Genomic DNA, 230686 nt, shown 5'->3' on the forward strand with positions numbered 1-230686 from the left:
GACAGTCGACATAGATGTTGGATGTTCCGGCCCCATCGTCGGAACGCCGCCCGGAGCAAGCTCGCTCCCACAGGGGACGGTGTTCCAGGCACAAAAAAGGGGCGCATTGATTGCGCCCCTTTTTAGTTGCTTTCACCCAATCAGAACGCCGGCAATACCGCGCCTTTGTACTTCTCGAGGATGAAGGCTTTCACTTCCGGGCTGTGCAGGGCAGCAATCAGCTTCTTCATCGCGTCGCTGTCCTTGTCGTCTGGACGAGCAACGAGGATGTTCACATAAGGCGAGTCGTTGCCTTCGATGACCAGCGCATCCTTGGCCGGATCAAGCTTGGCTTCCAGCGCGTAGTTGGTGTTGATCAGCGCCAGGTCGACCTGGGTCAGCACGCGCGGGATGGTCGCGGCTTCCAGTTCACGGAATTTCAGGTCCTTGGTGTTCTCGGTGATGTCTTTGACGGTCGAAAGGATGTTGTTCGAATCCTTCAACTTGATCAGGCCAGCCTTCGCCAGCAGCAACAGTGCACGGCCGCCATTGGTGGCATCGTTCGGGATCACTACGTTGGCGCCGCCTGGCAACTCGGTCAGCGCTTTGTACTTGCTGGAGTAAGCGCCCAGTGGTTCCAGGTGCACGCCGGCAACGGCCACCAGGTTGGTGCCCTTGGCTTTGTTGAATTCATCGAGGTACGGCTGGTGCTGGAAGAAGTTGGCGTCCAGACGTTTTTCGGCCACCTGCACGTTCGGCTGGATGTAGTCGGTGAAGACTTTGACCTTCAGGTCCACGCCTTCTTTGGCCAGGGCCGGTTTAACGAATTCGAGGATTTCTGCGTGCGGAACGGGTGTGGCCGCGACGGTCAGGGTTTCATCGGCCTGAGCAGAGAACGCTGCAACTGCTGCGAGCGCTACGAGTAATTTTTTCATTCAGCTAACTCCTTGTGCGACGCCTGAATTCGGCGCCTGCCAGCGAATGGCCGGCTCATTTGTCATTTACGGGACTCTTTATTTTCTGGAAAAGTGGACAACCATTTTGTCGCCAACGGTTTGCAGAACCTGAACGATCACCAGCAGCAACATCACCGTCACGACCATCACATCAGGCTGGAAACGCTGGTAACCGAAACGGATCGCCAGGTCGCCCAAACCACCCGCGCCCACCACACCCGCCATCGCCGTGTAGGACACCAGTGTAATGGCTGTCACCGTAATCGCCGCGAAGATGCCCGGGCGGGCTTCCGGCAGCAAGGCATTGGTGATGATCTGCCGCGTCGTCGCGCCCATGGCCTGGGTCGCCTCGATGATGCCGCGATCCACCTCACGCAGGGCGGTTTCCACCAGCCGCGCGAAGAATGGCGTAGCGCCCACCACCAGCGGTGGAATCGCACCGGCGACACCCAGGGACGTACCGGTGATCAACACCGTGAACGGAATCATCACGATCAGCAGGATGATGAATGGCAGCGAACGCAGGATATTCACCGCCAGCGACAGCATTGCGTAGACGCCTTTGGCTTCCAGCAACTGTCGCGGGCTGCAAAGGAACAACAGCACGCCCAGGGGCAGGCCGAGCAAAACGGTGAACAACAGCGAACCGAAGAGCATCAGAAAGGTGTCGCCGGTGGCCAGCCAGATTTCGAACCAGTCGATATTGACGAAGAAACTTGTCAGGACTTCCATCAGCGCAGCACCTCCATGTGGACGTCAGCTGCGGTGAAGTGGGCGAACGCCGCTTCCATGTCGCCACCGGTAACGGCCAGGGTCAACTGCCCGTAGGGCACGTCTTTAATGCGGTCGATACGACCAGCCAGGATGCTGTAGTCCACACCCGTTTCACGAGCGACGGTACCCAGCAGCGGTGCGTAGGTCGCTTCGCCCTGGAAGGTCAGACGCACGATACGGCCTGGAACGTGAGCGAAGTCGTCGCGCTGCTCGCTTTCGTCGATCTGCTCGTCTTCTTGCACGAAGCGCTTGGTGGTCGAGTGCTTCGGATGCAGGAACACCTCGGCTACCGAACCTTGCTCGACGATCACGCCAGCGTCCATCACCGCGACCTGGTCGCAGACCCTGCGGATCACGTCCATCTCGTGGGTGATCAACACGATGGTCAGCTTCAGCTCGCGATTGATCTCGGCCAGCAATTGCAGGACCGACGCAGTGGTCTGCGGGTCCAGTGCACTGGTGGCTTCGTCGCACAACAGGATTTTCGGCTTGGTCGCCAGGGCGCGGGCAATGCCGACGCGCTGCTTCTGGCCACCGGACAATTGCGCCGGGTACTTCTTGGCGTGGTCGGACAGGCCGACCCGCTTCAGCAATTCGGCCACACGCCGGTCAATTTCGCTGCGGGACAGTTCACCGGCCAGGGTCAGCGGCAGCGCGACGTTGTCGGCCACGGTCTTGGACGCCAGCAAGTTGAAGTGCTGGAAAATCATCCCGACCTGCTGACGGAAGCGCCGCAGGCTGTTGGCGTCGAGTGCGGTGACTTCTTCGCCATCGACGAATATCTTGCCGCCACTGGACTCTTCCAGGCGATTGATCAGACGCAGCAGGGTACTTTTTCCCGCGCCGGAATGGCCGATCAGACCGAAGACCTGACCATTCTCAATCGTCAGACTGGTCGGATGCAGGGCGGGAATATCCTTACCGGCGACGCGGTAAGTTTTGTGGACGTTTTGAAACTCGATCACGTAGCGAACCTTGTGGGGCGCGTTGAAAAAGGATCAGCGGTTAGCCGGGCGCGCATTTTAGCCTGTCCGTATAGAGGTTATTAGCATTTATTCGGCATTCAACCTTCCATTTGGCAATAACGCGATCAAAGGTTAGAAAAAAGGAACGGCGCAAAACGTCATCAGTCACTAATTAGGCAACTCGAAAACGCCCCCGGTCCGTGCCTGGGGTATTGCTCAAGAGTCCTGGCTACGGCGGGAATCGCAACGAGGAGTTTTGTCTGATGAGTACTAAAAAACCTGCCGCAACCAAAAGCGCACTGGCCGGGACCGATACCCCGGACCGCGATAACACCAATGCCAAGCTCGACAGCCTGGAGCAATTTCGCTCCGACGCCACTGAACAGGCCCTGCGCACCAACCAGGGCGTGAAAGTCTCGGACAACCAGAACACGTTGAAAGCCGGCGCCCGCGGGCCATCGTTGCTGGAAGATTTCATCATGCGTGAAAAGATCACGCACTTTGACCATGAACGCATTCCCGAGCGCATCGTCCACGCCCGCGGCACCGGTGCTCACGGCTACTTCCAGAGCTATGAAACCCATTCCGTGCTGACCAAGGCCGGGTTCCTACAAGACCCAAGCCAAAAAACTCCGGTCTTCGTTCGTTTCTCCACGGTGCAGGGCCCTCGTGGGTCCGGCGATACCGTGCGGGACGTACGAGGCTTCGCGGTGAAGTTTTTCACCGACGAAGGCAACTTCGACCTGGTGGGCAACAACATGCCGGTGTTTTTCATTCAGGATGCGATCAAGTTTCCTGACTTCGTGCACGCGGTGAAACCCGAACCACACAATGAGATACCCACCGGCGGTTCAGCTCACGATACCTTTTGGGATTTCGTCTCTCTGGTACCGGAGTCGGCGCACATGGTGATCTGGACCATGTCCGACCGGGCGATCCCGAAAAGCCTGCGCAGCATGCAAGGCTTCGGCGTGCACACCTTCCGCCTGATCAATGCCGAAGGTAAATCGCGCTTCGTCAAATTCCACTGGCGCCCCACTGCCGGGACCTGTTCGCTGGTGTGGGATGAGGCGCAGAAACTCGCCGGCAAAGACACTGACTTCCACCGCCGCGATCTCTGGGAGTCGATCGAGATGGGCGACTACCCGCAATGGGAGCTTGGCGTACAGATCATCGAGGAGGAGAACGAACATAAATTCGACTTCGACATCCTCGACCCGACCAAGCTGATTCCGGAAGAACTGGTTCCTATCACCCCACTGGGCAAAATGACCCTCAACCGTAACCCCGACAACTTCTTCGCCGAAACCGAACAGGTCGCCTTCTGCCCTGGGCATATCGTGCCGGGGATCGACTTTTCCAACGATCCATTGCTGCAAGGTCGGCTGTTTTCCTACACCGATACGCAAATCAGCCGACTCGGTGGGCCGAATTTTCACGAGATCCCGATCAACCGCCCGGTGGCACCGTTCCACAATGGTCAACGGGATGCGCTGCATCGCTCCACCATCGACAAGGGCCGCGCGTCCTACGAACCGAACTCCATTGATAGCGGTTGGCCGAAAGAAACGCCGCCGGCAGCCCAGGATGGCGGTTTCGAAAGTTATCCAGAACGCATCGACGCTAACAAGATCCGTCAGCGCAGCGAGTCATTCAGCGACCACTTCTCCCAGGCACGGCTGTTTTTCCACAGCATGAGCAAGCACGAGCAGGAGCACATCATCTCGGCTTACAGCTTTGAGTTGGGCAAGGTTGAACGGGAGTTCATCCGCGCGCGCCAGGTGAATGAGATTCTGGCCAATATCGATCTGGAACTGGCTAAGCGCGTGGCGCAGAACCTGGGGTTGCCAGCGCCCAAAGCCGGGACGGTCGAAGTACGCAAAACCTCACCGGATCGCTCGCCGGCCCTGAGCCAGGCCAACTTGCTGCCCGCGGATATCAAAACCCGCAAAGTGGCAATCCTGGCAGCCAATGGCGTCGATGGCGCAGCGATTGATGCCATGAAGAAAGCGCTGAAGGCCGAAGGTGCGCACGCCAAACTGCTCGGCCCGACTTCTGCGCCTGTGACCACCGCCGATGGCAAAGCATTGCCGGTCGATGCGTCAATGGAAGGCTTGCCTTCGGTGGCCTTCGATGCGGTGTTTGTGCCCGGTGGCGCGGCGTCGATCAAGGCGCTAAGCACCGACGGGGTGGCGCTGCATTACCTGCTGGAGGCGTACAAGCACTTGAAGGCGATTGCGCTGCAGGGCGAGGCCAAACAGTTGCTGGATGTGTTGAAGCTGGAGGCTGATGCGGGGTTGATCGTGGGGGCGGATGCGAAGTTGATCAAACCGTTTTTTGCCGCGATCGGGCAGCATCGGGTGTGGGACAGGGAGCCGAAAGCCAAGGCGATTCCGGCTTAAGGTTTTGTATCGGTAGTCAGGACGCTCGCGGGCTTGCCCGCGATGCTTTTAGGGCTTACGCGGGCTCAGAACCATCTGCGCCGGAACATTGCGCAGAATCTGCTTCTCCAGGTTCAGATCAAAATCTGAATCGAGTTTTTTCACCCGTTTGGTCAGCAATGTGACCAACCAAGGGAAATCCTGGGTGCGTGGCGCCTGAATACTCACATCACACTGGTAATTCACCACATCGGCGGCGATCGCATCCAGTTGACGACGAAGCTTGGCCATATCAGTCAGGTTCAACGCAACTGTAGTGCTTTCAGCCGTCGGATCAATGACTTTGGCCTGAGGCTTGGCTTCGGCAGCCATGAGTGCAGCTTCGGCTCTATCCAGCTCAGCTTTACGGGCATTAACGATGGCATTGTTGACCCCACCGGTCAGCGCCGGAGCCTTGGGCATTAACACTCGGGCGCGGCTCAGCGCCGTCGCGGCAGCATTCACATCACCTTTTTGCAGCACGATCTGACTGCGGCGCAGATAGGCTTCGGCCAGTTGCCGCTGGTATTGCTCAAGGGATTGATCGTTGGGCGACTCGGCCTGCAAGGCAGCGAGTTGATCTTCAGCAGTCGCCAACTCACTGCTGGCGAGGCTTTGTTCCAGCTGTGCGATGGCCGTGGCCCGTGCACCGGTAGCCTCGGTGGCCGCCGGTGGCGTGCTTTGACAAGCGCCCAGTAGCAGCGAAAATGCGACAAGGAGCAGATAACGGGAGGCGAACGGCTTCATTCCTGCGACTCTCTATTTGCGCAAAAAACGAGCAAGTCTACACCCCTCGACGGGGCAGGACAAAACTCAGCAGAAACAGTGCGGCGGCCGTCACAACAATCGAAGGGCCCGCCGGGGTGTCCTTGAACCACGACAGCGACAGCCCGCCACAGACCGCGAGCATGCCCAGCAGGCTCGCGCCCAGTGCCATCTGCTCCGGTGACCGGGCGTGACGTTGTGCTGCAGCCGCCGGGATGATCAGCAAGGACGTAATCAGCAACACACCGACGATTTTCATCGCCACCGCGATCACCACAGCGATCAGCAACATCAGGGTCAAGCGCAACGCCGCCACCGGCAGACCTTCAACCCTGGCCAGTTCTTCATGCACCGTGATTGCCAGCAATGGCCGCCACAACGTCACCAGCAAGGCGAGAACGGCCGCGCTGCCGCCGAGTATCCAGGCCAGATCGGTCGGGCTGATCGCCAGCAAGTCGCCGAACAGATAAGCCATCAGGTCGATCCGCACTTCGTGCATGAAGCTTAGTACGACCAGGCCCAAAGAGAGCGTGCTCGGTGCGAGAATTCCTAAAAGCGTGTCGGACGCCAGCGGTTGGCGCTGTTGCAAAGTCACCAGCAACACCGCCAACAGCAGGCAGCCTACGGTGACCGCCACGGTCGGGCTGACATCCAGCAGAAAACCCAGCGCCACACCGAGCAGCGCAGCATGGGAAAGGGTGTCGCCGAAATAGGCCATGCGCCGCCAGACCACGAACGAACCCAGCGGGCCCGCGACCAAAGCCAGGGCCAGACCTGCGAGCAGGGCGTAGAGCAGAAAATCAGCCATGCTTGCAGTTATCTCCGTGAACGTGGGTAGGGGCCGACGAAGCCGCGCTGACGACCGAGCCATGCAAATCATGGGCGTGGTCGTGGTGATGGTGATAAATCGCCAGGCTTTGTGCGTTCTTTCCGAACAGCTCGACGAAAGCCGGATCACCGCTGACCTGCTCGGGATGCCCGGAGCAGCAGACGTGACGGTTGAGGCAGACCACTTGATCGGTGGTGCTCATCACCAGATGCAGGTCGTGGGACACCATCAACACGCCGCAGCCGTGGCGGTCGCGCAATCGTGTGATCAGGCTGTAAAGCTCGGCCTGACCGGCCACATCGACGCCTTGCACAGGTTCGTCGAGCACCAGCAGTTCCGGCTCGCGAAGCAATGCCCGGGCCAGCAGCACCCGCTGCATTTCGCCACCGGAAACACTTTGCACCGGGCTGTCGATCACCTGTTCGGCGCCGACTTCCTTGAGTGCCGCCAAGGCCGTGGCGCGGTCCACGCCCGGCACCAGACGCAAGAAGCGCAGCACCGACAGCGGCAGCGTCGGATCGACGTGAAGTTTTTGCGGCATGTAACCGACCCGCAGTTTCGGCTTGCGCCACACGCTGCCGCTGTCCGGTTTCAACAGACCGAGTACAGCGCGCACCAGCGTGGTCTTGCCGGCGCCGTTAGGGCCGATCAGGGTGACGATCTGCCCCGGCTCGACGCTCAGTTCGATGTTATCCAGCACATTTTGCCCGGCAAAGGTGACAGCAACCTGCTTGAGGCGGATCAGCGCGTTGCTCATCAAACCCCTTGGCAACCTGAGCAGAGGCCGACCACTTCAACGGTCTGGCCTTCCACGACAAATCCGACATCCTTGGCGCTACTGATGATCGCGTCGCTGATGGATTTCTGTTCGAGCTCGATGGCGGCGTGGCATTCACGGCAAATCAGGAACTGGCCCTGGTGGGCATGTTCCGGGTGATTGCAGCCGACGAAGGCGTTCAGCGAGGAGATGCGGTGTACGAGGCCGTTTTCCAGCAGGAAGTCCAGCGCACGGTACACGGTCGGCGGCGCCGCACGGCGGCCATCCTGCTCGCTGAGTACCGCGAGAATGTCGTAGGCACCCAACGGCTTGTGGCTTTGCCAGACCAGTTCCAGCACCCGCCGGCGCAAGGCGGTCAGGCGCAGGCCTTGACGTGCGCACAGAGCATCGGCCTCAGACAATGCGCTATGGACGCAATGAGAGTGGTCGTGGGGACGGCTGGCAATCGGTGTTTTAGGCATGAGCGGCGACGAGTTTTGTGAGAGACGTTATTATGTTACCCGTTCTCGCCTCTTCGAGTGGTCATCGTGTCCCGACTTTTTTCTATCTTTGTCGTATTTTCCGCAAGTTTTCTGCTGATCAGTTCAGCTCACGCGGAAGTCAAAGTTCTCACCAGTATCAAGCCTCTACAGCTGATCGCGGCGGCGGTGCAGGACGGTGTGGCGATTCCGGAAGTCCTGCTGCCGCCTGGTGCCTCGCCTCATAACTATGCCTTGCGCCCATCCGACGTACGGAAGGTGCAATCGGTGGATCTGGTTTACTGGATCGGTCCGAGCATGGAAGGTTTCCTGCCACGCGTGCTGAATGGTCGTACGCTTCCCAGCGTCGCCGTGCAGGATTTGCCTGGCCTGAAACTTCGACATTTCGCCGAAGATAGCCACTCCCATGCGGAAGAAGCCGACGAACATGATCACGATCACCGTCCCGGCAGCCTGGACGCGCACTTGTGGCTTTCGCCGGTCAACGCCCGTGTCATCGCCACAAAAATGGCTGCTGACTTGAGTGCAGCCGATCCGGCCAATGCCGCGCGTTATCAGAGCAACCTCAAGGCGTTCGATGAGCGTCTGGATGCAATGGATCTTCGCTTGAAAGCGCGTCTGGCCGGCATCGCGGGCAAACCGTACTTCGTATTCCACGAGGCCTTCGACTACTTTGAAGACGCCTACGGCCTCAAGCACGCCGGCGTATTCAGCGTCGCCGCCGAAGTCCAGCCCGGCGCCCAGCACGTCGCGGCGATGCGCACTCGATTGCAGGAAGTCGGCAAAACCTGCGTGTTCAGCGAACCGCCTCTGCGTCCGCGCCTGGCGGAAACCCTGGTGGCGGGTCTGCCGGTGAAGCTGGCGGAACTGGACGCGCTGGGCGGCTACACGCCGGCGACCGCTCAGGGGTATGAGCAGGTGCTGGAGAAGTTGGGGAATGATTTGGCGGGGTGTCTGGAGTCGTTGTAGCCCCATAAAAAAGATCGTCCGAACGCGGCCCGCGTTCGGATGATCTTTTGACTTTAAAGCGCGAAAGGCAAATGAGTACTGACCTTCTGCCGCTGCGCCAGACGCTGCTGAAACTCCATCGGATCGTGAATCAGCACGTCCTGCCCGGCAAACGACTCGGCAGCGATCAACCGCGACAACCAGAACCGCACACACGCTACCCGCAGCATGGTCGGCCACAACTCCGCCTCGGCCGCCGTGAACGGTCGCAGCGCTGCATAAGCGCCAAGCAGCGCCCTTGCCCGCGGCCCGTCGATCAACCCGCTCTCGTCCGAACACCAGTCGTTCAACGCAATGGCCACGTCGTAGAGCATCGGCCCAGAACACGCGTTGTAGAAGTCGATCAACCCGGTCAGGTGCGTGCCTTCAAACATCGCGTTATCGCGGAACAGGTCGGCGTGGATATTGGCCCGCGGCAGCGCCAGAATTTTCGTCTTTTGCTGTGTGATTTCGTCCAGTGCCCGTTGCAGCAGATCGCTTTGCTCGGCATCGAGGTGCGACAGCAACTGCGTGCCCTCTTCCAGCATCCAGTCCAGGCCGCGATCGGTCTTGCGCTTGATCATGTTGGCCTGGGTCGCCAGATGCAGATGGCCGAGCAACTCGCCCACCTGAGCGCAATGCTGCGCATTGGCTTCCTTGATGTGCTTGCCGGCCAGACGTGGCTGTAACAGCGCAGGTTTACCGGCCAGTTCGCGCAAGGCGACGCCGTCGGTGGTGCGCAAGGCATAAGGCACTGGCAGGTCGGCGTCATGCAGCACGTCGAGCAGTTCAATGAAAAACGGCATCTCCTGAACCGGACCACGCTCAACCAGGGTCAGGACAAATTCGCCCTGCTCCAGGCTGATGAAGAAATTGGTGTTTTCGCTACCGGCGGCAATCCCCTGGAAATCAAGCAGGCGGCCGAGCCCGTAAGGGGCGAGAAAGGTTTCCAGCTCAGGCCGAGCCAGCGGGGTGAACACAGACATGTTTGAACTGCCAGTACGGGCGCCGCTGCTTGAGCCAGCGCCGATTGAAATTAAGAAACTACTTCCACTCAAAGATCTTCCACGACGGAATCAGCATATCCGGCTGATCCGAGCGGATGAAGTTTGCATCTGTCCCGTCCGCCCGCACCAGAAAATACGGCGGTGCGCCCTTCGGTGTGACCTTGATCGCATACAGGAAACCGTTTTGACGGTACTCCTGGATGGTTTTATCCCCTTCCGTGCGGATAGTGACTTCCGGCTCCGGTGTCGCTGCATCCGCCGCCATGACGGCCAACGGAACGGATGCAAACAACCCAGCCAGCAACAGGCGATTTAGTGTGCGCATGATAACCTTGTCCCTTTGTCGTCAACGGTCCCGCTATTCTAGCGCCGGACCCGCCGAAAAGGTTGATCCTGCTCATGAGCCAAGCCCCCCTCGTCCTGGTGGACGGTTCTTCTTACCTGTACCGCGCCTTTCACGCCCTCCCGCCGCTGACCACTTCCAAAGGTTTGCCAACCGGTGCGGTCAAGGGCGTGCTGAACATGCTCAAGAGTCTGCGCAAGCAGTACCCGGGAAGTCCGTTCGCCGTGGTGTTCGACGCCAAGGGTGGGACATTTCGCGATGACATGTACGCCGAATACAAGGCCAACCGCCCAAGCATGCCCGACGACATGCGTGTTCAGATCGAGCCGCTGCACCAGAGCGTGATCGCCCTGGGCTTCCCACTCCTGTGCGTCGAAGGCGTCGAAGCCGATGACGTGATCGGCACCCTGGCCCGCAGCAGCGCGGCGGCCGACCGCCCGGTGGTGATCTCCACCGGCGACAAGGACATGGCGCAGCTGGTCGACGGCCACATTACCTTGGTCAATACCATGACCGGTAGCGCGCTGGACGTGGAGGGCGTGAAGGAGAAATTCGGCGTCGCTCCCGAGCAGATCATCGATTACCTGGCACTCATGGGCGATTCTTCCGACAACATTCCGGGCGTTCCGGGCATTGGTCCGAAGACCGCTTCCGGCCTGTTGGTGGGCGTGAACGGCGGCCTGACTGAGCTCTATGCTCAGCTCGACATCGTCCCAACCCTGCCGATTCGCGGGGCCAAAACCCTGCCGGCCAAGCTCGAAGAGCACAAGGAGATGGCGTTTCTCTCCTATCAATTGGCAACCATCAAGATCGACGTGCCGCTGGATATCGGCCTCGACGACCTGCAAATGGGCAAGCCGGATCACGACAAACTCGCCGAGCTCTATACCCTGCTGGAGTTCAAGAGCTGGTTCGAAGAGAACCAGCGCGACGCCAAGCGTTCCGGCCAGGAAGTCGTCGCTCCGGTGGCTGAAGAAGCGGCTGTCGGCACCGAACTCAAGTACACCACCATCCTCACCCAGGCTGATTTCGACCTGTGGCTGAAGAAGCTCAACGACGCCAAGCTGATTGCCTTCGATACCGAAACTACCGGCATCGATGCGCAGCAGGCGCAACTGGTGGGCCTGTCTTTCGCTGTACAAGCCAACGAAGCTGCCTACATCCCGCTGACCCATTCCTACATGGGCGTGCCGGACCAGCTCGATCGCGACACCGTGCTGCGCGCGCTGAAGCCGATCCTGGAAAACCCGAGCAAACTCAAGGTTGGCCAGCACGCCAAATTCGACATGAACATCCTGGCCAACTGCGCCATCGGTGGCGATCAGGGCTGCGGCATCACCGTACAAGGCGTCGCTTTCGACACGATGCTCGAATCCTACGTGCTGGACTCCACTGCGACCCGCCACGACATGGACAGCCTGGCGCTCAAGTACCTGAATCACACCACCACCAGTTTTCAGGACATCGCCGGCAAGGGCGCCAAGCAACTGACCTTTGACCAGATCTCCCTGGAGCTGGCCGGGCCTTACGCCGCCGAAGACGCCGACGTAACGCTGCGCCTGCATCAAACCCTGCTGGAAAAACTCAACGCCATCCCGAGCCTGAGCAAGGTCCTGAGCGAAATCGAAATGCCGTTGGTGCCGGTGCTGGCACGGATCGAACGCCAAGGCGCGCTGGTCGATGCCAACCTCCTGGGCATTCAGAGCGTTGAGCTGGGCGAGAAAATGGTCGCCCTCGAGCGTGAGGCATTCGCCATTGCCGGGGAAGAATTCAACCTCGGCTCGCCGAAGCAATTGGGCGTGATCCTGTACGAAAAACTCGGCCTGCCAATCCTCAGCAAAACCGCCAAGGGTCAGGCGTCCACCGCCGAAGCCGTGCTGGCGGAACTGGCCGAACAGGATTTCCCGCTGCCCAAAGTGCTGATGCAGTACCGCTCGATGAGCAAGCTGAAAAGCACCTACACCGATCGCCTGCCAGAGCAGATCAACCCGCGCACCGGGCGCATTCATACCTCTTATCATCAAGCCGTCGCGGCGACCGGGCGTTTGTCGTCCAGTGATCCGAACCTGCAGAACATTCCTATCCGCACCGCTGAAGGGCGTCGGATTCGTCAGGCGTTCGTCGCACCCAAAGGCTACAAGCTGCTGGCAGCGGACTATTCGCAAATCGAACTGCGAATCATGGCTCACCTGGCCAAGGACGAAGGTTTGCTGCACGCGTTCCGCAATGACCTGGACGTGCACAAGGCCACCGCAGCGGAAGTCTTCGGGGTTGAACTGGCAGAGGTCACCACCGACCAACGGCGCAGCGCCAAGGCGATCAACTTCGGCTTGATCTACGGCATGAGCGCGTTTGGCCTGGCCAAACAGATTGGTGTTGATCGCAAGCAATCCCAGGCCTACATCGACCGATATTTCGCCCGTTACCCAGGCGTGCTCGAGTACATGGAGCGCACCCGCGCCCAGGCCGCCGAACAAGGTTTCGTCGAAACCATCTTTGGTCGTCGCTTGTACCTGCCGGAAATCAACGCGAAAAACCCGGCCCTGCGCAAAGGTGCCGAACGCACAGCGATCAACGCCCCGATGCAAGGCACCGCGGCGGACATCATCAAAAAAGCCATGATTGCCGTGGATAGCTGGCTGACAGCATCAGGCCTGGACGCCAAAGTCATCCTGCAGGTGCACGATGAATTGGTTCTGGAAGTGCGCGAGGATTTGGTCGACCAGGTCCGCGATGAAATTCGCGCGCACATGAGCGACGCAGCGAAGCTTGATGTGCCGCTGTTGGTAGAGGTGGGTGTAGGAAATAACTGGGATGAGGCTCACTGAACCGTCTGAAAAGGAGTTTTCCGCTGCGGCATAGTGCCGCGGCAGAAAGACCGAAGGGCTCTTAGTTCGGAAAATGCGCTGTGCTATTCCAAAGGCTTTTTAAAAAATTCTGAACTAATCTCCTGAATCGCCACTCAGAGTTACTGAATGGGTGGTGAAGCCCTTCGATGCTCCTAATGTTGTGTTAAGTGTTGGCAGATATCTGGACCCCGCCCTAACGGTCCGGAACTTGAACCCCGGAACTTCCCCCTCCCCATAAGAAGTCCGGGGTTTTTTTTGCCCGCGGTTTTTGTAAATGAGCTTACTCCGCGAGCTCGGCGCCCTTGTCCGCCAGTTCCATCCAGCCCGCCAGTACAGTGTAGGCGTCTTCCAGACCCATGCGTTTTGGCGCCGAGAACAACTGGATGCTGATCGCATCTCCCCAACCCTTGCGGATGTCTGCCTGAACCTTGAGCAGGACGTTTTTCGCCGCGCCGTAGGTCAGCTTGTCGGCTTTAGTCAGCAAAATGTGCATTGGCATGCCGCTGGCGACAGCCCAGTCGAGCATCAGCAGGTCGAAGTCGGTCATTGGATGACGGATGTCCATCATCAAAATCAGCCCCTTCAAACTCTCACGACCACCCAGATAGGCTTCCAGGTGACGCTGCCAGTGCAGCTTCAACGGGATAGGCACTTTCGCGTAACCGTAACCCGGGAGGTCGACCAGACGACGATCATCGTCTAGCTTGAAGAAGTTCAAGAGCTGCGTGCGACCCGGAGTTTTCGAGGTTCGCGCAAGACTGGCGTGCGTCAAGGTGTTCAGCGCACTGGACTTGCCGGCGTTGGAACGCCCGGCGAAGGCCACTTCAAAGCCTTCATCGTCCGGGCATTGGTCGACTTTGGCAGCGCTGAGCATGAAGGTGGACTGTTGGCACAGGCCGAGGATGGGGTTCTTGAGTTGCATGGGATTTCCGATGTGGGCGGCGCCGGGAATGGACGCGGCGAGCAGTGTCGTTTCCGTTTCAGTGACGCCAGTATATAATGCCGCAGATTTTGTGTGCGCTTTGTCCCAGCGTAGGATGAAGTTCACGAGAGCGATTGACCTTGATTGCGCACTAGAACGCAGAACGCTCTCAACCCTGAAAAGGTCGTTTTATGACGAAATGGCTGCTAGCTGCCGGTGTCTTGATGCCGCTTTACAGCGCTCAGGCTACACAGGATCCGGAAGCTGTGTACAACCGTGTTTGTGGTGCCTGTCATTCCGGCCAACTACCCATGGCGCCCAAAAAGGGCGATCAGGAAGCTTGGACGCCGAGGTTGGCGAAAGGTATGGAGACGCTGGTGCAACACGTGACCCAGGGTTTCAAGGCGATGCCGCCGCGTGGTTTGTGCATGGACTGCAGTGCCGAGGATTACCAAGCAATCATCCAGTGGATGAGCGAGTGATCCCGGTCCATAACTCTTTAACCCTTAGCCGTAGTTGGATTAGCTGATGAACAAATTGATCGTGAGTCTGCTGTTGACCGTGGGGATCTCCGGCATTGCCCATGCTGCAGGTGATGCGACTGCTGGTCAGGCGAAAGCCGCAGTATGTGGCGCCTGTCATGGCCCGGATGGCAACAGTATGGCGCCTAACTTTCCGAAACTGGCAGGCCAGGGCGAGCGTTATCTGAACAAGCAGCTACACGACATCAAGTCCGGCAAACGCACGGTACTGGAAATGACCGGCCTGCTGACCAACCTGAGCGATCAGGATCTGGCCGATATCGCCGCCTACTTCGCCAGCCAGAAAGGCAGTGTTGGCGCCGCCGACCCGAAAGTCGTTTCTCGCGGTGAAGCACTGTTCCGCGGCGGCGACCTGGCCAAGGGCCTGCCAGCCTGCACCGGTTGCCACTCGCCAAATGGCGCGGGTAACGCAGCCGCCGGCTTCCCACACTTGGGCGGCCAGCACGCTCAATACGTTGCCAAGCAACTGACCGAATTCCGCAAGGAAGAAGCCGGCCGCACCAACGATGGCGACACCAAACCGATGCAGACCATCTCCAAAAAACTGAGCGACGAAGATATCGCAGCGGTGTCCAGCTACATACAAGGCCTGCACTAAGGCCGGCGACCCGGGCGTGGCGCGAGGCTTACATCTCCTGCAACGTTAACGCTCTATTAATCCGTCGCAGCAAGTATAAAAAGGGTGGCTTAGGCCGCCCTTTTTTGTGGCCGCTGCCGTTACACTACAGAACTCAAGCCCGCCAGGACCTGTCTGAAAACAGGTCGCGCGAGGCGACCCAAATTGTCCAGGAGTAAAGCATGCGTAATCTGATCATCAGCGCCGCACTCGTCGCTGCCAGCCTGTTCGGCATGACCGCCCAAGCGGCTGAAGCACCCGCAGCGCCTTATGTCGAACTGACCAATCCCGTCCCGGTAGCCGTGCCTGGCAAGATCGAAGTGGTGGAGCTGTTCTGGTACGGCTGCCCGCACTGCTACGCTTTCGAACCCGTGATCAATCCATGGGTTGAGAAACTGCCTTCCGACGTGAACTTCGTCCGCATTCCGGCCATGTTCGGCGGCCCGTGGAACGCACACGGCCAGATGTTCCTGACTCTTGAAGCCATGGGCGTCGAAAACAAGGTTCACGCTGCGGTGTTCAACGCCATTCAGAAAGAACACAAGAAGCTGGTCGACAAGAATGAAATGGCGGATTTCCTGGCCACTCAGGGCGTAGACAAGGACAAGTTCCTGGCCACCTTCGACTCCTTCGCCATCAAGGGCCAGATCGTCAAGGCCACTGAACTGGCCAAAAAGTATGAAATCTCCGGCGTTCCAACCATGATCGTCAACGGCAAGTATCGCTTCGACGTGGGCTCTGCCGGCGGCGCCGAGCAAGCATTGCAACTGGCCGACAAGCTGATCGACAAAGAGCGAGCGGCTAACAAGGCTGCTGCCAACTAAGCGCGGCGACTGCCATGCGTCGCTGGGGCACTGAACGCGTCGTTGGCCTGCATGATCCGCGGGTCAACGAGCATCATCTGGAATCGACGGGCCTGCCTGCGGACAGCCGTCTGCGTCTGCTCAGTTTCAATATCCAGGTCGGCATCAGTACCGAGCGCTATCACCACTACCTGACCCGGGGCTGGCAGCATCTGTTGCCGCACACCGGACGTGCCGACAATCTGCAAAAGATCGGCAATCTGCTGGGCGACTTCGATCTGGTCGCCTTGCAGGAAGCCGATGGCGGCAGCTTGCGATCAGGCTACGTCAACCAGGTCGAACACCTGGCCCAGCTCGGCGCATTCCCCTACTGGTATCAACAACTCAATCGCAATCTCGGACGCCTCGGCCAGCACAGCAATGGCGTGCTCAGCCGCCTGCGCCCGTGGGCGATTGAAGATCATCCGCTACCGGGGCCCAAGGGTCGCGGGGCGATTCTGGTGCGCTTTGGCGAAGGTCCTGAGGCGCTGGTGGTGGTCATGATGCACCTGGCGCTGGGCGCTCGCGCCCGCAGCATGCAACTGGCTTACATCCGCGAGTTGATCGGCGGCTATAAACACCAAGTGCTGATGGGCGACATGAATACCCATGCCAGCGACTTGCTGCAAAACTCCCCGTTGCGTGACCTCGGCCTGCTCGCGCCGCAACTGGAAGCGACGTTCCCTAGCTGGCGCCCGCAGCGCTGCCTGGACCATATACTGCTGAGCCCCACCCTGACCCTTGTAAAGGTCGAGGTGCTGGCACAACCCATTTCCGATCACCTGCCGGTCGCGGTAGAGATTCGTCTGCCGGGTTCGCTCACGGCCGATGCATTGCCCGCGTTGAGTCCTGCCCCTCGCGGATCCCATGAATGAGCGACGAAGCACAGCGCTGGAAAGAGAAATACCTCAAAAGCATCGAACAACAGGAAAAGCTTGAACGTCGATGGGACGCCCGGCTCGACCTGCTGCGTCGTGGCCTGGTGCGCAGCACGCTGGCAGCCGAGGGCACCGACCGCGCCGTTGACCAATGCATGAAGGAAATGCGTGAAGTCGTGCGCACCGACGACATGGACGCCGGCTTGGCCGCCCTGCTTCCGCGGCTGGAAAAAGCCGTGCTCGACTCAGAGCAACGCCGGGAAACCCGGGTTAATCAGACCAGCGCTGCATTGACCGCGCTGGTCTCGCAGCTGCAAACATTGCCGCTGCCCCGGGAAGTAAGCCGGCCGCTGAAAAACTTCGCCAAGCATCTGGATGCAAGAGTCGGGCAGGCGCGCGAAATTCCGTTGCTGCTCAGCGAACTGAGCGGTCTGCAAGGCAAGGCCCTGAATCAGCTTGAAAACCCGGCAGAACCCGGCCGCCCTGGTTTGCTGCAGCGACTGTTTGGTAGCCGTGAAGCGGATGAAGCGGTATTACAGGTTGCCTCCGGCACCTTCCCGACGCCCGCCCCGCAGCCAGCCGAAGTGGTTGCTGTGCCTCATGCCGAGCCCCCACAGGTAACTGTCGATCTCGCGCCAAAGGTCGATAAGCCGCAAGTGGCCGCCGCACAAGTTGCCGTGCCCGCTACTGCATCCGAGCCACCGACGATCGAGGCTTCGCCCGCAGCAGCGCCCTCTCCTGCGGTCGTAGCGTTTGTCCCGCCGGTGCTTGAGCCGGAGCGAGCACGCGCCCAGACTCCAGAAATGCAACCGCAACCGGACATAGAACATCCGGAAGAACCCGCTCCATCAATCATCGAGCCAGAAATACAGGCTCAGCCGACTATCAATCCCGACGAACTGACGCAGGTGGTCTATCTCGACAGCCTGCCGCTGCCCCCGGCCATGGCAGAGGTGTTGGCCGCCGTAGACGCCGAACAATCCGAGCCGGATGTTCTCTACGCCCTGCCGGACTCACCCGAGCCGTCCTACAGCTCGGTGGCCAAGCATATCGAAGACACGCTACTGGGCCTGCTCGACGACCTGACGCTGCCCGAGCGTCATCGTCCGCAAGCCGAAGCGATGCGTGATCGCCTGCAAAACGGTTTGAATTGGTACGAACTGCTGCCGATCCTCGACGATCTGGCAACCTTGATGCTGGCAATCACTGACAGCGGCCAGCATGAATTCGAAGCCTACTTGCAACAGCTAAACGAACGCCTCGAGTCGTTTCAAAGCAACTTGCAAGCCGCCAGCGAAGGCCATGCCGACAACCGTTCCGCCGCACGCGAGATGGACACGCAGATCCGCGAGCAGGTCGACGGCTTGCAGAGCAGCATGCAGGAAGCCGCCGACCTGGACGATCTCAAGCACGTCCTGGAAAACCATCTGGAAGGCCTGCTCGGCACCATGGACCAGCACCAGAAGCAGCGTGACGAGCGCGAGCAGGAAGTTGCAGCCCGCCTTCATGGTCTGGCCGAACGCGTTGCGCACATGGAGCAGGAAGCCCTGGGCTACCGCGAGCATCTTGAAGAGCAGCGTCAGAAAGCCTTGATCGACCCGCTCACCGGCCTGCCTAACCGCGCAGCTTGGAGCGAACGGCTGGATCACGAAATCACCCAATGGCAGCAACACGGCAACACCCTGTTGCTGGCAATGCTCGACCTCGACCATTTCAAACGCATAAACGATAACTATGGTCACCTGGCGGGCGACAAAGTACTGAAAATCATCGCCAGCGTGCTACGCAAGCGCCTGCGCGGGACGGATTTCATTGCTCGGTTCGGCGGTGAGGAGTTTGTCCTGTTGATGCCAGACACAGTGCCATCTGCTGGTGCGAAACTGCTGGAAAAGCTGCGCGCCTCGATCGAAGCCTGTCCTTTCCACTTTAAGGGTGAGCCGGTAACCATCACCATTTCCATGGGCCTGACTGCATTCAAGCCCGGCGAACATAGCGATCTGGTCCTTAAAAGAGCCGATCAGGCCCTATATCGCGCGAAACATGCCGGCCGTAACCAAGTGGCACTGGGCTGACGGTCAATTGTTCCATTTTGTTTAAAACTTCGCGTTGGCCGTCTGCGCGCGAGGCAGTACGTTACACTGTTGCATTACTGTCTTGCGTGTATTGCCTTCAGCCATGAAATATCTATCTCTCATCGTGTCGCTGATTCTGTTGGCCGGTTGTGCCAGCGGCCCCCGGGTCGACACAAGTCACCCCTCAGCCAACTACGACAGCCGCATTCAGTTCGTAGTGGTGCACTACACCTCCGCGTCACTGGAGCGTTCGCTGCAACTGCTGACCCACGGCGAGGTCAGCAGCCACTACCTGATTGGCGACGACAAGGGCGCCACCATCTACAAGTTGATGGATGAAAACCTTCGAGCCTGGCACGCCGGGGAAAGCGAATGGCAAGGCCGGACCTGGTTGAACTCCAGCTCCATTGGCATCGAAATCGTCAACCCGGGTTTCAAGGAACTCCCGAGCGGAGGACGCTTCTGGTATCCCTACAGCGAAGACCAGGTCCAGTCCCTGATCGTCCTGCTCAAGGACATCAGCAAGCGTTACGCCATCAATCCCCGCAGCATCATCGGCCATAGCGACATCGCCCCGCTGCGCAAGCTCGATCCGGGGCCACTGTTCCCCTGGAAGCGTCTGGCTGCCGAAGGCCTGGGAATCTGGCCGAATGAGCAGGCGGTAACGCGTCAGCAAGCACAGTTCGAAGTACAACTGCCAACTATCAGCTGGTTTCAGACACAGTTGGCCCGCGCGGGTTATCCCACGCCGCAAACCGGCGAACTGGATGTTGCGACACATCATGTGATTGCGGCCTTCCAGATGCATTTCCGACCGTCACGTTTCGATGGCACACCGGATGCGCAAACCGCGGCACTTCTACAAGTCTTGAACCAGACAAAATAATGACGCCCGCCCGACGGTCAGGGCTTTTTTCCAATCAGCAGCTATAACTCATTGGTAATTCTTCGGATATTCCCTATGCCTGCTGCTCGAGAGACACTACGTAGTTGGTTCTTTCGCCCTTGGTTTTTGGCGATACTGGCTGCTGCCTTGAGCGCGACACTCCTGATGGCCGGCAGCCTGTTCGTGGCCATGCATCAAGTCGAGCAGAGCGAAAGCGAAGAAATGAATGCCCAGGGCGAGCGCTTCCTTGCTCGCCTGGAGCAACTATTCGGGCAGTTGCGTGAAAGCCTCGACGACCTGGAAGCCCAGCCGTTACGCGGCTGCGATGACGAAATGATCGCGACCTTGCAACAGGTCAGCTTCAATTACCGTTTCGTTTACGAAGCCGCTTATATGGACGCCTCGCGGATCTGTTCCAACCGCCCCCGCCAGGAAGGGCTGTCGATGATAAGACCGCCAGACATCAAGGGGCCGACCTACAGCTACTGGCTGAACACCACCACCGAACCCGATGAAAACCGCGCCGCGCTGATGCTCGGACGTGGCAATTTTCGTGTCGCGACGTCTCGCGGGCATTTGACCGACATGGTCGACTTGCCACCCGGAAGCAGCCTGCTGGTGGTGCTCGACCACGGTACGCGCGCGATTCCGGTACTGGGTGTCTCGCAGGTCTGGCCACCAACCGAACCCTGGCCCCCGAAAAGCCTCGACGCGCTACAAGTGACGCATTCCCGCTTGATTTACCGCATGCCCACCAACAATCCGGAATACCAATTGGTGCTGATCAGCCCGCGCACTGGTATACGTGTGCCCGCCGTCTGGTGGTGGTTGCTGCCGGCCAGCCTGGCACTCGCCTTATGCGTGGGTTTTCTGGTGCTTTTGCTGGTGCGCCAGCGACAGTCGCTGGACGCCGAACTGAGTGGTGCCATACGACGAGGCGAATTGCAGGTTCTGTATCAACCGATCTTCGACCTCGAAAGCCGCAACTGTGTCGGGGCAGAAGCCTTGCTGCGCTGGCGACGGCCGGACGGCACCCTGACCAGCCCCGACCTGTTTATTCCGATGGCGGAGAACACCGGCCAGATCCGCCAGATGACCGACTTCGTCCTGCAACGCCTGCTTGAGCAGCTGGGTCAATTGTTGCGGGCCAATCCGCAACTGTACATCTCGGTCAACCTGGCGGCCTGCGACGTCATGGTGCCGCGTATCGGTCAGGTAATGGCGCGACTGTTGACCTTGCACCGCGTCGCGGCAAAGCAAATTGCCTTTGAGGTCACTGAGCGGGGATTGATCGATGTCGTGGTAGCCCGGGAAAACCTGCAGGCCTTGCGGGATGTCGGGCATCAAGTGCTGATTGATGACTTTGGCACCGGCTATTGCAGCCTCGCCTATCTGCAAACCCTGCCAGTCGATTGCCTGAAAATCGACAAGGCGTTTATCGATGCGCTGGGGCATGACGCGGCGAGTAGCGGGGTCGCACCGCACATCATTCACATGGCCCAGGCCCTGCAACTCAAGGTGATTGCCGAGGGCATCGAACTTGAATCCCAGGCTGCGCTTCTGAGCAGTGAAGGCGTGAAGTTCGGTCAGGGTTGGCTATTCGCCCATGCGTTGAGTGCGGTGCAGTTCATCGAGCTGATTACCCGTGGTCGCCGATTGGCTGCCCGACGTCTCGATGACGAAGCCTGAAGCGGCTGCGGCTTAAACCGACAGCGCCATATAGAACTGAGTACCCTGCCCTGGCCGCGAGTAAACACCCATCCGGCCACCGTGCAACTGCACGATTTCCTTGCACAGTGCCAGACCGAGTCCAGCACCGCCCTTTTTGCGACCCACCTGTACAAAGGGTTCGAAAATCCGCCCCTGCTGGCCATAGGCAATGCCTTCGCCGTTGTCCTCGACGCTGATAATCACTCGATCCCCATGGCGTCGAGCCTGCAAACGTATTTGCCCGCCGGAAGCGGTGTGGCGCAACGCGTTGTCGATCAGGTTATCGAGCACCCGGTCGAGCTGCGGCTGATCGGCCTGCAATCGCGGTAATGGCCCTTGCACTTCCACTAGAAGGTCGATGCCCTGCTCTTCTGCAGGGCCGGCAAAACGTGCCCGGGCCTGCTCCAGCAAATCCTCGATGGAGCACGGCGCCAACGTGAGTTTCTGCAATCCGTTCTGGTAGCGAGAGAAGTTCAGCAGGTCGTTGATCAACTGCATCAAGCGCTGCATCTCTTCATTCACGGTGTCCAGCAGATCAGCTTCACGCGAGTCCTTGGCAAAGTGCGCGCGCTCGCGAAACAGGCCGAACGCCATGTGCATCCCGGTAACCGGCGTTCGCAATTCATGGGAGGCGCGCAGCACGAACTCGCTGCGCACCCGCTCAAACGCCCGCTGTTCGGTGACGTCATGCAGCACCATCACGGCGCCGAGAATATGCCCCTGTGTATGGCTGACCGGCGTCAGGCTAAAGGTCAGCAACCGCGACTCACCGTCGACCTCAATACTCAGGTCCTCAGGCGCCCGCTCCAGGGTGCCGCCGCGCAGCACCAGTTGCAGCTGATCATCGAGTTCGGGGCGCTCAAGCGCCGAACCCAGACCTTGACCGAGACGATCGGTGTCCCAACCCAACTGACGCTGCGCTACTGGGTTGAGGTGTTCCAAACGACCATCGCGGTCAATCATCAACAGCCCATCGTCGATACTGTCGAGCACGGCCTGCAAACGCTGCTGGCCTGCGAGCAGTTCATCGACATTGGTGGCCTGATGCTCGCGCAGGGCCTCGGCCATGATCCCGAAGCGCTTGGTCAGCTGGTTCATTTCCATGGCCGAGGAAATCGGTAGCGTCACTTCGAAATTGCCTTGGCCGATGTTGTCCGCCGCCTGGGCCAGGGCCTCGATCGGTTCACCAAAACGTCGAGCGATAGCGTGGGCGGTGACGAAGCCGATGATCAGCACCGCCAGCCCCACCAGCCCGAGCAGACCGGCAACCAGCAGCGCCCTCTCCCGAGTCTGCCGTTCGGTGGCATTGATGTTATCCAGCGCACGCTGTTGCTCGACGATCAAACCATTGCGCAGCGCATTGAATTTTTCGGTGAGTTCTTTGTTGCCACTCAACACCTGTGTCGAGTCACGTGACAGGTCGTACGCCTGCAGAAAGCTCAGGTAGTCAGTTTTTGCCTGTTCGAAACCATGCTGGCGCGCATCGCCAGCCTGGGCATGGACAATGCCGTCATCAAGCAACTGAAAATAGTGCTGCTTGGACGCCTCGAACGCTGGAGGATCCGGCTTCTCGCTGAGCATGATCATCAGCTGATCGCCCAAGGTCTGACGCAATTTCAGTCCCAGGTCGAGCGTGACGAAATTATCGCGAATCAGCGCTTCCTGGGAACTCGCCATTTGCATCACGCTGACCAGCCCGAGCAACAGCCCAAGCAACGCCACAGTGATCAGGGCGGAAATACTCAGAAACAGCCGCGTGCGCAATTTCATCGCCAGTCTCATCGGAGACAGCTCACAAGTTGTACTGCTTGCGTTTTCGGTACAACGTCGAGGCATCGATACCCAGGGTCTTAGCGGCCTGGTCCAGCGTATCTGCAGTGGCGAGGACCGCTCCGATGTGGGCTTTTTCCAATTCATCCAGACTCAGCGCAGCGCCGATGCGAGGTGCGTTGTTGACCGGGGTTTCAGCCATGCCCAAGTGACTGATCTCGACCCGTTCCTGTGGACAAATGATGCTTGCCCGCTCCACAACGTTGCGCAGTTCGCGAATATTCCCCGGCCAGCGGTAGCCGAGCAGTGCTTCACGGGCTTCGTCACTGAAGCCCCGAGCCGGACGCGCGTATTCCTTGACGAAACGGGCCAGAAAGCGATCGGCCAGGTTCAGAATATCTTCCCTGCGTTCGCGCAGTGGTGGCAGGTGCAGGGTGATGACGTTTAGGCGATAGAGCAAATCTTCACGGAAACGGCCGTCGCGTACCATGTCTTCGAGGTTCTGGTTTGTGGCCGCGAGGATGCGCACATCGGCGCGGCGGGTGACCGGGTCGCCCACCCGTTCGTATTCTTTATCCTGGATAAAACGCAGCAGTTTAGGTTGCAAAACCAACGGAAAATCGCCGATCTCATCAAGAAACAGCGTCCCACCGTCGGCCTGATTGACACGACCCAGAGTACTTTCGCTGGCCCCGGTGAACGCGCCACGGCTATGGCCGAAGAGCTCGCTTTCCATGAGCTCGGCGGTCAAGGACGGGCAGTTGATCGTGATACAGGATTTCTTCGCGCGCTTGCTCCAGCCGTGAATGGCTTGGGACAGTTCGCCTTTACCGGTACCGGACTCGCCGAGGATCAAAATATTGGCATCGGTGCTGGCGACCTGGCGGGCGGTTTCGAGCACGACTTTCATCGCCGGGCTGTGAGAGTCCAGGCCATCCTTGGGTTTGCGCACTTCGCCTTCAAGGGCTTCCAGACGTGCCGACAGTTGCCGCACTTCCAGCTGTTTGGCGGTGGCCAGGCGCAATTGGTCGGGGCTGCAAGGCTTGACCAGATAGTCGGCGGCCCCGGCCTGAATGGCATCGACTGCCGTGTCCACGGCCGAATGAGCGGTGACGATCACCACCCTCATCCACGGCGCCTGAATGCGCATTTGGGCCAGCACATCGAGGCCATTGTCTTCACCCAGGCGCAGGTCGAGGAAGCACAAGTCGAAGACTTGACGTTGAAGCAGTGCATCAGCCTGAGCGGCGCTGTTGGCGGTAGCGACGCTGTAGCCTTCATCTTCGAGGCAATAACGGAAAGTACGCAGGATGGCGGACTCATCGTCCACCAGCAGAATGCGGCCTTGATGCTCAGTGGCTGACTCCATTTTCCTACGCTCCTTTATGAATGATCTTGGTTAGTCCCGGAATAATCGGGCAAGTTGCATGGTTGATTCTGGTCGATTCCAGCCACAGCAGCGTAGCTGTCTCCTCACCCTACGGCTAATCGCCTGATTTTGTTGTTTTTTTATCAGATAGCCGGTTCGCAGGCGATTGCCGGTCTCCCCTTGTGACATCCACGCCCTCCTCGCAATTCAAAAATATTGAAAGTTCCTACGAACCCATCGTGCATTACGCACGACTTCAAAAGGGCCATCGTGCAGGATGCGTCCGATCCGTCTTCCGCAATATTCATAACTAATTGATTTTATTAGTTTTTATTATCGAGAAAAGCTGGCATGCAGGCTGCAATGGTCTGATTAACCGGGGCATTCAAGAGGTTGCCCCTAACAAGATCACCACAGAGTGGGAGGAGCTTCAGGATGAGTCGCCAACGTGCCGCCCAGTTGCGTCTCTCGCCACTGCATCTCCAGCAAGGTCTGTTTGCCGTTCTGGCGCTATTAATCACCTTGATCAGCGGCCAGCAGTTTCAGCGTTGGCAGCAGAGCCAGCAGCAAGAAGCGCCACGCTTGTCGATTCAGCACCCGACCCAAACCCATTTCAGCGCGGCCAGCAGTAACCAGGCTGACAGCCCCCCAATGCGAATGATGGACGTCGACCAGGCTCAGCCTGCGAATGAGATGCCTCGCCAGGAACATTGGGTGTTCTAAACACATGAACTTGGCGCGTTCGATGCGCCGGGAAAAGCACCACAAGCAACATCTCTAAATAGAAGCGTAAGGAGAATCACCATGTTGAGTTGGGCAATCACATTCTTGATCATTGCCATCATCGCTGCGGTACTGGGCTTCGGTGGTATCGCGGGCACCGCCACGGGTATCGCCAAGATTCTCTTTGTCGTGTTCCTGGTGATGTTCATTGCGTCCTTCTTCTTTGGCCGTCGCGGTCGAGGGTGAACATGAGCGTGTTGTTAAAGACACTGGCAGCCGCCCTGCTTCTGGGCGGTTGTGCCATGGAAGAAAGATCCACACTGGTACTGAATTCGTAACATGAAAGAAGCAGCATGGCTTCTTTCCACTGCGCTACCCGAGGACGGTAGTCGCATGATCAAGGGGCCGGGACGTTCTGCCTGTTTCAGGGGCGGAGTGACCTACGGGTACAGGGAGTGCCTGCGCAAGGGCCGGGTCAGGCAGAAGCTGCGACGCAAGTTCGCCGATCACTCGTGGATCGACGGGCTTGCGAAGAGCTTCCTCAGCGCAAAGCGTTGTCTTAGAGCGTTCTGCTCGCATCCCCGCTTCATCTCCGCTAATCCCTCGCAAAACCATTTCACGGTGTTTCTGTGGTGACCGTATATCGAGAAAACTGCAACTCAAAGACCGAGAATTTTCGCGTTTAAACGTAGGCTTTTTCCCAAGTTTTAGCCCACATTCCTTCGCTCAAAAAACAACCAACCTCCTCTGCGATGGCCGGTTCACGGCACTTATGCCTGCCGAAATGTCGTATTCGAACCGGTTGGGACGCGAGTTTCAGATAAAAAAGCTCATGCCGATTCGGCATAGGGTAGGCGTTTACGGCATTAGACGTTGCTTCCTTGCATCTGAATAGTTGCGCCTTTTTTCGCCTGCCAGAGAGCCGATAACAAGCGCTCCGGGGCACCTTATACGGGGGCAGATGCACAAGACTTTTTCGCCACAAGCGTTCCAGTTCTTGCATCTGCCTGAGTCAAACGCAAGTAAGGGTAAAGATATGAAGAAGGCAAAGCTTAGCCTCGCCTGGCAGATCCTCATCGGTCTGGTATTGGGGATTGCAATCGGTGCGCTGCTCAACCATTTCAGTGCCGAAAAAGCCTGGTGGGTCAGCAACGTCCTGCAACCAGCAGGCGATATCTTTATCCGTCTGATCAAGATGATTGTGATCCCGATCGTGATCTCTTCCTTGATCGTGGGTATTGCAGGCGTCGGCGACGCGAAGAAGCTCGGGCGTATCGGCCTCAAAACCATCCTTTACTTCGAGATCGTCACCACCATCGCCATCGTGGTCGGTCTGGTGTTGGCCAACGTGTTCCATCCGGGCACCGGCATCGACATGAGCACCCTGGGTACCGTGGATATTTCCAAGTACCAGGCCACTGCCGCCGAGGTTCAGCATGAACATGCGTTCATCCAGACCATCCTCAACCTGATCCCGTCGAACATCTTCGCGGCCATGGCCCGCGGCGAGATGCTGCCGATCATCTTCTTCTCCGTATTGTTCGGCCTCGGTCTGTCGAGCCTGCAATCGGACCTGCGCGAGCCGCTGGTGAAGATGTTCCAGGGCGTGTCGGAAAGCATGTTCAAAGTCACTCACATGATTATGAACTACGCCCCGATCGGCGTTTTCGCACTGATCGCGGTGACCGTGGCCAACTTCGGCTTCGCTTCTCTGCTGCCGCTGGCGAAACTGGTGATCCTGGTTTACGTCGCCATCGCCTTCTTCGCCTTCGTGGTGCTGGGCCTGATCGCTCGCCTGTTTGGCTTTTCGGTGATCAAGCTGATGCGCATCTTCAAGGATGAGCTGGTGCTGGCCTACTCCACCGCCAGTTCCGAAACCGTGCTGCCTCGCGTGATCGAGAAAATGGAAGCCTACGGCGCGCCGAAAGCCATTTGCAGCTTCGTGGTTCCGACCGGCTACTCGTTCAACCTCGACGGTTCGACCCTGTACCAGAGCATCGCGGCCATCTTCATTGCTCAGCTCTACGGCATTGATCTGTCGATCAGCCAGCAATTGCTGCTGGTGCTGACCCTGATGGTGACCTCCAAAGGCATCGCCGGCGTACCGGGTGTGTCCTTCGTGGTGCTGCTGGCCACCTTGGGCAGCGTGGGTATTCCGCTCGAAGGCCTGGCGTTCATCGCCGGTGTCGACCGCATCATGGACATGGCCCGTACCGCACTCAACGTGATCGGCAATGCCTTGGCCGTGCTGGTCATCTCCCGCTGGGAAGGCATGTACGACGACGCCAAGGGCCAGCGCTACTGGAACTCCTTGCCACACTGGCGCAGCAAGGAAAAATTGCCGGCTGGCGAGATTTCCAGCAACTAAGCAGAACCCCTTGTGGGAGCGTACATCGCGCTAAACAAACCCCGGAGAAATCCGGGGTTTGTCGTTTCTGGCTACCCCGCTATCATTCGCCGCATTCTTCGGGGGATTTGACTGATGCTTAATGGCCTGTGGCTTGGCTTCTTCATCGTGGCTGCCGTTTCGGCACTGGCGCAATGGCTGATCGGCGGTAACGCCGGGATCTTCGCGGCGATGGTGGAAAGCATTTTTGCCATGGCCAAGTTGTCGGTCGAAGTCATGGTCCTGTTGTTCGGGACCCTGACCCTCTGGCTGGGCTTTCTACGGATTGCCGAGAAGGCCGGGATCGTCGAGTGGCTGGCCAAAGCGCTCGGTCCATTGTTCCTGCGGCTGATGCCGGAGGTGCCGGCCGGGCACCCCGCCATCGGCCTGATCACCCTGAACTTCGCCGCCAACGGCCTGGGCCTGGACAACGCCGCCACGCCGATCGGCCTCAAAGCCATGAAGGCGCTGCAGGAGCTCAACCCCAGCGCCACCATCGCCAGCAACGCGCAGATCCTGTTCCTGGTGCTCAACGCCTCTTCCCTGACCCTGCTGCCGGTGACGATCTTCATGTACCGCGCCCAGCAAGGTGCGCCCGATCCGACCCTGGTGTTCCTGCCAATCCTGCTCGCCACCAGTTGCTCGACATTGGTTGGCCTGCTGTCGGTGGCGTTCATGCAGCGTCTGCGCCTGTGGGACCCGGTGGTGCTCGCGTACCTGATTCCCGGTGCCTTGGCCCTCGGTGCCTTCATGGCGCTGCTGGCGACGCTCTCAGCGACCGCTCTGGCCGGCCTGTCATCGATCCTCGGCAACCTGACGCTGTTCGGGCTGATCATGTTGTTTCTGGTGATCGGCGCGCTGCGCAAGGTGAAGGTCTACGAAGCGTTCGTCGAAGGCGCCAAAGAAGGCTTCGACGTGGCCAAGAACCTGCTGCCGTATCTGGTGGCGATGCTGTGTGCCGTCGGCGTGTTGCGGGCGTCCGGTGCGCTGGACTTTGGCCTGGACGGGATTCGGCATCTGGTGGAATGGGCCGGCTGGGACACACGCTTCGTCGATGCACTGCCGACCGCCATGGTCAAGCCGTTCTCGGGCAGTGCCGCCCGGGCGATGCTGATCGAAACCATGAAAACGTCTGGCGTGGACAGCTTCCCGGCGCTGGTGGCGGCGACGGTTCAGGGCAGTACTGAAACGACCTTCTATGTATTGGCGGTGTACTTCGGCGCGGTGGGGATCCAGCGGGCGCGGCATGCGGTGGGGTGTGCGTTGCTGGCGGAGTTTGCCGGCGTTCTCGGCGCGATCGGGGTTTGCTACTGGTTCTTCGGCTAATCAAAAACCCTGTGGGAGCGAGCTTGCTCGCGATAGCGGTGTATCAGTCGACATGAATGTTGGCTGTTACTCAGTCATCGCGAGCAAGCTCGCTCCCACATTGAAGTGTGCAGGTCTTCAAGGTCTCAGCGCGGGGCGACTTTTTGGCCTTGCTCAACCGCCCAGCTCACCACCTGCGCCGTCAACTGGTCACTGGCCTGGCCAAACCCGGCCACCACCGCCGGCACCTTCGCATCGCTCAACGGCTGGCGCACTTCGAAGCGTCGGCTGGCGAGGATTCGCTGGTCGTAACCGCGCACAAGCAATGCATCCAGACGCACGACGACGCTCGCGTTCGTTCCTTGGTATTCAGTCTGGAATGCCTGCAGGCTACCGCCCAGCTCAAGATCCGCCTGGAAGTTGCTGTCGTCGGTACTCAGCAATGGCACCCGACCATCACGCTGGAAACCGTCCAACAGACGATTACGCAACAACACCGGAGCCGGGTCGCTCCAGCGCGAAGCCTTGTAGCTGCTGATCAGATCACCCTGAGGAATCACGGCGATCTTCGGGCTGTTCAAGGCTTCGCTGGCCTGCGGCTTGGTCAGGCGCAACGACCAGCGCTGCGGCGTCCCGTGACTGGCCGATGCGCTGCTCTGGGCCGAAGGCAACCGATAGACATCGGACGGCTCGGACTTGGGCAGGATCGAGCAAGCGCCGAGCACAATGAAGCTGGCGAGGAGGGCGAGGTGAGCCAGCTTCATGGCGTGAACTCCTTGTTCTTGTCATTGCCCAGCAAATAACCGGTGGGATTGGCTTCCAGACGCTGGGAAATAGCCCGCAACGACGTCAGGGTGTCGCGCAGTTCACGCACCGCCGGGGCCAGGCCACTGAGGCCTTGCATGCCGCTGTTGAGCGAATCCTGATTGGTCGTGAGCAGCTTGTTGATGGTCGCGCTGCTCGACTCCAGCGATTTCATCGCCTGCTCGGCACTGCCGAACATCTGCTTGCCTTGATCGTTGAGCATGCCATTAGCGTTGCGCATCAGCGCCGACGTCTGTTCCAGCATGGCGCCGGCCTGTTTGCCGACCGAGGCCAGTTGCTGCATCGCCTGGCGAATATCGCCGCGCTGGTCGGCGATGGTGCCGGTGGTTTGTTCCAGATGTTCAAGGGTCTTGCTGATGCGCTCGACGTTCTGCGAAGAAAACATCTGATTGGCGTTGAGCATCAGCATGTTCACACCGGCCACCAGGTCGCCGCTGTCATTCAGCAAACGAGCGATGGGCGAGGGCGATGCAATGATCGTCGGTAAATTACCGTCCTTGCCCTTGAGCTTCGGACTCTGCGGCGTACCCCCGCTGAGCTGGATGATCGACGTCCCGGTGATCCCGGTCAGCGCCAATATGGCCCGGGTGTCTTCCTTGATCGGTGTCTCGCCGCCCAGGCGGATCCGCGCCAGCACCCGGCGCGGGTCTTTCGGGTCCAGACGCAGGGTCACCACGTCGCCGACCTTGATTCCGCTGTACTGCACGGCGCTGCCCTTGGACAGGCCGCTGACGGCCTCGTTGAAGACGATTTCGTAGTCCTTGAACTCGGTGTCGACGCTGGACTTGGCCAGCCACAAGCCGAAGAGCAGGGCGCCCGCCACCACAATAACGGTGAACAGGCCGATCAATACATGATGGGCTCGGGTTTCCATGTCAGACCTCCTTAAGCTGTTGAGCGGCGGTCAGCGCCGCGCGGCCGCGAGGGCCATGGAAGTATTCGTGAATCCACGGATCGTCGGTTTCCGAGACTTTTTCGATGGCATCCGCCACCAGCACTTTCTTCTGCGCCAGCACCGCCACCCGGTCGGTGATGGTGTAGAGCGTGTCGAGGTCGTGGGTGACCAGAAACACACTCAGGCCCAACGCATCACGCAGGGTCAGGATCAATTGATCGAACGCGGCCGCACCAATCGGATCGAGCCCGGCGGTGGGTTCGTCGAGAAACAGGATGTCCGGGTCCAGTGCCAGCGCGCGGGCCAGTGCCGCACGCTTGATCATGCCGCCGGACAGCGAAGCGGGGTACTTGTCGGCCGCCGACAGCGGCAGCCCGGCCAAGGCCATTTTCACTGCCGCCAGGTGCTCGGCGTCCTCTCGGCTCAAACCGGCATGCTCGATCAGGGGCAGGGCGACGTTCTCGGTCACGGTCAGCGAAGAGAACAGGGCGCCTTTCTGGAACAGCACGCCGAAGCGCCGCTCGACCATCGAGCGCTCGTGTTCGGACAGCGTCGGCAGGTTTTTGCCAAAGACCTTCACTACACCTTCGCTGGGCTGACGCAGCCCGACGATGCTGCGCAACAGCACCGATTTACCGCTGCCGGAACCGCCGACCACAGCCAGGATTTCGCCCTTGTACAAATCCAGATCAAGGTTCTCATGCACACTCTGGTGACCGAAGCGGTTGCACAGACCGCGGACTTCGATCACCGCCTCGGAGGGCGCTCGGGGTAAACGACTCACCAGCCCATCTCCATGAAAAACAGCGCAGCCACGGCGTCGAGCACGATCACCACGAAAATAGACTGGACCACGCTCGACGTGGTGTGAGCACCGACGGACTCGGCGCTGCCGCTGACTTTGAAGCCTTCGAGACAGCCGATGGCGGCGATCAGGAACGCGAAGATCGGCGCTTTGACGATTCCGACCAGAAAGTGCTGAACGCCGATGTCCGATTGCAGCAGCGACAGAAACATCGCCGGCGAGATATCCAGCGACACCGCGCAAACCACGCCGCCGCCGACGATCCCCGAAAGCATCGCCAGAAAGGTCAGCATCGGCAGCGCGACCAGCAGGGCCAACACTCGCGGCACCACCAGCAGCTCCATCGGGTCGAGACCCAAGGTGCGGATGGCGTCGATTTCTTCGTTGGCTTTCATCGAGCCGATCTGCGCGGTGAACGCACTGGCGGTGCGGCCGGCCATCAGGATCGCGGTCAGCAACACACCAAATTCGCGCAGGAAGGAGAACGCCACCAGGTCCACGGTGAAAATACTGGCGCCGAAACTCGCCAGCACCGTCGCCCCGAGAAACGCCACCACCGCGCCCACCAAAAAGGTCAGCAGGGCGACGATGGGGGCAGCGTCGAGGCCGGTCTGTTCGATGTGCGCCACCATCGGTGTAATCCGCCAGCGCGCGGGGCGAAACAGATTGCGGGCGATGGTTTCCAGAATCAGGCCGACAAAACCCAGCAGTTGCAGGGTGTCCTGCCAGATCGCGTCGACCGCCCGACCGATGCGGGTCAACAGTTGAACGCTGACGCTGATTTCCGGTTCCTTGATCGGCACGCAGAAGTCGGTCAGCGAGCAATAGATGGTCTGCAACAAGGCACGGTCGGCCGAGGACAGTGTGCAATCGGGGTGTTCGGCGGATCGGCCCAAACGCTCGGACCCGAGCAACTCCACCAGCAGCGACGCGCCGGCGGTGTCGAGCGCGCCAAGGCCGTTGAGGTCGATGTGAGTGCTGTCGTCGTACTGGCCGTGGAGCTTTTCGCTCAGGTGCTTGAGGTCAGCGTAATGGGCAAGCGTCCAGTCACCCGTGACCCGCAATTGAGCAGGGGAGTGAGAGGTGTCCAATTGGGCACTGCCGGCCATTGTGCTGCTGCTCATAAGCTCCGTGCTTTATCGGCTATTACGCAGCTCTACGTAATAGCATGAACCGCATTACTTTTCTTTGGTCGGTGTGCTGTCCGTAATGGTGAAGCGCAACACACCGATAACCTGGCCATCTTCGGTCAGCACCCGAACCTGCCATTTACCCGCAGGGTTGCCGGGAAAATTCTGTTTGTGGGTCCAGGCCCGATAGCCTTCCTTGCGCCCACCGTGGATGTCCAGTGGGATGCGGTCGACCTCTTTGCCGTTGAACTGCCACACGTGATAGATCCGCTCATCCAGACCGCGCGGGGCGTTGATCGCGGTGTAGGCGTACAGCCCGCCGCCGCGAATCTGCTCGGCACTGACTTCATCGAGGCTGTCGCCTGGGGTGCGGTCCTGCATTTGGGTGCTGATCGCCACGTCGGTCATCCACAAGGTCGCTGGCGGCACCCAGGATCGCAGCACCCAACCGAGCGCGCCGATGCCCAGCGTGATACTGAGAATCGCCAAGGCATTGCGCACGGTACGAATCGGGAAGATCGATGCCAGGCTCGGGAACGACAACACGACGGCGATGCCCAGGGCCAGTTTGAAGCTCTGAGCGGTGGTCAGGTGCAGGATGACGGGCAGGGCGGTCAGCAGTGCAGCGAACAGCGTCAGGGTATGCAACGCCAGGAACGCCCAGCGCCGGGGGGCCAGCCATTTGTAGTAGAGCGGGTCGATGATGGAAATCAGCGCGGCGATGCCCAGCAGCCCGGTGAAGAACAGCTGGCCGCTGTTCCAGGTGGTGGTGATAAAAAAGAACGGCAGGACGAAGAACAGACTTTCCTGGTGGATCATCTGCGTGGCGTAGCGCAGCAGAGGTTGGGGGATTTCGCGTTTGAAGATCCTGGCGAACAGCTTGGTGAGGCTGTTTTCCAACATCAGCCAGATCCAGCTGACCAGCATGATGGTGGTGATCCAGGTCGCCAGACCTTGCTGGCGATCCACCAGAATGAAACTGCCGACCCCGGAAATGAAACCGCCGAGCGCAATGACCCCTGGGTAGCGCTTCATCAATTCCAGGATTCGCTGGACGTATAGGGTCAGAGTAGGCATTCGGCGGTTCGCAATAGTCGTGGGAAAAATCCCCGACAGGGTACCGCCTCACCACAGAGAATGGTTACTTTCTGCGATGAAAGCGCAAAGCCAGTACGCCAAGAACCAGCAACCCGAACACCCCGGCAATCGCCCACATCAACTGGTCATCACTGATCAACGGCTTTTCGATCCGCAGGTAGCCCGGCTGCATGAGCAATTCACGCATGGCCTTGTTTGCTTCCTCCAGCGTCACCCCTTGCAGTTCCTTGGCCGGGTTGGCGAAACGGCCGTCCTCGTAGTCCCCAAGGGCACTCCAGTAATAATCGGCCAACGCGCTGTTGCCTTGCACGGCCCAGGCCTGACGGGCGATGGCGGCCTCCTTGAGGCGGTTGAAGGTGTGGGCATTGAGGCCGTCCCTGAGCAACCCGGCCTTCAGATCATCCAGCACCTGCTCGGCCTGGGGTACGTCGTCGCGGTCAAGGTCGGCGTTCATGCTCATAAAGCCCACGCCCCCAAACACCTCACGCTCAGCCGAAGGCCCGTAGGACAAGCTATGGGTCAGGCGCAACTGGCGGTAGAGCGCCCAGTCCAGATAGTCCTTGAGCAGGTCGAAGGTTTCGTCGTGCAGGTCTTCCAGTACCGGCTCCGGCACCAGCCAATGCAACTTGGCGCTGCCGCCGACCAAACCGTGACTCAGGGTCCGCTCATGCGCAGCACTGGCCTGGATCGCGGGCAGGGGCGGGTGATCGGTCGGTTCGACCGCTTCCAGTGCACCATAAGACCGTTCCAGATAGGCCGGCAGCAACCGGTCAAGGTCGCCGACCACAATCAGGGTCATGTTGTTGGGCGCGTACCAGGCCTTGCGTACCTTTTCCACCTGATCGCGGGTCAGGTGATCGACCTCAGGCCGCTCGGGACATTTGAGTCCCAGTTCCACCGCCAGCTGATTACTCGCCGTGTGGCCAAGATCCTGGCGATCCAGCCAGCGTTGCAGGTGCGAGTAATGGCCGCCGTCTTCGCGCTCCACCACTTTTTTGGCAGAGTTGATAGCGTTGTCGTCGATTCGGGTCTGGGTCAGCAGCGCCAGCAGCAGGTCGAGGACCTTGCGTTGGTTTCTCGCCGGGGCTTCGATGACGAACGTCGTGTCGGCATTGCTGGTGTAAGCATTCCACTCGCCACCCAAGGCCTGCATGCGCTCTTCCAGCCCGCCTTCGCCCGTGGCGTCGATACCGCTGAACAGCAAGTGTTCAAGCAGGTGCGGCAACTCCTTGTCGGCGCAGCTGAAATCATCGATGCCGACGCCGACCACCAGACGAATCGCCACATGCCCGTGCTCGGTGCCGGGTTTGAGCATTAATTGCAGGCCGTTGGGCAGCGTATAGCCCTCGACCTGAAAGCGATCCAGGGCAAACGAAGGGAATGAGCCAAACAGCAGACAGGCGAACAACAGACAACGCATAACGAGTTTCCGTACGGCTAGCGTAAGTTCAACAGACTTCAAGCAACTGTGGACGTTCAGGGTGAATGCGTGATGTCAGCGAAATCGTCGACCGCCAATGCGCCGGTGTCGGAAGTTTCCAGCACCACATAGGCGCTGCTGCAAAACAGCGAGTTCAGACGCTTCATGTCGGCAATCAACTCAAGGTGCAACGAGCTGGTCTCGATACTCTGCACGATCTTACGTTGCAATCGGCTGACGTGAGCATGGGCCAGGCGCCGTTCCTGTGCGCGAAAGCGACGTTTCTCACGCAGTAACTGGCGGGCACTTTCCTTATCGGCACTGAGGAACACTGACAACCCCAGGCGCAGGTTGGATATCAACTGACTGTGCAACCCCGCCAACTCTTCCAGGCCGACCTCGGAAAAAGACCGGCGCTGCGAGGTTTTCTGCTGCTGGACCTTGCGCAGCATGCGCTCGATGAGGTCGCTGGCGAGTTTAAGGTTGATCGCCAGCTCGATGATTTCCGCCCAGCGCCGGCTGTCCTGCTCGCTGAGGTCTTCACGGGGCATTTGCGCCAGATAGAGCTTGATCGCACCGTAGAGCGATTCCACATCATCGGTCAGGCGCCGCATTTCCTGGGTCACGGCGGTTTGCTTGCCGTTCAGCACGTCGAGCATGGCCTCGAGCATATTGTCGATCAGGTCACCGATGCGCAGGGTTTCCCGGGCGGCATTAGCCAGCGCCAGGCTGGGCGTGACCAGCGCTGTTGGATCAAGATGCCGCGGTTTGGCGGTGCCGTTGATTTCCGGTCGCTCCGGCAACAGCCACGCGCAGAGCTTGGCCATCGGCCCGACACTGGGCAGCAAGATCAGGCAGCGCACGGTGTTGTAGAGCAGGTGAAAGCCGATGACCATTTCCTGAGGGCTGAAGTCCAGGCTGTCGATCCAGTGCACCAACGGGTCGAGCACCGGAATGATCAGCAACAGGCCGATCAGTTTGTAGAGCAGGCTGCCCAATGCCACTTGGCGGCCAGCGGCGTTCTGCATGCTGGTGCTGAGGAAGGCAAGGATGCCGCTGCCGATGTTGGCGCCGATCACAAGGCCGATGGCCACGGGCAGGCTGATCACCGCGGCACCAGCCAGGGTCGCCGTCAGCAGGACGGCGGCCAGGCTGGAGTAGGAAACCATCGCAAACAACGCGCCGACCAGGGCATCCAGCAGGATGTCGCCGGTCAGCGAGGCGAAAATCACCTTCACGCCTTGGGCCTGGGTGATCGGCGCGGCGGATTCGACGATCAGTTGCAGCGCCAGGATGATCAGCCCCAGTCCGAGACTGACCCGGCCCATCTGTCCGACCCGGGTCTGTTTGCGCGACAGGAAAAAAATCACCCCGAGAAAGATCAGCAGCGGCGACAGCCATGACAGGTCGAAGGTCAGCACCCGTGCCATCAGCGCGGTACCGACATCGGCCCCGAGCATGGTCGCCAGGGCCGGGGTCAGCGCCATCAGGCCCTGACCGACAAAGGAGGTGACGAGCATCGCGGTGGCGTTGCTGCTCTGGACCATCGCCGTCACGACGATCCCCGCGACGAATGCCAGCCAACGCTTGGACATGTTCCGGCCAATCACATGGCGCAGGTTGGAACCGTAGACCCGCAGAATGCCGGTTCGGACGATGTGCGTGCCCCAAATCAACAAGGCCACGGCAGATAACAAATTGAGCAGGGTGAGCATGCAGGCCCCCTGTGGTGGTAGCGCCCCAAAGGGGCAAGTTGAAGGTGCCGCGCTTTTTCTACGTTGTGTACTTAAGCTGTAGTTGGCTAACGGTCTGGGCGCCAGCATCGCATAGCTAAAGAAGCGATTGAAACAAAACTGTCATGAAAACAGGTTCATGCGTCAATGAAAAAGGGGCCCGAAGGCCCCTTTGTCATCACATGGTATTCGGGGTTACTGACCCGGAATGTCCTTGCGCAGCTTCACCGGATCCTGCTGTTTGCGCTTTTTCGCCATCGCGGTGCGCATCTTGATGTTGATCGCTTCCACCGCCAGCGAGAACGCCATGGCGAAGTAGACGTAGCCTTTTGGCACGTGAACGTCGAGGGATTCAGCAATCAGCACAGTACCGACGATCAACAGGAACGACAGCGCCAGCATCTTCAGCGACGGGTGCTTGTCGATGAACTCGCTGATGGTGCCGGAAGCCCACATCATCACCAGCACGGCAACGATGATGGCCGCGACCATGACCGGAACGTAGGACACCATGCCCACGGCGGTGATGACCGAGTCCAGCGAGAACACGATGTCGATGATTGCGATCTGGATGATGGTGTAGAGGAAGTTGCCGCCCTTGCCGCCCGGTTCCTCATTGGTTTCGTCTTCACCTTCCAGCGCGTGGTACATCTCTTGCGAGCTCTTCCATAGCAGGAACAGACCACCGAAGAACAGGATCAAGTCACGCCCAGAAATACCCTGGCCGAACACTTCGAACAAGTCAGCGGTAAGGCGCATGACCCAAGTGATCGACAGCAGCAACAGAATCCGCGTAACCATGGCCAGTGCCAGGCCGAAAATCCGGGTGCGCTGTTGCATGTGCTTGGGCATGCGGCTGACCAGGATCGAAATCATGATGATGTTATCGATACCCAGGACGATTTCCAGGGCGGTCAGGGTGAAGAAGGCAACCCAGATTTCAGGGTTGGTCAGCCATTCCATGTGTATTCCTTTGTGCGAGTGTTAAACCACGAAGGGCCCAGGCTTCAAACAACAAAGCCTGGACCCGTCATGGTGAGTCTTGGGCTTATAGCGTGCTGAACAGCGGAAAAATTCCCATCAGCAAAGCGGCGACCAGTATGCACATGCAAACCAGCACTGCCCACTTCAGGGTGAAACGCTGGTGATCACCGAAGTCGATACCGGCCAGGGCCACCAACAGGTAGGTCGATGGTACCAGCGGGCTCAACAGGTGGACGGGCTGACCGACGATCGAGGCACGTGCCATTTCAACCGCGGTTATACCGTAATGGCTGGCGGCTTCCGCAAGTACAGGTAACACGCCGTAATAAAATGCATCGTTCGACATGAAGAACGTGAACGGCATGCTGACCAGTGCAGTGATCACTGCCAGGTACGGGCCGAGGAAATCCGGGATGACCGCCAACAGACTTTTCGACATCGCATCGACCATGCCGGTGCCCGACAGGATACCGGTGAAGATACCGGCCGCGAAGATCAAACCGACCACCGCCAGCACGCTACCGGCATGGGCCGCGACGCGGTCCTTCTGCTGTTGCATGCACGGATAGTTGACGATCATCGCGATACTGAACGCCACCATGAACAGCACCGGCAGCGGCAACAGGCCGGCGACCAGGGTGCACATCAGGACCAGGGTCAGGGCGCCGTTGAACCAGATCAACTTCGGACGACGGGCATCCGGGAATTGCGAAACGCTGATTTCACTGTGGTCGACTTCTTCGCCCACCAGGTGCAACTCACCCAGACGCGCACGCTCGCGTTTGCCATAGAAATAAGCAATCAAGAGGATGGCCAGCACACCGAAAGCCATCGCCGGAATCATGGGTACGAAAATGTCGGACGGGTCCACATGCAGCGCACTGGCCGCACGAGCGGTCGGGCCGCCCCATGGCGTCATGTTCATCACGCCACCGGCGAGAATGATCAGGCCAGCCATGATCCGCGGGCTCATGCCGATGCGGGCGTAGAGCGGCAGCATGGCGGCCACGCAGATCATATAAGTGGTCGCGCCGTCACCATCGAGGGAGACGACGAGCGCCAGTACGGCGGTGCCGACCGAAACTTTCAACGGGTCGCCCTTGACCAGTTTTAGGATCTTGCGCACGGCCGGGTCGAACAGGCCGGAGTCGATCATCAGGGCGAAGTACAGAATGGCGAACATCAGCATCACGCCGGTCGGCGCAAGCTTGGTGATGCCTTCGAGCATCATCGGGCCGATCTTCGGCGCGAAACCACCGAACAGGGCGAAGACGATAGGAATGATGATCAGGGCGATCAGCGCAGACAGGCGCTTGGTCATGATCAGGAACATGAACGTGATGACCATGGCAAAGCCAAGGAAAGTCAGCATGGGAATACTCCAGGCATAGCGCGGCTAGGGAATGGGCGAACCGGATGGGTCAGCGCAGAACGGGAAGCACGAGGCGTATGGGCGGAGTGACAGCGAAGCGGCGGGTAGCAGAGGACATCAGGATCACCATTGTTGTTGTTAAATGGACCGTGCAAGCAATCAAACACTCACGTTGGCCAACCGGTCTGTTGCCGGCAGTGGGGGCGATCCTAATCGGGGAAGCTTTCACCCAGCTTTCGCGGATGAAAGCATTGACCAGATGTGCAACCGGTCGTCGGACGGGTTCAAAGTCCCTGAATACGGGGCAGGAGGAAAAAACATGGCCGAAATTCATACAGGCGGCTGCCATTGCGGACATCTGCGCTATCAATTCAGCGGGCCTTTGCACGACATCGCCCATTGTCATTGTTCGATTTGCCGACGGGTCAGCGGCGGGATCGTGACCACCTGGATCACCGTGCCCGCGTCAGCCTTTGAATGGGTGAAAGGCACACCCGCGCAGTACGACTCTTCGACAACGAGCGTCCGGTACTTCTGCGCAAACTGTGGGGCACAGCTGGCGCTGTCAACGCACCTGAGCCCGGACAGCATCGATGTGACCATCGCCACCCTCGATCATCCCGAGCAGGCACCCGCCCAACGGCATATCTGGACGGACAACCGTCTGCCCTGGCTGCATCTGGACGAACATTTGCCCGGCGAAGCCGAGGAACAGTTGTAAACTGATCAAAAAATAGACAGATCCAGTGGCCGAATCTCGCCCATCCAGATGGCATGCTCAGTGTGATCGAGCAGATCGTCGCCGGTGTCCGGGTGCAGGAACACCACCAAACCCTTGCGGTTGAGCGCAAGCCAGGGCAGCACGTCGCCGATGTATTGCGGCTCGAAAGCCAACTGGCAGCTCCAGTCCGGGTGCGGGCCCACCGGGCGTTCATGGACGCGGCCCATCTTCACTGGAAACAATTGCGCCGCCTGCTCACACAAGGCCCGCGCTTGAGGAAGGGTATTGGCGTCGAAATAAACATGGGCGTGGTAGCCCTTGATCCGCTGCATTTGAAACCCTCTGAACCGAGTCGAACTGGCGCTGTTTCCCACAGGTCACACGCCATATACGTAGGAAGAACGGAGCACGGCCATGAAAAATGCCGAAACCCCGGTGGTGAAAGTGGTGCTTTATGGTGCCATGAGTAGCCTGGGCAGTGCGCTGATGGCTGAAATGCTGCGGCGCCAACATGAAGTGATCGCGATTCTCGATGATTTGACGGCGCTCGCACCGCGCCCGGGATTGCGGACCAAGACCGGCGATTTGTTCGACGCCAAGCGGGTCAAGCAGAGCGTCGCCGGGTGTTCGGCGGTGATCTGTCTGCTGGATGCACCGGGGTTGCCGATGAACCGCGAGCACGTGGAAAAATCCATCGTGCCCGGCCCGGTCGAGCAAGTGCTGGCGGTGGATGCGCTGATCGATGGCATGCAGGCCTCGGGAATTGCCCGGCTGTTTCTGGTCGGAGATTTCGAGGCACTGGACGATCCGGAGATAGAAGATCCACTGCAACGCCACGCCGCCGAAGAAATCCGCGAGGCCCTGCAAAGCAGCACCTTGCACTGGACGCTAGTGAATGCGCCGCGCGGGGTGCCAGGGCTGACCATCGAACATTTCAGCCACGTCAGTAGCAGCCTGGAGCCAGGCCTCGCCGAACCGCTTGAACGGTTGAGCCGGGTGGCCGTGGGGATTGCCGATGAGTTGCGGTTGAACCTGCATGTCGGCGAACACGTAACCTTCGTCGCTACCGAGGCTATACAGCGATAGACGGCAACGGCAGGCCATTCAACGATTGCGCACTGCTGGCCTGCTCAGCCATCAGCCATTCCACAAACTGTTGAATCAGCGCACCGCGCCGTTTGCGCTGGGGAAGGACTACGTAATAGCCGAGCCTGGAAATCACCGTTTCCGCAATCGGTCGACACAACAAACCTTGCGCCAGCAAGTTATCCACAAGGTGCCGCCAGCCAATGGCCACGCCCTGGCCGCCAATTGCCGCCTGGATCAGCAACGTGTAATTGTCGAAGCGCAATTGCCCGGGCGCAGGTGCCGAAGCGATCCCCAACTCCCGAAATACGCCACTCCAGTCGAACCAGTTGCTGCTGTTCTCGCCTCGAAGGTGCAGCAGCGGGAACTCGAGCAATGACTGGGATGGCAAGGGCAGGGGACGATCCTTCAGCAGCAGCGGGCTGCACACCGGAAAGACTTCTTCGCTGAACAGCCAATGGCTTTCGCCCTGCTTGAATCGACCATCACCAAACAACACCGCTACATCAATATCGGTGCGCAGCATGTTGAGGCTGCGTTCGCTGGTGACCAGGCTGACATCCACCTGAGGGTTGGCGGCATGGAAGCGGTGCAGCCGTGGCATCAGCCAATACGCGGCGAAGGCGAAATCAGTAGCAACCTGCAACACCTCGTGCTGGTGCTGTGCACTGATCGCGCTCAATCCTGCATCGATATTCTGCAATCCGAGCTGAACCTGCTCAAACAGGATCGTCCCGGCCTCGGTCAGTTCGATGCCGCGATAGATACGGTCGAACAGCCGCGTCCCGAGTTGTTCTTCCAACCGTTTGATCTGCTGGCTGATGGCCGGTTGCGTGGTGCCAAGCTCCACTGCGGCCGCCGTGAAGCTGCGCTGCCGGGCCGCGGCTTCAAAGGCGCGAAGCAAATCCAGAGACAAATCACCAAGGGCGTCATACATAAGCTGTGCTTATCCTAGTCATTGCCGCGCATGGGCTTTACCACAAACTGCATGGGCTACATCCTCGATCGCAGCACTCTCGCATAAATATTCACTATGGAATGCCGCGATCACATGAAGCGCAAGAATATTCTTTTCATCATGGCCGATCAGATGGCCGCGCCAATGTTGCCGTTCTACGGCCCTTCGCCCATCAAACTGCCGAATCTCAGCCGCCTCGCCGCCGAAGGCGTGGTGTTCGACGCCGCTTATTGCAACAGCCCGCTGTGCGCGCCGTCGCGTTTTACCCTGGTCAGCGGTCAGTTGCCGAGCAAGATCGGCGCCTACGACAACGCGGCCGATTTCCCCGCCGATGTACCGACTTATGCCCACTACCTGCGTCGACTCGGCTACCGCACCGCGCTGTCGGGCAAGATGCATTTCTGTGGCCCGGATCAGTTGCACGGCTATGAAGAACGCCTGACCAGCGACATCTACCCGGCCGATTACGGCTGGTCTGTGAACTGGGACGAGCCAGAGGTGCGTCCAACCTGGTTTCACAATATGTCTTCGGTGCTGCAAGCCGGGCCGTGCGTACGTACCAATCAGCTGGATTTCGATGAAGAGGTGGTGTTCAAGGCCCAACAGTATTTGTTCGATCACATCCGCGAGGATGGCGATCAGCCGTTCTGCCTCACCGTTTCGATGACTCACCCACATGACCCGTACACCATTCCCAAGGCCTTCTGGGACATGTACGACGACGCCGACATCCCATTGCCCGAAACCCCGGCGCAGGCCGAACTTGATCCGCACTCCCAGCGTTTGCTCAAGGTTTACGACCTGTGGGACAAACCGCTGCCTGTGGATAAGATTCGCGATGCGCGCCGCGCATACTTCGGTGCGTGCAGCTATATCGACAGCAACGTCGGCAAACTCCTGCAAACACTCGAGGAAACCGGCCTGATCGACGACACCATCATCGTGTTCTCCGGCGACCACGGCGACATGCTCGGCGAGCGTGGGCTCTGGTACAAAATGCATTGGTACGAAATGGCCGCCCGCGTGCCGCTGTTAATCAGTGCGCCGGGGCAATTCGGGGCTGGCCGGGTCGGCGCGGCTGTCTCCACTGCCGATCTGTTGCCGACCTTTGTGGAACTGGCCGGCGGTTCGCTGGAGCCAGGACTGCCGCTGGATGGCCGCTCACTGGTCTCGCACCTGCAAGGGCGGGGCGGTCATGACGAGGTCTTTGGCGAATACATGGCTGAAGGCACCATCAGCCCGTTGATGATGATTCGTCGCGGCGCCTACAAATTCATCTACAGCGAAGACGACCCTTGCCTACTCTTCGATGTACACAACGACCCGCGCGAACTGGAAGAACTCAGCCAATCGCCGCAACATCGGCCACTTTTCGATGAATTTCTCACCGAAGCCCGGGCTAAATGGGATATCCCGGCGATCCACCAACAAGTGCTCGCCAGCCAACGGCGCCGACGTTTTGTCGCCGATGCGTTAACCATCGGCAAGCTGAAGAGCTGGGATCACCAGCCGCTGGTGGACGCCAGTCAGCAGTACATGCGCAACCACATCGACCTCGATGATCTGGAGCGTAAAGCACGTTATCCACAACCCTGCCAAAACCAATAATGTTAAGGGGAATGCCATGCGTAGGTTATCCACAGCAGTGACGGTCGGGCTTCTGGCTCTGGGCAGTGCATCGGCGTATGCCGATCAGAGTTGCGAGACAGTAAAAATGGCCGACCCCGGCTGGAGCGACATTGCCGCGACTAACGCCATCACCGGGTTTCTGCTGGACGGCATGGGCTACAAGGCCAAGGTCGACACGCTGGCGGTGCCGATCACCTTTGGCGGCTTGAAAGATGGCCAGGTCGACGTGTTTCTGGGTAACTGGATGCCGGCACAGCAGGGTTTCTACGACAAGTTCGTCGCCACGGGTGACGTCACTCAATTGGCGAAGAACCTGGATGGCACCGAATTCACGCTCGCCGTCCCGGATTACGTCTGGGACGCGGGTGTGCATAACTTTTCCGACCTGAACAAATACGCCGACAAGTTCGACAAGAAGATCTACGGCATCGGCTCCGGCGCCCCCGCCAACATCTCCTTGCAGGAAATCATCAAGAAGAACGACTTCGACATGGGCCAGTGGAAACTGGTCGAGTCCAGCGAGCAGGCCATGTTGGCCGAAGTGTCTCGCGCGGTGAAAAAACAGAAGTTCGTGACCTTCCTCGGCTGGACCCCGCACCCGATGAACGTGCAACTGAAAATGCACTACCTCAAGGGCGGCGAAAAGTACTTCGGCGACACCGGCAGCGTCCACACCCTGACCCGCAAAGGTTATGCACAGGCCTGTCCGAACGTCGGCAAACTGCTCACCAACCTGAATTTCACCCAGGAAATGGAGAACAGCATCATGGCCGAGGTGGTGAACAAGAAGGTCAGCAATGCTGATGCGGCCAAGGCTTGGATCAAGGCTAATCCGGCTGTGCTGGATAAGTGGCTGGATGGGGTGAAGACAGTGGATGGGAAGGATGCGTTACCGGCAGTAAAAGCCAAACTCTGAACCCTGTGGGAGCGAGCTTGCTCGCGATAGCGGCGTGTCATTCAACATTAGAGTGACTGACAGGCCCACATCGCGAGCAAGCACGCTCCCACAGGTGTCTGTCCTGCTACTCTTGCGCCAAAACCCCACCCGAGAGGACCCATGGCCTTTCCAAGCCGCCATTCGCTCTTCCCCTTCCTCAGCTGGATGCCTCGGCAACCCCGCGCCAGTGTCGGTCGTGACCTGATTGTCGGCCTCAGCGGCGCGATTCTCGCGCTGCCGCAATCCATTGCCTACGCGCTGATCGCCGGTCTCCCACCTGAATACGGTCTATATGCTGCGATTATCCCGGTGCTGATCGCCTGTCTCTGGGGTTCTTCGTGGCACTTGATCTGCGGTCCTACGGCGGCGATTTCTATCGTCTTGTACGCCAGCGTCAGTCCTCTGGCCGTTCCTGCGTCAGAGGACTACGTCACCCTGATCCTGTTACTGACGCTGCTTGCCGGCATTTTCCAGTGGCTGCTCGGTTTGCTGCGCTTCGGCGCCTTGGTGAATTTCGTCTCGCACTCGGTGGTGCTGGGTTTCACCCTCGGCGCGGGGGTGGTGATTGCCATCGGTCAACTGCCGAATTTGTTGGGGCTGGACTTGCCCAACCAGGCAACAGCGCTGAACAGCTTGATGATGCTGTTCAGTCATCTCGGCGAAGTGGATAAACCTTCGTTAATACTGGGCCTGGCGACGGTCGTCGTGGGCGTTATCTTGAAAGGGCTCCTGCCACGTTGGCCGACGCTGTTGATCACTCTGATGCTGAGCGGATTGCTGGTCTGGCTCTGGCCATCGATGTTCGGCCATGTGAAGTTGGTCAGCGCATTTGTTGGCCGACTGCCGCCCTTCAGCCCGATGCCGCTGGATCTTGACCTGATTCTGCGCTTGCTGCCGAGCGCGGTGGCAGTGGGTATGCTCGGGCTGGTCACCAGTCTGTCGATTGCCCGATCCTTGTCGGCCCGCTCCCAGCAGTTGCTCGACGCCAACCAAGAGGTCCGCGCCCAGGGTTTATCGAACATGGTCGGTGCGTTTTTTTCCGGATCGCTGTCAGCCGGTTCCTTCACCCGCTCGGGCCTGAGCTACGAAGCGGGTGCCTGCTCGCCGATGGCCGGTGTTTTTTCGGCGGTGTGGGTGGCGCTGTTCGCCATCTTCGGCGCGAATTTGATCGCACACATTCCGATCCCGGCCATGGCCGGCAGCATTTTGTTGATCGCCTGGGGTCTGGTGGATCATCGCGGCATTCGCGCGTTGTTGCGGGTCAGCCGCGCCGAGTTCCTGGTCATGGCGCTGACCTGTGTCGCCACGCTGCTACTGGAATTGCAGACCGCGATCTACGCCGGGGTCCTGGCTTCGCTGTTCTTCTACCTCAAACGCACCTCGCAACCGCGAGTTCAGCATTGGCGAGAAGGGGATGAAGACATTCTGCGGGTTGGCGGTTCGATCTTTTTCGGCGCCAGCCATTACCTGCAAGTTCGCCTGCAACGGATGCACGGCGCGCGCGTGGTGATCGAAGCGCAGCAGATCAACTTCATCGACTATTCAGGCGTGGAGATGCTGCACCAGGAAGCGCGGCGGCTATTGCGCCAGGATCGCAGCCTGACCCTGCGGCGCGCGCGGCCGCAGGTGGTGGAAGAGTTGCGCAAGCTTGAAGGCGCGGAGAAATGCCCGATCCGGTTTGAGGATTAAAGCGCGAGTTGCCGACGCAACTCGGCCAGCACCGGCGCCGTGTCTGGGCGCACACCACGCCACAGGAAGAACGCTTCTGCCGCTTGTTCGGCGAGCATCCCCAAGCCATCCATCGACACCGCCGCGCCCTGTTCACTGGCCCAACGGCAGAATGAGGTCGGCTCCTTGCCGTACATCATGTCGTAGCACACCGTTTTGCCCGGCTCGATCAAACTGCTGGCAATCGGCGGTACTTCCCCTGACAGACTGGCGGATGTCGCGTTGATGATCAGGTCCACCGACTCCTTCAACCAATCGAAACCGCTGGCCGACACCGGCCCCAGGTCCGCGAACAATTCCGCCAACAGTTCGGCTTTTTCCACCGTGCGGTTGGCGATAATTACCGAGGCGGGTTGCTCGGCCAGCAACGGCTCCAGCGCACCGCGCACCGCGCCGCCGGCACCGAGCAGCAGGATGCGTTTGCCTTTGAGGCTGAAACCGGCGTTGACCGTCAGGTCCCGCACCAGTCCGGCGCCATCGGTGTTGTCGCCCAGCAGGCTGCCATCAGCGAGTTTGCTCAGGGTGTTCACCGCACCGGCGCGTTGCGCCCGCGCCGTCAGACTGTTCGCCAGACGATAGGCCTCCTCCTTGAACGGTACCGTCACATTCGCCCCGCGCCCTTCGAGGAAAAACGTCCGGGCGCACGTAGAAAAATCGTCGAGTGGCGCCAGTAACGTGCTGTAGTCCAGTTTTTGAGCCGTCTGCTCGGCGAACAGACGGTGGATCAGCGGCGATTTGCTGTGGCCAATCGGGTTACCGAAAACGACATAACGGTCCATCAGGATTCCTCGTTCAGGCCTTGGCCAACCAATCGCGGTCTTGCAGGAAGTACTCGGTCAGGCGCGCTTCTTCGCTGCCCGGCTCGGCTTTCCAGTCGTAACCCCAGCGTACTTGCGGCGGCAGGGACATCAGGATCGACTCGGTACGCCCACCCGATTGCAAACCGAACAGCGTGCCGCGATCGTAGACCAGATTGAACTCGACATAGCGCCCACGGCGGAATTCCTGGAATTCACGCTGTTTGGCGGTACACGCATCATTTTTGCGGCGCTGCACGATCGGCAGGTAGGCGTCGATGAACGCATCACCGATGGCACGCATGAAGGCGAAGCTGGTGTCGAAGTCCCACTCGTTCAAGTCATCGAAAAACAGCCCGCCGATGCCGCGCGGCTCGTGGCGATGCTTGATGTGGAAGTAGCTGTCGCACCAGGCCTTGTAGCGCGAGTAAACATCCGGACCGAACGGCGCGCAGGCCTGCTCGGCAACGCGGTGCCAGTGCACGCAGTCTTCTTCATTGCCGTAATAAGGGGTCAGGTCGAAGCCGCCGCCGAACCACCAGACCGGTTCTTCGCCTTCTTTTTCAGCGATGAAAAAGCGCACGTTGGCGTGGGACGTCGGCACATGTGGGTTATGCGGGTGAATCACCAAAGAGACGCCAAGGGCTTCGAAGCCACGGCCGGCCAGTTCTGGCCGATGAGCGCTGGCGGACGGTGGGAGACCGCTGCCGAAAACGTGGGAAAAGTTGACGCCGCCCTTTTCGATGACCGCGCCGTTTTCGATCACTCGGGTGCGACCGCCACCACCGGCAGGCCGGGTCCAGGCGTCTTCGACGAACTGCGTGCCGCCGTCTTCAGCTTCGAGGGCCGCGCAAATGCGGTCTTGCAGGTCGAGCAGGTAGGCTTTTACGGCCTCGGTGCGGGTCGTCATGTCATCACCTTGAATCGGGCAAAACTACGCGGCGCTCCATCGGAGCGGGGGCCGGCGCAAATGGGCGCGTAGCATAACATCGCAGATGGACCTGCCGCAGTTGACGAAGATCAAGCATAGGAGTCCGATAGGGAGCTTCGCGCTACAACCCTAGTAGCTAAGACCTAAGGAGAGTTCTGATGGCCAAGCGTATCCAGTTCCGCGCCCATGGCGGCCCCGAGGTGCTCGAGTATGTTGACTACCAACCCGCCGAGCCCGGCCCGCAGCAGGTTCGCGTCACCAACAAGGCCATCGGCCTGAATTTCATCGACACCTATTTCCGCAGCGGTCTCTATGCGCCGCCAGCCCTGCCATCGGGCCTGGGCTCGGAAGGCGCGGGCGTGGTCGAGGCCGTGGGCAGTGAAGTCACCCGGTTCAAGGTCGGTGATCGCGTGGCGTATGGCAGCGGTCCGTTGGGCGCCTACAGCGACGTTCACGTGTTGCCGGAGGCCAATCTGGTGCACCTGCCGGACGCGATCAGCTTCGAACAGGCCGCCGGCGTAATGCTCAAGGGCCTGACCGTGCAGTACCTGCTGCGTCAGACTTATGAGCTCAAGGGTGGCGAAACCATCCTGTTTCACGCCGCGGCCGGTGGTGTCGGCTCCCTGGCTTGCCAATGGGCCAAGGCCTTGGGCGTGAAGTTGATCGGTACGGTCAGCTCACCGGAGAAAGCCGCATTGGCCAAGGCCAACGGCGCTTGGGCAACCATCGACTACAGCCATGAAAACGTCGCACAGCGCGTACTGGAATTGACTGACGGGAAAAAAGTCCCGGTGGTGTACGACGGCGTCGGCAAGGACACTTGGCTGACTTCGCTAGATAGCGCGGCGCCTCGCGGTCTGGTGGTGAGCTTCGGCAATGCGTCGGGCGCGGTAGACGGGGTGAACCTGGGAATTCTGTCGGCAAAGGGTTCGCTGTACGTGACACGGCCTACGCTCGCGACTTACGCCAACAATGCCGAAAACCTGCAGCGTATGGCGGATGACCTGTTCGAGATGATCATCAGCGGCAAGCTGAAAGTGGACATCAGCCAGAAGTATCCATTGGCCCAAGCAGCGAAGGCGCAGACCGAGTTGTCGGCGCGGCGTACGACGGGTTCGACTGTTCTGTTGCCTTGACGGACGCCATCGTCGGAACGCCGCCCAGACCAAGCTCGCTCCCACAGTGGATCGTTGTCGAACACAAATTCTGTGTTCACTGAAGATCTCCTGTGGGAGCGAGCTTGGTCCGGGCGGCGTTCCGACGATGAACGATGACGCGGTCTTAATCCGGGCGCACGACATGCCCGGTTGCCAGGTCTCGGATAACGCTCGGGTTCTTGCGCCCACCCAGATTCCCGCCCAGCACCAAATCAACCTGCCCACGGAAATACTGCTCCACGCGAATCCGTGTGCGCGCCGCCGGCTGGCCCTGTGGATTGGCCGAGGTCGACACCAGCGGCCCGACCAACGCACACAAATCCCGCACCTGCGGATGATCGCTGACCCGCAGCGCCACCGTTTCATGCACGCCGGTAATCCATTGGGGCAACATATTCTGATGCGGCACCAGCCAGGTGTTCGGCCCTGGCCAGGTGCTGGCCATGCGATCCATCCACAATTCAGGAAAGTCTTCGAAGAGGAAGTCGAACTGGCGAATGTTGTCGGCTACCAGAATCAACCCTTTTTCCACTGACCGCCCCTTGATCGCCAGCAGACGATAGACCGCCTCTTCGTCCCACGGGTCGCAACCCAGGCCCCAGACCGCTTCGGTTGGATAGGCAATCACCGCGCCTGCGCGAATGGCTCGTGCGGCTTGTTGCACACGCCAACTGTTGACCATGAAAAACTCTCCGGAATAAGGCTCTGCGCAGTTTACCGATCTTCCTTATAAAACCTAGCTCACCCGCGCAAACCAGCGCCCGCTTTCGCAGACCGCACGGCCGTCCATTTCCAGTTCCGTCAGCGCTGCCAGCACTTTCGGCAAGGTCCAGCCGCTGGTGACGGACAACGCCTCACTGGTGTGGGGCGCCGCGTGAAGCAGCATGAGCAAGGGATGAGTCGCCGCAATCGAGGGTGTCTCTGTGGATAACGGCAACTGTTGCCAGCCACGCAAGGCGTCGAGGATATGCTCGATGGTTTCTACCAGCACCGCGCCATCGCGGATCAACTGATGGCAACCGCGAGCACCGGGATGATGGATCGAGCCAGGGATCGCATACACCTCGCGTCCTTGTTCCGCCGCCAGCCTCGCAGTGATCAGTGATCCGCTGGCGACACTCGCCTCGACCACCAGCACGCCCAGGGATAAACCGCTGATGATTCGATTGCGCCGGGGGAAGTTACTGGCGGTCGGCCCGGCGTCCAGCGGGAACTCCGAAAGCACTGCGCTGCCTGAGGCGATCATGGCGTCTGCCAGCCTTCGATTGCGCTGTGGATAAAACTTTTCAAGACCCGTGCCAAGTACACCGACCGTTCGCCCGCCCACGTCCAAAGCGGCTTGATGCGCGGCGGCGTCGATGCCCAGCGCCAGACCGCTGGTAATGACAAAACCGGCGCCGGCCAGACTGCGGGAAAAGGCGGCGGCGGTGTCTATGCCTGGCCGCGAAGCGCGACGGCTGCCGACCATCGCCAGTTGCGGTTTTTCCAGAATGCCGGGATCGCCTGCCACGAATAACAGCGGCGGCGCATCACTGATTTCCGCCAGCAGTGCCGGGTAGTCAGGTTGGTCCCACATCAGTAAATACTGGCCCGGACGCTCTAACCAGGCCAATGCGTGGCCCGCGCCATCACGGATTTCACTGGAGCGCCTGGCCTCCGCGCAAGCGAGGGGCAAACCCAGTGAACGCCAGGCACTGGCCGGCGCGCTGATAGCCTTGGACGCCGAGCCGAAGGCCTCAAGCAATTTCTTGAAACGCGCAGGACCGAGTTCCGGCAGGCGATGCAAACGTAAACGAGCTTCCAGTTCCGCAGGGGAAACCGGTGCAAAAGCAGACAGCGACATGGATCATCCTTGATCGTTATGAGCCCCGTTCAAACGGGAATAAGCTGTGGATAACTCTGTTGGTAACTTGTAGAGCCTGTTAAGGATTTCGCACCTTGTCCAGTACCGCCAGGGAGCGTGATGCGTTGAGCACCAGCCCGTAGCTGAGCTTGTCATAGGTGCGGAAAACCATCAGCAGACCGGCGCGTTCATCCGGGATTTTCAGTGGCTGACCGGTGATCCGGTCACGCACGGTCTCGCCGGTTTTCATCACCACCAACACGTTGCCTTCGGCCAAGCCATCGCGATGGCCCTTGTTCAGCGTGACCACATCCAGCGCGCCAATTTGGGTAACCCCGCGCGGCACGTCGATAATCAACCCGTTGATCTCGGTTTTTGGCGCACTGGGCATGAAGGTCGAGTTTATCGATCGCTCTTCACCGCTGAACAAGCGGTCGCCGAGGCGAACTTCCTGGGTCGTGCGTTGCAGCGCCAGGGTGGCGACATCGCCCTCGGTGGCCACAATCTCGCCACCGCCGATGTCGTCGGCATTGATCCCCAAAAATTCTTTACTTACAGGATCGGTGTAGACCTTGCCCTGACGGAAGATGCCGTAAACCGGCTGAGCCGGATCGAAGTGGCCGCGAGCGAAGATTCGATCACCGGTGCCACTGAGCACGCGTTCGGCATCGCCGGCGACGATATAAGGCGCCTTGTCGAAGTCCTCGACCGTGTCGACGATGCGGTTGCTCAGCAGAAAGCTGTTGATCGACTGCAGCGGAATGCTTGGGATCGCATCGGCAACCGGGCTGCTGCGGATGCGTGGCGACAGCTTGATGGTGCCCCGGGAAGCGCCGCGATTGAGGGTCAGACGTGGTTGCCCGTTGACGTAGACCAGCGACAGCGAGTCGCCGGGGTAAATCAGATTGGGGTTTTCGATCTGTGGATTGGCTTGCCAGAGTTCCGGCCATTTCCACGGTTCACGAAGGAATTTCCCCGAGATGTCCCAGAGTGTGTCACCCGATACCACAGTGTATTGCTGTGGAAAACCTTCCTTGAGTTGCACTTGCCCGTGCGCCAAACCGGCCGAGGCCAGAAGGAGCAAGGCGAGTAGTGATTTCCTCATGCGGTGAATCCCTTTATTATGTGCATTCGCGTAGAACGCCAGAGCCCTCGTGGCTCGCTCCCGACTCTTTACCAAAAAGAGAAGGAAGCTACGTTTTACAACGGTAGCCTGCATCTTCGGACCCGCCAGGCCATCGACCCGACATTACCTCAAACGTGCAGCAATTAAGCTTATGGCCATTTTAGACATCCTCGAATTCCCCGACTCGCGCCTGCGCACTATCGCCAAACCTGTGGCCGTAGTGGACGACGAAGTGCGTCAGTTGGTCGATGACATGTTTGAAACAATGTATGAAGCGCCAGGCATCGGCCTCGCCGCGACCCAGGTCAACGTGCACAAACGTATCGTCGTGATGGACCTCTCCGAAGACCGCAGCGAACCACGGGTGTTCATCAACCCCGAGTTCGAAACCCTGACCGACGAGATGGAGCAATATCAGGAAGGCTGCCTCTCGGTGCCGGGCTTCTATGAAAACGTCGATCGCCCACAGAAGGTCAAAATCAAGGCCCTGGACCGCGACGGCCAGCCTTACGAACTGATCGCCGAAGGCTTGCTCGCAGTGTGCATCCAGCATGAATGCGACCACCTGAATGGCAAATTGTTCGTCGACTACCTGTCCAATCTCAAACGCGACCGAATCAAGAAGAAACTGGAAAAGCTCCATCGCCAGAACGCTTGATGCGCTCCTTTCAAAGGCTTGCTGCGGCAAGCCTTTTTCTTTTGCGAGACCTTTTGAATGACTGAGCCATTGCGCATCGTCTTTGCCGGCACCCCGGAATTCGCCGCCGAACACCTCAAGGCCCTGCTCGACAGCCCTTACGAGATGGTCGCGGTCTACACCCAACCGGACCGTCCGGCGGGTCGCGGGCAAAAGTTGATGCCAAGCCCGGTCAAGCAGTTGGCCCTGGAAAACAACATCCCGGTACTGCAACCGCCAACCCTGCGCAACGAAGACGCTCAGGCTGAACTGGCCGCACTCAAGCCGGACTTGCTGGTGGTGGTCGCCTACGGCCTGATCCTGCCGCAAGTCGTGCTGGATATTCCGCGCCTGGGTTGCATCAACAGCCACGCCTCCTTGCTGCCACGCTGGCGCGGTGCGGCGCCGATCCAGCGCGCCGTCGAAGCGGGCGACAGCGAAAGCGGTGTGACCGTGATGCGTATGGAACTGGGCCTCGACACCGGGCCGATGTTGCTGAAAGTCACCACACCGATCACCGGTGAAGACACCGGCGGCAGCCTCCACGACCGTCTGGCCGAAATGGGCCCTCCGGCGGTGATTCGGGCGATTGCCGGGCTCGCTGCCGGAACGCTGGAAGGCGACGTGCAGGACGACAGCCTCGCCACCTACGCGCACAAATTGAACAAGGACGAAGCGCGCATCGCCTGGAGCCGCCCGGCGGTTGAGCTGGAACGTCTGGCACGCGCCTTCAACCCATGGCCGATCTGCCACAGCACGCTGAATGGCGAAGCATTGAAGGTGCTGGCTGCGAGCCTCGCCGAAGGGAAGGGCGCTCCAGGTGAAATCCTCAGCGCCAGCAAGGAGGGTTTGATCGTCGCCTGCGGCGAGCAAGCCTTGTGTCTGACTCGTCTGCAATTGCCCGGCGGCAAGGCGCTGAACTTCAGCGACTTGTTCAACAGCCGTCGTGAGAAATTCGCCGTCGGCACCGTCCTCGGTCAAGCGGCGGACGCTCAATGAATCCACGTCTGGCCGCCGCCAAGGCACTTGCTGCTGTTCTTAACGGAAAAGCCTCACTCAACAGTTCCCTGCCGACGCAGATGGACAAGGTTGAAGATCGCGACCGCGGCTTCACCCAAGACCTGGCGTTCGGCACCGCTCGCTGGCAGCCGCGTTTGTCGGCGCTGGCGGCCAAGTTGCTGCAGAAGCCGTTCAAGGCAGCCGACGCCGATGTCGAAGCGCTGTTGCTGGTCGGTCTCTACCAGTTGCTCTACACCCGGGTTCCGGCCCATGCCGCCATCGGTGAAACCGTGGGTTGCGCCGACAAGCTGAAAAAGCCCTGGGCCAAGGCCTTGCTCAACGCCGTGTTGCGCCGCGCCCAGCGTGAAAGCGAAGCGCTGCTGGCCGAGCTGGAACACGATCCGGTGGTGCGCACTGCCCACCCGCGCTGGCTGCAAAAATCCCTGAAGGCTTTCTGGCCTGAGCAGTGGGAAGCCATTTGTGCAGCGAACAACGCGCATCCGCCGATGATCCTGCGCGTCAACCGTCGTCATCACAGCCGCGATGCTTATCTCGGGTTGCTGACCGACGCCGGCATCGCCGCCACGCCGTGTGTTTACAGTCAGGACGGCATCATTCTCGAAGCCGCTGCCGACGTGCGCAGCCTGCCGGGTTTTGCCGAAGGCTGGATCAGCGTGCAGGACGAAGCCGCGCAACTGGCCGCCGATCTGCTCGACCTGGCACCGGGCCAACGGGTGCTGGACGCCTGCTGCGCACCGGGCGGCAAGACCTGCCACATCCTTGAAGCCGAGCCGGCACTCGCCGGCGTGGTGGCGGTGGACCTGGAAGCCAAGCGTCTGGTGCGTGTGCGGGAAAACCTCGCACGCCTGGGCCTGAGCGCCGAACTGATCGCCGCCGACGGCCGCGACACCGCCACCTGGTGGGATGGCAAACCGTTCCAGCGCATTCTGCTGGACGCGCCGTGCTCGGCCACCGGCGTCATCCGTCGTCATCCCGACATCAAGCTGACTCGCCAACCGGACGACATCGCTGCTCTGGCGGTACTTCAAGGTGAGCTGCTCGACGCCATGTGGATAACTTTGGAAGTCGGTGGAATTCTGCTTTACGCCACCTGCTCCACGCTGCCGACCGAGAACACCGAAGTCATTGAGGCCTTCCTCGCTCGCACGCCGGGCGCCCGTGAACTGGACCTCGCCACTCAAGCCGGTATCAAGCAGCCTCACGGTCGCCAATTGCTGGCCCAGGACGGCGGCCACGACGGGTTCTACTACGCCAAGCTGATCAAGATCGCCGCCGCGCGCGGTTAATGGGTTTAAGGGAGTGACTGGATGAAAATCATCATCCTCGGCGCAGGGCAGGTCGGCGGTTCGCTGGCAGAACACTTGGCCAGCGAGGCCAACGACATCACCGTCGTCGACACGGACGGCGAACGCCTGCGCGACCTCGGCGATCGGCTGGACATCCGCACTGTGCAGGGCCGTGGCTCACTGCCGACGGTGCTGCGCCAGGCCGGCGCGGACGACGCCGACATGCTGGTGGCGGTGACCAACAGCGATGAAACCAACATGGTTGCCTGCCAGGTTGCCCACACCCTGTTCCACACGCCGACCAAAATCGCACGGGTGCGTGAAGCAGCCTACCTGACTCGCTCCGAGCTGTTCGACAACGAAGCGATTCCGGTGGATGTGCTGATCAGCCCGGAGCAAGTGGTCACCCATTACATCAAGCGCCTGATCCAGCATCCGGGCGCCTTGCAGGTGATCGACTTCGCCGAAGGCAAAGCCCAATTGGTGGCGGTGAAGGCTTACTACGGCGGCCCGCTGGTGGGCCAGCAACTGCGACAGTTGCGTGAGCACATGCCGAATGTCGAAACCCGTGTGGCGGCGATTTTCCGTCGTGATCGGCCGATCCTGCCGCAGGGCGATACGGTGATCGAGGCAGACGACGAAGTCTTTTTCATCGCCGCCAAGGCGAATATTCGCGCGGTGATGAGCGAAATGCGCCGCCTCGATGAGAGCTACAAACGCATCGTCATCGCCGGCGGCGGGCAGATCGGTGAGCGTCTGGCCGAGGCCATCGAAAGCCGTTACCAAGTGAAGATCATCGAGATGAACCCGGCGCGCTGCCGTCATCTTTCGGACACCCTCGACAGCACCGTGGTGTTGCAGGGCAGTGCCTCCGACCGCGACTTGCTGATGGAAGAGAACATCGCCGACGCCGACCTTTTCCTGGCCCTGACCAACGACGATGAAGCCAACATCATGTCGTCGCTGCTGGCCAAGCGCCTGGGTGCGAAGAAGGTGATGACCATCATCAACAACCCGGCGTACGTCGACCTGATCCAGGGCGGCGACATCGACATCGCCATCAGCCCGCAATTGGCAACCATCGGCACTTTGCTGGCGCACGTGCGTCGCGGCGATATCGTCAGCGTGCACTCTTTGCGCCGGGGCGCGGCGGAAGCCATCGAGGCGATTGCCCACGGTGATGAAAAGTCGAGTAAGGTCATCGGCAAGGCCATTGAGAACATTGGCCTGCCGCCGGGCACCACCATTGGCGCAATCATCCGCGACGAAGAGGTGATCATTGCCCACGACGACACCGTGATCGCGGCCGGCGACCATGTGATTCTGTTCCTTGTGGATAAAAAGCATATTCGGGATGTGGAAAAGCTGTTCCATGTGGGACTCAGCTTCTTCTGATCTCGCTCTGTCCAAATGAGGTGCGATAGATGCTCGAATCCCTGGAAAAGATGCTCGCCAAGGGTGTGGATAACTCATTGCTGCGCTTCGGCCTGGGCAAGGGTTATTTGGATCTTGGGGAAAACGCCAAGGCTGCCGAGCATTTCCAGCGTTGCGTCGAATTCGATCCGAAGTATTCAGCGGCCTGGAAGCTATTGGGCAAGGCCCATCTGGGGCTGAAGGATTTCGCATCCGCACGACAGGCGTGGGAACAGGGCCTGGAAGCCGCTCGCGCCCATGGCGACAAGCAGGCCGAAAAGGAAATGACGGTGTTTCTGAAGAAACTTGAGCGTCAGGCCCACTGATCAGAGGTATCGCAGGCCGATGCCCTCGGCATCCACCTGCACCACTTCCATACGCACCCGCGGGGCGCCTGTGGGTAAGTCTTGCACCTGACCGTACACCACCGCGCCCTTGGGCAACGCCGACAAGCCCTGATGCTTGACGTAGACGCCTGTCGTCGAAAGGTTACGCGTCTGACCCAGGCATTCGCCGAAGCTGTGGTGACTGATCTTGATGCGAAACGATTTGCGGTGTTCGGACATCTTCTGCGCCCTTTATTGAACGGTTGTGGATAACCCTGGCCCCTAGGTTATCCACAGATCATGCCAATCAACTCAGTACCAGCGTTCTTCGCCCGGCGGACGCTTCTTGAAGCGCTTCATGCTCCACATGTACTGGCTCGGATATGCCCGCACATAGCGCTCGACCACCTGGCTCATGGCCGCACAGGACGTCTCGGTATCGGTGCTGTACATGGCCTCTGGCGCGGCTTCGAGGATCACTTTGTAACCCGAACCGTCCGGCAGACGTAGCGCATGCAGGAACACGCCGACCGCTTTGCCACCGGCGAGCATGTTCGGTACGAACTTGCTGGTCAGGGCCTGGGTGGCGAAGAACGGTACGAAGATCCCGGCGGATTCGGCCGGTTCCGGGTCAGCGGGAATGCCCACTGCACCACCTTTGCGCACTTCCTTGATGACGCTGAGGATGCCTTCCTTGGTGGAGGCGGCCACCCGGTTGCCCAATTGCACCCGCTGCTTGCGCAGCAAATCATCCACCGCCTTCAACTTTGGCGGGCGATAGAAAATGATCGGTTTGCACTGGCTGCAATAGAAGTGGTTCAACACTTCCCAGTTGCCCAAGTGACTGGTGATGCCGACGACACCTTTGCCGGAGGCGAGGGCGTCCTTTAATACGTCAAGACCTTCGACTTCACGCACCAGGTCGATGGAGCGCTGGGCCGGCCAGATCCAGGCGCAGGCGCTTTCGGTCAGGGACTTGCCGATGTCTTTAAGGCTCTGACCTACCAGTCGCTCCCGTTCAGCCGCATCCATGTCGGGGAAACACTTGGCGAGGTTGATCCGCACGACATCGCGGGAACGGTTGGGGGTTTTCCACATGAACCAGCCGATGGCCGAGCCCACTGCCTGCACTGCCCGCCACGGAAGCAGGGCAAACAGCCGCAGAGCGCCTACCAGCAAGGCGCCTTTAAACTTATCCACAGGTCACTCCTGATCTTGTGCTGTGCGCGAGGCGGCTATTCTAACCGCCGTGCGCCAGCATCGCGTAGCGATCGCAATCCTGGGTGTGGTCCATGACCATGCCCGAGGCCTGCATCAGCGCGTAACAAATAGTCGGGCCGACGAACGTGAAGCCGGCCTTTTTCAGGCCTTTGCTCATCTCCACGGCGGTCGGCGTCACGGCCGGCACTTCGCTGCGATCCCTGAAATGATTGATCACAGGCTTGCCGTCGACGAAAGACCAGAGAAACTCTACCGGATCCTCCAGCGCCAGCCAGGCCTGGGCATTGCGCCGGGCCGCATTGAGTTTCAGGCGATTGCGAATGATGCCCGGATCGAGCATCAATTCATCAATTTCAGCGTCGCTCATCTGCGCCACGCGCTGTACGTCGAAACCGAACATCACCTGACGATAGTGCTCACGTTTACGCAGCACGGTGATCCAGGAAAGGCCGGCCTGGAACCCTTCGAGCAAAAGCAACTCGAACAAACCCTGCGCATCGCGTAGCGGCGTACCCCACTCCTGATCGTGATAAGCCATGTACAGCGGATCTTCGGAACACCAAAAGCAGCGTGGCATAAGGCTCCAGGGGGCGTGCGCAGGACCGAATCGGGTATACTCCCGCTCTTTAAATCGCAGCCCAAGAAACAGGTGAATTTCGTGAGCCAGCCTACGCCAGCCGTGCGTACCTTCCAAGACTTGATCCTCGCCCTCCAGCAATACTGGGCCGAGCAAGGTTGTGTGGTACTTCAGCCCTACGATATGGAAGTAGGCGCCGGGACTTTCCACACTGCCACGTTTCTGCGCGCCATTGGCCCGGAAACCTGGAACGCCGCTTATGTGCAGCCCAGTCGTCGCCCGACTGACGGCCGCTACGGTGAAAACCCGAACCGTCTGCAGCACTACTACCAGTTCCAGGTCGTGCTGAAGCCGAACCCGGACAACTTCCAGGAACTGTACCTGGGCTCCCTCAAGCATGTCGGTCTGGACCCGCTGGTCCACGACATTCGCTTCGTTGAAGACAACTGGGAATCGCCGACCCTCGGCGCCTGGGGTCTGGGCTGGGAAGTCTGGCTCAACGGCATGGAAGTGACGCAGTTCACTTACTTCCAGCAAGCGGGCGGCATCGAGTGCTACCCGGTGACCGGCGAGATCACTTACGGTCTGGAGCGCCTGGCCATGTACCTGCAAGGCGTGGACTCGGTCTACGACCTGGTCTGGGCTGACGGTCCGTTCGGCAAGGTGACCTACGGCGACGTGTTCCACCAGAACGAAGTGGAGCAGTCGACCTATAACTTCGAACACGCCAACGTCGAGAAGCTGTTCGAACTGTTCGATTTCTACGAAAGCGAAGCCAAGCGCCTGATCGAACTCGACCAGCCGCTGCCGTTGCCGAGCTACGAAATGGTGTTGAAGGCCTCCCACACCTTCAACCTGCTGGATGCGCGCCGGGCGATCTCGGTGACCGCGCGTCAGCAATACATTCTGCGTGTCCGCACCCTGGCGCGTTCCGTTGCGCAAGCCTACCTGCTGGCTCGCGCCAAGCTGGGCTTCCCGATGGCGACCCCGGACCTGCGTGACGAAGTGTTGGCTAAGCTGGAGGCTGCACAATGAGTGCTCAAGATTTTCTGGTTGAACTGGGCACCGAAGAACTGCCACCCAAAGCCCTGAACATCCTGGCCGACGCGTTCCTGGCCGGTATCGACAAGGGCCTGCAAGCCGCGGGCCTGAACTACGAGACCAAAACCGTCTACGCCGCGCCACGTCGTCTGGCGGTGCTGATCACCGATCTGGCGACTCAGCAGCCGGATCGCAGCATCAACCTTGACGGCCCGCCACGGCAGGCCGCGTTCGATGCCGAAGGCAACCCGACTCAAGCGGCCCTGGGCTTCGCCAAAAAGTGTGGCGTCGACCTGAGCGAAATCGATCAAAGCGGTCCGAAACTGCGTTACAGCCAAAGCATCGCCGGCAAACCGACCGCGAGCCTGCTGCCAACCATCGTCGAAGATTCCCTGAACGACCTGCCGATTCCCAAGCGCATGCGCTGGGGTGCTCGCAAGGAAGAATTCGTTCGTCCGACCCAGTGGCTGGTGATGCTGCTCGGTGACCAGATCATCGATTGCACCATCCTCGCCCAGAAGGCGGGTCGCGATTCCCGTGGTCACCGCTTCCATCACCCGGAAAGCGTGCGCATCACCTCGCCGGCCAACTACCTGGCCGACCTGCGTGGCGCTTACGTACTCGCCGACGCCAACGAGCGCCGCGAACTGATCAGCAAACGCGTCGAAGAGCTGGCAACGATGCAGGAAGGTACTGCAATCGTTCCGCCAGCGCTGCTCGACGAAGTGACCGCGCTGGTTGAATGGCCGGTGCCGCTGGTGTGCTCGTTCGAAGAACGTTTCCTCGACGTGCCGCAAGAAGCCCTGATCACTACCATGCAGGACAACCAGAAGTATTTCTGCCTGCTGGATGCCGACGGCAAGTTGCTGCCACGTTTCATTACCGTGGCCAACATCGAAAGCAAAGACCCGCAGCAGATCATCGCCGGTAACGAGAAAGTGGTTCGACCACGCCTGACCGACGCCGAGTTCTTCTTCAAGCAAGACAAGAAGCAGAAACTCGAAGACTTCAACCTGCGCCTGCAGAACGTGGTGTTCCAGGAAAAACTCGGCAGCGTCTATGACAAGGCCGAGCGCGTTTCCAAACTCGCTGCGTTCATCGCCCAACGCATTGGCGGCAACGCCGCGTGGGCTTCCCGTGCAGGCCTGCTGTCCAAGTGCGACCTGGCGACCGAGATGGTCGGTGAGTTCCCGGAGATGCAAGGTGTCGCCGGTTACTACTACGCCCTCAACGACGGCGAGCCGGAAGAAGTTGCACTGGCACTGAACGAGCAATACATGCCGCGCGGTGCCGGTGCGGAACTGCCGACCACCCTGACCGGTGCGGCCGTGGCCATCGCGGACAAGCTCGACACGCTGGTGGGCATTTTCGGCATCGGCATGCTGCCAACCGGCAGCAAAGACCCGTATGCCCTGCGTCGTGCTGCACTGGGCGTGTTGCGCATCCTGATCGACAAGAAGCTCGACCTCGACCTGAACGACGCCGTGGCTTTCGCCGTGAATGCGTTCGGTACCAAGGTCAAGGTTGCCGGCCTCAACGACTCGGTGCTGGAGTTCATCTTCGACCGTCTGCGTGCCCGTTACGAAGACGAAGGCGTGGATGTCGGGACGTACCTGTCGGTGCGTGCCCTGAAGCCGGGTTCGGCGCTGGACTTCGATCAACGCGTACAAGCGGTCGAGGCGTTCCGCAAGTTGCCGGAAGCCGCTGCCCTGGCCGCGGTGAACAAGCGCGTTTCGAATTTGCTGAGCAAGGTCGAAGGCTCTGTTCCTTCGGTCGTTGAAGCCAAGTACTTCGACAACGCCAACGAGTTCTCCCTGTACTCGGCGATCCAGCAAGCTGACCAGGCTGTCCAGCCGATGGCTGCGGCGCGTCAGTACAGCGAATCGCTGGCACGTCTGGCTGCCTTGCGCGAGCCGGTGGATGCGTTCTTCGAAGCGGTGATGGTGAACGCGGAAGATGCCAAGGTTCGCGCCAACCGTTATGCACTGCTGGCGCGCCTGCGTGGACTGTTCCTGGGCGTCGCCGACATTTCGCTGCTGGGTTGAGGGGCTGCTGTTGAAACTGCTGATTCTCGATCGGGACGGGGTGATCAATTACGACTCCGACGCTTACATCAAGTCGGTGGAGGAGTGGATTCCGCTCCCGGGTTCGATCGAAGCCATTGCGCAGTTGAGCAAGGCCGGCTGGACGGTAGCGGTGGCTACCAACCAGTCGGGCATCGCTCGCGGCTATTACGACATCGCCACCCTGGACGCCATGCACGAGCGCTTGCGCTCGTTGGTGGCGGAGCAGGGCGGTGAAGTCGGGCTGATCGTCTATTGCCCGCACGGGCCGGACGATGGCTGCGATTGCCGCAAACCGAAACCCGGGATGTTGAAAACCATCGCCGCGCATTACAACGTATCGCTGACCAATCTTTGGTTCGTCGGCGATACCCTTGGTGACCTGGAGGCCGCCAAAGCCGTCGATTCTCAGCCAGTTTTGGTAAAGACCGGGAAAGGCGAAATAACCTTGGGCAAGACCCTGCCGGTGGGCACCCTGATTTTTGACGATCTAGCGGCGATTGCCGCAGAACTTATCCACAATTAGAGCGCTTTCGAGACTCCTGACCAAGGATTGTTCGGGATTGCGCTTTATATAGACGGGCAGAGCCCGCACGGTAAACGTCGCCATGTCGATACTCCAGGCCATCAGAACCTTCCTCTTTTACCTGCTGCTGGGCACCAGCTCTTTGCTCTGGTGCAGCCTGAGCTTTTTCATCGCGCCGTTTTTGCCATTCAAGGCGCGCTATCGCTTCATCAATGTCTACTGGTGCCGCTGCGCCTTGTGGCTGAGCAAAGTCTTTCTGGGTATCAGCTACGAAGTGAAAGGCGCCGAGAACGTGCCCGACCAGCCCTGCGTGATTCAGTCGAACCACCAGAGCACATGGGAGACGTTCTTTCTATCGGCCTACTTCGAGCCGTTGAGCCAAGTGCTCAAGCGCTCATTACTGTTTGTGCCGTTCTTCGGCTGGGCCATGGCCATGCTGCGACCGATCGCCATTGACCGCGACAATCCGAAAGCCGCGCTCAAGCATGTGGCGAAGAAGGGCGATGAACTGCTGAAGGATGGCGTCTGGGTCCTGATCTTCCCAGAGGGAACGCGCGTTCCTTACGGCACCATCGGAAAGTTCTCTCGCGGTGGTACCGCTTTAGCCGTCAACGCCGCACTTCCAGTGCTGCCGATTGTGCACAATGCTGGCAAGTTCTGGCCGAAAACCGGTTGGGCGAAGAAGCAGGGCGTCATTACCGTGATCATCGGTGAGCCTATGTACGCCGTGGGTAGTGGGCCGCGCGCCATTGCCGATCTGAATGACCGCGTGCAGAGCTGGAACGAGCAGATGCAACGGGAAATGGGCTCGCTGCCAGCAGCCCCTGCGGCCCCCTCCGCCAACGATCAGGTTGCTGTCTGAGATTCTGTGGATAACCTGTGTACCGTTTTGTCGAAAAGTAGCGTTTTTTGTTTTTAAGCTTATGATTTATATACATATTTCCTAAACACATAAAACGCCGGAAATGGTGCATAAGTTTTTTTCGGGCGCAAAAAAACCGGCTGATATAGCCGGTTTTTTTATGCCCGGAGGCTGCTGGGTTTCAGGCTTCGCACAAAGGGCACGTGGGACCTGCTTTCACAGAATCGCAGCAATAAAAAAGGCCAACGCTGAGCGTTGGCCTTTTTCGTTTGGCAGGTTCGCTGGATCAGAAGTCCAGGTTGGAAACCGCCAAGGCGTTGCTTTCGATGAAGTCACGACGAGGCTCGACCGCATCACCCATCAGGGTGTTGAAGATCTGGTCCGCGCCAATGGCGTCTTCGATGGTCACTTTGAGCATCCGGCGCTGTGCTGGGTCCATGGTGGTTTCCCACAGCTGATCCGGGTTCATCTCACCCAGACCTTTGTATCGCTGGATGGTGTGACGCTTGGTGCTTTCGGCCATCAGCCATTCAAGGGCTTCCTTGAACTCGGTGACCGGCTTCTTACGCTCGCCACGCTGGATATACGCGCCGTCGTCCAGCAAGGTGCTCAGTTGCGCACCCAGAGAAACAACAGTCTTGTAATCGTTGCTGCCGAAGAAGTCGCGGTTGAAGGTGACGTAGTTCGACAAGCCGTGGGAGATCAGTTCGACCTCAGGCAGCCAGACGTTACGTTCACGGTCTTCACGCAGGCTGGCTTTGTAAACCAGGCCGGACTTCTCGACGGTGCGCAGACGAACTTCGTACTGGGCCATCCAATCCTGCATCGCAGCGTGATCGGACAATTGCTCCAGGCTAACGGCAGGAAGGTAGATGAAGTGCTCGGTCAGCTCTTGTGGGTACAGGCGCGACAAACGCTTGAGCGTCTTCATTACCAGACGGAAGTCATTCACCAGGCGCTCGAGGGCGGCTCCGGAAATACCCGGGGCTTCTTCGTTCAGGTGCAGGCTCGCATCTTCCAGGGCCGATTGCGTCATGTACTCTTCCATGGCGTCGTCGTCTTTGATGTATTGCTCTTGCTTGCCTTTCTTGACCTTGTACAGCGGTGGCTGGGCGATGTAGATGTAGCCGCGCTCGATCAGCTCCGGCAACTGACGGAAGAAGAAGGTCAGCAGCAGGGTACGGATGTGCGAACCGTCGACGTCAGCATCGGTCATGATGATGATGTTGTGGTAACGCAGCTTCGCGATGTTGTACTCATCGCGGCCAATGCCACAGCCCAGCGCGGTGATCAAGGTGCCCACTTCTTGCGAAGAGATCATCTTGTCGAAGCGCGCCTTCTCGACGTTCAGGATCTTGCCCTTGAGAGGCAGAATGGCTTGGGTCCGACGGTTGCGTCCCTGCTTGGCGGAGCCGCCAGCAGAGTCACCTTCCACAAGGTACAGTTCGGAAAGGGCAGGGTCTTTTTCCTGGCAGTCAGCCAGTTTGCCCGGCAGACCGGCGATATCCAGCGCGCCTTTACGACGGGTCATCTCACGGGCTTTACGCGCCGCTTCACGAGCGCGAGCCGCATCGATCATCTTGCCGACGACCAGCTTGGCTTCGTTCGGGTTTTCCAACAGGAAGTCGGAGAAGTACTTGCCCATTTCCTGTTCGACCGCGGTCTTCACTTCGGAAGAAACCAGCTTGTCTTTAGTCTGGGAGCTGAACTTCGGATCCGGCACTTTTACCGAGATGATCGCGGTCAGGCCTTCACGGGCATCGTCACCGGTGGTCGCGACTTTGTGCTTCTTCGCCAGACCTTCGGCTTCGATATAGGTGTTCAGGTTACGCGTCAGCGCGGAACGGAAACCCACCAAGTGAGTACCGCCATCGCGCTGTGGAATGTTGTTGGTGAAGCACAACAGGTTCTCGTTGAAGCTGTCGTTCCACTGCAAGGCGATTTCCACGCCGATGCCGTCTTCGCGCTGGACGTTGAAGTGGAACACCTGGTTGACCGGGGTCTTGTTGGTGTTCAGGTATTCAACGAACGCACGCAGGCCACCTTCGTACTTGAACAGCTCTTCCTTACCGCTGCGCTCATCCTTGAGGACGATGCCGACACCGGAGTTGAGGAAGGACAGTTCACGAATCCGCTTGGCCAGGATGTCCCAGCTGAAGTGGATGTTCTTGAACGTCAGGTCGGACGGTTTGAAGTGGATCTGGGTGCCGGTGCTTTCACTCTCACCGACGATTTTCATCGGTTCTTTTGGAACACCATGAATGTAGGTCTGTTCCCAGATCTTGCCGCTGCGGCGAACGGTCAAGACCAGCTCTTCGGACAGGGCGTTCACCACCGACACACCTACACCGTGCAAACCGCCGGATACTTTGTAGGAGTTGTCGTCGAACTTACCGCCGGCGTGCAGCACGGTCATGATGACCTCGGCTGCCGAGACGCCTTCTTCTTTGTGCACATCTACCGGGATACCACGACCGTTGTCGCGAACGGTGATGGATTCGTCCGGGTGGATGATGATGCTGATGTCGTCGCAGTGGCCAGCGAGCGCTTCATCGATGGAGTTGTCGACTACCTCGAAGACCATGTGGTGCAGACCGCTACCATCGTCGGTGTCACCAATGTACATACCGGGACGTTTGCGTACGGCATCCAGGCCTTTCAGCACTTTAATGCTCGTTGAGTCGTAGGTATTCGTATTTTCTTCGCTCAATGCCTTCACTCCCGATGGTCGTGGGTCTGGGTGATACGGCCCTGTTCCACGTGGAACAGAGCGACTGGCGTTTCCGTCTGCCAGCCTTCCCTCAATAATTCGTGATCTACACAGGTGATAAACACCTGGCAGCGTAAGTCTTCCAGCAAGCGGCAAAGCGCGCGGCGGTGGTGCTCGTCCAGTTCGGACGGCAGGTCATCCACCAGATAAATACACTGGCCCCGTCGGACCTGGCTGACCAAGTGTCCTTGGGCAATCCGCAATGCACAGACCACCAGCTTCTGCTGACCGCGGGACAAGATGTCTGCGGCGTTGTGTGCGCCCAATCTAAGACGCAAATCAGCTCGCTGTGGTCCGGCCTGGGTATGACCCATTTGCTGATCCCGCTGAAGGGACCCGGCGAGCACTGCACTCAACTCGCGGTCTTTGTCCCAACCTCGGTAATAGCTGAGCGTTAAGCCCTCGAGCTCAACCAGTTCGCTCAAGGTCTGTTCAAAGACTGGTTTCAAGGCTTTGATATAAGCGCGGCGGTATTCATCAATTTCAGCGCTGGCCTGGCACAGTTCCCTGTCCCAAACCGCTTGCGAAACGGCGTCAAGTGTACCATGCCGCAGCCAAGAGTTTCTCTGGCGCAGGGCCTTCTGCAAGCGCTGCCAGGTGGACATGAATCTTGGTTCCACGTGGAACACGCCCCAGTCGAGAAACTGACGACGAATCTTCGGTGCGCCTTCCAGCAATCGGAAACTGTCAGGGTTGATCAACTGCAGTGGCAGGATTTCCGCCAGTTGCGCCGCGCTCCGGGCGTTCTGCCCGTCGATGCGAATCTGGAACTCCCCTTGACGGTCTCGGGAGATCCCCAAGGCGCTGTGCCCACCCTCGGCCAACTCCACCTGACCAAACACCGTACAGGCGAGCTGCTCGTACTGGATGACCGGTAACAGGCGGGTGCTACGAAACGAACGGGCAAGCCCCAGCAGATGAATGGCTTCCAGAACACTGGTTTTGCCGCTGCCGTTGGCGCCGTAAAGAATGTTGATTCGGGGGGAGGGGGAGAAGGTCACCGGGTGCAGATTGCGCACCGCGGTGACCGAGACGCGACTTAGGGACATCTAGCTTCTGCTGAGCATGATTACAGACGCATCGGCATGACAACGTAGGCCGAGTCGTCGTTGTCGGACTCTTGCACCAGCGCACTGCTGTTGGAGTCGGACAGGATCAGACGAACCTGCTCAGTCGTCATGACGCCCAACACGTCGAGCAGGTAGCTCACGTTGAAGCCGATTTCCAGATTGCCGCCGTTGTACTCGACGCCCACTTCTTCTTCCGCTTCTTCCTGTTCCGGGTTGTTCGCCTGGATCTTCAGCTGACCATTGGCCAGTTGCAGGCGGATGCCACGGTACTTCTCGTTGGACAGAATCGCCGTACGACTGAAGGCTTCACGCAGGGCCTGACGATCGCCAAGTACCAGTTTGTCACCGCCCTTAGGCAGAACGCGCTCGTAGTCAGGGAATTTGCCGTCGACCAGTTTCGAGGTGAAGGTGAACTCACCGGTGGTGGCGCGAATGTGATGCTGACCCAGGACGATGCTGACAATGCCGTCCGGCTCAGTCAGCAGGCGCGCTAGCTCAAGGATACCTTTACGTGGCACGATGACCTGGTGGCGATCCGGCTGGCCGATGTCAGCCTGCATCGAGCACATGGCCAGACGGTGACCGTCGGTGGCCACGGCGCGGATGATGCCAGCCGAGACTTCCAGCAGCATACCGTTAAGGTAGTAACGAACGTCCTGCTGGGCCATGGCGAAGCTGGTCCGTTCAATCAGACGGCGCAATTTGCTTTGCTCAAGACTGCACGTCAACGAGCCTGGGCCTTCTTCCACAGTCGGGAAGTCATTGGCTGGCAGGGTCGACAGGGTGAAGCGGCTACGGCCGGCCTTCACCACGAGCTTCTGCTCGTCGACCTTGATGTCGATCAGCGCATCGTTCGGCAAGCTCTTGCAGATATCCATCAGCTTGCGCGCAGGCACAGTGATGGAACCTGGATCGGCAGGCTCTTCGAGTTGTACACGACCAACTAGCTCGACTTCCAGGTCGGTACCGGTCAGCGACAATTGCTGGCCTTCGACAACCAGCAGCACGTTGGAGAGCACCGGCAAGGTCTGTCGGCGCTCGACGACGCCCGCGACCAGTTGCAGGGGTTTCAACAGGGCTTCGCGTTGAATGGTGAAATGCATGCTCTAGTCCCTTGCCTTAATAAGCTGCGCTGGTGTTCATCAAGTGGTCAGTGTACGCAGCAGGTTCTTGTAGTCCTCGCGGATGTCCGCGTCGGATTCCTTAAGTTCGTTGATCTTGCGACAGGCGTGCAAAACAGTCGTGTGGTCCCGGCCGCCAAACACGTCGCCGATTTCCGGCAAGCTGTGGTTGGTCAGTTCTTTGGACAACGCCATGGCGACCTGACGCGGACGAGCTACCGAACGCGAACGACGTTTGGACAACAAGTCGGAGATCTTGATCTTGTAGTACTCGGCGACCGTGCGCTGAATGTTATCCACAGAGACCAGTTTGTCTTGCAGTGCCAACAGATCTTTCAGGGATTCGCGAATCAACTCAATGGTGATATCGCGGCCCATGAAGTGCGAGTGGGCGATCACGCGTTTGAGCGCGCCTTCCAGCTCACGGACGTTGGAACGAATACGCTGGGCAATGAAGAACGCCGCGTCATGGGGCAGATCGACTTTGGCCTGATCGGCCTTTTTCATTAGGATCGCCACACGGGTTTCCAGTTCCGGCGGCTCGACGGCTACCGTCAGGCCCCAGCCGAAGCGGGATTTTAGGCGCTCTTCAAGGCCTTCAATTTCTTTCGGGTAGCGGTCACTGGTGAGAATGACCTGCTGGCCACCTTCAAGCAGGGCGTTGAAGGTGTGGAAAAACTCTTCCTGGGAACGTTCTTTGCGAGCGAAGAACTGAATGTCATCGATCAGCAATGCATCCACCGAACGGTAGAAGCGCTTGAACTCGTTGATGGCGTTCAGCTGCAGGGCCTTGACCATGTCGGCCACGAACCGCTCGGAATGCAGGTACACAACCTTGGCATTCGGATTCTTCTTTAACAGGTGGTTACCCACAGCGTGCATCAAGTGGGTTTTACCCAAACCGACGCCACCATAAAGGAAGAGCGGGTTGTAACCGTGCTTGGGATTGTCCGCCACTTGCCAGGCCGCAGCCCGGGCCAGTTGGTTGGACTTGCCCTCGACGAAGTTTTCGAAGGTGAAGGTGCGGTTCAGGTAGCTGGTGTGCTTGAGCGCGCCTTCGACCTGCACCGTACGCTGTTCGGCGCGAATCGGAGCTTGTTGCGAACTGGCCCCGGCCATCGGGTCGAAGCTGTCGCGCGATGGCTCTTCATTAACCTCGGCAACTTTTTGCGTCGCACGCTTGGTCGGAGCGGCTAACTGGGCTGGCGCCGGGGCGCTGACAGGTGCTTGAGCGGCCTGAGCCTGTGAAGCAGCGGCGGCCAACGGAGCATTCGGGGCGGCACGCGGTGCCGAACTGCGTTTGCTGCCTATTAATAAGGACAGCGCCGGCGCAATGCCATTGCCATGCTCATCCAGCAGTTCAAGGACGCGGCCCAGGTACTTTTCGTTGACCCAGTCGAGAACAAAACGATTCGGTGCGTAGACACGCAACTCGTCGCCTTCGGCTTCGACCTGTAGTGGACGGATCCAAGTGTTGAATTGTTGGGCAGGCAGCTCATCGCGCAAAAGCTCCACGCACTGCTGCCAAAGTTCCACTGACACGGATATCCCCTAAGTTGAAAGCCGGTGAGGCAAAAACAAGCCGCCATTGTAGCCGACCAAGCCCCGACTTATCCACATGAAGGTTGTGCACCTCCCATGAAGAATCAGTGATTTATACGAAAAAAAGACGACCAGCGGTCTGTGCATAAGCTCTGTGGATAACCGGGTCTAAGGTCGTTGTACAAGTGGGGGGGAAACTCGGTGGATAACCACCCTGTGGATAACTACCTCTTTCACACACAGCTTATCCGACAGCGCAGCACAGGCTTACCACCGTTTTCCACCGTAGTTGTCATTCTCTGTACATCACGACTTTAAAGGGCTGATGGCAGTTATCCACAGATGATCGTGGCCCTAGCTTTTATAAGCTTTACAGAAAAGCTTTAAATACTTTCCTTCTTAATTTCTATATCTAGCCAAGGAGCTCGGCAGGAAAATCGTCTGGAGATCTATTTATGAGGAAACGCTGGTTGGAAATTGACCTAGAGGCTTGCTTTCTCTAGAATCCCCGGTCTCTTAAAACGGGGGCCATTCCGGCCCGTTGTGGACGAACCAGGTAACACGACAATGAAACGTACTTTCCAACCAAGCACTATCAAACGCGCTCGTACCCACGGTTTCCGTGCTCGCATGGCTACCAAAAACGGTCGTGCCGTCCTGTCGCGTCGTCGCGCCAAAGGTCGTGCGCGTCTGGCAGTTTGATAATCCGGCACTGGAGGTGAGTCAGGACTTCAGTCGGGAAAAGCGTCTGCTTACTCCCCGGCATTTCAAGGCAGTCTTTGACTCCCCTACCGGCAAGGTTCCGGGGAAAAATCTCCTGCTCCTTGCGCGCAACAACGATCTTGATCACCCCCGTCTCGGGCTGGTTATCGGGAAAAAGAGCGTAAAGCTCTCCGTCGAGCGCAATCGCCTCAAACGTCTGATGCGCGAATCGTTCCGTCTGAACCAGGACTCACTGGCCGGCTGGGACATCGTTATCGTCGCGCGCAAAGGTTTGGGTGACGTAGAAAACCCCGAATTGATTCAGCATTTCGGCAAACTCTGGAAGCGTCTGGCACGTAGCACGCCGGTACCAGCAGTCAAAACCGAAACTGTAGGGGTAGACAGTCCCGATGCGTAAACTGGCACTCGTTCCGATCCAGTTTTATCGCTATGCCATTAGTCCTCTGATGGCCAGTCACTGTCGTTTCTACCCCAGTTGTTCCTGCTACGCGTATGAAGCCATAGAAAATCATGGCCTTCTGCGCGGTGGCTGGCTGGCCTTTCGTCGTTTAGGTCGCTGTCATCCGTGGAATCCCGGTGGTTATGACCCGGTTCCATCTATCCCTACCTCCCGTTCTTCTTCGATGGCCGAGTAATCATGGATATCAAACGCACGATCCTGATCGTCGCCCTGGCAATCGTGTCCTACGTTATGGTTCTTAAATGGAACCAGGACTATGGCCAGGCTGCCCTGCCGACTCAGAATGTTGCTTCCAGTACTACCGCACCGGGCTTACCGGATACGGCGACTGGCAATAATGCTTCTGTCAGTGACGACATTCCACGCGCCGCAAGTGATACCAGTGCAACTGCACCTGCTGAAACACCAGTAGCTGCAAGCAAAGACCTCATCCAGATCAAAACGGATGTGCTCAACCTGGCAATCGATCCACAAGGTGGCGATGTTGCCCAGTTGACGCTGCCGCTGTATCCACGTCGCCAGGACCATCCGGAAATTCCATTCCAGTTGTTCGATAACGGCAACGAGCGGACTTATCTGGCCCAGAGCGGTCTGATCGGCACCAACGGTCCGGACGCCAGTCCTGCCGGCCGTCCGGTTTACTCCTCGGAGAAGAAGATTTACCAACTGGCTGACGGTCAGGACCAATTGGTCGCAGACCTGAAGTTCAGCAAGGACGGCGTCAACTACATCAAGCGTTTCACCCTGAAACGTGGCCTGTATGACGTAACCGTTTCCTACCTGATCGATAACCAGAGTGCCCAGCCTTGGTCCGGTGCAATGTTCGCGCAATTGAAGCGTGACGCCAGCTCCGATCCTTCTTCCAGCACCGCCACCGGCACCGCGACTTACCTGGGCGCTGCCCTGTGGACAAGTAACGAGCCGTACAAGAAAGTGTCCATGAAGGACATGGACAAGGCACAGCTGAAAGAAACCGTTAACGGTGGTTGGGTTGCATGGTTGCAGCACTACTTCGTGACCGCGTGGATTCCGGCGAAAGGCGAGAACAACCTCGTCCAGACCCGTAAAGACAGCAAAGGCAACTACATCATCGGCTACACCGCTCCGGCAATGACTGTCGCGCCAGGTGCAAAAGCCGAGACCAGTGCCGTTCTGTATGCCGGTCCGAAAAGTCAGGCTGTGCTGAAAGAGTTGTCCCCAGGTCTGGAACTGACCGTCGACTACGGCATTCTGTGGTTCATTGCCCAGCCAATCTTCTGGCTGCTGCAACACATCCACGCGCTGGTCGGTAACTGGGGCTGGTCGATCATCTTCCTGACCATGCTGATCAAGGGGATCTTCTTCCCGCTGTCGGCTGCCAGCTACAAATCCATGGCGCGCATGCGTGCAGTGGCACCGAAACTGGCCGCGCTGAAAGAGCAACATGGCGACGACCGGCAGAAAATGTCGCAATCCATGATGGAGCTGTACAAGAAAGAGAAGATCAATCCGCTGGGTGGTTGCTTGCCAATCCTCGTGCAGATGCCGGTTTTCCTTTCGCTGTACTGGGTTCTTCTGGAAAGCGTTGAAATGCGCCAAGCGCCGTTCATGCTGTGGATTACTGACCTGTCGATCAAGGATCCGTTCTTCATTCTGCCGATCATCATGGGTGCAACCATGTTCATCCAGCAGCAGTTGAACCCGACTCCTCCGGATCCGATGCAGGCCAAGGTAATGAAGCTGATGCCTATCATCTTCACCTTCTTCTTCCTGTGGTTCCCGGCTGGTCTGGTGCTGTACTGGGTAGTGAACAACTGCCTGTCGATCGCCCAACAGTGGTACATCACTCGTAAGATCGAAGCAGCTACCAAAGCAGCTGCCTGATTTACACTGTGGATAACCACTCAAAACGCCCCCTAGTGGGGCGTTTTGCTATCTGTCACTTTTGTCTGGATAACGGTTTATGAGCGTTCCTCGTGAAACCATCGCCGCCGTCGCCACCGCTCAAGGTCGCGGCGGTGTGGGCATCGTCCGTATTTCCGGGCCGCTGGCGAGTGTTGCGGCCAAGGCTTTCAGCGGTCGTGAACTCAAGCCAAGGTTTGCCCACTACGGCCCGTTCCTCAGTGAAAACGATGAGGTGCTGGATCAAGGCATCGCCCTGTATTTTCCCGGCCCGAACTCATTTACCGGCGAAGATGTGCTGGAGCTCCAGGGCCACGGTGGTCCCATAGTTCTGGATATGCTGCTCAAGCGTTGCCTGGAATTGGGCTGTCGGTTAGCCCGGCCGGGTGAATTCAGCGAGCGCGCGTTCCTCAACGACAAACTCGACCTGGCTCAGGCCGAGGCCATCGCTGACTTGATCGAGGCGAGTTCTGCACAGGCTGCACGAAATGCCCTGCGTTCCTTGCAAGGCGCATTTTCCGAGCGTGTGCATAACCTCACAGAGCAACTGATTGGCCTGCGCATCTATGTCGAAGCGGCGATCGACTTCCCTGAAGAAGAAATCGACTTCCTCGCCGATGGTCACGTATTGAGCATGCTCGACAAAGTACGTGACGAGTTATCCACCGTACTACGGGAAGCCGGACAGGGTGCCTTGCTGCGTGACGGGATGACCGTGGTGATCGCCGGCCGGCCGAATGCCGGTAAATCCAGCCTGCTGAATGCATTGGCCGGTCGTGAAGCCGCTATCGTCACCGAGATTGCCGGCACCACCCGGGATATTCTTCGTGAACATATCCACATCGATGGTATGCCGCTGCATGTGGTCGACACTGCAGGCCTGCGAGATACCGACGACCAGGTAGAAAAAATCGGTGTCGAACGGGCACTGAAAGCAATCGGCGAGGCTGATCGAGTCCTGTTGGTCGTCGATGCTACGGCTCCTGAGGCACTTGATCCGTTCGCGTTATGGCCTGAATTTCTGGAAATCCGTCCGGATCCGGCGAAAGTCACGCTGATCCGAAACAAGGCTGACCTCACTGGCGAAGCCATTGCCCTGGAAGTCAGCGAAGATGGCCACGTCACCATCAGCCTGAGCGCCAAATCTGCAGGTGAAGGGCTGGAATTGCTGCGCGACCACCTCAAGGCCTGCATGGGCTACGAACAGACCTCGGAAAGCAGCTTCAGTGCTCGCAGGCGTCACCTTGAAGCGTTGCGTCACGCCAGTGCTTCCCTTGAGCACGGCCGTGCACAGCTGACACTGGCGGGTGCCGGTGAACTGTTAGCCGAGGATTTGCGACAAGCCCAACACGCGTTGGGTGAAATCACTGGTGCATTCAGCTCCGATGACCTGCTGGGACGGATCTTTTCCAGCTTCTGTATCGGTAAATAATCTTCCCCGTTGTCCACAGACAGGCCATTCGTGCCTGTCTGCTCCCTCCTTTTCTTGAATTCTCTTCCTGTGCTGAGCAGATTCTTTCTGCTTGAGCGGATTTCCCGTGCCCTGGATTTGCTTATTCGGCAGTTTTCTGTGGATTAAGCCCTGTGAATAACTGCCTCTAAGGGCAGTTGATAACAGGGCCTCAAAACTGAAGATAACCGCCCCTGTGGATAAGCACCCCTTTAATCCACAGGCTTAAACAGGTTATCCAAGGGCCTCCTTGGCACATGACCACAGGGTTTTGAATCTCTGTACACATTGAATATAAAGGCCTGTAGAGATCTATCCACAGAAACGTGCCTCAGTAGAAATAAACATAAAAACAAAGATTTAATAAATTTCTTTCTTTTTAATTTCTATAACCGCGACTTCTCCACAGCTGGTTAAATTTTGTGCAAAGGGTTCTTTAGGAAGGGCGAAGTCCCTATACTTGCCGGCCAGGTCCAAAAACCTGAGCTCAAACTATTCCTGATTACCTAACTGAAGCAGGCACGAGGTGCGTGGTGGATTTCCCTTCCCGTTTTGAAGTGATCGTCATCGGCGGCGGTCATGCCGGTACCGAGGCAGCACTGGCCTCAGCACGAATAGGTGCAAAAACCCTGTTGCTGACGCATAACGTGGAAACCCTCGGTGCCATGAGTTGCAACCCCGCTATCGGTGGGATCGGCAAAAGCCATCTGGTCAAGGAAATCGATGCCCTCGGCGGCGCGATGGCCATGGCTACCGATAAAGGTGGTATTCAATTTCGCGTATTGAACAGCCGCAAAGGCCCGGCCGTGCGGGCAACCCGCGCTCAGGCTGACCGGGTTCTGTACAAGGCCGCTGTCCGCGAAATCCTCGAAAACCAGCCGAACCTGTGGATATTTCAACAGGCCGCCGACGACCTGATCGTCGAGCAGGAACAAGTGCGCGGTGTTGTCACCCAAATGGGCCTGCGTTTCTTCGCGGATTCCGTGGTGTTGACCACTGGCACCTTCCTCGGTGGACTTATCCACATCGGCTTGCAGAATTTTTCCGGTGGCCGTGCCGGTGATCCGCCGTCGATCGCCCTGGCTCACCGTTTGCGTGAATTGCCATTGCGCGTGGGTCGCCTGAAAACCGGCACACCACCGCGTATCGACGGTCGTACTGTGGATTTCTCGGTGATGACCGAGCAAGCCGGCGATACACCGATCCCGGTGATGTCGTTCATGGGTTCCAAAGAGCAGCATCCGAAACAGGTCAGTTGCTGGATTACCCACACCAACGCACGTACCCACGAAATCATTGCCGCCAACCTTGATCGTTCGCCGATGTATTCCGGTGTGATCGAAGGGATCGGCCCGCGTTACTGCCCGTCGATCGAAGACAAGATCCATCGCTTTGCCGACAAGGATAGCCATCAGGTCTTCATCGAACCCGAAGGCCTGACGACCAACGAGCTGTACCCGAACGGGATATCCACATCCCTGCCATTCGACGTGCAACTGCAGATCGTGCAATCGATCCGCGGTATGGAAAACGCGCACATCGTTCGCCCGGGCTACGCCATCGAATACGACTACTTCGACCCGCGTGACCTGAAGTACAACCTGGAAACAAAAGTCATCGGCGGTCTGTTCTTCGCCGGGCAAATCAACGGCACTACCGGGTACGAAGAAGCCGGCGCCCAGGGTTTGCTGGCCGGGGCCAACGCCGCACTACGTGCTCAGGGCAAAGACGCCTGGTGTCCGCGTCGCGACGAGGCGTACATCGGAGTGTTGGTCGACGACCTGATTACCCTGGGTACCCAGGAACCGTATCGGATGTTCACGTCCCGCGCCGAATACCGCCTGATCCTGCGCGAAGACAACGCCGACCTGCGCTTGACCGAAAAAGGTCGCGAACTGGGTCTGGTGGATGACGCGCGTTGGGCTGCGTTCTGCACCAAACGCGAGAGCATCACGCTGGAAGAGCAACGCATGAAAAGTACCTGGGTTCGCCCGGGCACCGAGCAAGGCGATGCGATTTCCGAGAAGTTCGGCACGCCGCTGACCCACGAATACAACTTGCTCAACCTGCTGAGCCGTCCGGAAATCGACTACGTTGGTCTGATTGCCGTGACCGGCGGCGGCGCAGAAGATCCACAAGTCGCCGAGCAGGTCGAAATCAAGACCAAATACGCCGGTTACATCGATCGTCAGCAGGATGAAATCGCTCGTCTGCGGGCCAGCGAAGACACAAAACTGCCTGTGGATATCGATTACACGAATATTTCCGGTCTCTCCAAAGAGATCCAGAGCAAACTCGGTGCGACCCGTCCGGAGACCTTGGGCCAGGCGTCGCGTATCCCGGGTGTGACGCCGGCAGCGATTTCGCTGTTGATGATTCATTTGAAAAAACGCGGCGCGGGCCGTCAGTTGGAGCAAAGCGCTTGAGTTCGTTGGTCACCTCGCAACACGCAGAAGAGTTATCCACAGGTGCTCGCCAGCTCGGTGTCACGCTGACAGAAACCCAGCATGCTCAGCTGCTGGGTTATCTGGCCCTGTTGATCAAATGGAACAAGGCTTACAACCTGACCGCCGTGCGCGATCCGGATGAAATGGTTTCCCGTCACTTGCTCGATAGTTTGAGCGTGATGTCATTCGTCGAAAACGGTCGCTGGCTGGACGTCGGCAGCGGTGGCGGCATGCCAGGTATTCCGTTGGCCATCCTGTTTCCAGAGTCCCAAGTGACCTGCCTGGACAGCAACGGCAAGAAAACCCGTTTCCTGACCCAGGTCAAACTCGAACTCAAACTGTATAACCTGCAAGTTATCCACAGTCGCGTCGAAGCTTTTCAGCCTGATCAGCCATTCAACGGGATCATTTCCCGGGCGTTCAGCAGCATGGAGAACTTCAGCAACTGGACTCGCCACCTCGGCGACACCGAAACACGTTGGCTGGCAATGAAGGGCGTTCATCCCGCCGATGAGCTGGTAGCATTGCCGGCAGACTTCCACCTCGATAGCGAACACGCCCTGGCCGTACCCGGTTGCCAAGGCCAACGCCATCTGCTGATACTGCGCCGCACGGCATGATTGGGAACACAAGCAAGAATGGCTAAGGTATTCGCGATAGCGAACCAAAAGGGTGGTGTGGGCAAGACCACCACCTGTATCAACCTCGCAGCTTCCCTGGTCGCTACCAAGCGCCGGGTGCTGTTGATCGATCTCGATCCACAAGGCAACGCCACCATGGGTAGCGGTGTGGATAAACACGGCCTGGAAAACTCGGTCTACGACCTGCTGATCGGCGAATGCGATCTGGCCCAGGCCATGCACTATTCCGAGCATGGTGGTTACCAACTGCTGCCGGCCAACCGCGACCTGACCGCGGCCGAAGTGGTTCTGCTGGAAATGCAGATGAAGGAAAGCCGCCTGCGCAGTGCGTTGGCGCCGATCCGTGAAAACTACGATTACATTTTGATCGACTGTCCGCCGTCGTTGTCGATGCTCACGCTTAACGCACTGGTTGCGGCTGACGGGGTGATTATCCCCATGCAGTGCGAGTACTTCGCGCTCGAAGGTTTGAGCGACCTTGTGGATAACATCAAGCGCATCGCTGAGTTGCTGAACCCGAACCTGAAAGTCGAAGGCCTGTTGCGGACCATGTATGACCCGCGCCTGAGCCTGATGAACGATGTTTCGGCGCAGCTCAAGGAACACTTCGGCGAGCAGCTCTATGACACGGTGATTCCGCGCAACATTCGCCTGGCCGAAGCACCAAGCTATGGCATGCCAGCGCTGGCGTACGACAAATCATCGCGGGGCGCCATTGCCTATCTGGCATTGGCGGGCGAGATGGTTCGTCGTCAACGCAAAAACTCACGCACTGCCGCTGCTCAGGCAACTTAAGGAATCCCCATGGCCGTCAAGAAACGAGGTCTCGGACGTGGACTGGATGCACTGCTGAGTGGTCCGACTGTCAGCTCGCTGGAAGAACAAGCGGTGCAGGCTGATCAGCGCGAACTGCAGCACCTGCCCCTGGACCTGATTCAGCGCGGCAAGTACCAGCCGCGCCGGGATATGGATCCTCAGGCGCTGGAAGAGCTGGCGCAGTCGATCAAGGCTCAGGGCGTGATGCAGCCGATCGTGGTTCGTCCGATCGGCAGCGGCCGATTCGAAATCATCGCCGGCGAACGCCGTTGGCGCGCCAGTCAGCAGGCTGGGCAGGAAACCATACCGGCAATGGTTCGCGATGTACCGGATGAAACTGCGATCGCCATGGCCCTGATTGAGAACATCCAGCGCGAAGACCTCAATCCGATTGAAGAAGCGGTGGCTTTGCAGCGTTTGCAGCAGGAATTCCAGCTGACGCAGCAACAAGTGGCCGAAGCCGTGGGCAAATCCCGCGTGACCGTGGCCAACCTGCTACGCTTGATCGCGTTGCCGGAAGTCATCAAAACCATGCTATCCCACGGCGACCTGGAAATGGGTCATGCCCGTGCTTTGCTCGGTTTACCGGAAAATCAACAGGTTGAAGGGGCGCGACACGTTGTCGCACGGGGGCTGACTGTACGCCAGACTGAAGCACTGGTTCGCCAGTGGTTGAGTGGTAAACAGGAACCTGCTGAACCGGTAAAGCAGGACCCGGATATTGCTCGACTCGAACAGCGTCTGGCTGAGCGCCTAGGCTCTGCGGTGCAGATCCGCCACGGTAAAAAGGGGAAGGGGCAGTTGGTGATCGGTTACAACTCCCTCGATGAGCTTCAAGGTGTGCTTGCACACATTCGTTGAAACATTTCCTCATGTAGCGTGCAGTCGGAAATCACTACCTGACAGTTGAATAGGGGCAGAACCGCCCCTATACTCTGCGCGCATTTTGTCGGCACAAATTATGCCAAGTTATTGAATTCTGGCAGCCGATCATTGGGGAGCAAAAACGATGGAGAGCCGCACGCCAAACCGCTTGCCGTTCCATCGCCTGGCAGTTTTTCCGGTCTTGCTGGCTCAATTTGTCGTTTTGGTACTAGCCGCTTTGGCGCTCTGGTACTGGCATGGAGTCGTAGCCGGGTACTCAGGACTCTGCGGAGGCCTGATAGCCTTGCTGCCCAATGTTTATTTCGCTCACAGGGCATTTCGGTTTTCCGGCGCCCGAGCAGCTCAAGCCATCGTCCGGTCTTTTTATGCCGGCGAGGCGGGCAAACTAATTTTGACGGCAGTGCTCTTTGCATTGACGTTTGCAGGTGTGAAGCCATTGGCGCCGCTAGCTGTATTCGGCGTCTTCGTGTTGACCCAACTGGTCAGCTGGTTCGCGCCCCTGCTGATGAGAACAAGACTTTCGAGACCTTAGGGCGTTTGAGGCAACCATGGCAGAGACAACCGCTTCGGGCTATATCCAGCACCACTTGCAAAACCTGACCTTCGGTCAGCACCCAACTGGCGGGTGGGGTTTTGCCCACACCGCAGCAGAAGCCAAAGAAATGGGCTTCTGGGCTTTCCACGTCGATACTCTCGGCTGGTCGGTCGCGTTGGGTCTGATCTTCGTTCTTCTTTTCCGCATGGCGGCAAAGAAAGCGACTTCCGGTCAGCCTGGTGCTTTGCAGAACTTCGTTGAAGTATTGGTCGAATTCGTCGATGGCAGCGTGAAAGACAGCTTCCATGGCCGTAGCCCGGTGATTGCACCGTTGGCACTGACCATCTTCGTCTGGGTCTTCCTGATGAACGCCGTCGACCTGATACCAGTCGACTGGATTCCTCACCTGGCCGTCCTGATCACTGGCGATTCGCACATTCCGTTCCGTGCCGTATCGACCACTGACCCGAACGCTACCCTGGGCATGGCCCTGTCGGTGTTCGCGTTGATCATTTTCTACAGCATCAAGGTCAAGGGCATCGGCGGTTTCATCGGCGAACTGACCCTGCACCCTTTCGGCAGCAAGAACATCCTCGTTCAAGCCCTGCTGATCCCGGTGAACTTCCTGCTGGAGTTCGTAACACTGATCGCCAAGCCAATCTCTCTGGCACTGCGTCTGTTCGGCAACATGTACGCCGGCGAACTGGTCTTCATTCTGATCGCTGTGATGTTCGGCAGCGGTCTGCTCTGGCTTAGCGGCCTGGGCGTAGTTCTGCAGTGGGCGTGGGCTGTGTTCCACATCCTGATCATTACCCTGCAGGCGTTTATCTTCATGATGCTGACCATCGTTTACCTGTCGATGGCGCACGAAGAGAACCATTAAGACCAGTCTCGACTGGTCTGATGTCCCACTCGGTCAAACGAGTGGGTGCCCGAACAGGGCTATGAAACGATTTGTTTTACCGCTTTAAAATCTAAAAAACCTAAACCATACGACGTAAAAGTCGGGAGGAAAGATGGAAACTGTAGTTGGTCTAACCGCTATCGCTGTTGCACTGTTGATCGGCCTGGGCGCACTGGGTACCGCAATTGGTTTCGGCCTGTTGGGCGGCAAGTTCCTGGAAGGCGCAGCGCGTCAACCAGAAATGGTTCCAATGCTGCAAGTCAAAATGTTCATCGTTGCCGGTCTGCTCGACGCCGTAACCATGATCGGTGTTGGTATCGCTCTGTTCTTCACCTTCGCGAACCCATTCGTTGGTCAACTCGCTGGCTAATTGCTCGAACCTTCGAGTAATTGGTGTGATGTGCAACGAACGAGCGAGGTGTTGGCGTGAACATTAATGCAACCCTGATTGGCCAGTCCGTTGCGTTCTTCATTTTTGTACTGTTTTGCATGAAGTTCGTGTGGCCTCCGGTCATCGCGGCTTTGCACGAACGTCAGAAGAAGATCGCGGATGGACTGGATGCTGCCAGCCGAGCAGCTCGCGACCTGGAGTTGGCCCAAGAGAAAGCGGGTCATCAACTGCGCGAAGCAAAAGCTCAGGCAGCTGAAATCATTGAGCAAGCCAAGAAACGCGGTAATCAGATCGTCGATGAGGCCGTTGAAAAAGCCCGTATCGACGCTGACCGTGTGAAGGTTCAGGCTCAGGCCGAGATCGAGCAGGAACTGAACAGTGTCAAAGACGCGCTGCGTGCCCAATTGGGTGCTCTGGCCGTTGGCGGCGCCGAGAAGATCCTGGGTGCCACAATCGATCAAAACGCGCACGCGGAGCTGGTAAACAAACTGGCTGCTGAAATTTAAGCGAGGGCGATCATGGCAGAATTGACCACGTTGGCCCGACCTTACGCTAAGGCAGCCTTCGAGCACGCCCAGGCCCACCAGCAACTGGCCTCTTGGTCAGCCATGCTCGGCCTGGCTGCAGCAGTGTCGCAAGACGACACCATGCAGCGCGTGCTCAAGGCCCCGCGACTGACGAGCGCAAACAAGGCCACCACGTTTATTGACGTGTGTGGCGACAAGTTCGATGCCAAGGCACAGAATTTCATTCACGTCGTTGCCGAAAACGACCGTCTCCCGCTTTTGCCGGAGATCGCCGCTCTGTTTGACCTGTACAAGGCCGAACAAGAGAAATCGGTAGACGTGGACGTAACCAGTGCTTTTGCATTGAACCAAGAACAGCAAGACAAACTCGCCAAGGTTCTCAGTGCACGGCTCGGCCGGGAAGTGCGACTGCACGCTGCGGAGGATGCCACCCTTATTGGTGGTGTCATCATCCGCGCCGGCGACCTGGTAATCGATGGCTCGATTCGCGGCAAACTCGCGAACCTTGCCGAAGCATTGAAATCTTGAGTTTGAAGGGGCAGCAGAGCAATGCAGCAACTCAATCCTTCCGAAATAAGTGAAATTATCAAGGGCCGCATCGACAAGCTCGATGTGACCTCCCAAGCCCGTAACGAAGGCACTGTCGTCAGCGTATCTGACGGTATCGTGCGGATTCACGGTCTGGCCGACGTAATGTACGGCGAGATGATCGAGTTTCCGGGCGGCGTCTTCGGTATGGCTCTCAACCTGGAGCAAGACTCTGTAGGTGCCGTTGTATTGGGCTCTTACCAGTCTCTGGCTGAAGGCATGAGCGCCAAGTGCACTGGCCGCATCCTCGAAGTTCCGGTTGGTAAGGAACTGCTGGGTCGCGTAGTCGATGCACTGGGTAACCCAGTTGACGGCAAAGGTCCGCTGAACAACACCGAGACCGATGCGGTCGAGAAAGTTGCTCCAGGCGTGATCTGGCGTAAGTCGGTAGACCAGCCTGTACAGACTGGCTACAAGGCTGTCGATGCCATGATTCCTGTCGGCCGTGGCCAGCGTGAGCTGATCATCGGCGACCGTCAGATCGGTAAAACCGCTCTGGCGATCGACGCGATCATCAACCAGAAAAACAGCGGTATTTTCTGCGTCTACGTAGCGATCGGTCAGAAACAATCGACCATCGCTAACGTGGTTCGCAAACTGGAAGAAAACGGCGCACTGGCTAACACCATCGTCGTTGCCGCGAGCGCTTCGGAATCTGCAGCACTGCAGTTCCTGGCACCGTACTCCGGTTGCACCATGGGTGAATTCTTCCGCGACCGCGGTGAAGACGCGCTGATCGTTTATGACGATCTGTCCAAGCAAGCAGTGGCTTACCGCCAGATTTCCCTGCTGCTGCGCCGTCCACCAGGCCGTGAAGCTTACCCAGGCGACGTGTTCTATCTCCACTCCCGTCTGCTGGAGCGCGCATCCCGCGTTTCGGAAGAATACGTAGAGAAGTTCACCAACGGCGCAGTGACCGGCAAAACCGGTTCCCTGACCGCACTGCCGATCATCGAAACCCAGGCTGGCGACGTTTCCGCGTTCGTTCCGACCAACGTGATTTCCATCACCGACGGTCAGATCTTCCTGGAATCGGCCATGTTCAACTCCGGGATCCGTCCTGCTGTGAACGCCGGTGTTTCGGTATCCCGTGTGGGTGGTGCCGCTCAGACCAAGATCATCAAGAAGCTCTCCGGTGGTATCCGTACCGCTCTGGCTCAGTACCGTGAACTGGCGGCATTCGCCCAGTTCGCTTCTGACCTGGACGAAGCGACCCGTAAGCAACTTGAGCATGGTCAGCGCGTTACCGAGCTGATGAAGCAGAAGCAATACGCACCAATGTCGATCGCTGACATGGCGCTGTCGCTGTATGCCGCTGAGCGTGGGTTCCTGACTGACGTTGAAATCGCCAAGATCGGCAGCTTCGAACAAGCGCTGATTGCTTTCTTCAACCGCGATCACGCCGAATTGATGGCGAAGATCAACGTGAAGGGTGACTTCAATGACGAAATCGACGCTGGCATGAAAGCCGGTATCGAGAAGTTCAAGGCCACCCAAACCTGGTAAGCCGCAGCGGGAGCCGCAAGGCTCCCGCTTGCTAACCTGATAGGTGTTACATGGCAGGCGCAAAAGAGATTCGCAGTAAGATTGCGAGCATCAAAAGCACGCAAAAGATTACCAGCGCCATGGAAAAAGTGGCGGTCAGCAAAATGCGCAAGGCACAAATGCGTATGTCTGCTAGCCGTCCTTACGCGGAGCGCATCCGCCAGGTTATTGGTCATTTGGCCAACGCTAACCCGGAATATCGCCACCCCTTCATGATCGAGCGTGAAATCAAGCGCGTCGGTTATGTCGTAGTGAGCAGTGACCGTGGTCTGTGTGGTGGCTTGAACACCAACCTGTTCAAGGCCCTGGTCAAGGACATGGCGGTAAACCGCGAAAACGGCGTCGAGATCGATCTGTGTGTTGTTGGTAGCAAGGGTGCGGCTTTCTTCCGCAACTTCGGCGGTAACGTCGTTGCAGCTATCAGCCACCTGGGTGAAGAGCCGTCGATCAATGATCTGATTGGCAGCGTCAAGGTGATGCTGGATGCCTACCTGGACGGCCGTATTGATCGCCTGTCCGTGGTGTCCAACAAGTTCATCAACACCATGACGCAACAGCCTACTGTGGAGCAGTTGATTCCACTGGAGGCAACCCCGGATCAAGCGCTCAAGCACCACTGGGACTATCTCTACGAACCGGATGCCAAAGAGCTGCTTGACGGCTTGATGGTCCGTTACGTTGAGTCGCAGGTCTACCAGGCGGTGGTCGAGAACAACGCGGCTGAACAAGCTGCGCGGATGATCGCGATGAAGAACGCTACCGACAACGCCGGTGATTTGATCAGCGATTTGCAGCTGGTCTACAACAAGGCGCGTCAGGCTGCGATCACCCAAGAGATCTCGGAAATCGTCGGCGGCGCTGCCGCGGTTTAACGGTTCAAATATTCAGAGGATCCAGCTATGAGTAGCGGACGTATCGTTCAAATCATCGGCGCCGTTATCGACGTGGAATTTCCACGCGACAGCGTACCGAGCATCTATAACGCGCTGTTGGTACAAAGCGCGGCAGGGACCACTCTGGAAGTTCAGCAACAGCTGGGCGACGGCGTGGTTCGTACCATTGCGATGGGTTCCACCGAAGGCTTGAAGCGCGGTCTGGAAGTCAAAGACTCCGGCGCAGCCATCTCCGTACCGGTCGGTAAAGCGACCCTGGGCCGGATCATGGACGTACTGGGCAACCCGATCGACGAAGCTGGCCCGATTGACACCGAAGAGCGCTGGGGCATTCACCGTCCTGCGCCAACCTTCGCTGAACAAGCTGGCGGCAACGACCTGCTGGAAACCGGCATCAAGGTTATCGACCTGGTTTGCCCGTTCGCCAAGGGTGGTAAAGTCGGTCTGTTCGGTGGTGCCGGTGTAGGCAAAACCGTAAACATGATGGAACTGATCCGTAACATCGCCATCGAGCACAGCGGTTATTCCGTGTTCGCCGGTGTGGGTGAGCGTACTCGTGAGGGTAACGACTTCTACCACGAGATGAAGGATTCCAACGTTCTGGACAAAGTGGCACTGGTTTACGGTCAGATGAACGAGCCGCCGGGTAACCGTCTGCGCGTAGCACTGACCGGCCTGACCATGGCCGAGAAGTTCCGTGACGAAGGTAACGACGTTCTGCTGTTCGTCGACAACATCTATCGTTACACCCTGGCCGGTACTGAAGTATCCGCACTGCTGGGCCGTATGCCTTCCGCAGTAGGTTACCAGCCGACCCTGGCCGAAGAGATGGGTACTCTGCAAGAGCGTATCACTTCGACCAAAAACGGTTCGATCACCTCGATCCAAGCGGTATACGTACCTGCGGATGACTTGACTGACCCGTCGCCAGCGACCACTTTCGCCCACTTGGACGCCACCGTCGTTCTGTCCCGTGACATCGCTTCCCTGGGTATCTACCCAGCGGTCGATCCACTCGACTCGACTTCGCGCCAGCTGGACCCGAACGTAATCGGCCAGGACCACTACGACACCGCTCGCGGCGTACAGTATGTTCTGCAACGTTACAAAGAACTGAAGGACATCATTGCGATCCTGGGTATGGACGAGCTGTCGGAATCCGACAAGCAGTTGGTAAACCGTGCTCGTAAGATCCAGCGTTTCTTGTCGCAGCCGTTCTTCGTGGCTGAAGTCTTCACCGGTGCTTCGGGTAAATACGTTTCCCTGAAAGACACCATTGCTGGCTTCAAAGGCATCCTCAACGGTGACTACGACCACCTGCCAGAACAAGCGTTCTACATGGTCGGCGGCATCGAAGAAGCGATCGAGAAAGCCAAGAAACTGTAATCCCGGCGCCCGGCAACGGGCGCTAATTTAGGTTGAGGCAATCAGATGGCTATGACAGTCCATTGCGATATCGTCAGCGCGGAAGGGGAAATCTTCTCCGGCCTGGTCGAGATGGTGGTTGCGCACGGTGCACTGGGTGATCTTGGTATCGCCCTGGGTCACGCGCCGCTGATCACTAATCTCAAGCCGGGCCCGATCCGCCTGATCAAGCAGGGCGGGGAAGAGGAGGTGTATTACATCTCTGGCGGTTTCCTCGAGGTTCAGCCGAACATGGTCAAGGTACTTGCCGACACTGTGCAACGTGCTGCCGACCTGGACGAAGCCTCCGCTCAGGAAGCCGTTAAGGCTGCCGAGAAGGCCTTGCATGACCGTGGTGCAGAATTCGATTACGGTTCTGCCGCCGCACGTCTGGCCGAGGCCGCAGCTCAGCTGCGCACCGTCCAGCAGATCCGCAAGAAGTTCGGCCACTAATAGGCCACCGCTTGTTGTGCGATTGATTAAAAAGGGTAGCCTCGGCTACCCTTTTTTCTTTTTAGATATTCATAACCTGGTCGCAGCCGCTGACCACCCAGGATTGGTAGCCAGTCATGTCTTTAGAAATCGTTATCCTCGCTGCTGGTCAGGGCACTCGCATGCGTTCGGCACTGCCGAAAGTTCTGCATCCAATTGCCGGTAATTCGATGCTCGGCCATGTTATCCACAGCGCCCGGCAACTTGATCCACAGCGCATCCACGTAGTGATCGGCCATGGCGCCGATGCAGTGCGCGAGCGTCTGGCAGCTGATGATCTTAATTTCGTCCTGCAGGACAAACAGCTCGGGACTGGCCACGCCGTTGCTCAAGCGGTGCCTTTCATTCAGTCCGACACCGTCCTGATTCTTTATGGTGACGTGCCATTGATCAAAGTCGAGACCCTGCAGCGTTTGCTCAAGCAAGTAGCACCGCAGCAACTGGGTCTGTTGACAGTAGAACTGGACGACCCGACCGGCTATGGCCGCATTGTCCGCAACGCCGATGGCAAGGTGACTGCCATCGTCGAGCAGAAAGACGCCAACGAAGCCGAACGAGCGATCACTGAAGGCAACACCGGCATTCTGGCGCTGCCGTTCGCGCAATTGGCTGGCTGGATGAGCCGTCTATCGAACAACAACGCCCAGGGCGAGTATTACCTGACCGACGTGATCGCGATGGCAGTCAGCGACGGTCTGATGGTGGCCACCGAGCAACCGCATGACGCCATGGAAGTGCAGGGCGCTAACGACCGCAAGCAGCTTTCCGAGCTTGAGCGTCACTATCAGCTGCGCGCCGGTCGTCGTTTGATGGCTCAGGGCGTGACCCTGCGTGATCCGGCTCGTTTTGATGTACGCGGTGAAATCACCGTCGGCCGCGATGTGCTGATCGACATCAACGTGATCCTCGAAGGCAAGGTCATTATCGAGGACGACGTGGTGATCGGCCCGAACTGCGTGATCAAGGACAGCACCCTGCGCAAAGGTGTGGTGATCAAGGCCAACAGCCACATCGAAGGCGCGATTCTCGGCGAAGGCAGCGATGCCGGCCCGTTCGCTCGTTTGCGTCCAGGTACTGTGCTGGAAGCACGCGCCCATGTGGGTAACTTTGTTGAGTTGAAAAACGCTCACTTGGGCGAAGGCGCCAAGGCCGGTCATCTGACCTATCTGGGTGATGCCGAGATCGGCGCGCGTACCAACATCGGCGCGGGCACCATCACCTGCAACTACGACGGTGCCAATAAGTGGAAAACCGTGCTGGGTGAAGATGTGTTCATCGGTTCCAACAACTCGTTGGTTGCGCCTGTGGATATCTCTTCGGGTGCGACCACGGCGGCGGGTTCGACCATTACGCAGAATGTGGATAACGCGCAGTTGGCCGTGGGTCGTGCGCGGCAGAAGAATATCGATGGCTGGAAGCGGCCTGAGAAAATCAAGAAGGGTTGAGTTATCCACAGATTGAAAGATCAAAAGATCGCAGCCTTCGGCAGCTCCTACAGAGTGAACACGAATTCCCTGTAGGAGTTGCCGAAGGCAGCGATCTTTTTATGGGTTATCCACAGGTCTTTTTATCGCCCCACGCTTGACGAAGTTTCACCAATAGGTTTTGATTGCTTTCGTTATCTTTCGAATCGAAACTTACCAAATCATGTCGAAACGCAATACACCTCAGCGCCGTCACAACATCCTTGCCTTGCTCAATGAGCAGGGCGAAGTCAGTGTAGATGAGCTGGCCAAGCGCTTCGAAACGTCGGAAGTTACTATCCGCAAGGATCTCGCGGCGCTTGAGACCAATGGTTTGCTGCTGCGCCGTTATGGCGGAGCGATTACCCTGCCTCAAGAGCTGGTGGCCGACCTTGGTCAACCGGTGTCCAAATACAAGCAGGCCATCGCCTGCGCTGCCGTCACACGGATTCGTGAGCATGCGCGAATCATCATCGACAGCGGCAGCACCACGGCGGCGATGATTCCGGAGCTCGGCCAGCAGCCGGGCCTGGTCGTGATGACCAACTCCCTGCATGTTGCCAATGCCTTGAGCGAGCTTGAGCATGAGCCGGTACTGTTGATGACCGGCGGCACCTGGGACCCGCATTCCGAATCCTTTCAGGGGCAGGTGGCCGAGCAGGTACTACGCTCTTACGATTTCGACCAGTTGTTCATCGGTGCCGACGGCATCGACCTAGTTCGCGGTACCACCACCTTCAACGAACTGCTGGGACTGAGCCGGGTCATGGCTGAAGTCGCCCGGGAAGTGGTTGTCATGGTGGAGGCCGACAAGATCGGCCGCAAGATTCCCAACCTGGAACTGCCCTGGAGCAGCGTCCATACCCTTATTACCGATGATCGCCTGCCGCTTGAGGCACGGGATCAGATTCAGGCCCGCGGAATCAACTTGATCCTCGCGGCTGTCAGTCAGGAGAAATAGCATGTGTGGAATTGTCGGCGCAGTTGCAGAACGTAATATCACCGCCATCCTGCTCGAAGGCCTGAAGCGCCTTGAATATCGTGGCTATGACAGTGCCGGTGTAGCGGTCTACACCAATGACCAAAAGCTTGAGCGCCTGCGTCGCCCGGGCAAGGTCAGTGAATTGGAACTGGCGCTGGCCGAAGAACCGCTGGTCGGCCGCCTGGGTATCGCCCACACCCGCTGGGCCACTCACGGTGCGCCGTGCGAGCGCAACGCTCACCCGCATTTCTCCGGTGATCTGGCGGTGGTGCACAACGGCATCATCGAGAACCACGAAGCCCTGCGTGAGCAATTGAAAGCCTTGGGCTACGTGTTCACCTCGGACACCGACACCGAAGTCATTGCCCACCTGTTGAACCACAAACTCAAGGATCTGCCTGATCTGACCGTGGCCCTGAAGGCTACTGTCAAAGAGCTGCACGGTGCTTACGGTTTGGCGGTTATCAGCGCTCAGCAACCGGATCGTCTGGTCGCCGCCCGCAGCGGCAGCCCACTGGTCATCGGTCTGGGTATGGGTGAAAACTTCCTGGCTTCCGATCAGTTGGCCCTGCGTCAGGTCACTGACCGCTTCATGTACCTGGAAGAAGGCGATATCGCCGAAATTAGCCGCGACAGCGTGCAGATCTGGGACTTGAGCGGCCAAGTGGTCGAACGTGAGTCGGTGCAGTACCGCGATGGCGCCGAAGCCGCAGACAAGGGCGAATTCCGCCACTTCATGCTCAAGGAAATTCACGAGCAACCGGCCGTGGTGCAGCGCACCCTGGAAGGTCGCATTAGCCAGAATCAAGTGCTGGTGCAAGCGTTCGGTCCACAGGCTGCCGAGCTGTTCGCCAAAGTGCGTAACGTGCAGATTGTCGCGTGCGGCACCAGTTACCACGCCGGCATGGTTGCCCGTTACTGGCTCGAAGAACTGGCCGGCATCCCGTGCCAAGTCGAAGTCGCCAGCGAATTCCGCTACCGCAAGGTAGTGGTGCAGGCCGACACCCTGTTCGTGACCATCTCCCAGTCCGGCGAAACCGCTGACACCCTGGCTGCCCTGCGTAACGCCAAAGAGTTGGGTTACCTCGCCAGCCTGGCGATTTGCAACGTCGGCATCAGCTCATTGGTGCGTGAATCCGATCTGACTCTGCTGACTCAGGCCGGTCGCGAAATCGGCGTGGCCTCGACCAAAGCCTTTACCACTCAGTTGGTCGGTCTGCTGTTGCTGACCCTGTCCTTGGGCCAGGTTCACGGCACGTTGGCCAAAGGCGTCGAAGCCACATTGGTTGAAGAGCTGCGTCGCCTGCCAACCCGCCTCGGCGAAGCCCTGGCCATGGACGGTACCGTCGAAAAAATCGCCGAGCTGTTCGCCGAGAAAAACCACACCCTGTTCCTCGGTCGTGGCGCGCAATTCCCGGTGGCAATGGAAGGGGCGCTCAAGCTCAAGGAAATCTCCTACATCCACGCCGAAGCCTATCCGGCCGGCGAGTTGAAACACGGCCCGTTGGCGCTTGTGGATAACGACATGCCGGTGGTTACCGTGGCACCGAACAACGAGCTGCTGGAGAAGTTGAAATCCAACCTCCAGGAAGTCCGCGCCCGTGGTGGCGAGCTGATCGTCTTCGCAGACGAGCAGGCCGGCATGACCAATGGCGAAGGCACTCATGTTGTGCAAATGCCGCACATCCACGACATCCTGTCGCCGATCCTCTACACCATTCCGCTGCAGTTGCTCTCGTATTACGTTGCCGTGTTGAAGGGCACCGACGTTGACCAGCCGCGTAACCTGGCGAAGTCGGTGACGGTGGAATAAGTTATCCACAGGTGATGGAAACATTAAAAATCGCAGCCTACGGTTGCGATTTTTTTTATCTGAATTGAGGACACGCCCATGGACCGATTCCAGGAAATGCAAGTCTTCGCTGCCGTCGCCCAAGACCAAGGCTTCTCGGCGGCGGCGCGGCGTTTGGGCCTGTCGGCAGCCAGCGTGACTCGCGCAGTGGCAGCGTTGGAGAAACGCATTGGCACGTTGCTGCTGACGCGAACCACCCGCAGTGTGCATTTGAGCGAGGCGGGTCAGCGTTATCTGGAAGACTGTCGGAGGATTCTCGCCGAGGTGCAGGAAGCTGAGGACTCGGCGGCGGGCAGCCACACCCAACCGCGTGGGCAATTGACGATTACTGCGCCGGTGTTGTTCGGTGAGCTGTTTGTCACGCCCGTGATGGTGAATTATCTGACGCAGTTTCCTGAAGTCAGCATCAATGGGTTGCTGGTCGACCGCGTAGTCAGCATGGTCGAGGAGGGCATCGATGTTGCCGTGCGGATCGGTGAGTTACCCGACAGTAATCAGCACGCGATTCGCGTGGGTGAGGTTCGGCGGGTGGTATGCGGCTCGCCGGACTTTCTGACGGCCCGTGGTCGACCTCGGCATCCACATGATCTGGCTCAGGCACCAATTATTGCGACGTCCTCTATCGGTCAGTCGAGAACCTGGCCGTTCCTCGAAGGGGGAGAGCCGCTGAGTGTTCGACCAGCACCGCGGCTGGTGGTGACGGCGAATCAGGCGGCCATTACGGCGGCATGCCTGGGTTTGGGGTTTACCCGGGTTCTGTCTTATCAGGTCGCGAGCAAAGTCGCCTCCGGTGAGCTGGAAATCGTCCTGGCTGACTTCGAACTGCCGCCCTTGCCTATCCACGTGGTCTATCAGGGAGGGCGCAAGGCCCCTGCGCGGATTCGCAGTTTTGTGGATTTTGCGGTGAGCGCGCTGCGTGAGCATCCGTCCTTGCAGGCGTGAGATTATTTCTTTGGCTGAAATAATGGATTGCGTTTGCTGGTTATTCTGTTGTTTTGGTTGCGGGTGGAAGATAGCTCCCCATCGGTGCTGAACACTGTTCAACAGCGCCACTACCCAGCGGAGTCGACCATGCAAGCGATCAAACTCTACAACTTCCCACGTTCCGGCCACGCTCACCGTGTGGAACTGATGCTGTCCCTGCTGCAACTGCCGACCGAGCTGATATTTGTCGACCTGGCCAAGGGCGCGCACAAACAGCCGGATTTCCTTGCACTCAACTCATTTGGTCAGGTTCCGGTCCTTGATGATCAAGGTGTCGTGTTGGCTGACTCCAATGCGATTCTGGTCTACCTGGCACAGAAATATGGCAATGGACGCTGGCTGCCAACCGATCCAGTCGGCGCGGCCAAGGTTCAGCGCTGGTTGTCGATTGCCGCTGGGCCGATTGCCTTTGGCCCCGCCAGAGCCAGGCTGATCACGGTGTTTGGTGCGGCTTACAACGCAGAAGAAGTGATCGCTTATTCCCACACCGTGCTCAAAGTGATCGATCAGGAACTGGCAGCAACGCCGTATCTGGCTGGCGCCGAGCCAACCATTGCCGACGTTTCGGCCTACAGCTACATCGCCCACGCACCGGAAGGCAACGTGTCCCTGGAGGACTACGCCAACATCCGCGCCTGGCTGGCGCGGATCGAAGCCTTGCCAGGGTTTGTCGGCATGCCGCGCACCGTTGCCGGTCTGCAAAAAACTGCCTGATGCTTACGGCCCGACACTGTCGGGTCGTTCACACTGCGCCAATGGCGCAGGGGAGAAGTCGTTGTGGACCGTTCACCTTGGCACGCTGGCGAGAAACAGTTGCAGGCTCATGTGGGCATTGCCGAAAGAATGGAGGTGCTCGGTCGTAAGGTGATTCGCAGCGAGATGCCGGATCAGCACCGCACGTTCTATGAGCAATTGCCGTTCATGTTGTACGGCGCAGTGGATGCCGACGGAAATCCCTGGGCCAGTATTCTTGAAGGGCCACCGGGTTTCGCTCACTCGCCCGAGCCGGGAGCATTGCAATTTCGCAGCCTGCCGGGCGCTGATGATCCGGCGCAATTGACGGAGGGCGCGGCGATCGGCTTGCTGGGGATCGAACTGCACACCCGCCGCCGCAATCGTCTCAACGGCCGAGTCGGCGCGGTGAAGGCGAGCGGCTTCGATGTGGCCGTTGAGCAGTCTTTCGGCAATTGCCCGCAATACATCCAATTGCGGCAGTTTCGCTCGGTACCGTTGGCGGATCCGTCGACTCGCATCGCGCAACACCTCAACGGGCTGGATGAGGCGGCCAAAACCCTGATCGCGGGAGCCGATACGTTCTTTGTCGCCAGTTACGTGGACGTCGATGGCCAACGTTCGGTGGACGTTTCTCACCGCGGCGGTCAGGCCGGTTTCGTACAAGTAGAAGGCAATCGCCTGACCATTCCGGATTTCGCCGGCAACTTGTTTTTCAACACCTTGGGCAACCTGCTGCTCAATCCTCGGGCCGGTTTGCTGTTTATCGATTTCAATTCGGGAGACCTGCTGCACCTCAGCGGTCGCACCGAAGTCATTCTTGAAGGCCCACAGGTCGAGGCGTTTCAAGGAGCCGAGCGCTTGTGGACATTCGAGGTGGAAAGCGTGGTGCGTCGGCCCGCCGCGCTTGCTCTGCGGTGGCGCTTCGACGGCGTGTCACCCACCAGTTTGCTGACCGGCACCTGGGAGCAGGCCAATGCCCGACTGCAAGCCCAGGCCTTGGGCGATCGTTGGCGGCCTCTGCGGGTGGCGCGCATCAAAGAGGAAAGCCACAACATCCGCTCGATCTATCTGGAGCCTGCCGATGGCGCGGGGTTGCCAGTGTTTCAGGCCGGACAGCATTTGCCGCTGCGCTTCAACATTGCCGGCGAGGTGCACATCCGCACTTACAGCCTGTCGAGTGCGCCGTCCGATGATTTTTTCCGCATCAGCGTGAAGCGTGAAGGTTTGGTGTCTTCGCACTTGCATGAACAGGTGAGCGTCGGTGATCTGTTGGAGGCTCGTGCGCCTCAGGGGCATTTCACCGTGGCACCTAATGAACGTCGGCCGCTGGTGCTTCTGGCTGCCGGTGTCGGCATCACGCCGCTGCTGTCGATGCTGCGCGAGGTGGTTTACCAAGGCCTGCGCACCCGCCGCATCCGGCCGACCTGGTTTTTCCAGAGTTCGCGCACGTTGGCCGATCAAGCGTTTCGTCCTGAACTGGATCGCTTACTCGACGGTGCTGGTGATGCGGTCAGGGTGCTGCGTCTGGTGAGTCAGCCGGAAGCCGGGGCCTTGGAGGGTGAGGATTTCGACCTGACAGGGCGGATCGACACCGCGCTGCTCAAGACCCTCCTCGAAGTGGAGGACTACGATCAGCTGGATTTTGTCCTCTGTGGTCCGGGCAGTTTTACCCAAGGGCTGTACGACGGCCTGCGGGAACTGGACATCCGCGATTCAAGGATTCACGCCGAAACCTTCGGCCCTTCGACCTTGCGCCGGGTGCCGGACCCCGACGCGGTGGTCATCGAGCAACCGCCCGCTGCTACGACCTCGGTGCCGGTGGTGTTTCAGCGCTCGGCTAAAGAGGCTCGCTGGCAACCCGACGGGGGCAGTTTGCTGGAGTTGGCGGAAAGCCGTGGATTGCGCCCAGAATTCAGTTGCCGCGGCGGTTCCTGCGGCACCTGCAAGACTCGCCTGATCAGCGGCCAGGTGAGTTATCCACAGCCGCCAGCCGAAGTGCCGGATGACGGACAAGTGCTGATTTGTTGTGCGATTCCGGCGCAGGGGTCGCAGCCTTTGGTCCTCGACCTGTAGCATTTGCCGAACGCAGCTTCTGGCCGCTGCGATAAGGGATCAGATTCGGTATGTATTTTTTCGCTCGTCTGTCGGCGTTGATTGTCGCGGTGGCGTTGCTCAACGGTTGCGAACGAGAGGACGCGCCAGCGCTCGATCAGCAACTCTACGTCTGGCAACGGCAATGGACACCGGCCCACGAAGCGGCGCTGAGGGACAGCCGCGTTGACTTTTCCACGCTGCGGGTGCTGGCCTTGCAGGCATTTCCCAAGGCGGGTTGGAGCAGGGCGCGGATTGATCCGGCGCTGCTCAAACGCGACGGTCGGCCGCTGATCGCGGTAATACGTCTCGACGGCCAACTCAAGTCGCTGGATCGGGACGAAGTCATTGTGCAGATCCAGCAGGTGCTCGGCGATTGGCAAGGGCAGGGGCTGAATCTCTCCGGCGTGGAAATCGACCACGATGCCGGTAATGCTCGGCTACCGGCCTACCGCGAATTTCTTACGCACTTGCGCGCAGTTCTGCCGGCTTCTATTGCGCTGAGTATCACCGCATTGCCGGCCTGGCTCGAAAGTCCCGAATTGCCGGCGCTGTTATCCACAGTCGACAGCAGCGTGTTGCAGGTGCACGCGGTGAGCGATCCGCGTCTTGGCTTGTTCGACCCGGATCAGGCCCGTCAATGGACCAGGGCCTGGAGCCGCATCACTTCCAAACCTTTCTATCTGGCGCTGCCGGCCTACGGTGTGGCGTTGTTGTCGGGCCGTGGTGCGCTGGTAGTGGAAAGCGAAGTGCCGATTGAGCAGGGCGGCAAACGCCGGGAATTGCTCGCCGATCCGCAGCAACTGAGCCGCCTCGGAAACGAATTGCGCAATGATCCACCGGTGCATCTGGCGGGCCTGATCTGGTTTCGTTTGCCGCTGGCCAGCGACCGCCGGGCCTGGAGCCTGACGACCCTGAGCGCCGTGGCGCGTGGCGATGCCCTCGACAGTCGACTGACGTTGAAACTCTCGGTGCAGAACGACCTCTATGACATCAGCCTCAGCAATCAGGGCAACCTCGACAGCGCCTGGCCCGAACGCCTGACACTCGTGGTGCAGGGCTGTGACGGTGCCGATGCGCTGGCCGGTTATGCATTGCAACAGAGTCCCGATCTGCTTACCTTCACCCGCCTGCGCGACGGTCAAATACCGGCCGGCGGGCAGCGCGCCGTGGGTTGGGCTCGTTGCGCACATATTGATCAAGGAGGTTCGAATGTTTACCCGTAACTGGCCCCGCCATCTGCTTTGCCTGAGCCTCAGCCTGCCGCTGGGTTCGGCGCTGGCCTGTGGGCCGGATTTCCCTATGCGTCTGCTGGACAACCGCGGCCAGTCGCTGGCGGAGCTGCCGGAAGGGAACTTCAGATTTGAAATCAGTCGCCTCGGACATGCGGTCGCCGGGCTGAAGAACGTCACCGAAACCGCCTATAACATGGATGCTCCCGACTACGCAGAACAGCGGGATAAGGCTGAGCAATCCGGTTTGACGGCTGAGCAGCAGACACTGGTGAAACAGTTACGCAGCCTGACCGATGCGCATGAGGTCGAGATTCAGGGCGCGAGCCTTCCGGCTGAGCTCACGCTTTATCTGGCCGGCGCGGTGGCATTCAATGCTGGTGATCATGGACTGGCCGCCGAGTACTTCCAGAAGGTGCTGGCATTGCCGGCGGATCAACGGGCGTTGCGCAGCACCTGGGCGGCTTACTCGTTAGGTCGGGCGCTGTTTGCCATGAGCGCGGAAGCGGACGCTGGCCCTGACCTGTTGGCTCAGTCTCGAAAGGCTTTCGAGCAGACCCGTCAGCTAAGCATCGACGGTTTCAGCGACTCTCTGGAGCTGGGTGTCGCCAGTCTCGGCGAAGAGGCCCGCGTCGCTCGCACGGCCGGCGACTGGAACCGCGCCATCGAACTCTACGCCACGCAAAACCTTCAGGGTTCGGCGGTGGGCTACACCTCGCTGAAACTGTTGGTGGCCGACCTCGCGGCGATGCCTGACGATCAATTGGCCGATTTGCTCAAGGGCAAACCGGTGCAGCAACTGGTCACGGCGTCGTTGATCAGCCGACTGGGCTGGTCATTCGGTGATCAACCGCCGAACGAATTGAAACTGATCAAACTGCTGCAAAACAGCACCCGCGGCAGCCTCGATAATGCTGATCGGCTGGCGGCGGTGAATTATCAACAGGGTGATTACGCCAGCGCCAAGGCCTTCCTCGAACACGCCGGTGATGGCGGACTGGCGTGGTGGCTGCGGGCCAAACTGGCCGTGCGCGATGGCGATAAAAACGCGGCTGCCGCAGCATATGCCAAGGCTGCCCAGGCCTTCCCACAGAATGAGTCGTGGGGTGAGCGGCGCACGCCAGACTGGGACTTCGAAACGCTTCAGCCCAAGTGTCGGGTCGAGGGTGAAAGCGCGATCCTGGCGTTGCAACGTGGGGATTACCTGCAAGCGTTCGATCAGCTTTATCGCAGTAAAGATATCTATTGGTTCGACGCCGCCACGGTCGCCGAGCGGGTGTTGACCGTCGATGAGCTTAAGCAATACGTCGACACTCAAGTGCCTGCGCCAGCGCCGCTTAGCCAGCAGGATCGCGATAACTACGTGCCATTGCCGGTGGCGGCGAAACTGCGCAATTTGCTCGGGCGGCGCTTGCTGCGCGAAGAGCGGTATGACGAAGCGCCAGCCTATTTCGATAACGCCGACTTGCAGGCGAAGGCCAAGTGGTACGGGCAGTTGCGCCACGACGCCGAATCCAAATGGTGGCCGACCAAACGGGCATTCGCCTACTACTACGCCGCGACACTGGCCCGTTTCGACGGAATGCAGTTGTTGGGCTACGAGCTGTCCCCGGATTACGCCACGTTCGGCGGCAATTACAGTCTGGAAGCGCCCGAGCTCAAGGTCGGGCCGCTGATGGCCGAGGGTGAAGTACAGCGCCAGCAAGCCACGGTGGCGCAGCCTGATGAGCGTTTCCACTACCGTTTTGTCGCCACGGCGCTGGCGAGCAAAGCCGCTGATCATCTGCCCCACAGCAGTCAGGCGTTTGCTTCTGTGCTGTGCAAGGCTTCGTCGTGGGGCTCCAGCCTGCAAGAGCAAAGCGCGTTCTACCGTCGTTATGTCGAGGAAGGTCCATATGTGGTCTGGGCCGGCGATTTTGGTCACCAATGCCATGAGCCGGACTTTCAGAACGTCGACAAGCGCTATGTGACCCAGGCCACTGATGCCGCGCGCGCGCAGCTTCGGCCTTACAAAAAACCGTTGCAGATTGGCGGTGTGATAGCGTTCACGGCAGCGGCGCTGTTGCTGATCAATCGCCGTCGCAAGACACGGTAAGGCTCAAGTCTGTTGCACAAAGGTCAGCCGCACGGCGAAGCCGATCAACAGGCTGCCGAACAGCCACTGCTGCAGGCGCTGGGCCGAAGGACTGCGTTGCAGCCAACGGCCGAGCGCTGCGCCGGTCAGTGCGTAAGCGCTGTCGAATAACAAACCAACGCCAACCAACACCACGCCCAGGGTCGCGAATTGCGTGAGCACCGGCCCGGTGTGTGGATCGATGAACTGCGGCAGCAGCACCGAGCAGAACAGCAAGGCTTTGGGGTTGAGCAGGTTGGTCAGCAAACCGCGCTGGATCGCTGCGCGCCAGCGAGGTTTTTCGGTGGTGGGGTCTGCTCCGTTCAAACTCGGCAGCATTGTGGTTCGCAGGCATTGAATGCCGATCCATAGCAGATACGCGGCCCCGGCCAGGCGTACCACGTCGAACGTCCAGGGCGCAGCCTTGAACAGTGCCGCCAACCCCAACGCTGCCAAGGCCACATGACAACCACGGGCAATGCCCAGACCCACCGCAGTCGCCAGCGCCGCGCCTTTGCCCTGACGGGCACCGGTTTGCAACAACAGGATCATGTCCGGGCCCGGCAACAGATAGACCACCGCCAGCGCCATGAAAAACACCCAGAGTCCTGCCACGTTGCACCCCATTCGTTGTCGATTCGGTACGGCCAGTCTAGGGCTGAAGGGCAGGGCAGGTGGTTGCGTAGTTCGCTTCTAAACTGCTTCGAGTTGGCATAACCTGCCACTCAATTGCATGTAAACCATCAAGATCTGCCAAACCATGAAACTGGACGCCTACGACCGCAAGATTCTCGCCGCCCTGCAACGGGACGGTCGCCTGAGCAACGTGCAACTGGCTGACGAGATTGGTCTGTCCGCCTCGCCTTGTTTGCGCCGGGTAAGAATGCTCGAAGAAGCCGGGGTGATACGCGGTTACCAGGCCAATCTGGATCGCGACGAAGTGGGGCTTGGACTGACGGTGTTTGTCGGGGTCAAGGTCGAGCGGCACAACGATGAACAGGCCGAAGCCTTTCGCCTGGCCGTGACCGCGTTGCCCGAGGTGATTTCGGCCTTTCTGGTGTCAGGGGAATCGGATTTCCTGCTGCAAGTAGTGGTGCCGGATCTGCGCGCCTATGACCGTTTTCTCACGGGGCGGTTGCTGAAATTGCCGGGCGTGAGCGACATCCGCAGCAACTTTGCGATTCATACGGTGAAGACCCCGGGGGCGTTGCCGTTGGAGCATTTGCCACTTTAGATCGCGAAGACGGGTTAACCAAATACTACACAGTGGTCAAATCTTAAAAGGGAATTGATTAATCTTAGTGGATAAACTAGCCTTGTGTTTTATATGTGTGAAACTCTCTAATCATGAATTTTGAAAATATTCGTTACTATTGCGCAGTGCTTCTTTTAACTCTTGGAAGCAACGGTCTTTACGCGGTACTTATTGTGCGGGCAATAGAATATTTCATACCCATGGAAGGCATGATTTTGCTTGTTGCCTATATAGTTACGTATATTCTTCTCTGTTTTTTCGCGTTTCGTTTTTTAGTCAAAAGGTTACGTGGAATAGTGTGATCTTAAATGAATTTTGAAAATGTCCGTTACTATTTTACACTGCTTCTTTTGGTTCTTGGGAGCAATGGTCTTTACACGGGAGTTATTGTGTGGGTAATAAAATACTTCATACCGATGGAAGGCATAATTTTGCGCGTTACTTATATAGTTACTTATATTTTTCTCTGCTCTTTCTGGTTTCGTTTTTTAGTCAAAAAATTACGAGGCGTAATTTGATTTTAATGGCGGAATAGCGCCTTTTGTCTATTCGGATTTTTCTTTAGAAAGCATTGAATTTAATGTGATGTAATCAACCAGAGCCTCGAAAAATAGAGCGACCTTCCCTGTTTGTATGTACACCCTTTCATGATTTATCGGGTCATGCCTAAATAGCTGCACCGACTCAGGCTTGCGTACTAGTCTAAGAATACCAATGCCAGATAATAGTAAGTCCATAGAACCATAGAGCATATCTCCCTGGTACTCGCCTCCTAAAGCGTCTTGATAAGCACGCCGCACAGGTCCCTGCACACCAGGTGCTTCAGGACCGTTATAAATATTGCCAAAGCCTTCATAGATATTATTAACGCCATGCGCGATAAACATCCCACCAAATGGCGCCCCCCATCCACCTGTGGCCCCGGTAACCGCTACACCTGCCTCAACTTGCATGGCGCCGGCTACAACACCAATGCCATTTTGAGCATAAAAAATCGCCTTGGAAGTTAACTCCTTATATTCACTTGTTATCGATTGAACTCCCTCCCACGCAGTGATGAGCCCTTCATCAACAGCCTTGATAACTTCGTTGGCATAGGAAGAAACCATCGAATTGAATTGAAGTTGCGTGATACCGTCATGAAAATGTGCAGCGCCTACTGTGCAGCCTAATGCAACCAGGTCCGAAGCGGCCTTGGTGACGTCATGTATATCGCATGACGTCTCATTCATCTTCGTTTCCCCACGTGCTATAGGCACTTGTACCCGCTTGGATGTGCGTCCAACTAATATCTCGATAACGAATGGATACCAGCTCTTGCGGCTCTGTGTCAGACATATGAATAGCGTGGGGGATTTGAAGGGTTACATTCGCAATGCGCCCGCCCGTTATTTTCACTGAATAATATTTATCCTGACCGCCGGCAGGAGCAGTGCGATAAAAATCAATCTTGCACTCAACTTCTTCACCCTCAGCCAGAGCACTGGCCAGTAGTGGTGAAGATTTATCGATGTTTTTGGTAATGGCAATAGGCATATGTTTGCCTCGCCCGCCTGACGTGCTGCCATCACTGCCCGTGAACATGCTATGGGCGTAAGCCAACACCATGATTTCGTCTTCATGCCCAAACTGGCATTTGTTACCGATAGAGTCTTGGCTGGAACAGCCGGAAGAAATCAGCCCCTGCTTTTTACCGGTAATAGTCATGTAGCTATGACTCGCCATGCGCTCACTCCTTGTGGTCAGAATGGGGGGGGAGTTTAAGGCAGAGGAGGTAGCTACTTATGTAGGTCGTTTCTGAAAATGCCTGTATTTCTTGAAAGAATAAATCGTGTCGGTCACCACTCTATTCTTTCGTTTGGCACAACCAAGGCTGTGCCATTTTCATTTGCATTTGTGTTTCGAGCCTTACATCTGAGTCGCCATCCCCTCCACATTCATCGCCGCCTGACGCAAGGCCTCGGAGCGGGTCGGGTGTGGATGACAGGTCAGGGCAATGTCCTCGGCGGAGGCGCTGAACTCCATGGCCACGCAATATTCGCCAATCATTTCACTGACGCTTGGACCCACAAGGTGCACGCCGAGAATCTCGTCGGTGCGCTCATCGGCCAGTACTTTGGCGAAGCCTTCGGTTTCGTGATTGATCTTTGCCCGGCTGTTAGCGGTGAAGGGAAACTTGCCGACCTTGTAGGCGCGACCTTCGGCCTTGAGCTGCTCTTCGGTCTTGCCGACGCTGGCCAGTTCGGGTTTGGTGTAGATCACGTTGGGGATCAGGTCGTAGTTGACCTCGGCCGCTTTGCCGACAATTTGCTCGATGCAGACCATGGCCTCGTCTTCGGCCTTGTGGGCGAGCATCGGCCCGGACGTGACGTCGCCGATTACCCAAATGCCAGCGGCTTCAGTGCGATGGCCCTTGTTGGCGAGCATGCCGCGCTTGTCCGTGGCGAGGCCGACGTTCTCCAGCCCCAAGCCTTGGGTGTAAGGCCGGCGTCCGATGGATACCAGCACGTAATCCGCTTCAAGCAGTTCGGCGGTGCCGCCAGCCGCGGGTTCGACGCTGAGTTGAACGCCGGTCGCCGAGGTTGTAGCGCTGGTGACTTTGGAACTCAATTTGAAGTTGATGCCCTGTTTACTCAACGAACGTTGCAGGGTTTTGCCGGCTTCACCATCCACACCGGGGCAGATCCGGTCGAGAAACTCGACCACGGTCACCTGAGCGCCCAAACGCCGCCACACCGAGCCCAACTCCAGACCGATCACTCCGGCGCCGATCACCACCAGATGCTTGGGCACTTCAGTCAGCGACAGCGCGCCCGTCGAATCGAGGATGCGTTTGTTGTCGATGTCCACACCGGGCAGGGGAGTGGGCTCGGAACCGGTGGCGATGATGATGTCCTTGGTGTTCAGTTCTGTCTTGCCGCCCTGGCTGTCGGTCACCGTGACTTTGCCGGGCCCGTCGATGTGGCCCCAGCCCTTGATCCAGTGGACTTTGTTTTTGCGAAACAGAAACTCGATGCCCTTGGTCAACCCGGCAACGCTTTCATCCTTTTGTTTCATCATCTGCGCGAGGTTGAGTGTGGGTTTGACTTCAATCCCCAGGTTGGCGAATTCCGTGCCCATGGCGGCGTCGTAGAGTTCGGAGGCGTGCAGCAACGCTTTTGACGGCATGCAACCGACGTTCAGGCAGGTGCCGCCGAGCGTGGCGCGTCCTTCTACGCAAACCGCTCTGAGGCCCAACTGACCGGCGCGGATCGCCGCGTTATAACCACCGGGGCCTCCGCCCAGAATCACGACGTCATAGATGCTCATGGTTGTACTCCTGGAGTGAACGGGGATCGGAATGGGTAAACGTAGCCCTTGGGTAAAATTACGAACGTAATATGTGCGTTCCACAGCATTTCGGTCAAGGCTTCAGCCAAGCGACAGGTTGAGCGCCTTTAGATAGAGCATTTAAGAACGGAAATTTCACGGCTTTCGTTATACCGTAACGTGATGCGATATGAGCAACGATAAACACTGGGGTGGTATGCAAGTCGATCTCGATGTCGATGGGACGCAAGTAGCCGGGCTACCGCGTTTCCAGCAGGCGGTTTTTCAAGGGCGACGATTGCGTCAGTTCGCAATCGGTCTGGGCGCTCTTGCGGCGGCAGGTTGGTTGCTGGCGTTTTTTGTCGGGCTGTTTGCGCCGCAGTCGCTCTGGCCCGCGTTGCTGGTCAATCAGAGCGCCGGTTTGCTGGTGCTGGTCGCCGGTTTGCAATCAGCCTGGTGGGTGACGCAGTGGCGTGCGCGGGCGTTGAATCCGGTCGTGCAGGTCGTCGTTGCTGACGAAGTCGTTGCCCCGGTGGGCTGGTACGAACGGCTGCTGGATCGGCTCAGCCAGCGATGGCTTCGAATGCTGGTGCAGATCGGCGCTCCGACACTGTGGCTCGCGGGTTGGTCGCTGTTGACGTTATTGAGCATCGAACAAGTCTGGAATCTGGCACTGCCGCCGGCCGCACTGGGGTTGTCGGTCAGTGTCGGTGCGGCGTTTTCGCTCTTGCTGGCCTTCGGTTTGCTGGTGCTGGAACGTCAACTGGCACAGGAAAACGTCGCCCAATGGCCCGAAGCAGCGTCGTTGGCGCAGATGACTCGGGTGGCGATCATCTGCCTGGTGCTCAGCGCTTTTTGCCTGTTGTTGGGTAGCGAAACCTCAGTCTGGTCGGTGCGTCTGGCGGTGCTGATCGGCCTGCTGCCGGGGCTCGTCGCCGCCGAACTGCTGTTGCGCGCCCTGCTGTCGTTGTTCAGCCCGCAGCGCGAACAACTCGAACCTGCCTTGCTGGCGCGCAGCTTCGTCGCCGACATGCTGCGCTGGCCGCCGCAACCTTTGCTGGCGTTGCAGCACGAATTGCACAACCGCTTCGGCATAGACCTGCGGCAGATCTGGGCTTTCACCTACATGCGTCGGGCGTTTTTTCCGGTGCTGATGGTGGTGGCAATTGTCGGTTGGTCACTCACTGGCATTCACGAAATCCCCATGCAAGGGCGAGGTATCTACGAGCGATTCGGCAAACCGGTGGAGGTTTTCGGTCCTGGTTTGCACGCGGGTTTGCCCTGGCCTTTGGGCCGAGTGTTGAGCGTCGAAAACGGTGTGGTCCACGAGTTGGCCACCAGTGTTGGCGACACACCGGCGCCGGTCATGGCCGAACCCGCCGAAGGCCCGGCGCCCGCGATTGCCAATCGCTTGTGGGACGCCAGCCATGTGAACGACAAATCCCAAGTTATCGCCAGCAGCCGAGCCGACAAGCAGAGCTTCCAGATCGTCAACATGGACGTGCGTTTCGTTTATCGCATCGGTCTGAGCGATCAAGCGGCATTGGCCGCGACCTACAACAGTGCTGACGTCCCGACGTTGATCCGCAGCACCGCCAGCCGGATTCTGGTCCACGATTTCGCCTCGCGAACCCTCGACGGTTTGCTCGGTGAGGACAGGGTAGGGCTCGCCGAAGAGATTAGTCGGGCGGTACAGGCTGACTTGCAGAAACTCGACAGCGGCGTGGAAATTCTCGCCACCGTGGTCGAGGCGATTCATCCACCGGCCGGTGCGGCCAATGCCTATCACGGCGTTCAGGCTGCGCAGATTGGCGCCCAGGCATTGATTTCCCGCGAGCGTGGTGCCGCAGCGGAGGCCACCAACCAGGCGCAATTGCAGGCCAGCATCGCTCGTGATCAAGCAACGGCCAGCGCTCGTGAAATCAACGCCACTGCCCAAGCGGCTGACTTGAGATTCGGCGCCGAGCAAAAGGCCTACGCCAGCGCCGGCCAGGCCTTCGTGCTGGAGCAGTACTTCAGCCAACTGTCCCAGGGCCTGGCCAATGCCAAGTTGCTGGTGCTTGATCATCGCCTGGGTGGCAGCAGTAACGCACCGACCATCGACCTTCGTACATTCACGCTGCCGGCTGACGCTGCGCCGCCGCGTAAAACCGCTCAGCCAGGAGCTGCCAATTGAGCCAGTCGCACACTCACGATCAGGATGACCACACTGGCCACGATCACGGCCATGGCGGGCATCACCACGGACATCACCACCACGGTGATCCGCAAGAAGCTGGCCCGTTCCCATGGCGGCGAATGGGCTGGGCGGCGTTGCTGGTGGCGTTCGCCATCGCGGCAGCGAGCCTGGTGCAAGTGCGATCGGGGGAGGCGACAGTGATCACGCGTTTTGGTAATCCGTCGCGGGTATTGCTGGAACCAGGTCTTGGCTGGCGTTGGCCTGCTCCTTTTGAAGCGGCGATTCCCGTCGATCTGCGACTGCGCACTACCTCGAGTGGTTTACAGGATGTGGGTACGCGGGACGGTTTGCGCATCATCGTTCAGGCGTATGTGGCCTGGCAGGTACAGGGCGATCCGGACAACGTGCAACGCTTCATGCGCGCCGTACAGAATCAGCCGGACGAAGCCGCGCGGCAGATTCGTACGTTTGTTGGCTCTGCGCTGGAAACCACGGCCAGCAGTTTTGATCTGGCTAACCTGGTGAACACCGACGCCAACAAAGTACACATCGCTGATTTTGAAGCGCAACTGCGTCAGCAAATCGATCAGCAGTTGCTCACGACTTATGGCGTGCGGGTGCTGCAAGTCGGTATCGAGCGTCTGACTTTGCCGTCGGTAACCCTCACGGCCACGGTCGATCGCATGCGTGCCGAGCGTGAAACAATCGCCACCGAACGCACGGCGATCGGTAAGCGCGAAGCGGCGCAAATCCGTTCTGCCGCCGAGCGTGATGCGCGAATCGTACAAGCCGATGCGACGGTGAAAGCTGCCGATATCGAAGCACAATCGCGCGTCGAAGCCGCACAGATTTATGGTCGCGCCTATGCCGGGTCACCACAGCTCTACAACCTGCTGCGCTCCCTCGACACGCTAGGCACGATCGTCACGCCCGGCACCAAACTGATTCTGCGCACCGACGCCGCGCCATTCCGGGTGTTGGTTGACGGTCCGCCGACCCTTGATAACAAGGCCGGGTCGCAGCCATGAAATTAGTTCCACGTGGAACAAATGAGTTAAGCAGCCCCTGGATTCAGGCGGGGCGCTTGGCTTTTTTGGCTCTTTACGCCGTGACGGTACTGGCCGCTTTGGCGTGGGCATTTTCTAATGTGCGGCAGATCGATCCACAAAATCGCGCGGTGGTTTTGCACTTCGGCGCGCTGGATCGCATCCAGAATGCTGGCCTGTTATTGGCTTGGCCCCGTCCGTTTGAGCAGGTGATTTTGTTGCCCGCGGCGGACCGGGTGATTGAGCGTCGAGTGGAAAACCTGCTGCGCACAGATGCCGCGTTGCAGGCAGACCGAGTGGCGAGTTTCGCCACACCGATCAGCGATGCACTCGCCGGCTCCGGTTATTTGCTCACCGGTGACGCGGGCGTTGTGCAACTGGATGTGCGTGTTTTCTACAAAGTCACCGAGCCGTATGCCTTCGTTCTTCAAGGCGAACATGTGTTGCCGGCGCTGGATCGACTCGTAACCCGTAGCGCGGTGGCCCTCACTGCAGCACGAGATCTGGACACTATTCTGGTCGCTCGACCGGAGCTGATCGGCGCCGATAGTCAGGCTGCCGAACGCCGCGAACGCCTGCGCGGTGATCTGGTGCAAGCTATCAATCAGCGCCTGGCTGACTTGACCGCGACCGGGCTGGGGTTGGGAATTCAAGTGACGCGGGTCGACGTGCAATCGAGTCTGCCTGGCCCGGCGGTCAACGCCTTCAACGCTGTTCTGACCGCCAGTCAACAAGCCGATAAAGCCGTTGCCAATGCTCGCACTGAAGCGGAGAAACTCACTCAGACCGCCAACGAACAAGCCGATCGCACGCTGCAAGTCGCTCACGCCCAAGCGAGCGAACGGCTGGCTAAAGCCTCGGCTGACACAGCCACGGTATTGAGCCTGGCCAAGGCGCAACAACAAGGGACTGACCCGCAAATGCTGCTGCGCATCTACCGCGAGCGGATGCCGAAGATTCTCGGTCAGGCCGGTTCGGTGACCACGGTCAATCCGAAAGACGATTCCCGCCTGATCATTCAGGGAGCAGCACAATGACCGCCCAAACCGCCGCCGCACCGAGCATGTTGTCCTCGGCTGAACAACGCAGCGCCGCCCGGCAATTGACCCTGGCCATGCTCGCACTTGGCCTGCTCGCGCTCGGCCTGACCTGGCGCTGGTTGTCGCCGGAGCAGACGGGCGTCAGTCAATTGCTGCTGGGCTTTGCTTCGTTATTGGTGGCCGTGCCCGTGATGCGTTCAGCCTGGTACAGCCTGCGTTATCCGAGCCTGCACGGGATCACTGATCAATTGATTGCCTTGGCCATGCTGGGGGCGTGGGCCACGGGTGATCTGCTAACCGCGGCGTTGCTGCCGATCATCATGATCTTCGGCCACGTGCTGGAGGAGCGCAGTGTGATCGGTTCCCAGGAAGCGATTCACGCCCTCGGCAAACTGACGCGCAGCCACGCGCGCAAAGTTCAGGCAGACGGCTCGATCGTCGAAGTCGATAACGGCTTACTCACGGCCGGCGACCTCGTCGAGGTGCGCGCGGGTGATCGAGTGCCGGCGGATGGTCGGGTGTTGTCCGGTCAGGCGAGCCTGGACACCGCTTCGATTACTGGCGAATCGGTACCGATGGAAGCGGACGTCGGCATGCACGTGTTCGGCGGCGCGATCAACCTCGACGGTCTGCTGCGCATCGAGGTGACCCGCACCGGCAATGAGTCGACCCTCGGCAAAGTCATTGCGCTGATGCAAAGTGCCGAGCGTTCCAAACCACCGATCACGCGTTTGCTGGAACGCTACGCCGGCAGCTACATGGTGCTGGTGTTGTTGCTGGCCGCCGTGACCTGGTTCATCACTAACGATGCCCAGGCCATGCTCGCGGTGTTGGTGGCGGCTTGCCCTTGCGCGCTGGTGTTGTCGGCACCGGCCACGGCGATTGCCGGGGTGGCGGTGGCTGCTCGTCACGGGATTCTGATTCGCAGCTCCGCGTTCCTCGAAGAGTTGGCAGACCTGACTTCGCTGGTGGTCGACAAGACCGGAACCCTGACCTTTGGCACCTTGCGTTTGCAATCCATCGACAGCCCGCTCGAGGATCGCAGCCACGTTCTCAAACTTGCCGCCAGCCTCGGTTCCGCCAGCAGTCATCCAGTCAGCCGCGCGCTCGCCGGGTTGGTCACGCAGGAACATTTTCTGCTGCTCTCCGACATCCACGAGCGTCAGGGGCTGGGCGTGGTGGCGATGACGGAGCAGGGCGAGGCGGCGCTCGGTCGTCCGGAGTTGTTCGCCCAATTGGGCATCGCCACTTCAAGTGTCCCCGACCATGATGGCCCGATTGCCGGGTTGGCGCTCAACGGTGAATTTCTCGCCTGGCTGTTGCTGGCCGACAGCGTCAAACCTGAAGCTCGATTTGCTTTGAGCGAGCTACGTGAGTTGGGGTTAGGTAGGCAGTTGCTGCTGACAGGTGATCGGCAAAGCGTCGCGCACACATTGGCGCGAGATGTCGGGATCAGCGACGTTGAAGCTCAAGCGTTGCCCGAGGACAAACTCAATCGCGTGCTGAAGGAAATCGGCAGCGGCTTCCGGCCGATGGTCGTGGGAGATGGGATCAACGATTCACTGGCGCTCAAGGCCGGTGTGGTCGGTGTAGCCATGGGCGCGGGCGGGGCGGACATCGCACTGGCCTCGGCCGACATCGTCCTGATCGGCAGCGACCTGCGTCGACTCGGCACATGTGTGCGTTTGAGTCGCCAATGCCGGCACACGTTGCAGGTTAACGTGATCATCGGTCTGGGCTGGACGCTGGCGATTGTAGCCTTCGCTGCCTTCGGTTGGCTTGGCGCTGCGGGAGCGATGATTGCTGCGCTGTTGCACAACTTCAGTACGTTGCTGGTGTTGGGGAACGCCGGGCGTTTACTGCGTTTTCAGGAACCATTGCTCAAGCTTGAGGATGAGGATTGAGTACACCTGGTGAGTGCTCTAAACAGCGCGATCACGGGCGATTTCAAGTTTTCAGAACTGTGCGACGAATTTGTAGTCATCTAGGTGAGGGCAATCACTTTTGTGAGTTCGCGACGGTTGGTTCGAGCGTTACGAGTCATAGAAAGGGCTATTAATTCGATATCCAGTTATTTTTCAAGGATGGTCTACCCTCACATCAGGCGTCTGAAACAAGAGGGGCTATCCATGCTCGCGCATCTTCCTCCGGCCTTACAGAATCTGCAGTTACCGCTACGCCTGCGGCTCTGGGACGGCCATGAATTCAACCTGGGGCCGACGCCCAGCGTCACAATTGTGGTCAAGGACCCACAAATGGTCACCCAGTTCACTCACCCAAGCCTGGACGCGCTCGGAGCGGCGTTTGTCGAAGGCAAACTTGAGCTGGAAGGCTCCATCAGCGACGTGATCCGCGTCTGCGATGAGTGGAGCCAGGCGTTGCTCGGTGATCAAGACAGCCAGCCAGTGCGCACCGCTCACGACAAAGAAGCCGACGCCAAGGCGATTTCCTACCACTACGACCTTTCCAATGCGTTTTATCAGCTGTGGCTCGACAGTGACATGGCGTATTCCTGCGCCTATTTCGAGACCGGCAGCGAAACGCTGGAGCAAGCCCAACAAGCCAAATTCCGCCACCTGTGCCGCAAACTGCGGCTGCAACCAGGCGAATACCTGCTGGATGTCGGTTGCGGTTGGGGCGGGCTGGCACGGTATGCCGCCCGGGAGTTTGGTGCGAAGGTGTTCGGGATCACGCTCAGTAAAGAGCAATTGGAACTTGCCCGTGAACGGGTGACTGCCGAAGGCCTGGACGATCTGGTCGAACTGCAACTGCTCGACTACCGCGACCTGCCTCAGGACGGTCGCTTCGACAAAGTGGTCAGTGTCGGCATGTTCGAACACGTTGGCCACGCCAATCTGGCCGAGTACTGCAAGACGTTGTTCGGTGCGGTGAAAGAGGGCGGCCTGGTGATGAACCACGGGATCACCGCCAAGCGCATCGACGGCCGTCCGGTGGGGCGCGGTGCAGGCGAATTCATCGAGAAGTATGTGTTTCCCAATGGCGAGCTGCCGCACCTGTCGATGATCTCTGCCGAGATCAGCGAAGCAGGGCTGGAAATTGTCGACGTCGAAAGTCTGCGCCTGCACTACGCACGTACCCTGGACCACTGGAGTGAACGCCTGGAAGACAATCTGGAGGCGGCTTCCAGGCTGGTGCCGGAGCAGGCCTTACGGATCTGGCGGCTGTACCTGGCGGGATGCGCCTACGCGTTCGCCAAGGGCTGGATCAATCTGCACCAGATTCTCGCGGTGAAAGCTCACCCCGATGGTAGCCATGAACTTCCATGGACGCGAGACGATATCTACAACCCTTAAAGTATCGGTGAAATAAGCCGGGCGACCCGCATGCCGACCTGTTGCAGGCGGTGGGTCTCCCGGCTTTCTTCTTTGGCGATCTCGTGGGCCTGGGCGAAGTCATCGTTGAGCATCTGTTCTACTTCGGCGGCAAACGCGCTGTCGACCGTCAACAACATCACTTCAAAATTCAGCCGAAACGAGCGGTTGTCCAGATTGGCACTGCCAATGGCGCTGATTTCGCTGTCGATCAACACCACTTTCTGATGCAGGAATCCCGGCTCGTAGCGGAACACCCGCACGCCGGCGCGCACGGCTTCGAAGGCATAAAGGCTGGAGGCGGCGTAGACGATCCGGTGGTCCGGTCGAGAGGGCAGCAGCAGCCGCACATCCACGCCTCGCAGAACCGCCAGCCTTAACGCCGCGAACACGGCTTCGTCGGGGATGAAATACGGGCTGGTGATCCACACTCGCTCGGTTGCCGCATGGATGGCTTCGACGAAGAATAACGAACAGGTTTCGTAGGAATCTGCTGGGCCGCTGGCGAGTAATTGGCAGAGCACGCCGTCGTCCGGGTAAACGTCCGGCAGGATCAGCGGCGGCAATGAGCGGGCGGCCCAAAACCAGTCTTCAGCGAAAGATTCCTGCATGCAGGCAACCACCGGTCCGCGTACTTGCACATGGGTATCGCGCCACGGCGCCAGAGGTGGTTTCTCGCCCATGTACTCGTCGCCGACGTTGTGCCCACCGACGAAACCCAGTACGCCATCGACCACCACAATCTTGCGGTGGTTGCGGAAGTTGACCTGGAAGCGGTTGAGCCAGCCGCTACGGGTGGCAAAGGCTTTGACCTCGACACCGGCATCGCGCAGCGGCTGCACGTAACTGTGAGGCAGGGAATGGCTGCCGATGCGGTCGTACAATAAATAAACCGCCACGCCTTCGGCGGCTTTCTTCAGCAGCAAGGTTTGCAGGCGTTGACCGAGGCGATCGTCGTGGATGATGAAAAACTGAATCAGCACCGCTTCCTTCGCGTTGCTGATGGCTTCAAAAATGGCGTTGAAGGTGGCCTGGCCGTTAATCAGCAAGCGCACTTCGTTGTTCGCCAGGCACGGCATGCGCCCCAGTTTCGGCATGGCCCTCAAGGACGCGTAAGCATTTGAGGCGCGAGCGGTCAGCGCCTCTTCTACCCAAGGGCGCCAGTTCAGCTCGGAGATAGCCTTGCGCATTTCTTCGTTGGCCTGGCGCCGAGCCTTGATGTAGCCATCGAAGGCGCTGCGGCCGAAGACAAGATAGGGGATGAGCGTGAGGTAGGGAATAAACAGCAACGACAGGGCCCAGGCGATCGATCCCTGGGCGGTCCGGACGGTAAGCACGGCGTGGATGGCAGCGATCAGGCCCAGCGTGTGAAGCAGTGCAATCATGTAGCCGAAAATATGCGGTCCAAAGTAATCCATGGGGCAGCCTTGCTCCTGAAGATTCAATGCTTAACAGACCATGTTCCGTGCAGAATGTCGCTATTTAATTGGCTCATGAACCGAAGCCACTGGCTGACGTCTAACGGCCACTACTGATCAGGAGTTACTCGATGAACGTTCGTCTTCTGGGTTTGGCCATGGCTATTGGTTTGTCACTTCCTGTGGCCGCTCAGGCGCAGATGCTGCAGCCCGGTTTGTGGGAAATGACCACAAGCAACATGAAGGTCGATGACCAGAATCTCCCGGATTTGCAGCTGATCCTGGGCCAATTACAGGGCCAGATGACCCCGGCACAGCGTGCGCAGCTGGAGAAGCAGGGCATCACCATGGGCGGCAAGGGGATTCGGGCTTGCCTGACGCCGGAACAGGTGAAGACAGACAATATTCCACTGACCGATCCACAGTCGGGCTGCAAGCAGGAAATCACCGACCGCACCGGGAATCAGTGGAAATTCCGCTTCAGCTGTCCGAAAGCGCAGGGTGCCGGTGTCGCCACTTTCCTCAGTGATCGTGAGTTCACCACCAAGGTTAACGGCACCTTTAATGCCACCGGCATTCAGCAGAAGGGCAGCCTCGAAAGCCGCGCCGTATGGTTGGGGCAGGATTGCGGGACTGTTAAGCCGAGAGCTTAAAGGCTCGCCAGCAGACCCGCGCCCTACATGACCGTGTAGGCGCGGGCCTGATTCAACCACTCACACACCGTCTCAACGCTCATCCTGCCGAAATCCTCCCCAGTGCGGCTGCGCACACTGACAAACCTGCCTTCTACTTCTTTCTCCCCGATCACCACCAGATACGGCACGTGTTGACTGTGCTCGCGAATTTTTTGGTGGACTTTCTCGTGACGCAGATCCGCACGGGCGTGCAGGCCACTTCGACGCAATGCCTCGGTCACCGACTGCGCATAATCCGCCTGACGTTCGTCCATGCTGACGATCATGACGTGTGGCGGCGTCCGCCAGTTATCGAGCTCCTGTTGACAGGGCCAACACGTACCGTAAATCCGTTGCGGCAACGTACCGCTGATGTGGTCGAGGGTGAACGCTTGCAGAACTCTGGTCGCGGGAACATGCGGGCCAGCGGTCGAAGATTCGAAGTTCCCCAGGCGGTACAGCGATGTCTTTCCTTGACGGCGAATCGAGTGATTGGTCGCCGCCAGAGCCTGCATGCGAGCCTCGATCAGCGGCAGGTCCGTCTGCGTTAAGGATCGCTCGAAAGAAAACTCATGAAAGAACCCGTCGCCCAGCGCCGTGCCTGTGTGCAGTTGCACCTGTGGATGGAGTTGTTTAACGGCCATGGCCAGCATCAGTGCACAGGAGCGGCGCAGGATCTCCAGCCCATCGGGCTCCTGAGGCGTGACGATGCTGACCCGGGCATCGGCCTCGATCATGAACTCACAGTCCACCAGGATGCCGTCCACGCGACCTGCAACTGCTGCTTTTGCCAGTCCGGGTCCGATACTCGCGGCGAGTTCGTACACCGACAGTGGCTGGTCGTATTCACGCAATGAACCATCGCTCAGGGTGATGTGAATCATGTCGGTGCTCTCGAGTGCTAGCGCATAAACCGTAGTGGTAAACCCTGACAGTTGTCATTAAGACGTTTGTCGTGCCATTGCCCTTGTGCATCGATCTCCACGCCGGCATTTTCACCTTGGATGCTGCTGGCGATCTTCACGATTCGCCCGTTGCTCACCAACAAATCACCGTCAAACTCACGACCTTCGTTCACCAATCGGACATTGCGAATCAGCACGCTACTCATGGTCAGAACTCGTTCTGCAGGGCTTTGTAGCCGCGCACCAGGTCGACGTTGGTGCGCGCCACATCCTCGGAAAACTCCGAGGCGCTGACGCTCACCGATGGGAACTGCGACAGATCGGTCTTCGGGCCGATACGGGTGGTGGAGGGCACATAGAAGTCTTCGGGCAAGTCGCGACCATCGACCACCGAGTTGTGCCGGACCACGCAACCGTCACCGACTGCGCAGTTGAACAGCACGCTGTTGAACCCGATAAACACGCGGTCGCCCACCTTGCACGGACCATGAACGATCGAGCGGTGGGCGATGGAACTGAACTCACCGATGGTCACTGCCGCGCCGGACTTGGAGTGGATCACCACGCCATCCTGGATGTTCGAGTTGGCGCCGATGGTGATCGGCTCCATCTCGCCCGAGGCATCCACTTCGTCTGCTCGAATCACCGCGTAAGGACCGACGAAGACGTTCTCGCCGATCACCACTTTGCCGCAGATGATGGCGGTTTTGTCCACGTACGCTGACTCGGCAATCAGTGGCAAATGACCCGAAGGATTCTTGCGGATCATGGCTTGCTCAACGCGTCGTAGAGGGTGTTGAGGTTGTACTCGAATAACCCGACGAAGGTGCTGGCCGGCCCGGTCGCCGCCAACGCATCGGAGTACAACGTGCCACCGATGTGCGCGCCGCTTTCATCGGCAATCTGCTTGAGCAGGCGTGCATCCTTGATGTTTTCCATGAACACCGCTTTGACCTTGGCCTGGCGTATCTGGGTGATCAGTGCAGCGACTTCGGCGGCTGACGGATCGCGCTCAGTGGATAGGCCTTGAGGCGCCATGAAGTCGATGCCATAAGCCTGACCGAGGTAACCGAAGGCATCATGGGACGTCACGATTTTGCGATTGCCCGGTGGCAGCGAACCGAGTTTGACCTTGGCTTCGGCGAGCAGCGCGTAGATCTGTTTCAGGTAGACCTGACTGTTGCGTTCGTAGTCGGCTTTATTCGTCGGGTCGGCGGCGATCAGTGCCTTGGTTATGTTGCTGACATACAGCTCAGCGTTCGCCAGATTGTGCCAAGCGTGCGGGTCGGGAATCGTCTCGCCGTCCTCATCCAGGGAGCGCGGGATGACGCCATGGCTCGCGCTGATCACTGGCGCCTTGGTCTCGGTGCTGGTCACCAGGCGGTCCAGCCATGGCTCGAAACCCAAACCGTTTTTGATGATGAGTTTGGCCTTGAGCAACGCCTTGGCGTCGTCCGGTGTCGGCTCGTACGTGTGAGCATCGGCATCCGCGCCGACCATGTTGGTGATCTGGATATGGTCGCCGCCGACTTGATGGGTCATGTCGGCGAGGATGCTGAAACTGGTGACTACCTGAAGTTTTTCCGCAGCAGACAGCGACATCGACAGCAGCAAACTGAACAGCACGAGTAAAACGCGCATCGGGTAACACCTCATTGGGATGTGAGCAAAGGCGGGCGGCGCAGCAAACCGTGCACCGGCCCGAACACCACGGACAGCAGATAAAAACCGCCAGCCACCAGCACGATCGCCGGGCCACTGGGGAGCGAGTAGTAGAACGACAGCAACAGTCCGAGCCACACCGAGAGGCAGCCAAGCAGGGCGGCGATGGCCATTAACGTCGGCAAGCGACGACTCCAGAAGCGCGACGCGGCGGCGGGCAACATCATCAAACCGACCACCATCAGCGCGCCGATGGCTTGAAAGCCGATCACCAGATTTAGCACCACGAGGGTTAGAAATACGCCGTGAGCCAGGGGGCCGAGTCGGCTGACGGTTTGCAGAAAGAGTGGGTCCAGGGTGTCCAGCAACAGCGGTTTGTAGATGAACGCCATGGCGATCAGGCTGAAGCCGGAGACCCAGAGCATGCCCGTCAACGTCGGGCCATCGACCGCCAGCGCCGAGCCAAACAACAGGTGCAACAGGTCCAGGCGTTTGCCGGCGATGCCGAGGATTAGCACACCGCAGGCAAGGGAGATCGGGTAGATCGCAGCGAGGCTGGCGTCTTCCCGCAGGCCGGTGCGACGGGTGATCCAGGCGGCGAGTCCGGCCATGCCGAGACCGGCACCGAGGCCGCCGACGGTCAGCGCCGGCAGACTCAATCCGGCAAACCAGAAGCCCAATGCGGCCCCCGGCAGAATGCCGTGAGCCACCGCGTCGCCGATCAAACTCATGCGGCGCAGGATCAGAAACACGCCCAATGGTGCGGTGCTGCATGCCAGAACCAACCCGCCAAGAAGCGCTCGGCGCATGAACACGAACTCGTGGAACGGTTGCCAAAGATGAGCGGCAGCGAGCATCAGGCCACCCGCGCTTGCGGCTGTTGATGGATCAGATCAACGCTCGACCCGAGGACGCAGCCGGTGCTTTTGATCAGCAACGTTTGAGGAATGTGTTGGCGAACGGCGGCCAGGTCATGGCACACGATCAGCTGGGTTCGGCCTTCGGCATGCCAGGCGTGGATGTGTTTCCAGAGCAGTGCCTGGCCGAGCTCGTCGAGGGCGGCGTGGGGTTCGTCGAGCAATAGCAAAGGTGCGTCGGCGAGGCTCAAACGGGCGAGCAGGGAACGCTGTAATTCGCCGCCGGACAAAGCCATTAATGGGCGCTGTTCCAGTCCGCTCAGACACCAGTTTTCCAGCACGGCTTTGAGGCGTTGTCTGCGTATCTCGGGAGACTGCGTGCTACCCCAGAAACCGGCGGCCACTAACTCTTGCAGGCTGATGGGGAATTGGCGATCCAGATGTTGTTGCTGTGGAAGGAACGAGAGGCTGCCCTTGCGTGGAACATCCAAGATGACTTTGCCGGTCAGCGGTTTTTGCAAACCAGCGATGACTTTCAGCAGGCTGCTTTTACCCGAACCGTTGGCACCGATTACGGCGGTGAGACTTCCTTTGGCCAGTTCGAAATCCACGGGTGGAGTCAGTGGCTGGCCTGGTGCGCCCCAACGCAAGGCTTGGCAACGGATCATGCGGCCTCCCAGTTCCAGCGGCTTTCGGCGACGGCATCGTGGGCGTGGAGGCTTTCCGCGTGGACGACTCGTATGTGGAAGGCGTTGATGCCGGGGGAGCGTTTCAGGGCCAGGTTTAAACGTCGGGCGGCGTCTTCGCAGAACATCAGGTTCTGACCGTTGGCCAACGCGAAGGCTTGTTCGTCGGCGCGTTTTACGGCGGTTTGTACGGCGGTGCCGAGGGCTGCTTCGGCGTCGTTGATGATCGCGATCAAGGGCAAGTCATCCAGATAGTCATCCACTCGAAGCCGCAATCTCGCAGTGCTCCGCTGGCTGTGAGGCGTTGCGACGATGCCTTTTGTGGAGCCGAGCCAAGTCAACACGTCGGCGTGTTGCAGCGGCTTGTTGGCGAAGTCATCGACGAATTGCTGTTGAATCAGTTGCCGGGAAAGTGCGGCCGAACACGGACAGGTCGAGGAATAAGGCACGTCGATTTTTAGTTCCACGTGGAACATCGCGTTTTTCAAACGTGCTTCGATGCTCACTGGATAGGTTTTCCAGCCGGCCAATGGACTGACCAGCGCCGGTCTTTTGAGCAGTAAATCGGTGTGAATTTTTAAGTACGCGCTGTTGGACAGTCCTTTATGAGTCTTGAGGAAACTTTGCAAAACTCGCCGAAACAAGGCTGGCGTCAGGTTTTCTTGCTCGAGCATTTCAAGCGCCAAGTACAGCCGCGACATATGAATTCCGCGTGCCTCTCCATCATCGAGGCTAACGCCGGCGTCGGCTTTCGCACTCAGCCGTTGGCCATCGAACAAAACAGGAAGAGCAATGCCGCACATGCCCACCCAATCGAGTGGCAGGGCTTGGCGTGAGGCCTGCGCGGCGATATCCGGCAGAGTCAGCGCATTCATGAGCAGGTCCATCGTGGGAGTAGATTTCATATGTTATGTTATTACATTAAAATCAACCATGCCTTTTTCATGAACAGGCTTTCATCATGTACAGATGTCAGTTGTTGAACTTGATCCTGGCCAGTGCGGCCTTCGCTTTACCGTTCTGCGTCTCGGCCACACAGATTCGCAATGCGCGGCTCTGGCGTTCGGATGACAAGTTGCGAATCGTCCTCGACCTCAGCGGCCCGATGCAGCTCGCCAGTTTTCTGCTACCTCCTCGCTCGCAAGCACAACACCGACTTGTTCATCTCGGTGCATGCCGATGCCGCACCGTGCTTCGGTCTACTGCCTGTCCGAGGGTGGAGCAACCTCGGCGACGGCGCGTTTCATGGCGAAACGTGAGAACGGCGCAGACCTGCTGGGCGCTACCAGCCGGGGTAATTCTCGACATGTCGATGAACGCGACCATCGCCGCCAGTTTGCAGTTGGGCAGCACGGTGCTCGGCAGTCTGGCGGGCATCAACACGCTGCATCAGAAGCGTGTGGAACAAGCGGAATTTGCGGTGCTGAAGTCGCCGGACGTGCTGTCGATCCAGGTGGAAGCCGGCTTCATCTCCAACGCTCGCGACAGTCAACGATTGGTCAACGCGCACCATCAGCAGGCCGCAGCCGATGGCTTGTTCGAAGGGTTACAGCGCTATTTCCAGAAAAATCCGCCGGTAAACAGTTACATCGCTTGGCAGCAAGAGCAGAAGAAATCCCAGGCCTAACATCCCGCAATTCGGCTACAGGTGAACTTGCCACTGCTGCCACCGGAACTGGAAAACCGATTGATCGTGGTCCAGCCGACGCGGCGGTTGTAGCCGACCCAGGTCTCGCCATCGGAAGCGAGCCCAGTGAAGAACGTGAGTTGTCCGTAGCGACTGTTGGTCTGCGCCCAATGGCGTTTTCCGGCCGCTTCGAAGCCCCGCAGATAGATCGTACTGCCGACGGTGTTGACGCTGTAGGCGTTGCCATCGCCATCCACGCAGGCCAGCAGATTGGCGCTTCGGGTGCATTTGGCGAGGCTCGGAATTTGCGCCCAAGCGTCGACAGCGACCAGCAGTGAAACGCTCATCAGCGTTATTTTCAGCACTATACGCATAGGATTTCTCACGGACCGAACGGGCTTGAGCATCGTGCCCTTTGTCATCAGGGGCAAGAGGAGTGTGGCTTGATTACGTTGTTATACTATAACATAAGTTTAAGCCCGACACTGCGACCGGGCATCTCTGTGAGGAATACCTGATGCCCCATCGTCTCCCCGTGACCGTCCTGTCGGGCTTTCTCGGCGCCGGAAAAAGTACGCTGCTTAATTACGTACTACGTAATCGCGACAACCTGCGGGTTGCGGTGATCGTCAACGATATGAGTGAGATCAACATCGATGGCAGCGAAGTTCAGCGCGATGTCACCCTGAACCGCGCGGAAGAAAAACTGGTGGAGATGAGCAATGGCTGCATCTGCTGCACCTTGCGCGAAGACTTGCTGGAAGAGGTGAGCAAACTCGCCAAGGAGGGTCGCTTTGATTATTTATTGATCGAATCCACCGGCATTTCCGAGCCACTACCCGTGGCGGAAACCTTCACCTTCCGCGATGAAGAAGGGCAGAGCTTGGCCGACATCGCCCGGCTCGACACCATGGTCACCGTGGTCGACGGGATGAATTTCCTGCTCGACTATCAGGCCGCCGAAAGCCTCGCCTCCCGTGGCGAAACCTTGGGTGAAGAGGACGAACGCTCGATCACCGACCTGTTGATCGAGCAGATCGAATTCGCCGACGTGATTCTCATCAGCAAGATCGACTTGATCAGCAGCAGCGAACGCCAGGAGCTGATCGCGATCCTTGAACGGCTTAACGCCCAGGCGGAAATCATCCCGATGGTCATGGGCGAAATTCCCTTGGCGAAGATCTTGAATACCGGTCGTTTCGACTTCGAGAAGGCCGCTCAGGCGCCGGGCTGGCTACAGGAATTGCGTGGCGAACACGTGCCCGAAACCGAGGAATACGGCATCGCCTCGACAGCTTACCGAGCACGCCGACCGTTTCATCCGCAGCGCTTTTTCAGCTTCATCGACCGCCCGTGGGTGAATGGCAAACTGCTGCGCTCCAAGGGCTTCTTCTGGCTGGCCAGCAAGCACATGGACGCCGGTAGCTGGTCCCAGGCAGGCGGATTGATGCGCCATGGTTTCGCCGGGCGATGGTGGCGTTTCGTGCCGAAAACCCAGTGGCCGCAGGACGAAGAAAGTACCGCCGGGATCATGGAAAACTGGACCGCAACCACTGGCGATTGCCGCCAGGAACTGGTGTTCATCGGCCAGAACATCGACTTTGCGCAACTCACCAACGAACTCGACAGTTGCCTGCTGACCGACGATGAAATGGCGTTAGGCGTTGAGGGCTGGCGATTGCTGCCAGATCCATTTGGCCCGTGGGATGAAGAGGCGGCAGCCTGATGTTGGCACCCAGTCTGAAACTGCGGCCGATCATTTATCAGGTTCAAGGTGAGACGCCGCAAGCACTGACCCGAATACTGGACGATGGCGTAAACCTCGCCGTTTGGCGGCGCAAACAGCCGGCGCACATCGCTGATTTCGGGAGTTTGCTGCTGTCCCTCAACGAGCCGTTGGCCGAGTCGCTGGTCCTGGAACTGCCCAGCGATGACACCGAACCCAATCTTCACGGATTAGCCTCAGGTTTCAGCGATCTCGAAGGCTACGAAGGTTTCATCGCCGACGTCTCCTGGTTGGTCAGTGCGTTCACCTGTTTGCTGGGCGCCAAGCGAGTCGGTCTGCGCTTGCGGGTCCTGGACAAGGCCATGTGCCCGCGTTTCCATGTCGACCACGTGCCGGTGCGGTTGATCACCACGTACGCCGGCGTTGGCAGCCAGTGGCTGAAGGAAGGGGCGATGGATCGCCGGCAATTGGGAAAACCCGAAGCCGAGCCCAAGGTCGACTCGATGATCCAGCAAATCGCCAGCGGCGACGTGGCGCTACTCAAGGGTGAGAAATGGCACGGCAACGAAGGCTTCGGCCTGATCCACCGCTCACCGCAACCGGAGCCCGGTGAGCGTCGCTTGATTCTGACTCTCGACTGGCTGGGCTGATGTTTCAGGGTTTAAGCCAGGTTCCTTGGCTTTTGCTTTCGCAGAACGGCTGTAAAAACGCTGCATCGGTAGCTGTACCGTAATAGTGAATATCCAGCCGGTAAGGCATATTGGAGACGTTGGCATTGCTGCACACACCGAACGCGCCGGCAGGGCATTGGTCGACGTATTGCACGTCGACCGTCTGTCCAGGCAGGTTGGGCTGACAGAAACCTTCGGCGAACAGTTTCTCCGGCATGTTGCGGTTCTGCTCGCAGACTTTTACGGTGACTCGCTCTGACTTGCTTTGAACCAAGCAAGCCTGGGCCAGCACTTCGCCTGACATGAGCAACAGGACCAACGACAATCCCATCAACCGCATCCTTACCTCCTCAGAAACTTTCGACCATGTTGCAGAACATTCCCACTCACGTCATTGCTGGCCCTTTGGGTGCCGGCAAGACCAGTCTGATCAAGCACCTGCTGGCGCAGCGGCCGGCAAATGAGCGTTGGGCGGTGCTGATCAACGAGTTCGGCCAGATCGGCCTCGACGCTGCGTTGCTGACCCGGGACGCCGATGGTATCGCACTGGGTGAAGTGGCCGGGGGCTGTTTGTGTTGCGTGAATGGTGCGCCGTTTCAGATCGGCCTCGGGCGTTTGCTGCGCAAGGCGCGGCCGGATCGGCTGTTTATCGAACCCTCCGGGTTGGGGCATCCGGCGCAATTGCTCAGGCAGTTGAGTGAGGCGCCGTGGCAAGGCGTGTTGGCTGTTCAACCCTGCGTGCTGGTGCTGGACGCCCAGGCACTTGCTGCCGGCAAGTCGCTGCCGGTGGCGCAACAGGAAGCGCTGAACAGCGCCGGGTTGTTGCTGATGAATAAAGCCGAAAATATCGACGACGCTGATCGCCAACGAATCGCCGCACAGTTGCCGGCGCGTCCGTTGTATTGGACGCAGCAAGCCGCGTTGCCATTGAGTGAGTTACCAGGGCTTGAGGCTCAGGCTGTAGCGGGTGTGGATAACTTCGTTGCGCCCATAGGATTGGCACAGCTGCCAGCCATCTGGATCGATCCTGCGCTGCCAATTTGCTTGAGCCAGGAGCAGGAGGGCGGCTGGAGTGTTGGGTGGCGCTGGCATCCGAGTCAGACTTTCGATGCGACGCTCGTTGGCCGTTGGCTTGAAAGCCTTGCCTGGCAGCGGGCGAAACTGGTTATCCACAGCGTCGACGGTTGGGTTTCGGCGAATGCCCTGGAAAACTCGGTGCTGGACTGGCAGCCCAGCGAATGGCGGCGTGATTCGCGCATCGAGCTGATTTTCAGTGAGCCGCAGGATGTTGATTCATTGCAAAGAGATCTAGCCGGCTGCCGGTCGAGTCCGACTTGAATCAAGGACGCCATTTAGTGTGTTCTTGCCGCCACTGGCTCATCTCGATCACCTCAGCGCGCGGTTTCACTACATCGGTCACCGCAGGCGTGTCGTCGAACGGCATCGGGTAGGGCGCCAGCTCAATCTGCGCACTGTGGGCGCCGAACTGGGTGATGGTGCCGTTGTGACGGCTTTCACCGGTCACGGTGAATTCGAAGTTATACACACGGGCGAGGCGCCGCCGGCCATTGGCGTCTTTAATGAACGCAATCTTCTTCAAGGCCACGTTGCCGTCCAGCAGCTCGATTCCGAGCTTTGCGCAATGCAGCTTGACCCGCTCCAGCGCGCGCTCGCGCAAGCCATGGTTGTGCCATAACCACGCGCCACCGGTGGCAAGCAGCATCAGGACGAAGATATTTCCAAGGGTCAGCATCAACACGTTGCTCCAACAAGATAGTGTCAGCTTAACTGCGTCGCCGGTCTGTCGTACAGGCTGCGTTTAGTCGCATACTGCGCGGCTTGAATTTCAATCGTTTGACGGAAAACCCACCGCATGAAACGTACGCCCCATCTGCTCGCCATCCAGTCCCACGTGGTGTTCGGCCACGCTGGCAACAGCGCCGCGGTTTTCCCGATGCAGCGGGTCGGGGTGAATGTCTGGCCGCTCAATACGGTGCAGTTCTCCAACCACACTCAGTATGGCCAGTGGGCCGGTGAAGTGCTGGCGCCGCATCAGATTCCCGACCTGGTCGAAGGCATCGCTGCAATTGGCGAACTGGGCAACTGCGACGCCGTACTGTCTGGCTATCTCGGCAGTGCTGCCCAGGGTCGGGCGATCCTGACGGGGGTGGCGCGGATCAAGTCGATGAATCCCAAGGCACTGTATCTGTGTGACCCGGTGATGGGCCATCCGGAGAAGGGTTGCAGCGTGCCCGCGGAAGTCAGCGATTTTCTGCTGGAGGAGGCGGCTGCCGTGGCGGACTTCATGTGCCCGAACCAGCTGGAGCTGGACAGCTTTTCGGGGCGCAAGCCGCAATCGTTGTTCGATTGCCTGGCCATGGCGCGAGCGTTGCTGGAGCGTGGTCCGAAGGCTGTGCTGGTCAAGCATCTGGACTATCCCGGTAAACCGGGGGATGTTTTCGAGATGTTGCTGGTGACGGCCGAAGACAGCTGGCATTTGCGCCGTCCGCTGCTGGCGTTCCCGCGTCAGCCGGTGGGCGTCGGCGACCTGACCTCCGGACTGTTTCTGGCGCGCGTACTGTTGGGCGATAGCCTGGTGGCGGCTTTCGAATTCGCTGCGTCGGCAGTGCATGAAGTGCTGTTGGAAACCCAGGCTTGCTCCAGCTATGAGCTGGAACTGGTGCGGGCTCAGGACCGGATTGCCCATCCACGGGTGCGGTTCGAGGCGACGGCGATCAGTTTGTAACAACATGCGCGGAAAAAAATCGCAGCCTTTGCGCTGGCTGCGACTTTGTCGATATCAGGCGTCGTCCTTGATGTCCTGATAGCGCTTTTCCAGCTCCTGACGAATCTGCCGGCGTTGCTGGGCCTGCATGAAGCGGCGCTTGTCTTCGCTGTTCTGCGGTTGCAGTGGCGGGACAGCAGCCGGTTTGCGGTCGTCATCCACTGCGACCATGGTGAAGAAGCAGCTGTTGGTGTGGCGCACCGAGCGCTCGCGGATGTTTTCGGTCACCACCTTGATGCCCACCTCCATGGAGGTGTTGCCGGTGTAATTGACCGAGGCCAGAAAGGTCACCAGTTCACCGACATGAATCGGCTCGCGGAAAATCACCTGGTCCACCGACAGGGTCACCACGTAGCGGCCGGCATAACGGCTGGCGCACGCGTAGGCCACTTCGTCGAGGTATTTGAGCAAGGTACCGCCGTGGACATTGCCAGAGAAGTTGGCCATGTCGGGGGTCATCAATACCGTCATCGACAGTTGTGCGTTTCCGGGTTCCATAGCGTTCTCACGGTTCAAGGCAGAATTTCGGGAGGGCGGCACCTCTGCGGGTGCCTCGTCAGCTTTTTCAAACCAACAGTTATCGGGACGCCGGGCGGGTGGCTGCCGTCACGCCTGGATCGATCTGTTTCCATATATTGCACCGCCTTTCTGCCGGAAGTCGCGGTGTTACCCTTCAAAAGCCCCTTCTCAAGGGCAATTCTCACGCGGGAAGTGGATTTTTTACCTTGCTCGAACAGACCTTTCCCACGTCTGTCGTTTGAGCAATGTCACCCAAGGAGCCCACACCATGCACGCCATCAGTTTTATTCAGGACCTGGCAGTGATCATGTTGATCGCGGGTGTGGTGACCGTGCTGTTTCATCGCTTCAAACAACCGGTGGTACTCGGCTACATCGTCGCCGGATTCATCATCGGCCCGCACACCCCGCCGTTCAGTCTGATCCACGATGAAGAAACCATCAAAACCCTCGCCGAACTCGGGGTGATTTTCCTGATGTTCTGCCTGGGCCTGGAGTTCAGCCTGCGCAAGCTGTTCAAAGTTGGCGCCACCGCGTTCATCGCGGCGTTCCTGGAAATCGTGCTGATGATCTGGATCGGCTACGAGATCGGTCGCTGGTTCGACTGGAACACCATGGACTCGCTGTTCCTCGGCGCGATCCTGGCGATTTCCTCGACCACCATCATCGTCAAGGCGCTCAACGATCTGAAAATGAAGAACGAGCGCTTTGCCCAGCTGATTTTCAGCGTGCTGATCGTCGAGGATATTCTTGGTATCGGCATCATCGCCTTGCTGTCGAGCATCGCGGTCAGCGGCACGGTTAGTTCCGGCGAAGTGTTTTCAACGGTCGGCAAGCTCTCGCTGTTCATGATCGTCGCACTGGTCATCGGCATCCTGCTGGTGCCACGATTGCTGGCTTACGTGGCGAAGTTCGAAAGCAATGAGATGCTGCTGATCACGGTGTTAGGCCTGTGTTTCGGCTTCTGTCTGCTGGTGGTCAAACTTGAGTACAGCATGGTGCTCGGTGCCTTCCTGATTGGCGCGATCATGGCTGAATCCCGGCAGTTGCTGAAAATCGAGCGCTTGATCGAACCGGTTCGCGACCTGTTCAGTGCGATCTTCTTTGTCGCCATTGGGCTGATGCTCGATCCGATGATTCTGCTGCAATATGCGTGGCCGATTGCGGTGATCACCGTGGCCGTGGTGCTGGGCAAAATGTTCTCCTGCGGCCTTGGCGCCTTTATCGCTGGTAATGATGGACGCACCTCACTTCGAGTCGGGATGGGGCTTTCGCAGATTGGCGAATTTTCTTTCATCATCGCGGCGCTGGGCATGACGTTGCAGGTCACCAGCAACTTCCTTTACCCGGTCGCCGTTGCCGTCTCGGTGATCACCACGTTGCTGACGCCCTACCTGATCCGCGCGGCTGATCCGCTGTCGGTCAAGCTTGCCGCGGTGATGCCGAAGCGACTGGGCAGGGTATTGGGGATGTACGGCGAATGGCTACGCAGCATCCAGCCTCAGGGCGAGGGCGCGTTGCTGGCGTCGATGATTCGGCGGATTCTGTTGCAGGTGGGGGTCAATCTGGCGCTGGTGATTGCGATCTTCTTCTCGGGTGCTTTTTTCGCCGAGCGCATGTCCGCTTACCTGCAAGACTGGATCAGCGACCCGAGTTGGCAGAAAGCGTTGATTTGGGGCGGGGCGTTGCTGTTGTCGCTGCCGTTCCTGATCGCCGCCTATCGCAAGCTCAAGGCGCTCTCGATGCTGTTGGTGGAGATGGGCGTGAAGCCGGAGATGGCTGGCCGCCACACGCAGCGAGTGCGTCGGGTGATCGCCGAAGTGATCCCGATCCTCTCGCTGCTGGTGATTTTTCTACTGCTGGCAGCCTTGTCGGCCAGTATTCTGCCGACCAACAAGTTGCTGGTGCTGATCGTCATCGTCGCGGCCGCTATAGCGGCGCTGCTCTGGCGCTGGTTCATCCGTGTGCACACGCGGATGCAGGTGGCGTTGCTCGAAACACTGGACAACCACAAGGATTCGTCCTGGCATTAACCCTGTGGCGCGTTAGACGTCTCAGCTTTCCAGCCAGACATCCCGCGCCCAGTGCCACACCGATTCCCAGGTTTCTTCGGCGATCAGCTCTTCTTCGGCCAACCACAGCACCACGGTGCCGTCTTCTTCGACCAGGTAGTAGTTGTCACCGTCCTGGCAGATCGGAATCATGCTGCGATCAATACCCGCATCCCAGGCGTTGGCGGCAACGTCCGGCAGATAGGTGTGGGATTGTGGGTCGGTAACGGTCACCGGCTCCAGGCTGCCGTAGACGACGTCGCTGACGGTCAGCAAAAACTCTCTGAAGACAAACGGAATGTCGATGAACAGCTGTTCTTCGATTTCCACCAGCTGATCTTCGTCGGGCAACTCCAAGGGGACCGGTACCGGTTCGTTGGCTTCACGCAGTTGTTCGATGATTTCTTCCACGTCCGGGATCCTCTTGCTTGATGGCGCGGTTTAGTTGGGGCGGTTTATACAGTAGCTCGCTATAGATGCAACTGCGAAATAGAAAACCCCAGCCAGGGCTGGGGTTTTCATTACAGCATGCTTAACGCGGGAGGGATCAGCCGTTCTGGCGGATACCGGCGACTAGCCAAGGCTGGTTTTCGCCCTGCGGACGTTCCATGTTCCAGCTTTCGCTGAACACTTCGCCCTGGTCGAAACGAGAGGTCTTCGACACACCGGTGAAGGTCAGGGTGGCGATGGTCTTGTCGGCACGATCATCCACGCCGTCCAGTTGAACATTGAGGTTATCAATGTAGGTGGACTGGAAACCGTCGCCCAGATCGGCACGTTCGCGCTTGAGGAACTCCAGCAGTTGCGGGGTCACGAACTCGGCGATCTTGTCCATTTCGTTGGCGTCCCAGTGTTGCTGCAGGGACTGGAAGTGGTTGCGGGCTGCTTCAATGAAGTTCTTTTCATTGAACCAGGCCGGAGCGTTGATCACCGGACGAGCGGCAACCGGTGCTGCCGAACCGCCGAAGATCGAACCGCCAGCAGGCTTCTGTTCGAACACTTCACGCTGTATCGGTGCGCCAGCTGGAGCCATGTGCTCCTGCTGCTTGCGACGACGAGCGGCGATGAAACGGAAAATCAGAAAGGCGATGACCGCCATGATCAGGATGTCGAAGATCTGCATGCCCTGGAAGCCGCCGCCCATGAACATGGAGGCCAACAGGCCACCGGCAGCGATACCGGCCAGAGGGCCGAGCCAGCGCGAAGCACCACCGGCCTTGGCAGCAGCGCCCGCGGCACCGGCCGCACCGGCAGTGGCAGCAGCACCGCCTACGCCAGGAGAAGAAGGAGCCATTTGGCTGGTCTGGTGAGTCGGCGCAGCGCCGGAGCTCTTACCGCCACCAAAGCGCTTGGCGTTGGCGTCGAGGCTCATCGTCAGGCCGATGCACAACGCCATGGCGATGCTAAGAAAACGTTTCATAAAGGGAATTCCCATTTGTGGATGGCACGCGCGCCATGTTGCACAGCTGAAGTGTTACTGGCTAGCGGCAGAGTGTTTCGGGCTTTTGCCTGACAGGTTGCGTTCAGCTTCAGTCAGCGCAATAAGGCCTGTTAACTTTGGTCCGTAGGATAGGTGGATAAGTTCTGTAGGAAGGGGCCTAGCGGCGCAGCGCCAGCATGGCCACACCGGCTGTAATCAGGCCGATTCCACCCCATTGGCGCAGGTCGAGTTTTTCGCCCAGCAGGATCACGCCGAGCACCGCCACCAGTACCACGCTGAGCTTGTCCACCGGAGCGACCAGTGAGGCCGGCCCCAGTTTCAGTGCGCGGAAGTAGCAGATCCACGAGGCACCGGTGGCCAGTCCCGACAGCAGCAGGAACAGGTAGCTCCTGGCAGAGATCGATCCTAATGACTGATATTGGCCCGTGGCGTACAAAATCAAGGCCAGGCTGACCAAAACCACCAGGGTACGCAGTAGGGTGGCGAAGTCGGAGTTGACGTTTTCGATACCGATTTTCGCGAAAATGGCGGTCATGGCGGCAAAGGCTGCCGACATCAGGGCCCAGAATGTCCAGGAAGAAAAGAAGCCTGAGCCCATGCATATTCCTCTGTGTAGGTCGTTCCCATGCAGAGCCTGGGAACGATCAGGCCGTACTAAATGGCTTCCAGCTTCGCATAACCCAGCATCAGCCACTTGCTGCCTTCGCTGAAGTTCACCTGCACCCGGGCCTGAGCCCCGGCACCTTCGAAGTTCAGGATCACGCCGTCGCCAAACACCGAATGCCGTACGGCCTGGCCGAGGCTGAACCCGGTATCCGGGATCTCGCTACCGCCAAACAGGCTGCTGGAGCTCTGCTGCTGGCCACCGCCGAACGGACGGCTGACGCTGTTGGACAGCCGCACTTCCTGGATCAGGCCTTTCGGCACTTCACGTACGAAACGCGACACCTTGTTGTAAGTCTCGCTGCCGTACAGGCGTCGGGTCTCAGCATAGGTCATCACCAGGTTCTGCATGGCCCGGGTGATACCGACGTAGGCCAAACGGCGCTCCTCTTCAAGACGACCCGGTTCTTCAAGGCTCATCTTGTGCGGGAACAGGCCTTCTTCCATGCCCACCAGGAACACGTAAGGGAATTCCAGACCTTTGGCGCTGTGCAAAGTCATCAACTGAATGCTGTCTTCGTGCTCGTCGGCCTGAGTATCTCCGGCCTCCAGCGACGCGTGACCGAGGAACGCCGCCAATGGCGTCAGGTCTTCGTCTTCTTCAGCGTTTTCGAAGTTGCGCGCGGCGCTGACCAGCTCCTCAAGGTTTTCTACCCGGGCCTGGCCTTTCTCGCCTTTTTCCGCTTCGTGGTAGGCGATCAGCCCGGACTGCTCGATGACGGTCTGCGTCATCAGATGCAGCGGCATTTCCATGCACTTGGCGGCGAGGTTCTCGATCAGCTCAATAAATGCGCCCAGCGCGCCAGCGGCACGGCCGGTCAGGCCTTTGTTAGCCACCAGCAAGCTCATGGCTTCCCACATCGACACATCGCTGTGACGGGCATGGTCGCGGATCGCTTCAACGGTTTTCTCGCCGATACCGCGGGCCGGAACGTTGATCACCCGTTCCAGCGCTGCATCGTTGCCACGACCTTCCAGCAAACGCAGGTAGGCCATGGCGTTTTTGATTTCTGCCCGTTCGAAGAAGCGCTGACCGCCGTAGATTCGGTACGGAATGCGCTCACGCAGCAAGGCTTCTTCCAAAACGCGTGATTGGGCGTTGGAGCGGTACAAAATCGCGATATCGCTGCGGGCCAAGCCGGTTTTCAGCGCGCTTTCGATGGTTTCCACCACGTAGCGTGCTTCATCGTGTTCGTTGAACGCGGCGTACAGGTTGATTGCTTCGCCTTCGCCGCCGTCGGTCCACAGTTCTTTGCCCATGCGCCCAGTGTTATTGGCGATCAGGGCGTTGGCCGCTTTAAGGATGCCGGCGGTGGAGCGGTAGTTCTGCTCCAGACGAATGGTCTCGGCATCCGGGAAATCGTCGGAATACTGATAGATGTTCTCGATTTTCGCGCCGCGCCAGCCGTAGATCGACTGATCGTCGTCGCCGACCACCATCAGGCTGTCGCCGCCCTTGGCCAGCAGACGCAACCAGGCGTACTGCACGGCGTTGGTGTCCTGGAACTCGTCCACCAGAATGTGCCGGAAGCGCTTCTGATAGTGCGCCAGCAGGCCCGGATGATCGCGCCACAGATCGAGGGCGCGCAGCAGCAATTCGGAGAAGTCGATCACGCCAGCGCGCAGGCACGCAGCCTCATAGGCTTCATAAATGCTGCGCATGGTTGCCAGGAACAGGTCGCCGCTGGCTTGAATGTGTTGCGGACGCAGACCTTCGTCTTTCTGCCCGTTGATGAACCATTGGGCCTGACGGGCCGGCCAGCGTTGTTCGTCCAGGCCCAGCTCGCGGATCACCCGCTTGACCAGCCGTTGCTGGTCGTCGCTGTCGAGAATCTGGAAAGTCTGGCTCAGGCCGGCTTCCTGCCAGTGCGCCCGCAACAAGCGGTGCGCCAGGCCGTGGAAGGTGCCGACCCACATACCGGCCGGGTTGATACCCATCAACTGCTCGATGCGATGGCGCATCTCGGCAGCGGCCTTATTGGTGAAGGTCACCGACAGGATGGAGTGGGGCGAGGCGTTTTCGACCTGGATCAACCAGGCGATACGGTGCACCAGCACTCGGGTTTTACCGGAACCAGCACCGGCCAGGACCAACTGACGACCCACGGAGGCAGCTACGGCCTGGCGTTGGGCATCGTTGAGGGAGTTCAGCAGAAGGGAGAGATCATCGCGCATCGGGGCATTCTAGGGGGCGGCGTCACACCGGGCAAACCCTGCATTGTTTTAGCCGATGAAAGATAGGTGCAGGACGACCGGTCGGTCACTGGCTGCAGGTGTTGGCGGGGCTCGCTTGGCTGCTTTTACACGGGGCCAGCAGTCGATACTTTGGTCTATTTATGATCTGGGGCAGTTTGGTCCGGGCATTTGCTTGTGTATGCTCCGTCGACGTTTCGGGCGCATGCTCACCATTATAAGAACAAGAACATTGCCTATGACCCTCAGCACCGACCTGTCGGGCCCCGTTGTGGAGCCCCGGGTTATCCGCAAACAGTACGCCATGGAAATGGCGGTCGAACGCACGCGTCTGCTTTATCAGGGCTCGTTGCTGCCCACGTTATTCATGTTGATCAACGGTCTGGTCTGCGCTGGCTTGCTTTGGAGTCCGCAGCGTTACTTCCTGGTCAGCGTCTGGCTGGTGTGGCTGTTGTCGCTGGTGGCGTTGCGGGTGATTCAAGTCGCGGCCTTCGATTCGGCGATACCCAATCGTCAGGCCCATCCGATTTGGCGCCGCATGTTTTTGCTGGGGTCGGCCATGACCGGCCTGACCCTGGCTGGCGCCGGCATTGCCCTGGTACCCGCCGATAACTTCATGCAACAAGCCTGGGTGTTCGGCCTGATCGGCGCCGCAGCGCTTTCGGCCAGCGTTGCCTACGCGGTCAGCCTGCCGGCGTTCCTGTCCTTTACCTTGCCCTGTCTGTTGCCGGCCATCGGCTATCTGTTCTGGGGTGGCGATGAACAAGATCAGGGCTGGGGCTGGTTCGGTCTGATTTTACTGGGCGCGTTGAGTGTGGTCGCCTGGCAGGTCAATCGGCTCATCGATAGCGGACTGTTGCGGCGCTTCCAGAATCAGGCACTGATCGAACACTTGCAGCAGGCCCAAAGCAGCAGCGATCAGCTCAATCAAAAGCTGGGCAAGGAAATCGACCAGCGCCGTCGTGCCGAAGACGAACTGCGGCAAATTCAGATCGAACTGGAAAGCCGCGTTGCTCAGCGCAGCCTGGAGCTGGACGCCGCCAATCAAGCCCTGAGCAAGAGTGAAGCGCGTCTGGCGCTGGCGTTGAAGGCCAGTGAGCTCGGGTTGTGGGACTGGAACCTGCAAACCGACGAAGTCCATCACACCCATCTACAGGAACTGTTCGGCCTGGAGCCGGAATTTGTGACGGCGATGCTTCGCCACCTCAAGCCGCGCCTGCACCCCGATGACTTGCCGTCGCTCAAGCGTGCGCTGGTCGAGCATTTGAAGGGCCGCAGCGAGGACTACCAGATTGAGTACCGCGTGCGCCACGGCGATGGCCACTGGGTCTGGATCGAAGACCGTGGTCGAGCCGTTGAGCGCGGCGAAAATGGCCGAGTGATCCGCATGGTCGGCACCCGTCGCGACATCAGCGTCAGCAAAGGTCTGGAAGAACAGCGGCAATTGGCCGCGACGGTGTTCGAAGCCGCCAGCGAAGGCATCGTGATTTTCGATCCGAATTACGCGCTGATCGCGGTCAATCAGGCCTTCAGCCGAGTCACCGGCTATGACTTTGAAGACATGATCGGACGCAACGTGGTCGAGTTGCCGTGTAGCCGCGATGCCCGTCGACACTACGGGGCGATTCATCAGGCGCTGGAGCAGCACGGCAGTTGGCAGGGCGAGCTGGTAGAAACCCGCAAGAATGGCGAGTTGTATCCGCAATGGTTGCAACTGAACGCTGTGCGCGATGCTCGAGGAAATGTAAGCCATATCGTGGGCTTCTTCGCCGATCTATCGGCTCGGCGCGAATCTGAAGAGCGCATGCGTTACCTGACTCATTACGACGAATTGACGGGTCTGGCTAACCGTTCACTGTTCCGCGAACGACTCAGCGAGGCCCATCAGCGGGTGCGTCAGGGCGGCCACCGCAGTCTGGCGTTGCTGCACATCAATCTGGATCGTTTCAAGCTGCTCAACGACAGCCTTGGCCATGAAGTCGCCGACCAGCTCTTGCAGAAGATGGCCCGGCGGCTGGTCAATGCATTGCCTGAAGCAGACACCATCGCTCGTTTATCCGGCGATGAGTTTGCCGTGTTGTTCAATGCCTACGGCAACCTGTCGAGTCTGGCGCGAGTGGCGACCCGACTGTCGAACAAGCTGCGTTTGCCGATCACTGTCGAGGGCCATGAACTGGTTGTTAGCGCGTCCATGGGCATCAGTATGTTGCCGGACAACGCGCGAGAAATTTCCGCGCTGGTCCATCAGTCAAATATGGCCATGCAGCACGCCAAACACTTGGGCGGAAATAACTTCCAGTTCTACACCGACAGTCTGCAAGCCAGCACGCTGGAGCGCTTGCAGCTGGAAAATCAGCTGCGTAAGGCTATTGAAGAGAAGCAGCTGAAGGTGTTTTACCAACCGAAGCTGTGCCTCGCCACGGGCCGCCTGAATGCCGCCGAGGCGCTGGTGCGCTGGGATCACCCGACCATGGGCCGTGTGCCGCCGGGGGACTTCATCGGCCTGGCCGAGGAAACCGGGTTGATCGGCCCGATCGGCGAGTTCGTATTGCGTCAGGCCTGCTGGCAAGCCTGTGAGTGGCAGCGTCAGGGGCTTGAACCGATTCGGGTGTCGGTCAATCTGTCGGTGCATCAATTGCGTCAGGGCAAACTGGTCAGCCTGGTGCGTCAGGTGCTGGAGGAAACCGGTCTGGCGCCGCATTACCTCGAGCTGGAACTCACCGAAAGTCAGTTGCTGGACAGCGTTGAACACATCATCGCGACCTTCCAGCAATTGCGTGATTTGGGGGTTAAGTTGGCGATTGATGACTTTGGCACCGGGTACTCGTCCCTGAGCTACCTCAAGCGCATCCCGGTGGATTACGTGAAGATCGATCAGGCGTTTATCCGCGGTCTGGGGGAGGGTAGCGAGGATGCGTCGATCACCCGGGCAATCATTGCCATGGCGCACGGCTTGTCGCTCAAAGTGGTGGCCGAGGGTGTGGAGCGGACAGAGCAGTTGGAGTTTTTGATAGCCGAGCACTGCGATGAAGTACAGGGCTATTTGATTAGCCGCCCGGTCGAGGCCGAAGGCCTGGCAGCACTGTTGCGTGCGGACGCGAAACCCTTATAGGGGCTACATGGAGCGCATGTGGCGTGAAATGGGGACATCGAGTTACGCATTGAGCAGGCAAAAAGCCGATTCATGTAGTATAACTACAAGCGTGCTACATCCCCGGCACCTGCCAATAACAAAGAGTCCAGCCCTTTGAATCTGCTGCAACACATCGCCCAGTCACGCCACCTCTTACGCAAGTCGGAGCTCAAGGTCGCCGACCACGTGCTGCTTGATCCTGCGGCGGTGATGCACAGCTCCATGGCCGACCTGGCCCACAACGTGGGCATTAGCGAACCGACCATCGTGCGGTTCTGTCGCGCCATCGGTTGCTCCGGCTTCCAGGACCTGAAGCTGAAACTGGCACAGAGCCTGGCTGCCGGCGCGAGCTTCGGGCAGTTCGCGATTCATGAAGACGACTCGGTCGCTGACTACAGCCTGAAAATCTTCGACACCACCCTGCACACGCTGATGGAGGTTCGCGAGAAGCTTGATCCAGTGGAGTTGCAGCGTGCTGTGTCGCTCATGTCGCAGGCCCAGCGAGTCGAGTTCTATGGCTTTGGCGCGTCGGGTGCAGTGGCGGCCGATGCCCAGCACAAGTTCTTCCGTTTGTTGCTGACGGCGGCGGCGTATTCCGACCCGCACATGCAGGCGATGTCGGCGGTCACGTTGAAACCGACCGACGTGGCGATCTGTATTTCCCAGTCCGGGCGTTCCAAAGATTTGTTGATCACTGCCAACCTGGTGCGCGAGAGTGGCGCTTCGCTGATTACCTTGTGCCCGAGCCAGACACCGCTGGCCGAACTGTCGACCGTCAACCTGGCGATTGATGTGCACGAAGACACGGAGATCTATACACCGCTGACCTCGCGCATTGCCCATCTGGTGGTGATCGACGTGTTGGCGATGGGCGTGGCCATGGCGCGCGGGCCGAGCCTGGTCAATCACCTCAAGAGCGTCAAGCGCAGCCTGCGCAGCTTGCGGCTGTCGCCTAAATCGGTAAAAGCGCTGGACGATTGATTCTGCTGGAAGGTCGTACCGACCTTATCGCGAGCAAGCTCGCTCCCACATTTGACCGCGTTCTCCTGTGGGCGAGCTTGGTCCGGGCGGCGTTCCGACGATGGCGTCCTGGAAAGCGCCGAAAATTCATATCCCTGTAACCCGCCCGCCGCCAAACCGTCATCCCTCGCGCCTATCTTGAAACTCCCGTAATCGCCTTGGGAGACTCGAAATGGCCCAGCCCTACGAAGAACGCAACAGCGCCGCCAGAACCCGTCGTCAGCAGGAAGACCAGCGCCGCATGGAATTTCGCCGCGCTATCGAAGATCGCTGCGAACGTCGCCAACTGCTGGCCGAGATCGGTGATTTCCCTGAGCTGGAGCTCAACTACTGGCAGGCGGCACCGGCAACTTCCCGTCGAAACGCTCAACCAGCGCGCTGATCTGCACCCGCTCGCTGCGAATAAACGCAAGGAACGCGTGCGCCACCGGTGACAGCCGTTTTGCCTTGGCTTGCACCAGGCACCAGCTGCGGTATAGCGGCAGCTCTTCGACGGGCAACTCGATCAATCCGCCGGTCGCCAACTCAAGGTTCAGGGCGTGACGCGTCAACAGCGCCACGCCCAGCCCCGCCAGCACACATTCACGCTGGGCTTCGGCTGACGAGACTTCCTGGGTCTGGTTGAAGTGCACGCGCTTCTCTTTGAAATATTCTTCGCATGCCAGCCGAGTCCCGGAGCCGAGTTCGCGCATCAGCAGTGTGTAGGGTTCAAGATCCTGCAAACGCAGCGGGCCCATGTGGCACAGCGGATGATTCGGTGGCGCCACGGCAACGATCGGGTTGTTGAGGAACGGCAAGAACTCCAGCCCCATGTCCTGCGGCACCATGGACATGATCACCAAATCGTCGCGGTTGTCCGACAGTCGTCGAATTACCTGCCCGCGATTGACCACCGTCAGTTGCAGATTCACTTCCGGATGCTGGCGCTTGAACGCGGCAAACAGATGCGGCACGAAATACTTGGCGCTGGATTCCACCGCCAGTTTCAGCTGGCCTTGCAGCGATCCCTGCATGTCTGAAAGCTGCATGTCGAGGTTTTCCAGGCGCCCGAAAATGTCCCGGCTGGCGCGTTGAAGGGCCTCGGCTGCCTCGGTCATGTAGAGCTTTTTGCCGACGTAATCGAACAAAGGCTGACCAATCAGCTCCTCAAGTTGACGGATTTGTAGGCTCACGGCAGGTTGTGTGAGAGACATTTCGTCAGCTGCGCGGCTGTAGGACCGCAAATCACAGACCTCATTGAAGATCTGTAATTGACGTAATGTCATACGCATCAAGGACTTACGCATTTTATAGGTGCTCTCACCGCAGGCTGATGAGGCAACTATAAGTCTTTACTTATGGCTGACCCAATAATTAATCATTTTTGTTAATCCCTTGTGGGGGCTAGTGTGGAGCCGCGACTGAATCGAAACATTTGGTCACGCGTCGACCTGGTCTAGCAGGTCGTGGGTACCACCGGCTCAAGGGAACCTCCAAGTGATAAAAAAGATCCTGATCGCCAACCGTGGTGAGATTGCCGTACGAATCGTACGTGCCTGCGCCGAGATGGGCATTCGCTCGGTCGCGATCTATTCCGACGCCGACCGCCATGCGTTGCATGTGAAGCGCGCGGACGAGGCCCACAGCATCGGTGCCGAGCCACTGGCCGGCTACCTGAATGCGCGCAAGCTGGTGAATCTGGCGGTAGAAACCGGTTGCGATGCGCTGCACCCCGGCTACGGTTTCCTCTCGGAAAACGCTGAACTGGCAGATATCTGCGCCGAGCGCGGCATCAAGTTCATCGGTCCATCGGCTGAAGTGATTCGCCGCATGGGCGACAAGACCGAAGCCCGTCGCAGCATGATCAAGGCTGGCGTACCCGTCACCCCGGGGACCGAAGGCAACGTCGCGGACATTGCGGAAGCCTTGATCGAAGGCGACCGCATCGGTTATCCGGTGATGCTCAAGGCGACTTCCGGTGGCGGCGGCCGTGGTATCCGTCGCTGCGACAGCCGGGAAGAACTTGAACAAGCATTCCCTCGTGTCATTTCCGAAGCCACCAAGGCCTTCGGTTCGGCGGAAGTGTTCCTCGAAAAATGCATCGTCAATCCGAAACACATCGAAGCGCAGATCCTCGGCGACAGTTTTGGCAATGTGGTGCACCTGTTCGAGCGTGACTGCTCGATCCAGCGCCGTAACCAGAAGCTCATCGAGATCGCCCCGAGCCCGCAACTGACCCCTGAACAGCGCGCCTACATCGGCGATCTGTCGGTGCGCGCAGCCAAGGCCGTGGGTTATGAGAACGCCGGCACCGTGGAGTTCCTGCTCGCCGAGGGCGAGGTGTACTTCATGGAGATGAACACCCGGGTGCAGGTGGAACACACCATCACCGAAGAAATCACCGGCATCGACATCGTTCGCGAGCAGATCCGCATTGCTTCCGGTCTGCCGCTTTCGGTGAAACAGGAAGACATCCAGCACCGCGGTTTCGCGCTGCAATTCCGGATCAACGCCGAAGACCCGAAAAACAACTTCCTGCCGAGCTTCGGCAAGATCACCCGTTACTATGCCCCCGGCGGCCCCGGCGTGCGTACCGACACGGCGATCTACACCGGCTACACCATTCCGCCGTTCTACGACTCCATGTGCCTGAAACTGGTGGTCTGGGCGTTGACCTGGGAAGAGGCGATGGACCGTGGCTTGCGCGCCCTGGACGACATGCGTCTGCAAGGGGTCAAGACCACCGCCGCGTACTACCAGGAAATCCTGCGTAACCCGGAATTCCGTAGCGGCCAGTTCAACACCAGCTTCGTTGAAAGCCACCCAGAACTGACCAACTACTCGATCAAGCGCAAACCCGAAGAGCTGGCCCTGGCCATCGCCGCCGCCATCGCCGCCCACGCAGGCCTGTGAGGAATAGAACAATGAGCAAACAAATCTACGTTACCGACACAATCCTGCGCGACGCCCACCAATCGCTGCTCGCGACCCGCATGCGCACCGAAGACATGCTGCCGATCTGCGACAAGCTCGACAAAGTCGGCTACTGGTCGCTGGAAGTCTGGGGCGGCGCGACTTTCGACGCCTGCGTACGTTTTCTCAAAGAAGACCCGTGGGAGCGTCTGCGCCAACTGCGCGCGGCGTTGCCTAACACTCGCCTGCAAATGCTCCTGCGTGGCCAGAACCTGCTGGGCTACCGCCACTACAGCGACGACGTGGTCAAAGCCTTTGTCGCCAAGGCCGCGGTCAACGGCATCGATGTGTTCCGCATCTTCGACGCCATGAACGACGTGCGTAACCTGCGCGTCGCCATCGAAGCGGTGAAAGCCGCCGGCAAACACGCTCAAGGCACCATCGCTTACACCACCAGCCCGGTGCACACCATCGAGGCGTTCGTGGCGCAAGCCAAGCAGATGGAAGCCATGGGTTGCGACTCGGTGGCGATCAAGGACATGGCTGGCCTGCTGACTCCGTACGCCACTGGCGAACTGGTCAAGGCATTGAAATCCGAGCAATCGCTGCCAGTGTTCATTCACTCGCACGACACCGCTGGCATGGCCACCATGTGCCAACTCAAGGCCATCGAAAACGGCGCCGATCACATCGACACCGCGATCTCGAGCTTCGCATCGGGCACCAGCCACCCGGGCACCGAGTCGATGGTTGCCGCCCTTAAAGGCAGCGAGTTTGACACCGGCCTGAACTTGGAGCTGCTGCAAGAGATCGGTTTGTACTTCTACGCCGTGCGCAAGAAATACCACCAGTTCGAAAGCGAATTCACCGCCGTCGACACCCGCGTTCAAGTCAACCAGGTACCGGGCGGGATGATTTCCAACCTGGCCAACCAGTTGAAAGAGCAGGGCGCCCTGAACCGCATGGGCGAAGTGCTGGCCGAAATCCCCCGCGTTCGTGAAGACCTCGGCTTCCCGCCACTGGTGACCCCGACCTCGCAGATCGTCGGCACCCAGGCGTTCTTCAACGTGCTGGCCGGTGAGCGCTACAAGACCATCACCAACGAAGTGAAGCTCTACCTGCAGGGCGGCTATGGCAAAGCGCCGGGCACCGTGAACGAAAAACTGCGTCGCCAGGCCATCGGCAACGAAGAAGTGATCGACGTGCGTCCGGCCGACCTGCTCAAGCCGGAAATGACCAAACTGCGTGCCGAAATCGGCACAGTGGCCAAGTCTGAAGAAGACGTGCTGACCTATGCCATGTTCCCGGACATCGGGCGCAAGTTCCTCGAAGAACGCGCGGCCGGCACCCTGACCCCGGAAGTGCTGTTGCCGATTCCTGAAGCCGGCAGCGTGGCCTCGGCCGGCGGCGAAGGCGTGCCGACCGAGTTCGTCATCGACGTCCACGGCGAAACCTACCGCGTCGACATCACCGGTGTCGGCGTCAAGGCTGAAGGCAAGCGTCACTTCTACCTGACCATCGACGGCATGCCGGAAGAAGTGGTGTTCGAACCGCTCAACGAATTCGTCAGCGGTGGCAGCAGCAAGCGCAAGCAAGCCACTGCACCGGGCCACGTCAGCACCACCATGCCGGGCAACATCGTCGACGTGCTGGTCAAGGAAGGCGATACCGTGAAAGCCGGCCAGGCCGTGCTGATCACCGAAGCGATGAAGATGGAAACCGAAGTCCAATCGGCCATCGCCGGCAAAGTCACCGCCATCCACGTGGCCAAGGGCGACCGGGTGAACCCGGGCGAAATCCTGATCGAGATCGAAGGCTGAGTTAACAGCCTCGATATACCGCTTTAAACCTCGGGGGGGCATGTGCTCCCCTTTTTTTTTGCCCCGGGTTTTTGGCTGTTAGAAACTCATTCGCCACTGACCCGTGACGCCGTGGTTTCGGCTGTCGGTGCCAATCTCGCCAGTGAGACCGACGCCCAGGGTGTGTTTTGCTGACAATCCAAGGTCCAGCCCTGCATCGACCAGCAGACTGTCACGGTCCAGTGGCGCGCCGGAAACGGTGAAGTTTTTTCCGCCCGTCACCAATCGTTGACGGGTATCGCTGTAGACGTCCCCGTAAGTGTGTTTCCAGCCGGCACTGAACCGCGGCGTCAGTTGCATGCCGTTATCCAGCGTGTTGAGCTTCGCCAGCCGCAGGCCGAATGTGCTGTTCAAATTGTTCTGCGTTTGACCGTGTACTTTCAGCGCCGCTGCGCCACCTTTTTCCGTGTAAGTGTCGCGCTTATAGCGTTGGTAGCCCAGGCTGGCAAACGGTTCGATGCTGACGTTGGCCCGGCCCAGGTTGTAACCCAATTCCGCAAAGGCCTGCTGGGTGTTGGCATCGTAACGGCCTTCGGGGCGGTCGCTGAAACCTTTGAAGGCAACGCGGCGTTTAGTGCTGCCGTCGTGGCTGCTATAGGTCGCGCCCAGGCGCAGGGACATTGGTCCGTTTTGACGTAGGGCATAAGCTCCCAAATGCCAGCTGTCGAGATCGCCGTCGAGTCCTCGGCTGTCCAGGCGCGTTTCGGATTTGCCACTCATCAACCCGATGCGCCATTCCTCATCGATGCCCCAATCCGCTCCCAGTACCAGGCCTTGGGTTGTGTGTTTCAGAGCGTCGTAGTCGCGATCCAGCGTCCCGCCGTGACCCAATGCTTGAAGCCAGACCCGGCCATTGTCTTCGTTGCCGGCGGCCAGGCGTGGTGCATTGCGCCTGGTGGAATTGCTGTAGCTACTGGCGCTGTCCAGCTGACGCATGGCCGAGAGCATGGTCCCGCTGATTGGGCTGTCACTGTTCAGGGTCGCTTTTGCAAGGTTGGCGTTGTTGCCGCCAGCCAGCTGTTCGATGGCAACAGATGCCGTTTGTTTGTCAGCGCTGAGCATGGCTGCGACAGCAGCGTTTGTGGGGCTGGATGCCTTTGGCACTGTTGCGACAGGATTGGCCGCTGGGGGTGGCGTTGCGGCTGGCGAATGTTTTTCAGCGGTAGTTGTCGGTGTGGAGACCGGGACGGATGTGTCGGTACTTGCCGGTGGATTCGGGGCTTCCGCGACGGAGGGTGCTTGAGGTATGTCCGTTGGCTCTTCAATGCTTTGGGCGGCTTCCCTCCCGTTATCCGTGATTGCGACAGCATCCAACGGCACATCGTTACGCACGAGGATCAGACCGACTTTCTTTTCCTGGTAGTCGAGCTTGGGCGTTAAAAAGGCAAGGTTGTTGAGAACTTTCCCAAATTCCCCTTCGACTTTATTGGCAACAAGGATGTTGTTTTCGCTGATTAGCGGGTAGTCACCCGGTGCTGCAACGATGTTCAGTGTGGCGCCGCCAAGGCTGGCGGTGCCATCGACTATTATCGTTTCACTTTTGCGGTCGGCATTGACCTCGTAGGTTAGCTCGGCAGTTTTTGAGAGATCCAAGTTACCGTTAACTTTCGGTGCTCCGTGCAAACTGTCTACAGTAAGCTTTCCGTTTACCTTCAGGGAACCGGTTAAACCGTTGCCCGCAAAAGCGCCTTTTTCATGGATAACGACGTCGCCTTCGATAGTTCCCGGGTTGTGCAGGGTGCCTCCTGATTGCACGGTCGCTCCGCCGCCAATCTTCCCGTTGTTGACAAGCGTTCCTTGGGTCAGCGCCCCACCTTGGATATGCCCATTATTGATTAGCGTTGCTTTTGAACGTATCAAGACACCGGTATTGAAATCACCGGAACCATTCATGGTCCAAGTGCTTCGTTTGAGCTCCAGGCCTTCAAAACGACGACTCTCGCCTAACGTGCCACCGCTCGCAGTATCGAGTTGCAGGAAGTTGACACCGTCACCACCGTCGATCAATCCGGAAAGGACTCCTCGGCTGGACACAATGACCAGATCATCTCCATCGCCGAATGTCCGATCAACACCATCCGCTGCTTTGCTGATGGTGGTTTTGTTGGTGGCGGGATCATTTATAAATGCGTCCAGCGCCGCCATGAGCTGCTCTGGCGACTCATCCGGTGGTGCGGTGGTATCCGCGGAGATCTGCTGAGCCATCGAAAATTCAGCGCAACCCACTGCAAGCGCAATGGCCAGTGCCAGGTGTTTTGGTCGGTGTTTGTGTTGAACAGGCATCGAGTACGGCCTCTTTTGAAAGGAGGCCAAACTCTAAGAGGCAGGCTATAGGTACCGATGTCAGCTGCTTCCCGCAGGCTTGCGGGGGTTGTCAGAAGGTTGTGTAGAAAATTGCCCGCCTCCTGAGGAAGGCTGTTTTTACCCGATCTGGCTGACGCTTTTTCTTACAACAAATCGAGACATGGTCGGCTATCGCAACTCGAAAACTCATCTGCCTTTCACTAACTACGGCTCAAATACGCCTTCCCATAATGCCGCTCCATCCGCGCCTGAATCAGCTCCAACCCAATCGACATCACCCAATAAATCACCGCCGCTGTCGTCAGCATTTCGATGTAGCGATAGCTCGAACGCCCATACGATTGCGCCAAAAACATCACCTCCCAAACCCCCATCACCGAGATCAGCGACGAGTCTTTGAGCATCGAGATGAATTGGTTGGTGGTCGGCGGGATGATGGTGCGCATGGCCTGGGGCAGGGTGACGCGCCAGAAAATCACGGTTTCGCGCATGCCCAAGGCCAGGGATGCCTCGCGTTGGCCGTGGGGGACGCCGAGGATGCCGGCGCGGAAGATTTCGCTGAGGTACGCGCCGTAATTTAGCGACAGGGCAATGATGCCGGCGGCGATGGCACCGGGCACGATGCCGAGTTGTGGCAGGCCGAGGTAGATCAGCAGGATCTGGATCAGTAGCGGTGTGCCACGAAAGAACGAGGCATAGAAGCTCGCAATCCCGAAGGCCACGGCGCTTTTCGACAGCCGTGCCAGGGCGGTGATGAAGCCCAGAAGCGAGGAGGTCACGATCGAGCACAGGCACAGAAACAGCGTCAGCGCCGCGCCCTGCAGGAAGCCGTTGGGCGCCAGGTGCAGGCCGATCAGGTTCGGCAGTTTGTCGAGGATGATCGAGAACTTCAGGTCGAAGCTCAGGAAGAAGCTGGCGAACAATCCGAGCATCGCTGCCCAGGTCAGGTACAGCCGCGTGCGGAAACCGAAGATCCGTTGTAGCAGCGACTCAGCCACCGGTTGCGGCGGCTGGGGAGGTTTTGGGAAAGAAGTCATTTACTGATGTCGGCACCGATCCATTTTTGCGAGAGCTTGCTCAACGTACCGTCCTGTTTCAGCTGAGCGAAAACGTCACGCACTTTGGCGTCCCACTGAGCGTCGCCCTTTTCAATGGCCACCGAGTTCGGCTCTGAGTACAGCGGCTCGCCGGCGAGCTTGAAGCGCTTGTCTTCGGTCAGGCGCGGCTGGGCGGTGACAAGGTTGGTGAGGATCGCATCCAGTCGAACGCCAGCGCCCAGGCCGAGGTCCTGGAAGGCCACATTGTCGGTGTCATACGGCGCGATCTGCACGTCCTCGAACGGGTACTGCAATTGAGTGTCTTCGGCGCCTTCGATCACCAGGTTCTTGTTCAGGTAGCTTTCGTAGCTGGAGGCACTGGTGAGGCCGACTTTTTTGCCGCTCAGGTCCTTGGCGCTGTGGATGCTGTCGTCCTTGGCGTTGACCACGATCACGGCTGGCGAGGCGTAGTACTCGACCGGGAAGTCGAAGACCTCGGCGCGGGCCTTGCTCGGGGTCATGGAGCAGATGCAGATGTCGTAGCGCCCACTCCAGCGGCCGGCCGCGATCACGTCCCAGGACGGGATTTCGAGGCGCAGTTTGACGCCCAGTTTGTCTGCCACGGCCTTGGCCACGTCGACGTCGAATCCATCGAGCTGGTTCTGATCATTGAGGAACGAGAAGGGTGGATAGCTTTCCATCAACACGCCCACCAGTTCTTTTTTTTGCTCGACACGATCCAGCGTCGCGCCGCCAAAGGCTTGGCTGGAGGCAGCCAGAATCGTCAGGCCCAGGGCCAGTAGTGGTTGGAATTTCACAGTCGATCCCTGATAAAAAAGTGGTTGTTATTAACCGGATGGTGCGTATTAAATAGTTATAAGAGCGACTCTGATAGTGAGTTATTTTCATAAGCTTATGAGTGAAAAGCATATGGGCGCAGCAAGCACAGTAATTCTGGATGGCGGCATGGGTCGTGAGTTGCAGCGGCGAGGCGCGCCGTTCAGGCAGCCCGAGTGGTCGGCGCTGGCCTTGAGCGAAGCGCCACAAGCGGTAGAGGCGGTGCACTCGGCTTATATCGAAAGCGGTGCGAATGTGATTACCAGCAACAGTTACGCGGTGGTGCCGTTTCACATTGGCGAAGAGCGTTTTGCAGCCGAAGGGCAGGCGCTCGCGGCGTTGGCCGGTGAGCTGGCTCGGCGCGCTGTAGAGGCTTCGGGCAAAGCGGTGCGTGTGGCCGGCTCATTGCCGCCGCTTTTTGGGTCCTATCGTCCGGACCTTTTCGATGCTGTTCGGGCGACTGAATTGTTGGCGCCGCTGGTGAAGGGGCTCGCGCCTCATGTCGATCTGTGGCTGGCGGAAACCCAGAGCTCAATCGTTGAAGCGCGAGCGATCCACGCCGGTCTGCCAACGGACGGCAAGCCGTTCTGGCTGTCGTTTACCCTGAAGGATGAGGACACGGACGAGGTGCCGCGCTTGCGTTCGGGTGAGCCGGTGGCTGAAGCCGCCGCCGTGGCGGCTGAGCTGGGCGTCGAGACGTTGCTGTTCAACTGCAGCCAGCCGGAAGTGATCGGTGCTGCGATTGATGCCGCGCGGGAGACCTTCGAGCGTTTGGGGGTGAAGATTCACATCGGCGCTTACGCCAATGCCTTCCCGCCGCAACCGAAAGAGGCCACCGCCAACGACGGTCTGGACCCGTTGCGTGAAGACCTTGATCCGCCGGGTTATTTGCAGTGGGCGGCTGATTGGAAAGAGCGCGGCGCCAGTCATTTGGGCGGTTGCTGCGGGATCGGGCCGGAGCACATCGCGGTGCTTGCCCAGAAATTAGCGTGAAGCCAATCGCGAGCAAGCTCGCTCCCACAGGTTCAACGCAACCCATGTGGGAGCGAGCTTGCTCGCGATTGCGTCCGTTCGGGCGCCGAAGATTACCCGCGGCACTCCGCCAGGGTTTTCACCTGCCCAGATTCCGTCTGGTTCTCATCGGACAGCCAGCGCTCAAATCCCGCCCCGATTGCCGGCCATTCCGAGTCTAGAATCGAATACCACGCCGTATCCCGGTTCTGCCCCTTCACCACCATGTGCTGGCGAAAAACCCCTTCAAAACTGAACCCCAGACGCTCGGCCGCGTATTTGGAGCGGGCGTTGCCGTTGTTGCACTTCCACTCCAGGCGTCGGTAACCCAAGGCAAACGACTCTTTGGCGAGCAGATAAACCGCCTCGGTGCTTTTCGGCGAGCGCTGCATCGGCGCGCCAAACGTGACATGGCCGATCTCGATCCGACCTTGAGAAGGAACAATCGACATCAAACTGAGGATGCCCTGCACATCGCCGCTGGCACGGTCGATCACGCTGAAGAAGTACGGGTCGCTATTGGCCGCATGATTGTTCAGCCAATCGTTGAACGCGCTGCGCTCCGGGAAAGGACCGTAAGGCAAATAGTCCCAGAGTTTCGGGTCGGCACCCGGTCCTTGCAGAGCCTCCCACAAACCGTCGGCGTGACGCGCCGGGTCGAGTTTTTCCAGGCGGATGAAACGCCCTTCGATGGTTTGAACCGACGGTGCCGGAACGCCTTTCCAGTCGGCGAGTGAAATCGACATGCTGCTCTCCTTGAACCTTAAATGGCTTTGCGAAACTGGATGAAACCGGGGCGTTCGGCAATGCGCTCATAGAGCTGAATCGCAGTGGCATTGGTTTCGTGGGTCAGCCAGTGGACCTTGCAGCAACCGTCCTCTTTGGCTGTCGCGTAAACGAATTCGATCAACTGTCGGCCGACGCCAGTGCCTCGGGTTTCAGGCGTTACCAACAGGTCTTGCAGGTAGCAGGAGTTTTCGATGCTCCAGTTCGAACGATGGTAGATGAAGTGCACCATGCCCACCGCTTTGTCATCGGCCCAGGCCAGCGCGGCATGGGTCGGTTCGCTCGGGTCGAGCATGCGCTGCCAGGTGCTTTGGGTGACGGCCTCAGGCAGTTCGGTGTTGTAGAAACGCAGGTACGCTTGCCACAAGGGTAACCAGGCGGCGTGGTCGTCGGCGGTGACCTGGCGGATGTCGATCTGACTCATGTTCGTTCCTTAACGCATCAAGTGGGCGAGGGCCTGGTCGTGCACATCAGGGCTGGCGGCAAGCCCCTCGCGCACACCGGCGATGTCTGCAGCGTTGCGGTTCTGGCTGAGCTTGCGTTTGCCTTCCAGGCGCTGGATCGGCAAGGCAAAACCGACGATGGCCTTGAGCATCCCGTCAATGTAGTCGGCGGGGGCATCGGCGACTTTCCATGGACTGGCGCGACCCGCTTCATGACGATCAGTCAGCGCGCTGACCAGAGTGAGCAGGCGATCGGCGTCGGTGAACACTTCGGCCGTGCCGTACGCATGCACGGCGACGTAGTTCCAGGTCGGCACGACTTTGCCGTGCTCGGCTTTGCTCGGGTAAAACCCCGGGCTGACGTAAGCGTCGGCACCGGCAAAAATGACCAGGGCTTCGGCGCCGTTCTGCAGTTCCTTCCATTGCGGATTGGCCTTGGCAAAGTGTCCATAAAGGGTGCCATTCGGGCCCTGGTCTGAGCTCAACAGCAGCGGCAAATGGCTGGCTTGCAGGCCTTGTTCCCCGTGTGTGACCAACACAGCGAGGCGGGTACCGAGTATCTGCTGGTGCAGTTCATGCAAATCATCTATGGCAAAGCTGCTTGGCGTGTACATGGAGATTTTCCTTGGCGAATGCCTGCATCCTAGGCAGGCTATTGGTCTGTTGTAAGAGCCATTAACGACCAATTTCATAGGTCCATTGCCATGACCAGCGAGCCACTGTCCTTGTCATTCAACCCGGCCGGTATCGAACTCGATCGCCGTCAGGGTTTGAGCCGTCAGCTCTATCAAGCCTTGCGGGTGCGAGTGCTCGACGGTCGGCTGGCCAGCGGTACGCGATTACCGGCCAGTCGCGATCTGGCGGCGGCGTTGTCGATTTCCCGAAACAGCGTGGTCCGGGCCTACGATCAGCTCTACGCCGAGGGCTTTATTGAAGGACGCGTGGGTGACGGGACGTATGTCGCGCAATTGCCTCAATCAGTATTGCCGGTAAAAAAACTATCCACAAAAGTATCCACAGGGTTGTCAACAGGGTTACCCACAGCCTTATCCACAAATTGGCTGGATTTACCTGAGGTTTCATCCAGCAAAGTTATCCACAGCGGTGCGCTCGGGCGCGTGGAAAAGAACCATTTGGCCTTGCCGCCGAGTGGTCCGCCCCGCGCCTTTCGCGTGGGAGTTCCGGCTTTCGACCTGTTTCCTTTCGAGGTCTGGGCCAAGCTGAATGCGGCTTTCTGGCGTAAACCGGATCTTCAGCAGTTGTGTTACGGCGATCCTGCGGGCGATGCACGATTACGCGGTTTGATTGCCGCGTATCTGCGCAGCTCCCGGGGGATGCAGTGCACGGCTGAGCAAATAGTGATCACCAGTGGCGCACAGCAGGGGATTAGCCTTTGTGCACAGCTGCTGGTAGAGCCGGGCGATGGCGTGGCGATCGAGAATCCGGGGTATCGGGCGGCGGGTCATGCGTTCGCCGTGGCCGGTGCGCGATTGCACGGGGTGGCGGTGGACAGCGACGGCATCGACTGCACCGAATTGAACGGGCTCAACGATTGTCGATTGGCCTATGTCACGCCGTCGCATCAGTACCCGACCGGGGTGGTGATGAGTCTGGCGCGGCGGCTGGAGTTGTTGGCTTGGGCCGAGCGAACCGAGGGTTGGATCGTCGAGGATGATTACGATGGCGAGTATCGTTACAGCGGCGCGCCACTGGCACCGCTGGCTGCGCTTGATCGTCACGGGCGGGTGCTCTACGTCGGCACGTTCGGCAAAGTGGCATTCCCGGCATTGCGCCTGGGCTATCTGGTGCTGCCACCGTCATTGGTAGACGCTTTCGCCCAGCGTCGCGCGGTCGATGTGCGCCACTCCGAGGTGAGCACCCAGGCCGTCATGGCCGAGTTCATGGCGGCCGGGCATTTCCAGCGGCATATCCGCCGCATGCGCCGCGCCGCGTTGAGTCGCCGCAATACTCTTCTGGCCAACTGGCCCTCGGATATTTCCGGGGTTGGCAGCCTGCCGAGTGTGGCGGCTGGGCTGCACCTGGCGGTGGCGGTCGACACTCAGGCCCGCGAACGCGAACTGATTGAAGCCGCCGCCAGTGTCGATGTGGAGATCAACGGCCTGAGCAGTTACTGGTTACCGGATTCGAGAAACACTGTGGATCAACGCGCCGGGTTGGTGCTGGGCTTTGCGGCGGTGCCCGAGGCGGCGATCAGCGCAGCGCTCGGGCGATTGCAAAAGGCTTGGCGTCCCTGAGGTCGAAGACTTTCGTCAGGTTTCAGGTCCCGGACTTGATCTTGGTCCAGGCCCGGGTCCGCGCCCGTTCGGCATCACGGGGCAGCGGTTGCAGGGTGTAAAGCGTGCTCATCGCCGTTTCGGTGGGGTACAGATTCGGGTTGTTGCGGATCGCCGGGTCGACCAGTTCTGTGGCGTCCTTGTTCGGGTTCGGGTAACCGACGAAGTCGCTGACCGGTGCAATCACCTGCGGCTGCAACAAGTAGTTGATGAAGGTGTAGGCGTCTTCCGGGTTCTTCGCGCCTTTCGGGATGGAGAGCATGTCGAACCAGATCGGCGCGCCTTCTTTCGGCAGGCGCATGTCGACGATCACGCCGTTCTTGGCTTCCTTCGCGCGGTTGGCGGCCTGGGAGAAGCTGCCGGAATAACCGACCGCGACGCAGATGTCACCGTTGGCAATGTCGGCCATGTACTTGGAGGAATGGAAGTAGGTGATGTACGGACGAATCTTCATCAACAGCGCTTCAGCCTTTTCGTAGTCCGCCGGCTTCTTGCTGTTGGGGTCCAGGCCGAGGTGTTGCAGGGCCAGCGGCAGAATCTCCGACGGCGAGTCGAGTAGCGCGACGCCGCACTGCTTGAGCTTGCTGATGTTCTCTTCCTTGAAGATGAGGTCCCAGCTGTCCACCGGTGCGTTGTCACCCAGGGCGGCTTTGACCTTGTCCGGGTTGAAGCCGATCAGGATGGTGCCGTACATGTAGGGCACGGCGAATTTGTTGCCCGGATCGTTGCCTTCCAGCAGCTTCATCAGCTTGGGATCGAGGTGGTTCCAGTTCGGCAGTTTGCTGCGGTCCAGTGGCTGGAACACACCGGCCTCGATCTGCTTGGCGAGGAATACGTTGGACGGCACCACCACGTCATAGCCGGAGTTACCGGTCAGCAGCTTGGCCTCCAACGCTTCGTTGGTGTCGAAGATGTCGTAGACCAGTTTGGTCTGGGTGTTCTGGGCCTTGAAGTCTTCCAGCGTTTTGGGGGTGATGTAGTCGAACCAGTTGTAGACGCGCAATGTTCGCTCTTCAGCATGAACGGCACCACTGAGCAATGTGGCGCACAGTACTGTGGGGAAGAGTGCGGGCGCGATAAAACGCTTGAGACTGATCATTGTTCTAATTCCTCATTGGGCGCTTTCAAAACCTTCGAGAACGTTCACGGCATTGATGCCGATTTCTTCTACCGCGTAGCCGCCTTCCATCACGAACAGCGTCGGCTTACCGAGGCCGGCGATGCGCGCGCCCATGGCCAGGTAATCCGGGCTGTCGAGCTTGAACTGGGAGATCGGATCGTCCTTGAACGTATCAACGCCCAGGGATACGACGACGATATCGGCGCCGTACTTTTCGATCTCTTTGCAGGCTTGTTCCAGCGCGGCGCTCCAACTGTCCCAACCGCTGCCGGCGGGCAAAGGGTAGTTGAAGTTGAAGCCTTCGCCGGCCCCTTCACCCAGCTCATCTTCGTAGCCGAGGAAGAACGGGAACTCCGCTTCCGGATGACCATGGATCGAGGTGAACAGCACGTCGCTGCGCTCATAGAAAATCGATTGAGTACCGTTGCCGTGGTGGTAGTCGACGTCGAGGATCGCGACTTTTTTATGGCCCTGATCGAGGAACGCCTGCGCGGCGATGGCGGCGTTGTTGAGGTAGCAATAACCGCCCATCAAATCGCTGGCGGCGTGGTGTCCTGGTGGACGGCATAAGGCGAAGGCACTGCGGGCGCCGCGCTGAATGACGGCTTGCGCGGTCAACGCGACTTGCGCCGCACTGTATGCCGCTTGCCAGGTACCGGCGGTAATCGGTGCGCCACCGTCGAAGCTGTAATAGCCGAGCTGGCCGTGCAGGCTGGTGGGCATGATCCGGCGCAGGGTGCGGGCTGGCCAGGTGTAGGGCAGCAAGTCGCCGTCGGTGCCGAATTCGGTCCAGCGCGTCCAGGCACCTTTGAAGAAGTCGAGGTAGTCGCGGCTGTGGACGCGCGCGATCGGGTCGAGGCCGAAATCCTGGGGCGCCTCCACAGGGCCGAGGTCGCGGTACTGCACGCGCTGCAGAACATGGTCGGCCCGCGAGGGCATTTCGAAGCAGGGCATCAGTTGCCCGTCCATCAATTCGCAACGGCCGTGGTGCAGGTGGTGATCGTCCGAGTAGATCGTCAGCATTTCTTGTTCTCCGCAGGCTGATTCGGTTGAACACAGTCTTGCGGCGCGCGGCGTTTGAGAGAACGGCAGGAAAGGCCAAAAGGGGATCGATATGGCCAAAACATTTGACCGAATTTCGCCCCTTATTGGCGCGGGTGTGGTCCAGCTCAGAGCATGGGAACGATCATTGGTGCTGGGTCAGGGCCGGAACTGACTCGGCGCCACGCCGCTCCAGCGCACAAAGGCATGGCGGAAACTCGCGGTCTCGCTGAAACCCAATGCCTCGGCGATTTGATAGATCGGCAGTTGGTCCTCACACAGCATTTGTTTGGCCCGCTCGAATCGCAGCTCATCAAGCAATTCCTGATAGCTGCAGCCCAGATCCTTCAGGTGCCGACGCAAGGTGCGCGCCGAGCAATTCATCTGCTCGGCCAAACCTTCTAGGCCGGGCGCCGCATTTAACTGCGCGCTGAGCAGTTGGCGGATTCGCCCCAGCCACACCTGGCGACCCGTGAACTCGGTGTTCTGTTTGCGGCAGCGTTCGGCCATGGCCTGATGGGTGATGACATCGGCCAGTGGCAAGGGTTGATCGAGCCAGCGTTTATCAAAGGCGAAGGCGTTGGACGCAGCGTCGAACTGCAAGGGGCAATCGAAACGTTCGGTGTAGCGTGCCTGATAGTCCGGTGCCGGGTATTCGAAGCGGGCGCCAAGCAGCGGCAACGGTTGGCCGAGCAAGTCTTCGCAAGTGACCTTCATCGAAACCAGGCAAAACTCGACATTGAATGGCGCCAGCGCAGGTTTTTCCCGATAGTCGCCAGCAGTGAGCCAAATGCGCTCGTTATCCTCTTCCAGGCTCAACTCGAACAGTGTTCCTAATAGCGCCGGATAGTGCAGTGCCAGCCGCAAGGCGTCACCTAAAGTGGCGCTGGTGAGTAAGGCGTACCCGAGCATGCCGTAAGACGAAACATGCATTCGCCGGCCCAGTTCCAGGCCGATATCGTGGCGTAACGCGACGGCATTGGCACACACCAGCATTTCCTGGTTGGTGGTAATGCGCGTGTCCGCCCGGCTCAGATCCGCCGCGCTGATACCGCTTCCGGCGAGTAGTGCTTCGCTCGACAGACCTTCGGCCTTGAAGGTGTTGAGCACCAGGGAGACAGCGTTGAGGGTGGTGAGGTGGGAGTGGAGCATGGGGTGTTCCAGCCTTGGGATGCTGGAACGGCAGCAAGTTACATGCCTGACGATGATTCCCTGCGGGAGCGAGCAAGCTCGCTCCCGCAGGGTTTTGGGTTGTGTCAGCTGAGTTCGCCGCAGAGGTCGAGTTCTACAAGGCGCCGCACTTCAGCGGTGTCGAGCCCGGCGCCCAGCAAGCCATGCAATTTGCCGAACGCTGCTTCGCGGGTCATGCCGCCACCCGAAAGTACGCCAACGCCACGCAACCGGCTGCCGGCCTCGTAAACATCCAGCTCGACGCCACCTTCATGGCATTGCGTAACCGCCACCACCACAACACCCTTGTCCCGCGCCCGTTCCAGGCTGGCGAGAAACTCGGGGTTATCGCTTGGCCCGGTGCCGCTGCCGTAGCACTCCAGCACCAGGCCCTGAATGCCACTGTCGAGCAGGCCGTCCAGTATCTCGGCGCCGATGCCGGGGAACAGCGGCAGCACAGCGACTTTCGCCAGTTGCTTGGGCTGGTTGTAGGTCAGCAATAACGGTATTGAAGAAGCCTTCGCACCGCCACCCTGACGCTCAAGACGCTTGAACGGATGGCGACCGAAACTGCGCACCTTCGCGCAACGGGTCGGGTCCAGCAGTTCGCCGTGGAAGTACAGATGAACGCCCGGCGCCAGGCCTTGGCCCAGCGCAACCAGCGCACCGCTGAGGTTTTCCCAGGCGTCACTGTCAGTCACACCAGCCGGCAGCATGGAACCGGTGAACACCACGCGGGCATGCAGACCGAGTAATTGAAAACTCATGGCCGCCGCGCTGTAGGCGAGGGTGTCGGTGCCATGCAGGATCAGCACGCTGTCGCAACCCTGGACATCGACGGCGTCGACCACCGCTTCACGCAGTTGCTGCCAGTAAGCCGGGCTCATGTTGGCGCTGTCGATCAGCGGCGACATCTCGCGAAAGCGCCACTGCGGCACGACAAGGTCAGGCTGGCTGTGCAGATACTCGCGCATCCGTGCTTCGAAACCGGACGCCGGGGCCAGGCCGTGAGCACTGGCTTGCATACCGATGGTGCCGCCGGTGTAGAGCACCATGACGTGCTGGGCGGCAGGGTAGGTCGAGGAATTCATGGGGGTTCTCCGAGAACGATGACAGCTTGCGGTCGAGCATGACGCTGACCGCACACTGTGTCACGCCGGGCGCAGGGGGTGCGCCCGGTTTTTTACCGATCAGCGTTGCGCTGCAGGTACGCCTTGCGGCTCAGCCTCAGCCTTGGTGGCGGCCGCTGGCGAATTGGCTGGCCAGGCTTTCAAGTCCAGGTCCAGATCCGGGAACTTGCTCGAATCGAACACCGGCGTCTTGATCCCGGCCGCGCGCTGGTCATCGTAGTCACGCAGGATGCGCATGCCGACTTTGAACAGCAGGAACAGCGCGATCAGGTTCACAAACGCCAGCAGGGTCATGGTGATGTCAGCGAAGGCGAACACCGTGCCGAGGTTTTCGATAGCGCCCCAGAAGATCAACACCAGGACCAGTGCGCGGTAGCCGATCAGCGCCTTGCGGTTTTCACCGATCAGGAAACGCAGGTTGCTCTCGCCCAGGTAGTAGTTGTAGAGGATCGAGGTGAACACGAACAACGACAGGGCCACGGAAATGAAGCTGCGGCCCCAGTCACCGACTACGGCAGCCAGCGAGTTTTGGGTCAGGGCAATGCCGTCGCCTTCGAAGCCCGGGGTGTAGAAGCCCGAGAGCAGAATCAGCAACGCGGTGCAGGTGCAGATCACGAAGGTGTCGAGGAACACGCTGAACGCCTGAACCACACCTTGTGCCACCGGGTGCTCGACCGACGCGACCGCAGCCACGTTTGGCGCACTGCCCAGGCCCGCTTCGTTGGCGAACACGCCACGCTTCACGCCCATGACGATGGCGGTGCCGATCAGGCCACCGAAGGCCTGGTCGAGACCGAAGGCGCTTTTGACGATGGTCATCAGCATGCCCGGCACGTGGTCGAACTGCAGCACGATCACGTAGATGGTCACGCCGATGTACACCAGGGTTTTCACCGGCACCAACAGGTCAGCGACCTTGGCGATGCGCTTGATACCACCGATGAACACCAGACCCAGCAACACCGCCAGGGCCAGGCCCGTGTAAGTGGGGTCGAGGTCGAAAGCGTTTTTCAGCGAGTGGGTCACGGCGTGGGATTGCAGACCGTTGAAGGCGAAGCCGAAGGTGATCAGTAGCAGGAACGCCATGATCATGCCCAGCCAGCGTTTCTGCAGGCCGTGCTGGATGTAATAGGACGGGCCGCCACGGTACGTGCCGTCGGAGTCGCAGCGCTTGTAGAGCTGGCCGAGGGAGCATTCGAAGAAGCTGCTGGACATCCCGACCAGTGCGGTCACCCACATCCAGAACACCGCACCTGGACCACCCAGGGTCACGGCGATACCGACGCCGGCGATGTTACCCGCACCGACGCGACCGGCGAGGCTGAGCATCAGGGCCTGAAACGAACTGAGTTGGCCGGCGCTGCTTTTGAGGCTGTCGCCGAACACCGAGAACATGTGGAAGAAGTGACGCAATTGAACGAAACGCGAGCGGATCGTGAAGTAGCTACCGAGCCCGACAATGAGCACGATCAGTACTTTCCCTGAGAGGAAGTCGTTAATGACTTCGAGCATGGATTATTCCTCGCTGTTTTTTGTGTAGGCAAATGCTGTGCGGTCAGAAACATCGCGTTACACCGGTTTGCGCGCGGCAAAACAGGTGAGGCGAAGGTTCGTCCCGATTTCATATTGCGGGTTTGTTATTAGTTCGGGTTTCGCATGGGTTTGGGCCTCGTTACCGACGACCACTCACGCGAAGAGGGGCGGCACTATACCTATGAGCGTGCCGTCCGTCTGCACGGTTGTGGTGCAAGAATCGAAACGAGGTGCTGCCAAGATCAAAAGATCGCAGCCTTCGGCAGCTCCTACTAGAGCTGCCGAAGGCTGCGATCTTTGCGGTGTCAGACATATTCGCTATCCGCATAACAGTTAAAAAAAAGGGCTTGGGGAGTAAATCCCCAAGCCCTCAAAAGGTGAGAGGTGTCTAGTCCCTCGACCTGGTGAGCGTGGCGCTTCGTACTCTTCGTTAAAAGAGCAGGCGCCGGCGTTGCGTTCGGTTAAGCCTTCAGAGGCACCAGACGCGGAGCAATCATGTTTTCCGGGCGCAGGATGTCGGCGAGCATTTCGTCGTCGAGCAAGCCTTCTTCGCGCACCAGTTCCAGTACGCCGCGGCCGCTTTCGAGGGCGATACGGGCGATACGGGTGGCGTTTTCATAGCCGATGTACGGGTTCAGCGCGGTGACCAGACCGATCGAGTGCTCGACCAGTTCGCGGCAACGCTCTTCGTTGGCGGTGATGCCGACGATGCAGTGCTCGCGCAGCATGTCCATGGCGCGTTGCAGCAGGCGGATCGAGTCGAAGATCTTGAACGCGATCAGCGGCTCCATCACGTTCAATTGCAACTGGCCGCCTTCGGCTGCGATGGTCAGGGCCAGGTCGTTGCCGATGATCTGGAATGCCACCTGGTTAACCGCTTCCGGGATAACCGGGTTGACTTTGCCGGGCATGATCGAGCTGCCTGGCTGACGCGCTGGCAGGTTGATTTCGTTGATGCCGGTGCGTGGGCCGCTGGACAGCAGGCGCAGGTCGTTGCAGATCTTCGACAGCTTGACCGCGGTGCGCTTGAGCATGCCGGAGAACAGCACGAAGGCGCCCATGTCAGAGGTGGCTTCGATCAGGTCGGCAGCCGGAACCAGCGGTTGACCGCTGATCAGCGCCAGACGCTGAACGGCCAGGTGCTGGTAACGCGGGTCGGCGTTGATGCCGGTACCGATCGCGGTGCCGCCCAGGTTCACTTCGGTCAGCAGTTCAGGTGCCAGTGTTTTCAGGCGTGCCAGGTCTTCGCTCAATGTGGTGGCGAAGGCGCGGAATTCCTGGCCGAGGGTCATCGGCACGGCGTCTTGCAGCTGGGTACGGCCCATCTTCAATACGTGGCTGAATTCCTGGCCCTTGGCAGCGAACGCCTGGATCAGGCTGTCGAGGCTGGCCAGCAGCGCGTCGTGGCCCAGCAGCAGACCCAGACGGATCGCGGTCGGGTAGGCGTCGTTGGTCGACTGCGCCATGTTCACGTCGTTGTTCGGGTGCAGGTATTGATATTCGCCCTTCTGGTGACCCATGGCCTCCAGCGCGATGTTGGCGATGACTTCGTTGGCATTCATGTTGGTTGAAGTGCCAGCGCCGCCTTGAATCATGTCCACCACGAACTCTTCGTGGAAATCGCCGCGGATCAAACGTGCACAGGCTTCGCTGATGGCAGCGTGCTTGGCTTCGCTCAGGTGACCCAGTTCGCGGTTGGCGTCAGCGGCGGCCTGTTTGACCATGGCCAGGCCGACAACCAGCTTCGGGTAATGCGAAATCGGAACGCCGGAGAGACGGAAGTTGTTCACCGCTCGCAGGGTCTGGATGCCGTAATACGCTTGAGCAGGTACTTCGAGTACGCCAAGCAGGTCTTTTTCTGTGCGGAAAGATGCAGCGGAGGACATGATAGAAATCATCTCGATATGGACCCGGTCTGTGCCGGAACACTGCAAATGCTAGGCTTGTGGAGAATTTTGGGCCAATGCTGTTAAACACTAGCCTATGCACATTCGGCATAATGCCCGTGTGACGCCGTGTCTGCGGCGAGCGTGTGACCTAAATTGGTGCGTGTCCGGGAGGGCGTGATGAACCTTGAAAGTAAATGGCTTGAGGACTTTAGTGCTCTGGCCGCCACCCGCAGCTTCTCCCAGGCTGCCGAACGACGCTTCGTGACTCAGCCGGCATTCAGTCGACGGATCCGCAGCCTTGAAGCCGCGCTGGGGCTGACCCTGGTCAATCGCTCGCGCACGCCGATCGAACTGACGGCGGCGGGGCAGCTGTTTCTGGTCACCGCGCGGACAGTGGTCGAGCAGCTCGGTGAAGTGTTGCGACACCTTCATCACTTGGAAGGCGGGCAGGGCGAGGTGATACAGGTCGCCGCCGCTCACTCCCTGGCGTTGGGGTTCTTCCCGCGCTGGATCGCGCAATTGCGTAATGAAGGCCTGAACATCGCGACGCGCCTGGTGGCAACCAACGTCGGTGATGCGGTGCATGCCCTGCGCGAAGGCGGTTGTGATCTGATGTTGGCGTTCTATGACCCGGATGCCGCGATGCAGATGGACCCGGAGATTTTCCCGTCGCTGCACCTTGGCGACACCGAAATGCTCCCGGTTTGCGCAGCTGATGCCGACGGCAAGCCACTGTTCGATCTGGAAGGCGAAGGCAGTGTGCCGCTGCTCGCTTACAGCGCCGGTGCATTTCTCGGGCGTTCGGTGAACTTGCTGCTGCGTCAGCGTGCGCTGCGCTTCAGCACCATTTACGAAACCGCTATGGCCGACAGCCTTAAAAGCATGGCGCTGGAAGGATTGGGCATTGCCTGGGTGCCGCGGCTCAGCGTGCGCGCCGAACTGGCTCGCGGTGAACTTGTGGTTTGCGGCGGCCCGCAATGGCATGTGCCGCTGGAGATTCGCCTGTACCGCTGCGCGCTGGTGCGCAAGGCGAACGTGCGGTTGCTGTGGCGCAAACTTGAGGGTGGTGCCGCCCAAGGAACAACCGGATCCTGAGACCTGCGAATGTCTAATGTGGGAGTGAGCCTGCTCGCGAATGCGGTACATCAGTCGACATCAATGTTGCCTGACACAACGCTTTCGCGAGCAGACTCGCTCCCACAGTAGATTTGTGGTGTATTCCGTTGACCTTAAGGTCAATAAAACCGGCGCTTTGCGCCGTATGACAGATGGTCGTATCGGGGGCTGTTTATCTGCTTCATTGAGGTATACTGCGCGGCCTTCGGCCGGTTCGTCCGGCCATAATTCGTACAATCAAGCCACGCATTTTGCGTGGCTTGTTGTTTTTTGACGCGCCTGCGGGCGCCCAGAGAGAAGAGGCACGACGATGAGTGCACTGGTTGGCGTGATCATGGGCTCCAAGTCCGATTGGTCCACCCTTAGCCACACCGCCGATATGCTGGAAAAGCTCGGCATTCCTTACGAGGTGAAAGTGGTCTCTGCCCACCGCACCCCGGACCTGCTCTTCCAGTACGCCGAAGAGGCTGAGGCGCGAGGCATCGAGGTGATCATCGCCGGTGCTGGCGGCGCGGCTCACTTGCCAGGTATGTGTGCGGCCAAGACCCACCTGCCAGTGCTGGGCGTGCCGGTGCAGTCGTCGATGCTGTCGGGCGTCGATTCGCTGCTGTCTATCGTGCAGATGCCCGCGGGCATTCCGGTCGCCACCCTGGCCATCGGCAAGGCTGGCGCGATCAACGCAGCGTTGCTCTCGGCGAGTATCCTTGGCGCCAAGCACCCGCAGTTCCACGCGGTGCTGAAAAAATTCCGCGCTGAGCAGACAGACAGCGTCCTGGAAAATCCAGACCCACGCATCGCCTGAGGTTGTTGACGATGAAGATCGGTGTAATCGGTGGCGGCCAGTTGGGTCGCATGTTGGCGCTGGCGGGCACTCCGCTGGGCATGAACTTCGCTTTCCTGGACCCCGCGCCGGATGCTTGCGCAGCCGCGTTGGGCGAGCACCTGCGGGCCGATTACGGCGATCAGGATCACCTGCGTCAGCTGGCCGAAGAAGTCGATTTGGTGACTTTCGAGTTCGAAAGCGTCCCGGCCGAAACCGTGGCTTTCCTGTCGCAATTCGTCCCGGTCTACCCGAGCGCCGAAGCCCTGCGCATCGCTCGCGATCGCTGGTTCGAGAAGAGCATGTTCAAGGACCTGGGGATTCCCACCCCGGCGTTCGCCGACATTCAATCGCAAGCCGATCTGGACGCTGCCGTGGCTTCGATCGGTCTGCCGGCCGTGCTGAAAACCCGCACCCTGGGTTACGACGGCAAGGGCCAGAAAGTCCTGCGTAAACCTGAAGACGTGGTCGGCACGTTCGCCGAACTAGGCAGCGTGGCCTGCCTGTTGGAAGGCTTCGTGCCGTTTACCGGTGAAGTCTCGTTGATCGCCGTGCGCGCTCGCGATGGCGAAACGAAGTTCTACCCGCTGGTTCACAACACTCACGACAGCGGCATTCTTAAACTGTCCGTGGCCAGCACCGATCACCCGCTGCAAGCCTTGGCGCAAGACTATTCCAGCCGTGTACTCAAGCAACTGAACTACGTTGGCGTGATGGCGTTCGAGTTCTTTGAAGTCGATGGTGGCCTCAAGGCTAACGAGATTGCTCCGCGCGTGCACAACTCAGGTCACTGGACCACTGAAGGTGCCGAGTGCAGCCAGTTCGAAAACCACCTGCGGGCCGTTGCCGGTCTGCCGCTGGGTTCGACGGCCAAGGTCGGCGAGAGCGCGATGCTCAACTTCATCGGTAAAGTACCGGAGACCGAGAAAGTCCTGGCCATTGCCGATTGCCATCTGCATCACTATGGCAAGGCGTTCAAGGTCGGTCGCAAGGTCGGTCACGCCAACCTGCGCTGCGCCGACAAGGCCACGCTGGAGCAGCAGATCCTCAAGGTCGAAGCGCTCATCGCCGAATAGTTTCATGTGGCAGCGGCGGAACCATTCAGGGCCCGCCGTTCTCTCATGGCAGGATGCAGAAGTCTGACTAGGCTTTCGCATAGCCAAACCAATCAGAGGGAAATGCCATGGGAATTATCGGAACCATCTTTATCGGCTTGATCGTCGGCCTGCTGGCTCGGTTCTTGAAGCCGGGTGACGACAGCATGGGCTGGATCATGACCATCCTGCTCGGTATCGGCGGTTCGCTGGCGGCCACTTACGGCGGCCAGGCTCTGGGCATCTATCACGCGGGCGAAGGCGCTGGCTTCATCGGTGCGCTGGTCGGCGCGGTGGTGTTGCTGGTGATCTTCGGTTTGATCAGAAAGAACTGATCCAAAGCGACAAAGCCCCCTCTGCGCCGCACGCAGAGAGGGCTAGAATGCTCGGCGTTGCACCGTCCTCTCCTTTGCCGAGCACCTCCATGCGCCGTCTTTTGCTGACCTTCCTATTACTGGGTACGGGCCTTGCCCACGCCGGCGAACTGCCGGAAACCGATTGGCTCGAATTGATGCCAAAGTCGGACCAGAAAGCCCTCGAGGCAATGCCCGAAATCGACCACAACTCCCCCGAATCCAATGGCACCTTTACCCAAAAGGGTGGCATGAAGCAGAGCAAGGGCTTGCCGGCGGTGATGTATTCGACCAAAACCGTGCCGTCGATGAACGACAAGAACATCCGCATCGGTGGTTATCCGGTGCCGCTGGAATCCGACGCCAAGGGCCGCAGCACGCTGTTTTTCCTCGTGCCGTATCCGGGCGCCTGCATCCACGTGCCGCCGCCACCACCTAATCAATTGGTGTTGGTGCGTTATCCGAAAGGTTTGAAGCTGAATGACATCTATACACCGCTGTGGGTGACCGGCACGCTGAAGGTCGAGAAGGTCAACAACGACCTGGCTGACGCAGCGTATGCGCTGGATGCGGCGAAGGTGCGGGTGGTAAAGGAATCAGATCTGTAACGCGTATCGAGCCTGACAAAGATCAACTGTGGGAGCGAGCTTGCTCGCGATGAGGCCATAACATTCAGCATCTATGTTGACTGTTATACCGCCATCGCGAGCAAGCTCGCTCCCACAATGTTCTATGGTGTTGCTTATAGGGGTTTGCTGCCGATGCTGACGCCGAGGGTATGACTGGCGCCCGGCGCCAGCGTCACCACATCATCCATCACATTCGCCGTTTCAATGCACAGCATGCGCTGCCAGCCATCGTCGGCCATGTCACTGAACGCCGCAGCGCGTTCAATCCACGGATTCCAGATCACCGCCGAGCGTGAGCCGCTGCTGGTCAGCTCGATGCGCCGTTCCCAGGCCGGATCGACAATGCTCAGCTTCGCCGGGGTATTGAGATAGATACGATCGGTCTCGCCGACAAAACGCAGATCGCCGGTCTGAGTGACTGTTCTCCAGTCGTCCAGGGTTTCGATGTAACTCAAGCCATCCAGCCCTTCGACATGCACTTCGCGTACATCGCTGACCGCGAAATAGCTGTGCAGCGCCTGGCTGATGGTGACTTTGTCAGCGCCCTGGTTATGGCTGGTCAGGTTGATGTGCAGTTGCTCATCCAGACGAATGCTCAGCTTCAAATCCACTTGATGCGGCCAGCCGGGCAAGCCGCCTTCAGGGTAAGGCAGAACAAACTCCACCTTGAGGCTTTCGCCCTCGGTTTCAATGCCGCCCAGTTCCCAGTCCATCGCCCTTACCAGCCCGTGGGCGGTCGGCGCTTCGTTGCTGACGCGCATCGCCTGAACGCTCTGCGGGTTGCGCGGCAAGTTGCCGAACCACGGCCAGCACACCGGAACCCCGGCGCGGATGCTCTTGCCAGTCTTGAACACTGCCTCGTCGTTGAGCCAGATCAGCGGCGGTTGCCCGGCCACTTGATAACTGAGGATGTGCGCGCCCTGCTGGGCAACCAGCAGTTCGGCCTGACCGTGGCGGATGCGCCAGCAGTTCAGTTCATCCAGTTTCACGGCTTCAACGTTGGGCGTGCTCATGTGGCAACTCTCGATCAGGAACAATGACTGCAATGGACCGCAGAAAGGTCGCAGTGTTTAACGAGCTCTAGGCGGAACCGAACGGGTGCGACCGCTGCCGTCGATGGCGACGAACACAAACACGGCTTCAGTCACTTTACGCCACTCGCTGGACAGCGGATCGTCACTCCAGACTTCGACCATCATCTGAATCGAGCTGCGGCCGATTTCCAGCGCCTGGGTATAGAAGGAGAGCTGAGCGCCCACCGCTACCGGAACCAGAAATGCCATGCGGTCGATCGCAACCGTAGCCACGCGGCCACCCGCGACTTTGCTGGCCATTGCGGTGCCGGCCAAATCCATCTGCGACACCAGCCAACCGCCGAAAATATCGCCAAAGCCGTTGGTTTCGCGGGGAAGCGCGGTAATTTGCAGGGCCAGGTCGCCTTGCGGGATTGGATCTTCTTGTTCGAGCTCTATCATGCCGGGGGTGCCTCTGACCCGTGACTCTCATTGGTACTTCAGGTGAATAGCCGTCTCAAGGAAAAACGATTCAGCCCCGAACATACTACGTTCGTCACGTTTTTCGTAAGGCGCCTAAAGGGAAACTCTGCGAAATCGGCTGACAGCTGCCAACGACGTTTTCGCACAGCAACCCCTTACAAGCAGATGCAGGATTGCGAGTATATCGGTCGGTAGACTCCGAGACGACCGTCCGGTTCTCATTTCGACCGTCAAATACGCACCTCTATGTGCTTTTTCGAACAATTTGTTATCGTGCCGGACCTGCCCAAGCCTCAGCCAGCGTTGTTGGGGTTGCAGATCCGACTATAAGAGAAGCCTTGCCATGACCACAGCGCCCTCGAGCATCGCGCAGTCCACTCAATCCGCACGTCCGCTGACCCGCAGTGATTACAAGACTTTGTCGTTGTCTGCCCTGGGCGGTGCGCTGGAGTTTTACGATTTCATCATCTTCGTGTTCTTCGCCACGGTGGTCGGCAAGCTGTTCTTCCCGGCCGACATGCCCGAGTGGCTGCGCTTGATGCAGACCTTCGGGATCTTTGCCGCCGGCTACCTGGCGCGGCCACTGGGCGGCATCGTCATGGCGCACTTCGGCGACCTGCTGGGACGCAAGAAGATGTTCACCCTGAGCATTTTCATGATGGCGGTGCCGACCCTGATCATGGGCCTGCTACCGACTTACGCGCAGATCGGCATGTGGGCGCCGATCCTGTTGCTGCTGATGCGGGTGATTCAAGGCGCTGCGATTGGCGGTGAAGTGCCGGGCGCGTGGGTATTCGTTTCCGAACACGTACCGCAGCGTCATATCGGTTATGCCTGCGGCACCCTGACCAGCGGTCTGACGGCTGGCATCCTGCTGGGCTCGCTGGTCGCCACCGCGATCAACAGCATTTACACCCCGGTCGAAGTCTCGGATTACGCCTGGCGGATTCCGTTCCTGCTGGGTGGCGTATTCGGCCTGTTCTCGGTTTACCTGCGCCGCTGGCTGCACGAGACCCCGGTGTTCGCCGAGCTGCAACTGCGCAAGGCCCTGGCAGAAGAAGTGCCGCTGCGCGCCGTGTTGCGCGACCATCGCGGGGCGATCCTGATTTCCATGCTGCTGACCTGGCTGCTGTCCGCCGGCATCATCGTGGTCATCCTGATGACCCCGGCCGTGCTGCAGACTGTCTACCACTTCTCGCCAACCACCGCGTTGCAGGCCAACAGCCTGGCGATCGTGTTTCTGAGCCTGGGCTGCGTCGCCTCCGGTGCATTGGCTGACCGCTTCGGCGCGGGTCGTGTCTTCGTGTTCGGCAGTGCTGCGTTGCTGATCAGTTCGTGGACCTTCTATCACAGCCTGTTCAACCACCCGGACTGGCTGTTCCCGATGTACGCCTTGACCGGCTTGCTGGTCGGCACCATCGGTGCAGTGCCGTATGTGATGGTCAAAGCATTCCCGGCGGTGGTGCGCTTTAGCGGGCTGTCGTTCTCCTACAACCTGGCCTACGCCATCTTTGGCGGCCTGACCCCGATGGTGGTGACGCTGCTGCTGAAGGAAAGCCCGATGGGGCCGGCCTATTACGTAGCGATCATTTGCGGTGTCGGGATTTTGGTGGGTGCTTATCTTTGGAAGAAGGGGCGTTAAACCGACGCCTTTTCATCGACTGCACTGGCCTCATCGCGAGCAAGCTCGCTCCCACATTGGTTCTGTGTTTAACGCAGATCCCCTGTGGGAGCGAGCTTGCTCGCGATGAAGTCGACGCGAAATATCCTGCAAAAAAGCCAAATGGTGGCCTTTCATCCAATTGTCATATTTCAGCCATAGAGTGTTCACACGGCCTGCTGATACTTGGCCCCGACTTAACACACCTATCTGCTAGGAGTAAGGCATGAAACTGAAGCGTTTGATGGCGGCAATGACTTTTGTCGCTGCTGGCGTTGCGACTGCCAACGCGTTCGCCGCTGTTGACCCGTCGATCCCGAGCTACACCAAAACCACTGGTGTGTCGGGCAACCTGTCCAGCGTCGGGTCCGATACCCTGGCCAATCTCATGACCCTGTGGGCTGAGAACTACAAAAAAGAATACCCGAACGTAAACATCCAGATTCAGGCCGCTGGCTCCGCCACTGCGCCACCTGCGCTGACTGAAGGCACCTCTAACCTGGGCCCGATGAGCCGCAAGATGAAGGACACCGAACTGGCTGCCTTCGAGCAGAAGTACGGTTACAAGCCAACCGCAATCCCGGTTGCCGTGGATGCCCTGGCTGTCTTCGTTCACAAAGACAACCCGATCCAGCACCTGACCATGGAACAAGTCGACGCGATCTTCTCGTCCACTCGTCTGTGCGGCGCCAAGACCGAAGTCAAAACCTGGGGTGATCTGGGTGTGACCGGCGACCTGGCCAACAAGCCGGTTCAGCTGTTCGGTCGTAACTCGGTTTCCGGCACCTACGGCTACTTTAAAGAAGAAGCCCTGTGCAAAGGCGACTACAAGCCAAACGTCAACGAACAACCTGGCTCGGCTTCGGTCGTCCAGTCGATCAGCTCCTCGCTGAACGGCATCGGTTACTCGGGCATCGGCTACAAAACCGCTAGCGTGAAAACCGTTGCTCTGTCGAAGAAAGGCAGTACCGAGTTCATCGAAGACACCGAAGAAAACGCACTGAACGGCAAATACCCGCTGTCGCGTTTCCTCTACGTTTACGTCAACAAAGCCCCGAACAAGCCTCTGGCCCCGCTGGAAGCCGAGTTCGTGAAACTGGTTCTGTCCAAACAGGGCCAGGAAGTTGTGGTGAAAGACGGCTACATCCCACTGCCAGCCAAGGTTGCTGCAAAAGCACTGGCTGACCTGGGTCTGCAGGAAGGCGGCGCTGAAGTCGCAAAAAAGTAAAACCCTGAGTCCGGGGTAAACCCGGACTCTGTAGGAGCTGTCGAGTGAAACGAGGCTGCGATCTTTTGATCTGGCCTCTAACCGCAAGATCAAAAGATCGCAGCCTCGGTTTCCTCGACAGCGCCTACACCCCCAAATTTTCGGTCCGCTGCCAGTTCCCACAGGCGGCGGATTTGTTGCGTCACCGCATTGTCATCTTTCTGTCATACAGGATCGCTAGGGTGTGCGAATGAATGATCTGGCCAATTCCACCATGACTACTAATCCCCCCAAGCGAATTGACTTCAATACGCCTGAGCTGCAACGAAAGCGCCGCATCCGCGCGCTCAAAGATCGCCTGACCCGCTGGTACGTCCTCGTTGGCGGCCTCGCCGTTCTCGGCGCGATCACGCTGATCTTTTTCTTCCTCGCTTACGTTGTCGCGCCCCTGTTTCAGGGCGCCGACTTGACCGTCAAGGACGCCATCACGCCCGCCTGGATGCAAGACGCCGGCAAGCCGTTGATGATCTCCCTGGAAGAACAGAACCAGGTCGCCATGCGGGTTTCCGACAAGGGCCAGGCGTTGTTCTTCGATATCGACAGTGGCGCTGAACTCAAGCGTGTCGATCTGTCGATTCCGGCCGGCACTACCGTGACCTCCATTGGCGAAGACCAACCAGGCCATCCATTGGTGGCGGTGGGCTTGTCCAACGGTCAGGCGCTGGTGTTCCGTCACACGTATAAAGTCAGCTACCCGGACGGCAAGAAAACCATCTCGCCAGCCATCGAATACCCATATGGCGAAACGCCGATTGCGCTGAACGAGGCGGGCGGTGCCCTGGAGCACATCAGCCTTAACGCCACCGACACAACCCTGATGCTGGTCGGTTCTACCGGTTCACAACTCAATGTTTTGTCGCTGACCAGCGAAGAAAACATGATGACCGGTGAAGTCACCAACGAGCAGAAGCGCATCGATCTGCCGCAGATGACCGAGCCGGTGAACAACATCTTCGTCGACCCACGTCAGCAGTGGCTGTACGTGATTAACGGTCGCGCCCAGGCCGACGTGTTCAGCCTGCGCGACAAGAGCCTCAACGGTCGCTACAAACTGCTGGATGACGGCGAAGCGCAGATCACTGCCAGTACTCAACTGGTGGGCGGCATCTCGCTGATCCTCGGCGATTCCAAGGGCGGTCTGGCCCAGTGGTTCATGGCTCGCGACCACGATGGCGAACTGCGTCTGAAGCAGATTCGTAACTTCCAGATGGGCACTGCGCCGATCGTTGAAATCACCGCTGAAGAACGTCGCAAAGGCTTCATCGCCCTCGATGCGTCCGGCAAGCTCGGCGTGTTCCACAGCACCGCCCACCGCACCTTGCTGGTGGATCAGGTGGTCGATGGCCAAGGCATTTTTGGCCTGTCGCCACGGGCCAACCGGGTGATCGTGGAGGCGGGCGGCAAGATTCAGCCGCTGCTGCTCGACAACCCGCACCCGGAAGTGTCGTGGAGCGCGTTGTGGAGCAAGGTCTGGTACGAGAACTACGACGAGCCTAAATACGTCTGGCAATCGACTGCCGCCAACACTGACTTCGAACCCAAGCTGAGTTTGTCTCCGCTGACTTTCGGTACGTTGAAAGCCGCGTTCTACGCCATGCTGCTGGCCGCACCTCTGGCCGTCGCCGCTGCAATCTACACTGCGTATTTCATGGCCCCGGGCATGCGCCGCAAGGTCAAACCGGTGATCGAACTGATGGAAGCGATGCCGACGGTGATCCTCGGTTTCTTCGCCGGCCTGTTCCTCGCACCGTATGTGGAAGGGCATTTGCCGGGCATCTTCAGTCTGCTGATGCTCTTGCCGATCGGCATTCTGGTAGCGGGTTTCACCTTCAGCCGCTTGCCTGAGTCCATCCGCCTGAAAGTGCCGGAAGGCTGGGAAAGCGCGATCCTGATTCCGGTGATCCTGTTCGTGGGCTGGCTCTCGCTGTACATGAGCCCGTACATGGAAACCTGGTTCTTCGGCGGCGACATGCGCATGTGGATCTCCCACGACCTGGGCATCACCTACGACCAGCGCAACGCACTGGTGGTCGGTCTGGCCATGGGCTTCGCGGTGATCCCGAACATCTACTCCATTGCCGAAGACGCCGTGTTCAGCGTGCCTCGCGGTTTGACCCTCGGTTCCCTGGCCCTCGGTGCCACGCCGTGGCAGACCATGACCCGCGTGGTGATCCTCACCGCCAGCCCGGGCATCTTCTCGGCGCTGATGATCGGCATGGGCCGTGCGGTCGGTGAAACCATGATCGTACTGATGGCCACCGGTAACACCCCGGTCATGGAAATGAACCTGTTCGAAGGTCTGCGAACGCTGGCCGCCAACGTCGCGGTGGAAATGCCCGAATCGGAAGTCGGCGGCAGCCACTACCGCGTGCTGTTCCTCTCGGCGCTGGTGCTGCTGTTGTTCACCTTCGTCATGAACACCCTCGCGGAACTGATTCGTCAGCGTCTGCGCAAGAAATACTCGTCGCTTTAAGAAAGGTAGAAGTCTGTGAAACAGAACTCCCTGAAAGGATGGTTCAAGAGCGGCGCCCCTGGCGTCTGGATCAGCGGTGGCGCGGTGTCCATCGCGGTCATCATGACCATAGGCTTGCTGGCAGTGATTGCCGTGCGCGGTCTGGGCCACTTCTGGCCGGCCGACCTGGTGCATGCCAGTTACGACGTGCCGGGTCAGGCTAATCACCTCGTCATTGGCGAAGTGGTGCAGAAAGAAGAAGTGCCGCGCGAGCGTCTTAAAAGTGCTGGCCTGCCGGTGCCCGATCAGGGCCCGGAGTTCATGACCCGCGAGCTGATCAAGGTCGGCAACCGTGACCTGAATGGCAACGACTTCACCTGGATCGTCGGCGAGTGGCTGACTAGCCAGAAGACGCCGCCCGAGCTGATGACCATCGAGCGTCGCGAGTGGGGCAACTTCTACGGCTACCTGGTCAACGTCAAACAGGATGGCAAGGTCATCGCTGAAGGCGAAGCCGCATGGCCAGAGTTGCAGGCTCGTGTCGATCGCGTCAACAAACTCGCCGCGCAGCTCAAAAATCTGGAAAAAACCGACATTGGCGCAATCAACGCAGGGCTGGAGCGCTTGCGTCTGCACGGTCGCAAGCTGGAACTGGCCGGGACAATGGATGCTACCGCGCAAGCGGACGTGGAGTCCGAGCGCGCCGAGCTGAACGCTCGTTATCAGAACATCGAAGCACGCCTGAACGACCTGCACGCCCAGTTCAACCGCGACAGCCTCACGGCCCGCGATGCCAACGGCAAAGAGATCGAAATCGGCATCGGCAAAGTGGTTCATGCCTACCAGCCGAACGCCATGGGTACGTTCACCAAGATCGGTTTCTACTTCAGCAAGGTCTGGGAGTTCCTGAGTGACGACCCGCGTGAAGCGAACACCGAAGGCGGGATCTTCCCGGCGATTTTCGGCACCGTGATGATGACGTTGATCATGGCGATGATCGTGACGCCATTCGGCGTGCTGGCGGCGGTCTATCTGCGTGAATACGCGAAACAGAACACCATGACGCGCTTGATCCGCATCGCCGTGAACAACCTCGCGGGTGTTCCGGCGATCGTTTACGGCGTGTTCGGTCTGGGCTTCTTCGTCTATGTGCTGGGCGGTTCGGTCGACCGGTTGTTCTTCCCGGAAGCGCTGCCGGCACCGACCTTCGGTACACCGGGCCTGCTCTGGGCGTCCCTGACCCTGGCGCTGCTGGCGGTGCCGGTAGTGATCGTGGCCACCGAAGAAGGCCTCGCGCGGATTCCTCGCACCGTGCGCGAAGGCTCGTTGGCCCTCGGCGCAACCAAGGCTGAAACCTTGTGGAAGATCGTGCTGCCGATGGCCAGCCCGGCGATGATGACCGGCATGATCCTGGCCGTGGCTCGCGCCGCCGGTGAAGTGGCGCCGCTGATGCTGGTGGGTGTGGTGAAACTGGCGCCGTCGCTGCCGGTGGATGGTAACTACCCGTACTTGCACCTGGACCAGAAGATCATGCACTTGGGCTTCCACATCTATGACGTCGGCTTCCAGAGCCCGAACGTCGAGGCCGCGCGGCCGCTGGTGTACGCCACGGCGCTGCTGCTGGTGCTGGTGATTGCCACGCTCAACCTGTCGGCCGTCTATATCCGAAACCACCTGCGCGAAAAATACAAAGCGCTGGATAGCTGATAGCTGCCGCAAAAATTGAATGGGCTGCTGGCCTCAATGCCAGCCGCTCACTGAACCGAATTTGTTAGCACAGGGAGCCTCCCATGCAGCACGAAGCACATACCCACGGCATCAACATGTCTGCCCTGGGCCGCGACAAACAGAGCCTGAGTCTTGAACAGGAAACTGTGGCCATTGAAGTGCCGGGCCTGAGCCTGTTTTATGGCGACAAACAAGCGCTGTTCGACGTCAGCATGAACATCCCGAAACAGCGCGTGACGGCCTTCATCGGCCCGTCCGGCTGCGGCAAGTCCACGCTGCTGCGCACCTTCAACCGTATGAACGACCTGGTGGATGGCTGCCGTGTCGAAGGCGAGATCAACCTCTACGGCAACAACATCTACCGTAAAGGCGAAGACGTGGCCGAGCTGCGTCGCCGGGTCGGCATGGTGTTCCAGAAGCCCAACCCATTCCCGAAAACCATTTATGAAAACGTGGTTTACGGCCTGCGCATCCAGGGCATCAACAAGAAGCGCATCCTCGACGAAGCCGTCGAGTGGGCGTTGAAAGGCGCAGCGCTGTGGGACGAAGTCAAAGACCGTCTGCACGAGTCGGCACTTGGCCTGTCCGGTGGTCAGCAACAACGTCTGGTGATCGCCCGCACCATCGCCGTGGAACCTGAAGTGCTGTTGCTCGACGAACCGTGCTCGGCACTCGACCCGATCTCCACGCTGAAAGTCGAAGAGCTGATCTACGAACTGAAATCGAAGTTCACCATCGTCATCGTGACCCACAACATGCAACAGGCCGCGCGGGTTTCCGACTACACGGCGTTCATGTACATGGGCAAACTGGTGGAATTCGGCGACACCGACACCCTGTTCACCAATCCGGCGAAGAAGCAGACTGAAGACTACATCACGGGTCGCTACGGCTAGGAAGCTGTTGTTGCTCACTGAACTGACGCTGCGGTCCACCGCACCTTACCGGACGCTCCAAGGACGCCAACATGATTAGCAAAGAAGGCCTTACCCATCACATCTCTGCGCAGTTCAACGCTGAGCTCGAGGAAGTGCGCAGCCACCTCCTGGCCATGGGCGGGCTGGTGGAAAAGCAGGTCAACGACGCGGTAACCGCGCTGATCGAGGCCGACTCCGGTCTGGCCCAGCAGGTTCGCGAGATCGACGACCAGATCAACCAGATGGAACGCAACATCGACGAAGAATGCCTGCGCATTCTGGCCCGTCGACAGCCTGCGGCGTCGGACTTGCGTCTGATCATCAGCATCTCCAAGTCGGTGATCGACCTTGAGCGTATCGGTGACGAAGCGACCAAGATCGCCCGTCGCGCCATCCAGTTGTGCGAGGAAGGCGAAGCTCCGCGGGGTTACGTCGAGGTTCGCCACATCGGCGACCAGGTCCGCAACATGGTTCGCGATGCGCTGGACGCGTTTGCCCGCTTCGACGCCGACCTGGCGTTGTCGGTGGCGCAGTACGACAAGATCATCGACCGCGAATACAAGACCGCCCTGCGTGAACTTGCCACCTACATGATGGAAGACCCGCGCTCTATCACGCGGGTCTTGAGCATCATTTGGGTGCTGCGTTCGCTGGAGCGGATCGGCGACCACGCACGCAATATCTCGGAGCTGGTGATTTACCTGGTGCGCGGCACCGACGTGCGGCACCTGGGCCTCAAGCGCATGAAAGAAGAAGTTGAAGGCACAAGTGGCGAAACCGCTAATGTTCCGGGCAGAGCTGACGATAAGTAAGATTGCCTGAGAAAAGCGCCCGGCCTTTTGGCCGGGCGTTTTTGTTTGTGGTCGATGAATTCGAAAGCAGCACCCGCGAACGAAAAGTCCCGGCGTGACTGAAGGTTTTTGGCAATGTGCCATCAGCAAAGCGGTATGCTTGCCGGGATTTTTTAAAGGGGTGATGGATGAGTAAGGTCAGTGTGTTGGTCGTGGACGACGCGTCGTTCATTCGTGACCTGGTGAAGAAGTGCTTGCGCAACTACTTCCCGGGGATGCGGATCGAAGACGCGGTCAACGGCAAAAAGGCTCAGGCTTTGCTGGCACGGGAAGCGTTCGACCTGGTCCTGTGTGACTGGGAAATGCCGGAAATGTCCGGCCTGGAGCTGCTGACCTGGTGCCGCGAGCAGGACAACCTCAAGACCATGCCGTTCGTGATGGTGACCAGCCGGGGCGATAAAGAGAACGTCGTCCAGGCGATTCAGGCCGGGGTTTCCGGCTACGTGAGCAAGCCGTTCACCAACGAGCAACTGCTGACCAAGGTCAAGCAGGCCCTGAACAAGGTCGGCAAGCTCGACACCTTGATGAACAGCGCGCCGACCAAAATGAACTCGGCGTTCGGCAACGATTCCCTGAGCGCATTGACGGGCGGCAAGGCTGCCGTGGTCGCGCCTGCAGCGGCGCCGGTCAACCCGTTCGCCAAACCTGTCGCCGCCGCGCCGGCCCCGGCAGCCGCTGCGTCTCGCGGTCTGCTCAACAGCCCGCCGATCAAGCCTCCAGCGTCCTCCGCAGCGCTAACGGGCGGTCGTGGCCAGGGCCAACTGCGCCTGCCGAACGGCATTCAGCAATGTGTGATCAAGGCCTTGAGTCTCAAGGAAGCACTGCTGGTGGTGAAGCGCACCGATGCCCTGCCGCAAGTGCTCGACAGCGCAGTGCTCGACCTGGAGCAGGGCGATAACGCCGAAACCGCTCGTCTGAACGGCTACCTGCACGCCATCGTCGCCCACGAGCCAAAGCCCGACAGCGATTGGCTGCAACTGACCTTCCGCTTTGTCGACCAGGATGCGCAGAAGCTCGACTACATCTCCCGATTGATAGCACGTGGTACGGCGCAGAAGCATTTCATACCGGGCGCGTAATCTTCGTCGCCTGACAGGCCACCATCGCGAGCAAGCTCGCTCCCACATTTGAAATGCATACCAATGTGGGAGCGAGCTTGCTCGCGATGAGGCCTTCGAATTCACCACACATCCGCTGAACTGCCCATTTTGAAACATCTGCCGACTACCCGGGTCCATTGCAGCTGCTAGGCTCCTACCCAGGCCTCACTCGACAGAATCTTGCCCATGCTCGCGCGCCTGCTGTTTTTCTGCGGTCTTTTCATGGCCTCCACCTCGGCGATGGCCATGACGATCTACAAGTCCACCGACGCCAATGGCGTGGTCTCCTACAGCGACCGCCCCACGACAGGCTCCAAGGTGTTCGTTTTTCGTGATCGCATGGTCGAGAATCTTGAGCGTCAGGTGTACCTCGTCATCACGAAGAAGAAGGGCGTGGACAGCGTTTACGTGCGCAATGACCTGTATGCGCCGGTAGAAATCGAGTTGAGCTTCGGCGGGCTGAAGAACGTCAGTGGTGCGCCAAGCCGACCGATTCGCCGGGTGATGCCGGCGCGCAGCAGTATTCGTCTGGCGCTGCTCACGGCCACGCAGCCCGAAAGTCCACTCGCGTATACCCCAAAATTTGAATACTCCCTGGGCGACCCCTCAGGGGCCGCCATGGCCTATCGATACCCGTTGCCCTGGCGCGGTGGACCGTTTCGGCTGAGTCAGGGCGCCAACGGTCAATACAGCCACTTCGGTCCCAAGAACCGTTACGCCATGGACATCGCCATGCCCGAAGGCACGCCGATCATCGCGGCGCGAGGCGGTGTGGTGGTGAAAACCGAGAATGCCCAGACCGGGCGCGGCACCGATCCGTCGGGTAATTTCGTGCGGGTGCTGCACGATGACGGGACGATGGGCGTGTATCTGCACCTCAAGCAAGGTTCGGTGAGCGTTCGCGAGGGGCAACGGGTGTCGGTGGGGAGTCCGCTGGCCTTGTCGGGCAATACCGGCAACAGCAGCGGGCCACACCTGCATTTCGTGGTGCAGCGCAATACCGGGTTGGGGCTGGTGTCGATCCCGTACCAGTTCAATCAACCGGTAGGCAGCCTGCCGAACTTTGCGCTCGGCAAGCAGTGAAGGTGATGGGGATTAATTGTGGCGAGGGGATTTATCCCCGTTGGACGGCGAAGCCGCCCCAAAGCTTCTAGTTAAAGCGGGGTCGCTTCGCGACCCAACGGGGATAAATCCCCTCACCACAAAAGCCCGCTGACCACTCGTGCTGCAATCAATCCAGCATCAACACCTTGGCCAGAATGATCTTCGGCCCTTTCATCTTCTTGATGATGATCCGCAAGCCTTCGACTTCCAGTACTTCTTCCTCTTCCGGCACCCGTTTCAGGGTTTCGTAGACCAGCCCGGCGAGGGTTTCGGCTTCGATGTGGTCCAAGTCGATGCCCAGCAGGCGCTCGACCTTGAACAGCGGCGTGTCGCCGCGCACCAGCAGCTTGCCCGGCTGGTACGCGAGGATCCCGCGCTCAGCCTTGCGGTGTTCGTCCTGAATGTCGCCGACCAACACTTCCAGCACGTCTTCCATGGTCAGGTAGCCGATGATGTTGCCATCGGCTTCCTCGACCAGGGCGAAGTGCGAGCCGCCTTTGCGGAACTGTTCCAGCAACTGCGACAGCGGCAAATGGCGCGAAACCCGCTCCAGCGGCCGGGTCAGTTCGGCGAGGTTGAACGACTCGGGAATGTGGTCCAGGGCCGCTAGCTCCAGCAGCAGATCCTTGATGTGCAGCAGGCCGACGAACTCCTGACGATCGCTGTCGTACACCGGATAACGGCTGAACTTGTGGCGACGGAACATCGCCAGGATTTCCTTCAGCGGCGCGTTGAACTCCAGCGTCACCAGGTCTTCCCGGGAGTTGGCCCAGTCGACCACTTCCAGCTCGCCCATTTCCACCGCCGAGGCCAAAACGCGCATGCCTTGGTCGCTCGGGTCCTGGCCACGGCTGGAGTGCAGGATCAGTTTCAGTTCTTCACGGCTGTAATGGTGCTCGTGATGAGGGCCGGGTTCACCTTGGCCGGCGATCCGCAGGATCGTGTTGGCGCTGGCGTTGAGCAGGTAAATGGCCGGGTACATCGCCCAGTAAAACAGGTACAGCGGCACGGCAGTCCAAAGCGACAGCAGCTCGGGTTTGCGGATGGCCCAGGATTTCGGGGCCAGCTCACCGACCACGATGTGCAGGTACGAGATGACGAAGAACGCGGCGAAGAACGACACGCCTTTGACCACTTCGGCCGACTGCACGCCGACGGCTTCAAGGATTGGTTCGAGGATGTGCGCGAACGCCGGCTCACCGACCCAGCCAAGTCCAAGGGACGCAAGCGTGATACCCAATTGGCACGCCGAGAGGTACGCATCGAGCTGACTGTGAACGGTGCGCAGAATGTGTCCGCGCCAGCCGTTTTTTTCAGCGATGGCTTCGACCCGGGTCGAGCGCAATTTGACCATGGCAAATTCGGCCGCAACGAAAAATCCGTTGAGCAAAACCAGGATCAGAGCAAAAAGAATCATGCCGAAATCGGCGAAGAGAGTCGCGAGGGTCAAGCCAGGGGAAGGGTCCATGATGGAGTTTTGCGGGTTCCGTGTATTCAAAAAATGGGGGAATGCGGTGCCTGAAGGGCAGGCACAAGTCAGCCAATGTAGCGGCTGACTGATCGATTGCCTAGAGGCGCGTGCCGGCCGGTATCAGTCGGTGGCGCTGATGACCCGGGATTTGGTGACCTGAGCCGGCGCAAAATGGCAGGTAAACGTGCTGCCATGCCCCGGCACGCTGCTGATTTCCATCCGTGCGCGATGTCGCAGCAACACGTGTTTGACGATCGCCAGCCCCAGGCCCGTACCTCCAGTGTTGGAGTTTCGGCTCGAATCGACACGGTAGAAGCGTTCGGTCAGACGCGGCAGGTGTTTGCTGTCGATACCGATGCCGGAGTCCTGCACGCTCAAGTGTGCGCCTTGCTCATCACCCCACCAGCGAATGCGGATATTGCCTTCGGCCGGGGTGTATTTCACCGCGTTGAACACCAGATTGGAAAACGCACTGCGCAATTCGGCTTCGCTGCCCTTGAGCAGAATCGTCGGGTCGGCTTCCAGGGTGATCTTCTGATTGCGCTGGGCGGACAGTTGCTGAGCGTCGCTCTTGATCGATTGCAGCAAGCCGTCGATGGCCACCGGCTGGTTGTCCGACGGGTAATCGGTGGCTTCCAGTTTGGCCAGCAGCAGCAAGTCGTTGAGCAACGTCTGCATGCGCGCACCTTGCTGCTGCATTTGCTGTAAGGCACGGGTCCAGCGCGGGTTCACGTCCTCGACGTTGTCGAGCAGGGTTTCCAGATAACCGCAGATCACCGTCAGCGGCGTGCGCAGTTCATGGGAGACGTTGGCGATGAAGTCTTTGCGCATTTGTTCCAGTTGATGGATGCGCGTCACGTCGCGCACCAGCATCAGGTGTTCATTGTTGCCGTAGCGGGTGATGTACAGCTGAATGCGTAGGCGATCGTTGATCGGTGAAGGGATTTCCAGCGGCTCGGCGTAACTGTCCTGCTCGAAGTATTCCTTGAAGCGCGGATGGCGGACGAGGTTGGTGACCGGTTGGCCGCTGTCTTGCGGGGTCTTGAGGCCGAGCAGGGTTTCGGCGGCGCGGTTCCACCATTCGAGGTTGCCGTCGCTGTCGAGCATGATCACTGCATCTTTCAGCGCAGCGGTGGATTCCTGAACACGGTCGATCACCGCTTGCAGGCGCCCGCGTACTCGTTGGTCGCGGCGTTGCAGGTGGTAGATGCTGTCGAACACTTCGCCCCACAGGCCATAGCCATCGGGCGGTGCCTCATCGGATTTGTGCAGGCGCAGCCATTCGTGCAGTCGCAGCAGTTGCTTGAGGGTCCAGGCCAGGTAAAGGCCCAGGCCCGCGGCGAGGCTCCAGCCGTAGTAGCCGGTAATCAGGCCGATCACCAGGCAACCGGTCACCAGCAAAAGCATGTGGCGGATCAGGGTGCCATGCCAGTTTTGGTTCACTTGAACGCGCGTCCTTGTCAGCTTGTCGGGCGGGAAAGATCCGGATCAGGCTTTGGTAGAAAACCGGTAGCCGGTGCCGCGCACGGTTTGTACCAGATTTTCGTACGCCTCACCGAGGGCTTTGCGCAGGCGACGGATGTGCACGTCGACGGTGCGTTCTTCGACATAGACGTTGCCGCCCCAAACCTGATCCAGCAACTGGCCACGGGTGTAGGCACGTTCCTGGTGGGTCATGAAGAATTGCAGCAGGCGGTATTCGGTCGGGCCCATCTCGGCGGGCTTGCCGTCGATGGTCACACGGTGGCTGATCGGGTCCAGCAGCAGGCCGCCGACTTCGATCGGTGTCTCGCCATCGGTTGGACCGGCACGGCGCAGCACTGCTTTCAGGCGCGCGACCAGCTCGCGTGGGGAAAAAGGCTTGGTGATGTAGTCATCGGCGCCGACTTCCAGGCCCTGGATCTTGTTGTCCTCTTCTCCCTTGGCGGTGAGCATGATGATCGGGATGTCCCCGGTCAGCTCATCGCGCTTGAGGCGTCGGGCCAACTCGATGCCGGACGTGCCGGGCAGCATCCAGTCGAGCAGGATCAGGTCCGGCTTGCGGTCGACGATGATGGCGTGGGCCTGTTGTGAGTTCTCAGCCTCTATGCAGTCATAGCCGGCCATTTCCAACGCAACGGCGATCATTTCGCGAATGGGCGCTTCGTCGTCGACGATCAGGATGCTCCTGCCAACCATGCCTTTAATCCTCTTGTCATTTAACTGTCTTGCGCCGCATTAGATAACGGAATTATTGCAGTCGTGTGACAGTATTTTAGTCGCCCGGCGATTGTTGTGATCCTGAACTAAACTCTAATTCCGAATCCTGACAACCACAAAAGGAAGGTTTCCATGAAGCAATACTCGCAATCCTTTAAAGCTTTGATGCTGACTGCGGTCATGGCTTTGCCATCAATGGCCTTCGCGGCTGAGCCTGCAATGATGAAAGACGGGATGATGGTCGATCATAAGGGTATGACGGTGTACACGTTCGACAAGGACGCTGGCGGCAAGTCTATGTGTAACGGTGATTGTGCCAAGAACTGGCCACCGATGATGGCCCCGGCGGGTGCCAAGGCCGAAGGCAAATGGAGCGTCATCAAGCGTGATGACGGCATGATGCAATACGCTTACGACGGTAAGCCGCTGTACACCTTTATGAAGGACGAAAAGCCCGGAGAAATGAAAGGTGACGGCATGAAAGACGTGTGGCACGTGATGCGCGAGCACAAGTAAGTGATTCGCTGAAGCCGTAAAAAGATCGCAGCCTGCGGCAGCTCCTTGTAAACATCAGGAGCTGTTGCGGGCTGCGATCTTTGCGCTTCATAACCTCAGCGCAGCGCGTAATCCAGCACAATCCCGACAAAAATTGCCAACCCGGCCCAGTGGTTGTGCAGAAACGCCTGGAAGCAGCGCATCCGGTCCTTGCCGCGGGTGTACCAGAACTCCCACGCAAAACAGCCCGCCGCCGCCAGCAATCCCAAGTGGAACCAGCCACCGAGCTCGAATTTCGACCCGGCCAGCAGCAGACAACCCAGCGCCAACCCTTGCAGGGTCAGGATGATCACCCGGTCCGCGTCGCCAAAAAGAATCGCCGTGGATTTCACACCGATCTTCAAGTCATCGTCGCGGTCGGTCATGGCGTAGTAGGTGTCGTAGCCCACCGTCCACAGCAGGTTGGCGATCCACAGCAACCACGCCGCCGCCGGCAGTTCACCGGTTTCGGCGGTGAACGCCATCGGCATCCCCCAGGAGAACGCCGCGCCCAGCACCACTTGCGGGTAATAGGTGTAGCGCTTCATGAACGGGTAAGTGAAGGCCAGTGCCAAACCGCCGAACGACAGCCAGACTGTGGCCGCATTGGTGCATAGCACCAACAGGAAACTCACGCCCATCAGCAGCGCGAAGAACATCAGGGCTTCTTTGGAACTGATCTTGCCGCTGACCAACGGCCGCTGTTCGGTGCGTTTCACGTGGCCGTCGACCTTGCGGTCTGCCCAATCGTTGATCACGCAGCCGCCGGCGCGGGTCAGCACCACGCCCAGGACGAAAATCACCACGTTGGCCAGCGACGGCGAACCTTTACCTGCAATCCACAGAGCCCACAGCGTCGGCCACAGCAGCAGGTAAATGCCGATCGGTTTGTCCATGCGGGTCAGCTGAATGAAATCCCAAGCCCGTGGATTTAAGCGATTCAGGGACTTGAGCAGGCTCTGGTACATCAGCAATTCTCCGGATGGGCGCGGGTGGCGTTCCACAAGGTCGGCAAGAAAATTTCCGCCACCAGCACACTCAAGGCGCCGCGGTCGAAACGCGAACGGCGGCCCCACAGTTCAGGTGCCTGGGACTCCATCGGCAGCCACTCCTGAGGATAGTGACAAACCTCGATAGCGCGGCGCTGGAACGCTTGATCGCAAAACAGCAATTCCCCCAGGGAGCGGCTGCCCAACTCGTCCATGTGCAGACCGTCGCCCTGCAACGCGCTACGCGCCGCCACGCTGCGGGCAAACACCCAGGCTTCGCCGTGGCCGCGCAGATACACCTCGCGAACCCAGCCCTCGCTGCCTTCGGCCAGGTCCAGGGCGGCGCATTCGTCGGCGCGCAGTGATTGCCAGCCTTCGAAGAGTGGCGTGACGCTGAAGCCGTCATTCGACAAACGGATCAGCCGTCGGGTCAAAGAGCCTTCATCGAACAGCCAGTCGAGGGTAGACGTGTCGGGGAGGGGCGTCAGTTGGCTGCGAGGGAGCCAAAGGGGGGGCACGGCGGGGAATTTTGAGTGCGGCACAGTGAGTCATTATTGGCAGCAAATGAGGCGGCGAGCTTACCATGTCAGCCGGCGATTTTGATTGATCCGGCCGGCCATTGCGTCGAACAGGCTTGCATCTGCCGGGCCCGATCAGTACAAAACGCGCTGAGCCGGACGGCAGCGCTCCAATCATCGACCGTTCGCGCCGGCAAAAGCCTGAATCTTGAGGATGTACGTGAATGAAAAAGTGGCAATGTGTGGTCTGCGGCCTGATTTATAACGAAGCCGACGGCTGGCCGGACGACGGCATTGCGCCGGGCACGCTGTGGCAAGACGTGCCGGAAGACTGGCTGTGCCCGGACTGCGGCGTGGGCAAGATGGATTTCGAAATGATCGAAATCAACTAAGACATTAGAGGAGTAAGGAATGAACGCACCTGTCGTGATCGTCGGCACCGGGCTAGCTGGCTACAACCTGGCCCGGGAGTTTCGCAAACTCGATGGCGAAACCCCGCTGCTGCTGATTACTGCAGATGACGGACGCTCCTACTCCAAGCCGATGCTCTCCACCGGCTTCGGCAAAAACAAAGACGCCGACGGCCTGAGCATGGCCGAACCCGGCACCATGGCCGAGCAGTTGAAGGCCGAAGTGCGTACTCACACGCGCATCAGTGGCATCGACCCTGGCCACAAGCGCTTGTGGATCGGTGAGGAAGCGGTGTTTTACCGTGACCTGATCCTCGCCTGGGGCGCAGAAACCGTGCGAGTGCCAATTGAAGGCGACGCGGCTGACGCAGTCTTCCCGATCAACGATCTGGAAGACTACGCACGTTTTCGCGCGGCTGCGGCCGGCAAACGTCGGGTGTTGTTGCTCGGCGCCGGCCTGATTGGCTGCGAGTTCGCCAACGACCTGATCCTTGGCGGCTACGAGGTGCAACTGGTTGCACCGTGCGAGCAGGTGATGCCGACCCTGTTGCACCCGGCGGCGGCCGCTGCGGTCCAGGCCGGGCTGGAAAGCCTGGGCGCACGCTTCCACCTTGGGCCGGTGCTCAATCGCTTGCAGCGCGTTGCTGACGGACTGGAAGCGCATCTGTCCGATGGCCAGGTGATCCCTTGCGACGTGGTGGTGTCGGCCATTGGTCTGCGTCCGCGCATCGACCTGGCGGCGGCGGCCGGTGTGCAGGTCAATCGCGGTGTGGTGGTCGATCGCCACCTGAAAACCTCCCACGCCAATATCTATGCCTTGGGCGACTGCGCCGAAGTCGATGGGCTGAATCTGTTGTACGTCATGCCCCTCATGAGCTGTGCGAGAGCGCTGGCCCAGACCCTCGCCGGAAACCCGACGGCGGTAAGTTATGGCCCGATGCCCATCACCGTAAAAACGCCAGTCTGCCCATTGGTGGTTTCACCGCCGCCACGGGGTTTGGAGGGCGTCTGGACGGTCGAAGGGCAGGGCGCGGACATCAAGGTATTGTGCCGCGATGCCAGCGGCAAACTGCTGGGTTATGCCCTGACAGGCGCGGCGGTGATGGAAAAACTGGCCCTGAACAAAGAACTTCCGGCATTGCTGGCGTAAATACCGGTCGTTCTGTCGGAATCACCCCTCTTTTGCCCTTACAAAGGTCGCGCCGAGACTGGCGCGGCTCTTCGCTGCGTGCCATCCTCACTCCCGTCTGCCGCAGAGTAGAGCACCTGCGGCGCTTTGGGCGCTGTTCCAACGAGAACAGCACGGACATAACAACAAAAAACCGTCAAAGGGGCTTCACTAATGCGTAAACCAGAACTCGCCGCTGCAATTGCTGAAAAAGCAGACCTCACCAAAGAACAGGCCAACCGCGTTCTCAACGCCGTTCTCGAAGAAATCACCGGCGCTCTGCACCGCAAGGACAGCGTCACGCTGGTGGGCTTCGGTACCTTCCTGCAACGCCACCGCGGTGCCCGCACCGGCAAAAACCCGCAAACCGGTGAGCCCGTCAAAATCAAGGCCAGCAACACTGTTGCGTTCAAGCCAGGCAAATCGTTGAAAGACAGCGTTAATCCGTAACACGCACCGACTTCCCGCGTAGCCGGGTGAGCGGGATAAAAAATGGGCACGCCAACGAGGTTGGGTGCCCATTTTTTTATGGGGCGAGGGTAACGCCAATCAGTTAAGCCAAGACGCGATCCGTGTAGCAGCTGGCGAAGCCTGCGTTCGGCTGCGCAGCAGTCGTAAAATCAGAAAATGCGATGCGTCAGGCTCAACGTGCACTCAGGGTCTACGACTGCTTGGCGAGTATCGCTGCCATCTCCGGCTCATCCAGATGATCCAGCGTTCGCTCCACCATCAAATGCACGCCGTCAGCCATGCGGCTGAGCGCTAAGGCTACGGAACGGCGGGAACCGTCCACGTCGTCGGCGAGGTTCGCGGCGATGGCGCTGATGGACAGCAAATCTTCCGAGGCATTGGCGAGAAGGGTTTCAGGGTTGATGTCCGGGCAGACGCGGAAGAGCTGGCCGTTGCGTTTTGGTGGTTTGGGGTCGGCTGGCGGGAAGTGATGGCCGAGGGCGCGCTCGGCGGCTTCGTTGAGTTTGTTTGAATCGGGGCTTTCGTAGGGGGAGACGGGATCGGTATCGGGTGGGTTGGGTGTGACCTTGAACATGATCTTCAATTCCTTGAATGATGCTGACAACACTTCGCCGACTAAACGAAGGGGTGGCAGCTGTACGCAGGTTAGTCGGACCGGGGAATTGAAGAAGCCGGCGCACCCGAAGGTGCCCTACGCACAGCCACCATCAAATGCAGGTAGGAAATACCTGTCTGACAGAAGCTTGTGCATCTTCAATTACCAGCGAGCGACTAAACCCGATCACTGATGGGCAGTGACAGGAACCAAGTTACCGACCGCCCCCAAGGCGCACAAGCCGGCGGATTCTGGCGTAGCCGTAGGCAACGACGCAAGGTGTTGTAGCTTTCACGACGTTACCTACAAGGCTTTTAAACAAGCATGGTCAAGCGGTGTTTAGCCATCGAAAATCTTGGCGCTCCCTACCAACTTCCATAGGGAATGCCGAATTTGTCGATGTAGGCTTTGGACTCCTCTGAAAGCGGCCGATGTTTTCCATTGGACGTGCCCCCGTAGGGGCCTTTGGGACTGATCGTGCCTTGGACTCGGGTGACTTCGGTCGATTGAAGACAGGCCCCACCCAACCACACTTTGGCGACTCCTCCTGGCGCCAGGTCGATAGTCAAAAACTTTCGGTAATCGGTTTTCCATTTGCCTACCGCACCGCAATAAGCTGTTTCACCCTTGAGCATGGTGTTCCGCGCAGATTGGGGGATCTCGATGTAGGCCTCGTAGGTCTGCGGTTCTGCCATGGACTGCCAGCGCACATAAACCAAACGAGGCAGGTCAGCCCCCGTTACATATCGACCTTTTCCTCCCGGATCTTTAAACCATCCTTTTGCATCACCCTTGAAGTGAGCCGGTATACCTTTACTTAGCCCTCGGGGATAACCAGTCGAGGGTATTCCTCTACCAGCGCCCCGAAACACATGTGCATTGATATCCACGACGTCAGCGGTTTCAATCCAAACCTCCATATAGTCGGGCGCAAAAAAATTGAGGCTCCAAGCGTCGTAAGGTAAGGATCTACTCCCGTAAGAGGCACATCCTCCCAACAACACAAATAGCAGCGCAAGGCCGGCCTTAAGCGGGGATGAGCGCTTACGCATTGGGATGCATAACGCGCTCTTGGTACTCCGCGGGCCGATTGATAAACATGATGTCAGAAGCAATAGCTGTCGGATGGTGTTTAACCTTCGGAAGTATTGGCACTCCTTACCAACTCCCATAGGGGATTCCGAACTTTTCGATATAGGCTTTGGACTCTTCTGAAAGCGGCCGATGTTTTCCATTGGACGTGCCCCCGTAGGGGCCTTTGGAACTGATCGTGCCTTGGACACGGATGGCTTCGGTCGACAATAGGCATTGGCCGCCAAGCCATACCTTGGCGATTCCTCCTGGCGCCAGGCCCACTACCACCATGTCTCGATAATCCGTTATCCATTTACCGTCCGCACGACAAAAGGTTCTTTCACCCTGGAGCATGGTTTTGCGCGCCGATTCGGGGATCTCTATGTACGCTTCATAAGTCTGCGGTTCGGCCATGGACTGCCAGCGTACGTAGACCAAACGTGGAAGGTCAGCACCCCTTACGAACCGACCTTTTCCTGTCGGATTTTTAAACCATCCTTTTGCATCACCCCTAAAACGGGTTGGTATGCCTTTACTTAGCCCTCGGGGATAACCAGTCGCGGGAACCCCGCTACCCGCACCTCGAAATACACGCTCCTTGATATCAACGACATCCGCCGTTTCGATCCAGACCTCCATGTAGTCGGGTGAAAAAAATCTGAGGCTCCAATCGTCATAGGGCAATGATCTGTGTTCGCCAAAGGCACATCCGCCCAACAGTGGGATCAGCAGCACAAAGCCTAATTTGAGCATCCATGGGCGCTTACTCATGGGGATGTACCACGCGTACATAGTTTTCGGCGGGTCGATCGATAAACACGATGTTCAGATCGCTCTCGTTCCAGCCCTTGGCAGCATTCCAATTGGCAGACAGATGTATGTAACGGCGAAAGAGCAACTCCTCTTCGTCAAGGCTCAAGCTCGCGCGCCGGGTGTCACCCAGCGCATAAGCCATCAGTTTTTCGGCAATCGGTTTCAACTCCTCTGGTAACGCGTACTTTTGATCCGCATCGTCAATAACCATGAACGGGACGTCGTGCCTGGCCCCCAACTCGCGCATGATTCGCAGGTAAACCAACGCCAGATCGTTGCGCACAGTCCGCTCGCTGTGGATCGCTGCATAGACATTTTTCGATTTGGATCTGTCGCCTTTTGCGTTGCTAGTCATCTCCACCGCCCAAGTTTTCACCTTCAGTGTCAGCCCATACAGATTGAGCTGATCCTGAAGGCGACCCAGTTCTTGCTCAGCCCAGCGATAGGCAGTTGACGCTGTAGAAGGCACGTAAAGATCTTCGTCGCGGCTACAGCGCGGCTTACTGAGCAGAACTCGTTCAATGATGTTCGGTAGATACCCGCCACCCAGGTCAGAGTGGACGCCGGGGAGCACGATATCGGCGGTGCCGGCGCTGTTGAGCGAGAAGTTGTGGCGACGCTCATCCCCTGCCACCAAATGCACAACTTTTTTTGCGATATCGGGCGCTAGAAACAAGTTGACGCCGGGGTTTATGGCGTCATGGACGCTCAAGTCGCCGTCGGTAATGCTAGCGACGGCGGCAGCGGTATCGAAGATGCCGATAAAGTTTATGGAGACGTCGGTGTTGGCGCGCCAGGCAAAATTTTCGATGAACAGTGAAGAGTCGCTTGGCAATAACTCTGCCAATGGATTTTGTTCTCCTTTCGATACTTCATTGGCAAAGTGCCGTGCGGCAGCGGCGCCGCGACTGAAGCCGAAGATATCAAACTCGACAGACTCAACTTTCCGGTTGGGGTTTGCCAATTCGAATAGACGAATTTCACTAAAGATACTTGCCGGGCTTTGCTTAACTCTTTCCAATACACCTTGGGCACCGATGCCGGTTGCCAGTGAAAAAGGTGAATCCCCTTCGCCACTGCTAGTACCGATGCCATCCAGATAAACGGGGATGTACCCTATGGTTTCGTCATCAGCCAAGAGCCGCTGACTGTCATTGGTGTACAGCTCATACAGCTTCGCCACATTACTCGTATCATTCCCATAGCTGCTCTCCGGCGTGCTCCCCAAACCGTCATACCCATTAGCCTGACAAAACTGCCGAATATCCTCAGCCTCCTCCAGCAGATTCACATCTCGCGCATAGCACCCAGCAACCATCTCACTGTTGGATCGGTTGTTCCCGGTGCCATCAAAAAACACGCCAATCCGCAAAGTAATCCCTTCCTCTTCGACTTCTTCCTCCTCTTCCTCCAGCTCATCCGATTCATTTTCTTTTGATGGCTCAGGCGCGACGGACACCAACAAGCCCGCCGCAGCCCCCTGCAGTAATGTATGTGCAGCCGTACCCGGCGTTGGAGAACCGCCGACCTCAATCGCGCTACTACTGAAAATACCGTCGGAGTTGAGCACGATGTGTTGATCGCCGACCTTTATGGAAAGGCTCTCACCCGCATCTATCACAAGGTGCGCGCCTGCCTTGATGTGCATGTGCTGACCGGCTTCGATAACCAGCGTTTTCTCCGATTTTGTGTGGCTGTCCCCAGAGACATGCAGGTAGTCGTTGCCGCTGACCTGGATTTTTCGATCCGACGTGATAGTGAGGTGCTCTTCAGATCCCAGCACCGTAATACGGTCGCCCTTGATGGTGACTCGACTCTTATTACCCACCTCAATCCGGCTGTCGTTCTCAACCTTCTGTTCCATATCCCGCTGAGCACGCAGGTAGATCAACTCATCGCCAGCGCGATCGTCCATCGACAGTTCGTTGTAGCCACCCGTAGTGGGGGAGCTGTGGGTTCGAAGTACGGTTTTGGTTTTATTTTCAGGCAATGAGTAGGGCGGCGGCGTGACCTTGTTGATCAGGCAACCGGTTATCAATGGATTATCGGGATTGCCCTCGAGGTAGGTAACGAGGACTTCCATCCCGATACGCGGAATGATCACCGTGCCAAAGTTATCGCCCGCCCAGCTGGACGCTACCCGCAGCCAGCAACTGCTGTTTTCGTTGTTGCGTTCAGACCGGTCCCAGAAAAATTTGACTTTCACGCGACCGTATTCGTCGCAGTAAATCTCCTCACCGACAGGCCCGGTGACGCGGGCGGTCTGGCAATTCAGCAGGAGCCTTGGTGCCGGCATCGGTGGCCGATAAAACACATCCCAGGGAATTGCACTGAAGCTGTTGCGGTAGCCCTGAACAAAGCCTTCCTCAGGTTCGGTCGCACTGGTGGCGAACTCCTGGAGCACTTGAGGCTGCTTCCCGGAGTGGGTCACGCTTAGCAGCAGCCATAGATCGTTGTGCGTTTCGTGTGGGCATTTCGTCAGGTCGAAAAAGTGGCCGCTGCGCAGCGTGGGCTGGTCGCTTTTGCCTTCCGCCAACTGATAATCGACTCGGTGCCGTTCCAGTGCCTGCCGGGCAAGTTCTTTGCCGCGCTTTTCGCTCTCTAATGTCAGCGGGTAACTATAGTCTTCGAGCTTGGGGTCGAACTCAGCAGTAAAGCGACTTTCCAGCAACGCGTTCGGACGTTTCAGGTCGTAGTCACGGCGGGTCACCACGCTGGGGCGGGTTTTGAAACCCATGGAAAACTGGCTGACGACCGGATGCTCTGCCACCATGCCGGAGTCTTGCTGATACGGCGTTTCGCCCAGTTTGGGGAAGTATGTCTGGTCATCGGTAAACACCAGCACATGGCCTTCCAGGGAATGCTGGTGATGCCACGTAATGCCTTCCTCGGCGCAGAGCCGCTGGACGAACTCCAAATCATTTTCCCGGTATTGAGTGCAGTATTCGCGCGCGGGACTTGTTTTGACGTGGAAGGTAAAGGCATCGGCCTGAATGCCGTGCCCCTTGAGGACCTGATCGATGATTTGCGGCACCGTCTGACCCTGGAAAATTCTCTGATCCTGGCTGAACTGCAAATAATGCAGTGCCGGCACCAGGTTCACGCGATAGCGGGTCAGGCGTTTACCAGCATCACCTGCGGACACACCTTCGATGTGTCCGTGAATACCTTCGCCGTCCAGGCCGAATTGCAGAAATGCAGGTTGGTGAAGCAGTGTCTCCAGATCGATATCCGGGTACTCGCTGACCAGATCGACGCTGATTGAGTACAACGCGCTGATGGTTTCAGTGCCTTCAAAGGCCAGCACTTTAAAGTCGTTGCGCACCGTCGGGATTACGAGGGTGAATTGAGGGGCATTAGCAGATGCGAACACGCGCTTATCCTTTTGCTACTTTAGCTCGTCCTTAAGCTGAGAGAGAAAAATCGCGACGCCCAAGTCATGCCTGGCCCGAGCAGGTCGCCAAAATGCCCTGCACGCTAACAAGGCATCCAAAGTATTGATGTAGGAGGGGTCTTGAAGCCCGGTATGAAATTTCCGCGATACCGAAAGTTCCATTTTGGAACTTTGTTTGAAACATAAAAATGCCATCACAATGATGGCACTTTTCTTATTGGCTTTTGTCGCTCGCCGTTTAATTCATGGATATCGGTAACATTTCGGAATGCTCCTACATTTATCATTTTGTATTTTTGGCATGATTCGCATCCGCCTCAGGGAGCGAATCGACAATGAATACGGCATTTATTAAGGTGAAAGAGTCGGAAGGCTCTATCTCAACGGTTTCCAGCCAGCTGGTCGCACAATGAACAATTAAACCAATCTCAGGGATTCCCCTGCTACATATAGGGACATCTCCTACGAGATAAAAACACACTTCGTCTTGTTGTTTAATCAGATGCTTGCTAGTGGCCATCATCGTGAGTACGATGCGCGCACTTGAAAGAGCACGAACTCAATTGGATGAGACTCATCGCAGCTCTTTGATTCTGTCCCCGCGTCATTGGAACTCCAATGGGCGTATGACTGTAATCCTAATTAAAGGCCATGGATGTCCTACTCAAGCAAACTTTCCGCTCATTACCTCGAACTCGCAAAAACCTCTGTTTCCAAAGAGAATTTCGCGGGCGAGGACGTTCGCTTTTCGAGCGAATATGAGGCATTGGAAAGCGAGCTGGGCAAAGCCCAATCCATGCACGAAAGCGGTCAGATCGACTGGCTGAAAATCCGCGAAAACAGTGAAAACCTGCTGCGCACCCAGTCCAAGGATTTGCGGGTTGGCGCCTGGCTGACCTGGGCTCTGTACCAGCGCGAATCCTTTCAGGGGCTGCTGGCCGGCCTCGGACTTCTGCACCACCTGTGCGAAAACCACTGGGCCGAAGTCCACCCGAACAAGGCCCGCACCCGCTCCGCTGCCATCAGTTGGTTGGTACCGCGTCTTGAGCAGGTGCTGACCGAAAACGTCGCGATCAAAGAGCAGTTGCCGATGTTCCGGCGGCTGGTCGAACACCTTGAAGGTCTCGATGCCGCTTGCACCGAGCATTTGGGGGATGACGCTCCGCTGCTGCTGCCGATTTCCCGCCGCTTGAAAAACATGGTCCAGCGTGCCGCTGACAACCAGCCGGAACCTGGCGTCGTCGGCGCGGCGGTGGCCCAGGTCAAACAGGCTGCCACGCAACTGTTCACCCCCGGCGCACCGATCGATAACGAGAAAGAAGCCCACAAGGCCCTGCGCGCCCAGCAGGAAAACGCCCGTCCGCTGTGTGCCTGGTGGCTCAAGCAGAAAGCCACCGACCTGCGCGCCTTGCGCCTCAATCGCACACTGTTGTGGTTGCCCATCGATGCGGTGCCCGAGCGCAATGCCGAGCAGATCACCGTTCTGCGCGGCTTGCCGGCCGACAAGTTGAAGGCCTACCAAGACCGTTACGACCAGGCCAAATACGCCGATCTGCTGGTGGAACTGGAGGCGAGCCTGGCGAAGGCGCCGTTCTGGTTCGATGGCCAGCGAATGGTTTGGGAGTGCCTCCAGGGGCTCAACGCCGAGATGGCAATGCGCGAAGTGGAGATCCACTTCGCGCTTTTGATTCAGCGCCTGCCCGGCATCATCGAATTGCGATTCCATGACGGCGCCCCGTTTGCCGATCCGGCCACCCGCGCCTGGGTCAGCGCCCACGTCATGCCGCACCTGCAAAGCGCCAGTGCGCCGCGCAAGGTCGAAGTCGCCGACAGCCAGCCGGCCTGGGAAGTGGCCCTGGAAGAAGTCTTGCCGATCCTGCGCAAGGACGGCCTCAAGGCCGCCGTGCAGATCCTCAAGCAAGGCCTGCAAAGCGCCCAAGGCGGACGTGCCCGGTTCTTCTGGCAGTTCGCCCTCGCGCGGCTGTGCTTCAAGGCCAAGAAATACGAACTGGCCAGGACCCAACTCGAAACGCTGGACCAAACATTACAGGACTCAGGCCTGAACGCCTGGGAGCCCGATCTTGCGCTGGAAGTGCTGCATTTACTGCATAGCTGCTGCGAGTTGTTACCGCAGAACCATGCCGTACGTGAACGCAAGGAAGAGATTTATCGCAGGCTGTGCCACCTCGATCTCGAAGTGGTACTCGAATAGGCCCCAGGGCCACAACCGCAAGGAGAATAGCCATGGCCAAAGAAGGCTCGGTAGCCCCCAAGGAACGCATCAACGTCACTTTCAAACCTGCCACCGGTGGTGCTCAGGAAGAGATTGAACTGCCGTTGAAACTACTGGCAATCGGTGACTACACCCACCGCAAGGACGAACGTAAAGTCGAAGATCGCAAGCCGATCAGCATCGACAAGATGACCTTCGACGAAGTGCTGGCCAAGCAAGAGCTGACCCTGACGTTGAACGTGCCGAACCGCCTTCAGGAAGAAGGCAGCACTGAAGAGCTGGGCGTGCAACTGCGCGTCAACTCGATGAAGGACTTCAACCCGGCCAGCCTGGTCGAGCAAGTGCCTGAGCTGAAAAAACTGATGGAACTGCGCGACGCGCTGGTGGCCCTCAAAGGTCCGCTGGGTAACGCGCCTGCGTTCCGCAAAGCCATCGAAGGCGTTCTCGCCGACGACGAATCCCGCGGTCGCGTATTGGGTGAGCTGGGCTTGAACGCCGCAGCCCAGGACGCTTGAGTCCTCCATCAGCCAAGGAAGCCAACACAATGAGCACTAGCGCAGCACAGCAAAAGAGCAAAGAGAACGGCGAATACAGCATTCTCGACAGCATCATCGCCGAAACCCGCCTGACGCCGGACGACGAAGCCTACGACATCGCCAAACGCGGTGTGTCGGCCTTCATCGAAGAGCTGCTCAAGCCGCAGAACAACGGTGAGCCAGTCAAGAAGGCCATGGTTGACCGCATGATCGCCGAGATCGATGCCAAGCTCAGCCGCCAGATGGACGAAATCCTGCACCACCCGTCTTTCCAGTCCCTGGAATCGTCGTGGCGTGGTCTGCAGTTGCTGGTCGACCGCACCAATTTCCGCGAAAACATCAAAATCGAAATCCTCAACGTCTCCAAAGACGACCTGCTGGACGATTTCGAAGATTCGCCGGAAGTGACGCAGTCGGGCCTGTACAAGCACATCTACACCGCTGAATACGGTCAGTTCGGTGGTCAGCCGGTTGGCGCGATCATCGCCAACTACTTCATGTCCCCAAGCTCGCCGGACGTGAAACTGATGCAGTACGTGTCCAGCGTTGCCTGCATGTCGCACGCACCGTTCATTGCAGCGGCCGGCCCGAAATTCTTCGGCCTGGAAAGCTTCACCGGTCTGCCGGACCTGAAGGATCTGAAGGATCACTTCGAAGGCCCGCAATTCGCCAAATGGCAGAGCTTCCGCCAGTCGGAAGACTCCCGCTACGTTGGCCTGACTGTGCCGCGTTTCCTGCTGCGTAACCCGTACGACCCGGAAGAAAACCCGGTCAAATCGTTCGTGTACAAAGAAACCGTCGCCAACAGCCACGAGCACTACCTGTGGGGCAACACCGCCTACGCGTTCGGCACCAAGCTGACCGACAGCTTCGCCAAATTCCGCTGGTGCCCGAACATCATCGGCCCGCAGAGCGGTGGCGCGGTTGAAGACCTGCCGTTGCACCATTTCGAAAGCATGGGCGAAATCGAAACCAAGATTCCTACCGAGGTTCTGGTTAGCGACCGTCGTGAATACGAACTGGCCGAGGAAGGCTTCATCTCCCTGACCATGCGCAAAGGCTCCGACAACGCGGCGTTCTTCTCCGCCAGCTCGGTGCAGAAGCCGAAGTTCTTCGGCATCAGCGCAGAAGGCAAGGCTGCAGAGCTGAACTACAAGCTCGGCACCCAACTGCCGTACATGATGATCGTCAACCGCCTGGCTCACTACTTGAAAGTGCTGCAGCGCGAGCAACTCGGTTCGTGGAAAGAACGTACCGACCTCGAGCTGGAACTCAACAAGTGGATTCGCCAGTACGTGGCCGACCAGGAAAACCCAAGCGCCGAAGTGCGTGGCCGTCGTCCACTGCGCGCTGCCCAGATCATCGTCAGCGATGTCGAAGGCGAGCCTGGCTGGTACCGCGTCAGCCTGAACGTGCGCCCGCACTTCAAGTACATGGGTGCCGATTTCACCCTGTCGCTGGTTGGCAAGCTGGACAAAGAGTAAGCGGAGCCTAACTCATGACTGGATACGGCAGCCTTTTCGAACGCCTGGGTGGCGACGCGGACAAACGCGTCGGCTGGAGCCGCGAGGTTTCCGCCATGGCGTCCGTGGCTGCCCATCTGGCCAAGATGCTCAGCACCCGTGCGGGCAGCGTGCAAACGCTGTCCGATTACGGGTTACCCGATCTCAATGACATGCGTCTGAGCCTGCACGACTCCCTGAGTCAGGCCCGTCTGGCCATCGAAAATTTCATCGAAGCCTACGAGCCACGCCTGAGCAATGTGCGTGTCATTTCCCTGCCGCGTGACCACGATCAGCTTCGCCTGTCCTTCAGCATCGAAGGCCTGCTGGAAGTTGATGGTTTCAAGCGCCAGGTCAGTTTCGCCGCGCGCCTGGATGGCAGCGGTCAAGTCAAGGTCAACTAAGGAGATTCGTATGTCCGGCAAACCCGCAGCCCGCGTATCCGACCCTACCGCTTGCCCGCTCCCCGGCCACGGCACCAACCCGATTGCTGCCGGTTCCGGCGACGTCTTCTTCGACGGCCTCGCGGCCGCCCGCCAAGGCGATGCCTCGGCGTGTGGTGGTGCGATGTCGGGCGGGTTGGCGACGACGGTTTTGATCAACGGCAAACCGGCCGCAACGGTTGATTCCGTTGGGACGCATGGCAACAAGGTTACGGCTGGGTCCGGGACGGTAATTATCGGAAATTCGCATTCGGCGGTGCCGTTTGTGGCGCCGTTGCCGGTGGAGATTCAGTGGCCGTTCAACGAGCATTTTGTAATCAATTGTCAAGAAACCGGTAAGCCGCTCGCCGGGGTGGAATACACGCTTAAAACCGCATCGGGGAAAATCATCAACGGTGTGACGGGGGCGGACGGCAAAACGCAAAAGGTTTTTTCGGCTACTGCCGAGGCGGTTGAGTTGGTCATTGAACCCCAAACCAGAGTTGTACTCGCTTAGTTACTTGCTTTTGAGAGCCAACAACAGTCGGGCACTGGATATCTATCAGAGGGATATGAAAATGGCAGCAACAACAGTGGCAACGACCATGACTCCGGCAAGTAATAAAGTCGGACAGTCTGCGACTGCGCGCCAGTTCAAGATCACTGATATTCCGAACACAATGAAAAAAATAAACTGGCCTGTTGCTGCTGCTCTAATGAACCATTGGCTCATTGGTAAGCCATGGCCAATTGAAGGCGGTGGGATGGATGGTGCGGTAAAACGGCATGAGGTTTTTGCGCCCGCAGAATATATCGAAGAGTCCATCGTTAAAATGAGTTGGGTCACCGGGTTCGAGCGCGCAAAGGCAGCGATCACGCATCTAGGGGCTACCTGGAACAGTCCGCGCGGGATCGATCTGATAAAAAGTAGAATACGTCGAGCATTCTCCGGCAAAGCGCCAGGACAATATCCAGTGGCGTTTAACGGTGTGGCCAGCGCTGCTGAAAGATTTGGTTACTCAAATAATAAAGTAGTCGAATTTGAGCAGGCGGGCTCTGATGAGGTCAACGAACTTCGAGCGGCGCTTGCAAACTTCAATATGCGCGTCATCGCTGAAGGTATGGTCGTTGTGACGGATAAGAACATTGTTTTTATACCTTCCCGGCTAGGCTTTTATATCGAAGACGCCTACGATTTCAATGATGGAACTGTTTTTTATAGTCAGGTTCTGGGTTACTGGAATTTTGATAAGTTAGTCACGGATCCCGTTGAAGGCGCGAAAGCAAACGCGAAATTGGCTGCCGAAATGACCACTGTTATGGCTGAGTCGAAATATCAGGAAACTAGAGGGCAGCAAAGCGCGCAGCAGAAAGGCGAAGCTGTACGTCGATACCGCGAGCTGGAAGGTAAACATTATATGCTCGTACAAAATAGCGACTTTCGAGACTATCGCGACCTCAGTAAAAAGGGTGGCGATTTTCGGGTGTATTCGGACATTCAGTATGAAGGCGTGACCGCAACCCCCATTGAGATATTTACTAGATGAAAACGTTACATAAGTATTTCATAAGCTTGGCCGCCTTGTTGGTCAGCTTGATCATCGCCGTTGCAATCATTTTGGCTGGCATCGTAGGTCGCGCATCGGACGTTTCGAAGAAGAGCCCGTCTGGGCAATATCTTATCGAATCTGTTCCTGCTAGCTCGCTTTTGACTCCTCGGGACTCCGTGTACCTGCGCTTCACTGATTTGAATAATCCTGATCAGGTATACCGAACGCCTCTTTTCTCAGAGTTGGAGCTGGATATGAGCGCTGATGAAGATGAGAAAACCGTGGGTGTTGTTTTCATAACACTTGATAAGTCTAGCAAAAAGTTCAAGTTGGAACTTTCCAGTCCTAGAACGAGCTTGTTGAATATCTTCATCAGCAATACCCCATACAAGGTATTGGAAAACTAATGCTTGGTCTAAGGAAGAGCGATGCTCTGTGCATGTGTACGGATAGAAAACGCCTGTCCCTAACTTTGCTCATCGCATTCCTGAGCTCCATTGGGCTGCTGGCGATTTTGGTTTTGTTTGCAGTGCTGTTGCGTATGGAGCGGTCTGTCGCCCCGACTTTGACTGCTCACCCCAATGCACTTTGGGTGGGTGGCGAGGATGGTGGGGTGTTTGTCGAAATAGCGAAGTCCGAGGCGCCGAATTATTACGTGCAGGTTCGTCATGAGAATGGCGAGATTTGGTCGGAGGGTTGGATTCGCTACGGCACGAAAACGGGTTTTCCTCTGAGTGCCGCCGGTATTACAGGGTTCGACGGCGAACAACTTTATTTACACACCAGCACGACGATTGCGCCTGAAAAGGTAAGGGGCCAGTAATCATGAGCATGATGAGTTTTCAAGCGAAAAATGGGACTGTCCCTAATATTTCTCTGGTTTGTTTGCTTGTCGTCCTGCTGCCGGTTTTAGTCCTTTTTGGATTAAAGCTGCAAAGCTCATGGGTTGCACAGCCAGTAAAAAAATATTGGAGCCCTTCGGCGCAGTGCTATATCGCCAGATATGTTCCGAGCTATCAGGTAGTTGGTGTGGCAGGCCGTATTCTGGAATTGTTTAGCAGTCAGTATTTTTATCGCGTGTATACCAAGGATGGAGAACTGCTCAAGACTTCCAAGTGGTATTTGTGGATGAGAGAGGGCAACGCCGGAGTTGCTCCTGAGTTTCAAGGAGAAATGGTGTTGTACCCCGGTGCAGACGGCTGGGAAAGCTGGATGGTTCCCGAATGTCGTTGAAGTTCGTAAATCAAGAAAACCCTTCTAGGTGGGATCGCCGTTGATCAGCCTAAGTCGTTTCAGATTCTTGAAGATTGCCCTGTGGACACCCGCTGTCGTGTTCGTGGTTCTGTTGTACCTCGATTGGGCAGAGGGATATTCGAGGGTTTCAGGCTGGGAGCAGTTTTTGGCGATTTACGTCCTGACATTTGGCATCCCGGCCTACATCGCCTTTGCCCTGTGGGCAACGCGAGCACTGAACGGAAAAACTGAACAGCAAATTTTGAAAAGTGTGTGGCGCGCACCGCTGACGTTCATCCCTTTTTACGCCGCCCCGTGGGTGATTTATGGGTTGGCCCATGTGCTTTTGGGGAGCCTCGCCGAGTTCCCGATGATGTTTGGCTGGCTGGCTTTTTTACCGTACCTGCTCATCGCAGGCTACGTGGTTGCCGGTCTGACGGTCGCGCTCTACAGGACGTTTTTTTCATGAGATCCAACACCAGGCAGGTAACCCGTGTCCTTTAACCACTACTACCAAAGCGAACTCACCGCACTTCGCCAGTTAGGTCGTCGATTCGCCGAGCGTAGCCCGGCGTTGGCCCCTTTCCTGGGGCAGGCCGGGCGGGATCCGGACGTGGAACGGTTGCTGGAGGGCTTTGCGTTCCTGACCGGGCGCCTGCGCCAGAAGCTTGATGACGAGTTGCCGGAGCTCAGCCATTCGCTGATGCACCTGCTCTGGCCCAACTACATGCGCCCGCTGCCGGCGTTCAGCATTTTGCAGTTCGACCCGTTGAAGCGTTCGGGTCCTGCGTTGATGGTCGAGCGTGACACTCCAATTGAGAGCGTGCCGACCGATGACGTGCGTTGCCGTTTCCGCACCTGCTACCCGACGGAAGTCTTGCCGCTGGATCTGGCCGCGCTGACGTACTCGGTGAAGGGCGACGGTTCGCTGTTGAGCCTGCGTCTGGAGATGAGCGCTGACGGTCACCTCGGTGAGCTGGAGCTGAGCCGTCTGCGTCTGCACTTCGCCGGTGAGCGCTACATCAGCCAGATGCTCTATCTGAGCCTGTTGCGCAACCTGGAAGGCATCGAGCTGATCCCGCTGGACGGCGCCGGCAAGCCCATCAATGGCGTCAACGGCACGCCAATGGCATTCAAGATGCCCGGCGACCGCGTGCAGCCGGTGGGCTTTGCCGAAGAAGAGGCGTTGATCCCGTATCCGCTGAACACCTTCCGTGGCTACCGCTACCTGCAGGAATACTTCGCCTTCCAGGACAAATTCCTGTTTGTCGATATCAACGGCCTGGACCTGCTCAAGACCCTGCCGGAAGACACGCTCAAGCAGATGCGCGGCCTGGAATTGCGCTTCGATATTCGCAAGAGCGGTATCCAGCGCCTGCGTCCAACGCTGGACAACGTGAAGCTCTACTGCACGCCGATCGTCAACCTGTTCAAGCACGATGCATTGCCGATCCGCCTCGACGGCAAGCAGGACGAATACCTGCTGCTGCCAGCCGAATACGACCTGCAAAACTGCGGTGTGTTTTCGGTGGAAACCGTCACCGGCTGGAAGCCCGGCGGCCTCGGTTATCAGGAGTACGTGCCGTTCGAATCGTTCGAGCACGACCCGAGTTTTGACGTGCCCAACAGCCGTCCGCATTACAGCATTCGCCAACGTTCGTCCTCGTTGCACGACGGCCTCGACACTTACCTGAGCTTCGGCATTCGCCACACCGAAGCGCACGAAACCCTGTCGATCGAGCTGATGTGCACCAACCAGAACCTGCCGCGCAAGCTCAAGCTCGGCGACATCTGCATGGCTTGCGAAGAGACGCCGGAGTTCCTCAGTTTCCGCAACATCACCCCGGCCACGCCCAGTTATGCGCCGCCGCTGAACCGTGACTTCCTCTGGAAGCTGATCAGCAACATGTCGCTTAACTATCTGTCGCTGGCCGACGTCAATGCGTTGAAGGTGATTCTCGAAACCTACGACCTGCCGCGTTATTACGACCAACACGCTGAAAAAGTCAGCAAGCGCCTGCTGGGCGGCCTCAAATCGATCAAACACCAACACGTCGACCGCTTGCACCGAGGGTTGCCGGTACGCGGGTTGCGCACCGAGCTGACCATCGACCCGGAAGGGTATATCGGCGAGGGCGACCTGTTCGTTTTCGCTTCGGTTCTTAACGAGTTTTTCGCGCTCTACGCCAGTCTCAATTCGTATCACGAGCTGCGGGTAAAAAGCACACAGGGAGAGGTGTACCAATGGACACCACGTATGGGTCTGCAACCCCTGCTTTAAGCGGGCTGACCCGGGTAATACGCGAGTACTCGCTGTTTCAGGCCGTGCTGCTGGTGGTTGACCGGCTGCGCGAGGCGCACCCGTACCTGAGCGAAGACGATCTGTATGACCAGCTGGAATTTCAGGCCAACCCGAGCCTGGGTTTCCCCGGCAGTGACGTCGATCGCGTGGAGTTTTTCGAAGAGCACGGGCAGATGCGCGCGCGTCTGCGTTTCAACCTGATCGGCCTGGTCGGTTCCGGTTCGCCACTGCCGGCGTTCTACGGCGAACAGGCGCTGGGCGATAGCGAAGACGGCAACCCGACCCGCAATTTCCTCGACCTGTTTCACCATCGTCTGCAAAGGCTGATGCTGCCGATCTGGAAAAAATACCGCTACCGCGCAAGCTTCCAGAGCGGCGCCCTCGACCCGTTTTCTTCGCAACTGTTTGCGTTGATCGGCCTCGGTGGCGAAGAGATCCGCCGGGCCCAGGAACTGAACTGGAAACGCCTGCTGCCGTACCTCGGCTTGCTCAGCTTGCGGGCGCATTCGGCGGCGCTGATCGAGGCGGTGCTGCGTTACTACTTCAAACACGCCGAACTGACCATCGAGCAGTGCATCGAGCGTCGCGTCGAAATCCTCGACGAGCAGCGCAATCGCTTGGGCCGCGCCAACAGCCTGCTTGGCGAAGACCTGGTGCTGGGCGAACACGTGCGCGACCGCAGCGGCAAATTCCGCATCCACATCCGCGAACTCGACTGGCAACGCTTCCACGAATTCCTGCCGATTGGTTTCGGCTACCAGCCGCTCTGCGCGCTGGTGCGCTTCACCTTGCGTGACCCGCTCGACTACGACATTCGCCTGGTGCTGCGCCAGGAAGAAATCCGCGAACTGCGCATCGGTGAGCAGAACGCCTGTCGCCTGGGATGGACCAGTTGGCTGGGCCGCGAAAAAGCGGACGGCGTGGTGACCCTGGGCAGCAAAATTCATTAAGGACGTGAGACCTATGATCAACGTAGACCTGCAACAACTTATCCAGGCGCTGGACGCCGAAACCCGTCGTGACCTGGAAAGTTCGGCCGAACGCTGCGTCGCCCGTGGCGGCAGCAAGATCCTCCTCGAAGACTTGCTACTGGGCTTGCTGGAGCGCCCGCAAGGCCTGCTCGTACGCGCGCTGCAAGACGCCGAAGTGGATGCCGGCGAGCTGAGCGCCGCGTTGCAATCGCGGGTCGAGCACAGCGCTTCGCGCAACCCGGTGTTCGCCCCGGAACTGGTGCAGTGGCTGCAAGATGCGTTGCTGGTGGCCAACCTTGAACTGGGTCAGAGCCAGGTCGAACAAGCCGCGTTGATCCTCGCGCTGTTGCGCAACCCGATGCGCTACGCCGGCAGCCGCTACCAGTCGTTGCTGGCCAAGCTGAACATCGAGCGCCTGAAAGAATTCGCCCTGTCGCAGAAAGAACAACCGGCCACGGGCAAACCGGCCGTGCCCGGCGAATCACTGCTGGAACGCTTCACCCACAACCTGACCCAACAGGCCCGCGACGGCAAACTCGACCCGGTGTTGTGCCGCGATGGCGCGATCCGGCAGATGGTCGACATCCTTGCCCGTCGCCGCAAAAACAACCCGATTGTGGTCGGTGAAGCCGGCGTCGGTAAAACCGCCATTGTTGAAGGTCTGGCCTCGCGTATTGCTGCTGGTGAAGTGCCGCAAGTTTTGAAAGGCGTTGAGTTGCTGTCGCTGGACATGGGCCTGTTGCAGGCCGGCGCCAGCGTCAAAGGTGAATTCGAACGTCGCCTCAAAGGCGTGATCGACGAAGTCAAAGCCTCGCCGAAACCGATCATCATCTTCATCGACGAAGCCCACACGCTGATCGGCGCAGGCGGCAATGCCGGCGGTTCCGACGCGGCCAACCTGCTCAAGCCAGCCTTGGCCCGTGGCGAGTTGCGCACCATCGCCGCCACCACCTGGGCGGAGTACAAGAAGTACTTCGAAAAAGACCCGGCCCTGGCCCGTCGTTTCCAACCGGTGCAACTGCACGAACCGACCGTCAGCGAAGCGGTGACCATTCTCCGTGGCCTGGCTCAGGTGTACGAGAAGAGCCACGGCATCTACCTGCGCGACGACGCGGTGGTTGCGGCGGCCGAGTTGTCTGCTCGCTATCTCGCGGGCCGTCAGCTGCCGGACAAAGCCGTCGACGTGCTCGACACCGCGTGCGCCCGCGTGCGCATCAGCCTCGCCGCCGCGCCGGAAAGCCTTGAACGCCTGCGTGGTGAACTGGCTGAAGGTGGCCGTCAGCGTCAGGCCCTGCGCCGTGATGCCGAGGCTGGTCTGCTGATCGATCACGAAGCGCTCGACGCGTTGGAAGATCGCCTGGCTGCCGCCGAAGACGAAATGGTCGCGCTGGAAACCCTATGGACCGAGCAGAAAGAACTGGCCGAGCGCCTGCTGGACCTGCGTCAGCAACTGGCCAAGGCCCGCGAAGCTGCCGCCGTCGAACCCACCGTCACGGTTGAAGAAGATGCCGAAGGCAGCGTAATCGAAACGCTCCCGGTGGACGAAGCGCACAGCGTCGAAACGCTGGAAGCCGCACTCAACGAAACGCACAAAGCGCTGACCGAGCTTCAGGTCAAAGAACGTCTGGTGAGTTTTGAAGTTTGCCCGCGCTTGGTGGCTGAGGTGATCAGCGCCTGGACCGGTGTGCCATTGGCCCAACTGGCCCGTGAGCACAACGCCAAGGTCGCGAGCTTCGCCACCGACTTGCGCACCCGCATCCGTGGTCAGGAACAAGCCGTTCACGCACTGGACCGCTCGATGCGCGCCACCGCTGCCGGCCTGAACAAACCTGATGCGCCGGTCGGCGTGTTCCTGCTGGTCGGCCCGAGCGGCGTCGGCAAGACCGAAACCGCGCTGGCCCTGGCGGACTTGCTGTACGGCGGTGATCGTTTCATCACCACCATCAACATGTCCGAGTTCCAGGAGAAACACACCGTCTCGCGCCTGATCGGTGCACCGCCGGGCTACGTCGGTTACGGCGAGGGCGGCATGCTCACCGAAGCCGTGCGGCAGAAGCCGTACTCCGTCGTCCTGCTCGACGAAGTCGAAAAGGCTGATCCGGACGTGCTCAACCTGTTCTACCAAATCTTCGACAAAGGCGTGGCCAACGACGGCGAAGGGCGCGAGATCGATTTCCGCAACACGCTGATCCTGATGACCTCGAACCTGGGCAGCGACCGCATCGCCGAGCTCTGTGAAAACGGCGCGCGGCCATCGGCCGAAGTACTCGAAGAAACCATTCGCCCGGTCCTCAGCAAACACTTCAAACCGGCGCTGCTGGCGCGCATGCGTGTGGTGCCTTACTACCCGGTGGGTGGCCCGGTGCTGCGCGAGCTGATCGAAATCAAACTCGGCCGTTTGGGCGAACGCCTGAACCGTCGTCAGCTGGATTTCACGTACTCCCAGGACCTCGTCGATCACTTGGCCGAACGCTGCACCCAAAGCGACAGTGGCGCGCGCCTGATCGACCATTTGCTGGACCTGCACGTGCTGCCGCTGGTGGCCGACCGCTTGCTCGATGCGATGGCCACGGGCGAAAGCCTCAAGCGTGTCCACGCGACGCTCGACGGCAACGCCAGCGTGACGTGCGAGTTCGCCTGAGGTGGGTGTGATGTTCACTCAAGTGCCGCAACCGCTGGTCTATGCCGAAGCCTTGCTGGCGCAATTCGCCAGCCTGTCGCGGGCGGCGGACGGTGCTGCGCTGCTGGGTGACTTCGTGCGCGGCTTGGCCGAGCTCAGCGGTTGCGAGTTGACGCAGCTGTACCTGCTGGACGCGACTCACACGTGCCTGGGGATGAACGCCGAATGCCTGAACGGCATCCTGCAACCCCGGGAATCGGCGAGCCTGCCGGCGGATTACAACGGTGAGCAACTGCTGCAATTCGCCCTGTGCCAGAACCGCGTGGTGTGCCTGAGCGAGTTGAGCGGCAGCCTGCACGAAACCAGTTTCCTGCCGCCTCAGGCCATGCCTTGGCAGTCGCTGTTGTGCGTGCCGCTGGTCAATCAACAGAAAGCCGTCGAAGGCTTGCTGCTGTGCGCCAGTCGCCGACACATCGACCTGCAAGGCTTTGCCGATTCCCTCGGGCAACTCGGTTCGTTCGTGCTTGGCCAACTGCATTTGCTGCAACGTTTGCGTCAGCCGACCGGTGATACACGGCTGCCGGCGAAAATCAGCGTCCCGAGCGCCAGCGGTTACGGTTTGATCGGCAAGAGTTCGGCCATGCGCCAGACCTATTCGCTGATCAGCAAAGTCCTGCACAGCCCGTATACCGTGCTGCTGCGCGGCGAAACCGGCACCGGCAAGGAAGTGGTGGCGCGGGCGATTCACGATTGCGGCCCGCGCCGTTCCCAGGCGTTCATCGTGCAGAACTGCGCGGCGTTCCCCGAGAACCTGTTGGAAAGCGAACTGTTCGGCTACCGCAAAGGTGCCTTCACCGGTGCAGATCGCGACCGTGCCGGGCTGTTCGACGCGGCCAACGGCGGCACCTTGCTGCTCGATGAAATCGGCGACATGCCGTTGTCCCTGCAAGCCAAGCTGTTGCGGGTGTTGCAGGAAGGCGAGATTCGTCCGCTGGGTTCCAACGACACCCACAAGATCGACGTGCGCATCATCGCCGCGACTCACCGGGATTTGTCGGTGTTGGTCAGCGAAGGAAAATTCCGCGAGGACTTGTACTACCGCCTCGCGCAATTTCCGATCGAGTTGCCGGCCCTGCGTCAGCGCGAAGGCGACATCCTCGACCTGGCCCGGCACTTCGCCGACAAGGCGTGCTCGTTCTTGCAGCGCGATGCGGTGTGCTGGTCCGATGCGGCGCTGGATCACCTGTCCGGTTACGCTTTCCCCGGCAACGTGCGTGAACTCAAAGGCCTGGTCGAACGCGCGGTGCTGCTGTGCGAGGGAGGCGAGTTACTGGCCGAGCATTTCTCCCTGCGCATGGAAGCCATGCCGGAAGACAGCAGCGGTCTGAACCTGCGCGAACGCCTGGAGCAAGTCGAACGCAGTCTGTTGCTCGATTGCCTGCGCAAAAACGACGGCAACCAGACCCTCGCCGCCCGCGAGCTCGGGCTGCCACGCCGCACGCTGCTGTACCGCCTCGGGCGCCTGAATATCAACCTGGGTGATTTCGATGGCTAGGCAACAGACCGTCGACTTCACCACATCCGCTTCTTACAGCGCCGCCCAAACGGGTCGGCGCTTTGTACTTTGTCTACCCCTGGAGACCCTCTGATGTCTGTTCGTCACTGGCAAGCCGTCCTGCTGACCCTCGTCGTTCTATGCGGCCTCGGCGGCTGTAGCGGCAATTACAAATACAACGACAACACCTATCGCCCATTGGGTGATCCGCAGGCGGTCAATCGCGGCAAGTGACCGCAAGGAGTATCACCATGGAACTGGTTTTCGAAATGCTGAACACCAAGCAGTTCGTGCCCACGGATTTGTGCCAGAAGACCTTTAAACAGGCCGGTGGCGTGATCGGTCGGGGTGAGGATTGCGACTGGATCATCCCGGACCGCAAGCGTCACCTGTCCAACCACCACGCGTTGATCAGCTACCGCGAAGGCACGTTTTTCCTGACCGATACCAGCAGCAACGGTATCCAGGACAGCGAAAGCGGCGCACGCCTGCGCAAGGGCGAAGCGATGCGCATCGAGCACGGCAGTGTCTACGTGCTGGGTGACTTCGAGATCCGTGCGCGGCTGGTGCGCGACCCGGCAACCTTCGCCGTTGAAGTCGGCCGTCCGCAAGCGGCGGGCAGCATCATTCCTGATGACGCGTTTCTCGATCTCGACCCGCTCAATGCCCTCGATCAGCAAGAGCGTGTGTATTCGGAAATCGACGAACTGATCTCCCCGAGTACGACGATCGAGGACACCCGTCAGCGCGCCGACTATGCGCGCATCGACATGGAAAGCCTGATGGTGCCGGAGCTGATCAACGCTCCCGCCGAGCCAGCGCCCGCGCCACCGCCCAAAGCGGTCGAGCGTCAGAGCGAAGGTTTCTGGGAGCACTTCGGTGCGGCGTTGGGCGTGGACCTCAAAGGCCTCGACCACGACGCCCGCGAAGCGCTGGCGCTGAACGCTGCACGCCTGCTCAAGCAAAGCGTCGGCGGTTTGCAGCAGAGCCTGCGCACCCGCAGCGAACTGAAAAACGAACTGCGTCTGGCCCAGACCACCGTGCAAGGCACCCAAAAGAACCCGCTCAAATTTGCCGTCGATGCCGGCGAAGCGTTGGGCATTTTGTTGCAGCCGAACAAGCCGGGCCAATTGCCGGCCGAGCAGGCGATCTCCCGTGCGTTCCGCGATTTGCAGGCGCATCAGGTGGCCTTGCTGACCGCTAGCCGCGCTGCCGTTCGCGGCACGCTGGAGCACTTCTCGCCACAGCAATTGACCCTGCGTTTCGAGCGCGACAACAAGCCGTTGCTCGCCACGTCCGGCAGTCGCTGGAGAGCTTACGGTCGTTATCACCAGGCCCTGCGTCAGGACGATGACTGGAGCGAGCGCTTGCTGGCCCGCGACTTCGCTCAGGCCTACGAAGAACAGATTCGCCTGATTTCCACCCTTCACACCGACCACCAAGGATGATGCGCATGTCTCGCTGCTCGACCGCTTTTTTCAAGACGCTGACGGCGCTCGCGGCCCTGGTGCTGCTGGCCGGTTGCTCGTCGCTGTCGCCGTATTCCCACGTCACCAAGCTCAACCTGAAACTGACCGCCAGCGATCAGTTGAACCCGGACCTCAACGGGCGTCCCTCGCCGATCGTTGTGCGTCTGTTCGAGCTCAAGCATCCGGTGACGTTCGAGAACGCTGACTTCTTCAGCCTGTACGAGCGCGCCAAGGAATCCCTGGCCCCGGACCTGGTGGCCAGCGAAGAAATTGAACTGCGCCCAGGTGAAACCGTGGAGATGAAACTCAGCGTGGAGGAGGGCAGTCGCTACGTCGGCATCCTCGCCGCCTACCGCGATCTGCCGGAAACCAAATGGCGCTACACGGTGCAAGTCACCCCGGTGGAAGTCACCGACGCTGATCTGACCCTCGACCAGGCTGGTATTCGCAACAGCAACGAAACGCTCGCCAAGGCGGATGACTGATCATGAATTCCCATAAAGTGATTTGGCAGGAAGGTATGCTGCTGCGCCCGCAGCACTTCCAGCACAACGATCGCTATTACGACCACCAGATGAAGACCCGCACGCAGTTGCTGGGCAGCTACACCTGGGGCTTCCTGAACCTGGACATCGACTTGCAGTTCCTCAACATGGGCAAACTGGTGATCAGCCAGGCCTCGGGGATTCTGCCGGACGGCAGCCTGTTCGAACTCGGCGGCAACACCGAGCCGCTGGCCCTCGACGTGCCGCCGAACACCGGTCATACGCCGATCTACCTGGCGCTGCCACTGGTCACCGGAAACCACATCGAGTCGCGTCGTCCGGAACAATCCGACGTGCTGGCGCGCTACACCGCGTACGAAGCGGAAGTCGCCGACTCCAACGCCGGCGACGATTCCGCCAGCCAGGTCAGCTGTGGCCGCCCGGACTTCAAACTGTTGCTCGGCGAGCAGCAGAGCGATCAGGCCTACGTGAAACTGAAGATCTGCGAAGTGCTCGATACCACGCCCGACGGCGTGATCAGCCTCGACCCGGACTTCGTGCCTACCTACATTCAGGCGCATTCGTCCAGCTACCTGCTGTCGTGCCTGAAAGAAGTGATCAGCATGCTCGGCCACCGGGGCGACACCATCGCCGAGCGCATCCGCTCGAACGGCAAAGTCGGTGGCGCGGAAGTCGGCGACTTCATGATGCTGCAACTGATCAACCGCACCGAACTGCTGCTGCGCCACTACCTCGGCCTGGAGCAGGTTCACCCGGAAGAGTTGTACCGCACGCTGCTGACCATGCTCGGCGACTTGGCTACGTTTTCCAGCGACAGCAAACGCCCGCGTCTGGACAGCCGTTACCAGCACAGCGACCAGGGCGCGAGCTTCCGCAAACTGATGGAAGCGATTCGTCAGGTGCTGTCGATGGTGCTCGAACAGCACGCCATCGAATTGGTGCTGCAAGCACGTCAGTACGGGATCATTGTCTCGCCGTTGCACGACCACAAACTGCTGGGCTCGGCCTCGTTCGTGCTCGCCGCCAGTGCCAACTGCGACTCCGAAGAACTGCGCCATCGCTTGCCGGCGCACCTCAAGGTCGGCCCGGTGGAGCGCATCCGCCAACTGGTCAACCTGCATCTGCCGGGCATCAAGGTCAAACCGTTGCCGGTGGCCCCGCGGCAGATCGCGTTCCACTCCAACAAAACCTATTTCATTCTCGAACTCAGTTCCGAAGACCTGGCACAACTCGAGCGCTCCGGCGGTTTCGCGTTCCACGTGTCCGGCGAATTTGCCGAGCTTGAACTGAAATTCTGGGCCATCAGGAACTGACCGACATGATCAAGGACATGGAACACAACCAGGACGATAAAACCGTCCTGCTCGACCGCCAGGGCCACGGCCCTGCTTCGAGCCCGCTGACAGATTTCGCCGCACCGCCGCGTATTGAACAGCTGGAAGAACGGATGATTTATGCCGCGCGCCTGCGCCCGGCCGAAGCCTTCAACATCAGCCTCAATTCGTTGGTCGCAGGCGCCTCCGACTTGTTGTCGGAAGTGGTGCGCCTCAAGCACAGCGACACCCGCGAAGACATGTACGCGCTCAACGAGCGACTGACCGCCGGGCTGAAACTGTTCGAAGTGCGGGCGCTGCACAACGGCGCCGAAAGCAGCCAGGTGATGGCCGCCCGTTACGTGCTCTGCACCGTGGTCGACGAAGCCGTCGTGACCACGCCGTGGGGCAACGAAAGCGAGTGGTCGCAGATGAGCCTGCTCAGCAGCTTCCACAACGAAACCTTCGGCGGCGAGAAGTTCTTCCAACTGCTGGATCGCCTGTCGAAAAACCCGGTCAAGCACCTGCCGATGCTGGAGCTGATGTACCTGTGCCTGTCGCTGGGCTTCGAAGGCAAGTACCGCGTGCAAGCCCGCGGCATGCTCGAGCTCGAAGGCATCCGCGACGCCTTGTATCGCCAGATTCGTCAGTTGCGCGGCGACGTGCCTCGCGAACTGTCGCCCCATTGGGAAGGCTTGAACGATCAGCGCCGCAGCCTGGTGCGCATCGTGCCGGCGTGGATGGTGGTGCTGTTCACCGTGGTTTGTCTGGTGGTGATGTATTCGGGTTTTGCCTGGGTATTGGGCGAGCAACGCGAAACCGTTCTGCAACCTTATCAGCAGCTAGATCCGGCCGCGGTCCAGCCGCAGTCGCAGCCGTAAACAGGGACGTGTGATGAAAAAGTTTTTCAAGAAAGTCGGCGCATTCTTGCGTCAGACCTGGGTCTGGACCTTGCTGCTGGTGCTGTTTGTCGCGCTGCTGGTGTGGTTCGTCGGGCCGCTGCTGGCGGTGAATGACTACAAGTTCTGGGAAGGTTCGACCTCCCGCCTGCTGACCATCAGTGTGCTGTTCCTGATCTGGGGCCTGACCATGGTCTTCGTCAGCTGGCGCGCTGGCGTACGCAAGAAAGCCATCGAAGACACCGAAGATGGCCAGGATCGTATCCGCCGTGAAGAGCTGATCGACGAAGAGCAGAAAGAGCTTCGCGTACGCTTCAAGGATGCGTTGAAAACCCTGAAGACCTCGAGCCTCTATCGCGGTCGAAGCGAGCGCTGGCGTAGTGATTTGCCGTGGTACTTGCTGATCGGCCCGCAATGCAGCGGCAAGACCAGCCTGTTGGACTTCTCGGGACTTGAGTTTCCGATCAACAAGATCGACCGCAAACTGACCCGCGACACCCTCGGCACCCGTCATTGCGACTGGTATTTCGCCGACCACGGTGTGCTGATCGACACCGCCGGGCGTTACCTGACCCAGCCGGATGCCGAAGTCGATGGCAGCGCCTGGAGCACCTTGCTCGACCTGCTGCGCAAGCGTCGCCGCAACCGTCCGTTGAACGGCGTGCTGGTGACCATCCCGGTGGAAACACTGCTGGGCGGCAGCGAGCAAGAGCTCGACACCCTGGCCCGCCAGGTGCGTGCGCGTCTGCAAGACGTGCATCAAAAGCTGCACGTCGATGTGCCGGTTTATCTGGTGCTGAGCAAGGCTGACAAGCTGCTCGGTTTTGACGAGTTCTTCGATCAACTGACCCGTGAAGAAAGCGATCAGGTGCTAGGCACCAGCTTCCGTAAAGAGCAGAGCGGCACCGACGTCGCCGTGCTGCGCGCGGAGTTCGAAGAACTGCTGCGTCGTCTGAACAGCCAAGTGATCATGCGCATGCACCAGGAGCGCGACACCCAGCGCCGTGGTCGCATTCTCGACTTCCCGCATCAACTGGGGCAGATCGGCGAGCGCTTGTGCTTGTTCGTCGACATGGCGTTCACCGGCAACCGCTACCAGCGCTCCAGTCAGTTGCGCGGTTTCTACCTGACCAGCGCACCGCACCTGACTCAAAAGATGGACGAGACCGCCGCCAGCATCGGTGCCAATCTGGGCATTAACGCCGGTACGCTGCCAACCCTGCGCAGCGGCCGTTCGCGTTTCATCCACCACTTGCTCAGCCGCGTTATCTTCCCCGAGGCCGATCTGGCCGGTCTGGACAAGCGCGAACGCAGCCGCATTCATTGGGGCCAACGCGCGTTGTACGTGGGCGCATTGGCGGCGCTGGCACTGTTCGGCATGCTCTGGGCGGGCGGATTCTCGGCCAACTACGAGCGTCTGGAAAACCTGCGGAACCTGGCGCAAAACTGGAATCAACAGCGCTCGGCCCTGACCGCACGTGATGATTCCATGGCCGTGCTCAAGACCCTCGACACCAGCTACGCGGCGACTCAGGTCTTCCCGAAAAAAGGTGACGTGTCGTACCACGAACGTGGCGGCCTGTACCAAGGCGAAGAGGTCAATCCGGTGGTCAAGGAGGCCTACGAGCGTGAGCTTGAAGCGCAACTGCTGCCACGGGTTGCGACGCTGCTGGAAGGGCAGATCCGCGCCAACATGAAGGACCGTGAACGCCTGCTCAACAGCCTGCGTGCGTACCTGATGTTGAACATGAAAGACCGTCGCGACGGCCCGTGGCTCAAGGATTGGGTCGCCACCGAATGGTCTCAGCGTTACGCCGGCAACACCGCGGTGCAGAACGGTTTGAACACCCACTTCGAGCGTTTGCTCAAGCAGCCGTTTATCTACCCGTTGAACGATCAACTGGTGGCTCAGGCGCGTCAGGTCCTGCGCAGCGAATCGCTGGCCAACGTGGTTTACCGGATGCTGCGCGAGCAGGCCCGCAACCTGCCGGAATACCGTTTGAGCCAACACATCGGCCCGCAAGCTTCGCTGTTTGTCGGCACCGATTATGTGATCCCGGGGTTCTACACCCAACAGGGTTATCAACAGTACTTTTCGGTCCAGGGCTCTGCGCTGGTCACCGACCTCCTGCGTGACAACTGGGTGCTGGGCGAAGGCTCGGGCATCAGCGGCATGGACTTACGTCGCCTGATGGTCGAACTGGAGCAACTGTACTTCCGCGACTACGCCAACTTCTGGAGTGAAGCCGTGGGCCAGGTTGCACTGCCTGCGATCAGCGACTTCAGCGAAGGCGCCGAGCAACTGGCAGGCCTGACGTCGGCCAACTCCCCGGTGCTGCAACTGCTGGTGGAAGTGCGCGAGAACACCCGTTTCCCGGTGATCGCCGACAGTGCTGATGCAGCCGCCGATGCGGCGGACAAACTGGGCGAGAAGGGCGGCAAGCTCGGCAAACTGGCCGCTGCTGCAGCGGACAATGCGTCGGACATGGCCGCTCAAATTACAAAGCAGCTGCCCGACACCGCGAAGAAATCCCTGCAACGTCGCTTCGAACCGCTGCACCGTCTGCTGGATGACAACAACGGCCCGGCCGCTGATTTGACCCCGGCCCTGACGGCGCTCAACGACCTGCAACTGCAACTGGCGAGCCTCGCTCGTGCCAGCGCGCCGGAACAGGCTGCGTTCGAAATGGCCAAGACCCGCATGAGCGGCCAGCGTGATGCGCTGAGTAACTTGCGCAATGCCTCGAACCGTCTGCCGCGTCCGGTCAGCGTGTGGTTCAACGTATTGGCTGAAGACACCTGGCGTCTGGTGCTGAACGATTCCTACCAGTACCTGAACCAGCGTTATCAAAGCGAGCTGTACAGCTTCTATGGCAAGGCGATCAACAAGCGTTACCCGTTCAGCGCCCACAGCACCAGCGATGTTGCGATCAGCGACTTCCGCGAGTTCTTCAAGGCGCAGGGCATCAATGATCGCTTCTTTGAGACCTACATGCGTCCGTTCGTGAGTGGCGATCCAGGTAACTACCGTCTGCGCAGCATCGACGGTCACAGCATGCCGATCTCCAAGGTCTACCTCGACCAGATGGCCGCGGCACAAGTGATTCGCCAGAGCTTCTTCTCGATCAATCCGGCCGAGCCGCAAGTGCAATTCAAACTGGAGCCATACACCCTCGACCCGGCGGTCAGCCGTTCCGAGTTCAAGTTTGGCGACAAGACCATCGAATACCGCCACGGCCCGATCGTGCCGGTATCGTTCAAATGGCCGAGCGATGCTGAAGACGGTCGCACCAGCCTGGTCCTCGACAAAATGGCCGGCCGCCCGATCGGCATCGAGAAGAACACTGGCCCATGGTCGCTGTTCCGTCTGTTCGACCTGATGCAGACCGAGTACCTGAGCGGTCGCGATGTGCTGGTACTGAAAGCTGACGTAGGCGGCCTGCGCGCCAACTACTTGCTGTCGAGCCAGCGCACACCGAACCCGTTCGACATGGGCGTGCTGCGTACCTTCCGTATGCCGGTGCAGCTCTGATGCTGGTTGCCAGCCCCTGGCGCAGTGCTGCGCGTACCGATCCGGGCAAGGTTCGGGCGCGCAACGAAGATGCTTTTCTCGACTGCCCACAGCAGGGGCTGTGGGTGGTCGCGGATGGCATGGGCGGTCATCAGGGTGGCGACATCGCCAGCCAGTTGATCGTCGCCAGCCTGGCGGAATTGCCGGTGCAGGACGACTTCGACGAACGACTCAAAGGCATACGCCAGTGTCTGCACTGGCTCAACCGCCGCTTGGGTCAGGAGTTGACCGTCACGGCCGGGCGTCACGACAGCATCATGGGTAGCACCGTGGTGGCGCTGCTCGTAGAAGGTAATCGCGCGGCCTGCATCTGGGCCGGCGACAGCCGTTGCTACCTGTGGCGCGGCCAGCGTTTGTATCAGCTGTCCAAGGACCATTCGCTGCAACAGCAACTGATCGACGAGCAACACATGAGCGTCGAAGAAGCCCGTGCGCATCCTTCTGCTCATGCGCTGACCCGCGCGGTCGGGGCGGCCGAGCAGTTGACGCTGGATGTGCTCGAACTCGAGGTGTACGCCGGCGATGCGTTTTTGTTGTGCAGCGATGGTTTGTATCAGGGCTTAAGTGCCGATGCCTTGGGCAACGCCCTGAGCCTGACCGCGCCGCACGTTGCGCTGGAGCGTCTGTTCGACGGCGCTCTGCGTGGCTCGGCCCGGGACAACTTGACTGCTGTGGTGATCCGAAAATGACTCAACTCATGCCGCCGCTCGACGACCTGCTGGTGACCGACGAGGAGGCCAGTAACCTGACTTACTTTGCGTTCGCCAAATCCCATCAGGCTGAACCTGCGTTGGCGCCGACCAAGGCAAGCGTCGGTGAAATGCCGGAAGTACTCGCAGGCCGTTACCGCATCGAGCGCTTGCTCGGTGCTGGCGGCATGGGTGCGGTTTACCGTGCACGGGATCTGCTGAGCGAGCAGTTCGGCGATCCCGACCCCTACATCGCGCTGAAAATCCTCAGCGAAGAATTTGCCGAATCGCCGGACGCCAGTGCCTTGCTCTACAGCGAGTTCGCCCTGACCCGACGCCTGCGCCACGACAACGTGCTGCGTTTGCACAGCTTTGAAGTGGACACCGACTGCCAGCGCGCCTTCATCACCATGGAACTCATGCGTGGGCTGACCCTGGACAAATTACTCTGCGAGCGGCCGCTGGGCCTGCCGTGGAAAGAACTGCGCGACATCGCGCTACCGCTGCTCGACGCGCTGGCCTTCGCCCACGCTCGCGGCGTGCTGCACGGCGACATGAAGCCGAGCAACGTCATGCTCAGCGAAGAAGGCGTGCGCCTGTTCGACTTCGGTCTGGGCCAGGCCGAGGAGGGCATCCTGCCCGGCCTGCCACACCTGAGCCGCAACCGCTTCAACGCCTGGACCCCCGGCTACGCTGCCCCCGAACTGCTCGAAGGCCAACCGCTGTCGGCCAGTGCGGACGTCTACGGCGTGGCCTGCGTGCTCTATGAATTGGCGGGCGGCAAACACCCGTTCCGCCGCTTGCCCTCGACCGAGGCCCGCGACGGCCACCTCGAACGCGAGCTGCACGCCCCCAGGAATTTACCGAAACACTGCTGGCCAGCCCTGCGAACGGCGCTGGCTTTCGATGCGGCAGATCGAACGATCACTGCCGCCCAACTGCGTGACGCTATGGGCGCCACTTCGTCTTTGCTGCAACGCCTGCGACTTCGGGCGTAACGGATGACTACCGAACAGGGAGCAAGCAATGTTCAACCCAGCTAACGAAACGCACTTCAGCCTGACCGTGGAAGACTACGTCGGCGACCTGCAAGTGCTGTCGTTCACCGGCACCGAAGGCATCAGCCAGCCGTATCGCTTCGACCTGGAACTGGTCAGCGAAAACCCCGATCTGGACCTGGAAAAGCTTCTGCACAAACAGGCGTTCCTGGCGTTCGATCCACAGGGTTCCGGCATCCACGGCCAGATCTACCGCGTCGCCCAAGGCGATGCCGGCAAACGCCTGACCCGCTACAAAATCTCGCTGGTGCCGCACCTGCAATACCTGCACCACCGCACCAACCAGCGCATCTACCAGCAGATGTCCGCGCCGAAAATCATCGCGCTGATCCTCGATGAACACGGGATCAAGGGCAACGCCTACAAATTCCAGTTAAGCCAACCCTGCCCGGACCGCGACTACTGCGTGCAGTACGACGAAACCGACCTGCATTTCGTCCAGCGCCTGTGTGAAGAAGAAGGCATTCATTACCACTTCCAGCACAGCTCCAAAGGTCATCTGTTGGTATTCGGCGATGACCAGACCGTGTTCCCGAAACTCGGGCAGCCAACCGCGTACGTGCAAGGCAGCGGCATGGTCGCCGATGAACCGGTGATCAAAGGCTTCAAACTGCGCCTCGAAACCCGCACCGGCCGCGTCACCCGCCGCGACTACGACTTCGAAAAACCACGCCTGCAACTCGAGTCCGCCTACAAACCCGAGGCGCAAAGCGACGCGCCGGACCTGGAAGACTACGACTACCCCGGCCGCTTCATCGACCGCGCACGCGGCAAATTCCTCAGCCAGCGCGCCCTTGAACGCCACCGCGCCGACTACCGCCAGGCCGAAGGTAAAAGCGATCAGACCACCCTGGTCAGCGGCCACTTCCTGGAAATGTCCGACCACCCACGTACCGAGTGGAACGACCTCTGGCTGCTCACCGAAATCCTCCACGAAGGCAAACAACCGCAAGTCCTCGAAGAGTCAGTGACCAGCGACACCACCGACCACAAAGACGACTTCCACCAGGGCTACCGCAACCGCTTCCTCGCCACGCCGTGGGACGTGTTCTACCGCCCGGCCCTGCAACACCCGAAACCCCGCGTCCTCGGCAGCCAAACCGCCATGGTCACCGGCCCCAAAGGTGAAGAGATTCACTGCGACCAATACGGCCGGATCAAGGTGCAATTCCACTGGGATCGCGAAGGGTTGGCGGATGACAAAACCAGCTGCTGGATGCGCGTCTCCTCCAGCTGGGCCGGCGACCGCTATGGCGCCATCGCCATCCCGCGCATCGGCATGGAAGTGTTGGTGACCTTCCTCGAGGGCGATCCCGACCAACCACTGGTGACCGGGTGCCTGTACCACAAGGAAAACCTCGTCCCTTACGACCTGCCGGCGAACAAAACCCGAACCGTGTTCAAAACCCTCAGCTCACCGGGGGGCGGCGGGTTCAATGAACTGCGGATTGAAGACAAGAAAGGGGCGGAGCAGATCTTCATCCATGCCCAGCGGGATTGGGATGAAAACGTTGAGCATGATCAGAAGATTCGCGTGGGTAACGAACGCCACGACACGGTGGAGAAGAACACCTACACCGAGCTGAAGGCGGAAGAGCATCGAACCACGATTGCGGATCGCAAGACTGAAGCGCGGCTGGATGACCACCTGACGATTGGGCAGAACCAGCATGTGAAGCTGGGGACTGCGCAGCTGAGCAGTGTTGGGAAAGAGATTCATCTGAAGGCTGGGGACAAGATTGTGATTGAGGCTGGGATGGAGCTCACGGTTAAGGCCGGTGGGAGCTTTATCAAGCTGGATGCCGGTGGTGTGACGGTTGTTGGGCCGGTGGTGAAGATTAATGCCGGTGGATCGGCGGGGAGTGGGACCGGGATTGGGATTAAGCCACCGGTGCTGCCAGGGGCGGCGGATAAGGATAAGGCGGGGAGTTTGATGGATCAGGCGTTGTTGAATGCGCCGCCTGAGAAGGTTAAACCAAAGGCTTTTTTTGTGTTTTCTGAGTGATTAATAATTCAACTCAAGGATCTGTTTATGAAATGTCAATTGCGCTTCACTCTCGCACTGGTTATATCAGCGTTCGGGCTTTTTTCAAGCAATGCGATTGCAGGCGGAGCTGATGTAAGTTCATGCCCGTCGAAGGATTTTTCAGCTTTTTTAGGTTCTTATTTGGAGAACTCTTCTGTGCAGCAGGAGTTTACTCATACCCCCTTGAAAAAATTAATAACGGTAGACGCCGAACCTGAGCCAGAGCAAAAAATAGTTTTTTTGGAAAAACAAAAGCTGAAGTTCCCTATAGTTCCTGGAAAAGAGAAACGAACTGCGGACGGTCTTGAAGTTGAAGTTCTAGAGGTGTCCAACGGTATTGCAAAAGTAAAAATTGAAAAGCCAGATACCGACTACCAGGTTTTCTATATATTTAAGTTGGAAGCGTGTTGGTTTTTGGATGAAGTTCAAGATTACTCGCTTTGATAGAAATTTAAAAAGGAAGTTATATGTCTTTCAATGAAGTGATGCTCCGTGTTCTGCCCCCGGTTGATGGCCACCAGCCTCATATAACAGGAGTCTATGGCGAGCAACGTGCGAGTGGCCCTCATGGAGGGACAGATTTTAATTATATTGGTGGCCAAAATGGCATCAATCTGCAGAATCCAAAAGTTTATGCGCCAATTGCAGGCACAGTCACATTTACTGGTGGGAACTATGGCACGATAAAAATAAAAGATGCGGACGGCAACAGTCATGAGATTTTGCATACAAGCAGTCACATGGTAAGTCAGGGAGCAACCGTTGCTGCAGGTGACGAGATCGGAACAATGGGGGGGAAGGGGCCGAATGGTGTGACCCAATATCCACGTCATGTTCACTATCAAATGAAGGGTCCCAATGGGAACCTCATTAGCCCTGAAGTGTGGTGGAGCCAACAGGAAGCAGCCGCAAGTCCTGCGGCCGCTCCGGCTTCTTCACTTAATGAGGGGCCTACACCGCTGATGAACTTTCAATACCCATTCCGAAAGGCAGATGGTAAGCAGTTCACTGATGCAGAAGATGTTTACAAAGCGCTTGAGAGCGAAAAATCAGGGCATTACCTATTGGGTAGCAATAGATTCTGGCATGGCGGCATTCACATCAGCGATGCAAGTGCTCCGCAATGTGTATTGAATGAGCCGATACGCTGCATGGCGGATGGAGAAGTCGTTGCCTATCGCCTTAATGACGATTATTTGGAGTCGACCTTCGGTGATAACGAGAAAAAACTGAAGTACTCCAACTCGTTTTGCTTGGTGCGCCATGAATACAAATCGGCGCCAAATCCGGAAGAAGGTTCGAATAAAGGTAAGCAAAATACCCTGAACTTCTACAGTCTCTACATGCACTTGCTGCCATATCAACGGTATCCGCTAACGCCTCAGGAAAAGCCGAAGCCAAAAATTACTATGAAAGTAGGTGACTTCAAGGCGTACGACGAAGCACCTTTATCAAGCCAGATCGCTTCGCCCGGAAAGCTTGCTAACGGTACGAAACTGGAGATCGTCGACCAGAAAGACGTTGGCAACCTTACTTACGCCAAAGGAAAAATCCTGTCCGGTAGCGTTAAAAATGGATCTCATAAAGTGCGCAACGTAGGTCGTGAGGTCTGGTTCGCCTATATGAAAGACGGCGATCCTTACAGAAACTCGAAAGGTGATCGCATCTGGGTAGCAGATGCCATACCGGAGCGCACAAGACCAAATTACTGGCAAGGTAAAGTCAAAGCCCAAGCCACAAAGCGACTGCCTATTTTCCAGGCCCCGACAGATCCAACAAACGGAAAACCCGTTGGAGGGCCCGTGGCCGGAAATCTTGAGTTGGTTGCTAATAGCGTCATCGAGTTCGACAGTAAGACGGTCGTCAACCTAGTAGTCGGTAACGAGTTGGGGCGCATGGCTTCATGCACATTGGTATCCGGAGGCGTCTGGCAGCCCATCGGGAATGCGCCGGCGACATTCTGGACAATCGTGGAAAATGATCCGTCCAACCAGTTCGTGCGATGGGAGGTCACACCTATTGATTTCGACAGTGTCGTTTCAAACAGTACCGGTATCAAGGCTGGCGACCCGATAGGTTATTTGGGACTCACCGAGAACCTCACTGGCGAAGACGGTGGTGTGGCCAGTAAATATCAAGTGCATGTCGAAATTTTCACGGCCGAAGCTGACGTCAAAGAGTTCTTGAAGAACACAGCCGGATTGAAGGTCGGCAAGCAGTATCTGTATTTGCCAACAGGGACCGAGTTGAAGAAAAAGGCACCGGCGACTGGTAATACGCTGCTCAAGAAGGATCACTCGGTGGATTTGGGCAAGGCGCCGGTTATCAAGCAAGGCACCGACGACTACTACGAAGTCACTCTCACCGAAGACGATCAGGCGGTCAGCGGGGTGGTCAAAAAGGCAGATGCACAGATCATTACGCAACATGACTGGGAGAAACTGGGCTTTCAGATCGTTGAGGAGGCGAACGCCACTGCGGATGGCTTTCTCGATCCGGAGGATATGCCGCAGTTCTTCAAGGAACTCTTTGCAAAAATCGATAAGAACCATGACGGTGAAGTCGACCCAGGTGAGCTTGCTGATGCGTTGAAAAACACCGATACCCGGACGCATTGGTCAAAACTCATTGCCCATCACCCGACAGAGTGGAACGAAAAAGCTGATTCTCCAAAATGGAGCAAGCTTGATAAATTGCTGGAAAATTCACCGAAAACGCTCAAGCATGAGAAAGAAAGAATCAGCAACTATGTGTTTTGGGGAGAGCTAATTGGAAAGGCCGCTATAAGCACCGACATTGTTTGGCATTTTCACTCCATTGCTTTTGTGGAAAACGTGTTGTCGGCTCTCTGTATTCCTTTCAGTAAGGCAAAGGAAATCGCACTATTGGTTTCTTCTGGGTACGAGGGGAAAAGCAAGCTTGACTATGAGGCTCTGGCAGGTAATTTCGACGGGCAAGGCATGTCTTTTGGCGTTATTCAATGGAACTTCGGCCAAGGCACACTGGGGCCGGTCTTGTTGGAAATGCGTGCAGCCGATCAAGCGAAATTCGATGGCTGCTTCGGCACGAACATGAATTTTCAGGCGTTGATCAATTCGTTGAACGCTGCAAATATTTCGGCACAAATGAGCTGGGCCTCGGGAGTTATTGCCAACAATAATTCGGGGTGGAAATCCGCGTTTAAAAAAATAGGAGAAGTCGAGGCTTTCCAGAAAATTCAGCTGAATCATGCAGCGAAATACAACGACAACGTTACCTCTTGCATCAAATTAATGCGAGAGCTGGCGCCGCAGCTAATGGTCAAGATTCAGTTGCGTACTTACTGTGCGCTGTACGATTTGTGCGTTCAACAAAACAATTTATCGAAGGCAGAGGAATTGATTCGGACAGAATTTCCGACAGCCAATATTACGACGCAAAAAGAGCTGTTGATTTTTGTATGCAAGAAACGCGCGGAAAAGGCCACTACGGCCTATCGGGCTGATGCTTTCAGCCGGCGTATGGGGATCATCCAAGGGAAGAAATACACTGCGACAATGAGTGGCAATACTTCCACGCGGGAAAATACTAACTACGGAATAATTGTTGAGGGCGACATTTGTGAACTTTAAAGGGCGTTGGTTGTTTGTATTTCTCCTGCTTGCCTCCTCCGCATGGGGTGAAAGTAAAAAGCTGACGTGTGACCCTGATACAAACATTTGCTCAGTCGCCGTCCCCGAGAATTTTTGCGGTTCTGAAGGTGTGCCAAAGTCAAAGTGGGACATCAGAAGCCAAAGCTATATCCTGAGCTGCGAGTGTGATTGTACCGCTCAGGAAAACAGTTTTTGGTTTATTGACAAAAATGGCAGCGTACAAACACTTGAAGCGAGTAAGGTTGTAAGCGGTCTGGACATTGCAAGAAACAAATCCGGAATTCCGGACGCCTTCGGGGTAGTACCTTACTGTCAACCAGTAAAAGTTGATGCTAATCAACTTATTTATCTGCAGAAAGTCCCAAGCGTTTCTGGGCAGCCACAACCGTACTGTTATTCAACTCTCAAATATGATGAGGCGCAAGTTTGCACTACTTCAGACTGCGTGCAGAAGCAGAAACTGGTTGCGAGTATCGCTGAGAGGTTAAAAGAAGAATCCCTCGCTGAGTTTAAAAATGCTACGTCCAGACTTTATAAAAGCAAGAGAGCTTTTGTTGATTTTCCGAAGCGGGAGTTTATTGAACGGTATGTTGGTGACTACGGCTATTCAAGCGCCAATCAGCAAACATTTAATGATATAGGTTATTTTTGGCAGCAAGCCGGATTCAATGGTGATGCCATTTGGCTGTTGATCAAGGTCCTTACTGAAAACCCCAAGCGTATTGTGGCGTATCTGAATATTGCAGACGCTTACTGGTCTGAGGGTGACAAGGCAGCAGCGGCAAAAAATTATAAGCGGTATGAAGAACTCATGACTGCGGACGGTAAGCAGCAAAAAATTCCTGAGCGAGTTAAGCAAAGAGTGGCTTTTTAGTAAAAAATTGGACCTAGTGTTGAGCGATTTATTTTTAGTTAAAGTAAATCGCTCAATTCACATGGAATAAGAAGTTGACCTGAAAATGACGGGTTTAATTATGATATAGACTTGGCTGTTGATAAGTAAGGTTGTTTCATTTTTCGCTGTTTTGTTATTATGTTTTTCTAAGGCTGCCAGTAAATGAAGGTTTAAAGTTCAGCTTCGTTATTTTATTTTCGTTGCTGTCATCCATTGTCAAAGCAGAAGGCACGATGATTGCGACCGTGCTTCAGGCCGATTTTTCAAAAGATCCAGAAATACGGCTGCTTGTCAGGATTATAGATGTAAGTGGCGGGTCAGATTCGCCCTCTATGGCCGTTCGTAACCAATGCCTGGAGAGGGTGAAGTCGTCTGATCGTCCCGGACCGGACCCATGTTTCTCAATAGAGATAACTGAGAGTAAGAAACAGCGGGCCATTGTCCGACAAGCACTAATCAATGATCCTCAGCGCGCAATCGATCCTATCTATCTGGAGATTGTTTATCACTCGGAAGTTAGTGCGAGCGATCCGACAAATCACCATGGGCGATCTGCGTTGCTGAGAATCGAAGAAAACGGCTTATACAATTGGAATAATGAGACAAAGCAGGCATTGGCGGACGTGGTATGGCCATCCTCGCCCGATGGAGTGCTTAATGTGGTACTTGCCGATGCAGATGCGCTGCTTAACTCCGTATATCGGGATCGTATAGCTCGCTTAAACGAAAGCGCACAGAAAGGGCTGAGAGATACCCAGAGAGCCTGGATGATATTTCGAGATGCGGAATGCCTAATGGACACGAAGTCGTATACAACAATATTCGGTGAGTTTCCTGATACATGTTTAATACGCGCGACGATAGAGCGAGCCCGCCAACTGGCTATGGCGCCGGATAAGAATAAGCGTTGAGACATAAGTCTGAAAGCTAGCTCGTGGATTTATGGGGTTTTGATAAGTATGAAATGGTCGCTGTTTACCTTTTTGGCGTTATTTCCTTTCACCGCCCACAGCGAAGTCACCACCCAAATCATCTGCTTCGAACTCTCACAATCCAACCCAGTAAAGTTCGAATTCCGTACCTTCTACGACCACTCCAGCAAGTGGTCGGGTGGCTTCGTCAAGTACGCCAAGTCGAACGTCCCCATTACCCTTGTGTTGACAGATTCCCAGAGTGAAATACTCGACCCAGAGGCGCCTTGGCAGCACACCATGACCTGGTCAGAAGTCGTGGGAGGCAAGGTCACGGGAACCTATGAAGAGGTGACCCAAGGGGCGCAGATCGTCTCGATGCTGTACACGAAGAAGTCCAGTGGCAAGGAGTACAGCTTCATGATTAACACCAGTATCGACTCTTCTTTGGAAGCTGGATGTAAGTGGGAATAGGGCGAGCACATGCGATTCAAGTATCTAGCCCTATCATTGCTCGTCTCGGCCTGCTGTGGACGGCACCAGTGTTTGCCGATGTAATCACATTCAGCCCAACCAAAAACGTCGAAGCGACGCTCGTGTTGGAAGGTCCCATGCTAACAGTCGCCGTTAAAAGCGAGGCCCATAACGAATCCCGGACAATCGACTTTCAAGCTGAAAACGAATTGCATGTGCAGATCAACGATTTCAATTTCGACGGTATGAAGGATTTCGCTGTCTCGCAAATTGATGACGGAATGGGCACTTTCGATTACTACAGGATTTTTGTTTACCAACCAAAATCCAGCACCTTTGAGGAGTTACAGCCCGATTGCGGCGATGGTTTCGTCAATCTTCGTATAGAGAGCAAACGTAAAGCGTTGATCAGTACCTACTGGGAAATGAATGTTCCAAACCAATGCGTGACTCGCTTTTAGAAGCGTAGAACCTGAACGAATAAAGGATTAAACACGGTGAGAAATTTAATTTTGAATAGGCTGCTTTTATTGCTCGTAAGTTGGATGCCAGTTACAGCCATGGCATCGGTTCTTTGCAATCCTGAGAACGACTCCAAATACTTCCTTTCACAATGGTCGGATAGAGGCGATGGTCCCGAAGACATAGTTTCGAGCTTCGACGGGAAAGAGTTTTCCGTTGATCCTGGTCACGTCGTGTACCGCGGCGATCTCAATGGCGATGGCGTCGAAGATTTTATCTTCAACTCCCGTGTAGGTATCGGTTCGTCCATGGACAGCACATTCGCTTTTCTGATCCAGTGCCGTGGCTACCTGAAGCATGCGGGTGGTGATTACTTTGCCGGGGTCAAGGTGCTGGATGACGCTCCCAAGGATGGTGGCGATTTCAAGGATATCGAGATTTACTCCTACATCAGAAACTCCCTCGGTCAGATTCGATACAAAGACGACAAAGCGATGACCCGCCCGCATCTGTGGCGTTTTAATCCTCAGGCACAGCGCTATGAAGGGCAATCCGAGTAAGCCGCTGATGTGTATGTACCCAATTTTTCCCCAGATTAGGTTGCTTGGATTTCATCTGAATAGATCAAGGATAGAAGACAGTGAAACGCTTTTTTTTAGGGGCTCTTTGTGCACTGACATGCCAGGCCGTTCTACCGGTTTCAGTCGCACTTGCTCGGGACGAATGCACCGAGAACACCACAAGCCAACAAGTTGATAAGTGCTCTGAGGTATCGAAGGTTGCTGCCGACTCACAGTTGAATACGAGTTATCACCAGCTGATGGCTCGACTCGAAACTCAGTATCAAGCCGAACCCGACACGGGGACAGCGTATACGGCGAAGGTCAAAGAAGCACAGCGTGCGTGGATAAAGCTGCGTGACGCAAATTGTCCGCTCGAAGCGTTTGAGATTAAGTCGGGTACTTCTGCCTACGTGACGACCGTGAATAACTGCGTCGCGAGAATGAGCCGCGAGCGTTCAGTCTTTCTAGACAATACTGCGCCCGACATCGTGAGTGGTTCGGCTGTTGGGCGTGGGTCAGATGTCTCGTGTCCATCTCAGGACTTTGCTCAGTTTCTACCGGTGTTTTCCGCTAATGCTGAATCCCAGAGGCGCCTCACTGCGCTGGCGGTGAAGATGCTGGTGTTAAAGCGTACAGAAGACCCGGGCCGATTCGAACCGTCCATTACTGGGGAAACTGGCTCCAGTTTGGCGTTTCCGTTGATGGCTGCGGTGGGGAAAGGCAAGACTGAAGGGGTTGAGATCGAACAAGTCGACGACAGTCACGTTAACGTTGTGGATAAACGAGCGGGTAACAGCAACATCAAGATTTTTAACTTTTCTCGAAAGGCGTGCTGGGCGCTTGTGGGGGTCGAAGACTGGTCAATCAGCGAGAAGGAGCTTGTTGCATCCAGTAAACCCGGAATGAGCCGCGCCGAAAGCTTCTGCTATCAACGTGCAGAGGGGTTGGGTGGTTTAGGCGCGATGGAGCAATACCGGCTGACTAAAGAACTGTTTGAAGCGTCCCTGGAAAACTATGTATGCGCTGCAGAGTCGGGTGATCCACAGGCGAGTCTGTCGGCGGCAAGTTTGAGTCTTTCGCAGATGGCGCCTCAATTGGAAACCAGCAAGCTTGAGGCTTTGTTCAAAGCGGCATCGACGACAGCGAGCGGCGCGCTGGGTTATGCCACGTACTTTTGTAACGGTAATTCCACTGACTATAACGGCCCTTGCCTGCACCCCGAGGAGGCAGAAAGGGAAGTTATTCGCGCGGTTTCCATGGGCTCCACAGATGCGATGAGCTATCTGGGTTCTTCTTTTGAAAGTGGCCAGTTGGGAACGAAGGATCTGTCCCGGGCGTTGACCTGTTATCAGTTGTCCGCTGATAAAGGCCACCCGCAGGGTAGCGACGGCGTGAAGCGCTTGGTTTCGCAAGGCTCAGACATAAAGGCCAGTCACTGTCTGTGAATTTCGCTGTGCAGATATAAACGTTGAAGAAGGGGACGTTGAACCGGTCGATCGTATTGAGGCTCGGTGCGACTTTGGTTCAGCAAGAAGGGGGGATGCGAAGCCCCCCGTTCTCTATTCGCGAAGTTGCTACACCTTCGCCCGATGCTCCGCCGGATCCGGCGAATCAATATGGTCCAGCGCTCGCTCCACTAACAGATGCACACCGACCGCCATTCTGCTGAGTGCCAGTGCGACGGAGCGGCGTGAGCCTTCTACGCTGTCGGCCAGGTCGGCGGCGATGGCGCTGATGGACAGCAGGTCTTCCGAGGCGTTGGCCAGGACGGTTTCGGTGTGGAGGTCGGGAGCGACGATGAAGAGGTCGCCATTGCGACGTTTGGATTTTTTATCCGGAGGTGTGCCGAGGTGAAGATCGAGGGCTCGTTCGGCGGCTTCGTGGAGCTTTTTTGAATCGAAGGATTCGTAGGGGGATGTGTCTTCGTGTTCGGGGGGATTCGGTGTTGGCTTGATCATAGGAGTAATACCGAGATTTAGGAGCTAACACCGTTTCGCTTGCTTCGAAGGAGGTGGCAGCTGTGCATAGGTGTGCAAGACCGACTCGGTAAACCGGCAGACCCGAAGGCCTCCCACACACAGCTGCCATAACGATTCGCGAGCATAAGAAAACACTCGATGAATAGCCATAACCGATTGCATGCCGAGCCGGACTTGCACGTCCGTGTCACCGATTTTGCGGCGACCACCAGAGACTATCGGTGATACCGAAGACTGCCTAGCTCACGGACAGCCCGGCGTGTTGAAGGAAATGTCCGAGAGGTTTGAGGGGATCAAGATCAAAAGATCGTCCGAACGCGGCCCGAACCTTCGGCAGCTCCTACAGGATTGTGTTTCTTCAGGTGTAGGGGCGGTGTCGGGAGGTGGCGCGGAGCGTTAAGGGATGCATTCCTTTGCTGCGCGTGGGAACGATCAGGTTGGCGTGACTTGGTAGTCATTGGCGTCAAAAAGGCCTGCATCTTCTTCTAACGCAACCAGACAGTGGCGTTCTCGCTTGAAGCCGCTACACTGCGTCGGCCGTTCATTTTCCTTTTGAGGCTGTGCGCATGAAATTTCGTTTTCTTCTGTGGATGCTGGGTTTGTTGATGGGTAAGGCCAGTCGGACTAATCCTGCGTTTCAGCAGCAGTTGGGTGACAAGGAATTGGTGTTTCAGCTACAGACCCTGGACGGGAAAGTGGCGCGGCATTTCTTTGTGAAGGATCAGCGCATCACCAGCAAGTCCGGCGTGTATGCCGAGCCGGCGTTTGCGATTGCCTTTAAAGATGCGGCGTATGGCTTTGCCACGATGCAGGCGAAGAACAAGCAGTTGGCGTTTATGACGGGGATTCAGGACAAGTCGATTCAGATCAAGGGGAATCCAGCGCTGGTGATCTGGTTTCAGGGGTTGACCAAGTATTTGAAGCCTAGGAAGGCTAAGCCCAAGGCTTGAGTGGGTCAGTTGGACCGAGGTGGATTCTTCGCGAGCAAGCCCGCTCCCACATTTGACCGAGTGTGGGAGCGGGTTTTTTTATGCCTGGGTGAATTGCGAAGCCAGTTCGCGCAGCAGCACTTCAGCCTCAAGCACTTTGCTGACCACATCGTTGGCCTTGTCACGCGTAAGGCCTACGCGTTCGAGCAGGGCGTCGGGAATGTCTTCATCCGGCCCGGACCCAATCCCACGACTGCGCAGCAAGCGCACAGCCAGGCACACGAGGTTTGGGTACTCGGCGTAATCGCCGTCGTAGCCCGGATCGTGCTGGAAGCGCAGCGCGGTGGCCAGTTCTTCGGGCATGTCCCAGTAGCGCATCAGCCACGAGCCGATCTGTTCACGGCTGATGCCCAGCAAGTGTTGCTCGACGTAGCTGTGGCACAAGTGCGGGTTGACCTCCAGGTGGCGGCAGATCAGCGAGAAGTGCGGCGGAAACACGTGCGCCAGCAGCAAGTAGCCGAAGTTGTGCAGCAGGCCGGCGAGGTAGGTCAGGCCGGCCTCCGGGCGCTGGGCGCGCGGCATGGCGCGGGTCAGGCCTTCGATGACGGCGGCGGTGTAGATCGATTGCTGCCAGTAGGGCGTGGTGTGTTGCGGATGGTCTTTTGGCAGGCTCAGGGTTTTGCCCAGGGCCAGGCCCAGCGCCAGGTTGATCACCAGGTCGAAGCCCAGCACTCGCACGATGGCGTCTTCCACTGAACGAATCTTGCCCGGTGACGCGTAGTACGGCGATGCTGCCCAACTGACAACCTGCGCGGCGAGGGCCGGGTCGGTTTCGACGACGCCGGTGATGTCGTCGATGGTGGCGTTGGGATCAACACGCAGTTTGATGATTTTCTGCGCGGTCTCGGCCAGCGGCGGAATTTCGATGGTGGCTTCCAGACGCTGCTGGATGCGCCGCGCGGTGAACGCTTGAACGGCCTGGGTGATTTCCTCGCGGTCATCGTCCGGGCGGTCGAGGTTCGGCCGAATGCTGGTCAGGGCTTCGCCGAAGTTGGCGGCGCTGGCCTTGGTCAGCATGGTCTTGAAGTCTTCGCTGGTGATTTCCAGCAACACGCCCGGCTCGCCCGAGTTGATCAGCACCTTCGGCTCGCGCAGCAGGCTTTCTTCATACAGGCACGGTGAGCTGGTGAGCGCCGGCATGCCGGGCAGCAGGCTCAAGTTGTGTTTGCCGAGCATTTTTACCAGGCGTTCGGTCGACACGGCGGTGAGGCGGCGGCCCGTCAGCTCGGCGAGGCTATTGAGGTCCAGCAATTGGTTCTGCGGGAACAGCACCATGAGCGTGCCCACGGCGTCATCGAGCAGAACAGCCTGCACTTTGCGTGCGGCGTTCAGGCCGTGATGGTCGAGGACTTCTTCGTAGGCAATACCCAGTTTGCCCAGCATCAGCCGAATAACCGACGGAGCGTGCGGGGTGGCGGGTGCGAGGGCAACTTCGGTCATGGTATGTATCCGTTTTAAAACAATGGCAGGAGTATAACCAGCTTGCTCAGAACGGTGGTTCAGAAACTGCGACGGTGCTCACACTTGGCCGTATTGCTGCCCATGGCGCAGCCAGCGGTCCAGCAGCGGGCTGACGTGATCCGGCCAGCGCTCCAGCAAAGCCTGGGCGGCGTCGCGTACGGCGGGTAGTAAATCGGCGTCGCGCATCAGGTCGGCGACCTTGAATTGCAGGAGGCCGGTCTGGCGCGTGCCGAGCATTTCGCCGGGGCCGCGCAGTTCGAGGTCTTTTTCGGCGATGACAAAACCGTCGTTGGTTTCACGCATGATGCCCAGGCGCTGACGGCCGATCTGCGACAGGGGCGGATGGTAGAGCAGCACGCAATGGCTGGCGGCGCTGCCTCGACCGACACGGCCGCGTAATTGGTGCAGCTGCGCGAGGCCGAGGCGTTCGGGGTTTTCGATGATCATCAGGCTGGCGTTCGGCACGTCGACGCCGACTTCAATCACCGTGGTGGCGACCAGCAGTTGCAGGTTACCGGCCTTGAATTCAGCCATGACCGCGGCTTTCTCGACGGGCTTCATGCGGCCGTGGATCAGCCCGACCTTCAATTCGCCGAGGGCGGCGGTGAGATCTTCGTAGGTGGTTTCGGCGGCCTGGCAGGTCAGCTCTTCCGACTCTTCGATCAGCGTGCACACCCAATAGGCCTGACGCCCTTCGGCACAGGCGCCGCGCACCCGCTCGATGACTTCGACGCGCCGGGTGTCGGTGATCAGCACGGTGTTCACCGGGGTCCGGCCAGGCGGTAGTTCGTCGAGGATCGAGGTGTCGAGGTCGGCGTAGGCGCTCATGGCCAGCGTCCGGGGAATCGGTGTGGCTGTCATGATCAGCTGGTGCGGACACATCCGCCCGCCGACACCTTTCTGCCGCAACGCCAGCCGTTGCTGCACGCCGAAGCGGTGCTGTTCGTCGATGATCGCCAGTGCGAGGTTTTTGAACTGCACTTCGTCCTGGAACAGCGCGTGGGTGCCGACCACCATCGGTGCGCCGTTGGCAATCTGCTCCAGTGCGGCCACGCGGTTCTTGCCTTTGAGCTTGCCGGCCAGCCATGCGACTTCAATGCCCAGCGGTTCGAGCCAGCGTTTGAAGGTAATGAAGTGCTGCTCGGCGAGGATTTCGGTGGGCGCCATCAGTGCGACTTGATAACCGGCCTCCAGCGCTTGCAGTGCGGCGAGGGCAGCGACCACGGTTTTACCGGCACCGACGTCGCCCTGAATCAGCCGCAACATGGGCTCGTGCTGACTGAGGTCGTAGGCGATTTCGTTGCCGACCCGTTGCTGAGCGCCGGTCGGAGTGAAACCGAGGTTGGCCAGATACTGGGCCGGCAACCGGGTGGCTTTCGGCATCGCTGGCGCGCGCAGGGAACGCATGCTCTCGCGCAGGCGCTGCTGGGACAGTTGATGCGTCAGCAGTTCTTCGAAGGCCAGACGGTGCTGCGCCCAGTGATGACCGAGGGCTAGTTCATCAACATCGGCGTCGGCTGGCGGGTGATGCAGGTAGCGGATCGCATCGGCCAGCGGCGCCAGTTGATAGTCCCGCGCCAGTTCGGTCGGCAGCCAGTCGGGCAGGCTGGTGGGCCCGAGCATCGTCAGGGTCTGCATGCAAAGCTGGCGCAAGCGCTGTTGGGTCAGGCCTTCAGTGAGCGGGTAAACCGGGGTCAGGGTTTCGTCCACCGGCGGCGGTTCGTCGCCGGTGATGGCGCGGTATTCCGGGTGATAGATCTCCAGCCCCGACGCACCGGGCCGTGCTTCGCCATAGCAGCGAATGCGGGTGCCGCGTTTGAGGCCTTCTTTCTGGGCGTTGCTGAAATGGTAGAAACGCAGACTGAGCCCGCCGGTGCCGTCCTGCAGGCGCACCACCAGGCTTCGGCGGCGGCCCATGACCACATCGGCGCCGCTGACGGTGCCTTCGATCACAGCGTCTTGCCCGGGTCGCAAATGGCCGATCGGGACCACACGAGTGCGGTCCTGATAGCGCAGCGGCAGGTGAAACAGCACGTCCTGGAGATTCTCCAGGCCGACCTTGGCCAATTTCTCGGCCATGGCCTCGCCGACACCCTTGAGTGCCGTCACCGACACTTGCGACAACTCGGTCATGGCCGCGACTTAGGCCGCAACCACCGGTGCTTGCGGTTTGGCCACCGAGCACAGGCGAATGGAGTCAGCGAGGATTTCAATTGCCTTCGGCCGCGGGAAGCTCGCACGCCAGGCGATGGCCACGGTGCGGAACGGCACCGGAGGCGTCAGTGGACGCACTTCGAGCACGCCGGGAGCGTAGTGATGGCTGTCGACCGCCGACAGCGGCAGGATCGAGATGCCAAGGCCGGACGCAACCATGTGGCGGATGGTTTCCAGGGAGCTGGATTCCACCGTGGTGTGCTTGGCACCGTCGTTGCCTTTGGCCAGGGTCGGGCAGGCTTCCAGCACTTGATCGCGGAAACAATGGCCTTCGCCGAGCAGCAGCAGGCTCTTGTCGTTGAGCAGGGCGGCGTCGATGGATTCTTTTTGGGTCCACGGGTGCTGGGCCGGCATCAGGACGTAGAACGGTTCGTCGTAGAGCTGGAGGGTCAGCACGTCGGCTTCGTTGAACGGCAGGGCGATGATGATCGCGTCGAGCTCGCCGTTGCGCAGTTTGTCGCGCAGCACGTGGGTGAAGTTTTCTTCGATGTACAACGGCATCTGCGGGGCGACCCGGTGCAGTTGTGGAATCAGGTGCGGAAACAGGTACGGGCCGACGGTGTAGATGGCGCCGACTTTCAGCGGCGCGGTCAGCTGGTTCTTGCCGGCCTGGGCCAGTTCGCGAATGCCTTGGGCCTGTTCCAGCACTTTCTGCGCCTGGGCGACAATGCCTTCACCGACCGGGGTCAGGCGCACGGCACTCTTGCTGCGCTCGAAAATCAGCACACCGAGTTCGTCTTCAAGCTTTTTCACGCCCACCGACAGGGTCGGCTGGCTGACATGGCAACGCTCGGCCGCGTGGCCGAAGTGCTGCTCTTGGGCGAGGGTAACGATGTAGCGTAATTCTGTAAGAGTCATAGCAAGCGTCCATGAAGTTGCGAGCCAAGCATACCGGCTGCAATCGATAGACGCACGTTATCAGACTGAGTGCGTTGAGTGACACAGGGCAAAGCAGGTTTGCCGCTGGCGGATATGCAAAAGGCACCTTTTGGTGCCTTTGGCCGTGTTGCGACGGGTGTCAGCGCCGGCGTTTTTCCAGCGAGTAAACAAACGGTGCAACGATTTCGATGGCGCCATTGGTCAACATGTCAGCCGGTGGCTTGGGTAGCGGTTGGGCGCGGCGGATCATTTCCAGGGTGGCTCGGTCCAGATCGATGTTACCGGAAGCGGTCACCAGTTCGAACGACAACACGTTACCTTCGGCATCTACCACGAAGCGCAGACGGTTCATGCCTTCCTTGTTCCGCGCCTGCGCACTGGCCGGGTACTTCTTGTACTTGGCCAAGTGAGCGAGCAGGGTGCCTTGCCAGCTGGCCTTGGCCGCTTGCTGCGCCGGTGATGGGCCCGGTGCCGGCTGAGCGGATTTCTCCGTTGGCGCCTGAGTCGGTTGCGCGTCGCTCGGTTTTTCCTCGGACGGCTTCTCTTTAGGCGGTTCCGGCTTTTTCTCCACAGGCTTGGGCGGTTGAGGCTTTGGCTTGGGTTTGACCTGTTTCGGCACGGCGATCTCGGCCTTTGGCGCTTCAGCCAGCTTCGGTATCGGCAGTTCTTCCACCGGAGCGGGTGGCTGTGGCGGCGTTATGACCTTCGGCGGTGCCGGCGGTGGCGGGGCCGGAACCGGCGCCAACTCGACCATCATCGCCTGTGGCGGCAGCTCGATCGGTGGGCGCGACGTCCAGTTCAGCGCCAGCGCAATGGCCAGCGCATGGACGCCCAGCACCACGGCCAGGCTCCCGCTATAACGCGTCAGCTTTTGGCGCGTCGTGATCATTTCTTGACTGCCGTCTCGAGTCCGACCAGACCCACCTTCAGGTAACCGGCAGAGCGCAGGTTGTCCATCACGCTCATCAGGTCGCCGTAATCCACGCCTTTATCGGCCTGGAAGAAGATCGTCGTGTCCTTCTTGCCTTTGGTCTTGGCGTCGAGGGTAGCGCCGAGTGCTTCGGCCTTCACTTCGTCTTCGCCGAGGAACAGGCGTTGGTCAGCCTTGACGCTGAGGAACACCGGTTTCTCTGGCCGTGGCGCCGGTTTGGCGCTGGAGGCCGGCAGGTCGACCTTGATGTCCACGGTGGCGAGCGGGGCCGCCACCATGAAGATGATCAACAGCACCAGCATCACGTCGATGAACGGTGTGACGTTGATTTCGTGGTTCTCGGCCAGATCGTCATCTGCGCCTTCTTTCAAATGCAAGCCCATGGCTGATTACCCTACTTTGACCATGTGGGGTTGCGCGGATCGCTCGGTGGTCGGCAGGTGATCGAGGTCGCGGCTGACCAGCAGCAGGACTTCAGCCGAGGCATCGGATACTTGCGCCTTGTAACCGGCAATGGAGCGGGCAAAGACGTTGTAGATCACTACGGCTGGAATCGCTGCAACCAGGCCCAACGCGGTGGCCAGCAGGGCTTCGGCGATGCCGGGAGCCACGACGGCGAGGTTGGTGGTCTGGGTTTTGGCGATACCGATGAAGCTGTTCATGATGCCCCACACGGTGCCGAACAGGCCGACGAACGGCGCGGTGGAACCGATGGTGGCGAGCACGCCGGTGCCGCTGCTCATGTTGCGACCGCAGGCTGCAACCAGACGCTCAAGGCGGAAGGCGACGCGTTCCTTGATGCCTTCTTTCTCGCGGCTGTTGACCGACAAACGCATCTCTTCCAGGGCGTCATGCACCAGCAAATTGGCGAGGGTGCCTTGCTTGGTGGCTGTCACACTGGCTTCTTTAAGGGTGGTGGCTTTTTTCAGGTGGACGATTTCGGTGCGCAGACGACGCTTGGCGCCCATCAGCTCGAAGCCTTTGGCGATCCAGATGGTCCAGGTGATGATCGAAGCGATGGCCAGACCAATCATCACGATTTTCACGATGATGTCGGCGTTCTGGTACATGCCCCACGGCGACAGGTCGTGGGCCATGCCCAGGGTGTTGTCGGCTTCGAGGACTTGCGGAACGTCTTCGGCGGTGGTGTCTACGGCTTGGGCCGGGTCGGTCGCAGCTGGGGTAACATGATCGGCTGGAGCTGGAGCAGCAGTGGCGGCAGCCGGAGCGGCTGGCGCTTGGGCGTCAGCGAAAGCGGCGGTCGGCGCCAGCATCAGGCTGAGCAGCAAGGCGGCCACTGCGCTCCAGGCGCGAGGTCGTTTGGTAGGCGAAGCGGGGAATTGATTGGGTGTCATGCTGGCCGGACCTGAGAAAGAAAAACGGTAAATGCTCTTCCAGGCCTCGTAAGGCCGAGAACAAAAGTGGCGGGCATTATTGCAATTAATTCTTGTTAACAAAAGTAATAGCGTCTCTTTTTTTCCTCCATTGCTAGCTGCTCATCCATTACGGGGGCTAGTCTGTACCTTTCCTGAGGGAGTTTTCTGATGTCCGCGCCTTCTGTTTTGATCGCCGGTTGTGGTGATGTCGGCAGTCGTTTGGCCACGCAATTATTGGTTTCGGGGTGGGAGGTTCACGGCTTGAGGCGTGACATCTCGCGCCTGCCCGAGGGGGTAATTGGCGTTGCCGGTGACTTGTTCAATGAAGACTGTCCAGCGACCTGGCCAGTCGGTGCGGTGGATTACCTGGTGTATTGCGCGGCCGCCACCGATCACGACGAGGCGGGTTACCGCGCCGCTTATGTGCAGGGTTTGCAGTACGTGCTGGAATGGCTGAGCGACTACGGGCAAGTGCCTGATCGACTGCTGTTTGTTTCCAGCAGCAGTGTGTATGGCCAACAGGATGGCGAGTGGGTCGATGAGACTTCGCCTGCTGTGCCCGCTGGCTATTCAGGGCGTGTGATGCTGGAAGCCGAGCAGATTGCCCTCAATAGCGGCATTCCGGCCAGCATTGTGCGTTTAACCGGTATCTATGGTCCCGGCCGTGAGTGGCTGTTGACCCAAGTTCGCCGGGGCTATCGCGTTGCGGTCGATCCGCCGTTGTATGGCAACCGTATTCATGCAGACGACGCGGCGGGGCTGATGGCCTGCTTGCTTGAGGCGGACCGACGTGGCGTGGCGCTGGATGACGTCTATATCGGCGTCGACGATGCGCCTGCGCCGCTGGCCGAAGTGGTGGGCTGGCTACGTGAATACCTGGGTGTGACCGATTGGGATGACGACGCGAGCGTGCGGCGCACTGGCAGCAAGCGCTGCAGCAATGCGCGGGCCAAAGCCGTGGGCTGGACACCGAAGTACCCAAGTTACCGCGAAGGTTATGCCGCGATACTTGCCCAAGGGGCTTGAGCTGATCGAGCCTCTAAACAACAGGTGCCTGCGGGCGCCTTTGTTTTTGGGTCATTGTTTTTCCAGCAGCCACTGGCGTGGGCCGGGGGTGAATTGGGGGATTTCGTCTGGCCGGGATTGATTGATTGCCTGGAAAATCTCCAATTGCTTGCCTTTGCGAACGAAAATCCATGTGTCACTCAGGTCACCCGTGCCCAGATACAAGGTGTCATTGCCTGCGCCTTGACTGGCGCAATCACCGTCCAGGCATAACTCGTATCGATCGGTTTTCGGTATCCCCGAAACGTGACCATCTGCCGTAAACACGACTATTTGGCCTGCTTCGTGACCGCCGATAATTTTCCACTGCCCGCCCAGATAAGCGGCGTTCAGGGCATTCCTGAAGGTGTTACCCCACCTTGTCCCCGTTTTGGCGGTCTTGCTGGGGCGACTGAACACCTGCTGGGGTACGTACTTTTTGGCCAGTTGGGTCAGTCGCTTACCATCCAGGCGCAGCTCGTCAGTGCCGTAGCCGTTGTAGTCGACGGTCCAGGCAATGGGTGACTTTTGCAGCAGTTGGCCTTCACCCATCTCAAAACCGCTGCTCACTTGCGCCTTGCCGGTGTGGGTGTTGATGTCCCATTCCAGATTCCGGCCATGGGTGTTTAAGGATTCATGTAAAGACTGGCCTTGGGCCGCTGCATCGATGGCCGCCTGATTGATCCAGATACCGCTGATATCCGTTTCTGCGGGCATAGAGGTGCAGCCGCCGAGCAGCAATAGGCCAAGGATAAGCAGTGGACGCATGATCAATCCTTGAGCGGG

210 protein-coding genes and 2 pseudogenes are annotated in these 230686 nt (G+C 58.7%); 125 read left to right on the forward strand and 87 right to left on the reverse strand.

Features of this window, described 5'->3' with window-relative positions; translation table 11 throughout:
- Positions 1-140 precede the first annotated feature (140 nt).
- The 3 genes from MO767_RS02950 to MO767_RS02960 all read right to left on the reverse strand — a co-directional run bounded on the left by MO767_RS02950 (position 141) and on the right by MO767_RS02960 (position 2674).
- Positions 141-914, reverse strand: a complete 774-nt coding sequence (locus MO767_RS02950; RefSeq protein ID WP_282479348.1) for a MetQ/NlpA family ABC transporter substrate-binding protein — start codon at positions 912-914, stop codon at positions 141-143.
- Between the two features lie 78 nt (positions 915-992).
- A complete protein-coding gene (locus MO767_RS02955; protein ID WP_282479349.1) occupies positions 993-1667 on the reverse strand; it encodes a methionine ABC transporter permease in 675 nt (224 codons plus the stop codon).
- Positions 1667-2674: a methionine ABC transporter ATP-binding protein gene (locus MO767_RS02960; protein WP_282479350.1), complete on the reverse strand. Its 1008-nt coding sequence runs from the start codon at positions 2672-2674 to the stop codon at positions 1667-1669. Before MO767_RS02960 ends, MO767_RS02955 begins: the two co-directional genes overlap by 1 nt.
- A gap of 263 nt (positions 2675-2937) precedes the next feature.
- Between MO767_RS02960 and katE the strand changes: the two genes are divergently transcribed.
- Positions 2938-5076, forward strand: a complete 2139-nt coding sequence (gene katE / locus MO767_RS02965; protein ID WP_282479351.1) for a catalase HPII — start codon at positions 2938-2940, stop codon at positions 5074-5076.
- Between the two features lie 48 nt (positions 5077-5124).
- Here katE and MO767_RS02970 read toward each other — a convergent pair whose 3' ends face one another.
- Genes MO767_RS02970 through zur form a run of 4 tightly spaced genes read right to left on the reverse strand, consistent with a single transcriptional unit; the run spans position 5125 to position 7927 of the window.
- A complete protein-coding gene (locus tag MO767_RS02970) occupies positions 5125-5841 on the reverse strand; it encodes a PA5502 family lipoprotein (RefSeq protein WP_282479352.1) in 717 nt (238 codons plus the stop codon).
- Between the two features lie 37 nt (positions 5842-5878).
- Positions 5879-6667, reverse strand: coding sequence for a zinc ABC transporter permease subunit ZnuB (gene znuB, locus MO767_RS02975; protein ID WP_056738429.1), 789 nt, complete (start codon positions 6665-6667; stop codon positions 5879-5881).
- Positions 6660-7445 carry a zinc ABC transporter ATP-binding protein ZnuC gene (znuC, locus tag MO767_RS02980; RefSeq protein WP_282479353.1) on the reverse strand — a complete coding sequence of 262 codons (786 nt, stop codon included), beginning with the start codon at positions 7443-7445 and terminating at the stop codon, positions 6660-6662. The genes znuB and znuC overlap by 8 nt, the downstream gene beginning before the upstream one ends.
- Positions 7445-7927 carry a zinc uptake transcriptional repressor Zur gene (zur, locus tag MO767_RS02985; protein ID WP_008155995.1) on the reverse strand — a complete coding sequence of 161 codons (483 nt, stop codon included), beginning with the start codon at positions 7925-7927 and terminating at the stop codon, positions 7445-7447. The genes znuC and zur overlap by 1 nt, the downstream gene beginning before the upstream one ends.
- Before the next feature lie 66 nt (positions 7928-7993).
- On the opposite strand from zur, the gene MO767_RS02990 reads away from it, so the two are divergent.
- Positions 7994-8914, forward strand: a complete 921-nt coding sequence (locus MO767_RS02990) for a zinc ABC transporter substrate-binding protein (RefSeq protein ID WP_282479354.1) — start codon at positions 7994-7996, stop codon at positions 8912-8914.
- 53 nt (positions 8915-8967) lie between these two features.
- On the opposite strand, the gene MO767_RS02995 is transcribed toward MO767_RS02990, so the two are convergent.
- Both MO767_RS02995 and MO767_RS03000 read right to left on the reverse strand, forming a co-directional pair.
- Positions 8968-9918: a homoserine kinase gene (locus tag MO767_RS02995; RefSeq protein WP_282479355.1), complete on the reverse strand. Its 951-nt coding sequence runs from the start codon at positions 9916-9918 to the stop codon at positions 8968-8970.
- Between the two features lie 58 nt (positions 9919-9976).
- The gene (locus MO767_RS03000; RefSeq protein ID WP_282479356.1) at positions 9977-10264 is read right to left on the reverse strand and encodes a DUF2782 domain-containing protein; all 288 of its coding nucleotides are present in this window, start codon (positions 10262-10264) and stop codon (positions 9977-9979) included.
- Between the two features lie 74 nt (positions 10265-10338).
- On the opposite strand from MO767_RS03000, the gene polA reads away from it, so the two are divergent.
- Positions 10339-13110, forward strand: coding sequence for a DNA polymerase I (gene polA / locus MO767_RS03005; protein ID WP_282479357.1), 2772 nt, complete (start codon positions 10339-10341; stop codon positions 13108-13110).
- A gap of 301 nt (positions 13111-13411) precedes the next feature.
- On the opposite strand, the gene yihA is transcribed toward polA, so the two are convergent.
- Complete coding sequence (gene yihA, locus MO767_RS03010; RefSeq protein WP_046044882.1) at positions 13412-14053, reverse strand: ribosome biogenesis GTP-binding protein YihA/YsxC; 642 nt, start codon at positions 14051-14053, stop codon at positions 13412-13414.
- 191 nt (positions 14054-14244) lie between these two features.
- Between yihA and MO767_RS03015 the strand changes: the two genes are divergently transcribed.
- From MO767_RS03015 to MO767_RS03045, 7 genes are all read left to right on the forward strand, one after another.
- Complete coding sequence (locus MO767_RS03015; RefSeq protein WP_008156007.1) at positions 14245-14535, forward strand: c-type cytochrome; 291 nt, start codon at positions 14245-14247, stop codon at positions 14533-14535.
- Positions 14536-14581: 46 nt separating this feature from the next.
- The gene (locus MO767_RS03020) at positions 14582-15193 is read left to right on the forward strand and encodes a cytochrome c4 (protein WP_282479358.1); all 612 of its coding nucleotides are present in this window, start codon (positions 14582-14584) and stop codon (positions 15191-15193) included.
- A gap of 200 nt (positions 15194-15393) precedes the next feature.
- Positions 15394-16035, forward strand: a complete 642-nt coding sequence (locus MO767_RS03025) for a thiol:disulfide interchange protein DsbA/DsbL (RefSeq protein WP_282479359.1) — start codon at positions 15394-15396, stop codon at positions 16033-16035.
- Positions 16036-16049: 14 nt separating this feature from the next.
- Positions 16050-16928 (forward strand): endonuclease/exonuclease/phosphatase family protein, encoded by an 879-nt coding sequence (locus tag MO767_RS03030; RefSeq protein ID WP_282479360.1) that lies wholly within the window; start codon positions 16050-16052, stop codon positions 16926-16928.
- Positions 16925-19003: a diguanylate cyclase gene (locus tag MO767_RS03035; protein WP_282479361.1), complete on the forward strand. Its 2079-nt coding sequence runs from the start codon at positions 16925-16927 to the stop codon at positions 19001-19003. Before MO767_RS03030 ends, MO767_RS03035 begins: the two co-directional genes overlap by 4 nt.
- A 103-nt stretch (positions 19004-19106) precedes the next feature.
- The gene (locus tag MO767_RS03040; RefSeq protein WP_282479362.1) at positions 19107-19889 is read left to right on the forward strand and encodes an N-acetylmuramoyl-L-alanine amidase; all 783 of its coding nucleotides are present in this window, start codon (positions 19107-19109) and stop codon (positions 19887-19889) included.
- Between the two features lie 75 nt (positions 19890-19964).
- On the forward strand, positions 19965-21578 hold the full coding sequence (locus MO767_RS03045; protein WP_282479363.1) for an EAL domain-containing protein: 1614 nt from the start codon (positions 19965-19967) through the stop codon (positions 21576-21578).
- Between the two features lie 12 nt (positions 21579-21590).
- On the opposite strand, the gene MO767_RS03050 is transcribed toward MO767_RS03045, so the two are convergent.
- Complete coding sequence (locus MO767_RS03050) at positions 21591-23381, reverse strand: KinB sensor domain-containing domain (protein ID WP_282479364.1); 1791 nt, start codon at positions 23379-23381, stop codon at positions 21591-21593.
- Positions 23382-23391: 10 nt separating this feature from the next.
- A complete protein-coding gene (gene algB / locus MO767_RS03055; RefSeq protein WP_046044888.1) occupies positions 23392-24738 on the reverse strand; it encodes a sigma-54-dependent response regulator transcription factor AlgB in 1347 nt (448 codons plus the stop codon).
- A 435-nt stretch (positions 24739-25173) separates the two neighbouring features.
- Between algB and MO767_RS03060 the strand changes: the two genes are divergently transcribed.
- The 4 genes from MO767_RS03060 (at position 25174) to MO767_RS03075 (ending at position 29173) form a co-directional block, all read left to right on the forward strand.
- The gene (locus MO767_RS03060) at positions 25174-25461 is read left to right on the forward strand and encodes a hypothetical protein (protein WP_282479365.1); all 288 of its coding nucleotides are present in this window, start codon (positions 25174-25176) and stop codon (positions 25459-25461) included.
- An 81-nt stretch (positions 25462-25542) separates the two neighbouring features.
- The gene (locus MO767_RS03065; RefSeq protein WP_003177151.1) at positions 25543-25707 is read left to right on the forward strand and encodes a DUF1328 domain-containing protein; all 165 of its coding nucleotides are present in this window, start codon (positions 25543-25545) and stop codon (positions 25705-25707) included.
- 790 nt (positions 25708-26497) lie between these two features.
- On the forward strand, positions 26498-27829 hold the full coding sequence (gene gltP / locus MO767_RS03070; protein WP_282479366.1) for a glutamate/aspartate:proton symporter GltP: 1332 nt from the start codon (positions 26498-26500) through the stop codon (positions 27827-27829).
- A 114-nt stretch (positions 27830-27943) separates the two neighbouring features.
- Positions 27944-29173: a spore maturation protein gene (locus tag MO767_RS03075; protein WP_149628602.1), complete on the forward strand. Its 1230-nt coding sequence runs from the start codon at positions 27944-27946 to the stop codon at positions 29171-29173.
- Between the two features lie 125 nt (positions 29174-29298).
- On the opposite strand, the gene MO767_RS03080 is transcribed toward MO767_RS03075, so the two are convergent.
- The 9 genes from MO767_RS03080 to MO767_RS03120 form a co-directional block, all read right to left on the reverse strand.
- On the reverse strand, positions 29299-29916 hold the full coding sequence (locus MO767_RS03080) for an ABC-type transport auxiliary lipoprotein family protein (RefSeq protein WP_282479367.1): 618 nt from the start codon (positions 29914-29916) through the stop codon (positions 29299-29301).
- Positions 29913-30851, reverse strand: coding sequence for an MlaD family protein (locus tag MO767_RS03085; RefSeq protein WP_282479368.1), 939 nt, complete (start codon positions 30849-30851; stop codon positions 29913-29915). Before MO767_RS03085 ends, MO767_RS03080 begins: the two co-directional genes overlap by 4 nt.
- A gap of 1 nt (position 30852) precedes the next feature.
- Positions 30853-31656, reverse strand: coding sequence for an ABC transporter ATP-binding protein (locus MO767_RS03090; RefSeq protein WP_282479369.1), 804 nt, complete (start codon positions 31654-31656; stop codon positions 30853-30855).
- Complete coding sequence (locus MO767_RS03095) at positions 31653-32801, reverse strand: ABC transporter permease (RefSeq protein ID WP_282479370.1); 1149 nt, start codon at positions 32799-32801, stop codon at positions 31653-31655. The genes MO767_RS03090 and MO767_RS03095 overlap by 4 nt, the downstream gene beginning before the upstream one ends.
- Positions 32802-32855: 54 nt before the next feature.
- Positions 32856-33884: a DUF5924 family protein gene (locus tag MO767_RS03100; protein WP_282479371.1), complete on the reverse strand. Its 1029-nt coding sequence runs from the start codon at positions 33882-33884 to the stop codon at positions 32856-32858.
- Positions 33885-33948: 64 nt separating this feature from the next.
- The gene (locus MO767_RS03105) at positions 33949-35325 is read right to left on the reverse strand and encodes an insulinase family protein (RefSeq protein ID WP_282479372.1); all 1377 of its coding nucleotides are present in this window, start codon (positions 35323-35325) and stop codon (positions 33949-33951) included.
- A gap of 56 nt (positions 35326-35381) precedes the next feature.
- Positions 35382-37040, reverse strand: a complete 1659-nt coding sequence (locus tag MO767_RS03110) for a Na/Pi cotransporter family protein (protein ID WP_282479373.1) — start codon at positions 37038-37040, stop codon at positions 35382-35384.
- A 213-nt stretch (positions 37041-37253) separates the two neighbouring features.
- Complete coding sequence (locus MO767_RS03115) at positions 37254-38021, reverse strand: TerC family protein (protein WP_129439702.1); 768 nt, start codon at positions 38019-38021, stop codon at positions 37254-37256.
- A gap of 85 nt (positions 38022-38106) precedes the next feature.
- The gene (locus tag MO767_RS03120) at positions 38107-39414 is read right to left on the reverse strand and encodes a CitMHS family transporter (RefSeq protein WP_282479374.1); all 1308 of its coding nucleotides are present in this window, start codon (positions 39412-39414) and stop codon (positions 38107-38109) included.
- A gap of 319 nt (positions 39415-39733) precedes the next feature.
- Here MO767_RS03120 and MO767_RS03125 point away from each other — a divergent pair, with 319 nt between their 5' ends.
- Entirely contained in the window at positions 39734-40135 is a 402-nt protein-coding gene (locus tag MO767_RS03125; protein ID WP_282479375.1) for a GFA family protein, read from the forward strand.
- A gap of 5 nt (positions 40136-40140) precedes the next feature.
- On the opposite strand, the gene MO767_RS03130 is transcribed toward MO767_RS03125, so the two are convergent.
- Positions 40141-40467: a DOPA 4,5-dioxygenase family protein gene (locus MO767_RS03130; protein ID WP_282479376.1), complete on the reverse strand. Its 327-nt coding sequence runs from the start codon at positions 40465-40467 to the stop codon at positions 40141-40143.
- A gap of 82 nt (positions 40468-40549) precedes the next feature.
- On the opposite strand from MO767_RS03130, the gene MO767_RS03135 reads away from it, so the two are divergent.
- Entirely contained in the window at positions 40550-41221 is a 672-nt protein-coding gene (locus MO767_RS03135) for an NAD(P)H-binding protein (RefSeq protein ID WP_282479377.1), read from the forward strand.
- Here MO767_RS03135 and MO767_RS03140 read toward each other — a convergent pair.
- Positions 41208-42158, reverse strand: a complete 951-nt coding sequence (locus tag MO767_RS03140) for a LysR family transcriptional regulator (protein ID WP_282479378.1) — start codon at positions 42156-42158, stop codon at positions 41208-41210. The genes MO767_RS03135 and MO767_RS03140 overlap by 14 nt on opposite strands.
- Positions 42159-42272: 114 nt before the next feature.
- Here MO767_RS03140 and betC point away from each other — a divergent pair, with 114 nt between their 5' ends.
- From betC to MO767_RS03155, 3 genes are all read left to right on the forward strand, one after another.
- Positions 42273-43787: a choline-sulfatase gene (betC, locus tag MO767_RS03145; protein ID WP_282479379.1), complete on the forward strand. Its 1515-nt coding sequence runs from the start codon at positions 42273-42275 to the stop codon at positions 43785-43787.
- Between the two features lie 16 nt (positions 43788-43803).
- The gene (gene choX, locus MO767_RS03150; protein WP_282479380.1) at positions 43804-44724 is read left to right on the forward strand and encodes a choline ABC transporter substrate-binding protein; all 921 of its coding nucleotides are present in this window, start codon (positions 43804-43806) and stop codon (positions 44722-44724) included.
- A gap of 141 nt (positions 44725-44865) precedes the next feature.
- Complete coding sequence (locus tag MO767_RS03155; protein ID WP_282479381.1) at positions 44866-46434, forward strand: SulP family inorganic anion transporter; 1569 nt, start codon at positions 44866-44868, stop codon at positions 46432-46434.
- Here MO767_RS03155 and aroE read toward each other — a convergent pair.
- A complete protein-coding gene (gene aroE / locus MO767_RS03160; protein ID WP_282479382.1) occupies positions 46431-47252 on the reverse strand; it encodes a shikimate dehydrogenase in 822 nt (273 codons plus the stop codon). The two genes, MO767_RS03155 and aroE, sit on opposite strands and share 4 nt — an antisense overlap.
- 13 nt (positions 47253-47265) lie before the next feature.
- Complete coding sequence (gene hemF, locus MO767_RS03165; RefSeq protein ID WP_282479383.1) at positions 47266-48180, reverse strand: oxygen-dependent coproporphyrinogen oxidase; 915 nt, start codon at positions 48178-48180, stop codon at positions 47266-47268.
- Positions 48181-48359: 179 nt separating this feature from the next.
- Here hemF and MO767_RS03170 point away from each other — a divergent pair, with 179 nt between their 5' ends.
- Positions 48360-49337, forward strand: a complete 978-nt coding sequence (locus MO767_RS03170; protein WP_282479384.1) for an NADPH:quinone reductase — start codon at positions 48360-48362, stop codon at positions 49335-49337.
- 145 nt (positions 49338-49482) lie between these two features.
- On the opposite strand, the gene MO767_RS03175 is transcribed toward MO767_RS03170, so the two are convergent.
- The 3 genes from MO767_RS03175 to MO767_RS03185 all read right to left on the reverse strand — a co-directional run bounded on the left by MO767_RS03175 (position 49483) and on the right by MO767_RS03185 (position 52306).
- Entirely contained in the window at positions 49483-50040 is a 558-nt protein-coding gene (locus MO767_RS03175) for an L-threonylcarbamoyladenylate synthase (RefSeq protein WP_282479385.1), read from the reverse strand.
- A 54-nt stretch (positions 50041-50094) separates the two neighbouring features.
- Positions 50095-51201 (reverse strand): DNA-processing protein DprA, encoded by a 1107-nt coding sequence (gene dprA, locus MO767_RS03180; RefSeq protein WP_282479386.1) that lies wholly within the window; start codon positions 51199-51201, stop codon positions 50095-50097.
- 79 nt (positions 51202-51280) lie between these two features.
- A complete protein-coding gene (locus MO767_RS03185) occupies positions 51281-52306 on the reverse strand; it encodes a LysM domain-containing protein (RefSeq protein WP_129439727.1) in 1026 nt (341 codons plus the stop codon).
- Positions 52307-52478: 172 nt separating this feature from the next.
- Here MO767_RS03185 and def point away from each other — a divergent pair, with 172 nt between their 5' ends.
- Genes def through MO767_RS03210 form a run of 5 tightly spaced genes read left to right on the forward strand, consistent with a single transcriptional unit; the run spans position 52479 to position 57048 of the window.
- The gene (gene def, locus MO767_RS03190; RefSeq protein WP_046056612.1) at positions 52479-52985 is read left to right on the forward strand and encodes a peptide deformylase; all 507 of its coding nucleotides are present in this window, start codon (positions 52479-52481) and stop codon (positions 52983-52985) included.
- 57 nt (positions 52986-53042) lie between these two features.
- A complete protein-coding gene (gene fmt, locus MO767_RS03195) occupies positions 53043-54002 on the forward strand; it encodes a methionyl-tRNA formyltransferase (RefSeq protein ID WP_282479387.1) in 960 nt (319 codons plus the stop codon).
- Complete coding sequence (gene rsmB, locus MO767_RS03200; protein ID WP_282479388.1) at positions 53999-55309, forward strand: 16S rRNA (cytosine(967)-C(5))-methyltransferase RsmB; 1311 nt, start codon at positions 53999-54001, stop codon at positions 55307-55309. Before fmt ends, rsmB begins: the two co-directional genes overlap by 4 nt.
- Before the next feature lie 21 nt (positions 55310-55330).
- Positions 55331-56704, forward strand: coding sequence for a Trk system potassium transporter TrkA (gene trkA / locus MO767_RS03205; RefSeq protein WP_282479389.1), 1374 nt, complete (start codon positions 55331-55333; stop codon positions 56702-56704).
- A gap of 29 nt (positions 56705-56733) precedes the next feature.
- A complete protein-coding gene (locus MO767_RS03210; protein WP_223431361.1) occupies positions 56734-57048 on the forward strand; it encodes a tetratricopeptide repeat protein in 315 nt (104 codons plus the stop codon).
- Here the strand turns inward: MO767_RS03210 and MO767_RS03215 are convergent, their stop codons facing one another.
- From MO767_RS03215 to tag, 3 genes are all read right to left on the reverse strand, one after another.
- Positions 57049-57288 (reverse strand): PilZ domain-containing protein, encoded by a 240-nt coding sequence (locus MO767_RS03215; RefSeq protein WP_282479390.1) that lies wholly within the window; start codon positions 57286-57288, stop codon positions 57049-57051. It abuts the gene before it with no gap.
- A gap of 72 nt (positions 57289-57360) precedes the next feature.
- Positions 57361-58248, reverse strand: coding sequence for a lysophospholipid acyltransferase (locus tag MO767_RS03220; protein WP_282479391.1), 888 nt, complete (start codon positions 58246-58248; stop codon positions 57361-57363).
- Positions 58249-58288: 40 nt separating this feature from the next.
- Positions 58289-58846 (reverse strand): DNA-3-methyladenine glycosylase I, encoded by a 558-nt coding sequence (gene tag / locus MO767_RS03225; RefSeq protein ID WP_282479392.1) that lies wholly within the window; start codon positions 58844-58846, stop codon positions 58289-58291.
- A gap of 81 nt (positions 58847-58927) precedes the next feature.
- Here tag and glyQ point away from each other — a divergent pair, with 81 nt between their 5' ends.
- From glyQ to MO767_RS03245, 4 genes are all read left to right on the forward strand, one after another.
- Positions 58928-59881, forward strand: coding sequence for a glycine--tRNA ligase subunit alpha (gene glyQ / locus MO767_RS03230; protein WP_003213601.1), 954 nt, complete (start codon positions 58928-58930; stop codon positions 59879-59881).
- A complete protein-coding gene (gene glyS / locus MO767_RS03235) occupies positions 59878-61932 on the forward strand; it encodes a glycine--tRNA ligase subunit beta (RefSeq protein ID WP_282479393.1) in 2055 nt (684 codons plus the stop codon). Before glyQ ends, glyS begins: the two co-directional genes overlap by 4 nt.
- Positions 61933-61936: 4 nt before the next feature.
- Positions 61937-62476 (forward strand): D-glycero-beta-D-manno-heptose 1,7-bisphosphate 7-phosphatase, encoded by a 540-nt coding sequence (gene gmhB / locus MO767_RS03240; protein WP_282479614.1) that lies wholly within the window; start codon positions 61937-61939, stop codon positions 62474-62476.
- Positions 62477-62558: 82 nt separating this feature from the next.
- A complete protein-coding gene (locus MO767_RS03245; RefSeq protein ID WP_282479394.1) occupies positions 62559-63338 on the forward strand; it encodes a lysophospholipid acyltransferase family protein in 780 nt (259 codons plus the stop codon).
- Positions 63339-63624: 286 nt separating this feature from the next.
- Here the strand turns inward: MO767_RS03245 and gyrB are convergent, their stop codons facing one another.
- From gyrB to dnaA, 4 genes are read right to left on the reverse strand one after another with little or no spacing between them, the layout of a single operon-like run.
- A complete protein-coding gene (gene gyrB / locus MO767_RS03250) occupies positions 63625-66048 on the reverse strand; it encodes a DNA topoisomerase (ATP-hydrolyzing) subunit B (protein ID WP_282479395.1) in 2424 nt (807 codons plus the stop codon).
- A 5-nt stretch (positions 66049-66053) separates the two neighbouring features.
- Positions 66054-67157 (reverse strand): DNA replication/repair protein RecF, encoded by a 1104-nt coding sequence (recF, locus tag MO767_RS03255; RefSeq protein WP_282479396.1) that lies wholly within the window; start codon positions 67155-67157, stop codon positions 66054-66056.
- Between the two features lie 20 nt (positions 67158-67177).
- Positions 67178-68281, reverse strand: coding sequence for a DNA polymerase III subunit beta (dnaN, locus tag MO767_RS03260; RefSeq protein ID WP_017341709.1), 1104 nt, complete (start codon positions 68279-68281; stop codon positions 67178-67180).
- A gap of 39 nt (positions 68282-68320) precedes the next feature.
- Complete coding sequence (gene dnaA, locus MO767_RS03265; RefSeq protein WP_282479397.1) at positions 68321-69841, reverse strand: chromosomal replication initiator protein DnaA; 1521 nt, start codon at positions 69839-69841, stop codon at positions 68321-68323.
- A gap of 567 nt (positions 69842-70408) precedes the next feature.
- Here dnaA and rpmH point away from each other — a divergent pair.
- The 26 genes from rpmH to MO767_RS03395 all read left to right on the forward strand — a co-directional run bounded on the left by rpmH (position 70409) and on the right by MO767_RS03395 (position 97857).
- Positions 70409-70543, forward strand: coding sequence for a 50S ribosomal protein L34 (gene rpmH / locus MO767_RS03270; protein ID WP_003213577.1), 135 nt, complete (start codon positions 70409-70411; stop codon positions 70541-70543).
- A gap of 16 nt (positions 70544-70559) precedes the next feature.
- Positions 70560-70961, forward strand: a complete 402-nt coding sequence (gene rnpA, locus MO767_RS03275) for a ribonuclease P protein component (protein ID WP_031319201.1) — start codon at positions 70560-70562, stop codon at positions 70959-70961.
- Positions 70954-71199, forward strand: coding sequence for a membrane protein insertion efficiency factor YidD (yidD, locus tag MO767_RS03280; RefSeq protein ID WP_074872215.1), 246 nt, complete (start codon positions 70954-70956; stop codon positions 71197-71199). Before rnpA ends, yidD begins: the two co-directional genes overlap by 8 nt.
- Before the next feature lie 2 nt (positions 71200-71201).
- Positions 71202-72887 (forward strand): membrane protein insertase YidC, encoded by a 1686-nt coding sequence (gene yidC / locus MO767_RS03285; protein WP_129439752.1) that lies wholly within the window; start codon positions 71202-71204, stop codon positions 72885-72887.
- A gap of 79 nt (positions 72888-72966) precedes the next feature.
- Positions 72967-74337 carry a tRNA uridine-5-carboxymethylaminomethyl(34) synthesis GTPase MnmE gene (mnmE, locus tag MO767_RS03290; RefSeq protein WP_033059689.1) on the forward strand — a complete coding sequence of 457 codons (1371 nt, stop codon included), beginning with the start codon at positions 72967-72969 and terminating at the stop codon, positions 74335-74337.
- A gap of 551 nt (positions 74338-74888) precedes the next feature.
- On the forward strand, positions 74889-76781 hold the full coding sequence (gene mnmG, locus MO767_RS03295; RefSeq protein WP_282479398.1) for a tRNA uridine-5-carboxymethylaminomethyl(34) synthesis enzyme MnmG: 1893 nt from the start codon (positions 74889-74891) through the stop codon (positions 76779-76781).
- On the forward strand, positions 76778-77422 hold the full coding sequence (gene rsmG, locus MO767_RS03300; RefSeq protein ID WP_282479399.1) for a 16S rRNA (guanine(527)-N(7))-methyltransferase RsmG: 645 nt from the start codon (positions 76778-76780) through the stop codon (positions 77420-77422). Before mnmG ends, rsmG begins: the two co-directional genes overlap by 4 nt.
- 18 nt (positions 77423-77440) lie before the next feature.
- Positions 77441-78238, forward strand: coding sequence for a ParA family protein (locus MO767_RS03305; protein ID WP_008155709.1), 798 nt, complete (start codon positions 77441-77443; stop codon positions 78236-78238).
- 9 nt (positions 78239-78247) lie between these two features.
- On the forward strand, positions 78248-79120 hold the full coding sequence (locus MO767_RS03310) for a ParB/RepB/Spo0J family partition protein (RefSeq protein WP_077748853.1): 873 nt from the start codon (positions 78248-78250) through the stop codon (positions 79118-79120).
- 148 nt (positions 79121-79268) lie between these two features.
- The gene (locus tag MO767_RS03315) at positions 79269-79676 is read left to right on the forward strand and encodes a F0F1 ATP synthase subunit I (RefSeq protein WP_007948092.1); all 408 of its coding nucleotides are present in this window, start codon (positions 79269-79271) and stop codon (positions 79674-79676) included.
- Positions 79677-79692: 16 nt separating this feature from the next.
- Positions 79693-80562 (forward strand): F0F1 ATP synthase subunit A, encoded by an 870-nt coding sequence (gene atpB / locus MO767_RS03320; protein ID WP_282479400.1) that lies wholly within the window; start codon positions 79693-79695, stop codon positions 80560-80562.
- 133 nt (positions 80563-80695) lie between these two features.
- The gene (atpE, locus tag MO767_RS03325; RefSeq protein ID WP_002555987.1) at positions 80696-80953 is read left to right on the forward strand and encodes a F0F1 ATP synthase subunit C; all 258 of its coding nucleotides are present in this window, start codon (positions 80696-80698) and stop codon (positions 80951-80953) included.
- A 56-nt stretch (positions 80954-81009) separates the two neighbouring features.
- The gene (locus tag MO767_RS03330) at positions 81010-81480 is read left to right on the forward strand and encodes a F0F1 ATP synthase subunit B (protein ID WP_046044927.1); all 471 of its coding nucleotides are present in this window, start codon (positions 81010-81012) and stop codon (positions 81478-81480) included.
- A 12-nt stretch (positions 81481-81492) separates the two neighbouring features.
- Positions 81493-82029, forward strand: a complete 537-nt coding sequence (locus MO767_RS03335) for a F0F1 ATP synthase subunit delta (RefSeq protein WP_033059683.1) — start codon at positions 81493-81495, stop codon at positions 82027-82029.
- A gap of 21 nt (positions 82030-82050) precedes the next feature.
- Positions 82051-83595: a F0F1 ATP synthase subunit alpha gene (gene atpA / locus MO767_RS03340; protein WP_033059681.1), complete on the forward strand. Its 1545-nt coding sequence runs from the start codon at positions 82051-82053 to the stop codon at positions 83593-83595.
- 50 nt (positions 83596-83645) lie between these two features.
- Positions 83646-84506: a F0F1 ATP synthase subunit gamma gene (atpG, locus tag MO767_RS03345; protein WP_282479401.1), complete on the forward strand. Its 861-nt coding sequence runs from the start codon at positions 83646-83648 to the stop codon at positions 84504-84506.
- 27 nt (positions 84507-84533) lie between these two features.
- Entirely contained in the window at positions 84534-85913 is a 1380-nt protein-coding gene (gene atpD / locus MO767_RS03350) for a F0F1 ATP synthase subunit beta (RefSeq protein ID WP_056738513.1), read from the forward strand.
- Between the two features lie 45 nt (positions 85914-85958).
- A complete protein-coding gene (locus MO767_RS03355; protein WP_008155716.1) occupies positions 85959-86384 on the forward strand; it encodes a F0F1 ATP synthase subunit epsilon in 426 nt (141 codons plus the stop codon).
- Positions 86385-86500: 116 nt separating this feature from the next.
- Positions 86501-87868, forward strand: coding sequence for a bifunctional UDP-N-acetylglucosamine diphosphorylase/glucosamine-1-phosphate N-acetyltransferase GlmU (glmU, locus tag MO767_RS03360; RefSeq protein ID WP_282479402.1), 1368 nt, complete (start codon positions 86501-86503; stop codon positions 87866-87868).
- A 199-nt stretch (positions 87869-88067) separates the two neighbouring features.
- Complete coding sequence (locus tag MO767_RS03365) at positions 88068-88847, forward strand: DeoR family transcriptional regulator (protein WP_282479615.1); 780 nt, start codon at positions 88068-88070, stop codon at positions 88845-88847.
- 1 nt (position 88848) lies between these two features.
- Positions 88849-90681, forward strand: coding sequence for a glutamine--fructose-6-phosphate transaminase (isomerizing) (gene glmS, locus MO767_RS03370; RefSeq protein ID WP_282479403.1), 1833 nt, complete (start codon positions 88849-88851; stop codon positions 90679-90681).
- Positions 90682-90759: 78 nt separating this feature from the next.
- Positions 90760-91662, forward strand: coding sequence for a LysR family transcriptional regulator (locus MO767_RS03375; RefSeq protein WP_282479404.1), 903 nt, complete (start codon positions 90760-90762; stop codon positions 91660-91662).
- Positions 91663-91791: 129 nt separating this feature from the next.
- Entirely contained in the window at positions 91792-92418 is a 627-nt protein-coding gene (locus MO767_RS03380; protein WP_282479405.1) for a glutathione S-transferase, read from the forward strand.
- Positions 92419-92481: 63 nt separating this feature from the next.
- A complete protein-coding gene (locus MO767_RS03385) occupies positions 92482-94512 on the forward strand; it encodes a pyridoxamine 5'-phosphate oxidase family protein (RefSeq protein ID WP_282479406.1) in 2031 nt (676 codons plus the stop codon).
- Between the two features lie 50 nt (positions 94513-94562).
- Positions 94563-95756, forward strand: coding sequence for a DUF3142 domain-containing protein (locus MO767_RS03390; RefSeq protein ID WP_282479407.1), 1194 nt, complete (start codon positions 94563-94565; stop codon positions 95754-95756).
- Positions 95743-97857 (forward strand): hypothetical protein, encoded by a 2115-nt coding sequence (locus MO767_RS03395; RefSeq protein ID WP_282479408.1) that lies wholly within the window; start codon positions 95743-95745, stop codon positions 97855-97857. Before MO767_RS03390 ends, MO767_RS03395 begins: the two co-directional genes overlap by 14 nt.
- A 3-nt stretch (positions 97858-97860) precedes the next feature.
- On the opposite strand, the gene MO767_RS03400 is transcribed toward MO767_RS03395, so the two are convergent.
- Positions 97861-98490 (reverse strand): LysE family translocator, encoded by a 630-nt coding sequence (locus tag MO767_RS03400; RefSeq protein ID WP_282479409.1) that lies wholly within the window; start codon positions 98488-98490, stop codon positions 97861-97863.
- Between the two features lie 145 nt (positions 98491-98635).
- On the opposite strand from MO767_RS03400, the gene MO767_RS03405 reads away from it, so the two are divergent.
- Positions 98636-99109, forward strand: coding sequence for an Lrp/AsnC family transcriptional regulator (locus MO767_RS03405; RefSeq protein ID WP_038980472.1), 474 nt, complete (start codon positions 98636-98638; stop codon positions 99107-99109).
- Between the two features lie 566 nt (positions 99110-99675).
- Here MO767_RS03405 and MO767_RS03410 read toward each other — a convergent pair.
- The 3 genes from MO767_RS03410 to lpdA form a co-directional block, all read right to left on the reverse strand.
- Complete coding sequence (locus tag MO767_RS03410; protein ID WP_282479410.1) at positions 99676-100362, reverse strand: DUF4225 domain-containing protein; 687 nt, start codon at positions 100360-100362, stop codon at positions 99676-99678.
- Entirely contained in the window at positions 100355-100855 is a 501-nt protein-coding gene (locus tag MO767_RS03415; RefSeq protein WP_282479411.1) for an Hcp family type VI secretion system effector, read from the reverse strand. The genes MO767_RS03410 and MO767_RS03415 overlap by 8 nt, the downstream gene beginning before the upstream one ends.
- 183 nt (positions 100856-101038) lie before the next feature.
- Positions 101039-102439 carry a dihydrolipoyl dehydrogenase gene (gene lpdA / locus MO767_RS03420; protein WP_282479412.1) on the reverse strand — a complete coding sequence of 467 codons (1401 nt, stop codon included), beginning with the start codon at positions 102437-102439 and terminating at the stop codon, positions 101039-101041.
- A gap of 217 nt (positions 102440-102656) precedes the next feature.
- Between lpdA and MO767_RS03425 the strand changes: the two genes are divergently transcribed.
- The 5 genes from MO767_RS03425 to cfaB all read left to right on the forward strand — a co-directional run bounded on the left by MO767_RS03425 (position 102657) and on the right by cfaB (position 110018).
- Entirely contained in the window at positions 102657-104615 is a 1959-nt protein-coding gene (locus MO767_RS03425) for a protease modulator HflK (protein ID WP_282479616.1), read from the forward strand.
- A complete protein-coding gene (locus MO767_RS03430) occupies positions 104612-105646 on the forward strand; it encodes a protease modulator HflC (protein ID WP_282479413.1) in 1035 nt (344 codons plus the stop codon). The genes MO767_RS03425 and MO767_RS03430 overlap by 4 nt, the downstream gene beginning before the upstream one ends.
- Complete coding sequence (locus tag MO767_RS03435) at positions 105643-106701, forward strand: protease modulator HflK (RefSeq protein WP_282479414.1); 1059 nt, start codon at positions 105643-105645, stop codon at positions 106699-106701. Before MO767_RS03430 ends, MO767_RS03435 begins: the two co-directional genes overlap by 4 nt.
- Positions 106698-108608: a heavy metal translocating P-type ATPase gene (locus tag MO767_RS03440; RefSeq protein WP_282479415.1), complete on the forward strand. Its 1911-nt coding sequence runs from the start codon at positions 106698-106700 to the stop codon at positions 108606-108608. Before MO767_RS03435 ends, MO767_RS03440 begins: the two co-directional genes overlap by 4 nt.
- Before the next feature lie 225 nt (positions 108609-108833).
- A complete protein-coding gene (gene cfaB / locus MO767_RS03445; RefSeq protein ID WP_282479416.1) occupies positions 108834-110018 on the forward strand; it encodes a C17 cyclopropane fatty acid synthase CfaB in 1185 nt (394 codons plus the stop codon).
- Here cfaB and cls read toward each other — a convergent pair.
- Positions 110015-111454, reverse strand: coding sequence for a cardiolipin synthase (cls, locus tag MO767_RS03450; RefSeq protein ID WP_282479417.1), 1440 nt, complete (start codon positions 111452-111454; stop codon positions 110015-110017). The genes cfaB and cls overlap by 4 nt on opposite strands.
- 131 nt (positions 111455-111585) lie before the next feature.
- Between cls and MO767_RS03455 the strand changes: the two genes are divergently transcribed.
- Positions 111586-112107: a DUF3617 domain-containing protein gene (locus MO767_RS03455; protein WP_282479418.1), complete on the forward strand. Its 522-nt coding sequence runs from the start codon at positions 111586-111588 to the stop codon at positions 112105-112107.
- Between the two features lie 23 nt (positions 112108-112130).
- Here MO767_RS03455 and MO767_RS03460 read toward each other — a convergent pair whose 3' ends face one another.
- From MO767_RS03460 to folE2, 7 genes and pseudogenes are all read right to left on the reverse strand, one after another.
- Positions 112131-113012, reverse strand: coding sequence for a His/Gly/Thr/Pro-type tRNA ligase C-terminal domain-containing protein (locus tag MO767_RS03460; RefSeq protein WP_282479419.1), 882 nt, complete (start codon positions 113010-113012; stop codon positions 112131-112133).
- A 74-nt stretch (positions 113013-113086) separates the two neighbouring features.
- Positions 113087-113239, reverse strand: a pseudogene (locus MO767_RS03465) (dihydroorotase); the annotation flags it as partial.
- Between the two features lie 2 nt (positions 113240-113241).
- Positions 113242-113802, reverse strand: coding sequence for a DapH/DapD/GlmU-related protein (locus MO767_RS03470; protein WP_282479420.1), 561 nt, complete (start codon positions 113800-113802; stop codon positions 113242-113244).
- Complete coding sequence (locus MO767_RS03475) at positions 113799-114674, reverse strand: metal ABC transporter substrate-binding protein (RefSeq protein WP_282479421.1); 876 nt, start codon at positions 114672-114674, stop codon at positions 113799-113801. The genes MO767_RS03470 and MO767_RS03475 overlap by 4 nt, the downstream gene beginning before the upstream one ends.
- A gap of 11 nt (positions 114675-114685) precedes the next feature.
- On the reverse strand, positions 114686-115552 hold the full coding sequence (locus MO767_RS03480) for a metal ABC transporter permease (protein WP_129439839.1): 867 nt from the start codon (positions 115550-115552) through the stop codon (positions 114686-114688).
- A complete protein-coding gene (locus tag MO767_RS03485; protein WP_149628547.1) occupies positions 115552-116220 on the reverse strand; it encodes an ATP-binding cassette domain-containing protein in 669 nt (222 codons plus the stop codon). The genes MO767_RS03480 and MO767_RS03485 overlap by 1 nt, the downstream gene beginning before the upstream one ends.
- Positions 116217-117113 carry a GTP cyclohydrolase FolE2 gene (gene folE2, locus MO767_RS03490; RefSeq protein ID WP_282479422.1) on the reverse strand — a complete coding sequence of 299 codons (897 nt, stop codon included), beginning with the start codon at positions 117111-117113 and terminating at the stop codon, positions 116217-116219. Before folE2 ends, MO767_RS03485 begins: the two co-directional genes overlap by 4 nt.
- A gap of 86 nt (positions 117114-117199) precedes the next feature.
- On the opposite strand from folE2, the pseudogene MO767_RS03495 reads away from it, so the two are divergent.
- Positions 117200-117865, forward strand: a pseudogene (locus MO767_RS03495) (N-acetylmuramoyl-L-alanine amidase).
- On the opposite strand, the gene MO767_RS03500 reads toward MO767_RS03495, so the two are convergent.
- Positions 117862-118239 (reverse strand): glutamine synthetase, encoded by a 378-nt coding sequence (locus tag MO767_RS03500; protein ID WP_282479423.1) that lies wholly within the window; start codon positions 118237-118239, stop codon positions 117862-117864. The pseudogene MO767_RS03495 and the gene MO767_RS03500 sit on opposite strands and share 4 nt — an antisense overlap.
- Before the next feature lie 143 nt (positions 118240-118382).
- On the opposite strand from MO767_RS03500, the gene zigA reads away from it, so the two are divergent.
- Positions 118383-119591, forward strand: coding sequence for a zinc metallochaperone GTPase ZigA (zigA, locus tag MO767_RS03505; protein ID WP_282479424.1), 1209 nt, complete (start codon positions 118383-118385; stop codon positions 119589-119591).
- Complete coding sequence (locus MO767_RS03510; protein WP_282479425.1) at positions 119591-120241, forward strand: DUF1826 domain-containing protein; 651 nt, start codon at positions 119591-119593, stop codon at positions 120239-120241. The genes zigA and MO767_RS03510 overlap by 1 nt, the downstream gene beginning before the upstream one ends.
- Positions 120242-120245: 4 nt before the next feature.
- Here the strand turns inward: MO767_RS03510 and MO767_RS03515 are convergent, their stop codons facing one another.
- The gene (locus MO767_RS03515) at positions 120246-120602 is read right to left on the reverse strand and encodes an NADH:ubiquinone oxidoreductase (protein ID WP_282479426.1); all 357 of its coding nucleotides are present in this window, start codon (positions 120600-120602) and stop codon (positions 120246-120248) included.
- Between the two features lie 26 nt (positions 120603-120628).
- Between MO767_RS03515 and MO767_RS03520 the strand changes: the two genes are divergently transcribed.
- Positions 120629-121600 (forward strand): CobW-like GTP-binding protein, encoded by a 972-nt coding sequence (locus MO767_RS03520; RefSeq protein ID WP_282479427.1) that lies wholly within the window; start codon positions 120629-120631, stop codon positions 121598-121600.
- A 1-nt stretch (position 121601) separates the two neighbouring features.
- Here MO767_RS03520 and MO767_RS03525 read toward each other — a convergent pair whose 3' ends face one another.
- Positions 121602-122015, reverse strand: coding sequence for a DUF3301 domain-containing protein (locus tag MO767_RS03525; RefSeq protein WP_129439855.1), 414 nt, complete (start codon positions 122013-122015; stop codon positions 121602-121604).
- 120 nt (positions 122016-122135) lie between these two features.
- On the opposite strand from MO767_RS03525, the gene pdxY reads away from it, so the two are divergent.
- Positions 122136-123008, forward strand: a complete 873-nt coding sequence (pdxY, locus tag MO767_RS03530; protein ID WP_282479428.1) for a pyridoxal kinase PdxY — start codon at positions 122136-122138, stop codon at positions 123006-123008.
- A 54-nt stretch (positions 123009-123062) separates the two neighbouring features.
- Here the strand turns inward: pdxY and MO767_RS03535 are convergent, their stop codons facing one another.
- A complete protein-coding gene (locus tag MO767_RS03535; protein WP_282479429.1) occupies positions 123063-123545 on the reverse strand; it encodes an acyl-CoA thioesterase in 483 nt (160 codons plus the stop codon).
- Positions 123546-123834: 289 nt separating this feature from the next.
- Here MO767_RS03535 and MO767_RS03540 point away from each other — a divergent pair, with 289 nt between their 5' ends.
- Positions 123835-125598: a cation:proton antiporter gene (locus tag MO767_RS03540; RefSeq protein WP_282479430.1), complete on the forward strand. Its 1764-nt coding sequence runs from the start codon at positions 123835-123837 to the stop codon at positions 125596-125598.
- A gap of 21 nt (positions 125599-125619) precedes the next feature.
- Here the strand turns inward: MO767_RS03540 and MO767_RS03545 are convergent, their stop codons facing one another.
- The 4 genes from MO767_RS03545 to uvrD form a co-directional block, all read right to left on the reverse strand.
- A complete protein-coding gene (locus MO767_RS03545) occupies positions 125620-126027 on the reverse strand; it encodes an SMI1/KNR4 family protein (protein WP_150765327.1) in 408 nt (135 codons plus the stop codon).
- Positions 126028-126163: 136 nt separating this feature from the next.
- Positions 126164-127036: a Tim44 domain-containing protein gene (locus tag MO767_RS03550; RefSeq protein ID WP_282479431.1), complete on the reverse strand. Its 873-nt coding sequence runs from the start codon at positions 127034-127036 to the stop codon at positions 126164-126166.
- Between the two features lie 178 nt (positions 127037-127214).
- Positions 127215-127655 carry an EamA family transporter gene (locus MO767_RS03555; protein WP_282479432.1) on the reverse strand — a complete coding sequence of 147 codons (441 nt, stop codon included), beginning with the start codon at positions 127653-127655 and terminating at the stop codon, positions 127215-127217.
- 56 nt (positions 127656-127711) lie between these two features.
- Positions 127712-129895, reverse strand: coding sequence for a DNA helicase II (uvrD, locus tag MO767_RS03560; RefSeq protein WP_282479433.1), 2184 nt, complete (start codon positions 129893-129895; stop codon positions 127712-127714).
- A 256-nt stretch (positions 129896-130151) separates the two neighbouring features.
- On the opposite strand from uvrD, the gene MO767_RS03565 reads away from it, so the two are divergent.
- The 3 genes from MO767_RS03565 (at position 130152) to MO767_RS03575 (ending at position 134448) form a co-directional block, all read left to right on the forward strand.
- On the forward strand, positions 130152-133025 hold the full coding sequence (locus MO767_RS03565; protein WP_282479434.1) for an EAL domain-containing protein: 2874 nt from the start codon (positions 130152-130154) through the stop codon (positions 133023-133025).
- Between the two features lie 135 nt (positions 133026-133160).
- Positions 133161-134027: a transcriptional regulator HexR gene (hexR, locus tag MO767_RS03570; RefSeq protein ID WP_008156648.1), complete on the forward strand. Its 867-nt coding sequence runs from the start codon at positions 133161-133163 to the stop codon at positions 134025-134027.
- A gap of 211 nt (positions 134028-134238) precedes the next feature.
- On the forward strand, positions 134239-134448 hold the full coding sequence (locus MO767_RS03575) for a hypothetical protein (RefSeq protein ID WP_046044971.1): 210 nt from the start codon (positions 134239-134241) through the stop codon (positions 134446-134448).
- Here MO767_RS03575 and MO767_RS03580 read toward each other — a convergent pair.
- The gene (locus MO767_RS03580) at positions 134390-135352 is read right to left on the reverse strand and encodes a LysR family transcriptional regulator (RefSeq protein WP_282479435.1); all 963 of its coding nucleotides are present in this window, start codon (positions 135350-135352) and stop codon (positions 134390-134392) included. The two genes, MO767_RS03575 and MO767_RS03580, sit on opposite strands and share 59 nt — an antisense overlap.
- Positions 135353-135542: 190 nt before the next feature.
- Here MO767_RS03580 and MO767_RS03585 point away from each other — a divergent pair, with 190 nt between their 5' ends.
- Positions 135543-136958 carry an acetyl-CoA carboxylase biotin carboxylase subunit gene (locus MO767_RS03585; protein ID WP_008156643.1) on the forward strand — a complete coding sequence of 472 codons (1416 nt, stop codon included), beginning with the start codon at positions 135543-135545 and terminating at the stop codon, positions 136956-136958.
- A gap of 11 nt (positions 136959-136969) precedes the next feature.
- On the forward strand, positions 136970-138778 hold the full coding sequence (gene oadA, locus MO767_RS03590) for a sodium-extruding oxaloacetate decarboxylase subunit alpha (protein WP_282479436.1): 1809 nt from the start codon (positions 136970-136972) through the stop codon (positions 138776-138778).
- A gap of 78 nt (positions 138779-138856) precedes the next feature.
- On the opposite strand, the gene MO767_RS03595 is transcribed toward oadA, so the two are convergent.
- The 3 genes from MO767_RS03595 to MO767_RS03605 form a co-directional block, all read right to left on the reverse strand.
- The gene (locus MO767_RS03595) at positions 138857-141100 is read right to left on the reverse strand and encodes an autotransporter domain-containing protein (protein WP_282479437.1); all 2244 of its coding nucleotides are present in this window, start codon (positions 141098-141100) and stop codon (positions 138857-138859) included.
- Positions 141101-141321: 221 nt separating this feature from the next.
- The gene (locus MO767_RS03600) at positions 141322-142158 is read right to left on the reverse strand and encodes an amino acid ABC transporter permease (protein WP_046044976.1); all 837 of its coding nucleotides are present in this window, start codon (positions 142156-142158) and stop codon (positions 141322-141324) included.
- Positions 142155-142976 carry an ABC transporter substrate-binding protein gene (locus tag MO767_RS03605; protein ID WP_282479438.1) on the reverse strand — a complete coding sequence of 274 codons (822 nt, stop codon included), beginning with the start codon at positions 142974-142976 and terminating at the stop codon, positions 142155-142157. The genes MO767_RS03600 and MO767_RS03605 overlap by 4 nt, the downstream gene beginning before the upstream one ends.
- Positions 142977-143088: 112 nt before the next feature.
- On the opposite strand from MO767_RS03605, the gene MO767_RS03610 reads away from it, so the two are divergent.
- The gene (locus MO767_RS03610) at positions 143089-143988 is read left to right on the forward strand and encodes a homocysteine S-methyltransferase family protein (RefSeq protein WP_282479439.1); all 900 of its coding nucleotides are present in this window, start codon (positions 143089-143091) and stop codon (positions 143986-143988) included.
- 92 nt (positions 143989-144080) lie between these two features.
- On the opposite strand, the gene MO767_RS03615 is transcribed toward MO767_RS03610, so the two are convergent.
- Genes MO767_RS03615 through MO767_RS03625 form a run of 3 tightly spaced genes read right to left on the reverse strand, consistent with a single transcriptional unit; the run spans position 144081 to position 145849 of the window.
- Positions 144081-144752 carry a GNAT family protein gene (locus tag MO767_RS03615; RefSeq protein WP_282479440.1) on the reverse strand — a complete coding sequence of 224 codons (672 nt, stop codon included), beginning with the start codon at positions 144750-144752 and terminating at the stop codon, positions 144081-144083.
- Positions 144753-144769: 17 nt separating this feature from the next.
- On the reverse strand, positions 144770-145216 hold the full coding sequence (locus MO767_RS03620; protein ID WP_282479441.1) for a GNAT family N-acetyltransferase: 447 nt from the start codon (positions 145214-145216) through the stop codon (positions 144770-144772).
- A gap of 9 nt (positions 145217-145225) precedes the next feature.
- Positions 145226-145849, reverse strand: a complete 624-nt coding sequence (locus tag MO767_RS03625; RefSeq protein ID WP_282479442.1) for an FMN-binding negative transcriptional regulator — start codon at positions 145847-145849, stop codon at positions 145226-145228.
- Positions 145850-145939: 90 nt separating this feature from the next.
- On the opposite strand from MO767_RS03625, the gene MO767_RS03630 reads away from it, so the two are divergent.
- Positions 145940-147490: a PLP-dependent aminotransferase family protein gene (locus MO767_RS03630; RefSeq protein ID WP_282479443.1), complete on the forward strand. Its 1551-nt coding sequence runs from the start codon at positions 145940-145942 to the stop codon at positions 147488-147490.
- A gap of 22 nt (positions 147491-147512) precedes the next feature.
- Here the strand turns inward: MO767_RS03630 and MO767_RS03635 are convergent, their stop codons facing one another.
- From MO767_RS03635 to aspA, 6 genes are all read right to left on the reverse strand, one after another.
- Positions 147513-148628 carry a polyamine ABC transporter substrate-binding protein gene (locus tag MO767_RS03635; protein WP_282479444.1) on the reverse strand — a complete coding sequence of 372 codons (1116 nt, stop codon included), beginning with the start codon at positions 148626-148628 and terminating at the stop codon, positions 147513-147515.
- Between the two features lie 12 nt (positions 148629-148640).
- A complete protein-coding gene (locus MO767_RS03640) occupies positions 148641-149672 on the reverse strand; it encodes a histone deacetylase family protein (protein ID WP_282479445.1) in 1032 nt (343 codons plus the stop codon).
- 177 nt (positions 149673-149849) lie between these two features.
- Positions 149850-150842, reverse strand: coding sequence for an AraC family transcriptional regulator (locus MO767_RS03645; protein WP_282479446.1), 993 nt, complete (start codon positions 150840-150842; stop codon positions 149850-149852).
- A gap of 104 nt (positions 150843-150946) precedes the next feature.
- The gene (locus MO767_RS03650) at positions 150947-151951 is read right to left on the reverse strand and encodes an asparaginase (protein WP_282479447.1); all 1005 of its coding nucleotides are present in this window, start codon (positions 151949-151951) and stop codon (positions 150947-150949) included.
- 99 nt (positions 151952-152050) lie between these two features.
- Positions 152051-153502 carry an alanine/glycine:cation symporter family protein gene (locus MO767_RS03655; RefSeq protein WP_282479448.1) on the reverse strand — a complete coding sequence of 484 codons (1452 nt, stop codon included), beginning with the start codon at positions 153500-153502 and terminating at the stop codon, positions 152051-152053.
- A 482-nt stretch (positions 153503-153984) separates the two neighbouring features.
- On the reverse strand, positions 153985-155409 hold the full coding sequence (aspA, locus tag MO767_RS03660) for an aspartate ammonia-lyase (protein WP_201184599.1): 1425 nt from the start codon (positions 155407-155409) through the stop codon (positions 153985-153987).
- A 180-nt stretch (positions 155410-155589) separates the two neighbouring features.
- Between aspA and MO767_RS03665 the strand changes: the two genes are divergently transcribed.
- The 5 genes from MO767_RS03665 to MO767_RS03685 all read left to right on the forward strand — a co-directional run bounded on the left by MO767_RS03665 (position 155590) and on the right by MO767_RS03685 (position 159403).
- The gene (locus MO767_RS03665) at positions 155590-156507 is read left to right on the forward strand and encodes a LysR substrate-binding domain-containing protein (protein WP_282479449.1); all 918 of its coding nucleotides are present in this window, start codon (positions 155590-155592) and stop codon (positions 156505-156507) included.
- A gap of 331 nt (positions 156508-156838) precedes the next feature.
- Complete coding sequence (gene purE / locus MO767_RS03670; protein WP_008150032.1) at positions 156839-157330, forward strand: 5-(carboxyamino)imidazole ribonucleotide mutase; 492 nt, start codon at positions 156839-156841, stop codon at positions 157328-157330.
- Between the two features lie 11 nt (positions 157331-157341).
- On the forward strand, positions 157342-158424 hold the full coding sequence (locus MO767_RS03675) for a 5-(carboxyamino)imidazole ribonucleotide synthase (RefSeq protein ID WP_282479450.1): 1083 nt from the start codon (positions 157342-157344) through the stop codon (positions 158422-158424).
- Between the two features lie 107 nt (positions 158425-158531).
- On the forward strand, positions 158532-158777 hold the full coding sequence (locus MO767_RS03680; RefSeq protein WP_129439888.1) for a GlsB/YeaQ/YmgE family stress response membrane protein: 246 nt from the start codon (positions 158532-158534) through the stop codon (positions 158775-158777).
- 89 nt (positions 158778-158866) lie between these two features.
- Positions 158867-159403 (forward strand): DUF3299 domain-containing protein, encoded by a 537-nt coding sequence (locus tag MO767_RS03685; protein WP_282479451.1) that lies wholly within the window; start codon positions 158867-158869, stop codon positions 159401-159403.
- Between the two features lie 134 nt (positions 159404-159537).
- On the opposite strand, the gene MO767_RS03690 is transcribed toward MO767_RS03685, so the two are convergent.
- Entirely contained in the window at positions 159538-160437 is a 900-nt protein-coding gene (locus MO767_RS03690) for a D-hexose-6-phosphate mutarotase (RefSeq protein WP_282479452.1), read from the reverse strand.
- 57 nt (positions 160438-160494) lie between these two features.
- Positions 160495-160899, reverse strand: coding sequence for an acyl-CoA thioesterase (locus MO767_RS03695; RefSeq protein ID WP_003177184.1), 405 nt, complete (start codon positions 160897-160899; stop codon positions 160495-160497).
- Between the two features lie 364 nt (positions 160900-161263).
- On the opposite strand from MO767_RS03695, the gene MO767_RS03700 reads away from it, so the two are divergent.
- The 8 genes from MO767_RS03700 (at position 161264) to MO767_RS03735 (ending at position 171978) form a co-directional block, all read left to right on the forward strand.
- A complete protein-coding gene (locus tag MO767_RS03700; RefSeq protein ID WP_282479453.1) occupies positions 161264-162562 on the forward strand; it encodes an MFS transporter in 1299 nt (432 codons plus the stop codon).
- 244 nt (positions 162563-162806) lie between these two features.
- A complete protein-coding gene (locus tag MO767_RS03705; RefSeq protein WP_282479454.1) occupies positions 162807-163808 on the forward strand; it encodes a phosphate ABC transporter substrate-binding protein PstS in 1002 nt (333 codons plus the stop codon).
- Positions 163809-164286: 478 nt separating this feature from the next.
- Entirely contained in the window at positions 164287-166320 is a 2034-nt protein-coding gene (locus MO767_RS03710; RefSeq protein WP_282479617.1) for an ABC transporter permease subunit, read from the forward strand.
- Between the two features lie 15 nt (positions 166321-166335).
- Positions 166336-168006, forward strand: coding sequence for a phosphate ABC transporter permease PstA (pstA, locus tag MO767_RS03715; protein ID WP_282479455.1), 1671 nt, complete (start codon positions 166336-166338; stop codon positions 168004-168006).
- Between the two features lie 83 nt (positions 168007-168089).
- Positions 168090-168923 carry a phosphate ABC transporter ATP-binding protein PstB gene (pstB, locus tag MO767_RS03720; protein WP_129439902.1) on the forward strand — a complete coding sequence of 278 codons (834 nt, stop codon included), beginning with the start codon at positions 168090-168092 and terminating at the stop codon, positions 168921-168923.
- Between the two features lie 71 nt (positions 168924-168994).
- A complete protein-coding gene (gene phoU / locus MO767_RS03725) occupies positions 168995-169756 on the forward strand; it encodes a phosphate signaling complex protein PhoU (protein ID WP_282479456.1) in 762 nt (253 codons plus the stop codon).
- Between the two features lie 167 nt (positions 169757-169923).
- Positions 169924-170874: a response regulator gene (locus MO767_RS03730; RefSeq protein ID WP_282479457.1), complete on the forward strand. Its 951-nt coding sequence runs from the start codon at positions 169924-169926 to the stop codon at positions 170872-170874.
- Positions 170875-171081: 207 nt separating this feature from the next.
- On the forward strand, positions 171082-171978 hold the full coding sequence (locus tag MO767_RS03735; protein WP_282479458.1) for a peptidoglycan DD-metalloendopeptidase family protein: 897 nt from the start codon (positions 171082-171084) through the stop codon (positions 171976-171978).
- A gap of 148 nt (positions 171979-172126) precedes the next feature.
- Here MO767_RS03735 and MO767_RS03740 read toward each other — a convergent pair whose 3' ends face one another.
- The 3 genes from MO767_RS03740 to phoB all read right to left on the reverse strand — a co-directional run bounded on the left by MO767_RS03740 (position 172127) and on the right by phoB (position 175648).
- The gene (locus MO767_RS03740; protein ID WP_282479459.1) at positions 172127-173467 is read right to left on the reverse strand and encodes a hemolysin family protein; all 1341 of its coding nucleotides are present in this window, start codon (positions 173465-173467) and stop codon (positions 172127-172129) included.
- A gap of 123 nt (positions 173468-173590) precedes the next feature.
- Entirely contained in the window at positions 173591-174877 is a 1287-nt protein-coding gene (gene phoR / locus MO767_RS03745) for a phosphate regulon sensor histidine kinase PhoR (RefSeq protein WP_282479618.1), read from the reverse strand.
- Between the two features lie 81 nt (positions 174878-174958).
- On the reverse strand, positions 174959-175648 hold the full coding sequence (gene phoB / locus MO767_RS03750) for a phosphate regulon transcriptional regulator PhoB (protein ID WP_282479460.1): 690 nt from the start codon (positions 175646-175648) through the stop codon (positions 174959-174961).
- 153 nt (positions 175649-175801) lie between these two features.
- On the opposite strand from phoB, the gene MO767_RS03755 reads away from it, so the two are divergent.
- Positions 175802-176185: a hypothetical protein gene (locus MO767_RS03755; RefSeq protein WP_282479461.1), complete on the forward strand. Its 384-nt coding sequence runs from the start codon at positions 175802-175804 to the stop codon at positions 176183-176185.
- Between the two features lie 95 nt (positions 176186-176280).
- Here the strand turns inward: MO767_RS03755 and ubiA are convergent, their stop codons facing one another.
- Together ubiA and MO767_RS03765 are read right to left on the reverse strand one after the other, a co-directional pair.
- Positions 176281-177171 (reverse strand): 4-hydroxybenzoate octaprenyltransferase, encoded by an 891-nt coding sequence (gene ubiA, locus MO767_RS03760; protein ID WP_282479462.1) that lies wholly within the window; start codon positions 177169-177171, stop codon positions 176281-176283.
- Positions 177171-177734 (reverse strand): chorismate lyase, encoded by a 564-nt coding sequence (locus MO767_RS03765; RefSeq protein ID WP_282479463.1) that lies wholly within the window; start codon positions 177732-177734, stop codon positions 177171-177173. Before MO767_RS03765 ends, ubiA begins: the two co-directional genes overlap by 1 nt.
- A 200-nt stretch (positions 177735-177934) precedes the next feature.
- Between MO767_RS03765 and MO767_RS03770 the strand changes: the two genes are divergently transcribed.
- The 3 genes from MO767_RS03770 (at position 177935) to MO767_RS03780 (ending at position 179738) form a co-directional block, all read left to right on the forward strand.
- Positions 177935-178102 (forward strand): rubredoxin, encoded by a 168-nt coding sequence (locus tag MO767_RS03770; RefSeq protein ID WP_007954349.1) that lies wholly within the window; start codon positions 177935-177937, stop codon positions 178100-178102.
- A 19-nt stretch (positions 178103-178121) separates the two neighbouring features.
- Positions 178122-179270, forward strand: a complete 1149-nt coding sequence (locus tag MO767_RS03775) for an FAD-dependent oxidoreductase (protein WP_046045007.1) — start codon at positions 178122-178124, stop codon at positions 179268-179270.
- Positions 179271-179462: 192 nt separating this feature from the next.
- Positions 179463-179738 (forward strand): HU family DNA-binding protein, encoded by a 276-nt coding sequence (locus MO767_RS03780; RefSeq protein WP_003213368.1) that lies wholly within the window; start codon positions 179463-179465, stop codon positions 179736-179738.
- Between the two features lie 211 nt (positions 179739-179949).
- Here MO767_RS03780 and MO767_RS03785 read toward each other — a convergent pair whose 3' ends face one another.
- The 4 genes from MO767_RS03785 to tssI all read right to left on the reverse strand — a co-directional run bounded on the left by MO767_RS03785 (position 179950) and on the right by tssI (position 185614).
- Positions 179950-180333 (reverse strand): DUF6124 family protein, encoded by a 384-nt coding sequence (locus tag MO767_RS03785; RefSeq protein WP_282479464.1) that lies wholly within the window; start codon positions 180331-180333, stop codon positions 179950-179952.
- A gap of 386 nt (positions 180334-180719) precedes the next feature.
- Positions 180720-181406, reverse strand: a complete 687-nt coding sequence (locus MO767_RS03790; protein ID WP_282479465.1) for a DUF2931 family protein — start codon at positions 181404-181406, stop codon at positions 180720-180722.
- A gap of 106 nt (positions 181407-181512) precedes the next feature.
- Positions 181513-182199, reverse strand: coding sequence for a DUF2931 family protein (locus MO767_RS03795; RefSeq protein ID WP_129439927.1), 687 nt, complete (start codon positions 182197-182199; stop codon positions 181513-181515).
- A complete protein-coding gene (gene tssI, locus MO767_RS03800; RefSeq protein WP_282479466.1) occupies positions 182192-185614 on the reverse strand; it encodes a type VI secretion system tip protein TssI/VgrG in 3423 nt (1140 codons plus the stop codon). Before tssI ends, MO767_RS03795 begins: the two co-directional genes overlap by 8 nt.
- 676 nt (positions 185615-186290) lie before the next feature.
- Here tssI and tssA point away from each other — a divergent pair.
- The 31 genes from tssA (at position 186291) to MO767_RS03955 (ending at position 220472) form a co-directional block, all read left to right on the forward strand.
- Complete coding sequence (gene tssA / locus MO767_RS03805) at positions 186291-187847, forward strand: type VI secretion system protein TssA (protein WP_282479467.1); 1557 nt, start codon at positions 186291-186293, stop codon at positions 187845-187847.
- Positions 187848-187879: 32 nt separating this feature from the next.
- Complete coding sequence (gene tssB / locus MO767_RS03810) at positions 187880-188383, forward strand: type VI secretion system contractile sheath small subunit (RefSeq protein WP_008150078.1); 504 nt, start codon at positions 187880-187882, stop codon at positions 188381-188383.
- A gap of 29 nt (positions 188384-188412) precedes the next feature.
- Positions 188413-189888, forward strand: a complete 1476-nt coding sequence (gene tssC / locus MO767_RS03815) for a type VI secretion system contractile sheath large subunit (protein ID WP_282479468.1) — start codon at positions 188413-188415, stop codon at positions 189886-189888.
- A 14-nt stretch (positions 189889-189902) separates the two neighbouring features.
- Positions 189903-190310: a type VI secretion system baseplate subunit TssE gene (tssE, locus tag MO767_RS03820; protein WP_008150080.1), complete on the forward strand. Its 408-nt coding sequence runs from the start codon at positions 189903-189905 to the stop codon at positions 190308-190310.
- Between the two features lie 10 nt (positions 190311-190320).
- Entirely contained in the window at positions 190321-190845 is a 525-nt protein-coding gene (locus MO767_RS03825) for a PAAR domain-containing protein (protein WP_282479469.1), read from the forward strand.
- A 61-nt stretch (positions 190846-190906) separates the two neighbouring features.
- Complete coding sequence (locus tag MO767_RS03830) at positions 190907-191875, forward strand: DUF6402 family protein (RefSeq protein ID WP_282479470.1); 969 nt, start codon at positions 190907-190909, stop codon at positions 191873-191875.
- Entirely contained in the window at positions 191872-192285 is a 414-nt protein-coding gene (locus MO767_RS03835; protein WP_129439937.1) for a hypothetical protein, read from the forward strand. The genes MO767_RS03830 and MO767_RS03835 overlap by 4 nt, the downstream gene beginning before the upstream one ends.
- Positions 192286-192350: 65 nt before the next feature.
- Complete coding sequence (locus tag MO767_RS03840) at positions 192351-192701, forward strand: hypothetical protein (protein ID WP_256657718.1); 351 nt, start codon at positions 192351-192353, stop codon at positions 192699-192701.
- Between the two features lie 2 nt (positions 192702-192703).
- Positions 192704-193111: a hypothetical protein gene (locus MO767_RS03845; RefSeq protein ID WP_129439940.1), complete on the forward strand. Its 408-nt coding sequence runs from the start codon at positions 192704-192706 to the stop codon at positions 193109-193111.
- 67 nt (positions 193112-193178) lie between these two features.
- The gene (locus MO767_RS03850) at positions 193179-193580 is read left to right on the forward strand and encodes a hypothetical protein (RefSeq protein WP_282479471.1); all 402 of its coding nucleotides are present in this window, start codon (positions 193179-193181) and stop codon (positions 193578-193580) included.
- A gap of 24 nt (positions 193581-193604) precedes the next feature.
- Positions 193605-195392 (forward strand): type VI secretion system baseplate subunit TssF, encoded by a 1788-nt coding sequence (tssF, locus tag MO767_RS03855; RefSeq protein WP_282479472.1) that lies wholly within the window; start codon positions 193605-193607, stop codon positions 195390-195392.
- Positions 195356-196363 (forward strand): type VI secretion system baseplate subunit TssG, encoded by a 1008-nt coding sequence (gene tssG, locus MO767_RS03860; RefSeq protein ID WP_033059313.1) that lies wholly within the window; start codon positions 195356-195358, stop codon positions 196361-196363. The genes tssF and tssG overlap by 37 nt, the downstream gene beginning before the upstream one ends.
- Before the next feature lie 13 nt (positions 196364-196376).
- A complete protein-coding gene (tssH, locus tag MO767_RS03865; RefSeq protein WP_282479473.1) occupies positions 196377-199025 on the forward strand; it encodes a type VI secretion system ATPase TssH in 2649 nt (882 codons plus the stop codon).
- Between the two features lie 10 nt (positions 199026-199035).
- Positions 199036-200559, forward strand: coding sequence for a sigma 54-interacting transcriptional regulator (locus MO767_RS03870; protein ID WP_129439946.1), 1524 nt, complete (start codon positions 199036-199038; stop codon positions 200557-200559).
- A gap of 93 nt (positions 200560-200652) precedes the next feature.
- The gene (locus MO767_RS03875) at positions 200653-200793 is read left to right on the forward strand and encodes a hypothetical protein (protein ID WP_008150087.1); all 141 of its coding nucleotides are present in this window, start codon (positions 200653-200655) and stop codon (positions 200791-200793) included.
- Between the two features lie 17 nt (positions 200794-200810).
- Complete coding sequence (tagH, locus tag MO767_RS03880; RefSeq protein WP_282479474.1) at positions 200811-202007, forward strand: type VI secretion system-associated FHA domain protein TagH; 1197 nt, start codon at positions 200811-200813, stop codon at positions 202005-202007.
- 5 nt (positions 202008-202012) lie between these two features.
- A complete protein-coding gene (tssJ, locus tag MO767_RS03885; RefSeq protein WP_134098426.1) occupies positions 202013-202513 on the forward strand; it encodes a type VI secretion system lipoprotein TssJ in 501 nt (166 codons plus the stop codon).
- A 2-nt stretch (positions 202514-202515) separates the two neighbouring features.
- Positions 202516-203847 carry a type VI secretion system baseplate subunit TssK gene (gene tssK, locus MO767_RS03890; protein WP_046053871.1) on the forward strand — a complete coding sequence of 444 codons (1332 nt, stop codon included), beginning with the start codon at positions 202516-202518 and terminating at the stop codon, positions 203845-203847.
- Between the two features lie 5 nt (positions 203848-203852).
- Entirely contained in the window at positions 203853-204728 is an 876-nt protein-coding gene (gene icmH / locus MO767_RS03895; protein ID WP_282479475.1) for a type IVB secretion system protein IcmH/DotU, read from the forward strand.
- Positions 204729-204741: 13 nt separating this feature from the next.
- Positions 204742-208278 carry a type VI secretion system membrane subunit TssM gene (gene tssM, locus MO767_RS03900; protein ID WP_282479476.1) on the forward strand — a complete coding sequence of 1179 codons (3537 nt, stop codon included), beginning with the start codon at positions 204742-204744 and terminating at the stop codon, positions 208276-208278.
- A complete protein-coding gene (locus MO767_RS03905; RefSeq protein ID WP_282479477.1) occupies positions 208278-209006 on the forward strand; it encodes a PP2C family serine/threonine-protein phosphatase in 729 nt (242 codons plus the stop codon). Before tssM ends, MO767_RS03905 begins: the two co-directional genes overlap by 1 nt.
- Positions 209003-210004 (forward strand): serine/threonine-protein kinase, encoded by a 1002-nt coding sequence (locus tag MO767_RS03910; protein ID WP_282479478.1) that lies wholly within the window; start codon positions 209003-209005, stop codon positions 210002-210004. The genes MO767_RS03905 and MO767_RS03910 overlap by 4 nt, the downstream gene beginning before the upstream one ends.
- 28 nt (positions 210005-210032) lie before the next feature.
- A complete protein-coding gene (locus MO767_RS03915; protein ID WP_282479479.1) occupies positions 210033-212069 on the forward strand; it encodes a type VI secretion system tip protein VgrG in 2037 nt (678 codons plus the stop codon).
- Positions 212070-212096: 27 nt separating this feature from the next.
- Positions 212097-212534 carry a hypothetical protein gene (locus MO767_RS03920; RefSeq protein ID WP_282479480.1) on the forward strand — a complete coding sequence of 146 codons (438 nt, stop codon included), beginning with the start codon at positions 212097-212099 and terminating at the stop codon, positions 212532-212534.
- Positions 212535-212557: 23 nt separating this feature from the next.
- A complete protein-coding gene (locus MO767_RS03925) occupies positions 212558-215701 on the forward strand; it encodes a peptidoglycan DD-metalloendopeptidase family protein (RefSeq protein ID WP_282479481.1) in 3144 nt (1047 codons plus the stop codon).
- Complete coding sequence (locus MO767_RS03930; RefSeq protein WP_282479482.1) at positions 215691-216596, forward strand: hypothetical protein; 906 nt, start codon at positions 215691-215693, stop codon at positions 216594-216596. The genes MO767_RS03925 and MO767_RS03930 overlap by 11 nt, the downstream gene beginning before the upstream one ends.
- A 131-nt stretch (positions 216597-216727) precedes the next feature.
- Positions 216728-217528, forward strand: coding sequence for a lysozyme inhibitor LprI family protein (locus MO767_RS03935; protein WP_282479483.1), 801 nt, complete (start codon positions 216728-216730; stop codon positions 217526-217528).
- A 48-nt stretch (positions 217529-217576) separates the two neighbouring features.
- Entirely contained in the window at positions 217577-218002 is a 426-nt protein-coding gene (locus MO767_RS03940; RefSeq protein ID WP_282479484.1) for a hypothetical protein, read from the forward strand.
- A 68-nt stretch (positions 218003-218070) separates the two neighbouring features.
- A complete protein-coding gene (locus MO767_RS03945; protein WP_282479485.1) occupies positions 218071-218463 on the forward strand; it encodes a hypothetical protein in 393 nt (130 codons plus the stop codon).
- A gap of 99 nt (positions 218464-218562) precedes the next feature.
- A complete protein-coding gene (locus MO767_RS03950) occupies positions 218563-219024 on the forward strand; it encodes a hypothetical protein (RefSeq protein WP_282479486.1) in 462 nt (153 codons plus the stop codon).
- An 80-nt stretch (positions 219025-219104) separates the two neighbouring features.
- Positions 219105-220472 carry a lysozyme inhibitor LprI family protein gene (locus tag MO767_RS03955; protein WP_282479487.1) on the forward strand — a complete coding sequence of 456 codons (1368 nt, stop codon included), beginning with the start codon at positions 219105-219107 and terminating at the stop codon, positions 220470-220472.
- A 129-nt stretch (positions 220473-220601) separates the two neighbouring features.
- On the opposite strand, the gene MO767_RS03960 is transcribed toward MO767_RS03955, so the two are convergent.
- Positions 220602-220985, reverse strand: a complete 384-nt coding sequence (locus MO767_RS03960) for a DUF6124 family protein (RefSeq protein WP_282479488.1) — start codon at positions 220983-220985, stop codon at positions 220602-220604.
- A gap of 587 nt (positions 220986-221572) precedes the next feature.
- Between MO767_RS03960 and MO767_RS03965 the strand changes: the two genes are divergently transcribed.
- The gene (locus MO767_RS03965; protein WP_123408677.1) at positions 221573-221956 is read left to right on the forward strand and encodes a helicase; all 384 of its coding nucleotides are present in this window, start codon (positions 221573-221575) and stop codon (positions 221954-221956) included.
- Positions 221957-222034: 78 nt separating this feature from the next.
- On the opposite strand, the gene MO767_RS03970 is transcribed toward MO767_RS03965, so the two are convergent.
- The 6 genes from MO767_RS03970 to exbB all read right to left on the reverse strand — a co-directional run bounded on the left by MO767_RS03970 (position 222035) and on the right by exbB (position 228835).
- Positions 222035-223435, reverse strand: a complete 1401-nt coding sequence (locus tag MO767_RS03970) for an aminoacyl-tRNA deacylase and HDOD domain-containing protein (RefSeq protein ID WP_282479489.1) — start codon at positions 223433-223435, stop codon at positions 222035-222037.
- A gap of 78 nt (positions 223436-223513) precedes the next feature.
- The gene (recG, locus tag MO767_RS03975) at positions 223514-225589 is read right to left on the reverse strand and encodes an ATP-dependent DNA helicase RecG (RefSeq protein ID WP_282479490.1); all 2076 of its coding nucleotides are present in this window, start codon (positions 225587-225589) and stop codon (positions 223514-223516) included.
- A gap of 9 nt (positions 225590-225598) precedes the next feature.
- Positions 225599-226528 (reverse strand): hydrogen peroxide-inducible genes activator, encoded by a 930-nt coding sequence (locus MO767_RS03980; protein WP_123367554.1) that lies wholly within the window; start codon positions 226526-226528, stop codon positions 225599-225601.
- A gap of 160 nt (positions 226529-226688) precedes the next feature.
- Positions 226689-227438 carry an energy transducer TonB gene (locus tag MO767_RS03985; protein WP_282479491.1) on the reverse strand — a complete coding sequence of 250 codons (750 nt, stop codon included), beginning with the start codon at positions 227436-227438 and terminating at the stop codon, positions 226689-226691.
- Positions 227435-227863, reverse strand: a complete 429-nt coding sequence (exbD, locus tag MO767_RS03990; protein ID WP_129439980.1) for a TonB system transport protein ExbD — start codon at positions 227861-227863, stop codon at positions 227435-227437. Before exbD ends, MO767_RS03985 begins: the two co-directional genes overlap by 4 nt.
- A gap of 6 nt (positions 227864-227869) precedes the next feature.
- Complete coding sequence (gene exbB, locus MO767_RS03995) at positions 227870-228835, reverse strand: tonB-system energizer ExbB (protein ID WP_282479492.1); 966 nt, start codon at positions 228833-228835, stop codon at positions 227870-227872.
- 189 nt (positions 228836-229024) lie between these two features.
- Between exbB and MO767_RS04000 the strand changes: the two genes are divergently transcribed.
- Entirely contained in the window at positions 229025-229882 is an 858-nt protein-coding gene (locus MO767_RS04000) for an SDR family oxidoreductase (protein WP_282479493.1), read from the forward strand.
- Positions 229883-229933: 51 nt separating this feature from the next.
- Here the strand turns inward: MO767_RS04000 and MO767_RS04005 are convergent, their stop codons facing one another.
- A complete protein-coding gene (locus tag MO767_RS04005) occupies positions 229934-230668 on the reverse strand; it encodes a hypothetical protein (protein ID WP_282479494.1) in 735 nt (244 codons plus the stop codon).
- Positions 230669-230686: the final 18 nt, after the last annotated feature.

The sequence above is a fragment of the Pseudomonas sp. UYIF39 genome (assembly GCF_029963765.1).
Lineage (GTDB): Bacteria > Pseudomonadota > Gammaproteobacteria > Pseudomonadales > Pseudomonadaceae > Aquipseudomonas.

What these genes read in the sequence shown, in the direction of transcription:
- MO767_RS02950 (WP_282479348.1), bottom strand. Translation starts at nt 914, where the DNA reads ATGAAAAAATTACTCGTAGCGCTCGCAGCAGTTGCAGCGTTCTCTGCT.
- MO767_RS02955 (WP_282479349.1), bottom strand. Translation starts at nt 1,667, where the DNA reads ATGGAAGTCCTGACAAGTTTCTTCGTCAATATCGACTGGTTCGAAATC.
- katE (WP_282479351.1), top strand. Translation starts at nt 2,938, where the DNA reads ATGAGTACTAAAAAACCTGCCGCAACCAAAAGCGCACTGGCCGGGACC.
- MO767_RS02970 (WP_282479352.1), bottom strand. Translation starts at nt 5,841, where the DNA reads ATGAAGCCGTTCGCCTCCCGTTATCTGCTCCTTGTCGCATTTTCGCTG.
- znuB (WP_056738429.1), bottom strand. Translation starts at nt 6,667, where the DNA reads ATGGCTGATTTTCTGCTCTACGCCCTGCTCGCAGGTCTGGCCCTGGCT.
- znuC (WP_282479353.1), bottom strand. Translation starts at nt 7,445, where the DNA reads ATGAGCAACGCGCTGATCCGCCTCAAGCAGGTTGCTGTCACCTTTGCC.
- zur (WP_008155995.1), bottom strand. Translation starts at nt 7,927, where the DNA reads ATGCCTAAAACACCGATTGCCAGCCGTCCCCACGACCACTCTCATTGC.
- MO767_RS02995 (WP_282479355.1), bottom strand. Translation starts at nt 9,918, where the DNA reads ATGTCTGTGTTCACCCCGCTGGCTCGGCCTGAGCTGGAAACCTTTCTC.
- MO767_RS03000 (WP_282479356.1), bottom strand. Translation starts at nt 10,264, where the DNA reads ATGCGCACACTAAATCGCCTGTTGCTGGCTGGGTTGTTTGCATCCGTT.
- polA (WP_282479357.1), top strand. Translation starts at nt 10,339, where the DNA reads ATGAGCCAAGCCCCCCTCGTCCTGGTGGACGGTTCTTCTTACCTGTAC.
- yihA (WP_046044882.1), bottom strand. Translation starts at nt 14,053, where the DNA reads ATGCAACTCAAGAACCCCATCCTCGGCCTGTGCCAACAGTCCACCTTC.
- MO767_RS03015 (WP_008156007.1), top strand. Translation starts at nt 14,245, where the DNA reads ATGACGAAATGGCTGCTAGCTGCCGGTGTCTTGATGCCGCTTTACAGC.
- MO767_RS03020 (WP_282479358.1), top strand. Translation starts at nt 14,582, where the DNA reads ATGAACAAATTGATCGTGAGTCTGCTGTTGACCGTGGGGATCTCCGGC.
- MO767_RS03025 (WP_282479359.1), top strand. Translation starts at nt 15,394, where the DNA reads ATGCGTAATCTGATCATCAGCGCCGCACTCGTCGCTGCCAGCCTGTTC.
- MO767_RS03030 (WP_282479360.1), top strand. Translation starts at nt 16,050, where the DNA reads ATGCGTCGCTGGGGCACTGAACGCGTCGTTGGCCTGCATGATCCGCGG.
- MO767_RS03035 (WP_282479361.1), top strand. Translation starts at nt 16,925, where the DNA reads ATGAGCGACGAAGCACAGCGCTGGAAAGAGAAATACCTCAAAAGCATC.
- MO767_RS03040 (WP_282479362.1), top strand. Translation starts at nt 19,107, where the DNA reads ATGAAATATCTATCTCTCATCGTGTCGCTGATTCTGTTGGCCGGTTGT.
- MO767_RS03045 (WP_282479363.1), top strand. Translation starts at nt 19,965, where the DNA reads ATGCCTGCTGCTCGAGAGACACTACGTAGTTGGTTCTTTCGCCCTTGG.
- MO767_RS03050 (WP_282479364.1), bottom strand. Translation starts at nt 23,381, where the DNA reads ATGAGACTGGCGATGAAATTGCGCACGCGGCTGTTTCTGAGTATTTCC.
- algB (WP_046044888.1), bottom strand. Translation starts at nt 24,738, where the DNA reads ATGGAGTCAGCCACTGAGCATCAAGGCCGCATTCTGCTGGTGGACGAT.
- MO767_RS03060 (WP_282479365.1), top strand. Translation starts at nt 25,174, where the DNA reads ATGAGTCGCCAACGTGCCGCCCAGTTGCGTCTCTCGCCACTGCATCTC.
- MO767_RS03065 (WP_003177151.1), top strand. Translation starts at nt 25,543, where the DNA reads ATGTTGAGTTGGGCAATCACATTCTTGATCATTGCCATCATCGCTGCG.
- gltP (WP_282479366.1), top strand. Translation starts at nt 26,498, where the DNA reads ATGAAGAAGGCAAAGCTTAGCCTCGCCTGGCAGATCCTCATCGGTCTG.
- MO767_RS03075 (WP_149628602.1), top strand. Translation starts at nt 27,944, where the DNA reads ATGCTTAATGGCCTGTGGCTTGGCTTCTTCATCGTGGCTGCCGTTTCG.
- MO767_RS03080 (WP_282479367.1), bottom strand. Translation starts at nt 29,916, where the DNA reads ATGAAGCTGGCTCACCTCGCCCTCCTCGCCAGCTTCATTGTGCTCGGC.
- MO767_RS03085 (WP_282479368.1), bottom strand. Translation starts at nt 30,851, where the DNA reads ATGGAAACCCGAGCCCATCATGTATTGATCGGCCTGTTCACCGTTATT.
- MO767_RS03095 (WP_282479370.1), bottom strand. Translation starts at nt 32,801, where the DNA reads ATGAGCAGCAGCACAATGGCCGGCAGTGCCCAATTGGACACCTCTCAC.
- MO767_RS03100 (WP_282479371.1), bottom strand. Translation starts at nt 33,884, where the DNA reads ATGCCTACTCTGACCCTATACGTCCAGCGAATCCTGGAATTGATGAAG.
- MO767_RS03105 (WP_282479372.1), bottom strand. Translation starts at nt 35,325, where the DNA reads ATGCGTTGTCTGTTGTTCGCCTGTCTGCTGTTTGGCTCATTCCCTTCG.
- MO767_RS03110 (WP_282479373.1), bottom strand. Translation starts at nt 37,040, where the DNA reads ATGCTCACCCTGCTCAATTTGTTATCTGCCGTGGCCTTGTTGATTTGG.
- MO767_RS03115 (WP_129439702.1), bottom strand. Translation starts at nt 38,021, where the DNA reads ATGGAATGGCTGACCAACCCTGAAATCTGGGTTGCCTTCTTCACCCTG.
- MO767_RS03120 (WP_282479374.1), bottom strand. Translation starts at nt 39,414, where the DNA reads ATGCTGACTTTCCTTGGCTTTGCCATGGTCATCACGTTCATGTTCCTG.
- MO767_RS03125 (WP_282479375.1), top strand. Translation starts at nt 39,734, where the DNA reads ATGGCCGAAATTCATACAGGCGGCTGCCATTGCGGACATCTGCGCTAT.
- MO767_RS03130 (WP_282479376.1), bottom strand. Translation starts at nt 40,467, where the DNA reads ATGCAGCGGATCAAGGGCTACCACGCCCATGTTTATTTCGACGCCAAT.
- MO767_RS03135 (WP_282479377.1), top strand. Translation starts at nt 40,550, where the DNA reads ATGAAAAATGCCGAAACCCCGGTGGTGAAAGTGGTGCTTTATGGTGCC.
- MO767_RS03140 (WP_282479378.1), bottom strand. Translation starts at nt 42,158, where the DNA reads ATGTATGACGCCCTTGGTGATTTGTCTCTGGATTTGCTTCGCGCCTTT.
- betC (WP_282479379.1), top strand. Translation starts at nt 42,273, where the DNA reads ATGAAGCGCAAGAATATTCTTTTCATCATGGCCGATCAGATGGCCGCG.
- choX (WP_282479380.1), top strand. Translation starts at nt 43,804, where the DNA reads ATGCGTAGGTTATCCACAGCAGTGACGGTCGGGCTTCTGGCTCTGGGC.
- MO767_RS03155 (WP_282479381.1), top strand. Translation starts at nt 44,866, where the DNA reads ATGGCCTTTCCAAGCCGCCATTCGCTCTTCCCCTTCCTCAGCTGGATG.
- aroE (WP_282479382.1), bottom strand. Translation starts at nt 47,252, where the DNA reads ATGGACCGTTATGTCGTTTTCGGTAACCCGATTGGCCACAGCAAATCG.
- hemF (WP_282479383.1), bottom strand. Translation starts at nt 48,180, where the DNA reads ATGACGACCCGCACCGAGGCCGTAAAAGCCTACCTGCTCGACCTGCAA.
- MO767_RS03170 (WP_282479384.1), top strand. Translation starts at nt 48,360, where the DNA reads ATGGCCAAGCGTATCCAGTTCCGCGCCCATGGCGGCCCCGAGGTGCTC.
- MO767_RS03175 (WP_282479385.1), bottom strand. Translation starts at nt 50,040, where the DNA reads ATGGTCAACAGTTGGCGTGTGCAACAAGCCGCACGAGCCATTCGCGCA.
- dprA (WP_282479386.1), bottom strand. Translation starts at nt 51,201, where the DNA reads ATGTCGCTGTCTGCTTTTGCACCGGTTTCCCCTGCGGAACTGGAAGCT.
- MO767_RS03185 (WP_129439727.1), bottom strand. Translation starts at nt 52,306, where the DNA reads ATGAGGAAATCACTACTCGCCTTGCTCCTTCTGGCCTCGGCCGGTTTG.
- def (WP_046056612.1), top strand. Translation starts at nt 52,479, where the DNA reads ATGGCCATTTTAGACATCCTCGAATTCCCCGACTCGCGCCTGCGCACT.
- fmt (WP_282479387.1), top strand. Translation starts at nt 53,043, where the DNA reads ATGACTGAGCCATTGCGCATCGTCTTTGCCGGCACCCCGGAATTCGCC.
- rsmB (WP_282479388.1), top strand. Translation starts at nt 53,999, where the DNA reads ATGAATCCACGTCTGGCCGCCGCCAAGGCACTTGCTGCTGTTCTTAAC.
- trkA (WP_282479389.1), top strand. Translation starts at nt 55,331, where the DNA reads ATGAAAATCATCATCCTCGGCGCAGGGCAGGTCGGCGGTTCGCTGGCA.
- MO767_RS03210 (WP_223431361.1), top strand. Translation starts at nt 56,734, where the DNA reads ATGCTCGAATCCCTGGAAAAGATGCTCGCCAAGGGTGTGGATAACTCA.
- MO767_RS03215 (WP_282479390.1), bottom strand. Translation starts at nt 57,288, where the DNA reads ATGTCCGAACACCGCAAATCGTTTCGCATCAAGATCAGTCACCACAGC.
- tag (WP_282479392.1), bottom strand. Translation starts at nt 58,846, where the DNA reads ATGCCACGCTGCTTTTGGTGTTCCGAAGATCCGCTGTACATGGCTTAT.
- glyS (WP_282479393.1), top strand. Translation starts at nt 59,878, where the DNA reads ATGAGTGCTCAAGATTTTCTGGTTGAACTGGGCACCGAAGAACTGCCA.
- MO767_RS03245 (WP_282479394.1), top strand. Translation starts at nt 62,559, where the DNA reads ATGTCGATACTCCAGGCCATCAGAACCTTCCTCTTTTACCTGCTGCTG.
- recF (WP_282479396.1), bottom strand. Translation starts at nt 67,157, where the DNA reads ATGTCCCTAAGTCGCGTCTCGGTCACCGCGGTGCGCAATCTGCACCCG.
- dnaN (WP_017341709.1), bottom strand. Translation starts at nt 68,281, where the DNA reads ATGCATTTCACCATTCAACGCGAAGCCCTGTTGAAACCCCTGCAACTG.
- rpmH (WP_003213577.1), top strand. Translation starts at nt 70,409, where the DNA reads ATGAAACGTACTTTCCAACCAAGCACTATCAAACGCGCTCGTACCCAC.
- yidD (WP_074872215.1), top strand. Translation starts at nt 70,954, where the DNA reads ATGCGTAAACTGGCACTCGTTCCGATCCAGTTTTATCGCTATGCCATT.
- yidC (WP_129439752.1), top strand. Translation starts at nt 71,202, where the DNA reads ATGGATATCAAACGCACGATCCTGATCGTCGCCCTGGCAATCGTGTCC.
- mnmE (WP_033059689.1), top strand. Translation starts at nt 72,967, where the DNA reads ATGAGCGTTCCTCGTGAAACCATCGCCGCCGTCGCCACCGCTCAAGGT.
- MO767_RS03305 (WP_008155709.1), top strand. Translation starts at nt 77,441, where the DNA reads ATGGCTAAGGTATTCGCGATAGCGAACCAAAAGGGTGGTGTGGGCAAG.
- MO767_RS03310 (WP_077748853.1), top strand. Translation starts at nt 78,248, where the DNA reads ATGGCCGTCAAGAAACGAGGTCTCGGACGTGGACTGGATGCACTGCTG.
- MO767_RS03315 (WP_007948092.1), top strand. Translation starts at nt 79,269, where the DNA reads ATGGAGAGCCGCACGCCAAACCGCTTGCCGTTCCATCGCCTGGCAGTT.
- atpB (WP_282479400.1), top strand. Translation starts at nt 79,693, where the DNA reads ATGGCAGAGACAACCGCTTCGGGCTATATCCAGCACCACTTGCAAAAC.
- atpE (WP_002555987.1), top strand. Translation starts at nt 80,696, where the DNA reads ATGGAAACTGTAGTTGGTCTAACCGCTATCGCTGTTGCACTGTTGATC.
- MO767_RS03335 (WP_033059683.1), top strand. Translation starts at nt 81,493, where the DNA reads ATGGCAGAATTGACCACGTTGGCCCGACCTTACGCTAAGGCAGCCTTC.
- atpA (WP_033059681.1), top strand. Translation starts at nt 82,051, where the DNA reads ATGCAGCAACTCAATCCTTCCGAAATAAGTGAAATTATCAAGGGCCGC.
- atpG (WP_282479401.1), top strand. Translation starts at nt 83,646, where the DNA reads ATGGCAGGCGCAAAAGAGATTCGCAGTAAGATTGCGAGCATCAAAAGC.
- atpD (WP_056738513.1), top strand. Translation starts at nt 84,534, where the DNA reads ATGAGTAGCGGACGTATCGTTCAAATCATCGGCGCCGTTATCGACGTG.
- MO767_RS03355 (WP_008155716.1), top strand. Translation starts at nt 85,959, where the DNA reads ATGGCTATGACAGTCCATTGCGATATCGTCAGCGCGGAAGGGGAAATC.
- glmU (WP_282479402.1), top strand. Translation starts at nt 86,501, where the DNA reads ATGTCTTTAGAAATCGTTATCCTCGCTGCTGGTCAGGGCACTCGCATG.
- glmS (WP_282479403.1), top strand. Translation starts at nt 88,849, where the DNA reads ATGTGTGGAATTGTCGGCGCAGTTGCAGAACGTAATATCACCGCCATC.
- MO767_RS03375 (WP_282479404.1), top strand. Translation starts at nt 90,760, where the DNA reads ATGGACCGATTCCAGGAAATGCAAGTCTTCGCTGCCGTCGCCCAAGAC.
- MO767_RS03380 (WP_282479405.1), top strand. Translation starts at nt 91,792, where the DNA reads ATGCAAGCGATCAAACTCTACAACTTCCCACGTTCCGGCCACGCTCAC.
- MO767_RS03390 (WP_282479407.1), top strand. Translation starts at nt 94,563, where the DNA reads ATGTATTTTTTCGCTCGTCTGTCGGCGTTGATTGTCGCGGTGGCGTTG.
- MO767_RS03395 (WP_282479408.1), top strand. Translation starts at nt 95,743, where the DNA reads ATGTTTACCCGTAACTGGCCCCGCCATCTGCTTTGCCTGAGCCTCAGC.
- MO767_RS03405 (WP_038980472.1), top strand. Translation starts at nt 98,636, where the DNA reads ATGAAACTGGACGCCTACGACCGCAAGATTCTCGCCGCCCTGCAACGG.
- MO767_RS03410 (WP_282479410.1), bottom strand. Translation starts at nt 100,362, where the DNA reads ATGAATGAGACGTCATGCGATATACATGACGTCACCAAGGCCGCTTCG.
- MO767_RS03415 (WP_282479411.1), bottom strand. Translation starts at nt 100,855, where the DNA reads ATGGCGAGTCATAGCTACATGACTATTACCGGTAAAAAGCAGGGGCTG.
- lpdA (WP_282479412.1), bottom strand. Translation starts at nt 102,439, where the DNA reads ATGAGCATCTATGACGTCGTGATTCTGGGCGGAGGCCCCGGTGGTTAT.
- MO767_RS03425 (WP_282479616.1), top strand. Translation starts at nt 102,657, where the DNA reads ATGCAAGTCGATCTCGATGTCGATGGGACGCAAGTAGCCGGGCTACCG.
- MO767_RS03435 (WP_282479414.1), top strand. Translation starts at nt 105,643, where the DNA reads ATGAAATTAGTTCCACGTGGAACAAATGAGTTAAGCAGCCCCTGGATT.
- MO767_RS03440 (WP_282479415.1), top strand. Translation starts at nt 106,698, where the DNA reads ATGACCGCCCAAACCGCCGCCGCACCGAGCATGTTGTCCTCGGCTGAA.
- cfaB (WP_282479416.1), top strand. Translation starts at nt 108,834, where the DNA reads ATGCTCGCGCATCTTCCTCCGGCCTTACAGAATCTGCAGTTACCGCTA.
- cls (WP_282479417.1), bottom strand. Translation starts at nt 111,454, where the DNA reads ATGGATTACTTTGGACCGCATATTTTCGGCTACATGATTGCACTGCTT.
- MO767_RS03455 (WP_282479418.1), top strand. Translation starts at nt 111,586, where the DNA reads ATGAACGTTCGTCTTCTGGGTTTGGCCATGGCTATTGGTTTGTCACTT.
- MO767_RS03460 (WP_282479419.1), bottom strand. Translation starts at nt 113,012, where the DNA reads ATGATTCACATCACCCTGAGCGATGGTTCATTGCGTGAATACGACCAG.
- MO767_RS03470 (WP_282479420.1), bottom strand. Translation starts at nt 113,802, where the DNA reads ATGATCCGCAAGAATCCTTCGGGTCATTTGCCACTGATTGCCGAGTCA.
- MO767_RS03475 (WP_282479421.1), bottom strand. Translation starts at nt 114,674, where the DNA reads ATGCGCGTTTTACTCGTGCTGTTCAGTTTGCTGCTGTCGATGTCGCTG.
- MO767_RS03480 (WP_129439839.1), bottom strand. Translation starts at nt 115,552, where the DNA reads ATGCTCGCTGCCGCTCATCTTTGGCAACCGTTCCACGAGTTCGTGTTC.
- MO767_RS03485 (WP_149628547.1), bottom strand. Translation starts at nt 116,220, where the DNA reads ATGATCCGTTGCCAAGCCTTGCGTTGGGGCGCACCAGGCCAGCCACTG.
- folE2 (WP_282479422.1), bottom strand. Translation starts at nt 117,113, where the DNA reads ATGAATGCGCTGACTCTGCCGGATATCGCCGCGCAGGCCTCACGCCAA.
- MO767_RS03500 (WP_282479423.1), bottom strand. Translation starts at nt 118,239, where the DNA reads ATGCGTATAGTGCTGAAAATAACGCTGATGAGCGTTTCACTGCTGGTC.
- zigA (WP_282479424.1), top strand. Translation starts at nt 118,383, where the DNA reads ATGCCCCATCGTCTCCCCGTGACCGTCCTGTCGGGCTTTCTCGGCGCC.
- MO767_RS03510 (WP_282479425.1), top strand. Translation starts at nt 119,591, where the DNA reads ATGTTGGCACCCAGTCTGAAACTGCGGCCGATCATTTATCAGGTTCAA.
- MO767_RS03515 (WP_282479426.1), bottom strand. Translation starts at nt 120,602, where the DNA reads ATGCGGTTGATGGGATTGTCGTTGGTCCTGTTGCTCATGTCAGGCGAA.
- MO767_RS03520 (WP_282479427.1), top strand. Translation starts at nt 120,629, where the DNA reads ATGTTGCAGAACATTCCCACTCACGTCATTGCTGGCCCTTTGGGTGCC.
- MO767_RS03525 (WP_129439855.1), bottom strand. Translation starts at nt 122,015, where the DNA reads ATGCTGACCCTTGGAAATATCTTCGTCCTGATGCTGCTTGCCACCGGT.
- pdxY (WP_282479428.1), top strand. Translation starts at nt 122,136, where the DNA reads ATGAAACGTACGCCCCATCTGCTCGCCATCCAGTCCCACGTGGTGTTC.
- MO767_RS03535 (WP_282479429.1), bottom strand. Translation starts at nt 123,545, where the DNA reads ATGGAACCCGGAAACGCACAACTGTCGATGACGGTATTGATGACCCCC.
- MO767_RS03540 (WP_282479430.1), top strand. Translation starts at nt 123,835, where the DNA reads ATGCACGCCATCAGTTTTATTCAGGACCTGGCAGTGATCATGTTGATC.
- MO767_RS03550 (WP_282479431.1), bottom strand. Translation starts at nt 127,036, where the DNA reads ATGAAACGTTTTCTTAGCATCGCCATGGCGTTGTGCATCGGCCTGACG.
- MO767_RS03555 (WP_282479432.1), bottom strand. Translation starts at nt 127,655, where the DNA reads ATGGGCTCAGGCTTCTTTTCTTCCTGGACATTCTGGGCCCTGATGTCG.
- uvrD (WP_282479433.1), bottom strand. Translation starts at nt 129,895, where the DNA reads ATGCGCGATGATCTCTCCCTTCTGCTGAACTCCCTCAACGATGCCCAA.
- MO767_RS03565 (WP_282479434.1), top strand. Translation starts at nt 130,152, where the DNA reads ATGACCCTCAGCACCGACCTGTCGGGCCCCGTTGTGGAGCCCCGGGTT.
- MO767_RS03575 (WP_046044971.1), top strand. Translation starts at nt 134,239, where the DNA reads ATGGCCCAGCCCTACGAAGAACGCAACAGCGCCGCCAGAACCCGTCGT.
- MO767_RS03580 (WP_282479435.1), bottom strand. Translation starts at nt 135,352, where the DNA reads ATGCGTAAGTCCTTGATGCGTATGACATTACGTCAATTACAGATCTTC.
- oadA (WP_282479436.1), top strand. Translation starts at nt 136,970, where the DNA reads ATGAGCAAACAAATCTACGTTACCGACACAATCCTGCGCGACGCCCAC.
- MO767_RS03595 (WP_282479437.1), bottom strand. Translation starts at nt 141,100, where the DNA reads ATGCCTGTTCAACACAAACACCGACCAAAACACCTGGCACTGGCCATT.
- MO767_RS03600 (WP_046044976.1), bottom strand. Translation starts at nt 142,158, where the DNA reads ATGACTTCTTTCCCAAAACCTCCCCAGCCGCCGCAACCGGTGGCTGAG.
- MO767_RS03610 (WP_282479439.1), top strand. Translation starts at nt 143,089, where the DNA reads ATGGGCGCAGCAAGCACAGTAATTCTGGATGGCGGCATGGGTCGTGAG.
- MO767_RS03615 (WP_282479440.1), bottom strand. Translation starts at nt 144,752, where the DNA reads ATGTCGATTTCACTCGCCGACTGGAAAGGCGTTCCGGCACCGTCGGTT.
- MO767_RS03620 (WP_282479441.1), bottom strand. Translation starts at nt 145,216, where the DNA reads ATGAGTCAGATCGACATCCGCCAGGTCACCGCCGACGACCACGCCGCC.
- MO767_RS03625 (WP_282479442.1), bottom strand. Translation starts at nt 145,849, where the DNA reads ATGTACACGCCAAGCAGCTTTGCCATAGATGATTTGCATGAACTGCAC.
- MO767_RS03630 (WP_282479443.1), top strand. Translation starts at nt 145,940, where the DNA reads ATGACCAGCGAGCCACTGTCCTTGTCATTCAACCCGGCCGGTATCGAA.
- MO767_RS03635 (WP_282479444.1), bottom strand. Translation starts at nt 148,628, where the DNA reads ATGATCAGTCTCAAGCGTTTTATCGCGCCCGCACTCTTCCCCACAGTA.
- MO767_RS03640 (WP_282479445.1), bottom strand. Translation starts at nt 149,672, where the DNA reads ATGCTGACGATCTACTCGGACGATCACCACCTGCACCACGGCCGTTGC.
- MO767_RS03645 (WP_282479446.1), bottom strand. Translation starts at nt 150,842, where the DNA reads ATGCTCCACTCCCACCTCACCACCCTCAACGCTGTCTCCCTGGTGCTC.
- MO767_RS03650 (WP_282479447.1), bottom strand. Translation starts at nt 151,951, where the DNA reads ATGAATTCCTCGACCTACCCTGCCGCCCAGCACGTCATGGTGCTCTAC.
- MO767_RS03655 (WP_282479448.1), bottom strand. Translation starts at nt 153,502, where the DNA reads ATGCTCGAAGTCATTAACGACTTCCTCTCAGGGAAAGTACTGATCGTG.
- aspA (WP_201184599.1), bottom strand. Translation starts at nt 155,409, where the DNA reads ATGTCCTCCGCTGCATCTTTCCGCACAGAAAAAGACCTGCTTGGCGTA.
- MO767_RS03665 (WP_282479449.1), top strand. Translation starts at nt 155,590, where the DNA reads ATGAACCTTGAAAGTAAATGGCTTGAGGACTTTAGTGCTCTGGCCGCC.
- purE (WP_008150032.1), top strand. Translation starts at nt 156,839, where the DNA reads ATGAGTGCACTGGTTGGCGTGATCATGGGCTCCAAGTCCGATTGGTCC.
- MO767_RS03675 (WP_282479450.1), top strand. Translation starts at nt 157,342, where the DNA reads ATGAAGATCGGTGTAATCGGTGGCGGCCAGTTGGGTCGCATGTTGGCG.
- MO767_RS03680 (WP_129439888.1), top strand. Translation starts at nt 158,532, where the DNA reads ATGGGAATTATCGGAACCATCTTTATCGGCTTGATCGTCGGCCTGCTG.
- MO767_RS03685 (WP_282479451.1), top strand. Translation starts at nt 158,867, where the DNA reads ATGCGCCGTCTTTTGCTGACCTTCCTATTACTGGGTACGGGCCTTGCC.
- MO767_RS03690 (WP_282479452.1), bottom strand. Translation starts at nt 160,437, where the DNA reads ATGAGCACGCCCAACGTTGAAGCCGTGAAACTGGATGAACTGAACTGC.
- MO767_RS03695 (WP_003177184.1), bottom strand. Translation starts at nt 160,899, where the DNA reads ATGATAGAGCTCGAACAAGAAGATCCAATCCCGCAAGGCGACCTGGCC.
- MO767_RS03700 (WP_282479453.1), top strand. Translation starts at nt 161,264, where the DNA reads ATGACCACAGCGCCCTCGAGCATCGCGCAGTCCACTCAATCCGCACGT.
- MO767_RS03705 (WP_282479454.1), top strand. Translation starts at nt 162,807, where the DNA reads ATGAAACTGAAGCGTTTGATGGCGGCAATGACTTTTGTCGCTGCTGGC.
- MO767_RS03710 (WP_282479617.1), top strand. Translation starts at nt 164,287, where the DNA reads ATGCAAGACGCCGGCAAGCCGTTGATGATCTCCCTGGAAGAACAGAAC.
- pstB (WP_129439902.1), top strand. Translation starts at nt 168,090, where the DNA reads ATGCAGCACGAAGCACATACCCACGGCATCAACATGTCTGCCCTGGGC.
- phoU (WP_282479456.1), top strand. Translation starts at nt 168,995, where the DNA reads ATGATTAGCAAAGAAGGCCTTACCCATCACATCTCTGCGCAGTTCAAC.
- MO767_RS03730 (WP_282479457.1), top strand. Translation starts at nt 169,924, where the DNA reads ATGAGTAAGGTCAGTGTGTTGGTCGTGGACGACGCGTCGTTCATTCGT.
- MO767_RS03735 (WP_282479458.1), top strand. Translation starts at nt 171,082, where the DNA reads ATGCTCGCGCGCCTGCTGTTTTTCTGCGGTCTTTTCATGGCCTCCACC.
- MO767_RS03740 (WP_282479459.1), bottom strand. Translation starts at nt 173,467, where the DNA reads ATGGACCCTTCCCCTGGCTTGACCCTCGCGACTCTCTTCGCCGATTTC.
- phoR (WP_282479618.1), bottom strand. Translation starts at nt 174,877, where the DNA reads ATGCTTTTGCTGGTGACCGGTTGCCTGGTGATCGGCCTGATTACCGGC.
- phoB (WP_282479460.1), bottom strand. Translation starts at nt 175,648, where the DNA reads ATGGTTGGCAGGAGCATCCTGATCGTCGACGACGAAGCGCCCATTCGC.
- MO767_RS03755 (WP_282479461.1), top strand. Translation starts at nt 175,802, where the DNA reads ATGAAGCAATACTCGCAATCCTTTAAAGCTTTGATGCTGACTGCGGTC.
- ubiA (WP_282479462.1), bottom strand. Translation starts at nt 177,171, where the DNA reads ATGTACCAGAGCCTGCTCAAGTCCCTGAATCGCTTAAATCCACGGGCT.
- MO767_RS03770 (WP_007954349.1), top strand. Translation starts at nt 177,935, where the DNA reads ATGAAAAAGTGGCAATGTGTGGTCTGCGGCCTGATTTATAACGAAGCC.
- MO767_RS03775 (WP_046045007.1), top strand. Translation starts at nt 178,122, where the DNA reads ATGAACGCACCTGTCGTGATCGTCGGCACCGGGCTAGCTGGCTACAAC.
- MO767_RS03780 (WP_003213368.1), top strand. Translation starts at nt 179,463, where the DNA reads ATGCGTAAACCAGAACTCGCCGCTGCAATTGCTGAAAAAGCAGACCTC.
- MO767_RS03785 (WP_282479464.1), bottom strand. Translation starts at nt 180,333, where the DNA reads ATGTTCAAGGTCACACCCAACCCACCCGATACCGATCCCGTCTCCCCC.
- MO767_RS03790 (WP_282479465.1), bottom strand. Translation starts at nt 181,406, where the DNA reads ATGCGTAAGCGCTCATCCCCGCTTAAGGCCGGCCTTGCGCTGCTATTT.
- MO767_RS03795 (WP_129439927.1), bottom strand. Translation starts at nt 182,199, where the DNA reads ATGAGTAAGCGCCCATGGATGCTCAAATTAGGCTTTGTGCTGCTGATC.
- tssA (WP_282479467.1), top strand. Translation starts at nt 186,291, where the DNA reads ATGTCCTACTCAAGCAAACTTTCCGCTCATTACCTCGAACTCGCAAAA.
- tssB (WP_008150078.1), top strand. Translation starts at nt 187,880, where the DNA reads ATGGCCAAAGAAGGCTCGGTAGCCCCCAAGGAACGCATCAACGTCACT.
- tssC (WP_282479468.1), top strand. Translation starts at nt 188,413, where the DNA reads ATGAGCACTAGCGCAGCACAGCAAAAGAGCAAAGAGAACGGCGAATAC.
- tssE (WP_008150080.1), top strand. Translation starts at nt 189,903, where the DNA reads ATGACTGGATACGGCAGCCTTTTCGAACGCCTGGGTGGCGACGCGGAC.
- MO767_RS03825 (WP_282479469.1), top strand. Translation starts at nt 190,321, where the DNA reads ATGTCCGGCAAACCCGCAGCCCGCGTATCCGACCCTACCGCTTGCCCG.
- MO767_RS03830 (WP_282479470.1), top strand. Translation starts at nt 190,907, where the DNA reads ATGGCAGCAACAACAGTGGCAACGACCATGACTCCGGCAAGTAATAAA.
- MO767_RS03835 (WP_129439937.1), top strand. Translation starts at nt 191,872, where the DNA reads ATGAAAACGTTACATAAGTATTTCATAAGCTTGGCCGCCTTGTTGGTC.
- MO767_RS03845 (WP_129439940.1), top strand. Translation starts at nt 192,704, where the DNA reads ATGAGCATGATGAGTTTTCAAGCGAAAAATGGGACTGTCCCTAATATT.
- tssG (WP_033059313.1), top strand. Translation starts at nt 195,356, where the DNA reads ATGGACACCACGTATGGGTCTGCAACCCCTGCTTTAAGCGGGCTGACC.
- tssH (WP_282479473.1), top strand. Translation starts at nt 196,377, where the DNA reads ATGATCAACGTAGACCTGCAACAACTTATCCAGGCGCTGGACGCCGAA.
- MO767_RS03870 (WP_129439946.1), top strand. Translation starts at nt 199,036, where the DNA reads ATGTTCACTCAAGTGCCGCAACCGCTGGTCTATGCCGAAGCCTTGCTG.
- MO767_RS03875 (WP_008150087.1), top strand. Translation starts at nt 200,653, where the DNA reads ATGTCTGTTCGTCACTGGCAAGCCGTCCTGCTGACCCTCGTCGTTCTA.
- tagH (WP_282479474.1), top strand. Translation starts at nt 200,811, where the DNA reads ATGGAACTGGTTTTCGAAATGCTGAACACCAAGCAGTTCGTGCCCACG.
- tssJ (WP_134098426.1), top strand. Translation starts at nt 202,013, where the DNA reads ATGTCTCGCTGCTCGACCGCTTTTTTCAAGACGCTGACGGCGCTCGCG.
- tssK (WP_046053871.1), top strand. Translation starts at nt 202,516, where the DNA reads ATGAATTCCCATAAAGTGATTTGGCAGGAAGGTATGCTGCTGCGCCCG.
- icmH (WP_282479475.1), top strand. Translation starts at nt 203,853, where the DNA reads ATGATCAAGGACATGGAACACAACCAGGACGATAAAACCGTCCTGCTC.
- tssM (WP_282479476.1), top strand. Translation starts at nt 204,742, where the DNA reads ATGAAAAAGTTTTTCAAGAAAGTCGGCGCATTCTTGCGTCAGACCTGG.
- MO767_RS03905 (WP_282479477.1), top strand. Translation starts at nt 208,278, where the DNA reads ATGCTGGTTGCCAGCCCCTGGCGCAGTGCTGCGCGTACCGATCCGGGC.
- MO767_RS03910 (WP_282479478.1), top strand. Translation starts at nt 209,003, where the DNA reads ATGACTCAACTCATGCCGCCGCTCGACGACCTGCTGGTGACCGACGAG.
- MO767_RS03915 (WP_282479479.1), top strand. Translation starts at nt 210,033, where the DNA reads ATGTTCAACCCAGCTAACGAAACGCACTTCAGCCTGACCGTGGAAGAC.
- MO767_RS03920 (WP_282479480.1), top strand. Translation starts at nt 212,097, where the DNA reads ATGAAATGTCAATTGCGCTTCACTCTCGCACTGGTTATATCAGCGTTC.
- MO767_RS03925 (WP_282479481.1), top strand. Translation starts at nt 212,558, where the DNA reads ATGTCTTTCAATGAAGTGATGCTCCGTGTTCTGCCCCCGGTTGATGGC.
- MO767_RS03940 (WP_282479484.1), top strand. Translation starts at nt 217,577, where the DNA reads ATGAAATGGTCGCTGTTTACCTTTTTGGCGTTATTTCCTTTCACCGCC.
- MO767_RS03950 (WP_282479486.1), top strand. Translation starts at nt 218,563, where the DNA reads ATGGCATCGGTTCTTTGCAATCCTGAGAACGACTCCAAATACTTCCTT.
- MO767_RS03960 (WP_282479488.1), bottom strand. Translation starts at nt 220,985, where the DNA reads ATGATCAAGCCAACACCGAATCCCCCCGAACACGAAGACACATCCCCC.
- MO767_RS03965 (WP_123408677.1), top strand. Translation starts at nt 221,573, where the DNA reads ATGAAATTTCGTTTTCTTCTGTGGATGCTGGGTTTGTTGATGGGTAAG.
- MO767_RS03970 (WP_282479489.1), bottom strand. Translation starts at nt 223,435, where the DNA reads ATGACCGAAGTTGCCCTCGCACCCGCCACCCCGCACGCTCCGTCGGTT.
- recG (WP_282479490.1), bottom strand. Translation starts at nt 225,589, where the DNA reads ATGACCGAGTTGTCGCAAGTGTCGGTGACGGCACTCAAGGGTGTCGGC.
- MO767_RS03980 (WP_123367554.1), bottom strand. Translation starts at nt 226,528, where the DNA reads ATGACTCTTACAGAATTACGCTACATCGTTACCCTCGCCCAAGAGCAG.
- MO767_RS03985 (WP_282479491.1), bottom strand. Translation starts at nt 227,438, where the DNA reads ATGATCACGACGCGCCAAAAGCTGACGCGTTATAGCGGGAGCCTGGCC.
- exbD (WP_129439980.1), bottom strand. Translation starts at nt 227,863, where the DNA reads ATGGGCTTGCATTTGAAAGAAGGCGCAGATGACGATCTGGCCGAGAAC.
- exbB (WP_282479492.1), bottom strand. Translation starts at nt 228,835, where the DNA reads ATGACACCCAATCAATTCCCCGCTTCGCCTACCAAACGACCTCGCGCC.
- MO767_RS04000 (WP_282479493.1), top strand. Translation starts at nt 229,025, where the DNA reads ATGTCCGCGCCTTCTGTTTTGATCGCCGGTTGTGGTGATGTCGGCAGT.
- MO767_RS04005 (WP_282479494.1), bottom strand. Translation starts at nt 230,668, where the DNA reads ATGCGTCCACTGCTTATCCTTGGCCTATTGCTGCTCGGCGGCTGCACC.